Source organism: Myxococcus sp. AS-1-15 (assembly GCF_020037055.1).
Classification (GTDB): domain Bacteria; phylum Myxococcota; class Myxococcia; order Myxococcales; family Myxococcaceae; genus Myxococcus; species Myxococcus fulvus.
In genome coordinates this window covers 1-227,009 of record NZ_JAIQDF010000015.1, presented here as the reverse complement: position 1 = coordinate 227,009, position 227,009 = coordinate 1, and the positions used below count along the sequence as shown (strand labels likewise).

The window sequence follows — 227,009 nt, the reverse complement described above, 5'->3', positions numbered from 1 at the left end:
CGGCAGCTCACCATCCCCATCGAGCAGGCGCTGGCGGGCCTGCCCCACGTCAGCGAGCTGCGTTCCATTTCCAAGTTCGGCCTGTCCCAGGTGACGCTCCAATTCAGCGACGGCACGGACCTGTGGTTCGCGAGGCAACAGGTTTCCGAGCGGCTCGGCCAGGTCTCTGTCCCCGCGGGCATCGAGCGCCCGACGATGGGGCCGGTGGCCACAGGCCTGGGCGAGGTCTTCCACTACCTCGTCAAGAGCCGGACGAAGAGCCTCGAGGAGCTGCGCACGCTGCATGACTGGGTCATCGCTCCACAGTTGCGCAGCGTGTCCGGCGTGGCAGAGGTGAATGCCTGGGGCGGCCAGGAGAAGCAGTGGCACGTCGTCGTGGAGCCGCGCCGCTTACAGCAATTCAATCTCTCGCTGCAGGACGTCTACCGCGCGCTGGAGGAGAACAACGCGAACGTGGGGGGCGGCATGGTGGAGCGCGGGGGCGCGGCGAGCCTCGTCCTCGGCGTGGGTGTCCTGGAGGACGGCAAGGCCGTCGAGGACGTCGTCGTCGCGGCGCACAACGGCGTGCCCGTGCGCATCCGGGATGTGGCCCGTGTGGAGGTGGGCCACGAAATCCGCCGGGGCGCCACCACGGCGGATGGTGAAGGCGAAGCCGTCCTGGGCCTGGGCTTCATGCTGGTGGGCGAGAACTCCCACACAGTGACGAAGGCATTGGCGCAACGGCTCGAGGAGGTGAAGCGCACCCTACCCCAAGACGTCTCCGTGGAGCCCGTCTACGAGCGCACCGAGTTGGTGGACCACGTGCTGCGCACAGTGCGAACCAACCTCCTTGAGGGTGCGCTCCTCGTCATCGCCGTCCTCTTCCTCTTCCTGGGCAACTGGCGCGCGGGGCTCATCGTCGCGGCGGCCATTCCCCTGTCCCTGCTGTTCGCCTTCAACGCGATGCTGCGCTTCGGCATCGCCGGCACCCTCATGTCGTTGGGAGCCATCGACTTCGGGCTCGTCGTCGACTCCTCCGTCATCCTCGTGGAGAACGCGGAGCGGCGGCTCGCCGAGGCCAGGGGGAGTCGGTCCATCCTCGAGGTGGTGCGCGACGCCGCCGTCGAGGTGCGCGGGCCCACCCTCTTCGGTGAACTCATCATCATGGTGGTGTACCTGCCCATTCTCGCGTTGGAGGGCGTGGAGGGAAAGCTGTTCCGCCCCATGGCGCTCACGGTCATCTTCGCCCTGCTGGGCAGCGCGCTGCTCTCCATGACGTTGATGCCGGTGCTGGCGTCCTTCGCCTTGAAGCGTGGCGGAGGGCACCACCGCGAGCCGCGCCTCGTCACCTTCCTCAAGCGCTGCTACCAGCCGGTCCTCGACTGGGCCCTCACTCACACTCGGGCCGTCCTCGCCGGCGCGGGGCTCCTCGTCGTGGGTGCACTCATCGCCGCCACGCAGCTCGGCAGCGAGTTCGTCCCACGCTTGTCCGAAGGCACGCTCGTCATCAACACCGTGCGCCTAGCCGAGGTCTCCCTCACCGAGTCCGTCCGCTATGGCACCGAGATTGAGAAGGTGCTGCTCGCCCGGTTCCCTGACGAGGTTCAACGCGTGTGGACGCGCACTGGCACGGCGGAGGTGGCCACGGACCCCATGGGCATCGAGCTGTCCGACGCCTTCATCACCCTCAAGCCGCGCGAGGCCTGGAAGCGGGCCGCCACTCAGGACGAACTCGTGGCGGAGATGAAGGCGGAGCTGGCGGACCTGCCCGGGATGCGCATGGCATTCCTCCAGCCCATCGAGATGCGCGTCAACGAGATGATTGCGGGCGTGCGCAGCGACGTGGGCATCAAGCTCTTCGGGGACGACCTGGACGTGCTGAAGGCCAAGGCCCGTGAGATTGAGGGCCTGGTCAAGGCCATCCCAGGCGCCGCCGACGTCACCGTGGAGCAGCTGACGGGCCAGCCCGTGCTCGAGGTGACAGTGGACCGAGAGGCCGTGGCCCGTCACGGCATTTCCACCCGTGCGGTGCTCGACATCGTCGAGGCGGTGGGCACCCGGAGCGTGGGCGAGGTGCGCGAGGGCGAGCGGCGCTTCGACCTGGCCGTGCGTCTGTCCGAGGAGTACCGGGATGACCCGGCGAAGCTGGCCACGATACCGGTGACGGGGCCCGGGGATGCACGCGTGCCGCTGGGGCGGCTTGCCCGCATCCGCGAGGTGTCCGGGCCCACCACGCTCCAGCGAGAGTGGGGCAAGCGCCGCATCGTCGTGCAGGCCAACGTGCGCGACCGAGACCTCGGCGGCTTTGTCGAGGCGGTGCGCCACGCGCTGGACGAGAAGCTGGAGCTGCCCGCGGGCTACTACCTCCGCTTCGGCGGACAGTTCGAGCACCTGGAGCGTGCCCAGGCGCGCCTGCTCATCGTGGTGCCGCTAGCCCTGGCCCTCATTTTCCTCCTGCTCTACCTCACCTACCGGCGCGTCCTCGACTCCGTGCGTATCTTCGCGGGAGTGCCCTTCGCACTGGTAGGCGGAGTGCTCGCGCTCCTGCTGCGGGGACTGCCCTTCTCCATCTCCGCCGCAGTGGGCTTCATCGCCCTCTCCGGGGTGTCGGTGCTGGGAGACATGGTGCTCGTCTCACGCGTGCGCTCCCTCCTCGATGCAGGCCACGCATTGAGCGAAGCTATCCGCGAAGCGGCCCTCTCACGCCTGCGGCCCGTGCTGATGACGGCCGCCGTAGCCGCCATCGGATTTCTGCCCATGGCGCTCAACACAGGCGTGGGAGCGGAAGTCCAGCGACCTCTCGCCACCGTGGTTATCGGCGGCATCCTCTCCTCCACACTGCTCACCCTGGTGGTGCTTCCGGTCCTCTACTCCGTGTTCGGCGGTGGGCGGCAAGCCCCCCTCCTGAGCCCCCCTGCTCGGGCAAGCGTTACGCAGGCACCCGAGGGGGAGTCAACCCGTGCGGCGAGTTGAGAGGCCCAGCCCATGAGCCCAGAGACACTCACGCTCCTGCTCCAAAACCGGCAGCGATTCCTCGCCTTTCTGACGCCACGCATCGGCAGTGCCGAGGGGGCCGAAGAGGTCCTCCAGTCCGCGCTCCTTAAGGGAGTAGAGAGTGGGGCCACCCTGCGCCATGAGGAGAGCGCGGTGGCCTGGTTCTATCGGCTGCTGCGCAATGCACTCATTGACCGCCACCGGCGCCAAAAGCGCGAGGAGCACGCCCGGCGCGAATGGGTCGGTGACAGCCTGCTGTCCACTGAGGATGCAAACGAGCTGGAGAGGACTGTCTGCACATGCATCTCTGCCCTCGTCACTACTTTGAAGCCGGAGTACGCGGAGGCCCTGCGCAGGGTGGATCTAGAAGGTCAGAGCCTCGCGGCGCTCGCCGAAGCGGCTGGCATCACCCCCACCAACGCCAAGGTCCGCCTCCACCGGGCCCGGCAGGCACTGGGCAGGAGGCTGGTGCAGTCCTGCGGCCCCTCCTGCTGCGAGCGAGGCTGCGTGGACTGTCCATGTGAGCCAGCCTGAGATGAGAGCCCTGCATCGCACCCGGGACCGGACCAGCACATGCCCACCCCTATGATGGAACGCCTCGCGGATGGCGACGCTGCAGCCGCCTTCATCGCCGTTGCGGCGCTGGGCCTCTGCGGCGCGATGCTGCACGAAGGCTGGCGAGGCACTAAAGCGCGCTGGGCGCGCACCGCGTCCATATTCGTGATGGTCCTCGTGCTCGTGCTGGCTGCCCTACCCGCCCTCGAAACAGTTCTGCCTGGGCAGCCACTTGCTGCCGTCGAAGTGACGGAGAAGGGACAGAGCATCCCCCTCCCTCCTTCTGTGAATGGAAGGGTCCTCGTCGTGGTGAGGGGCAGGCTCGCCCAAACAGGCGACACCGAAATCCTGTTTTCGATAGCGGGAATGGAGGAGATGATACGTGGGACGCTGGAGCGGTCGCGTACCTACATCCGGGCGAAGCGCGGGCGCACCCATGTCTGGCGCAACCGATTGAGCTTCCATCAGCGAGGCTCCATCCCGCGAGGCGTACACGCGCTGACGGTGGAGCAGTTGGAGGGGAGCCTTGAAGGCCCTTTGCGCGTGGAGTTCTACCGCAACCGGTGGCCCCCCCTTCTTGTATCCTGGGCTGCGGGCCTCGTGCTGCTCACAGCCTCGGTGCTTCAAGCCCGCCTCCAGCTCCGCCGATACGCGCTCTGGGCTGGTACTGCGCTCGGAACGAGCCTGTTCATCTACAACTGGGGCGAACCCCGCGCCGACATCACGTTCGCTGCGGCCTGCCTCTTCTTGGGATTCACAGTGGGCGCTCCCATAGGGTGGTTGGCGTCCCAAGCACTGCGGGCGCGGTCCCCTTCGCCTGCTCGACGGCGAAGAAACCGGAGCTGAGCTCCAGGCAGCCATGAGAATTCGGAGGTCGGGGAAGGCGTGCACTCCCATCGGGCGCTGGCGGGGCCGCTTCGTCAGCGTCCGCGCGCGACAAAAACGTGGAGGTGTAACCCTGGGCAAATCCGTTCGTCAGCCCAGGTAGATTTCAGGAAGTCCCTGCTGGCACACCGGAAAAGGAGTGTGCAGCGGAACTGTTTTCACTCTGGAGGCACCCACGCCCATGTCAGGTTCCCACAGTCACGCACCCGATTCACCCGGACGGGCATTTGCCATCGGTGTAACCCTCAATTTGGCCTTCGTTGCTGTCGAGGCCACCTTCGGCGTCATCTCCAACTCTCTGGCGCTAGTGGCGGATGCCGGCCATAACCTGAGCGACGTCCTCGGGTTGATGCTCGCCTGGGGGGCGAGCATCCTGGCTAGGCGAAAGCCGACAGCCCGCCACACCTATGGTCTGCGCAGTTCGTCCATCCTGGCAGCCCTCCTCAATGCCCTCCTCCTGCTCGTCGCCGTGGGCGCTATCGGATGGGAGGCTGTGCAGCGCGTCGGAGAGCCCGCTCCTGTCTCCAGCGTCACCATCATGGCGGTAGCCGGGGTGGGCATCATCATCAACACCGCCACGGCCATGCTCTTCTGGAAGGGCCGCAAGGACGACCTCAACATCCGGGGTGCATTCCTCCACATGGCTGCGGACGCAGGAGTGTCGCTCGGTGTCGTCCTGGCCGGCGCCCTCATCCATTTCACCGGATGGGCATGGCTCGACCCCGTGGTGACGCTCCTCATCGCAGTCCTCATTTTCTGGGGGACATGGGGACTACTCAAAGACTCCGTCAATCTCGCCTTGCATGCAGTGCCGCAGAACATCGACATGACCTTGGTACGGGAGCAGCTGAGCCGAGCACCTGGCGTCGTCGACGTGCATGACCTGCACGTCTGGGCCATAAGCACTACCGAGGCGGCCCTCACCGCGCATCTCGTCGTTCGGGGGATACAACTGGACGACCCGCTCCTCGACCGCATGAAGCGGCAACTCCACGATGAGTTCGGCATCGAGCACGTCACGCTCCAGGTGGAGGCGGGGCAGCTTTCCAACTGCTGCAACATCGCGCCCGCCGAGGAGCCTGTCGTGGCGCACCCTGGAGAGGAAAATCATGTCTGAGACGGCCACCTTCCCCGACGGAAGACTGCCGATTCTCAAACGGGCCAAGGCATTGACGCTGGTCACCGTGGGATGGAACCTCATCGAGGGCACCATCGCCGTGGCCGCAGCCCTCGCTGCCGGCAGCGTGGCGCTACTCGGCTTCGGAGTGGACAGCTTCGTGGAGAGCACTTCCGCAGCCATCATGCTGTGGCGCCTCTCGGCGGAGCGGCGAGCTCGGCGCACTCCCGGGGAACTGGAGCAACTGGACCGCCGCGCGCACCGGCTCATCGGACTGTCACTCTTCGCGCTGGCCGCATTCGTGGCATGGGAAGCATCGACATCGCTTCTGAACAGCGAGCGGCCCAAGACGAGCCTCGTCGGCCTCATTCTTGCGACTGTCTCACTGGCGGTAATGATGTGGCTCGCGCGCGCGAAAAAGCGGACCGCCGTGGCCCTGGGCAGCCGCGCCATGGAAGCCGATGCCCTCCAGACCACTGCGTGCTGGTGGCTGTCCCTCATCACCTTGGGTGGTATCGGCCTCAACGCGGCTTTCGGTTGGTGGTGGGCGGACCCAGTGGCCGCCCTTGGGATGACGCTCTTCCTTGTGAAGGAAGGCCGGGAAGCGTGGCGGGGCGAGGACACCTGCGCTGCGTGTCACTGACGCATCAGAAGGAGGCGCCTTGATGGAACCGAAGTTGCGAATTCATTTCGAGAAGGAACTGCGACAAGCCTCCGAGGCCGAGGCCAAAGGCCACCTCCAACTGGCGTGGCATTCGCTGGAACGCGCTCACATTCTGAGCCAGGCTCACGCGTGGCCTCATCTTCAGGTCCACCTAGCCATGTTCTGCTTCGCATGGAGGAGAGGAAACCTGAGCGAGCTGGCCGGACAGTTGCCCCGATTGCTGCTGGCCGCCCCTGGCTCCTGGCTCGGGCGCGCTCCCCTCGGCAACACCGGAGGCGCCAACGTGGGCATCTTCACGCCCATGCCCATTCCAGGGGACCTCCAGGCCATCTTCCAAGAAGCTGCCCGGCAGGAAGGGCAAGGGCCCCCCAGGCAGGCCCCCTGAACGAGGTGAATCCGTGCGCCAGCAAACCGTGACCACCAGCCGTATTGCCTTCTTCCACTAAAGTCACTACGAAGACACCGTGCTGCGCCTTCTGATGTTCATCGTGCTGGTCAACGGCCTCGTGCCTTCCTTCGGGGAGGCCGTCGAGATGGCCGTTCACTACGCGGCGTCCGGGCATCTCGCGCACTCCATTGCGGACGAGTCAGACCTGGGAGAGTCCAGCCGGGAGCACGGCTGTGGCCCAACCGAGCACCATTGCGGGTGCTGCCCCAGCCAGTCCGTCATTCCTGAATCCCTGCCGTCACCGGGTTGGGCCATCACGGTCAAACCGCCGAAGATTGTCGGGCAGAACCAGGAGGCGGCCGAGGAAGTGCGTCCCCGCCTCCTGCGTCCGCCTATATCGGCCTAACGGCCGGTTCGTGCGCCCCTCCACCTCCAGCCGTGCTGTGGCCGTGACGTCCCGCGGCCATGCGCGTGCGGCAATTCTCGCACGCTTACGGGGACTCTCGCTTCGAGAGACCGGGAGATAGGCCGCGCCTTCGCGCCGATGACGCGCGAACGGACCGGACGCATGTGCCTGCTCAGGCGTGCCCGGTACCGCCATGCGCGGCGCCGGCCTTGGGCCATCTCTCATCCACTCATCAGCTGCGGCTGACGCTGCAGGTGTGCTCGCGTCCTGACGGTCTGACTCCGCCGGTTCCGCACATCCTCCAGCCCAGGCGCGGCCCTACCTCTTTTCAATTTGGTGAGCGTCGTGTCTCCATCAATCCGTCTCATAAGTCTGCTCCCGCTCCTGCTCGTCGCGGTGCCGGCCTTCGCGGCCCGCCCTCTCACGATGGAGCAAGCTGTGGCACTCGCACTCGAACGCAGCCCCCGACTCATTTCCACCCAGGCCGATGCCGCCGCAGCTCGAGCTCAGCTTTCGGGAGCATCCCTCCTGTTCCAGACCAATCCGGACCTACAAGTCGCCGTCGGCCCACGCTTTCGCGCGAGTGGGAACAACGTCGACGTGGGCGCCGGGGTGAGCCAACAACTGGAACTCTTCGGCCAGCGCGGAGCGCGCAGGGACGCCGCAGCGGCGACACTTTCCGCGAGCGAGTCGCGCCTCGCGGTCTCTCAGGTAGAGCTCGCGGCCGAAGTGCGCCAAGCCTTCGGCAGGGCCCTCGCGGCCGAGCAGGAACTGCAACTGGCCAATGATGCACTCGTACTCGCAGAGCAGGGCCGGGATGCCGCAGAGCAGCGACTGCAGGCTGGAGCCGCCTCTCGCATCGAAGTGAACACCGCGCGGGTGGCGCTGGGCCAGACCCAGCGTGCCCGTGTTCGCGCCGTCCAGCGCCGGACGCAGGCCCTCGGAGAGCTGCGACTGCTGCTGGGCATCGAACCAACTGAGGACATCGCACCCGAAGGGAACCTGCGCGCGGAGGCGGCCGCGCCCCCAATCCTTTCCGTCCTCCTGGAGCGAGCGGCGGCGCAACGCGCGGACCTCAAGGCAGCCAAGGCCGAGTTGGAGGCAGCCCAGGCAGAGGTCCGGCTCGCCAGCCGGGGGGCGCTACCCCGCCCTCGATTGGGGGTGAGCTACAGCCAGGAGGAGGACGCCCAAATCGTCCAAGGCACACTCGGCATCGACCTGCCCCTCTTCAACCGCAACCAAGCGGCGCGAGGGATTAGCACGGCACGGGCGGCCCAGGCGGAGCGGGCGCTCGCCGCCACCGAACGCTTCGTGCGTTCCGAGGTGGTGCTCGCCCTCGAGCGCTACCGCACTGCCCTGTCAGCCGCGGAGGTGTTCGGCGGCGATGTGATGGCGGCCGTGCAAGAGAACTTAAAGCTGATCAATGAGGCCTATCGGGCCGGGAAGGTGGACTTCCTGGAGCTGCTCATCATCCGGCGCGAGGCCCTCGATACGAGCCGTAGCTACATCGAGGCCCTTGAGGAACTCAACGCCGCGGAGGCCCAACTCAAGAAAGTGGTGGGGAACATCCAATGAACGTTCACACGAATCTGTCCATCGTCCTGGCGGCGGCCCTTCTTCTGGCCAGTTGCTCCGACAAGAAGGCCGCCCCCCCCTCCGATGAAGCGAAGACGGCCCCGTCCGGCAAGGAGACGAAGGGCAAGCCCCACGCCGAAGAAGAGGGCCACGACCACGAGAAGGAAGAAGGCGAAACCCATGGTGAGGGGGGAGAAAAACATGACGAGGTCATCACCCTCACGCCAGAGGCGCTGCGCTCGGCGCAGCTCCAGTTGGCCCAGGCAGAGGCAAAGCCCCTCGTAACCGGCCTCATCGTGCCAGCGCGTATCACCTTCACCCAGCAAGGCGTAGCCAGAGTGGCCTCCCGCGTTCCAGGACGACTCGCCACCATCCAGGTAGCTCTCGGCCAGAAGGTGAAAAAGGGGGAGGTGCTGGGCCATCTCGAGAGCCCTGAGCTTGGCCAGGCGCGAGCGGACTACCTCTCCGCCGCGACCAAGGCGCGCGTGGCGGAGCAGAACTTCCGCCGGGAGAAGGATCTGCTTGCTAAAGGAATCACCAGCGAGCGGGACATGCGCGAGGCGGAAAGCACCTTCGTCACCGCCGAGGCGGAGCGCAACGCCGCCGACGGCCGGCTTCATGCGCTCGGCCTTTCCGACGGAGAAATCAGCACGCTGCGTAGCAACGAGCACTACAGCTCGCGCTTTCCGGCCATCAGCCCACTGACAGGCACGGTGGTGGAGATTTCGGGCACGGTGGGCCAGGCGGTGGAGGCGGCCACGTCCCTCTTCACGGTGGCGGACCTCACGGAACTCTGGGTGCAGTTGGACCTGACGGAGTCTCAGCTCCCGCAGGTCCATGCCGGTCAGCCGGTGGAAATCACCGTCCAAGCACGGGCGGGCCAGCGCTTCACGGGCCGCGTGGACTACATCGGAGACGTCGTTGATGAGAAGACTCGCACCATTCCGGTACGAGTCGTGGTGTCCAACACCGATGGGGCGCTCAAGCCGGGCATGTTCGCCCAGGCGGAAATCGCCACCACCTCGGGAGAGACACGAGACTCTGGCTCCGCCTCGCCCACACGCATCGTTGTCCCACGAGAGGCCGTGCAAAAGGTCGGCGAAGAGCAGGTGGTCTTCGTCCCAGCCGGCGAGAACCGCTTCCGCCCCGTCGAGGTCCAGACTGGCGCCAGTTCCGCCCAGGACGTGGAAATCCTCTCAGGTCTTCAGCCCGGTACCTCCTTCGTCACGCAAGGAGCCTTCATCCTCAAGTCCGAACTCTCGAAGGAGAGCATGGGCGAGGGCCACTCCCACTAGGCGGGCGCCATGTTCGACAGGCTCATCCACTTTTCCATCAAGAACCGCATCCTCATCTTCATCCTGACGGCGGTGCTCGTCGGCTTCGGCCTCAACGCGCTGCGCTCACTGCCCATCGACGCGGTACCGGACGTCACCAACGTGCAGGTCCAAATCCTCACATCCTCGCCGGGCCTTGGGCCCGTAGAGGTGGAGAGGTTCATCACCGTGCCCGTCGAGACCGCGATGAGCGGCTTGCCGGACACCGAGGAAATTCGCTCCGTCTCCAAGTTCGGGCTGTCCGTCGTCACCGTCGTCTTCAAGGACGAAGTGAACATCTACTTCGCGCGGCAGCTCATCCAGGAGCGGCTGACAGCGGCGCGCGAAAGCATCCCCGAAGGCTACGGCTCTCCGGAGATGGGGCCCATCTCCTCGGGCCTGGGAGAAATCTACCAGTTCGAAGTACGGGGCGAGGGTCAGGGCCCCATGGAGCTGCGCAGCATCCTGGAGTGGCAGGTTTCCCCGCGGCTACGTGCCGTGCCCGGCGTCGTCGAGGTCAACGCCTTCGGCGGAGAGCTCAAGACTTATGAGGTGCAGGTGGACCCCTCCAAGCTCACGGCCTACGGCCTGTCTCTGGGCCAGGTGTTCCAATCCCTGGAGGAGAACAACGCCAACGCCGGAGGCGCGTACATCGCACGCGGCCCGGAGCAGGTGCTCATCCGTGGCGAAGGCCTTGTGGAGACACTGGATGATATCCGCAGCATCGTCCTCTCCACGTCTCCACAAGGAGTCCCGGTCTATGTCCGAGACGTTGCCAACGTGGCGTTCGCTCCACAGGTCCGCCAGGGCGCTGTGACGCGTGACGGCCGGGGCGAGGCCGTCACGGGCATCGTGATGATGCTCATCGGGCAGAACTCGCGCGAGGTGGTCAACGACGTGAAGGCCGAGGTGGAGAAGATCCGCCCCACCCTGCCTCCTGGCGTCACCATCGACACCTTCTACGACCGCACGGACCTCGTCCGGAAAACCATCCAAACGGTGGCGAAGAACCTCGTCGAGGGCGGTCTGCTCGTCATCGTCGTGCTCTTCGTCATGCTGAGAAACCTGCGCGCGGGACTCCTGGCCGCCGCGGCCATTCCCCTGTCCATGCTCTGCGCCTTCATCGGGATGCGGGCGCTGGGCGTCTCCGGAAACCTGATGTCCCTGGGAGCCATCGACTTCGGCCTCATCGTCGACGGCGCGCTCATCATCGTGGAGAACGCGGTGCGGCACATTTCGGAGCAGAGCCACACGCTGGGCCGGGCCCTCACGCGTGAGGAGCGCGACGAAGTCGTCTATCGCAGCGCGGTGGAGGTGAGACAGGCGGCCGCGTTCGGTGAAGTCATCATCGGCGTGGTCTATCTGCCCATCCTCGCCCTGAGCGGCATCGAGGGGAAGATGTTCAAGCCCATGGCCATCACGGTCATCTGCGCCTTGGCGGGGGCCTTCGTCCTGTCACTCACCTTCATCCCGGCCCTCGCCTCCGTCCTGCTTCCCCGAAGGGCGAAGGAGCAGGAGAGCTTCATCGTCCGCGGGGCGCGCCGTGTCTACGAGCCCGCGCTGTCCTGGTGCCTCCGGCGGCGCGGGGTGGTGGTGGGCATCGCGGGAGGCCTGCTCGCGGTGAGCCTGGCCACGGTGCCCTTCCTGGGTGCGGAGTTCATTCCCCGGCTGGATGAGGGAGCCCTCGCGCTGCAGGCTTGGCGTGTGCCCTCGGTCTCGCTGGAGGAGTCGGTGCGACAGACGGGCCTCATCGAAAAGGTGCTCAAGCGATTTCCCGAGGTCACCACCGTAATCTCCCGTACGGGGCGCGCGGAGATAGCGACAGACCCCATGGGCGTGGAGATCAGCGACATCTTCGTCATGCTCAAACCGCATGAGGAGTGGACGACGGCGGAGGACCGCGAGGGGCTCATCGCCCGCTTCAACGAAGCGCTCACGAAGGAGGTGCCCGGCACCCTCTTCAGCTACTCGCAACCCATCGAACTTCGGGTCAGCGAGCTCATCTCCGGCGTGCGCTCGGACGTGGCACTCAAGCTCTATGGCGAGGACCTGGACGTGCTGAAACAGACGGGAGACAAGCTCGCCGCCGCGCTGGCCAAGGTCCCAGGCGCCGCAGACGTCAAGGCCGAGCAGGTGGCGGGGCTCCCTGTCGCGCGCATCCAGATAGACCGGCAGGCCATCTCCCGCTACGGCATCAACGCCCGGCAGGTGCTGGACACCATCGAGGCCATCGGTGGCAAGGAGGTGGGAACGGTGCTGGAGGGCCAGCGGCGCTTCGCGCTCCAGGTGCGCTTCGCACCAGGCGCTCGGCAGAGCGTGGAGCAACTCGAGGGAATCCGCGTGGCCAGCCCTTCCGGACAACTCATCCCGCTCTCACAGCTCGCGCGCATTGTCGTGGAGGAAGGCCCCGCCCAGGTGAGCCGGGAGAACATCCAGCGACGACTCACCATCGAGGCCAACGTGCGCGGGCGAGACCTCCAGAGCTTCGTCACGGAGGCCCAGTCGGTCATCGCGCGCGAGGTCAAGCTGCCGACGGGCTACTGGGTGAGCTGGGGCGGACAGTTCGAGAACCTCCAGTCCGCGTCGAGCCGGCTCGCAATCGTGGTGCCCCTCACCCTCTTCCTCATCTTCGTGTTGCTCTACACCACGTTCAACGCGGTGCGGCCGGCCCTCCTCATCTACCTCAACATCCCCTTCGCGGTGACAGGTGGACTGCTGGCGCTCTTGGTGCGGGGAATGCCGCTGTCCATCTCCGCGGCAGTGGGCTTCATCGCCCTCTTCGGAGTGGCGGTGCTCAACGGACTGGTCCTGGTGGCCTACATCCTAAAGCTGCGTCAGGACGGCCTGTCGCCGGCCCAGGCCGCCCACGACGCGGCCCACGTGCGCCTTCGGCCGGTCCTCACCACCGCGCTGGTGGCCTCGCTGGGCTTTCTCCCCATGGCATTCTCCACCGGGGCCGGCGCGGAGGTGCAGAAGCCGTTGGCCACCGTCGTCATCGGCGGGCTCTTCAGCTCCACGCTGCTCACGCTGCTGGTCCTGCCCACCGTCTACACCTGGTTCGACCGCGGCCGCCCCAAGGTCGTCCCCGTCCCCCCAGAACAGTCCCCTGCACCCACGGGACACTCTCCGGTCGCCGAAGGAGGGGCCGCATAAAGGGCTGTGCCTACCGAAAACTCGGTCGCTGCGTCATGGGGGCATCTGTTCAGCATCCGGCAGTGCGACAAGGCAGGCTAGGTCATCAACCCAGCCTGCCAAGACCACGGCCCAGCCTGCCCCCTGCTTCAGGCTGGGCGCCCTCCCCGTGAACGGCCACCGGCGCGCGGCTTTGAGCGACGCCCACCACCGGAATGCACGGCCGGCAGGGCTTCCGCCGGGGGCCACAGGCAGGACCGAACCGTACCGGCGTAGGTGGTAGTCGAGCATGGGGCAGCACCAGGACCCGCATGTCCCGCCCAGACCTGTGCGAGGCATACCTACTCCCTCCCCTTCTGAAGGATGCTGGACGCCATCCCCAATCCGCGCTACTCGGGGAAACAGCCGCAGGGAAGTTTGCGGAGACTCAATCGGCCCCCGAATTTTCCCGACTTCGCCTAACCCCAGGATTTTTCTCGTGTTTTCCGTCGCAGTCTCTGGAGAGGGCGCAGAGAACGAGTTCGCGCAGGGCTTCGTTCGGGGAGCTGAACGAAGGGTCCTATCGATTCCGATAGGGCCCTTTTTTCTTTCCAGCATCACGCGTCGAGCCACGGGCCTGGGGCCTGGCGCCGGGCGGTTGCTGGGTCGGAGGAGGGGCGCCGCGAGCGACCAGGGAGCCGTGCTCCGACGGACACCTGGACTCGAATCCCAAGGCCCCCCGTGTCCCGGGTGGTATGAAGCGCCCGTGCGTTGGCTCAAGCCCCTCCCGCTCCGCCCCCGCGACACCGTCCACGTCGTCGCCCCCGCAGGCCCCTTCGACCGCCCGCTGTTCGAGGCCGGCCTCGCCTTCATCGCCGAGCGCTACACCCCCTCGCTCCGCCCGGACATCTCCTCCGTCCACCGCTACCTCGCCGGTGACGACGCCCGCCGCGCCCAGGAGCTCGGCCACGCCCTGACGGACCCCTCCGCCCGCGCCATCTTCTGCGCCCGCGGCGGCTACGGCAGCGCCCGCCTTCTGCCGCACCTGCCCCTCGCCGACGCCGCCCCCAGCCTCTTCACCGGCTTCTCGGACCTGACCTCCGTCCACGGCGCCCTCCAGGCCCTCGGCCGCGTCTCCATCCACGGGCCCGTCCTCACCCAGCTCGGCAAGCAGCCCCCCGAGGTCCGCGAGTACTTCTTCCGCCTCCTCGAATCCCCCGAGCCCCCGCCACCCCTCACGGGCTCGGCCACCTACGTCCCCGGCTCCGCCGAGGGCCACCTCGTCGGCGGCAACCTCTCCGTCCTCGCCTGCCTCCTGGGCACCCCGTACCTGCCGCCCCTCGATGGCGCCGTGCTCCTCCTCGAGGACGTCACCGAGCGCCCCTACCGCCTCGACCGCATGTGGACCCAGCTGCGCCTCGCCGGCGTCTTCTCCCGCGTGCGCGGCATCGTCCTCGGTGACTTCACCTCCTGCGAGGAGCGCAACGCGGAGTACTCCAGCGCCGACGTCCTCCGGGGGCTCGCGCAGGAAGCGGGCCTGCCCTGCGCCGCGGGCTTCCCCATCGGCCACGGCACCCTCAACTACCCCGTGGCTCTCGGCACCCAGGTCCACCTGGACGCGGACGCCGCGCGCCTCACCTTCCTCGAAGGAGCCGTGCGCCCATGAGCGCCCCTCCCGAACAACACCCTGTCGCCGTCCTCCAGACGCTGCTCGACGAGGCCGTGGGCATCGGCGTCTTCCCCGCCGCCCAGGCCGTTGTCCTCCACCGCGGCGTCCAGGTCTTCGGTGGCGTCGCCGGCAAGGCCTCGGGCGACACCCGCTTCGACCTCGCCTCGCTCACCAAGGTCGTCAGCACCACCGCCCTGTTCCTGCGCCTGTGGACCGAAGGCAAGGTGGGCCCCGACACCCTCGTGTCCCGCTTCTTCCCAGGCTCCCCCGTGGGCGACGCGGGCGCCACCGTCTCGGACCTGCTCTACCACCGCTCCGGCCTGCCCCCCTTCGTCCCGTTCTTCGCCCAGGCCCTCACCCAGCACCCCGCGCTGCTCGATGCCGCCTGTCCCTCGGCCACGCGCGTTCAGGTCCGTGAAGAGGTCCTCCAGGCCGCCGCCGCCACGCCGCTCGCCGCGCCGCCTCGCACGCGCACGGCCTACAGCGACGTGGGCTTCATCCTCCTCGGCGAAATCCTCTCGCGCGCGGCCAACGCCCCGCTCGACACGCTCTTCTCCCGCCACGTCGCCGAGCCCCTCGGCCTCCAGGCCCGCTTCCACCGACTCACCGACTTCCCCGCGGACTCCACGCCCGCTCCCACGGGCGCGACGCGCCCCCGCGAGCCCGCGCCGGGACAGGAGACGCTGTGGAAGGACGTGCCCTCCGCGCCCACGCGCCTGGGTGAAGTCGACGACGACAACGCCTGGGTGATGGACGGCGTCGCCGGACACGCGGGCCTGTTCGGCACCGCCGTGGACGTGGCGCGGTTCGGCCAGGCCGTGCTCGAGGGCTGCGCGGGGACGAGCCCCGTGATTGCTCCCGGGCCCCTGTGGTACCGCGTGCTCGCCACGGACCCGCTGGTGGCGGGCAGCACGCGCTCGATGGGCTTCGACTCGCCGTCTCAAGTGGGCTCCAGCGCGGGCCGCTTCGTGGGCGACTCACCTCCGGGGGCCGTCGGGCACCTGGGCTTCACTGGAACGAGCCTCTGGGTGGACCTGCGCCGCTCGCTGGTGGTGGCGCTGGTCACCAACCGCGTGGCGAATGGCCGCCAGGAGCTGCGCATCCGCGACTTCCGACCCGTCTTCCATGACTTCGTCGTGGAGGCGCTCGGCCTCACCGCCATCTCGCAGGGAACGCATGGCTGACGACAACGGTAACGTCCTCGACACCCTCGAGCCCGGCAGTGTGCGCCGCGTCCACCTGGTGGGCGTGGCGGGCACCGGCATGGGCTCCTTCGCCGGCATGCTCAAGGCCGCCGGCTACGAAGTCACCGGCAGCGACGAGAATGTCTACCCACCCATGAGCGACATGCTCAAGGCGTGGGGCATCCCCGCCGCCTCGCCCTACCGTCCGGAGAACCTGGACGCGGCGAACCCCGACCTCGTCATCATCGGCAACGTCATCCGCCGCGTGAATCCCGAGGCCACCGCCGTCCGCGAGCGCGGCCTCCAGCAGATGAGCTTCCCCGCCGCGCTGGGCTCGCTCTTCCTCGCGCGCTCGCACTCCATCGTCGTCGCCGGCACCCACGGGAAGACCACCACGTCGTCCCTCATGGCCCACGTGCTCGTCGAGGCGGGGAAGGACCCGTCCTTCCTCGTGGGCGGCGTCACCCAGAACTACGCGGGCAACTACCGGGTGGGGAAGGGCGCGCACTTCGTCGTCGAGGGCGACGAGTACGACACCGCCTACTGGGACAAGGGCTCCAAGTTCCTCCACTACCGCCCGCGCACCGCCATCCTCACCAGCGTGGAGTTCGACCACGCGGACATCTTCCGCGACCTGCCCCACTACGAGGCCACGTTCGAGAAGTTCGTGCGCCTCATCCCCGAGGACGGCCAGCTCGTCGTCTGCGCCGCGTACCCCAACGCGGTGAAGCTCTCGCGTGAGGGCTGCAAGGGCCGCGTCGTCACGTACATCGCCAAGGAGGGCGCGGACGCGGACTACGTCCCCAAGAGCGTCACCTTCGGCCCCGAGGGCGCGCGGTTCGAGGTCGTCGAGCGCGGCGCCGTGCTCGGCACCGTGACGCTGCCCATGGGCGGACTGCACAACGTGGAGAACGCACTCAGCGTCATCGCCGCCGCGCGGGGGCTGGGCCTGTCCTTCGACGAAATCGCCAGCGGCCTGGCCACGTTCCGCGGCGTGAAGCGTCGGCAGGAGCCTCGCGGCGAGCCCGGTGGAATCCTGGTGGTGGACGACTTCGCGCACCACCCGACGGCCGTGCGCGAGACCATCGCCGCCATCCACCACCGCTACCCCACGCGCCGGCTGTGGGCCATCTTCGAGCCCCGCTCCAACACCAGCCGCCGCAACATCCACCAGGAGGACTACGCCCACGCCTTCACCGGCGCGGCCCGCGCCAGCCTCAAGGTGCCCGAGCGCCACGACAAGGTGCCCGTGGGCGAGGAGCTCGACGTGCGCAAGCTCGTCGCGGACCTGCAGGCGCAGGGCATCGCCGCCGAGGGCTCCACCGACGTGCAGGCCATGGTCGACCTGGTCGCCCGCGAGTCGCGGCCCGGGGACATCCTCCTGGTCATGAGCAACGGCGCCTTCGGTGGCTTCATCGAGAAGCTGCTCGCGGCGTTGAAGGCCCGCTTCGGGGAGGGGACCTGACATGCGCCTGTGCCTGCCCGTCGTCCTCGGTGCCCTGTCGCTCGCCGGCTGTGCCCGTGCTCCGTCGATGCCGCCCCTCACGCAGCCGGCGCCCTCGGGCGTCGACGCGAAGGGTGCGGAGGACCGCAACGCGCCGCTCGTCTTCCAGGTGAAGCGCTACCCGGGCGGCGAGCCGTATGACCTGGCCAGCGACAAGGGCAGCGTGGTGCTGCTCGACGTGTGGGCCACGTGGTGCGAGCCCTGCAAGGACGCGCTGCCCTTCTACGAGAACCTCCAGCGCGAGTACGCGAACAAGGGCCTCAAGGTCTACGCGCTCAACATCGACGAGGACTCGCGCGCCATCCCCGCGTTCCTGAAAGAGGTGAAGGTGGGCCTGCCCATCCTCCTCGACGAGAACGCCCAGGTGGCCGAGCGCACCCTCAAGGTGCGCGGCATGCCCACGACGTACTTCATCGACCGGCGCGGCGTCGTCCGTCATGTCCACGAGGGCTTCAACGAGGAGTTCCTCACCAAGTACCAGTCGGAGCTCGAGGCGCTGCTCGCCGAGCCCGCGCCGTGAGCCGTGGGAGTCCGAATGTCTGACGACAGCCCCGCCGAGCTGCGCCGCACCGCGGAGGAGGGGGCGCGCCTCGCCGGTCGAATCCTCGCCGACCGCTTCCTCGGCGAGCGCGTCATCGAGCTCAAGGGTGGCATCGACCTGGTGACGGACGCGGACCGTGCCTCCGAGGAGGCGCTGCTCGCGTTCATCCGTGAGCGACACCCCACGCACGCCATCCTCGCGGAGGAGAGCGGCGCGTCGGCGGGCTCGGACGGACTGCGGTGGCTGGTGGACCCGCTCGACGGCACCACCAACTACGCCCACCGCGTGCCGCACTTCTGCGTCAGCGTCGCCGTGGAGTCGAAGGACGGCGTCGTGGCGGGCGCCGTGTACGACCCGATGCTGGACGAGCTCTTCTCCGCCGCGAGAGGGCAGGGCGCCACGCTCAACGGACGTCCCCTGCGCGCCAGCGCCGTGGACCGGTTGGACCGCGCGCTGTTGTGCACGGGCTTTCCCTACGACGTGCGCGAGAATCCCGAGGGCCCCGTGGGGCTCTTCACCCGCTTCGTGCTGCGCGCCCAGGGCATGCGCCGCACGGGCAGCGCCGCCATGGACCTGGCCTACGTGGCCGCGGGCCGCTTCGACGGGTTCTTCGAGTTCGGGCTCAAGCCCTGGGACATCGCCGCGGGCTCGCTGCTGGTGGAGGAGTCCGGAGGCGTCATCCGCCACGTCACGGGGGCTCCCTTCAACGTGATGCGCGGAGACGTCATCGCCTCCGCGCCCGCCCTGGCCCCGGAGCTGCTCTCCGAGGCCAGTCACTTCATCGACGAGCTGGGCTGGACGCCCCGCCCCTGAGGCTCAGCCGCGCAGCTCGGACAGCGCCCGCGCGAAGGCGCTCGTGGTGGCCCCCTGCGCCCCCACTTCCTTGCCGTGCTTCTTCGACTTGTCGTTGTTCATCTTGCGGTGGGCCTCATCGCGGGCGGCCTTCTCCTGCTGCGTGGCCTTGTCCTCGATGTCCTTGCCCTTGTCGGTGAGCGCGTCCGCCGCCTTCTTGCCCAGGTCGGACGCCTTCTTCGCCGAATCCACCACGCCCATCAGCGACCACTGCTCCGCGAGCGACGCCTGCACCGCCTGGCGCAGCTCCTCCGCGCTGTGGCCCACCGTGGGCGCCGCGACGTGGCCCGCCTCGGCCAGCTTCGGAAGATCGCTCGACGAAATCAGCCCTGCCTCGGTCGACAGCTTCGACATGTGATGCCCCCTCGCTGCTTCCTGGGTTTCCCATGGCCCAGGAAAATTACAGCGTTATCAGTTTAACGAGGCGTCGAGGAAATCCGCAAGATGCCGGGAGATGGGCAGGCCGGTGTGCTGCTCGAACCACATGAAGCCCGGGCAGGTATTCACCTCCAGGCAGACCCAGTCCTCGGGTCGAGAGGAGCCACCCGGAGGCTCGATGACGTCGATGCCGGCCAGGTCCAGGCCGAGCGCGCGGGACAGCTGGCGGCAGGCCTGGGCGACGGGCTCGGGCAGCTCCGCCGCGTCCAGGCTCACCGCGTGGCCCGTCATGTCGGGGTGGCGGTAGTCCAGGGCCTGCGTCACCGCGCGGCAGGCCAGCACGTGGTGGGCGCCGATGACGTGGGCGCGGACATTGTTGCCGGGGATGCGCTGTTGGAACTGGTGCGGCGCCAGCGGCTTGCCGGGTCGGGCCGAGGCGCGGGTGGCCTCCCACGACACCTGCTTCACGAGGGAGCGCTCGTCGCTGACGGACTTGATGACGGGGTCTCCGTCCAGTCCTCGCGCGAAGTGCTCCCAGCGCTCCCAGGTGCCTCCGGCGAGGGTGTCCGGCACGCGCAGGCCCGAGGCGAGGATGGCGGCGTACTGACACGGCTTGCTGCCATTGGAGAGCATCGCGGTGGCGCGGTTGGCCACGGGCCCGGGGAACAGGTCCAGGAGCGCCGCGGCGTGGGCCTGCTCGGCGCGGACTTGGGGCGTGGGCGCCTGCTCGAGGTTGCCCGTCCCTAGCCGCGAGTAGATGCCGGAGATGCGCTCCAGCCCGACACTCCACGTGGGGAAGCACACCGCGCCGCGCAGACGGCCCAGTCCCGGAGGTCCCTGCGGCAACTCCAGCTCGAGGCGAACGTCGACGCCCAGGTGGCGCTCGTCCACGAAGAGGTACTCGCGTCCGGTGTCGGTGAGGTGCTTCAAGAAGAACGCCGTGAGCAGCTCGTCCACGGGCCCCATGACGAGGATCATCGCGCGACCTCCGTGCTCGTGAGCCGCTCGGCGAGGAAGCGCTCCACCTGCGCCAGGGCCGCGGCGTCCTCCTGCGCCAGCAGGCGCTCCAGGCTCTCGGGCGACGTGCCCAACTGGAGGGCCGTCCAGCGCGGAGCCTCTGGTGTGCCCGACGTCACCAGGAGGACCTCGAGGACCTCCGCGCCGCAGTCCGCGGCCAGTCGCGTGAGGTCCGCTTCCAGCGAGGGAGAGAGGACGGGCGGCGACTCCTCGAACTCCAGCGGCCAGAGCGTGACGTGCGAGCCCATCACCAGGGCCTGCCTCAGCGGGCCGGGCTCGGGCACCGTCCACCACACTTCACCCTGCCGCGTCCCCACCTCCTCGGGCCAGCGGGTCCACCGCTGTCCGTCCTCGGGCGGTGTGCCCAGGTGGAAGTGGGGTGGCGCGAGGACACTCGTGGCCTCGGGCAACGGCAGCTTCTGTGCAATCACCCGCCACATCGCCGTCGTCCACAGCGGTGAGAGCAGACCGCGTCGGTTGATGACCCGCGCGGGACAGCATGTGTGGAAGCCGTCGCGCAGGGCCTCGTGCTCCGAGCGCAGGTAGTCGCTCTCCGCTGGCGGCAGCGCGCCCTCGGACAGGCACCAGAGGACATCCTCGGGCCCCAGCTCCAGCTCACCCCACGGGCCGATGAGCCCCGCGTGGAAGCGTCCGCCGACCACCTCCACCCACGGCGTGACAGCGCCGCCCCATTCCTCCAGCGACACTTCGACGACACGCACGTCCGCGTGAGTGGCCTGTGCGCGGAGCACGTCACGCACGAAGGGAAACGACTCGGAGCCGATGAGCACGAGGTGGCGCATGCACCTCGCAGTCTGCACCGCGCGAGCACACCGCGACGAGACGGGTGCGAAGCGACCTGAGCAGGTCCGCGGGAACTCGGAGCCGAGTTCCTTGAACGAGACCGCGGCGGGTCGAGTCTTGCCTAGAAGAAGCTCTCCGGCACGAAGACGATGTCGCCGGGCTGGAGCATGAAGTTCTTCTCCCGCCCCACGCCGATGTCCTCGACGGGCACGCGAATCTTGCGCTCCTGCCCATCCACCACGCGCGTCACCAGCGTGTTGTTCTTCGCCGCCAGCTTGGTGAAGCCACCCGCGAGGGTAATCGCCTGGACGATGGACATCTCACCATCCACGGGGAAGGTGCCGGGCTTCTGCACCTCGCCGAAGACGAACACCTTCTGCGAGTTGTACTCGCGGATCAGCACCGACACCTGCGGCCTGCGCACGTAGCGCGACAGGCACTCGCGCAGCGCGTCCGCCGCGGTGCTGGGCGTCTTCCCGCGCAGCGGCACCTTGCCGCACAGCGGATAGTCGATGGTGCCCTCGGGGGACAGGCGCCAGGTGCCCGAGTGCTCGGGCTCCTGGAACACGCGCACCTCCACCACGTCACCAGGCCCCAGCGTGCCGCCTCCCGTTCGGGCCTCACCGGCCTCCGCGGCGGGCGTGGGCACGGGCGGAGGAGGGCGCTGCGCGGAGCCGAAGCACGCGGACAGCACGCCGGACAGCAGCACGACGAGGGACAGGCGGAGCGTTCTCATCCGGGAGGAGACCCAGGTAGGGGAGGGTGCCCGGTGGCTCGGGCGCTCAGTACGTCACGGCGAGGCGAGCATACCCCTCGTGCCGCGTGTAGTTCAGGCCGCCGCCCTCCACGTTGGAGGAGCGCTTGCTCAGCGTGTAGCCGAAGGCGCCGGTGAGCCACGGACGGAACTGGTACTCGGGCCCCGCGTCCACCGTCACCACCGTGTCCCCACGGCTGCCCTCGAAGCTCAGGAAGTCCACCATGCCCGCCACGCGCACGGTCAGCTTGCCGCCCCACAGGGCCCGCGCCTCGGCGTAGCCCCGGTCGTCCCGGAACGTGCCGTACGCCGCCACCGGCTCCAGCATGCGCAGGTAGCCGCCCTTGAAGGTCAACGTCTGGCTGTACAGGTACGTGCCCTCCAGCTGGGCAATCACCGTCCCGCCGCTCACGTCACCGAAGGTCTGCGCCCAGCCCGCCTTCGCCGTCACCGCGACCTTGGGGGAGACCAGGCCCGCCACGCCCACCATCGCGCGCAGCACCTGGGCATCCGGCCCGCCGTCGTTGAAGTAGCGGCGCACGTCCACGCCCGTGTCGAGCACGAAGGCCGTCTTCGGCAGGAAGCGCCAGCGGCTCTCCAGCCCCAGGTGCAGGTTGCCGTAGTCGAATTGGTCCGCGCGCACGGGGTCGCAGACGCCGTCGCCGCAGTCCACCGGGGCCTGGGCGGCCAGGGGCTCGAAGAACTCCACCGCGTAGGCGACGTTGGGCGTCACCTCCACCGCGCCGCCGCCCGGCTTCCACGGCATCTTCACGCGCGCCTCGTTGTAGAGGCTCAGGATTCCCGCCGCGATGGCCGCCGTGCGCGTGCGGTCCGAGCGCACGAACTGGTCCGACAGCTCCAGCGACAGCGGAGCCTCCGGGTTGAGGCGCGCCGACAGGTCCGCCGCGCCCTCCATGTGAGAGGCCGCCTTCGAGCCCGGCGTCATCAAGCCGGTGAAGAGCACGTAGTCCAGGTTGGCGTTCAGGTTGAACGCGAGCTTCTGCGACGGGATGTCCAGCTTGAATCCCGGCCGGAAGCGCAGCGCCACCTCACCGGACAAGTCGGGGGACACGCCGCCGGGATAGTTCTCGCCTTGCGTGCGGCCGAAGTAGCCCACGCCGCTGTCCACCCGCGTCTCCAGCTCGAAGTACGGGTGCAGCCGGCCGTTGCCCACCTTGATGCCATTGCCGCCCGTGGCGGGCGCGGAGAGCGCTTCCTGGGCGGAGGCCACGCCGGCGTGCGCTGTCAGCGCCAGCCCGCAGACCGTGCCCCAGAATGTCCCTCGCAGCGTCATGACTTGGATTGGCTTCCCGCGACTCGGGGCGTCATAGCACGCGCGTTTTCAGGGTCCGAAGAATTGTTCGACAAAGGACGGGCACTCGTCCGATGAGCCAGAGGGCACACGGGGGCTAATTGACGGGGCTGGCTGGTGGCGGACGGACGAGCACGACGTCCGGAGGCGGCGGGCGGGTGGGGTCTCCACCCGGCAGGTTCTCCGGCTCCTCGACCTCGATGAAGAGGTTCTCGTCGGTGCGGAAGGCGAGCTGGCCGATACACTCCTCGGCCTCCGAGCGCAGCTGACCGACCTTCTGCCGGGCGATCATCACCTTGGTGAATTCGTGCTCGCTGGTGGAGACCTCGCGCCGGGTGAGCGACTCCTGGAGCGACACGTCGGCCTGCTCGGAGATGCGCAGCAGTCCCTTGATTTGGGTCAGCTTCTCGTTGGCGCAGTTGAGCTTCACCACGTCCTTGGTGCGGCGCGCCTCCTCCACCTTGCCGATGACCTGGCGGAGCACGTCCCGCATGACGCCGAGGGCCTGGGTGCTGCGCTCCAGCTTCTGCGCGTCCGGCACCTCGCTGGCCTTCTCGAGCGTGGCGGTGGCGGCGGGGGCTGGGGGAGACGGCACCGGCCCCTGCGCGACGGCCACTCCTGTGGCGACGACGACGGCGACCATTCCGACAGTGCGCATACGCCTCACGGCTCTCCCGGCCCTTGCCATTGGATCAAAGCGTAGAAGGCGGGGAGGGGGGTGTCAAACCAACAACCCCCCAGTTATTCAGTGGTTACCGGAGAGCCGGGCATTGGCGTCCCGCAGTCGGGCAGCCAGGCTTCGCGCGATGTTGATGACGACGAAGGTGAACCCGTCGGGGTGGCTCTGGCGGAAGACGCGCAGGTCCTGGGCGGTGAGCTGGAGCAGGTGGGCGTCCGTGTGCGCGCGCACGGTGGCGGAGCGGTGGTCCTTGTCGATGAGGCCCATCTCCCCGAAGAACTCGGGGGGAGACAGCCGCGCGAGCGGATGCAGCGACCCGTCCGGGCCCCTGCGGGCGACCTCCACCTGACCCCGGATGAGGAGGAAGAGGCTGTCGCCCAGGTCCCCCTCCTCGAAGATGACCTCGCCGGCGGTGTAGTGGAGCGTCCGCGCCAGCTCGGCGAGGCGGGACAGCTCCTCCGGGGCGAGCATCTCGAACAGCGGTGAGGCGGCGATGACGGCCAGCTTCTCCATGGTCCCCTCGGAGCCCGGGCTCGGACGCGCCAGCCTACCCCGTCGGCGAGAAGACGAAGGGGTAGGAAACGGTGGCGTCCGAGTCGGGCTTGAAGGGGAACACCCAGGCGCGGATGGCGGCGCGGATGCAGCTGGCCACGGCCTCGCTGCCGAGCGTGTTCTCGTCGATGTCGAAGTCGCCCACGCGCCCCGAGGGGGTGATGGAGAAGCGCACCACCACCTTGCCCTTGAGGCTGGGGTTTCGCTTGAGCTCCTTCTCGTAGCAGCTCTGGATGGCGCCCTTGCGCGCGCGCACGTAGCGGGCGAGCGCGTCGCGGTCCACCTCGGAGCTGTCGACCTCCGGGGCGGCGTCCTGCACGCGGCCCTTCACGTCGACTTCCTTCTTGGTGCCCAGGTCGACCTTGCCGCCGCCCTGGGTGCCCAATTCGCCGATGCCCGTCACGGTGCCGGTGCCGCCGCCGCGAGGGCCGTTGCCCTTGCCCACGGAGGCCTCGTTGGCCACGCCCACGCCGCCGGCGCCCTGGAGGGCCGCGACGATGTCGTTGCCGCCGCTGGCGCCGCCCAGCACGTCCTGGAAGGCGCCGGAGCCGGAGCCCTTCGAGCCGAGCATCTTCAAGAGGCCCTTGTCGGAGACCTTCTTCACCATCTCCGCGTGGCGCTCGGCGGCGGCGCGGGCGGCGGGCTTCGCTTCGGCGGGCTTGTCGGTGGCGGCCTCGGCCGTCCTGGGCTCTTCCTTGGTGGCCTCGGCGGGGCCGGGCGCGGTGGGCTTGGGCGGCTCGATGGGGCGCTGGGGGATGATGGCGCGCACGAAGCGGTCATCGAGCTGATCCAACGCCAGCTCCTGCTCCTTGGGGGCCTCGGCGGAGAGGATGATGGCGGCGCCGGAGAAGTGGACCAGGAGCGAGATGGCGAGGATGCCGAAGAAGACGCGGTCCATCGTCTTCCAGCGGCTGACGCGCACGTCCGAGGGGAGCAGCGGACGCTCCTCCTCGGCGGGGGGCGCGACGAACTGGAAGAAGAGGGTGGCGTCGCCCAGCTCCACCTTGCCGCGGGCGGTCTCCTGCAGCGGCAGGACGTAGAGGTCTCCACGGCGCGAGGCGAGCCCCTGGGAGCGCAGCGCATCGAAGTCCACGTCGGACGAGCCCAGGTTGACGCGGCCCTTCATGGACTCGTTGATGACGAGCTGGAACTGCTGGCCCTGGTTCTCGAAGACGCTGAAGCGCGCGGGCCTGTCGTCCGAGGCGGGCAGGACGATGGTGTTGCGCGCGTCGTGGCCGATGGTGACGGTCTCACGACGGACGTGGTGCTCCTCGACGATCTGGCCGTTCTGGATGAGGCCGACGCGGAGCAGCTTGGCGGGCGAAGGGGCTGCCATGGACTAGAAGGGCTCCTGCTCGACGCTCTTCTCGACCTTGGGCACGAAGCTCTCCGTGCGGTTGAGTTCGTCGAAGCTCAGGTTGGAGCGGGGGAGGATGTAGAAGGCCTGGGGCTTCTGGATGCGTCCCTCGACGGTGAGCGCGTCCAGGCGGATGACCTTGCGAGGTGCCTTCTTCGCGGCGGCGGCCTCGGTGGTGGCCGAGGTCTGCTGGGCGGTGCTCGTGGCGGAGGACGTGGACTTGTCCTGCGCGAGCACGGGCGCGGCGGCGAGCAGCACGAAGAGGGTGAGAGGGGCACGCATGGAGGTCCTAGTTCCTGTCGTCGGCCAGCTTACCCGAGCCGGCCTTCGCGGGCGTGGGGGCAGGGGGGCTCTCGGCCGGAGGAGGGGCGGCCTGGGTTCCAGGCTGGGACACCGCGCCGGGGGCGGTGGTTCCGGGTGTCACGGGTGACCGGGACGTGTCCGTGGGGGCGTGTGGGTCGGACGGGGGCGAGGCGGGAGCCGACACGGTGGCGTCGGGGGCCTGCTTCGCGGCCTCCTTCTGGGCCTTCTCCGCCTCCGCGGCCTTGCGGAGCTGGTCCTTGCGCTCGCGCTCGAGGCGCCGCTCTTCACGCTCGATGCTCTTGCGTGCGTCCTTGGTGTACTGGGGGATGCGGTCGTCCTTGCCGCCCTGGGCCTCGTAGCGCTCGAAGTAGGTGAGCGCCGTCTTGTAGCGCCCGACGGGGTCGCCGCCTGGTGGCTCCACGTCGAGGTACAGGATGGCGAGGTTGAACAGCGGGTCGGGCTGCTGCGGGCGCAGTTCGAGCACGCGCTCGTACTCGGCCTTGGAGCGCTCGAAGTCACCGGTGCCGCGGTAGGCATTGCCCAGGTTGAGGCGCGCGGCGGCGAAGTCCGGCGCGGACCTCACGGCGGCCTCCAGCTCCGTCACGGCGGCGGCGTAGTCCTGGGCCTCGTTGAGCATCGCGCCGAAGTTGTTGCGAGCCTCGGCGAAGTCGGGCCGCAGCTTCGCGGCCTCCTTGAACTCCTCCAGCGCCTGCGGCCTGACGTTCAGCGCCAGGTACACCAGCCCGAGCGCGTTGCGCGTGGCGGCGTCCGAGGGCGCGATGTCGCGCGCGTTCTCGAGCACCATGCGCGCCAGCTCCTGCTTGCCCTCGCGGTAGTAGACCTGCGCGAGGACCTGCATGGCGTGCGTGTGTCGCTCGTCGCCCTTGAGCGCGCGCTTCGCCTCGGTGGCCGCGGGCCCCAGCTTCTTCTGCTGGAGCAGCGTGACGGCCAGCGCCGTGCGCAGCGTCACCGAGTCCTGCTTCGTCTCCAGGAGCCCGCGCAGCTCCGTCTCCAGCGCCGCCGAACGGCCCGTGCGGCCGTACAGGCGCGTCAGGCAGTCCCACGCGGACTGTTGCTCGGGCGCGAGGGTGAGGGCCTGGCGGTACGAGCGCTCCGCGTCCTCGTGCTTGCCCAGCCGCTCCTGGACGATGCCCAGGTTGGTCCACGCGTAGTCGAGCTTCGGCTCCTGCGTCACCAGGGCGCGCAGTGCAGCTTCGGCTGCTGTCAGCTCGCCCGTCCGCGCGATGGCCACCGCCTGGTCGAAGTCCTCGGCCGCGCTGCGGCGAGGTGGCTCGACGACGGGGGGCGCCTTCGCCGCCGTGTCCTTCCCGGGCGCGGGCGTGGACGCGTCCTGCGTGGGACGTGTCTCCGGTGCGGAGGCGCACGCGGACAACCACAGCCCCGATGAGAGGAACAGCGCGGTGAGGGCCGAGGCCCCGAGCGTGCGTGGCGTGGTGCTCACGGCTTGGCCCCCCCGGTGATGCGGCGCTCGTCCTCGGGAGAGGGCTGGGGCGGGCCGCTCACGTGGCCGATGAGCCCTTCCGGATAGGTGGCCTCGGACGCGAGGGCCTGCTTGGGCTCCTTGAGCACCGGGTACTCCTTCGGACGGAAGCGGTTGAGGGCCTCCAGCGTGCGCCGGGTCCACTCGTTGGACACGCGATTCTTCCGCGCCTCCGCCAGCGCCACCGCGTAGCTCTCTACCGCGGCGTCCTCCAGCTCCGCCGTGTTCTGCGCGAGCAGGTCCTGGTACGTCACCACCGCCTCTTCACCCAGCCGCTTCACGTCCGGAGGCACGGGCGTCTCGATGATGGTGTTCGCGAAGCGCTCCAGCGCGTAGCCGGACCGATAGGCCGCCGCGAGCGACCACTCGAGCTGCTTGTACGGATACACACGCGCGTACGCGTCCTTCACCGTCTTCACACCCGCGCGCTTCACAGCGAAGCTGCGCACCAGCGTCTTGCCCCAGCCGCCAATCTTCAGCTTGTCGAACTGGCGCAGCTGCGCCTCCGCCAACTGGAAGCGTCCATACGCCGCCGCGTTCGCCGCGAGCGGGTGCGTGTCCGGCTTGAGCTTGCGCCGGTCGAACTCGTTCGCCGCCTGGGTGTAGTCCTTCTGCGCCTGCTTCTCGTTACCGAGCTTCTGGTGCGCGTCACCCATGCGCCGGTGCGCGTCCACCACCAGCTCCACCTGCGCGGACTTGTTCGCGTACTTGCGCACGAACTCCTGGAGCGCGCGCACCTCTCCGCGAGCATCCCCCTGCTTCTCCAGCAGGACGGCGGCGCGGTACCGGTTCTTCGGCGCGTCCTCGGCGGAGGGGAACAGCTCCGCGTAGCGGATGAAGGTGGCCGCGGCCTCGGAATAACGCTGCTGGCCCTCCAGCAGGCGCGCGGTGTTGAAGAGCGCCGCCTCGCGGTCCTTCGACTTGGGGTAGTCCTTCACCAGCTTCTGGTAGCTGACGACGGCCTTGTCGAAGTCGTAGGACTTCTCCGCGTTGACGGCCACGCGGAACAGCGCCGCGTCCGCGAGCGGAGAGGCCGGGTACTCGCGGTAGATGCGCTCGTAGAGCTTGAGCGCCGAGTCGAACCGCCGTGTGTTCTCGTGCGCGACGGCCGCGTTGTTCAGCGCCTTGTCGGCGAACTCGTGCCGGGGCGCCTCGTCGACGAGCTGCGTGTACTTGCGCGCGGCCTCCTCGTACTTGCCCTCGGCCAGCAGCTGGTCCGCCAGCTTGAAGCGGCCCGCGAGCTTGAACTTCACGAGCTGCTGATGCAGCTCGCTGGAAGGCTCGATGACCTGCGTGTTGCCGGCCAGCCGGGCGCTGACCTCCTCCACGCTGCGCCAGTCCTTGTCGATGAGGAAGGACTCGACGGTGAGGTTGGTGGCGTAGCGGGCCACCTCGTTCTTCGGCCACGTCTGGATGATGCGCTCGAAGCGCTTGCGCGCCTCGGGGAAGTCGTCGTGCGCGTAATACAGCTCCGCGGCCTTGTACGCGATGCCGGGCGCCTTCGCGTCGCGAGGCAGCAGCGCGGCGTACCGGTCCGACGCGGACACCAGCTTCGCCTCGGTGGGCGTCAGCGGCGCGGGCTTCACCGCGGAGCCCTCCGGACGTTCACTGGAGCGCAGTACCTCCAGCTTCGGCGCCTTGCCGGCCTGCTGCTCCTGGGCGAGGAGCTGCTGCCACGCGAGCACCGCGCTGTGCGCCGCGTCGTCGCGGTGCTTCACGCTCTCACCGGTGTCTCGCACGCGCTCGTAGGCCTTCGCGGCCTCGGCGAACTGGAACGAGAAGTAGAGGCACTCGGCATAATAGAAGCGCATCTCGCCCGCGCTCTTGCTGCGCGGGAAGCGCTCCAGGTACGTGCCATACGAGCGGGCCGCGGTGGCGAAGCCCGCCTGGGCCTGCTCGAAGCGGCCCTCCTTCTTGAACACCAGCGCCTGCTGATGGTGGAAGGTGGCGGTGGTGTAGAGGCTCTTCTCGACGAGCGCGTTGGCGCGGGAGACCGCGTCCGGGTCGCCCATGTTCTTCGCGTGCCACGCGGTGCCGGGCTGATAACGGGTGGCCAGCTTCTCCGACTCGGCGAAGGACTCCGCCATCATCCGGTCGCGCTCGTAGGACTGCACGATGCGCTGCTGGAGCTCGGGCGCGTCGGGCGTCAGCGGCTCCTTCTCCAGCACCTGGCGATAGGCCACGATGGCGGACGCGTAGTTCGTCTGGTCGAAGTACACGTGCCCGAGGCGACGGTAGACGTCCGCCTCGTACGGACGCCCGGCGCGCTTGACGAACAGCGACTTCGCGCGAGGCAGGCCGCCCCACGACTCGTCCGCGAGCGAGATGGCCACGTACTGCAGGGCCTCGTCGCGCAGGTCTCCGCCCACCTCGGTGTTGCCCTGGGCCACGGCCTGGGCCTGGTAGAAGTCCACCAGCGTGAGGAAGGACTCCACGCCCTCGTCGAAGCGGTCCATCCGGTAGTACGTCCAGCCCAGCTTGTAGAGGGCCTTGTCGTAGAGCGGGTGGAGCGTGTCGCGGGAGGCGGCCTCGAAGGCCTGGGCCGCGCGCGGCAGCGCCTGCGGGTCCTTGTAGTTCTCGAACCAGTACTCGCCGATGCGCACCCACGCCTCGGTGGCGAAGCGGCTGCGCGGATAGCGCGCGATGAGCTGTTGATAGGCGAGGAAGCTCTCCTCCACCTGCTCCTGTTCCTCCAGGCAGTAGCCCAGCAGGTAGGACGCGCCGTCGTTGAAGCGGTAGTCCGGGTACTCCTTCAGCAGCCGGCGATACAGCGCGATGGAGTCCGCGTAGTCCTTCTTCGGCTCCACGGGGAACGCCGTGCCGTCGGGGTTCTTGTCGTGGATCTCCAGCCGGTCGCGGTACTCCTTCATCGCCAGCTGATGCTCGTCCTGCGAGCGCTCGTAATAGAGCTCCGCGAGGCGGAACATCACGTCGGGCGTGTAGCGCGGCTCGCTGGGGTAGCGGCGCAGGAACTCCTCGAAGCGGACGATGGCCTCCATCCGCTCCTTGCGCTCCTGGGCCTCGAAGTCGCGGATGACCTTCTCGTACGAGGACGCGAGCGAGTCCCGCTTCTGCTCGTACTTGTGCTCCATCAGCCCCTGGACGTCGCGGCTGAACTCGCGCGACTCCTCGTCGTACGTGCGCAGGGCGCGGCTGACGTCCTGGAGCAGCAGCTCCTCGTCCGGCGAGCGCCCCAGGCCGTTCAGGTAGTCCCGCGAGGGCGTGCCCGAAGGGCTCGGGGCCTCCGTGTCGGAGGGGCCCGTGGCCTGGGCGGGAGCCTCCGTCGCCTGGGCGGCGGCGGGCAGCGAGGCCAGCGAGAGCAGCACCGCGAGAACGCGCCGCATCACCGGCTCTCCTCCGACGACAGCACGTCCCGGAAGTCGGCGTCGAGTGCGCGCAGGGCCTCGGCCTTCTGCGCGGAGACCTTCTGGATGGACGTCGTCTTGTCCTGCTTCTCGGTGAAGGCCACGTCCACCACACCCACGTCCGCCTTGAGCACCAGGTCGTAGAACTGTCGGCGCACGCGCCGGACGCTGTCATACGCGATGCGGCCCACGAGCTGCTTCGCGTTGCCGGCCACCGCGGCCACCTCGGCCTCGTAGCGCTCGAGCAACTGCTGCTCGGCCAGCACCTTCGCCCGGATGCGCGTGGCCTTCTGCTCCACGCGTCCGCGCAGCGCACCCTGGGCCTGGGCGACACGTCCTCGCAAGGCCTCGCCGCGCTGGCGCACCGCATGTGCGCGAGTCATGAGGCCCGAGGGCGCCTGTCGTCGTTCGGCCTCCTCGAGCACCGCGTGCTCCGCGCGCAGCGCCTGCGCGAACCGGCCGCGGATGGCCTGCTCTCCGGCCAGCGCCGCCGCCGCGCCGTTGCGCTCATCGGCGAGCCGCCCGCGCGTGCGGTCCAGCTCCCCCTGCAAATCCGTGAGCGTCTGGACCTCTGCCTGGAGCTGCACGAGGAACTCCTGCTCCTCCTCGGGAGGCGTCTGCCGGAGCAGCCGCGTGTCATCCACCCACTTGCGCACCGCCGCGGCGATGGCGTGCAGCCCCTGCACCTCCGCGCCCAGCCGGAAGGCCTCTCGGTCCACCGCGTCCACGCGCGCCTGCATCCGCCGCAGCCGCTCCTCCAGGTCCTGCTGCGTGGCGGGCATCGAGGCGAAGCGGACGGCCAGCGCCTCGCGCTCACGACGCAGCGGCGCGAGCCGGGCGCGCTCGTCGGCGGTGAGCGAGGACTCCAAGGACAGCCCCTCCAGCTCCACCAGCGAGGCCTCGACCTGGATGCTCGCCGTCTCCACCGAGTCCGAGAGCGTGAAGCCCTCCTGCAGCTCCGGGAAGGTCTGCAGCTTGCGCGTGTCCAGGGCCGTGAGGATGCGCGCGGCCAGCTCCCGCGCCTCCAGTGTGCCCCTCCGCCCGCTGTCGATGTCGCCCACCGTCTTCATCGCGCTGCTCACCTCGCGCTCCGTCGACGCGTACTTCAGCGCGAGCGGAGGCAGGAGCGTGCGCACGTCCGGCACGGTGTCGGTGCGCGCCAGGAGCCGCTCGAAGTACGCCACCGGGTCGCGGTTGGCGCGCAGGAGCACGTCCACCTTGTCGCGCTCCGGACGGAAGGTGCCGATGAGCTCGTCGTACGACGCGATGGCCTCCTCGTACCGCTTGAGCTTCTGGAGCAGGTGGCCGCGCAGCAGCTTCGCCTCGGGCGCGAGCTTGGAGTCGGGCGACACGAGCAGCAGGATGTCGACGGCGTTCTTCGCCTCCTGGTGGTTGCCCTTGCGCACCTGCGTCCACGCGATTTCGTAGAGCGACTCCGGGAACGACTCGCTCTCCTGCGGCACCCGGCCGTACCAGTCCAGCGCCTCGTCGAAGCGGCCCGCCTCGTACAAGAGGCGTCCCAGCGACATCAGCGCCAGCTCACGGATGCGCTCCGTATCCGTGTCCGCGGTGGCGCGGGCCTGGGGCTTGTTCTTCGCCTTCGGCGCCGTCGTCTCGGCCGCGCCCTCCACCGGCGTGAGCAGCTGCTGCAACTGGAGGATGGCGATGGGCAGCTCACCCGCCTGCATCGACAGCACCGCCATGTGGTAGCGCGCCTGCAACTGGTAGGGCCCGCCGTGGGCCTGGGCCAGGGGCGCGAAGGCGGCCCTCGCGTGGGCGATGCGCTCGGAAGGGGCCAGGTCCGTGCGACGGAACAGCCGCTTCGCGTAGACGTACTGGATGTCCGCGGGGAGCTGTCCGCCGAACAGGCCGCGCGCCTGCTCCACGTAGGCGTCCACGTCGTCGTAGAGGTTCAGCCGGCCGCTGATGGCCAGGTAGCGCGTGAGCGCGTCGCGGTGGCGCGGCGAGGGCGTGGGCAGCGACAGCAGCTCGCGCAGGTACAGCCGCGCGCCCACGTCGTTCTTCTGCTGGTACAGCGCGTCCGCCAGGAAGTAGAGCGCGTCCGCGTACCGGGGGTGGCCGCGGAACTCCGGGTCGCTCACCAGGTCGTAGAAGTGGACGGAGGCCGCGGTCCAGTCGCCCAGGAGGTATTGAATCTCCGCGTCGGAGTAGCGGCGCACGCGCGCCTGCGCCTCGTCGGGCTCCGGCTGCTGGCTGTACTTCGTCTCCACCTGACGGAGGCTGTCCTCGGCGAGCTGGAGCTGGCGCTCCACCGTCGTCAGGCGCTGCTCCAGCTGCTGCGCCGTGGGCGGCGGGGGAGGGGGCGTGTCGGCACGGGCGACAGCGCCACCCGCGAGGCCGAGCACCAGGGCGAGTGCGCGAAGCGACACGTTCACCGGCGTGCCCCTACCGCGCTTCAGTGGAGGTGGTGGCCGGGGGAGTCGTCCCCGCTTCGCCGTCGATGCGGGGCGCCGCGTCGCGCGACAGCTCGATGTCGTAGCGCACCGCGGGCCGGTCCTTGTGGTCCGTGGTCACGCCGCCCTGCTCGAAGCCCACCACGCGCACCGTGGACACCTTCCCCGGCTCCGCGTTGAAGGTGTAGCTGGATTGCACCTTGAACTTGTAGCCCTCCACGTAGCTGAACACGCCGAAGCCGTTGCCCCGGTACACCAGGCGCACCGCGAGCTGGTGCTGGCCCGGGACGATGCGCCCGTTGAAGACCTCGAACTGCTCGCGCTTGGCGAGCTCGCCCTGCAGGTCCAGCTGCGTGAAGATGGGCGCGCCGTCGAGCGCGTACGTCACCGACTCCAGGATGAAGGAGCCGCCCATCTCGTTCTTGTGGACGATGTGCGCTCGCGCGCCCGTGGTGACGTCACCGCCGAGCACCGTCTCCTGAAGCAGCAGGAGCCGCGCCTTGGAGCGGTAGATCTTCTCCTTCAGGTCGACGACCTGCTCCTCCAGCGTCTTCACGCGCGCGTTGAAGGCCTCGTCCGCGGTGCTGTCACCCTCGGGCGTGGGGGCCTGGGCGGCGGCGACTGGCGGCTGGGCGGGAGAGCGCGACTCCTGCGCGAGCGCCGACCCACAGAGGGTGGCGCTCACGAGCGCGAGGAGTCGGAGGGTGGCTGCGACACGCACTGTGCGACCTCAGGAGGCGGACGGCCCGGCCCGTCGGCAGCAGGTTGTAACACCCTTGACCGCGGGGCGTCTCGTCACCCGCGGTACGGGAGCCGGTTGCCCGGCCGCTTCCTCGTCAGCCGCCCTTCTTCAGCTCGGTGAGCACCAGCTTCGCCACCGCCTTGAGCGTGTCGAACACGCCCACGCCCGTCGGCGCGATCGCCTCGTACTTGGGGATGTTGCGCGGGTTGAGCGCCTTCTGCATCTCATCCACGGTGACGGCGTTGGGCAGGTCGCGCTTGTTGTACTGGATGACGTACGGAATCTTGTTCAGGTCGTAGCCCTGCTCGGCCAGGTTGATGCGCAGGTTCTCGAGCGACTCCATGTTCGCCTCCATGCGCTCGATCTGACTGTCGGCCACGAAGACGACGCCGTCGACACCCTTCAGGATGAGCTTGCGGCTGGCGTCGTAGAACACCTGACCGGGCACCGTGTAGAGGTGGAAGCGCGTCTTGAAGCCGCGGATCTCTCCGAGTGACAGCGGCAGGAAGTCGAAGAAGAGCGTGCGGTCCGTCTCGGTGGAGAGCGAGATGAGCTTGCCCTTCGTCTCGGCCGCCGTCTTGTTGTAGATGTACTGGAGGTTGGTCGTCTTCCCGCAGAGACCCGGCCCGTAATAGACAATCTTGCAGTTGATTTCGCGGGATGAGTAGTTGATGAAGGACATGGCTTCCCGGGTTACTCGCTGAAGAGGTTGTCGATATCGTCGTCGGAGATCTCGGCGAACGGCGACCCGGCACCCGGGCTGTCCGTCTTCTTCACCAGACTCTCGAAGATCTTCGTGAGCTCGTCGCTGGCCTTCTTGATGCGCAGGCGGACGAGGCCCAGGCTCGTGCGGTTGTCGAAGATGACGACCAGCACCACCCGGCTGCCGACAATCGTCATGTAGAGCGAGTCCTTGGCCCCTTCGTGGAACTGGTTGGGGAACTCGTTCTCACCGATCAACTTGGCGAGCCCGCCCATCGCCGCCACGTTGCCGGCCGTCAGCGAGGCCAGGGACGTGGTGTCGATGTTCTGCGTCTGGCCAGCCGAGGAGATGAGCTGCCCGTTCTTGTCGACGAGGAAGACCACCTTCGCGTTCGCGTCCTTGGTGAGCCGGTCGCAAACGGCGTTGATCTTGGTGAACTCCTCTTCGTACATCACCAGTTGCGTGCCCATGGGCGTATGCGCTCCTCAGCGTTCGCTCGTCCCTCTCACGGTGCCACCCCGTTGTTTCTGGAGTGAATCCCGGAGGTTAGACGAGGCGCTACCGACCGTGAGGATGCTTAGCAAAGCCCCTCCACCTCAGCAAGAAGCCATCCGTTCCTGGCGGTGAGAACGAGGATGTCCCGGGCTTGTCCGCCCGCTTCGGACCCCCGGCGAGCCCCGGTCAAGCCCCTCCAGGGCCTTTCCAGGTGGACTGAGGGTGCTGGTTTGGGGGTGTTCGCGGGTTTCTCTATACTCCGCCGGGCTTTGACGCCCCCACGCCCCCTTGCCCCCATCCTGGCGCGTCTGGCGCCCTTGCTGTTGGTGCTGGTCGCCGCTCCGTCCGTCCGGGCGGAGGAGGTGCGCGAGCGAGCCTCGCTGCGCCTTCGCTACGGCATTGCCCTCCGAAACGGACAACAGGCCGATGTAGGGCCCGGGCTCACCTATGACGGCTTCACACCGAATGATCTGGCGGTGATGGGGACGGCGTGGGCGGGCGCGTGGCTGGGCGGGTGGGCGTCGGTGCAGCGGGAGGGGTTCGACCTGAAGGAGGACTCGGTGAGGATCACCGGCGGCAGCCTCCTGCGGGCGTCGGTGGGGCCCCGGGCCCGGGCCTTCCTGGGGCCGGTGCGCGCGGAGCTGGGGGCGGGCTACGGGTACGCGCAGCTGCCGGTCTTCGGCACCTCGGATGAGCCGGTGCTGGCGCGGGGCGTGCGGCACGCGGCCCTGGTGAGCGCGAGCGTGCGGGTGCCGCTCTTCACCCGGCTGGCGGTGGAGGCGCGGGGCGAGGTGCCGGTGTCGCTGTCGGTCAAGGACGCGGCGGGCGCGAAGGCGGAGGCCAAGGGCTTCGCGGCGGGCGGCGCGCTGTTGTTCCCGCTGACGGGCGGGGGGAGCTGGTCCGGGACGGTGCTCCTGGACTTCCAGCACGTGCAGGACACGGTGACGCTCGCGGACGGCTCGCGCTCCGAGCAGCGGATGCGCCGGGTGGGCGCGGCGCTGGAGGTGGCGTGGAACGACGCGCCCTCCGCTCCGGCAGCGCCACCGCCGCCGCCTCGGGTGCCGATGGGCACGCTGGTGCTCCAGTTGCTGGACGCGGAGTCGGGCGCGCCGCTTCCTGCCGCGAAGGTGGTGCTCGTCGCCAATGGCGTGGAGGGCGCGCCTCGCGAGGCGGATGCCCAGGGCAACGTGGAGGGCGTGGAGCTGCCTCCGGGAGATGTCGTGGCGCGGGTGAGCGCGGAGGGCTACGCGCCGGCCGAGGGCCGCGTCACGTTGGAGGATGGTGGCCGCGTGGCGCTGGCGGTGCGCGCGCGCAAGCTGCCGCCGCCCACGGGGGGCCTCAAGATTTCGGTGGTGAGCGCGGGCAATGGCGTGCCGCTGCCCGGAGTGCGGCTGATGGTGGGCGGCGTGGAGGCGCGCACGGACCTGCGCGGTGAAGTCCACGTGAAGGAGTTGCCGCCGGGCCCCGTGGCCGTGGTGGCGACGTCCTCGGGTTACCGCACGGCGGAGGAGGCGGCCATCATCGTGGCGGGGCAGGAGACGGTGCTCTCGGTGCCGCTCGCCTCCGAGCGCAAGGGCGAGCCCGCGACGCTCACTGGCCAGGTGCGCAACGCACGCGGTGGCAAGCCCATCGCCGCCACGCTCCTGATTCCGCAGGCGAAGGTGAAGGCGCGCACGGACGCGAAGGGGGCGTTCACCTTCAAGGTCCGCGGTGGCACCTACCGCATCACCATCTCCGCGCGCGGGTTCTTCACGCAGTCGAAGCTCGTCACCTTGAAGGACGGCGAGCAGGCCATCTTCAACGTCGATCTCTTCCCGAGGCAGAAACGGTGAGCAACACGCGTCCCTGGCTCCTGGCCCTCCTGCTCGTCGTGTCGGGTTGCGACGACGAGGCGGCCACTCCAGCCCCTCCTCCCGTCGAGTCCGCCGCGGCCCCCGACTCGGGCCCCGCCGTGGAGCTGGCCCGACTGGAGGGCCTGTCCGGCGACGTGCAGGTGGAGCGCGGCGGCAAGAAGGTCCCCGCGCAGGCGGGCCCGCTGTATTCGGGCGACGCGGTGGAGACGGGGGCGTCGGGCGCGGCGACCCTGAGCTTCCCGGACGGGCGCTCGGTGGAGGTGGGCGCGGACGCACGCGTCGGCGTGGGCCAGGACGCAGGCGGCGTGGTGCTGACGGTGGAGCGCGGCATCGTGTTGTCGCGCGTGCCCGCGAAGCCCGCGGGGGCTCCGGCCGGGAAGAAGGTGGCGCTCACGCTGCTGACGCCCTTCGGCCTCACGCGCGTGGGCTCCGAGCCCAGCGAGGTCTCCGTCCAGGTGACGAAGGACGCTGGCCGCGTCGAGGTGAAGCTGGGCGCCATCGAGTTCGTCGCGAAGGACGGCAAGCAGCTGCGCGCCTCCGAAGGCGACTCGGTGGAGGTGTCCGCGGGCCAGGCTGAGCTGAGGCTCAAGGGCTCGCGGCGGGTGGAGCTGGAGCCCATCGACGTGACGGTGCGGGTGGGCTCGGGCCGGGCGGAGCTGCGTGGGAAGGACGCGAAGCGCTGGAGGTCCGTGCGCGCGGACGGCGAGGTGCTCGCGCCCGGTGACGGCGTGCGCACGCGCGCGGGCGGCTCGGTGGACCTGGCGCTGAAGAACTCGTCCTCGCAGCTCACCCTGGGCCCCTCGGCGGAGATGGTGCTGGAGGGCGCGGGGCAGGGCGGTACGAGTGATGAGGCGCGGCTGGACCTGCGCCAGGGACGACTGGGGCTCCAGCTCGCGCAGGGCCGCGAGAGCCGCGTGGTGCTGCCGGGGCTTACCTTGGAGGGGGACGGCGCATCGCGGCTGGCGGTGCGGCGCACGGGGTCGGGTTATCTGGTGGACGCGCAGACGGGGCGGGTGACGCTGGTGCGCGGCGAGACGCGACAGCCGCTGCGGGCGGGAGAGCGGGCTGTCGTCTCGGGTGAGACGGGCGAGGCGCGCATCGAGTCGCTCGGCCCCGCGCCCCTGCTGCTCGGCGCGGGAGACGGCGCGGAGGTGTACCACCAGGACATGCCCGAGGTGGCCTTCGGCTGGGAGAAGGAGGGCGAGGTGACGGTGGAGGTGGCGACGGACGCGGAGTTCACCAGGCCCCTGCTGACGGGCACGGTGTTCCAGCCCTTCGTCAACGTGCCGGCGCCCGCGCGCGGGACGCTCTTCTGGCGGGTGAAGGGCAAGGACGGTCAGGAGGTGGCGAAGGGCAGCGCGGTGTTCGCGCCGGAGCGGCTCGGTCGGGATTTGGACCGGGTGCGCAACGTGGTGCCGGAGGGACTGGAGAAGACGACCATCTTCTACCAGGACAAACCGCCGGCCGTGACGTTCACCTATTCGGAGGAGACGTCGGCGGCGCGCTACCGGGTGGCGGTGTACCGGGCGGGCGCGTTGGACAAGCCCGTGGCGGAGCGCACGGTGACGGAGGCGCGCGCGGCGTTGGATGCGGGCGCGCTGAGCGAGGGTAGCTACCTGTGGTCCGTCACGCCGTTGTCCGAGTCAGGTGAGCAGCTGAAGGGGGGCCGGATGAACAAGCTGGAGCTGGTGTACGACAACTCGGTGCCGATGCTGCTCGTGTCGCAGCCGCGCCAGGGGCAACGCTCCGCGGCGAAGGTGAGGGCCACGGGCGTGGCGCCGGTGAACGCGCGCGTGTCCATCAATGGACGTCCCGCCAGCCTGGACGGCAAGCATCGGTTCGATACGTGGGTGGAGCCGGTGGGCTCGCCCCCGCTGCTGGTGTTTAAAATGACGCGACCGGGTGCTCCGGATGTCCACACGGTGCGCACCCTGAAAGAGCGAGGGCCCTGAGGATGTCTCCCCCCCAGACGACACAGCCCGGCTCCGGCACCGAGGAGGCTCCTCCGCCGCTGCTTCGCCCGTACGGCCCCTATGTCCTCGTGCGCAAGCTGGCCGAGGGCGGCATGGCGGAGATCTTCCTCGCCAAGCTGCTCGGCGCCGACGGCTTCGAGCGCAACGTGGTCATCAAGCGGATGCTGCCGCACCTGTCGAACATCCCCGACTTCGTGGAGATGTTCCGGGACGAGGCGCGGCTGGCCGCGAAGCTGTCGCACCCCAACATCGTGCAGATACAGGAGCTCGGCTTCACCGAGGGCTGCTACTACATCTGCATGGAGTACCTCGCGGGCGAGGACTTCTCCACGACGCTGCGGCTGGCGGGACGGCGACGCGCGTACCTGCCGTTCCCCATCGTGCTGCGCGTGCTCATCGACTCGGCGCGAGGGCTGCACTACGCCCACGAGTTCTGCAACGAGCTGGGGCAGCCGCTCAACGTGGTGCACCGCGACATCTCCCCGTCGAACCTGTACCTGACGTACCAGGGGCAGGTGAAGGTGCTGGACTTCGGCATCGCCAAGGCCGAGTCGAGGCTCGCCAACACGCGCACTGGCGTCGTGAAGGGCAAGTACATGTACATGGCGCCGGAGCAGGCCAAGGGGCAGGGGGTGGACCGGCGCGCGGACATCTTCGCGCTCGGCGTCAGCCTGTACGAGGCGCTCACGCACGTGCGGCCCTTCTCGCGGGAGAACGACCTGGCGGTCCTCAACGCGCTCCTGCACGGCGAGTTCAAGCGTCCGCGCGAGCTGCGGCCGGACCTTCCCGCGGAGCTGGAGGCCATCGTCCTCAAGGCGATGGCGCCGCTGCCGCAGGACCGCTACGCCACGGCGGAGGCCTTCGCCGAGGACCTGGAGGCGTTCCTCGGCGAGCACCTGAGCGCCGCGGGCACGCCGCAGCTCGGCGCGTTCCTGCGCAGCCACTTCGGTGAGGACCGCTTCACCGAGCGCACCCGCATCCCCACGCTGTCCTCGCTCTCCGCCGCGCTGGGCGTGGTGACGCAGGCGACGGGCGTGGTGGAGATGGGGACGGACGTGGTGGGGGGGCCTTCCTCCGCGACGGGCGCCACCGACGTGGCCACGGCGCGCGGTTGGAGCGCGCGCTCGCCGGCGTCGTCCTCGGGGTTGGTGCCGGCGGCGACGAAGACTCCGGCCACCGAGTCGGCGCCGACGCCCGTCGCCGCGCCCCGTGCTCGCGGATGGCGTCCGCTCGTCGTGGGGCTCGCGGGTGGGTTGTTGCTCGCGGGCGTGGGCATCGTGGGCTACGCGCGGCTCGTCGCTCCCGTGTCGGCGGGCGTCGTGGCTCCTCCCATCGCGGCTGTCGCAGCCCCGCCGGTGGAGGCACCGGTCGCTGCTCCCTCGACGGAAGGGGTCGCCGAACCCGCGCCGCAGGCCGTGGCGCCCGTGTCGCCGCCACCTGTCGGGACGCAGCCTCCCGAGGGTGTGGCGGCGCAGGGGACTGGAGGTGAGGCGGGCGCGGTGGGGAGCGCGTTGTCACCACCGCCGCCCGTGGAGGAGGTGGCGGAGGGCAAGTCCGTGAAGAGCACGGCGAAGAAGAAGGTGTCGCTCACCGTGGATGACATCTCCCGCGTCGTGGCGAAGGGGCGCTCGCGCATCACCACGTGCTTCGAGAAGAACCGCGCGGACCTGCCGGCGAGCGAGGGCCAGGTGCAGGTGGAGTTCTCCATCGCCTCGACGGGGAAGGTGCGGGCGGGCGTGAGCGGGGCGCTCGCGCAGACGGGGGTGGGCCGCTGTCTCCAGGCGCAGGCGGAGCGACTGCGCTTCCCGGCGCACCTCGACGAGGAGGTGAACGTGGTGGTGCCGTTCTCCTGGCGACTGACGCGGTAGGAAAGAGCACGGCGCCGGGAGCTTCCGGCGCCGGCTCGTACGACTAGAGGTCGCGGCGGGCGGACAGCGCCTTCGCCAGCGTGGCCTGGTCGGCGTACTCGAGGTCACCGCCCATGGGCAGGCCCTGGGCGATGCGGGTGAGGCGCAGGCCCATGGGCTTGAGCAGGCGCGTCAGGTAGAGCGCGGTGGCCTCGCCCTCGACGTCCGGATTGGTGGCGAGGATGAGCTCCTCCACCTGGCTGTCGGTGAGCCGCTCCAACAGCTCCTTGATGCGGAGCTGGTCCGGGCCCACGCCCTCGAGCGGGGACAGCACGCCGTGCAGCACGTGGTAGCGGCCCTTGAACTCGCGGGTGCGCTCGAGCGCCATCAGGTCCGCGAAGGTCTCCACGACGCACAGCACCCGCTCATCACGGCGGTGGTCCCTGCAGAAGCCGCAGGTCTCCGTGTCCGTGAGGGAGAAGCAGCGCACGCACAGGTGCACCTTCTCCTTCACCTCGCGGATGGCCTGCGACAGCTCGGAGGCGTATTCGCCCGGAGAGCGCAGGATGTGGAACGCGAGGCGCTGGGCGGTCTTCTCCCCGATGCCTGGCAGCTTCGCGAGCTGGGCGACGAGGCGGTTCAGCGGATCGGGAGTCATCCGGTATCAGGTAACGCCGGGGATCTTGATGCCGCCGGAGATTTTCGCGAGCTCGCGCTGCATGTGCTGACGGCTGCTCGCCAGGGCGGCGTTCACCGCGGCGGTGATGAGGTCCTCGAGCATCGACGTGTCGTTCGGGTCGATGGCTTCCTTGTCGATCTTGATGCTGCGGATCTCCTGGATGCCGTTGGCCACGACGGTGACGCGGCCCTCGCCGGCCTTGGCCTCGACGGTCTCCTCGGCCAGCTGCTGCTTGCGCTCTTCGATCTTCTCCGTCAGCTTGTTCGCCTGCCGGATGAAGTAGTTCAGGTCGACGCCGGGCATGTGCTTCCTCGGTACGGGCGTGGAGTGTGGCGCGCACCCTAGCGTCGCGCGCGTCCATTGTCAGGCGCTGTCGTCAGGGGCTTCGACAGGAGCGTCGGCGACCGAGGCGGCGGAGGGGCGCTCGGGCTCGTAGATCTGGATGTGCTCGATTTCTCCACCCAGGACCAGGAGCACGGAGCGGACCGAGGCGTGGTTGCGCACCTTGCTCTCTGTGTTCTTCTCGTGGGTGGCGCGGCTCTGCGCGTCGCGCTCGGCGAGGCTGGGCGCGGCCCGGGAGTCGTCCGCGGACACGTCCTGGAAGGACAGCTTCACGGGCCGGCCGAAGTGCTCGGCCAGGAGCTTGTCGATGGTGGCCTTGCCCGCGGCGGCGGACACCGACATGCGGTGCAGGCCCGCGGAGGGGAGGAAGCCGAGGATGATCTCCCCGGCCTTCATCGACATGAGCCGGCCGTTCGCGAGGGCGGTGCCGTGGCGCAGGGAGCCCGCCTTCACGGTCTCCACCGCGGCGCGCCAACGCTCGATGAGCGGCAGGTTGGGGTTGTCGCGCCCGCGTGCCACGGGGACGGGCGCGGCGGCCATGGGAGGCGGCTCGGGCTCGGGCGCGGCGGTGGGGGCTTCGGGCTCGGGAATGCACTCGCCGGAGGCGCAGCCGCCCGGAGAGGCCTCTTCTGGATAGAAGCGGGACTCCTCGTCGCTGTCGCCGTAGGGAGGTGGCTCGGGCGGGCCGGGCGGCGGCTCGGGCTTGCGGACGTTGATGACGCGGACGGTGGGCGCCGGCTCGGTGGTGCGGGAGAGCGGGGTGGCGCCCGCATGCGGGCCGGGGGGACTGATGGGCTGCTGCGGGGGCGGCGCTGCCGTGGGCGCGGGCGGACCGTTGCGCAGGAAGGACAGGGGCCGCGCGGCGGACGGGGGCAGGCCGTCCAGGACGGGGCCCGAGGGCAGGGGATTCTCGACGGGATACGCCGATGGGGGCGGAGCGTCCGAGACAGTCTGGGCGCCGCCGCCGTTGCGCAGGAAGGACAGGGGCCGCGCGGCGGACGGAGGCAGCCCGGCCATCACCGGTCCCGTGGCGGGGACGGGAGGGGTGGCGCTGACGGAAGTTGGAGGCGTCCACGCGCCCGCGGCTGGCTGGGGCGGGGGGATGTCACGTGCGGCCCCGTCATGCCGTGGCAGCGCGATGTTGGCGGGCGGCTCGTCTGATGTGCCTCCACCGTGGCGGGGCAGGTCGATGTCCGGTGGTGGCTCGGGCTGGTAGTCGGAGTCGTCGTAGCGAGAGGCGCCCGAGCCTCGCGTGTCGAATGACGCGGGCGCATCGAAGCGAGGCGCTTGCGCGGGACGCGCGAAGTCTCCTGTGGGCTGCGGTCCGGAAGCCGGTGCTGGCGCATCCCACGGTGGGCCTGTCGGCGCACGTGTCGTGGACCCGGTGGTGGGCTGTCCCGCGGATGGACCCGGGGCATCCCAGGGTGGGCCCGATGGCGCACGCCCCAGCGCTCCAGCGGAATGCTGCCCAGCCGAGGCCCCCGTCGCGTCCCAAGGCGTGCCCGAGGGCGCACGCCCCATCATTCCGGCGGGGGCTTGGCCAACAGTCGCGCGAGACGCATCCGATGGACCCCCGTGCGGCGGGCCCACCGGCACTGCGTGCTGAGGACCCGCGGCGCCACTCGGTCCGCTTGGCGCGACGGACGGTGCACCCTCGAACGCGCCACCCAGCGGCCCGCGAGTCGACGCTCCATGGGACGACGTGCTCCCGTTGCTCGCCCCCGCACTCGAGTGCGGCGGAGCCGACGGCATGGCCGTGGACACGCCATCGTGCGATGGCACTCCTCCGGACGCACCCGTCGGCCTCGGCGTCGAGGCGGGCTGTTGCCCCGTTGCAGGCGCGGCTCGACCCGTCTCCCACGGACGTGGGGCGGGCGCGGCTTCGGGGGGCGGAGCCTGGCGAGGCTCAGGCGCGAAAGTTCGTGGAGCTGGAGCGACCTCCTGGCGCTCCAGCATTGGCCTTGTCCGACTGAGGCAGTCCAGCCGTGAGCCGGTCCACCTTCGCGAGCAGCTCCGGAATCGAACCACCCGGCGACAGCTGGATGGCCTTCAACAGCGCCATCTCCAGCGCGAGCCTCGGCTGCGCCGCGCGCGACACATCCCAGACGGAGCCATGCACCACGTCGAACAGCCGCGTGAGCTGCGCGCTCTCCGCGTCCTTCGCCAGCGCCACGAGCGCCTTCTGCTCGGACTCGGCCAGCTCCGCGGGCGCCTCGCCCAGCGTCTTGGTGACGAAGAGGTGGCGAAGCTGCATCGCCAGTTCCTCCGCGAGGCGCTTCAAATCGAGGCCCCGGTTGAAGACCTCCTCCACGCGCTCCAGCACGCGCTTGGCATCCTTGTGTACCAGCGCGTCGGCGAAGTCCTGCACCATCGTCCGGTCGATGGCGCCCAGCGCCTCGGCGACCTCCTCGTCCGTGGGATTCGCTCCGCACGAGGCGAGCACCTGGTCCAGCAGGCTGAGCGCGTCGCGCATGCCGCCCTCGGACTGGCGCACCACGAGCGACAGCGAGCGGTCCGAGATGCCCGCGCCCTCCGCCTTGCAGATCTCCTGCAGCCGCTGGAGCATCCTCGCCGCGGAGATGCGGCGGAAGTTGTGGCGCTGGCAGCGCGACAGGATGGTGTCCGGGAGCTTGTGCGCCTCGGTCGTCGCGAAGATGAACTTCACGTGCCCGGGCGGCTCCTCCAGCGTCTTGAGCAGCGCGTTGAACGCCGCCCCCGACAGCATGTGGACCTCGTCGATGATGTAGATCTTGTGCCGGTCGCGCTGCGGCAGGTACTTCGCGTTCTCGCGAATCTCGCGGACGTTCTCCACGCCGTTGTTGGAGGCACCGTCGATCTCCGCCACGTCCACGCTGGTGCCGGCGGCAATCTCCGTGCACGCCCGGCACTCACCGCAGGGAGTCGCCGTGGGGCCCTTCTCACAGTTGAGGGCCTTGGCGAGCAGGCGTGCGGCCGTCGTCTTGCCCACGCCGCGCGGGCCGCAGAACAGGTACGCGTGCGCCACCCGGTCCATCTTGATGGCGTTCGCGATGGTCCGGACGACGTGCTCCTGTCCGGTCATGTCATCGAACTTCTGCGGACGCCATTTGCGGGCGAGGACGAGGTAGCTCATGGGGGCAGTCATCTAAACACGACGGCGCGAAGGATCCATCTCCAGGCGCTGCGACTCAGCGTCCGAGCGCTTTCAGCACGACCTGGGCCGAGTTGTGCCCCGCCGCGCCGATGACGCTGCCCGCCGGGTGGCAGCCCGCGCTGCAGAAGTAGAGCCCCTGCACCGGCGTCTCGTAGGGCAGCCTGTCGGTGAAGCCCAGCTTGTTGTCCACATGGTGGATGTGCCCGCCGGTGATTCCGAAGTGGCTCTCGATTTTCGGCGGCGTGAGGGCGAAGTACTCCTGGACCAGATCACTGGTCCCCGGCGCGAAGCGGTCGCACACCGACAGCAGCTGCTGCACGTAGCGCGACTCCTCCTTCTCCCACGTCGTGCCCTCGAGCTTGTAGGGCACCCACTCCACGAAGAGCGCGGAGTTGTGGCGGCCCTCGGCGTCACGCAGCGACGGGTCCACGGTGGTGTGGATGTACCACTCGATGGAGGGGAAGTCGGACAGCCTGCCCGCCTGCGTGTCGCGGTACGAGCGCTCCAGCGCGCCGAGCACGTCTTCCTCCTGCGGCAGCAGGTGGATGGTGGGGCCGAACTGGCCCTTGTCCTCGGGCAGACAGGTGAACCTCGGCAGCTCCTTCAGGCACAGGTTCACCTTGAGCGTGGTGCCCGGCACCGCCATCGCGCCCACCTTCGCGCGGTAGTCCGCCGGCAGTGCCGCGGTGTCCACCAGCTTCAGCGTGCGGAACGGGTCTCCGTTGGACACGACCACGGAGGCCTGGATCTCCTCGCCGTTCTCCAGCACCACACCCTTCACCACGCCCGAGTCCACGCGCACCGACGTCACCTTGGCGCCCGTGCGGATGACGGCCCCGTGCTTGCGCGCGACGTTGGCGATGGACTGGGTGACGGTGCCCATGCCGCCGCCGACAATCATCCACGTGCCGCCGCTGCCCGGCAGCCGGCACATGTTGTGGACGAGCAGGTTCATCCCCGTGCCCGGCGTGTCATAGCCGCCGTCCAGTCCGGAGAAGGCGTCCGTCACCGCGTACATCGCCTTCACCAGGTCGGACTTGAAGCCGAAGCGCTCCAGGTACTGGCGCGCCGAGCCCCGACACAGCTTGAGGAAGTGCTCGCGCAGCGCGGGCCGGATGTAGCGCTCGGCGGTCTCCTCGTGGGTCAGCGGCGGCTTGAGCCACGCGGGCGCCAGGTCGTCACGCAGCGCGGCCAGCTCCGCGTTCATCGCCTGGTTGGCCTCCCAGTCCGCCTGCGAGAAGAACTCGAGGAACTGGCGCTTCAGCTCGCGCTCGTCCGAGCCGAACAGCAGATAGCGCTCACCCGTGGTGGGCAGGAAGTAGTGCGGGTCCCTCCGCTTGAGGGGCAGGTCCAGCTCCAGCTCGCGCAGGAGTTCCGGCGGCATCAGTCCCAGCAGGTACGCGCCCGTGGACACGCCCAGTCCGGGCGCGCTCTTGAACGGGTACTCCGTCCGGCACGCTCCGCCGATGACGTCCTTCTCCTCCAGGACGGTGACGGACAGGCCCCTGCGCGCGAGCATCGCCGCTGTCACGAGTCCGTTGTGTCCCGCTCCCACCACGATGACGTCCGGCATGGCCTGCTCCTTCTCGAGGGAACCGCGTTCCTACCCGAGCGGAGCCCTGGGGGACAAACGTCCGCTGGCTTGCACCTCGCCGCCGGGCCGGGGAGAGTCCCGGGCGCCCGTGTCCGCCGCCCTGCCCGAGACGCCCACCCCGCCCATGTCGCCCGAGCCCCTGCCGTCGGATGTCGCTCGGCCACATCCTCCGGCGAGCCCCTCCCTCCTCGCGAGGGCGGCCCTCGTCGTCGTGGCACTCCTGCCCGCTGTCATCGCCGTGGCCCAACTGGGCCGCATCCACCCCGACGAGGTGTTCCAGGCGCTGGAGCCCGCGTACTGGCGCGTGCATGGCTACGGCGTGCTGGCGTGGGAGTGGCGCGATGGCATCCGTAACTGGGCTGTCCCGGGAGTCCTGGCCGGCTTCCTGAAACTGGCGGGGATGCTGGGCATCACCGACCCCCAGGGCTACCGCGCGATGACGGCCCTGCCCCAGCTCGCGCTGCATGCGTGGAGCCTGTGGGCCGCGTACCGCTTCGCCGCCCGGCGTACAGGCGTCTCGGGAGGCTGGCTGGCCGTCCTGCTGGTGGGCCTCTACGGGCCGGTGCTCGTCTTCGCGGGCCGCACCCTGGCGGAGTCCTTCTCCACCTCCTTCCTGGTGGTGGCCATGGAGGCCCTGGACCGGCGCGAGCGCGAGACGCGGGCAGGGCTCCTCGGTGGCGTCGCGCTGGGGCTCGCGGTGGTGACGCGCTACCCGTCCGCCATCTGTGTCCTCACCGCGCTGCTCTATCTGCTGGTGGCCCGGCGCTGGCGGATGCTGGCCTTCACCTGCCTGGGCGGGCTCGTCGTCGCGGCGGGCCTGGGACTCCTGGACCACCTCACCTGGGGCAGCCCCTTCCACTCGTTCTTCACCTACGTCCGCTTCAACGTCCTCTCGGGCGAGGCCGCGGCCCGCTTCGGCTCGGCGGCTCCCGGCTTCTACCTGCTCCCCCTGGTGACGGCCGTTCCCGGTTGGGCCTGGGTCGCGGTGCCCCTGGGCCTGCGAGCGGGGCGGCGAGGCGTGTCCCTGCCGCTGACGTGCGCCGCCGTCTACCTGGGCGTGCTGCTCGTCACCGCGCACAAGGAGGAGCGCTTCCTCTACCCGGCGCTGGTGCTGGGCGTGCTCGCGGCGGCGCCCGTCGTCGCGGACCTCCTCACCACGCGCGTTCCCGCATCCGCTCGATGGGGCGTGACGGCGATGGCGCTGGTGACGGGGCTCTTCTCCGCCCGCTGGTTCCCTCCCCAGGACCTGCGGGCGGACCAGTTCCGAGCCATCGTCGCGTCGACACGGATGGGCGGCGCCACGGGGCTGCTCATCGTCAACGAGGGGCTCTGGGGCTCCGGCGGCTTCTTCTACCTGGGCCAGCGCATCCCCTGGCTCACCTGTGACTGGCCCCGCGACGACGCCTTCCAGCGAGGGCTGAACGACCGGACCTTCAACCGCGCCGTCTCCTTCGAGGACCGGGCCCTGCCCGAGCTCCAGGCAGGCGGCTTCCGAATCGAGAAGCGCATCGGCCGCGAGACGCTGCTCGTCCGCGACTGAGGTCGACAGGGGAGGGCGCCCGTCAGGCGCTCTGGCTCAGGGCGGACTCCGTACCCCGCAAAGGCGAAGAGCCAGCCTCCGAAACGGAGACTGGCTCTTCAGAACGGCCGGGACACACGCGGTGGTACGCTACCGTTGCTTCCTTCCGGACCTGGCGGGGTTCGCGCCCCCACGTTGTCCCGACCACAAAGGCTGTAGACATCAACTGCAGTATCAACAACGGAGAGGGTGGGATTCGAACCCACGATACCCTTTCAGATATACACGCGTTCCAGGCGTGCGCCTTCAACCGCTCGGCCACCTCTCCAGAAAGTCTGGAGCGGAGAGCGTAGGATTCGAACCTACGATACCGTTACCGGTATGCCTGATTTCGAGTCAGGTGCCTTCGACCACTCGGCCAGCTCTCCAAGTATTCAATTGTCGCGTCGCTTCGCGCGCAGGCGCCCGAAGAACGTTTTGAGAAGAGTCGCGCTGTCCTCAGCGAGGATACCACGAGTGACCTGGAGCCGGTGGTTGTGCCGGGGCTCCTCGGCCAGATTGTAGAGAGAGCCGACCGCGCCGGCTTTCGGGTCCATGGCGCCAAACACGAGGCGAGTCACCCTGGACTGGACCAGCGCTCCGGCACACATGGCACACGGCTCCAACGTCACGTACAGGGTGACGCCCGTCAACCGCCAGACCCCGAGATGCCTGCGAGCGGCATCCAGTGCGAGGACTTCCGCATGGGCGAGGGGGTTGCGATCCACTTCGCGGCGGTTGAAGCCCGTGCCGATGATGTTTCCATCATGGACGGCAACCGCACCGACGGGGACCTCTCCGAGTGTCGCGGCTTCCCGCGCGAGCGCGAGCGCCTGCTGCATGAAAGCTTCGTCGTCACTCATGGAGACGGCGTGAGAGAAGGGAGCGCTCCCTGGAGGATTCGAACCTCCGGCCTTCGGATTCGTAGTCCGACGCTCTATCCAGCTGAGCTAAGGGAGCAAAATCTTCACGCGCTGCTACAACGACAAGTGGCGGAGAGAGAGGGATTCGAACCCTCGATACCCTTTCGAGTATGCAGGTTTAGCAAACCTGTGCCTTCAGCCTCTCGGCCATCTCTCCAACTCTTCTCTGTCAAAGAACCGCAAAACTCAAGAACATTTTCGGAGGCGGTAGGATTCGAACCTACGGAGAGCTTGCACCCTCTGCGGTTTTCAAGACCGCTGCCTTCAACCGCTCGGCCACGCCTCCAAACAACCCAGCCGGCGGTGTCCCTCGGACCGACGTCGACCGTGGGGCCGCCCTTCTACCTGATTCTTCGCCCGTTGCAAGCGGATGATCACACCTTTTCGCCACGCTGCTTCGCTACAGCGGCTTGAGCTCCTTGAGCCCTCCCATGTACGGCCAGAGGACCTCCGGGATGGCCACGGTGCCGTCGTCGCGCTGGTAGTTCTCCAGGATGGCGATGGACGTGCGGCCCACGGCCAGGCCACTGCCGTTCAGGGTGTGAGCGAGCTGGGGCTTGTCTCCCTTCTGGGGACGGAAGCGGATCTTCGCGCGGCGCGCCTGGAAGTCGCCGCAGTCCGAGCAGGACGAAATCTCCCGGTAGGCGTTCTGTCCCGGCAGCCAGACCTCGATGTCGTAGGTCTTGCGGGCCGAGAAGCCCATGTCGCCGGTGCACAGCAGCATCACCCGGTGGTGCAGGCCGAGCCGCCGCAGGATGTCGCACGCGTCGTCCGTCATGGCCTCGAGCTCGTCCAGGCTCTTGTCCGGCTGGGCGAACTTCACCATCTCCACCTTGTGGAACTGGTGCTGGCGGATGAGGCCGCGGGTGTCCTTGCCGGCCGCGCCCGCCTCCGCGCGGAAGCACGGGCTGAAGGCGCAGTAGCGGATGGGCATCGACTCGCCCTCGAGGATTTCGTCCGCGTGGTAGTTGGTGACGGGCACTTCCGACGTGGGGATGAGGAAGCGCTCGGGGTCGCCCAGCGTCTTGAAGGCGTCGTCCTCGAACTTGGGCAGCTGGCCCGTCCCCATCATCGTCTCGCGCAGCACCAGGTAGGGCGGGAGCAGCTCCGTGTAACCCTTCTGGGTGTGCACATCGATCATGAACGTGACGAGCGCCCGCTCCAGCCTGGCCAGCGCGCCCTTGTAGAAGGTGAAGCGGCTGCCGGACACCTTCGCGGCGCGCTCGAAGTCGAGCATGCCCAGCTTCTCGCCCAGCTCGAAGTGCTGCTTGGGCGTGAAGGGCAGGTTGGGCTTCTCACCCCAGCTCTTCACCTGGACGTTCTGGTCCGCGCTCTCGCCCACGGGCACCGACTCGTGGGGGAGGTTGGGGATGAGCAGGAGGATGCGGTTGATCTCCTCCTCCACCTCCTTGAGGCGGCTGTCCTTCTCCTTGATCTCCTGGGAGACGGCGCGGAGGTCGCCGCGCAGCGCGTCCAGCGCCTGGGGGTCCTCCTTCGCCTTCTTCTTCATCTCCTCGTTGGCGGCGTTACGGCGCGCGGCGAGGGACTCCGTGGCGCGGTACAGCTCGCCGCGCTCGGAGAAGAGGCGCTGGAAGGGGCCGAGGTCCAGGTTGCCGCCCCGCGTCTTCAGGCGAGCGACGACCGCATCGAAGTTCTGCGCAACGTACCGGAGGTCCAGCATGGGGGACGCCTTGTAGTCACCCTTGGTGGGCGTCAGCAAGGTTCCTCGCGCCCGGGGTGCTCAAGGGCGGACGCCCCGGGCGACAGGTGCCTGACGCCGGCCATCCCCGGGAGGACGGCCGGCTGTCGGCTGCCGGCTAGTTCTGCAGGTCGTAGATCTCTTCCTCGATGTCCTTCTTGTCGGTCGCGTCCGGCTTCTTCACCAGGTAGTCCTTGAAGGCCTGGACGGCTTCCTTGCGCTTGTTCTTCTCCTTATAGGCGAAGCCCAGGTAGTAGTAGGTCATCGCGTTCTCCGGCTCGGCGTCGGCGGCCTTGCGGTACCAGTCGATGGCCTTGGCGTGCTGGGTCTGCTCGGTGAAGGCGCGGGCGACCTTGTAGTAGACGTACGTGAGCTTGGTGTCCGCCTTGAGCGCCGTCTGGTAGCGCTTGATGGCGTCGTTCCAGCGGGCGGCGTTGAAGTAGGCGTCACCAATGGAGCCGAGCACGCGGGTGCGGCGCGGGTCCGACTTGAGGCTGGCCTCGAAGGACTCGATGGCCTCGTCGAACTCGCTGTTCTCCAGGTGGGCGTGGCCCAGGGCCTCGTGCGCGTCGGCGTTGGCCGGGTCCAGCTCCACAGCGGTGTTCCACTCGCGGATGGCGTCGGGGAGCTGCTTGGCGTCGCGCAGGATGACGCCGTAGGCGTAGTGGTAGTCGGGGCGCTTGGGGGCGCGCTCCACGGCCTTGCGCATGGCGTCCATGGCCTGGGTGAACTCCAGCCGCTTCGCCTTCACCAGGGCCAGGTAGTAGAGCGCCTCGTGGTTGGAGGGCTCGTTGCTGAGCGCCAGGCCCAGGTTGCTCTCCGCGCCGGGCAAATCGCCCCGCTCCAGCAGCACCGCGCCCAGGGTGATGGGGATGGTGGTGGAGCGCGGGTCCTCGCCCTTGGCCTTCTCCAGCTCCGCCACGGCCTCGTCGAGCTTGCCCAGCCGCCACAGCACGAGTCCGCGCTGCAGCCGGCCGTCCTTCAACAGGTGCGGGTCCAGCTCCAGGGCGCGGTTGGCCTCCGTCTGGGCCTTCTCCAGGTCACCGTTGAGCAGCGCCACGCGCGACAGGCCCAGGTGGGCGTCGGCGAGGTTGGGGTCCAGCTGCACGGCGCGCTCGAACTCCTGCTGGCCCAACAGGGCGTTGTTCTCCGCCAGGGCCAGCTCGCCCAGACCCGCGCGCACGCCGGCCAGGTCCGGGGCCTTGGTGGCGGCCTGCTCCAGCTGGGTGCGGGCCTCCGCGTTGCGGCGCTGACGCAGGTAGAAGCGGCCCAGGTAGAGGTTCGCCTCCACCAGGTTGGCGTCCGCGGCGATGGCGCGCTTGTAGTGGCCCTCCGCCTCGGAGAGCTTGTCCAGCGCGTCCTCGATGCGGCCGTAGAGGTACGCGATGCGCGCCTCGTTGGGGAAGCGCTGGCTGGCCTTCTGCACGGCGTCCAGCGCCGCCTGCATCTTGCCGGTCATCACCAGCGAGGTGATGTGGCCGTCGGCGTACTCCAGGTTGTCGCCTTCCTCCGACGCGAGCGCCGTGTAGAGGGGCAGGGCGCCCTCGTAGTTGCGCTGGGCGCGCAGCACGTGGGCCAGCTGGGCCTTGAGGAAGTCGGACTGCGGGTCCTTCTCCATCGCGGACTTCAGCTCGGCCTCGGCCTCCTTGGGCTTGTGCTGATGGAAGAGCGCCACGCCCTTGAGGCCCCGGGCGCGGGCGAGCTCCGCCGGGCCCAGCGCGGACTGGACGTCCTCGGCCAGGGCCTCGTCGACGGACTGGGCGCCCTTCTCCGCGTCCTTGCGCACCAGGAGCTGCACGGCGGCGAGCTCCACGGCGGACGAGGCGTGCTTGCGGTCCGCCTCGAGCGCGGCGGCGTAGGCGGCGGCGGCCTCGTCGGCGCGGCCGGCGGCCTGGTGCAGGTTGCCCAGCGCGTGGTGGGCCTTGGCGGACTTGCCGTCGGCGGCGAGTACCTTCTTCAGCGTCTCGATGGCGCCGTTGAAGTCGCGCTTCATCGTCTGGGCCTCGGCCACGAGGAAGGCCAGCTCCAGGTCGCCCTGGTTGCCCTCCCGCGAGTACGCGTCCAGGAGCGGCGCCAGCGCGGCGTCCGCCTGCCGCGAGGTGAGCGCGAGCGAGGCCGTCACCTTGATGAAGTCGACGTCCTTCTCACCGAGCAGCTCGATGTCCGCCATGCCGTCGCGGCAGCGGGCCATGTCGGACGCGTCCGCGGCGGCGTACCTGCGCTGCAGGTAGTAGACGGACTGGCACCACAGCGAGCGCACCGCCGGGTACTCCTTCTCCTGGAGCGCCTGGGCGGAGAGCGTGTGGGCCTGCTTGTAGCTGGCGAAGGTGTCCTGGAGCAGGGCCTGCTGGGCCTGGCTCACCAGCTGGGCCTGGGGCGAGCCGTCGGAGACGCGCGCGGGGAACAGGGCCCGGCGGCCGAAGGCGCCGTAGCGCGTGCCGAACTCGGTGCCCGCGCCGATGCCCAGCAGCACCACGCCGACGCCGGCGGCGATGAACATGGGGACGCGCTTCTTGAGCTTCTCGTTGGCGCCGCTGCGGTCCACCACGGAGACGGCCGCCATGCGGCCCTCGTAGAGCTGCTCCAGCCGGCGCATGTTCGCCTGCTGGCCGTTGGCGTCCGCGGTGGGGGCGCTGGGCGAGTCGGACGCGGCGACGGGCGCGGCCGCCACCACCTTGGCCGGGCCCTCCATCAGCCGCTGGATGGCGGCGGCGAACGTGGGGATGGTGCCGATGGCGGACCAGGACTCGGAGTCGAGCGAGACGTCCTCGTTGCCGAGCAGCTGGCCATCCTCGAGCATCTTCACGACGACGCCCTCGTCGAACGGGCCGAACACCTTGCCCGAGCGGCGGCGCACGTGGAAGCGGCGCACCTTCGCGCCCGCCTGGGCGCCCGCGTCGCGGCCGGCGGCGTCGTCGATGAACGACAACATCTCCAGGCCGTCGGCGGGGCCGGCGTTGGGCGGCGGAGGCAGCGGATCCGACAGGTCCGCCTCCAGGTCATCCGCGGGGCGCGCGGTGGGGTCGAACTCGAGCGAGTCCGGGATGCCGGGCGACGCCGAGGGCGGGGGCGAGCCGAAGTCCACGTCGCCGAAGTCCACCGCGGGGTTGAAGGGCGCGGGCGGCGGGGGCGCGGCCTGGGGCGGGGGCTCGGCGAAGTCGAGGCTGAAGTCCGGCATCGGCGCGGGCGCGGAGGGCGCGGCGAAGTCGAACGACAGGTCCTGCGGCGGCGCGGCGGGGGCCGGCAGGTCAGCGAAGTCCATCGCGGGCGCGGCGGGGGCCGGCAAATCCGAGAAGTCCAGCCCGGGCGAGGCCACCGGTGGCGCGGCCGCGAACGGATCCGCGGGCATCGGCAGCTCGGCGAAGTCGAACGAAGGGCCACCGTCGGCAGGCGGGGGCATCGTGAACGGATCCGCGTCGACGGGCGGCTGCGAGTACGCGGGAGGCGGAGGCAGCGCGAACGGGTCGTCGTTCACGGGCGGCTGCGAGTACGCGGGAGGCGGGGGCAGCGCGAACGGGTCGTCGTTCACGGGGGCCTGTGCGTACGCGGGGGGTGGAGGCAGCGCGAACGGGTCGTCGTTGACGGGCGGCTGCGAGTACGCGGGCGGAGGCGGCAGCGCGAACGGGTTCGCCTCGACGGGGGCGCTGGCGTGTCCGGGCGCGGGCGTCGGGGGCAGGGCGAAGGCGGTGGCCTCGCCGCTCGGCGACTCGACGTCGAAGGCGAACGGGTCCGCCTCCGGCTGGGGCTGCGCGGGGACGGGCAGCGAGTCGTCGGAGAAGTCGAAGTCGCGCGCGGTGCCGAGTGTGTCGGGCTGGCTGAAGGACGAGGACGGGTCCAGGTCCACGGGCGGCGCCAGCGCGTCATCGGAGAAGTCGAAGTCGCGCGTGCCGTTGGCCCGGGCGGGCGGGGCGGCCTGCTCCGGGAACGCGGCGTTGGGCATCGGAATGGCCACGACACGCGTCACGTCGCGGTCCTGGCGCGCAGGAGGCTCCGCGTCGTCGAAGCCCGTGCCGAACGCATCCGCCTGGGGCGCGGCGCCGGGCAGGGGGATGGCGTCAACGGCCGAGGCGGCGCCGGGCAGCGGGATGGCGCCGGCGTTGTCACCGAAGGCGTCCTGGGGCGCGGCGCCGGGCAGCGGAATCGCGCCCGCGTCGTAGCCGTAGGGGGCGGCCTGAGGGGCGCTGCCGGGCAGCGGAATGGCGCCGGCGTCGTAGCCGAAGGCGTCCGCCTGGGGCGCGGCGCCGGGGAGCGGAATGGCCCCCGCGTCGTAGCCGTAGGGGGCTGCCTGGGGCGCGGCGCCGGGGAGTGGAATGGCCTCGGGACCCGCACCCATGGCGATGGCACCCGAGGGAGCGGCGCCGGGCAGCGGAATCGCGCCGCCGCCGAAGGCATCCGCCTGAGGGGCGCTGCCGGGCAGCGGAATGGCGCCGGCGTCGTAGCCGAAGCCGCCCGACTGGGGCGCGGCGCCGGGGAGCGGAATGGCCTCGGCGCTCGCACCCATGGCGCCGGATGGCGCGGCGCCGGGGAGGGGAATGGCGGCGGGCGCGCTGGCCTGTCCCGGGAGGGGAATGGCGGCGGCGGGCGCCGGAGCGCTCACGGCCTCGGCTTTGATGGGGAAGGTGGTCTGGCACCGGGCGCATTTGAGCTTCGCGCCACCCGGGGGGATCCGCTTGTCATCGATGTTGTAATTCGTCTGGCAAGACGGGCAGGAGACTTTCATGGGGTTCCTTCGACAGGACCGGCGCGGCGCAGGGTAGCAGAGGCGTTTCCAGCCCGGAAAGAACGCGCAAGCCCGCACTGGGGGCGTTGTTCCGCCCCCGCCTCCCCAGGCGAGCATCCGAGGGCCCCGTCGGCTCCGCGTTTCCGCCCACCGCGCGTTCGGCTCCCCCCTCACCGGGAGGAGGTGGTAGGACCGACCCGCCATGGAACCCATCGTCATCCTCGGAGCGGGGCTCGCGGGCCTGTCCACCGCCCACTTCCTCCAGAAGCCCTGGCGCCTCATCGAGAAGTCCGAGCGCGTCGGCGGGCTCATCAAGACCGAGGTCATCGACGGGTGTTATTTCGACCCCACCGGCCATTGGCTCCACCTGCGCGACCCTGAAATCCAGGAGCTCGTCAACACGCGGTGGCTGCCGGGGCAGATGGTCCGCATCCAGCGCAAGGCGGGCATCTTCACGCGCGGCGTCTTCACCCGCTTCCCGTACCAGGTGAACACGCACGGGCTGCCGCCCGAGGTCGTCTCCGAGAACCTCATCGGCTACGTGGACGCCATCTACGGCGAGAAGGGCCGCGCCCTGCGCGAGCGCGAGCCCCGCGACTTCGAGGAGTTCATCCTCCGCTACATGGGCGAGGGCTTCGCGAAGAACTTCATGGTGCCCTACAACCAGAAGCTCTGGACGGTGCACCCGCGCGAGATGTCCGCCGCCTGGGTGGGCCGCTTCGTGCCGCGCCCCTCGCTCAAGGAGGTGGTGGACGGGGCGCTGGGCGCCGGCAGCGACGCGGTGGGCTACAACGCGTCCTTCCTCTACCCGCGCGAGGGCGGCATCGAGAGCCTGGCGCGCGCCATGCTGCGCGACCTGAAGGGCGGCGAGCTGAGCCTGAACACCGAGCCCACCTCCATCGACTGGAAGGCGCGCAAGGTGGTGCTGAACGACGGCCGGACGCTGTCGTACTCGGGCCTCGTCTCCTCCGTGTCCCTGCCGGGGCTGGTGCGGCTGCTCGCGCAAGGGGCCTCGGGCGTGCCCGACGAGGTGGTCGCCGCGGCGAAGCGCCTTCGCGCCACCACCGTCACCTACGTCGCCGTGGCCGCGCGCGGGCCCAACCGCCAGCCCTGGCATTGGATCTACCTGCCGGAGCCGGAGTTCCACACGTACCGCATCGGCTCGCCGTCGGCCGTCTACGACGCGCTGGCGCCCAGGGACACGTCCACCTTCTACGTGGAGTACAGCCACCACGGCGAGCTGGCCCCGGCCACCGCCGAGCAGTACGCGGTGCAGGACCTGCTGCGCTCCCAGATGATCCACTCCGCGGACGACGTCCTCTTCGCCCACGCGCGGGAGATTCCCCACGCGTATGTCCTCTACGACGAGGCCTACGGTCCAGCGAAGGCGGAAATCCTCCGTTTCCTGGAGCACGCCGGCATCCAGACGGCGGGGCGCTACGGGCAGTGGGAGTACTCGTCCATGGAGGATGCCATCCTCGGCGGGCGGGCCTGTGCCCGGACGCTGAACGGCTGACGGACGTCTGCGACTTCCGACGCATCTTGTCGACGGGTGCCGCGCGGCATGCTAGGCGGACCGGACTGTCGCTCGTCCGGACGTGATTCCATGGCACCGCACCTGTCCGTCGTCATCCCGGTCTACAACGAGGAGTCCATCATCGCCTCGGCGGCGGAGGAGTTGCGCCAGGGGCTGGATGCGCGTGGGCTCGACTACGAAATCATCTTCGCGGAGAACGGCTCGAAGGATGCCACCACGAGCATCCTCGACGCGCTGTGCGCGAAGCACCCTCGGATGCGCTGGTTCCACTCCGAGCGTCCCAACTACGGCGTCGCCCTCAAGGCTGGCATCCTCATGGCCCGGGGCACGTACGTCATCTGCGACGAGATCGACCTGTGCGACGTCACCTTCTACGACGCGGCGCTGCCGCGGCTGGAGCGGGGTGAGGCGGACATGGTGGTGGGCTCCAAGGCGGCCAAGGGCGCCAGCGACCAGCGCCCGCTCATCCGCCGCGCGGCCACGCGGGTGCACAACAAGCTGCTCAAGGTGACGCTGGGCTTCCAGGGCACGGACACGCACGGCCTCAAGGCCTTCCGCCGCGAGGCGCTCCTGCCCGTCATCCAGAAGTGCGTGGTGGACATGGACGTGTTCGCCAGCGAGTTCGTCATCCGCGCGTGGCGCGAGGGGCTGAAGGTGATGGAGATTCCCATCCAGCTCCACGAGAAGCGCCAGCCGTCCATCCACCTCTTCAAGCGCGTGCCCAACGTGCTCAAGAACGTGGGCAAGCTGTTCTACGTCATCCGCGTGCGCGGCACCTGACGCGAAGCAGGGGGCGCGCCGTGACGAGGATTGCGTCCATCTCCGTCGACCTGGACTCGCTGCCGCACTACTGCCGCATCCACGGGCTGCCGGAGTCGCTCCTGGACGCGCGCGCCCGCTCGCTGGTGCACCAGGTGGCGGTGCCTCGCTTCCGCGAGCTGTGGGACGCGCTGGGCGTGCCCGGCACCTTCTTCGCCATCGGCGAGGACCTGGAGTCGGACCCCGTCGCCGCCGCCGGCATGCGCGCCGCCCACGAGGCGGGCATCGAGGTGGCGAGCCACAGCCACGCCCACGACTACGCGCTCACGCGCCGGGGACCGGACGCCATCCTCGCGGACCTGCGCCGCGCCGATGACGTCATCCTCCAGGCCACGGGCACGCGCCCGGTGGGCTTCCGCGCGCCGGGCTACACGCTCAACGCGGACCTCTACGCCGCCACCCAGGCGCTGGGCTACCAGTACGGCTCCTCCGCCTTCCCGGCCGCGCCGTACTACGCGGCGAAGGCGGCGGTGATGGGGGCGCTGGCCCTGGTCGGCCGGCCCTCGCGCTCGGTGCTCGACACGCCCCGGGTGCTGCTCGCGCCGCGCGCGCCGTACCGGCCGGACCCCGCGAATCCCTACCGGCGTGGCACAGGCTCCGTGCTGGAACTGCCCATGGCGGTGACGCCCGCGCTGCGCTTCCCGTTCATCGGCACCTTCGCCACCACGCTGCCCCTGCGCTCGCTGCGCGGAGCCTGGCGCGCGTGCCGACGCGACCCCTTCTTCAACTTCGAGCTGCACGGGGTCGACGTGCTCGACGCGACGGACGGCATCCCCGGCGAGCTGGTGCGCCAGCAGCGGGACTTGCGCGTCGGCGCGGCGCGCAAGCTGGAGCGGCTGCGCGAAGTCTTCGGCTGGCTGCGCTCGGAGTGCGACGTCGTCACCCTGCGCGACGCGGCCGGGCGCCTGTCCGCGAGCGTCTGAGCCTCAGCGCGCCACCGCGGGCGAGCCGAGCACGTCCACCACCGCGTCGTGCACGCGCCGGTCCGTGAGCATCCACGGGTGCAGCAGCACGGGGAACCTTCGCTCGCTGGCGCCGGGCAGCCGCGAGCTGGAGGCGGGGAGGATGGTCAAATCCCAGGGCGTCCAGAAGCTGTGCACCTCCGTGGCGCCCCAGGGGCGCGGGTCCTGCTGGAGCGCGCGCAAGAGCCGGCTGCCCGGGCGCATCTGGGTCACGCCCTTGCCGCGTCCCAGGAACGCCAGGCCCGTGCCCGCGTGAGGCCCGGAGATGGAGATGAAGCGCCGCACCACCAGCCTGCCGCCCAACAGCTGCACCCAGTAGCGGCTGACCAGCGCGCCCATGCTGAAGCCCACCACGTCCACACGACGGGCGCCGGTGCGCGCACGCAGCGCCTCGGCCTCCCGCGCCACCTGCCGCGCCAACGCGGGGATGCCCTCGCTGCCGTTGTTGGGGACCAGGGAGATGGCGTGGACATGCGGCCAGCCCTCCTGCTCCAGCCGGCCGCGCAGGGCGTCGAAGGCGCTGGCGTCATCACCGATGCCGTGCACCAGCAACACCGGCGCGCGCTGCTCCACGGGCGCCCGCCGCGGCGACACCGCGAGGGACGACGCCGTCATGGCGCACCCCTCGCAGAACCACGCCAGGGCCAGCAGGACGAGCATCGCGCGCATGCAGGGCGGGACATGGCGATGTCACTCCCCGCTCGCAAGGGACCCCCGGCGCATCCGTTCACGCGAGTCGATGGCGCACACCCTTCCCGTCACGCAGTGCACTCCCGGCTGTCCATGAAGGGCCCCATCGGCGTCCACGCGACGAAACGGCCCCGCCCGTCGCTCATTCCCCTCCCGCGGGAGCCTACACCCAGGCGCACCCCGGTCGCGCCAGCCCCTCGGCATCCCCGGGGATGGCCGCCCTTCACGGACTGTCCGGAGCCCAACGCCACGTCCCCGGGCCCGGGCCCGGCGCGGGGGAGGGTTTCTCCACTCCCGGTGGAAGGGCCGGTGGTGTAAAGAGCCGGGACCATGCTGGAGCGACTCGGCGACCGAGTGAAGAAGGGCCTGCGCGACTGGACCGACCGCCTGGCCAACGACGAGCAGAAGGAACGGATGCAGGCCCTGGCCCGGCCGCAGAACGAGTACGGGGTGGACCCCTTCGGGTACAACCTGGACTTCAGCCTGTCCGCCGTGGCGCCCTTCCTGTGGCTCTACCGCAACTACTTCCGCGTGGAGACCTTCGGCGTCGAGAAGGTCCCCGCCGGCCGCGTGCTGCTGGTGTCCAACCACTCCGGGCAGCTGCCGCTGGACGGCGCCATGATTGGCGTGTCGCTGATGCTGGAGGCAAGTCCCCCCCGCGCCATGCGCAGCATGGTGGAGAAGTGGGTGCCCTCGCTGCCGTACGTCTCCACCTTCATGGCGCGCATGGGGCAGATTGTCGGCACGCCGGAGAACTGCCGGCGGCTGCTCGAGTCCGACGAGGCCATCCTCGTCTTCCCGGAGGGGCTGCGCGGCATCAACAAGCTGTGGCCCCAGCGCTACCAGCTCCAGGAGTTCGGCCTGGGCTTCATGCGCCTGGCGCTGGAGACGCGCACGCCCATCGTCCCCGTGGCCGTCGTGGGCGCCGAGGAGCAGGCCCCCGCGCTCATGGACCTCAAGCCGGTGGCGAAGCTGCTGGGCTTCCCGTCGTTCCCCATCACCCCCACGGGCGTGCCCTTCCCGCTGCCCACGAAGTACCGCATCTACTTCGGGGACCCGATGCACTTCTCGGGGCGCCCCGACGACGAGGACAGCGAGCTGGACAAGAAGGTCCGCACCGTGAAGGCGGCCATCCAGTCCATGCTCCACCAGGGCCTCAAGGAGCGCCGCGGGGTGTTCTGGTGAGCGATTACGCCCGGAGTCGCGGGACCAAGAGAGTGCAACCATGAGACCGGCCGTCGTCGTCACGGGCATCAGCGGCAACCTCGGCCGCACCCTCGCCAAGCTCCTCCACAAGCACGAGCGCATCATCGGCATCGACCGGCGCCCCTTCGTGGGCCGGCCGAAGGACGTGGAGATGTACGAGCTGGACCTGCGCAAGAAGAAGGCCGAGGACGTCTTCCGCAAGAACGAGGTCCGCGCCGTCATCCACATGGGCATCATGCATGACCCGCGCATGAGCGAGGAGGAGCACCACTCGTTCAACGTCGTGGGCACCACGCGGCTGCTCGAGTACTGCGCGAAGTACGGCGTGAAGAAGGTGGTGGTGCTGTCCTCGGCCAACGTCTACGGACCCAGCCCGGACAACTCCAACTTCCTCACCGAGGACGCGCCGCTCATGGCGGCCAGCCGCTTCTCCGGCGTGCGGGACTTGATTGAAGTGGACATGCTCGCGCATGGCTTCTTCTGGAAGCACCCGCACATCGAGACGGTGATTCTCCGGCCCGTGCACATCGTCGGGCCCACCATCAAGAACGCGCCCTCCAACTACCTGCGCCTGCGCCACCCGTGGATGATGGCGGGCTTCGACCCGATGGTTCAGCTCATCCACGTGGAGGACGTCGCCCGCGCCATGGTGGCCGCGCTCCGGCCGGAGCCCAAGGGCGTCTACAACGTGGTGGGCCCGGGCGAGGTGCCCCTGTCCGCGGTGATGCGCGAATTGGGCAACTCGCCCATCCCCGTGCCGCACCCGGTGGCCCGGCCCCTGTTGGGCATGCTCTTCAAGTACCGGCTGGCCAACTTCCCGCCCCCGGAGCTGGACCACATCCAGTTCCTGTGCGCCGTGGACGGCAGCCGCTGGGTGCGGGACGTGGACTGGAAGCCCCGCCACTCCATGCGCGAGACCATCCGCGCGGTGAACGGCGAGTAGCCGCCACTCCCCGGAGGAAAGTCCGAGGGTCCCCTGACACGGTTGTCGTGCCTGGCACGACGCCGAAGGCTGGACCCTCTGACACGAGTGTCAGGACCCCGACGGCCCCACCCCAGGACTGTCGGCGCGCCCTCCTCGCAAGCCCTTGAATCTCCAGGTGATGCGATGCGGGCTGCCCGGTGCGCGGGGCGTGGCATCGCCATTGCTCTAGTGGCCGGCGTCACCGCGCGGCGACGCGGGCCTGTTCAACACACCGTCGCCCCGCTCACATGTCAGGGCGCTCCATGGGGGAGCTCCCGACGCCCATCGACTCGGCCGGCCCCGAGCCGATGGGCGGATTCTTGTAGGGCACTCCATTGGGGAGTTCCCGACGCCCACCGCCTCGGCCGGCCCCGAGTCGGTGGGCGGTTTCTTTTTCAGCGCAGCTCGTCCGCGAACGGCCCCTCGTCCTGACGCTCCAGCAGCCAGGTGCCGTGCTGGTAGACGAACTCCGACGTGACGACCGAGACGTGCTCGGACGCGGAGGGCAGGCGCATCCACTGGATGCGGCTCTGGATGAAGGCCCGCGTGCCGTCCTCGGACAGCTGCCCGTCCTCGATTTCGTAGTCGGTGATGGTCAAGTCCCGCTCGTCGTTGAGCGCGATGCGGGCCTTGGTGAACGCCTTGCGCTTCTCCGGGACGATGAAGCGGGCCGCGGAGCGGAAGTCCTTCCAGCGGATGACCTGATGGAACTGCTCCACCGTGGGCTTGAGTTCTTCCAGGTTGGATTTCTTGGATACGGTTGCGCACCCGGACAGGGCCAGGACGAGGAAAAGGGCAGGCAGGCGATTCACGAGGGGGACGGTAGCATCCGGCGCCCGCCCCGGACGAGGGCGGGGTGCTATGGTCCGGCTCCCCCGCCCGAGCACCGGAGTCGCAAGCCCTCATGGCCAAGTCGATGGTGGAGCGCTACGAGCAGCTCCTCCGGCAGGACCCCACTTCTTCCGTTTTCGTCGAACTGGCCAAGGCCCTGCTGGAAAAGGGGGACGCGCCGCGCGCCATCGAGGTGTGTGAGCAGGGTGTCTCGCACCATCCGTCCTCGACGGTGGGCCGGGTGCTCTGGGGCAAGGCGCTCATCCAACTGGGCCGCCCCGCCGAGGCGATGGAGCAGTTCGACCGCGCCATCGCCATCGAGAAGGACAACCCCTACGCCTACAACCTGATTGGCGAGGTGTTGCTCCAGCGCGGGCTGTACCGCTCGGCGCTGCCGATTCTGCGCAAGGCCGTGGCGCTGCAGCCCAATGACGGCCGCGTGAAGCTGTGGCTGGAGCAGGCGCAGCAGGCCCTGGCCGGTGGCCCGGCGCCGGTCTTCGCGGACCTGATGGGGCTGGAGAAGGCCGCGCCCGAAGAGGGTGAGGCCGAGCCCGACGCGGCCAGGCCCGAGAGCGCCGAGAGTGCTCACGCCGCCGCGTCTCCGATGGCGGCCGCGAGGCTTCGCGCCGCCGCGCTCGGGGACGCCGCGAAGGCCGCGAGTGCCTCGGGACCTGGGGCCGCGAAGAGCGCGGGCGCGCGGGCCGCCGCGGACCTGGCGAGCGCCGCCGCGGCGGGTGGGGCCGCGAGCCCGGCGGAGGCGGGGGCTCCGGACGGAGATGCTGCGCCCTCGACGGAGGAGGGCGCTCAGGCTCCAGCGGGTGCTCCGGGCGAAGTGTCGGACGCGGAGGCCTCGGCGCCGTCGTCTGATTCGCTTGGGTTGATCGACCGGCAGGTGCCGGTGCTGCAGCCCGCGTCGGGCGCCCATCTTCCGAGCCTGGAGCTGTCCCTCTTCGACGAGGAGGATGGGGCCCGCTCCCCGGACGCGAATGCGCCGGCGGGGGAGGGCGCCGACGCTGGCTCCTCCCAGGATGGTCAGGTGTTGGACCCGGCCGCCTTTGAGGTCGGCCCCGGTGCGTCCCCTGAAGCGGGCGCGGTGTCCGACGAGACCAGCGAGCAGGCGCTGCTGCGCTCCAGCGAGTTCACCACCGCGAAGCCCGTGGTCCCCGCGGCGTCCACCGACTCGACCGAGTCGGACGAAGAGCAGGCGCTGCTGCGCTCCAGCGAGTTCACCACCGCGAAGCCGGTGGTCCCCGCGGCGTCGGGCGGGCTGCTGGGGGATTTGCCTCCGCCCGAGCCCACCGCCGCCACGCCCGTCGTCGCGCGCGCTCAGCCCCAGGCGCGTGGCTCGGGCTCCAAGCGCTCACTGCTGGAGGACCTGCCCGACGCTTCGGACGCCCCGGGCGCCACCGGCCGCGCGAAGGCGGGCGCTCCCAAGCAGGACACCGAGGCGCTCACCGCCGCCTACGAGAAGGAGCTGCGGCAGAAGCTGGCGCGCGAGGCGGCCAAGACGTCCTTCCTCAAGCGCAACGGCGTGAAGGTGGCCGGCGCCGCCGCGCTGCTGATGGTGGTCATCGCCGTCATCGTCGGCGTGGTGCGCATCCGCGCGGCCACGGGTGGCCAGACGCTGAACGAGGCCCTGGCCAGGAGCGAGGACCTCATCACCCAGGACACGCGCGCGTCGCTGGACGGGGCGCTGCAGCAGCTGGACCGGGCGCAGGACATGGACGAGAGCAGCAGCCGCGCGTGGGCCCTCAAGGCCTGGACGCACGCGCTGCTCTTCGCGGACCACGGCCTGTCCCCGGATGACCGGCTCAAGGCGCTGGAGGCCCTGGAGAAGCCTGGCGTGAAGGAGGCCGCGCCGGGGCTGGCGCTCGCCACCAACGTCCTCGTGGCGGATGACCGGGGACGCGAGCCCGCGCGCCGCGCGCTGCTCGCCGCGACGGAGGAGAGCACGGAGGTCCACGCGCTGGCCGCCAGCCTGCTGCTGGCCGCCAAGGACGAGAAGAAGGCGCTGGAGCGCTTCGACCGCGCGCTGAGGGCCTCGCCGTCGAACGTGCGCGCCCTGGTGGCGCTGGGTGGCTACTACCTGGCCTCCGAGGACTTCCCGCACGCCATCGAGATGTTCGGCAAGGCGCGCACCAAGTCCCCCAAGCACCCCGTGGCGCGCATCGGTCAGGCCGAGGCGCGGCTCGCGCTGGAGCAGGACCTGGAGGCGTCGCTTTCGGACGTGGCGCCCCTGGCGGGAAGCCCCGAGCTGCCCGCCGCGCTCGGCGCTCGTCAGCAGCTGGTGCACGGCCGGCTCCTGTCCGCCGTGGGCAAGCACGACGAGGCCCGCGCGCTGCTCGCCAAGGGCACGCAGGGGCCGCTGGCCTTCGACTTCCAGCTCGCGCAGGGCGCGGCGAGCCGGGCCGCCGGGAAGCTGGACGCGGCGCAGTCCGCGTACGAGGCGGCGCTGAAGCTGCAACCCAAGAGCGACGAGGCCCGTGAGGGACTGGGCCGCACGCTGCTGGACCGGGACAGGGAGCGCGACGTGCTCACCCGCCTGGAGGCGGACGGCGGCCGCAGGGTGGCGCTGGTGCGGGGCACCGCGTACGCGCGGCTCGGAGACTGGAAGCGGGCCCGCACGGAGCTCGCGCGCACGCGGGTGAACGAGCGCTACCCGCCGGAGGCCGTGTCGCTGCTCGCGCTGGCGGACGCGGCGGAGGGCAACGCGGCGCAGGCCCGCGAGCTGCTCGAGAAGGCGCTGGCCGCGAGCAAGCGCCCGCGCAACGACATGCGACTGGCGCTGGGGCAGGTGTACTGGCGTGAGCGCGCCTTCGACAAGGCGCAGTCCCAGTTCGAGGAGGCGCAGAAGGACCCCCGGGACTACGAGGCGTCGTGCTCGCTGGGCCGGCTCATGCTGGCGCGCGGCCTGCCGGACATGGCGCTCAAGCCGCTGACGCAGGCGGTGGAGCGCAACGGCTCGCACGGCGAGGCGCGTGACGCGCTGGGGCGCACGCTGCTGGCCCTGGGGCGCACGCCGGAGGCCCTCAAGCAGTTCGAGACCTGGCAGCTCGACAACCCGGGCAGCGCGGAGGCGCACAAGGGCTTCGCGCTGGCCCTCTTCCACTCGGGGCGTCGCAAGGAGGCCGAAGGGGCCGTGGGGCGCTCGGCGAAGCTGGCGCCGGACGACGCCGAGGCCCACCGGCTGCGCGCCGCCATCCTCTTCGCCTCGGGCGACGCGAAGGGCGGCTTCTCCGCGCTGGAGCGCGCCAACAAGCTGAACCCGAAGGACCCGGACACCTTCTGCGAGATTGCCCACGCGTTCCTGCGCCAGGGCAACCCGGACAACGCGGACGCGGCCTTCGCGGCGGCGCGGCGCGAGGGGCCGGATGCCACCTGCGGCCGGGTGGGGGAGCTCTACGCGCAGCTGCCCAGCGGAGGCCGTCCCGCGGCGCGGACGCTGGAGGACCTGGCGTCGCGCGCGCCCACCGTCTGGGACAAGGCCTTCGCCCAGGCCACCATGGCCCGGGTGCTGCTCGGGGCCGGCGCGGTGAAGGAGGCCCGGACGGCGGCGGAGGAGGCCGTGCGGCTGGCGCCGTACCAGGGCCGCTCGCACCTGGCGCTGGGCATGGTGGCGCTCAAGCAGCGCCAGGAGCCCGTGGCCAAGGCGTCGCTCTTGAAGGCCGTGGAGCTGGAGCCCACGGACGGACTGGCGCACCTGGCGCTGGCGGACGTGCTGGTGCGCGAGTCGGCGGAGCTGCCCCGGGCGGTGGAGTCCTATGAGGCCTTCCTCCGACTGGCCGGAGGAAGCGAGGATGCGGGCCGCGTGAAGAAGGCTCTGCCGTCCCTCAAGAAGAAAGCGGCCCGCTAGCGTGAGGAATCCTCCCCCCGGCTCGGGGCCCGAGTCCCCGTTGCTGCGAATCATGTGGGGCAACGCCTTCCTGCTGTCGGCGCTCTACCTGTTGGTGGGCGTCGTGGTGGAGGTGGCGCTGCGCTATTTCCCCTCGCTCTTCCTCCAGCGGCTGTCGCTGTCGCTGGACTCGCTGCCCGCCAGGGCCCTGGAGCTGATGGGGGCGATGGAGCCCTTGCGCACGGCGTACTTCAACGGGCGCATCCCCGAGTACGCGGTCCGCCTGGTCTTCGGCCTCACCACGGTGGCGGTCATCTTCCTGCTCGCGCTGGTGGTGGGCACCGTCATGGGCACCCTGCGCCACCTGCTCTCCCGGCGCGCCCGGGGCGCCTGAGCCCAGGGGCCCGCCGTCAGTCGGTGCCCAGCGCGCGACGGATGCGAGGCTTCTTCGCGCGCGCCGCCGCCATGGGCGCCACCTGCGGCTCGTGTCCCGCGGCGCGGGCCATGAGGCAGATCTCCACCACCTTGGGCCCGAAGCGCTCCCAGCGGCTCTCCCCCGTGCCCTTCACCGTGAGGAAGCCCTCCCGGTCGATGGGGAGCGCCGCCGCCAGGCCCAGCAGCGTCGCGTCGTTGAAGATGATGAAGGGCGCGACGCCCAGATCCTTCGACAGCTCCTTGCGCCAGCGGCGCAGCTCCGTGGAGGCCAGCTCGCTGTAGTTCGTCACCAGCGGCGCGGCGGCCGCGGCGCGGGCGCGCGAGGCGGATGGCCCGCCCGACAGCAGTACCGGCATCTTCGCGGGCGCGCACACGTCGCAGTTGCCGCAGGAGGTCTCCACGTCCTGCTGGCCGAAGTAGTGGAGGATGGCACCGCGCCGGCAACGGGAGTCCCGGTCCGCGTAGGCGTAGTCCGTCATCCGCCGCAGCAACTGGAGGTTCTGCCGCTCCTGCTCGCGCACGTGGGACAGGTCCATGCCCAGCTCCCGGAAGGGCATCCGCAGGAGCGCGCGGATGGAGCGGCCCGAGAAGGGCCTGCGCACCCGCACCACGCCCGCCTTCTCCAACAGCCCCAGCGCGTGGCGCGTCTCGTCCACCGACAGGCCGATGCGGCGCGCGAGGATGGTCAGCTCCGTGGTGGCCTGCCGGCCGATGGGGAACGTCTCCACGAGCGACTTGAGCAGCCGCTGCGCGTCCGGGGAGTGGGGGTGCGCGGCCTGGGCCTTCTCCGTCAGCAGCACCCCGTGCTCGCCCTCGCCCCGGCCGCCGCGCTCGAGCTTCCCGGCGCGCTCGAAGATGCGCAGCGCCGCGGACACCTCGAACTCGCTGGCGTTCACCATGCCCGCCAGCACGTGCACGCCCCGCTCGAACTCCTCCACCGACTGGAGCACGCCCCACACGTCCGCGAGCACCGCCTCCGAGGGGTGGCTGCCCTGGATGAGCCGCTCCTGGGTGTACACGTCCGAGTGGTTGAACAGCAGCACCGCCCGCGCATCCCCACCGTCGCGGCCCGCGCGACCTATCTCCTGGTAGTACGCCTCCACCGCGCGCGGGATGTTGGCGTGCGCGACGAAGCGGATGTCCGGCTTGTCGATGCCCATGCCGAACGCGTTGGTGGCCACCGCCACCGCGTCCGGGGTGGACATGAAGGTGTCCTGCGCCCGCCGGCGCGCGTCGTCCTCCATGCCCGCGTGGTACAGCACCGCCTTGAGCTTGCGCCCGTGCAGCTCCGAGAACACGCCCTCCGCGGCCCTCCGCGTGGAGCAGTAGATGATGCCGCTGCCCCCCAGCGCCGCCAGGCGCGCGCACGCCTCGTGCCGGTCCGTGTCCCCGCCCACCTCCTGCTTGCCGAGGAAGAGGTTGGGCCGGTCGAACCCCATGGCGAACTCGCGGGGCTCCTTCATGAGCAGCACCCGGACGATGTCCGCGCGCACCTCCGGCGTGGCCGTGGCGGTGAGCGCCACCGTGCGCGGAGGCCGCAGCCGCTTGCGCACCTGTCCCAGCAGCGCGTAGTCCGGCCGGAAGTCGTGGCCCCACTGGGAGATGCAGTGCGCCTCGTCCACGGCGAGCAGGTCCACGCCCACGTCGGTGACCATCTGCACGAAGCTCGCGCTGCGAAAGCGCTCCGGCGCCACGTACAGGAGCTTGTACTCGCCGCCGCGCAGCCGGCGCATCCGCTCCGCCCGCTCCAGGTCCGTCAGCGACGAGTTGATGAACGTGGCGGAGATGCCGCGCGCGGTGAGCTGCTCCACCTGGTCCTTCATCAGCGCGATGAGCGGCGACACCACCAGCGTCAGCCCCGGCAGCAGCGTGGCCGGCAGCTGGTAGCACAGGCTCTTGCCGGCGCCGGTGGGCATGACCACCACGGTGTTGCGCCCGGACAACACGGTGGAGATGACCTCCGCCTGTCCCGGACGGAACTGCGTCAGGCCGAAGTGGCGCACCAGGCCCTGCTGGGCTTCTTCGAAGTAGGGCAGGGCCACCGACATCGCTCGCATGTCCACCATCCTGGTCCAGCCGTCAACGCAAACCACACCCCGCCGCCCCTCACAGCTCCAGCCCTGGCGGCACGGGGACGGCCAGGCGGGCCCTCCTCCGCGCCACCTCCAACACCCTCAGCGCCGTGGCCTCCGGCTCCACGCGGCCGTCCACCACCACGTCCCCCTCGCGCGCGTCCGCCGGGAGCGCTGCCCGCTCCACCACGCAGGCCCGGCCGCCCTCCAGCCGCACCACCTGCGCCCGCGTGTCCTCGAGCAGCTCCACCTGCACCAGCCCCACCAGACATCCCGCCATCACCCACGTCCTCCCGCCGCGTTCCATTCCCGCTTCGCCTCCCACTCCCCGTCCGGGAGCAGGCCTCGCTCCAGCATCGACACGAAGCCGCCGTCGCCCACCACCAGGTGGTCCAGCACCTTCACGTTGAGCAACCTCGCGCCGGCCACCAGGTGCCGCGTCAGCGCCACGTCCTGGACGCTGGGCTCCGGGTCTCCCGAAGGGTGGTTGTGCGCCAGGACGATGGCCGTCGCCCGCGACACGAGCGCCGCGGCGAACACCTCCCGCGGGTCCACCGGGCACGTGTTCATGGTGCCCTCCGCCACCCGCGCGTCGTGCACCAGCACGTTGCGCGTGTTGAAGCACAGCACGTGGAAGACCTCGCGCCTCAACCCCGTGAGGCCCGGTGTCAGGTACGTGTGGATCTCCCGGGGAGAGCGCAGCCGGGGCCTGCGCTCCGGCGTCCGCTGCGCGCGCCTTCCCAGCTCCAGCGCCGCGAGCACCTGCGCCGTCCGCCGTGGCCCCAGGCCCGGCACGTGGGCCAGCTCCACAGGCTCCGCTTGCAACAGCGCCTTGAGCCCCCCGCAGCGCTTCAACACCGCGAGGGCCGCCTCCATCGCGCCGCGCGAGCCCGAGGCCACGCCCCACGCCACGCACAGAAGCTCCGGGTCCGTGAGTGCCCGCGCGCCCAACCGGAAGAGCCGCTCCCGGGAGGACTCGGCGTCCACTCCCTTCCGCGCGCCCCTCGACTCCTCGACCACCTCGTCCGCCGCCCACGCCTCGCCCATCCGCCACCCCGTCCCGCCCACCTGCACCGGCGCGGCGATTGAGCAAGGCGTGTGCCCGCTGTCTCTACCTGGAGCGTGCGGTGCCTACCCATCCCGACCCGCGCGACAGCGGCCCGTCCGGCGGACTGTCACCGCCCCGCCATGGGCCTGCTGCCCGACGAGCGCCCGTGTCCAGGCTTTGTCTCAGAAGCGGGAGATGGCGAAGAACGATTTGATCTTGTCGTTCGTCTCGCGAAGTCGCTCGCTCAGCGTCCGGACGAACGTCCACAGCAGGACGTACGCCAGGTCCTTGTCGGTGAACATGAGCTGGTCCAGCTTGGAGCGCTCGATGACCCACACCGCGCAGCTGATGTGGGCGATGGCGTCGGCGGAGCGGGGCGAGTCCTCGATTACCGCCATCTCACCGAAGTACTGGCCGGGCTCCAGGATGGCGAGCGCCTCCTCGCCGATGCCCGGCACGGACTTGGAGATGCGGACCTTGCCCCGGGAGATGACGAACATCTCCTGGCCGGACTCCCCCTCGCGGAAGAGGAAGGCGCCCGCAGGGTAGTCCCTGGTCTGGCCGAGTTGAGCCACCTTGGCGAGCTGGCCCTGGGTCAAACCCTCGAACAGCGCAACCTTCTTGAGGAGCTCGGCATCCATGAGGCCAGCTTCGTATCACGCGCCCGAGGGCCTCTGGTACCTTCGCGGCCTCAACGAGACAAGAGGGAAGGAGCCACCCGTGGCGGAGGAGAAGATCAACAAGGTGACCATCATCGGCTCGGGGCCGGCGGGCTACACCGCGGCCATCTATGCCGCGCGTGCCAACCTGGAGCCCGTGGTGTTCGCCGGTGGGCCCACGCTGGAGCACCCCCAGCGCGTGCCGGGCGGGCAGCTCATGGTGACCACGGACGTGGAGAACTACCCGGGCTTCCCGGAGGCCATCACCGGCCCGGAGCTGATGGAGCGCTTCCAGAAGCAGGCGGAGCGCTTCGGGACCGTCATCCACATGGAGAACGTGGTGAAGGTGGACTTCAGCTCGCGCCCGTTCCTGCTGGAGAGTGAGAGCGGCCTGCGCGTGCGCTCGGAGACGGTCATCATCTCCACTGGCGCCACGGCCAAGTGGCTGGGCGTCAAGGGCGAGGACACGTACAAGAATCGCGGCGTGTCCGCGTGCGCCACGTGTGACGGCGCGTTCTTCAAGAACCAGGAGGTCCTCGTCGTCGGCGGAGGCGACACGGCGATGGAGGAGGCCACGTACCTGGCGAAGATCGTCAAGCACGTCACCCTCATCCACCGGCGCGACTCGCTGCGCGCGTCCAAGGTGATGCAGGAGCGCGCGCTCAACAACCCGAAGATCTCCTTCCTGTGGAACTCCGCGGTGGAGGAGGTCCAGGGCGACGCGAAGGGGATGTCCGGCGCCGTGGTGCGCAACCTCAAGACGGGCGACAGCCAGCTGCTCAAGGCGACGGGCCTGTTCGTCGCCATCGGCCACACGCCGAACACGGAGCTGTTCCAGGGCATCCTGGAGACGCACCAGGGCGGCTACCTCAAGACGGTGCCGGGCAGCACCCGCACGAACATCCCCGGCGTCTTCGCTTGTGGTGACGTGCAGGACAGCTACTACCGGCAGGCCATCACGGCGGCGGGCACCGGCTGCATGGCGGCCATCGACGCCGAGCGCTGGCTCATCGAGCACGGCGAGTAGCTAGCCCGCGCAGCGCCGCGTGACGCATGCTCCAGGCCGGTCCGCTCCGAACACGAGCGGGCCGGCCTTTTTCGCGTCGAGCCGGGACACATGCGCCCGGGAACGGACCCGAGGACCCTCTCTCATGAGCACGAAGCAGAAGACGCTGGCGGTGCACGCCGGGACGCGGCTGACGGGGAGCAAGGCGGTGCCCGTCTCGCCGCCCATCTCCGTGGCGGCGGTGAGCTGGTTCGACAGCAGTGACGACCTGGACGGCGCGCTCGACGGCAAGGACTACGCATATGCCCGCATCAGCGCGCCCAACACGACGCTGCTGGAGGAGGCGGTGGCGGCGCTCGAGGGCGCCGAGTCCTGTGTGGCCTACGCCAGCGGCATGGCCGCGCTGCGCTCGCTCTTCGAGGCGCAGGGCTTGCGTCCCGGGGACAGGTTGGTGATGCCGGCCGACGGCTACGGCGTCACGCGTGCGCTCTACAAGAAGCTGTGCGCGGCGCTGGGCGTGGAGCTGCACGCGCTGAAGCTGACGGACGCGGACGCACCGGCGCGCATCCGGGAGCTCCGTCCCCGGCTGGTGCTGGCGGAGAGCATCACCAATCCGCTCCTGCGCGTGGCGGACCTGCGCGTCCTCGCCAAGGCGAGCCACGACGTGGGCGCGGCGTTCGCGGTGGACGCGACGTTCCCTTCACCCATGGGCCAGCGCGCGCTGGAGCTGGGCGCGGACTACGCGGTGCAGTCCACCAGCAAGTGGCTCAACGGGCACAGCGACGCGCTGGGCGGCACGGTGAGCGGCTCGCGTGAGCGCATCGACGTGCTGCGCGCCGCGCGCATCCTCGCGGGCGATGTGCTCGGGCCGTTCGAGGCGTGGCTGACGCTGCGCGGGCTGCGCACGTTGCCGGTGCGGATGAAGGCGCATGCGGAGCACGCGGCCCATGTGGCGAGGCGACTGTCGGAGTCGCCGCTGCTCGAGCGCGTCATCTACCCGGGGCTGCCCACGCACCCGGACCACGCGGTGGCGCGCGAGCTGTTGAAGGATGGCGGGCCCATGGTGTCGTTCGAGATTCGGGGCGCGGGGCGACCGGAGGCCATGCGCTTCCTGGAGGCGCTGAAGGTGGGGCGGCCCGGGCCCTCGCTGGGGGATGTCTGCACGCTGGTGATGCACGCGGCCAGCGCGAGCGCGCGGCGCTTCACGCCCGAGGAGCGCGAGGCGGCGGGCATCCGCGAGAGCCTCATCCGGGTCTCCGTGGGACTGGAGGATCCGGACGACGTGGTGGACGACCTGCTCCAGGCCGTGGCCCGTGGGGTGGCGCGATGAAGATGGTGGACGTCGGCGCGAAGCCGAAGACGGAGCGGGTGGCGGTGGCGACGGGGCTTCTGCGCATGCAGGCCGAGACGCGCGAGCGCATCCTCGCGGGGGAGATGGAGAAGGGGGACGTGCTCGCGGCGGCGAGGCTCGCGGGCATCATGGCCGCCAAGCGCACCCCGGACTTCATCCCGCTGTGCCATCCCATCGCGCTGTCCGGTGTCGAGGTGACGCTCCAGCCCGTGGTCGAGGGGCTCACCGTCCGCGTGACGGTGCGCACCGTGGACCGCACGGGCGTGGAGATGGAGGCGCTCACGGCCGCGTGCGCGGCGGCGCTCACCGTCTATGACATGTGCAAGAGCTCGGACCGCGGCATGGTGCTGGACGCGGTGCAATTGGAGCACAAGTCCGGCGGCCGCTCGGGGACATGGGAGCGCGAGCCGGTGAAGAAGACCACCGCGTCTTCGCGTACCGCCCGAAAGCGCTCCGGGCGGTAGGCGCTCGTCGCTGCTTCCCAGCGGCGGGCTCGAGCCGATGAAGAAGATCGGCTCGCCCTCCGCTGGTCGGACGGTCGGCTCTCTCGAAAAGAGGGGGCGCGAGCATGCGAAGCGTTCCCACCGCATCGGGGCCCGTTTCGCGGCGCCCGCGAAGACGCGTCAGCCCGTCGGCCCTCGCGGCGCAAGGGGCCCAAGGGAGCGCATGTCCCTGACGCCCCCCTCTCGCGGCAGGTCCACTTCGGAGACCGCACCCGAGCCGTTCACCGGCATCGCCGCGAGCTCGCGCATGCATGGTCAGACCGCGTCATTCGCCCACGCTCCCGTGCGGGCAAGCCACTGTCCGCTGCGGGACGTCGCGACTGTGTCCCCCCACACGTCACACCCTGAACCCGTGCCCTTCGGGGCTCCCCCTTGTCGGAGGGGACTCCCATGTTGAGTGGGCCATGTACGCCCGAGGGTGTCCTCGGCCAGGGAGGAGGTTGGAAGGGTGCTGAACGACAGGACGACCCGCTCCGCCCTGGCCCTGCTCGCGGCCGTGTTCGGCGTCGGCTGCAGCGCGGGCGAGGGCTCCTCGGAGATGCCTCGGACACTGGTGGCCGAGGAGTCCCACGCGCGCTGCGGCGCGAGCGCGGACCGGCGCTCCCTCTCCAAGGACCCGACGGACTGCCGCCACATGCTCTTCGTCTGCGCCCCTGGGGAGACGCCGTTCTTCGACGCCTGCGGCTGCGGCTGCGAGCGTCGATGAGCCCTACGGCGTCTTCGCCTCCGCGCGGAGCCGCTCCAGGAAGAACGCCCCCACCACCAGCGAGTGGGTGATGCGACCCTCCAGGATGAGCCTGGGCGCATCCGCGCGCGGGTGCAGCTCCACCGCGATGTCCTCGCCCTCGTCCTGCTGCCCCGCATGCACCTTCACGCAATCCAGCGCCAGGAAGCTGAAGCACCGGTTGTCCTGCAGCGCGGGATTCGGGTGCACCCAGCCGAGCGGAATCACACGGCCCGCCACGTACCCGGTCTCCTCCTCCAGCTCGCGCGCGGCGGCGACGGCGGGGTCCTCGCCCTCGTCCACCATGCCGCCGGGCACCTCCAGCGTGTCCGCGCCCGTGCCGAAGCGGAACTGCCGCACCAGCACCAGCTCGTCGGCCGGCGTCACCGCGATGACGTTCACCCAGTCCGCGCAGTCCACCCGCACCCGGGGGTGCTCCAGGTGCGTGCGAGGGTCCGCCCACTGGTCCTCGCGCACCGTCAGCACCTGGTAGTCATGCTCCATTCCCTGGCGCAGTCGCAGCCAGGGCTTCACCGTCCGGGACATGGGCACTCGCTTGCGGGGCCCGCGACAGCGTCGGGCCCCTTCGGAATCAGTTGAGCAGGGCCGCGCGCTCGCGCAGCTCCTGCGCCGTCAGCTCCAGCCGCTCACGGTCCGGCGCCTCGGGGGACAGCTCCAGGCAGCGCTCCACGTCGCGCAGCGCCGCCCGGTACGCGCCCAGGTTCGCCAGCAGCGCCGCGCGTGTGCGCAGCTCCCCCGGATGGTCCGGCGCCAGGAGCAACAACAGGTCCACCACCGCCAGCCCGCGCTCGCGGTCCTCGCGGCCCAGGTACACCCGCCGCAGGTTCGACAGCATCCGGTACGCAATCAGCTCCACCGGCGCGGGCGCCAGCATGGACCGGTCGAACTTGAGCTGCGGGGCCACGCGCTTGAGCAGCTCCTCGCAGCCGTGCTCCGTGAGGATGTCCCCCTGGTGGAACGGGTCCATCACCAGCTTGTGGTCCCCCGCGTCGTGCGCCACCAGGAAGTGGCCGGGGAAGGGCACCCCGTACAGCGGGATTCCCGCCCGACGCGCCACTTCCAGGTACACCACCGACAGCGTTATCGGCAGGCCCAGCTTCCGCTCCAGCACCTGGTCCAGGAAGCTGTTCTCCGGCGAGTGGTAGTTGTCCTCGTTGCCCCGGAAGCCCTCGATGTCCGACAGCACGTGACGCAGCGCCCGCAGCGGGGCCAGCGCCTCGCCCTTGTCGTGGAGCCGCTCCGCCTCCACCTGCACCCGACAGGCGAGCACGTCCAGCATGTGCAGACACGCCGGCGCGTCCAGCTCCGGCCTGTCCAGTGTGGCAATCGCCAGCGCCGCCAGGTCCAGGCGGGGAGGCTCCGCGGCCAGCGCCGACACCAACCGTTCCCGGGCCAGCGGCGGGCTGAATCCTGTGGTCATGCTCACGGCGGCAACCACTAACCCACGACGAGCCCGACAGCAAAGGCAGGCGGCCGAGCGTCAGAAGGTGGGCGGCGCATAGGGCAGCCTCCCCTTGATTTCGGCGCGCAGCCCCATCTGGGCCGAAATCAACCCCGCCAGGATTCCGTCCTCGAACTCGAAAGTCGGGTGTTCCTTGAGTTGGGGAAAGTCGTGGGGATTGCGGAGCTCCTCGGGGGTGATGTTGGGGACGGCTTCGCGGGCCAGCCGCAACACCTTCGCCTGCTGTTGGGAAATCATCCGCTCGAAGAGCTGGGCGGACAGCTCCAGCATGTCCTGGGCCACGTCTTCCTTCATTGCGTGTCTACTCCTGGGCGATGTCCCACTTGGCGCGGCGGTAGCTGTAACGGAAAGCCGCCGCGTCCGCCTCTTTCGCGAGCCCCTCGCCCTCCCGGCCGTCCAGGAAGGCGACGAAGTCCAGCTGGCGGTCCTCCCGGCCGAACTCGGCGTCGAACAGGCGGACCAGCTCGTTGGCGGGCAGGGTGCGCCGGCCGACGACGTCGACCAGGGGGATGGAGAGCCCCCGCAGCTCCTTCGAGGGCGCGTAGGACTTCCACACCAGCTCCGTGCACACCAGCGTCTGGTCGGAGAAGAAGTCGAAGTCGAAGTCGTAGGGGCGGCCCTGGTAGCCGAAGGCCCGGAGGATGGCGCGCGCCTTGTCCACGCGCGTCAGCCGGGGGCGCATGACTCCCAGGTAGTCCACGCGCATGCCGTGCTCGGGGCCGGTGAAGCTGACGCCCTCGCTGATGGACTCGATGATGCGCAGGGCATCTCCATGCGTGTCGGTCTGGTTGTACGCGGCCCACTTCGTGGGGAAGGCCGTGGCCAGGTGGCCGGTGAAGCTCTGGGGCTTGCCCTCGAGCGTCGCGAGCCAGGCCTTCACGTCCTTGTCCTCGTCGAAGTAGGCGGCCAGCTCCTGCTGGGTACCCACGTACAGCTCCGCGTGCGGCCAGAAGCCCGGCAGGCCGATGTTGGAGAGGTACCAGTTCTGGCGGGCCACCAGGATGTCACCGGGCTCCATGCGCTCGAGCAACGCCTGCACCTGCGCGCGGGAGATGAGCGGCTGGCCGGAGCGGTGCACGCGCGTGTCGCCCATCCACTCGGCCACCGCGCGCTGCACGGGGAAGAAGGCGCGCTGGGCGCTGTCCTGGGTGAGGTCCGTGGCGGCCTTGGCGAAGAGCACGGGGCCGCGCTTGATGAGCAGCCCCTTGGCCACCTCGCTGTTGAGCTTCATCTCCTGCATCACCCACGGGACGCGCGGCGCATCCAGCGCGCCGGCCTTCACCAGCAGGGGCCGCAGCTGCTGCTTGTAGCCGTCCCCGGTGAGCAGCTGGGTGGTGGTGCCCACGTGGATGACCTTCTCCTTGAAGCGGGCGAAGGCGCGCGCGGGCAGGCCGTACTCGGGGGCGGGCTCGTCCAGGAGCACCTCCAGCTGCTTGCGGCCTCCGGTGAGCTCCGCGAACGTCAGGCCGTGGGCCAGCTCCGTGGTGAGCGCGCCGTGGGTGAGCAGGAAGCCCCAGGCGTGCTTCTTCGGCTGGGTGAGCAAGGGCTCCTTCACGAAGTCCCAGTAGCGCTGACGGATGACCTCGGTGGAGACGAAGTAGTCGAAGAAGGCGGCCCACGTGGTGAGCAGGCGCTGCTTCTGGTCCGGCGTGTACGGCTCGCTCTGCTTCTGCAGATACAGCGCGCGCGACGTCTTCACCTCCTCCGACAGCCGCCTGAGGCCCTGGGCATAGCGCTCCAGCTGGCGCAGGTCCTCCTGGGCCTGGGCCACGAAGGCGTCGTCCTCGAGCGCATAGACGCTCTGGGGAGGGGCGGCGGGCGCCTGGGGAGGCGGACTGGCGACGGTGAGCCAGGCGAGCAGCAGGGAGGCGGCGGGCATGGGGTGGGGCTCCGGCGGAGACAGGGCGGCGGCGGGACTCTACCTCGGGAGCTGCCGGGGCGGCTGGTCCCCTGGCTGCCCAGGGGAGGGGAGGGGGACGGCCGGGTGGTCCGGCGTGGGTTTCGTCCCCAGGTTCCTGGGACTCAAGTGACTCACGTCCGGACCGGGCTGGCCGGGCAGAAAGGCAGCGGCAGATGGCATTCGGAACCGCGGAAGACCCCGGGCTCTCCATCACCCCCCACCTGGACTCGGTGGACTACCCCACGACGAGGGATGACCTGGTCGAGGCCGCCGAGGACAGCGAGGCCCCCGTCAACGTCATCAACGTCCTCAAGTGCCTGCCTCGCACGGAGTACGCGTCGCGCGAGGACGTGATGCGGGACCTGGCGGAGGCCGCGCGGCGGTTCGCCCGGGGCGGGCTGCAGGATGACGACGGCGCGAACAGGGACCGGCGCAACATCGGTCGGGACCTGGTGGAGAACGCGCCCGACGGCAGCTCGCGTCACCCCTGAGGGGCGACATCCCTGGGAAGAAGCGCTCGCGGGCGCTGGCCGTTTCTGCCAGCGTTCGCGGGCGCATGCGTCCAGGTCTCCTGCTGAGCTGTCTCGTGCTGTTGCTCTCGTCCGGTTGTCGGAAGCCGCCGCCCTTGAGGGTGCCCGTCCCCTCGGTGACGCCTCGGGTGCGCCTGGGTTTCCAGCCGCCCGTGGGGCGCGTGCTCACCGAATCCCAGCAGGCCAGCCGCGCGGTGGAGCAGGACGGACAGGTGCTGCGCGAGGAGGCGGAGCTGACCACCGAGTCCCGCTTCGCCACCTCCGAGGGCGGCTGGCTGCTGACCCAGTCCGTGACGCGGGCGCGGCGCACGCGCGCGGGCGTGGCGGTGGAGGGCTGGGTGGATGACGTGCTGCTGCGCTTCGCGCTCCGGCTGCAGCTGGCGGCGGACGGCGCGTTCGTGAAGCTGGTGTCGCCGGAGTCCGCGAGCGAGGCCTTGCGGCAGTCGGTGCCCGCGGGCGCGGACGCGAAGGCGCTGGAGCGCTTCCTGGCGCCGGAGGCACTGGAGGCGCGCACGCGGCGCGAGTGGGAGGCGAAGTTCGGCGGCCTGTTCCAGCGTCATCTGTCGGAGGGTCAACGCACGTGGGCGGTGGACACGCTGCCCCTGGGCGACACGCAGGTGGCGTATGTGCTGGAGCGCACGCTGCAGGGGACGCGGGACACGGAGTACGGCGACGCGGTGGTGCTGAGCCTCAAGTGCCTGGACTCGGTGCCGGAGGACGCGCCGCGGGAGCTGACGGACGCGTGGGTGGCGGCGGGGCGCCCGGAGCTGACGGCGGGCGTGACGTGCGAGGGCGAGCAGGTGGTGGCCTACGGGCGCTTCGTGCCGGTGAGCCGGGAGCTCACGGTGAAGGCCCGGGTGGGCCCGGCGGCGTGGACGGTGACGATGCAGTCGCGAGCGCAGGCCCTTCAGGAGGAGACGCCATGAGCTGGGAAGACAACCTCGTCGAGGACGAAGCGGGTGTGGAGCGCGTGGTGAAGGGTGCCAGGCGCGTGGCGGTGCTGGGCATCAAGACGGAGCAGCAGTCGGGGCAGCCGGCCTTCTACGTGCCGGACTACCTGGCGCGCGCGGGCGTGGAGGTGGTGCCCGTGCCCGTCTACTACCCGGACGTGACGCACATCCTCGGCAAGCCCGTGTTCCGCAAGCTCGCGGACGTGCCGGGCGAGGTGGACCTGGTGGACGTGTTCCGCAGGCCCCAGGACATCGACGCGCACGTGGACGACATCATCGCCAAGAAGCCGAAGGCGGTGTGGTTCCAGTCCGGCATCCGCAACGACGCGGCGGCGCGCAAGCTCGCGGAGGCGGGCATCCAGGTGGTGCAGGACCGCTGCCTCATGGTGGACCACCGCCGCTACGGCGGACGCTGAGCCGCCGCGCTCCGTCGGGCCTCGTGTGCGGGGGCCCGACGAAGCACGCCCGACGTCAGGGCTCAGGACGCGTCATAGGTCCACGTGAAGTACAGGTTGCGGCCGCGCCAGGCCGACAGGTCCTCCAGGCAGTACATGCCGGTGTGGATGCCGAACAGCTTGCCCTTGAGGAACTTGATGGCCCACAGGTTCGGCGAGTCGGTGTTGTTGACGACGATGTCCATCGTGTAGGGACCGCGGCCGGAGTTGTGCGTCTCGAGCACGCTGGGGTGGCGCGAGCCGTCCGGGCGGAAGACCTCGATGCCCTTCCACCAGGTGATGTTCGCGGCGGCGGTGAGGGTGATGCGCACGACGTTGGAGGGGGCCACCCCCGCGCCGCTGTACGAGAAGAACACGCGGTCTTCCGAGCTCTGGATGAGGTTGCCCGCCCAGCCGTTGTTGACCGTCCCGTTGGAGTTGATGACGCCGTAGGGCCAGTAGACCTGTGGGTCCCTGCAGCCGGGGTTGATGGCCTGGGTCGCGGTGTCGAGCTCCTCGGTCGCGGGCGCGCTGACGGGCTCCTGCGTGGTGGGGGCCTGCGTGGAGTCCACCTCCACCTCGGGGCCGCAGCCGACGAGGCCGAACATGAGGGAGAGGGAAGCGACGGTGACGTGAGTCTTCACGGGGTGCCTTTCGGATATCGGTGGGACGCACCGCTCGCGGTGCGGTGACACGCGGGATGCCCGGCGTGTCGCGTGGAGGCCTTGTGCACCGCGCGTGCCCGCGTGCTTGCACGGGCTTCTCCGAGGAGGGTGCTCGGCAGTGGGGCGCGATTCGTCGTGCGGTGACACGCGGGGTTGGCACGGGTGGCACGCGGGCGTCGTGCCAGGGGCTCACCGAGGAGAAGCCGCCGCGCTAGAGTCGCGGGCATGTCGGACGCGGATGACCGCCGGGAGGGGGCCGGCGTGCCCAGGGGGCTCTCCACCCAGGAAGACAGCGTCGCTCCGGAGGAGCCCTGGGAGGACGCGGGGCCGCCCGGGGCGTGGGAGCGCTTCGCGGACCTGACGCTGCTCGGCCAGGGGGGAATGGGCGTGGTCTATCGCGCGAGGGATGCGCGCCTGGGCCGCGACGTGGCGCTCAAGTTCGTGAAGGGGACGTCTCCCGCGCGCGCGATGCGACTGGTCCAGGAGGCCCGGGCGCAGGCGCGCATCGACCATCCCAACGTCTGCAAGGTGTACGAGGTGGGGCAGGTCGCGGGCCGCGACTTCATCGCGATGCAGCTGGTCGCCGGGCGCAGGTTGGATGTGGCGGCGGTGGACATGTCGTTGGAGGACAAGGTCCAGGTGCTGCGGGACGTGGCCCTGGCCATCCACGAGGCCCATCGACTGGGCGTCATCCACCGCGACCTCAAGCCCTCCAACATCCTGGTGCAGCGGAGTGACGAGGGGCGCTGGTTCCCGGTGGTGATGGACTTCGGCCTGGCGCAGGAGACGGGGCTGGAGCGTGGACTCACGCAGTCCGGCGCGGTGCTGGGGACGCCCGCGTACATGTCGCCGGAGCAGGCTCGGGGAGATGTCCGGGCGTTGGACCGGCGCTCGGATGTGTATGGCCTGGGCGCGACGCTCTACGAGGCGCTCTGTGGTGTCGCGCCGTTTCATGGCGTGTCCGCCGCGAGCGTGCTGCACCATGTGCTCCATGAGGATGTTCGTGCACCGCGAGCGCTGGTGCCGGGCCTGCCTGTGGACCTGGAGACGGTGCTCCTCAAGTGCCTGAGCAAGGAGCCTGCGGCGCGTTATGGCTCGGCGCGAGCGCTGGCGGAGGACCTGGGGCGCTTCCTCGATGGCGAGCCCATCCTCGGCCGACGACCGGGACCGTGGGCGAGGCTGGTGCGACGGTGGAAGACGCAGCGCGCGCTCGTCACCGTCAGCGCGGTGTCCCTCGTGTGCATCGTGGGGCTGTCCGTGCTCGGCGTGCATTCGTGGTTGGAGGCGCGGGCCGTCGAGCAACGCTCTGGAGCGCGTGCTTTGCTCGCGCAGCAACTCGGGCAGCAGGTGAAGGACCTCGAGTGGATTCTTCGCGCCGCGCACCTGGCGCCCCTGCATGACACGGGGCGGGAGGAGGCGCTGGTCCGCGAGCACATGCGCCGCATCGCCTCGCTGCCTCATGGGCTGGGGACATCGGGCGAGATGCTCGTGCAGCAGGCGCTGGGGCTGGGGCACCTGGCGATGAACGAGCTGGAGCCCGCGCGCGAGGCACTGGAGGCCGCGCGTGCGAAGGGGCTCGAATCACCCGAGCTGCATCATGCGTTGGGGCGGGTGCTCGGTGGGCTGTACCACCAGGAACTCGAGGCGGCTCGACGCAGTGGCGACGCGGCGTGGGTGGCGGAGCGTCAGCGCTCGCTGGAGGCTCGCTATCTGGTGCCGGCGTTGCAGTCGCTGGAGCGCAGTCGGGAGGTGGAGTCGGGGACGTACCTGGAGGGCCTCATCGCGTACTACCGGGGCTCGCTGGAGACGGCGGCGGACACGGTTGCTCGTGCCGTCGATGAGTCGCCGTGGAGCCTGGAGACGCGGCTGCTCTCCGGAGAGGTGACGCTGGCTCGGGCGATGCGCGAGCTGGAGCGCGGGGCCTACGACGCTGCGCGCACGGGGCTCCAAGAGTCCGCCCGGCGCTACGAGGCCGCCACGGACCTGGGACGCAGTGACGCCCGTGGGCACGAGGCGCTGGCCGAGGTCTGGCTGCAACAGTCGGAGCTGGACAAACGACAGGGGCGCTCGCGTCGGGCCTCGTTGGAGCAGGCGCTGGTCGCGAGCGAGCGGGCCGTGAAGGCCGCGCCCGGACGCTCCTCGGTGCATACGAAGCGCGCCTGGGTGCTGATGAACTGGTACCGCCTGGTGAACTTCCAGGAGCGCGACACGGACCCGAAGGCCGTGCTCTCCGACTGGACCACCACCGCCGCGCGCGCCGTGGCGTTGGACCCCGCGAACGTCCAGGCCCACGACACGCTGGGCTACAGCCACTTCATGCGAGGGCTCCAGGATGCGCGCGAGGGGAAGGACCCGCGTCCCGCCTACGACGAGGCCGTCGCGTGGTTCGAGAAGGCGCTGCGACTGCAACCCCGCTACCCGTGGGCGCTCAATGACCTGGCCCTCGTGCATCGGTGGCGAGGGACGTGGTTGCGAGAGCATGGCCAGGACCCGAGCGCCGCGTTCGCCGAGGCCGCGCGTCACCTGCGAGAGGCCGCGCGTGTGGACCCGAAGTACCTCTTCGCGCACGCCAACCTCGTGGAGGTGCACAACTCGTTGGCGCAATATGAGCTCTCCCTCGGGAGGGTCCCCTCGGCCGATGTCGAGCAGGCTCGCTCCGCGGGGGCACGGGCGCTCGCGCTGGATGCGCGGTATGCGCCGGTGCTCACGCAGTTGGGGCTCGCGGAGCTGACCCAGGCGCGCCATGTGTCGCGCACGGGCGGCGAGCCGGGGACCTTGCTCGCGGGGGCGCTGGCGCATGTCGCGCGCTCGCTCGAACTCAACCCCACGGCGGGAAGAACGCACTTCCTGGGCGCGTCGGTGCACCTGCTCGCGGCGGAGCACGCGGTGCGCTCGGGGGTGGACCCCACCGCTTCACTGGAGTCCGCGCGGCGAGCCCTCACCGTGCCCTATCCGGGAGACGCCTCGTGCGCGGACTGCCGTGTCCTGGGAGCGCGGTTGTCGCTGACTCGGGCCTCGTGGGAGCGCCTGCGCGGACGCTCGGCGCGGCGATGGGTGGGCGAGGCGCTCGATGAGGCTCGACGGGCCGTGAAGCTCTATCCCTACGACGAGGCCCACCTGGAGCTGGCGCGCGCGAGCTGGTGGATGGCGTCGGAGGCACAGACGTCATCGCTCCTCACCGAAGGGCTGGCGCAGGCCGATCTGGCGCTCGGGCTCAATCCCCGGCTCGCGGCTGCTCATGCGGTTCGAGGCGCCCTCTTGCTCGCGCGCTCACAGGGCGCGACCTCGGCGGAGCGCGAACCGCTGAGAGCGCAGGCCCGCGCGTCGTTGGAGCGGGCCTTGGCGCTCGATGTCTTCCTCCGCGAGGAATATGCCCAGCCGCTGCGGGAGCTGGGCGTGCTCACGTCCGAGCGCGGACCGCATCACGCGGGACGCTGAGCCGTCGCCGTTGCGCTGGGCGCGGACCTCGTCACGCCGGGTTGAGCCACTGCCATTGCGCGAACTGGGCGTGCTGAGCTCCGAGCAAGGACCTCAGCACGCGGGACGCTGTGCCTTACTCCACGGAGTCGTCTCGAGACCCACGGGGCCAGCTCATCGGGCACGCGCAGGTGCCGCGATGCGCAGGCCCGTGTCAGCGCGCGGGCGCGGTGGCGAGCTTGCCCCATTGCGTCCAGTGGACGGGCTCGCAGCGGGGCAGCAGGCTGACCCACCTGGGGTCGACGAGCTCGGGGCGACGGAAGTTCTCCGGGATGATGCACTCCGCGCCACGCGGGCTCCACAGGGCCTCCAGGCGGGGCAAGGTCTCCAGGTTGCTGCTCTGCTCCAGGCCGACCGCGAACTCATCGCGCCGGCGGATGAGCGTGTTGTTGGCGGTGTAGCTCTTGAGGTTGTTGAACCGGACGAAGTACGCGGCGCGCTTCGCCTGGAGACAGGAGGCGTAGAGGTACGCGCGGTTCGCGTCGGGTCGCCCGTGCTTGTCCCAGGGCGTGTAGCCCCAGTCGAGGCAGGTGGCGATGGCGCCCTTGTCACAGGCGAGGGTGACGGACCTCGGTTGGTGGCTGACGCCCGCGGTGAGACTGTCGACGGCGAAGTCGGGCAGCACGGCCATCGAGGCGTCCGGCCGGGCCGGGACGTCCGTCACGCCCGAGCAGGGATTGACCCAGGACATGCTCGGCCTCCATTCGCCCTCCTGGTACTCCATCACGTACTTGGGCACCGCGCCGCGCGGCATCGAGGCGTGGGGCAGGGGACGGAACCTCACCTGGTAGCGACGGGGCTCCTCGTACGGGTCCTTCACGCTCAACGCGAGGATGAGCCTGGGGAGCGCACCGCCCTCGATGGCGAAGGGCTCCGTGGAACGGCCCACGTGGACTCCCTTGAAGCGGAGCTGTCCCGTCCCGCCTTGAATCTCGAGCACCTTCACCGGCTCGGAGGCGCTCATCGCTTCGTCGAGCAGTCGGGCATCGACGACGTCGGCCATGATGACCTGCGCGCCGACATTCGCGTCACGCAGGCGCAGCGCGATGCCGTCCGCCGTGTTCAGGAACGTCTCCGGGCAGTAGCGGTCCTTGGTGGAGATGGCCAGACAGTGGCTGTGGCCCTCGAGGTTGTAGATGCCCAGGCCGTTGGGGCTCTCCGGGTCGCACTGGCCGGAGGGGCAGTCATCGGAGACGAGCCGTCCCTCGTACGGGGGCGTCTCGCAGTTCTCCCGCGCGCAGTCCTTGTGGGGCAGGGTGTCGTCCTTGCTCGGACCCCTCGACGGGCACGAGAGCCCCATGTACTTGCAGCAGCCACTGGCGCCGCTCGCCAGCAGGAGCAGGAGCGCGCAGTGAAGCCCCACGGCCCACAGTGGCCGCTTCGGTGACACGCCAGGACGGACTCGCACGAATGCCTTCACGGATGACTTCCCCCTCATGGATGGTGGCGAGGACAGACCCGGAGCGGCCTGTCCTCGACGACTTCATAGCCAGCTTCGTGCCACGGGTGCTCGTGAGCGGTAGCCCGGTGCCATCAGCAGCGCTGACACACTTGCGCTAGCGTGGTTGGCACGAGGGGCTGTGCCAACGCGGTGCGCCCTGGGAGAGGGACGAAGGCATGGCGCGGGACGTGTCGACGCTCGGACCGAGCGAGGGCTCCCTGGAGGCGGGGGACTTTGCGCGCGCGCGGACGCCGGGGTTGGTGGGGGTGTACGGCGCGGGAGCCGCCCTGGCGGTGGCGCTACCGCTGAGAGGCGAGAGCCTGGAGGTCGGACGGGGCACGCCCTCGTTGGGTGAGACCGAGGACCCGAGGATGTCCCGCAGGCACGCGCGCATCCGCTTCGACGGTCAGCGCTTCTGGGTGACGGACCTGGGCAGTCAGAACGGCACCTTCGTGGACGGTGAGCGGCTGCCCGTCGGCGCGCCCCGGGAAGCGCGGCGGGTCATCCGCATGGGCACCTCGCTGTTCGTCCCCAGCGCGGACGTCGGTCCACTGGAGCGACTCGGTGTCGAGCGCATCGACGGCTTCCTGCGAGGCCCTTCCTTCCGCGCCGTGTTGGACGAGGTGTCGCGAACAGCGCGGCTGGGCACCTCCCTGCACCTCCACGGTGAGAGCGGCACGGGCAAGGAGGGCGTCGCGCGGGCCTTCCACTCGTCGGGCCCCAGGAGCACGGGGCCCTTCATCGCGGTCAACTGCGCGGCCATCCCCCAGGCGCTCGCCGAGCGACTGTTGTTCGGCGCCCGGCGCGGCGCGTACTCGGGCGCGGAGGCGGACGCGCAGGGCTATCTGCAGAGCGCGGACGGCGGCACGCTGTTCCTCGACGAGGTGGTGGAGCTGGACCTCGCGGTCCAGGCGAAGCTGCTGCGCGTGCTCGAGACAGGGGAGGTGCTCGCGCTCGGCGCCGCGAGGCCCGCCAAGGTCGACGTGCGGGTCTGCTCCGCGAGTCATCAGTCGCTGCGAGCGCTCGTCGCGAAGGGGCGCCTGCGCGAGGACCTGTACTTCCGCATCGGCAGACCGGAGGTGGTGCTCCCTCCGCTGCGGGAGCGCCCGGAGGAACTCACGTTGCTCCTCCAGGAGCAGGTCCACCGTGTCGAGCCCGACATGGGAACTCACGTCTCATTGCTGGAGGCGTGTCTGCTCAGGCCCTGGCCGGGCAACGTGCGCGAGCTGCTCGTCGAAGTCCGTGGTGCCGTCCAGAAGGCGTTGGCGGAGGGCTCGCGACGCGTCTCCTCGGTGCACCTGGGCTCGGGCGCGGGGACGGCCTTCGGTGACGGCGAGGCGGGCCCCGCGGCGCGCGAACTCTCCGCGAAGGCGAAGACGCTGGAGGGCGAGGAGCGCGCCCGGGTCGAGGCCGCGCTGCGAGGGCACTCGGGCAACGTGAGCGCGGCGGCTCGGGAACTCGGGATGCACCGCACGACGTTGCGACGACTGCTGGAGCGCTGGGACCTTCCGTCGTCCGAGCGCGAAGAGGACGGTGAGCCCGGCGAGAAGTGACGTGCCCCCATCGTCGGAGGCGCGGCACCTCGATGGGCGAGGCCGCGCGTGTCGAGAGGCCGGGCGCGGAGCCTCAGCTCACCACTGCGCCTGCCCGAAGGGCACGGGCGGACGGGACAAGGCCACCGCGGCGGCCAGGCGCGCCTGGTCCAGCGCATCGAACCCGCGCTCCATCGTCGTGGGCGTCACGGGCGGCAGGTTGGACACGACGACGTAGACGGGGATGCCGCGTCCCTCCAGCACGGTCAGCTGGAGCCGGAAGTGGTCCCTCCGCAGCGCCGCGGAGCCCGCCGCCAGTCCCTGCGCATACGCCATGGGCCCACCCACCACCTTGCGCGTCTTGCTCGGCAGGAAGTGCACGAGGATGGCGTCCAGGTCCTTCCCGGCGGCGCTGTCATGCAGCGACAGCGCGGGCGCCTTGTCCACCAGGCCTCCGTCCCAATACAGGTTCCCATCCAGCGGCACCGCGCGGAACAGGCCGGGATAGGCGCAGGTGGCGTGGACGCGCGGCGCCAGCTCCCCCGTGGTGAAGACGTCGTGCGTGCCCAGCGTGAGGTTCGCGCCCACCAGCAGCAGCGGATGCGGCAGGTCCTCGAACGTCGGCGCGCCCAGCGTGTCCTCCAGCAGCCGCCGGAAGCGCTCGCCCTTGAGCAGGCCCGTGAGCCCATGGCCCGCGGCGTCCGCGTTCAGCACGGCGCCAATCGGGTCCGGGTCCCAGAAGTTCGCGCGCGTCTGGCGCAGCACCAGCTCCTCAATCGCGTGCACCGGCATCCCCGCCGCCGCGTACGCCGCCACCATGCCGCCCGCGGACGTGCCCGCGTACGCCGAGGGCTTGAGCCCCGTGCTCGCCAGCCCCTTGAGGAAGCCAGCGTGCCCGTAGAAGCCGAAGTAGCCCGCCGAGAGGACCAGGCCGAACCGCTTGCCCTCGAGCAACTGCTGCAGGTTGGGAGATGCCATGTCCCACATCTACCACTGTCCGCCGGGAAGCACGCGGTGCGTCGAAAGTCCGCTGGCCTCCAGTCCGGCATCGACGTATGTTGATGCGGCGATATGGAAGCTCTGTCCCAATCCTTCCGGGCGCTCGGCGACCCGACGCGGCTGCGCATCCTCCGACTGGTGTCGGAGGCTCCGCTGAACGTGACGGAGCTGGTGTCGCTGGTGGGGGTGGCGCAGTCCTCGGTGTCCCATCACCTGGGCAAGCTCAAGGGGCTGGGGCTCATCCGCGAGGAGCGGCAGGCGGGCTTCAGCTACTACTCGCTGGCGCTGGGCGGTGAGGACTCCCGCTGGCCGCTCATCCGGCTGGCGCGCGAGGCGGAGGACGCGGCGGGGGACTCGGCGCGGCTCAAGGACCTGCTGCGCGCCCGCGCGGACCGGCAGGCCCTCAACGAGCGGCTCCTGGAGCCGGGCCAGTCGTGGTTCCTGTGGGCGGGCGCGCTGGCGTCGCTCCTGCCGCCGCTGGACGTCGCGGACTTCGGCTGTGGGACGGGCGTGTTGAGCGTGGCGCTGGGCCGGTGGGCCCGGCACGTGTGGGCCATCGACCAGAACGCCGTCGCGCTGGAGCAGGCGCGGGAGCGCGCGGCGGGCGAGGGCCTCACCAACGTGAGCTTCCTCTGCGAAGACCTGCACCGGCTGTCGTTGAATTCGGGCCAGCTGGACCTGGTGGTGATTTCACAGAGCCTGCACCACGTGGAGGAGCCGGCGGCGGTGCTGGCCGAGGCCGCGCGCCTGCTCAAGCCGGGCGGCCGGCTGGTGGTGCTGGAGCTGATGCCGCATGACGAACGCTGGGTGGTGGACCGGCTGGGCCACCGCCACCTGGGCTTCGAGCCGTCACAGCTCGAGGCCAGCTTGCGCGAGCAGGGGTTCGCGCAGCTCACCCGCGAGTCGCACGCCCGCGACGGTGCCAGCCCCTTTCGAGTCTTTCTGCTGACAGGAGTGAAGCCATCATGACGAGCCCGACGCCCACCGCCCTTCCTCCCCCTCCTGGAGAGCATGGCCGCCGCGTGGAGGCCCTGCGCTCCGCCATGCGTGAGCGCGTGCTGGTGCTGGATGGCGCCATGGGGACGCTGTTGCAACAGCATGACCTCAAGGCCGCGGACTTCGGCGGCGCCGAGTTCGAGGGCTGCAACGAGAACCTGGTCCTCACCCGGCCGGAGCTCATCCGCGACATCCACGCGCGCTACTTCGCCGCGGGCGCGGACGTGACGGAGACGGACAGCTTCGGTGGCACGCCGCTGGTGCTCAACGAGTTCGGCCTGGGCCACAAGGCGCTCGAGATCAACCAGGCCTCCGCCCGGCTCGCCCGCGAGGCCGCCGAGGCCGCCGAGGCGAAGGACGGCCGCATCCGCTGGGTGGCCGGCTCGGTGGGCCCCACCACCAAGGCCATCAGCGTCACCGGCGGCATCACCTTCGAGGAGCTGGTGGACAACTTCGCCGTGCAGGCGGAGGGGCTCGCGCTGGGCGGCTCCGACTACCTGCTGGTGGAGACGTGCCAGGACACGCGCAACATCAAGGCGGCGCTCCTGGGCATCGACCGGGCGTTCCAGAAGCTGGGCTACGCGCTGCCGGTGGCGGTGTCGGGCACGATTGAGCCCATGGGCACCATGCTCGCGGGCCAGAGCGTGGAGAGCCTGGCGGCGTCGCTGGAGCACTGGGAGCTGCTCTACCTGGGGCTCAACTGCGCCACGGGTCCGGACTTCATGACGGACCACCTGCGCTCCCTGTCGGAGCTGAGCCCGTTCCCGGTGTCGTGCGTGCCCAACGCGGGCCTGCCGGACGAGAACGGCCACTACCTGGAGACGCCGGACATGATCGCCCGCTCGCTCACGCGCTTCTGTGAGCAGGGCTGGCTCAACGTGGTGGGCGGCTGTTGCGGCACCACGGAGGCGCACATCCGCGCGGTGTCCCAGGCGGTGAAGGGCCTCAAGCCGCGCACGAAGGTGCCCAAGCCCCGCTCGACGCTGTCGGGCGTGGACTACCTGGAGGTGACGGACGACGTGCGCCCGGTCATCGTCGGTGAGCGCACCAACGTCATCGGCAGCAAGAAGTTCAAGGAGCTCATCGTCGCGGGGCAGGTGGAGGACGCGTCGGAGATTGCGCGCGCCCAGGTGAAGCGCGGCGCGCAGGTCATCGACATCTGCCTGGCCAACCCGGACCGCGACGAGCTGGAGGACATGCGCCAGTTCCTGGAGGTGGTCGTCAAGAAGGTGCGCGTGCCCTTGATGATCGACTCCACGGACGAGCGCGTCCTGGAGATGGCGCTGACGTACAGCCAGGGCAAGGCCATCATCAACTCCGTCAACCTGGAGGACGGGGAGGAGCGCTTCGAGAAGGTGGTGCCCCTGGCGCGGCGCTTCGGCGCGGCGCTGGTGGTGGGCTGCATCGACGAGGTGGGCATGGCCGTGACGCGCGAGCGGAAGCTCGCCGTGGCGGAGCGCTCGTTCGAGCTGCTCACGAAGAAGTACGGCATGCGCGCCGAGGACCTCTACTTCGACCCGCTCGTCTTCCCGTGTGCCTCCGGCGACGCGCAGTACACGGGCAGCGGGGTGGAGACGGTGGAGGGCGTGCGCCTCATCAAGCAGCGCTTCCCGCAGTGCCGCACGGTGCTGGGCATCTCCAACGTGTCCTTCGGCCTGCCCACCGCGGGCCGCGAGGTGCTCAACTCCGTGTTCCTGTACCACTGCGTCCAGGCGGGCCTGGACATGGCGCTGGTCAACTCCGAGAAGCTGGAGCGCTACGCGTCGCTGCCCGAGGAGGAGCGCACGCTGGCGGAGGACCTGCTCTACAACCGGGGACCGGACCCCGTCACGCCGTTCGCCGCGCACTTCCGTGAGCGCAAGGCCGTCAAGGTGGCGGTGAGCACGCTGCCGCTGGAGGAGCGGCTGCAGCGCTACATCATCGAGGGCTCGCGCGACGGCCTCTTCGCGGACCTGGAGGAGGCGCTCAAGAAGTACGCGCCGCTGGACATCATCAACGGCCCGCTGATGAAGGGCATGGACGAGGTGGGGCGGCTCTTCGGCGCCAACGAGCTCATCGTCGCCGAGGTGCTCCAGAGCGCCGAGTCAATGAAGGCCGCGGTGGGCTTCCTGGAGCCGCACATGAGCTCCGCCAAGGCGGCCATGCGCGGCAAGGTGGTGCTGGCCACGGTGAAGGGCGACGTCCACGACATCGGCAAGAACCTGGTGGAGATCATCCTCGCCAACAACGGCTTCCACGTGGTGAACCTGGGCATCAAGGTGCCGCCCGAGCAGCTGGTGCAGGCGGTGCGCGAGCACCAGCCGGACATCCTCGGGCTGTCGGGCCTGCTCGTGAAGAGCGCGCACCAGATGGTGGCCACGGCGGAGGACCTGAAGCGCGCGGGCGTGGAGGTGCCCATCCTGGTGGGCGGCGCCGCGCTCAGCCGCAACTTCGTGGACCGCAACATCGCCCCGGCGTACGGCGGCGGCACCGTGGCCTACGCGCAGGACGCGATGAGCGGCCTGGACCTGGCCAAGCAGATCGTCGACCCGACGTCGCACGAGCGGCTTCGCGGGGAGCTGGCCGAGCGCCGCGTGAAGCTGGCCCAGGAGGTCAAGGAGCGTCCCCGCGCGGAGGCGGTGGTGGCGCGCGGGCGCAGCGCGGAGATTCGGGTGCTGGAGACGGTGCCGCCCGCGCCGGACTTCGAGCGGCACGTGCTGACGAACACGCCGCTGGACCACATCTGGAAGTTCATCAACCCGGTGATGCTGTACGGACGGCACCTGGGCCTGCGCACGTCGTCGCGCGCGCTGGGGACTCCGGCCGAGGCGGAGCTGGCGAAGACGGAGGAGGGGCGCAAGGCGCTGGCGCTGAAGGAGGCGGTGGAGGAGCTCAAGGGCATGCTGCGCGGCGGCCTCATGCAGGCGCGCGCGGTGTTCCAGTTCTTCAAGGCGGGCAGCGACGGCAACCGCGTGGTGCTGTTCGACGGGACGACGGGCCGCGAGGCGGCGAGCTTCGACTTCCCCCGGCAGGACCGCGACGGGGGCCTGTGCCTGGCCGACTACCTGCGGCCGCTGGAGCGCGGCGTGCCCACCGACAACGTGGCCATGTTCGTGGTGACGGCGGGCTCGGGCATCCGCGAGCTGTCCGAGGGCCTCAAGGCCAGGGGCGAGTTCCTGAAGATGCACGCGGTGCAGGCGCTCGCGCTGGAGACGGCGGAGGGCTACGCGGAGCTCCTGCACACGCAGCTGCGCAGCATGTGGGGCACCCCGGACAAGCCGGACATGACGATGCTGGAGCGCTTCCGGGCGGAGTACGCGGGCAAGCGCTACTCGTTCGGCTACCCCGCGTGCCCCCGGCTGGAGGACCAGTCGAAGCTCTTCGAGGCGCTGCGGCCGGAGGAGATTGGGGTGCAGCTCACCGACGGCTGCATGATGGAGCCCGAGGCCTCGGTCTCCGCCATCGTCTTCCACCATCCCCAGGCCTCGTACTTCTCGGTGTCCTGATTCGGACGCACGGGCCCCCGGGGGCTCTGGGGACCCGCCCGGGGCCACCGAAGCGCGCCGTGGGGAAGGGGAGCGGTTAGACTCCCGCGCCTATGAGCGCGCCGAACATCCGTCGAGCCGTCCAGTTGCTGCCCGCCTGTGCCACCACGGGCATCGGGAGCCTGCCCCACACGCAGGTGGAGCTGGGGCTCCAGGTCGCCTTGTCGATGGACATCCCCTTCCTGCCGCAGCTGCCGGTGGGCAAGCCCTCCGAGCTGATGATTCCCGCGGCGCTGGAGGGGCTTCCCGGGCTGCGCTTCGACGACGAGGGCCTGTGCACGGTGGACCTCCAGGCCTGGGAGGCGGGGCGCGCCCAGTTCGAGGCGAAGCTGGAGTCCGCGCTCGCGGCCGGGGCGCTGGAGGCGTACGAGCCCTCCCCTGAGGCGTGCCGTGCGTGGCGGCCGTTCCTGTGGGAGGTGGAGCACCGCAAGCTGGCCTTCGCGAAGGCGCAGCTCGCCGGGCCCTTCACGGTGCGCTCGGTGGCGAGGACGGACTCGGGGCTGTCCGCGCTGGAGGTGCCGGGGCTGGACCAGGCCATCTACCGGCTGGTGCTGGCGCGCTCCCTGGCCATGGTGAAGGCGCTGCGGCGCGCGGGCACCACGCCCCTGTTCTTCCTCGACGAGCCGGGCCTGTATGCGTTCCAGCGCGTCAATCCGCGGCACCTGCTGGCGGTGCAGGAGCTGCGGCTCCTGATTGTCGCGCTCCAGCGGGAGGGCGCGCTGGTGGGCCTGCACTGCTGCGGCAACACGGACTGGAGCGCGCTGCTGGACGCGCAGGCGGACCTGTTGTCGTTGGACGTGCGGCTGTCGCTCGACGCGATGCTGGAGGAGAAGGACGCGCTGGAGCGCTACCTGCACTCGGGCGCGACGCTGAGCCTGGGCATCATCCCCACGGACCTCGCGTCGACGTACGAGGTGACGGAGCTGGCGGACTCGGTGGAGGCCTCGCTGAAGGCCGCGCTGCCGCGAGGCTTCTCGTTCCCCCGGGCCGTGTCCACGGTGCTGCTGACGCCGGCGTGCGGCCTGGCGATGCGCTCGGTGCAGGACGCGGAGCGCATCCTCTCGGAGCTGAAGGTGGCGCAGCGCAGGTTGCGAGGCGCGCTCGAGGCCGAGCGCCCCGTGCTGCACTCGCCGCCGCCTCACTGACGTGGGCCCGGTGTGGACACGGGCCCAGGTGGCGGACCGCTACTGACGGCCGAGCTTCAGCTCTCGCTCGGCTTGTTGCCAGTCCTGCTCGTGGTTGCCGGGCCTGCCTCCGCGGGCCATGTAGATTTCGTAGGCGCGCCGGGCAATCTGCTCGTGGGAGATGTCGGAGCGCGCGTGAGCGCCCTGCGGCTCATGCGCGTGTTCCGCGTGCTGGGGCTTCGTGTGCGGGGTCGACTTGGGAGCGTTGTTTCGAGCCATCGGGACGCCTCCGGTGAAAGGGCGCGCGAAGCTTGAGTCGCGTGCGTGACGCGCGAAAGCGACCCGACCTGGCGGGGGTTGTCGAAGCAACACGACGTCCCGGGGCGTGTCGTCGGGAGGACAGCCGCGGGCGAGCCGGGCGGCGACCGGAGCAGTCAGCGGCCCTCCGCTTGCGTGCCCACCACGGTGTCCAGGGCGCGCTGCATCGCGGTGCTCATGCCGAGCGTCGCGGCCTCGGCGGGTGTGCACCAGCGCAGCTCCTGGAAGGCGGCGGAGTGGGTGGGGCGCTTGGGGCCGGACACGCGGTACAGGCGCAGCGTGAGGTCGCGGTGGGTGAGCTGCCGCTTCACCGTGCCCAGGAGGGACTCCAGCTTCACGCCCGTGCCGAGCGCGGCGGTGAGGCGCAGCGTGGTCTCCTCCACGGTGGCGTAATCGTCGACCTCGGCGGCGGGGAGCTCCCACAGCCCTCCGAAGAGGCCCGAGTCCGCGCGGCGCGCGAACAGCAGCGTGTCCGCGTGGGCCCACACGGCCAGGGCCAGGGTCAGCTTCTTCGGCGCGGCGCGCACCTTGGCGGGAGGCAGCTCGGCGACGCGGCCCTTCTTGAAGGCGACACAGCCCTCGCGCACGGGGCACAGCAGGCAGAGCGGGTTCTCCGGGCGGCACGTGGTGGCGCCGTGCTCCATGAGGGACTGGTTGAAGTCGCCGGGGCGCTCGCCCTTCACGAGCAGGCCCGCGAGCTCCCACAGGGTGGCCTCGCGCTCGCGGTCTCCGGGCAGGCCCTCGACCTCGAAGAGCCGGGAGAGCACGCGGGCGACGTTGCCGTCGACGAGGGGGGCTTCTTCACCGAAGGCGATGGAGGCCACGGCGCCCGCGGTGTAGCGGCCGAAGCCGGGCAGCGAGAGCAACTGCTCCGCGGTGGAGGGCAGGGTGCCACCGAAGCGTGAGACGATGTCCTGCGCTGCGCGGTGCAGGTTGCGAGCGCGCGTGTAGTAGCCCAGGCCCTTCCAGCCGGCGAGCACGTCATCGAGTGGAGCGGAGGCGAGCGCGAGCGCGGTGGGGAAGCGCTTCAGGAACCGCTCCCAGTAGGGGATGACGGTGGAGACCTGCGTCTGCTGGAGCATGACCTCGCTCAGCCAGATGGCGTACGGGTCCTTGGTGCGGCGCCACGGCAGGTCGCGCTTGTTGCGGTCGTACCATGCGAGCAGCGGCGCGCGGATGCTGGCCAGCTGCGCGGCACCCGGTGTCGCTGTCGGGACGCGGGTCGATGTGGCCGCGGTGCGAGGAGGACGGCCGCGTCGCGCCTCCGGTGGCGTCGAGGGTGTGCTTGCCACGTCCTCGCGCGGCGAGGCGCTCTCCGCAACCATCCCCAGGGTGAGAGGTGGGCGTCCTCGACGGGCCCGCGGAGGAGGCGCAGATGTGCTTGCCGCGTCGTCGCGCGGCGAGGCGCCCTCCGTGTCCATTCCTACGGTGCGAGGCGGGCGTCCTCGACGCGCCTCCAGTAGTGTCGAGGAGGGGCTTGCCAGGTCCTCGCGCGGCGAGGCGCCCTCCGTGTCCATTCCCACGGTGCGAGGCGGGCGTCCTCGACGCGCCTTCGCTGGCGTCGAGGGGGTGTTTGCCACATCACCGCGCGGCGAGGCGCTCTCCGCAACCATCCCCACGTCTGCGCGTGACCCGGAGGAATCGAACAGCGAGCCGGTGGACGCCTTGCGTGCCTTCGCGTCCGCGAGCGTCTGCTCAACGCGCGAGGGCAGGGGCTCGGCCTTGCCGCTCGGCGGACGTCCGCGGCGAGGTCGGGGCACGTCGCCAGTCTCCGGCTTCTTGCCTGAGGATGTCTTGGCGTTTTGTTCGCGAGAGACAGGCGGCGTGTCCGACGAGACAGCGGGCTTCGCGGGGCGACTGCGGGGGCTCATGCGTCCTTCTTCACCGGGTTGGCCATGCGGTGGGCGACCCGGTCGAACAAGCCGGGCGCGAGCCGGTTCGCCAGTACCATGGCGCGGCCGGGGAGGGTGAGGATGGTGTCGCGTCGTCCGCGCACGCTCGCCTTCACCATGGCCCGCGCCACCTCCTCGGAGGACATGGCCTTCAGCGGAATCGCGTCCTGCGCCCAGCCCTGGGCGTTCAGCCGGTGGTCCCGGAACTCGCTCTCGGTGAGGCCCGGTGACACCAGCCGCACGCCGATGCCCTCCGAGGCCAGCTCCGTGCGCAAGGACTCCGTCATCGCGTTCACCGCCGCCTTCGACGCGCAATACCCGCCGAGCAGCGGCAGCCCCCGATGCCCCAGCACCGAGCTGACGTTCACCACGTGCGCCCCGCGCCGCCCGCGCAGCAGCGGCAGCGCCGCCCGCGTCACCCTCCACAGCGCGAACACGTTCAGCTCGAACACCTGCCGCAGCTGCTCCTCGCTGATGGCCTCCAGCGGCCCGTACAACCCCTGGCCCGCGTTGTTCACCAGCACGTCCAGCCCACCGAAGTCCGCGCGGACCTGGGCCATGAGCCGCTCCACGTCCTCGCCACGAGTCACGTCGCACCGCACCGCCAGTGCCCGGACCCCCAGTGATTCCGCTTCACGGGCCGCGTCCTCCAGCCGCTCCAGCCGCCGGGCGGCGAGCACCACGTGGGCGCCCGCCTCCGCGTAGGCCCGGGCCGCCGCGCGGCCGATGCCGCTGGAAGCGCCTGTGATCAGGACGACTCGCTCCATCAGGGGTCGGCTCTTCATGGTGGCGCGGACCATACTCCCAGGGTTCCCCACCCGGACTGTCATTCAACCCACCCCCAGGGCTCGTTTCCCTGCCTGTTCCCCTTCTGGCGGAGCGAGCGAACGCCTAGGATGCGCCGCCTCGATGCGGCGCCCACCCCTCCACAACGACTTCTCCTGGTCCAAGAGCCGCCACGAGAAGTTCTCCGAGTGCCTGCGCTCCTACTACTTCTACTACTACCGCTCCTGGGGCGGCTGGGAGCCGGACGCGCCGAAGGACGTGCGGGAGCTGTACGTGCTCAAGAAGCTGGCCAACCGCTTCAGTTGGGCGGGCAGCGTCGTGCACGAGAGCATCAAGGACGTGCTGCTGGACTGGCGCGCCGGCCGCGTGGTGGACCCCGCCGTCGTGGAGGCCCGCGCGCGCAAGCTGATGCAGGACGACTACCGCCACTCGCGCGGCAAGGCGTACTGGACGCAGAAGTACCGCAAGCAGTTCACCGGACTCGTGGAGCACGAGTACGCCGAGGCGCTCCCCGACGAGGCCTGGAAGCAGAACTGGGAGACGGTGCGCGTGGCGCTCGCGTGGTTCTTCAACTCGCGCTGGCCGCTGCTCGCCAAGAGCCTCAAGCCCGAGCAGTGGCTGGAGGTGGACGCGGGCTTCGACTTCGCCCACTTCACGCTCGGCGGCCTCAAGGTCTTCGCCATCCCCGACTTCGCCTTCGTGGACCAGGACGGCGCGCCCGTCGTCGTGGACTGGAAGACGGGCAAGTCTCGCGACGGCTACGACGAGCAGGTGCTCGGCTACGCGCTGTACGTGTCCCAGCGCTACCGCTTCCCGGTGGAGAAGGTGCGCGCGTCGCTCGTGTACCTCAACGAGGGCAAGGAGCAGGACGTCCAGGTGGACCTGGGCGCCATGGAGTCCTTCCACCGGCACTTCGAGACGAGCGTGGCGAAGATGCGCGCGCTGCTGAAGGACCCTGTCACGAACACGCCGCTGGACGCGGACGCGTTCCCCCGGTCGGAGACGCTGACGCCCTGCACGCGCTGCGTGTTCCGCAGGCCCTGTGGCCGAGAGGCCGAGGCGCTCGCCGAGCAGCAGGCGCGAGCGTCGCAGCCCCAGCAGGTGGCCTGAGCCGTCAGCGCGTGGAGGCGAGCCTTCGCACCACGACGCCGGCGGCGTTCATCCCGAAGCACGAGGTGACGAAGGACACGCTGCCGTCGATCTGCGTGCGGTGGTCACACGTGTGGAACTCGTTGTCCTGCGGGCAGACACACAGGAACCCGTCCGTCGCGTCGTCGTAGTTGAGGGCCACCGGCATGCGGCGCGCCTCGATGGAGTACACGGCGGTGATGCCCGTGTGCCGCTCGGTCTCCACGCCGTACTTGCGCTTGAGCAGCTTGCGGATGTCCTTGGCGAACGGGTCCATGTGCGTCTCGGACAGGTCCTCCACGCGGATGGCCGTCGGGTCCAGGCGCGCGGCGGCGCCCATGGAGCTGACCACGGGGATGCCCAGCGACACGCACCGGTGCAGCAGGTGCAGCTTCGCCTTCACGTTGTCGATGGCGTCCACCACGAAGTCGTACTTGCCGGCGGGCAGCATCTGCTCGGCGACCTCTTCGCGGTAGAACTCGCGCACCGCCTCCACCCGGGCCTCCGGGTTGATTTCGCGGCAGCGCTGCGCCATCAGCTCCGCCTTCGACTTGCCCACGCCCTTCACCGTCGCGTGGAGCTGGCGGTTGGTGTTGGTGACGCAGACGTCGTCGTGGTCCACCAGCGTCAGGTGGCCGATGCCGCTGCGCACCAGGCCCTCGGCCGCGTAGCTGCCCACGCCGCCCAGGCCGAACACCACCACGCGCGCGTTGGCGAGCCGCTCCATGGCGTTGTCCCCCAGCAGGCGCCCGGTGCGGTCGAAGCGGCGCGACAGCTTGAACGGCCGGGCGAGCGAGCCTGTCGCCGCGTTCGGCGTGGCCGTCGTGGCGGGCGGAGTCTCGGGCTGGGGAGGGGCGGGCGGTGGGGGCTGCGGGTTCATGGGGGTCCTCTATAACGCGACCGCTCGCCTACCGCGAAGCGGGGGGAAAACCTTCCCGGAACAGGCGCCGGGCATTCTCGGTCGTCCGCTGGGCGACCTCGTCCAGGGGCTCTCCCCGCACGCGGGCCATCCCCTCCAGGATGTGGGGCAGGTAGGCCGGCTCGGAGCGGCCGCCCCGGTGAGGGGTGGGGGCCTGGTCCGGCGCGTCCGTCTCCGCCATCAGCCGGTCCAGCGGGATGGCGCGCAGCGCGTCCAGGGGCTTGCGCGCCTCGGCCCACGTCACCGGGCCGGCGAAGGAGAAGTGGCAGCCCTTCTGGAGATAGAAGCGCGCCAGCTCCACGCCGCCGCTGTAGCTGTGCATGAGCACGCCCGCCTGGGGCAGCGCCTCCTGCTTGAACAGCTCGATGAGGGCCGGGTGGAGCCGGTGGCAGTGCATCAACACCGGCAGCTGGTGCTTGCGCGCGAGCGCCAGGTGCCGCCGCAGCACGGACAGCTGCCGCTCGAGCGGCGCGCCGGGCAGGGATGGACCGTCGAGTCCACACTCGCCCACGGCGATGGCGCCGCCCTTGGACAAGAGCGCGTCGAGCAGCTCCAGCGCCGCGTCGTCCTCCTCGGGCGTCATGTCCGGCAAGAGCTGGGGATGGATGCCCAGGCCCACCTGGAGGCGCGGCTCCGCGCGGGACAGCTCCAGCAGGGGCTCCCAGTCGTGGGGACCGACGCCGGGAACGAGGATGCCTTGCAGCCCCGCGGCCCAGGCGCGCTCCAGCACGAGCGTCCTGTCCTCATCGAATCGCGTCGCATCGAGATGGCAGTGGGTGTCGATCATTCATCACGCCGGAGTGAATCGCCGTTCATTCAGGAACATGCTCACTGCAACCCGCCCTCGCGAACCATTCCGTCCCTTTGGAGCGAGGCTATACGCCCTTCACTCACTTGGAGGGGCTGAATGGACAAGCGAATCGTCGGCGCGCTGTGCTGCGCGCTGTGGGTTCTGTCGACGGGGTGTGGTGACGAATGTGTGGACCAGTTCGACTGTCGCAGTGACAAGGGGCAGCCCGCCGAGGGCCAGGAGTGGGTCTGCACCGGCGACAACGAGTGCGAGCAGCGCCCCATCCAGACGCCCACCCCCGAGCCGGACGCCGGTGGTGGGGACGACGACGCGGGTGTCCCCGATGCGGGAGTGCCGGACGCGGGGATGCCCGACGCGGGCACGGATGACGACGCGGGCACGCCCGACGGTGGTGGCCAGGGCACCGGCGCGAAGGGGGATGCCTGCACGGCGTCCGGGGACTGCGGTCCGGGCCTTCGCTGCGAGGGCGCTCCGCTCACCTGCCAGGCGATGCATGTCGCGGTGACGGGGCGGGACGATGCCGGAGTCTCCGCGGCGCTGGTGATGCGCTACGACACGCCGGGCATGACGTCGCTGAGCGCGGCGGGCACGGACAGCCGCTATCCGCGGTGGGGCCCGGGCGGTACGCACCTCTCGTTCGCGCAGGGCGCGGTGGACACCGCGACGGAGAAGAGCGCCGGTGAGCTCACCGTGCGCGAGGTCCCCCTCGTCGAGGGCCAGGGCGTGGTGGTCGCCGATGGCGGCACGGGCAACACGGAGGCCTTCCGCTCGATGGAGTGGGAGCCGGGCACCGCCATCGCGTGGGTGCGGCAGAACGGCAGCCAGCGCTCCGGCATCTCGGCGGTGACGCCGGGCGGCGCCGGGGGCGTGGTGCAGGCGACGACGACGGGCGCGTTCCCGGACTGGTCGCGTGACGGGACGACGTTCGTCTTCAACGTGAACGGCGAGGGCCTGTTCACCTCGAGCGGTGGGGGCACCGCGCCGACGCCGCTGGCCAACGCCGGGGTGACGGCGGAGCAGGCGCACTACAACCGCGTGAACGACCAGCTGCTGTTCCTGGCCAACCCGAACAACGAGCTGGTGACCTTCGAAGGGGACACCACGCCCACGCCGCTGGTCCGGCTCTACAACATCGACGTGACGGGCGGCGGCGCGCCCCAGCTGGTCGCGGACGTGTCCACGGAGGCGTCCACCGACGGCACCGTGGACTCCTTCATCGCAAGCCCCATCTGGGCGCCGGATGGCACCTGGGCCGCGTATGTGCGCGCGTACTACTACCGGCCCACGTCGGGCGGCGCGGTGCTGTGCGGCGGCGCGGTGTCGCCGTGCCAGGACCGCTCGGGCAACGTCATCTTCCTGCGCGCCATCAACCCGCAGGACGGCTCCGCCACGGGCACCGAGGTGCGGCTCGTGGATGACGGCACGCTGCCGTCGTTCTCGCCGGATGGCCGCTTCGTCGCGTTCATCAAGGCGGGGCAGCTGCACGTGCAGCGCATCGACCCGGTGACGGGCGCGCAGGAGGGCGCGGCCATCATCCACCCGAAGGCGGGCTTCACGCTGCAGACGGGCGACAGCGACGACCACCGTCCCCGCTGGCAGCCTCGCTGAACCTCCAGGGGTCGTGACTCCCGGGCGGGGAGTGGCTGAGCGCTCCTCGCCTGGGTGAACGCGACGACCGGTGGGGCCGCCCGGGCGTTGCGCTGGACATGTCCACGCTCCCGGCCTGCCGTCCTCCGCGCGCGACGCATCGGGCCTTGCCTGTCCGGGGGCCGCCGGAATAGAGGGGCCCGGCTGACGGGCCTGGTGGCCTCTGTCCCGGAGGACGCGGATGAAGATGCTTCACGTGATGTTGGGAGTCCTGCTGTTCGCCGGGTGCGCGACGCTCCCGAGCCCGCCGGTGGACGTGGGCGGCGGCGGAACCGTGTCCGCGGACCCGCACCCGGACATGGCGCCTGTGCGCCTCCAGACGCGCGCGGGCACCTTCCTGGTGCACCCCAACAATGCCGAGGACTTCGCTCGCGCGCTGGCGGGTGAGCCCACCCAGCGGCACTACACCACCGGCGTGCTCCTGGCCGGGGAGTGAACCCGGGGCCCGGGTGGCCGAGGCTCCAGAGCCACGGTGCGGGCCACCGGTCGTTCCTACGCTGAAAAAAGCGGAGGGTTTCAGCCCACCACGACGATGCGGCGCCCCAGGGCCCGCGTCATCTGCGGTGACGTCATCACCGCCAGCGCCTCACCGAGCTCACCGCCCGCCGTGTCGAAGGCGGCGGCGATGACCTCCCCCACGGTGAGGTGGGCCTTCTCGGCGGCCACCCGGGCCCGCTGAGCCGTCCGCCGCAGTGCTGGCATCACCCGTCGCCCTTGTCGGCGCACCGTGACGCTCTTGCGTGTCGTCGTCTTGGCCATGTGCTCCTCCCACCTCGCGTTGCTGCGCGGGTGAGTACACCTGGGGTCTGACATATGCAGACGAGGTGCCAGCCGGACGCTCACCTGACGGGTAACGCGTACTAAGGGTTTTCCCTGTCACGGAGCGGGGTTCCTGGTTCACCACCTCACGCAGAGCACCGCAACCCCGGAAGGGTTCCTCGTTCTGTCGAGTTGATTCGTTCATCCAGCCCCGCAATCTCGACGTTTCGTTCAAGAGTCGAGAGTTCACTACAAGCCGCGAACACTGCGAGTGCGCTCGGTCTTGAATGACCCGGGTGTCGCTGGTGCCCCGCCGATTTGGTCCAAAAATTGGCAGTTGGGGGTGCGGGCTGACATGGGCGTCGCGCCCTCGTGGGCGGAGTGTTCGGTGCGGTATACGCGGGCCATGCCTCAGACCCTCTGCCCGAGCTGCGGTCACAGCCCCATTCCCCGGGGCGCCTCGGCCTGTCCCGCCTGTGGTGAGCCCTTCGACCATCTGCAGTCCTACAAGAAGGTCGGCCGCACGCGGCTGGACCGGCTGGGGGACGCGGTGGACGACGAGGCCACCGTCTTCGGTGGCGACCTGGTGACGAGCGCCGTCTCCGCGCATCCGGGCCCGGTGGCGGCGGTGCTGGGGGCGGGCGCGGCCGCGTGGTTCCTGCGGGCCGGTGGGGTGCTGGGCTCGCTGCAGGACCCGGCGTGGACGTACGGGTTGGTGGCGTTGGACCTGGTGCTGGCGCTGGTGCTGGTGCTCAACCGGGGGCCGGTGAAGGGCATCGCGCAGACGGGGCTGGCGGTGCAACTGGTCGCCACGGCGTGGCTCGCGCGCGGGGCGCCGACGGCCCCCGTGCACGTGGCCTACTTCGCGCTGGGCCTGGTGGCGTTGTTCCTGGTGGTGGGCGAGCCGGGGCCCGCGCGGCGTCATGCGGGCCTGGGGCTGGGGCTCGCCACGGCGCTGGCCTCGGCCGTGCTCCTGGCGCTGCCGGGCACGGGGGCATCCCTGGGAGGCGGGGGCGTGCGGCAGCTGCTGGTGGGCAGTGAGCTGGGGTATCGGCTGGAGCTGCCGGTGGGGTGGGAGCGGCTGACGCGTGAGCAGCTCTCCGCGCACCTGCCGCTGCCTGCGGCGACGCTGCACGGCAGCGGCGTGGGCTTTGGCGACATGGCGCGCGGGCGCTACGGCTTCCTCTGGGTGGAGCGCTCCACGGGCGTGAAGCTGGAGGCGGGCTGCCAGGGGCTCTTGAGCGCGGTGGGCACCGGCGAGGAGGCGCGCACGGCGTCGCCCGCGGCGCTGGGGTCGCGCTCGAAGCTGTACACGCTGAGCACGTCGGCGGGGGCGCGGGGCACGCTGGGCTGCGGGCTGCTGCCGGATGGTCGACTGGTGGGGCTCGCGGTGGTGGCCGCCGGGTCGGGTGACGCACAGCCGGGCGACACGGGCGGGCAGGAGTCCTTCGCCGCGGTGGGCGAGGGGCTCGCGTTGCAGTAAACGGGCGCCGCCATGAACGTCCAGGTCCTGTTCCACGACAACTGCTTCGACGGCGCCGCGAGCGCCGCGGTGTTCACCCGCTTCTACCGGGAGCGCGTCCGCGCGGACGCGGCGTTCCGCTACCAGGGGCTGAACCACAAGCCGGGCGCGGAGGGCATCGACCCGGCCGTCTTCACGGGCGAGGAGAACGTCATCGTCGACTTCCGCTACAGCCAGGACGCGCGGCTGACGTGGTGGTTCGACCACCATGCCTCCGCGTTCCAGCAGCCCGGGGACGAGGCGCACTTCCGCGCGGACTCGAGCGGGCGCAAATTCCACGACGCGCACCGCAAGAGTTGCACGAAGTACCTGGCGGACGTGGCGCGCGAGCGCTTCGGCTGGGACGCGTCCGCGCTCTCGGACCTCATCCACTGGGCGGAGCTCATCGACGGGGCGCAGTTCCCCTCGCCGCAGATGGCGGTGGCGTTGGAGGAGCCCGCGCTGCGCATCATGACGGTGCTGGAGGCGAACAAGGACCCGGCGCTCATCCCCGAGGTCATCCGCCGCATGCAGTCGGAGTCGCTCGCGGACATCGCCGCCTCGCCGCTCATCGCGGGGCCGCTGGCGCCGCTGCTCGCGCGCCACCAGTCGAACATCGAGCTGGTGCGCTCGCGGGCCCGCTACGAGCGCGGCGTCGTCTTCTTCGACCTGGTGGACGAGGGCGTGGACAGCCTCAACAAGTTCATCGCGTACGCGCTCCATCCGGACGCGCGCTACACGCTGTGGGTGGGGCGGGGGACGTCGCGCGCGAAGGTGTCGCTCGGCTCCAACCCGTGGAAGCCGGAGCTGCGCCAGCATGACCTGTCCGCCATCGCCGGCCGGTATGGGGGTGGTGGGCATCCCGTGGTGGCCGCGGCCAGCTTCAAGGCGGACCAGGCGGACAAGGCCCGCGCGGCGTACCAGGAGATTCTCGCGGAGCTGTCCACCGCGGGGTGAGGCTAGGGCTGGCCGCGCTCGAAGAAGGTGAAGCCGGCCTGTCGCAGCAGTCGCACCACCGTCACCATGGGCAGGCCCTGCACGTTGGCGCGGTCTCCGTCGAGCCGCGCCAGCAGCGCCTGTCCCGCGCCCTCCACGCGGTAGCTGCCGCAGCAGCCTTCCCACTCGTTCAGGTCGAGGTAGCGCTCCAGTTCATCCGGAGTGACGTCGTGGAACGTCAGGCGCGCGGTCTCCACGGCCTCGTCGATGGAGCCGCCCGGGTCCACCAGGCACACGCCGGTGTGGATGTCGTGGGTGTGGCCCAGCAGCTTCTGGAGCTGGCCTCTCGCCGCGTCGCGGTCCACGGGCTTGGTGAGTGTCTGTCCGGCCACCTCGACCAGTTGGTCCGCGCCGAGCACCCACGCGTCGGGGTGTCGTGCGTGCACGGCGCGAGCCTTGCGAGCCGCCAGCTCCCGGACGGCGTCGCGGGCCGAAAGGTGGGCGGCCACCGTCTCGTCGACGCCCGGGCTCACGGCGCGGTAGGGCAGGCCGAGCCCATCCATCAGCGCGCGGCGGGCACTGGAGGTGGAGGCCAGAATCAAGGGTCTCATGGGGGCGCCACCCTAGTGCACCGAGATGGACCGCGCCGCCGTCCGCCGAGAGAACAGGGCACGCCGAGCCCATTCATCAGCGAGTGGCGGGCGCGGGAGGTGGAGGCCCGAATCCAGAGGCTGATGAGTCGCCAACGTGATGAACCCGAGGAGGGGAGCGCCGCCGACATCCCGCGACGGGCACTCAAGGTGAGGGCCAGACGCAGCGGCGCATGGGGCATCACCCTGGTGTCCCGAGGCGTGCAGCGACGCCGCATGAACCCGAGGCAGGAAGCGCCGCCGACATCCCGCGACGGGCACTTGAGGTGAGGGCCAGACGCAGCGGCTCATGGGGCGTCACCCTGGTGCCTGCGGGAGGGAGCGCCGCCGCCCGCCGAGCGAGCATGCACGTCCCTGCTTCCCGGCCCCTGGGGTGATGCCGTAGCGTGACGGCCCATGTCGCGGCGCGGTCTGCTCGCCCTCTGCCTCTTCCTCACCGCCTGCAAGCGGAACGCCTCGGCCCCGGAACCGGGAGACGCCGGAACGCCCGAGGTGTCGGCGGTGAAGGCCTCCCCATCCAGTGCCGCGCCCTCGGACGAGCCCCGCGACACGCCGCGCCCGGTGCAGCCGCTCGCGGTCTGCCAGGCCCGGGGCGGCTCTCCGCTGGACGCGGCGCGCGGCTACTACGACTCGGGACGCTTCGAGGAGGCGCTGTCCTGCGCGGCGCAGGCGGCGGCCCTGGAGCCGGACCTGGCCTCGGCCCACGCCGAGCGCGGCGTCGCGCTGGCCGCCCTGGGGCGCGAGTCGGACGCGCAGCTCGCCTTCGCCCGGGCGCTCGCCATCGACCCTGGGGACGCGGACGCGCTGCTCGGCGCGGCCCACCTGTACGCGGTGCAGATGACCTCCACGCGCGAGCGCGACGAACTGGGCACGCTCTACGCCGAGCGCGGCCTGTCCCAGCCCGGCACGCCCCCGGAGCTCATCCCGCACCTGGCGCTGGTGTCGGCCATGGCCTTCAACGACCTGGGCCAGGCGGAGGAGGCCCTCGCCCGAGCCGCCATCGTCCTGGCGCGAGAGCCGGGCAGCCGAGAGGCCCTCTACGAGCGGGCCCTGGCCCTCTTCGAGCTGTGCCGCTTCTCCGAGGCGAAGCGAGCCTTCCAGGGGCTCGTCGACGACGCGGAGCGCGCCGCGCACGCGCACCAGCACCTGGGCCTGTTGCTGGAGCGGGAAGGGAAGTGGAAGCAGGCGCAGACGCACTTCGACAAGGCGCGAGCGCTGGCTCCCGACGACTTCCCGGCGCCGCCCCTGCCCACCGAGGACACCTTCCGCGTGGACGTGGCCCGCGCCGTCTCCGAGCTGCCCGCGGACATGCGCAGTGACCTGGAGGGCATCCCCGTCACCGCGGAGGAGCTGCCCGCCGAGGTGGACCTGCTCGCCAACCAGCCGCCCCTGTCGCCCACGATTCTCGGCCTGTTCCGGGGGCCGCCCCTGGGCGCGCCCTGCGACGGAGTGGAGTCGCCCTGCCGCTCGGTGGTGCTGTACCGGCGCAACCTGGCACGAGCCGTGCGCACCCCGGCGGAGCTGCGCGAACAGATTCGCGTGACATTGCTCCACGAAATCGGGCATCTGCGCGGGGAGGACGATGAGGAACTGGCCGCGCGCGGCCTGGAGTGACGCGAATGGCCATCCCCCCGACGCTTCCCGTTGCACGTACTACTCCCAAGGGCGCGAAGTCCCTGCGCGCGGGAAACCCCTGGCTGTACCGCACCGAGCTGGCCGCCCCGCCCGACGTGACGGGCCCCGGCGCGGTGGTGATGGTGGTGGACTCCCAGGGCAACCCCATCGGCCAGGCCCTCTACGCGCGGCGCTCCCCGCTGGCGCTGCGCCTGCTGACGCGCACGCCCCCGCGCGAGCTGCAGGTGAACGACGCCTTCTTCCGCAAGCGCCTGGAGGCCGCGCTCGCGCGCAGGTCCTCGCTGTCCAAGCGTGACGGCCTGCGCCTGGTGCACGGCGAGGCGGACCTGCTGCCGGGCCTCTTCGTGGACCGCTACGGCAAGGGCCTCACCCTCCAGACGCTCTCCGAGGGCATGGACGCGCGCAAGGAGTCGCTGGCGAAGATGCTGGTGGAGCTCACCGGCGCCACCCACGTGGTGTGCCGCGACGACGCCTCCGGCCGCGACTTCGAGGGCCTGCCGCGCGAGACGCGCTTGCTGCACGGCCAGGGCGAGTCGCGCTTCACGTACCACGAGGGCGACAACCGCTTCGACGTGGACCTGATGGGCGACATGAAGACGGGTGCGTTCCTGGACCAGGTGGACAACCACCTGCGCGCCGGAGAGCTGGCGCGCGGCGAGGCGCTGGACCTGTTCAGCTACCACGGCGGCTTCGCGCTCTCCCTGGCCCGCAGCTGCACGTCCGTCATCGCGGTGGAGCAGGACGAGAAGGCCGCCGCGCGCATCGGCGACAACGCCCGCGCCAACAACCGGACCAACGTCACCGTGGAGCACGCGAACGCCTTCGACGTGCTCAAGCGCTTCGACTCGCAGAGCCGCCGCTTCGACTTCATCGTGCTGGACCCGCCGGGGCTCGCCAAGCGCCGCGAGGGCCTGGAGACCGCGCTGCGCGCGTACCACGAGCTGAACCTGCGCGCGCTGCGGTGCCTGAAGCCGGACGGTGTGCTCGTCACCTGCTCGTGCTCGGGCAAGCTGGACCGCGCGGGCTTCGAGGAGATGCTGCTGGGCGCCGCCGCGGACGCGAAGCGCCCGGTGCAGATTCTCGAGCGCCGGGGCGCGGGCCTGGACCACCCCGTGCTCGCGGGTCTGCCGGAGACGGAGTACCTCAAGGCGCTCTACGTCCGGGCGCTCTGACGCGGGCCGGGCCGGACCCGCGCGAGGGGCACTACGGCAGCCCCAGCTCCTTGCGCAGCTTGCCCACGACCTTGAAGTACTCGGTCCGGGGGAAGGGGACGTTGAGGATGTGGAAGTCCTTCTTCGCCAGGCCCACGCACCCGAAGCAGTAGTTGCAGTCCTGCAGGTTGCGGCACATCACCAGGTAGGCGCTGGTGGTGCAGTTCTCGCTCTGCAGGCAGTAGGCGCACGCATGACAGCTCTTGCACTCCACGCAGTGCGAGCAGTTGTTGCACAGCTCGCACCGGGTGCAGTGCGTGCACTGGAAGCAGCTGTCGCAGTCCTTGCAGAACATGCAGTTGGCGCAGCGCTGACAGCCCTCGCACGCGTAGGAGCCCGGGTTGCCCGGGTCCGACGCGTAGCTCTTGGTGAGCTTCTGGAGCTGGTCCAAAAACTCCCTCTTGCCGAGCGAGGCCACGACCTCCCGCGCCGCCTTCTCCGCGGCGAGCAGGTCTCCTGCTTCGGACCGCGTACCTTTCTCCTTCACCACCCGGGACACTCCTTGCCCATTGTCGGACTTCACTGAAGCCGGGCCAGCCCGGCCAGGTCGATTCCTCGCGCCACCCGCCGCACCTCCACCGTGCCCGGAAAGCCCCGGCTGGTGACGGCCACCACGAAGCGATCTCCCACCAACAGGTTCGCCTCCGCCAGCGCCTCCTCCGCGTCGTACCTCACGAAGCCCACCGCGTCCTTCCAGTGGATGGGCGCCGCCGGGTCGCTCGCCGGCCGGTCCTTGGCCCGCTCGGCCGCGTCCCGGATGGCCTGCCCAATCTTCTGCCCCATCGTGGTGTCCACGATGCGCACCTTCACCTCGCGGCCCTCACCTCGGGTGAACAGCCGCTCTGCTTCCGACACGGACACCTCGCCGTACTTGCCGGTGGAGCCCTGGGTGCGCGCGACGGTGAAGCCCTCCAGCTCCTCCGGCAGGAACGGTGCCAGCGTCTTGAAGTACACGCAGGGCGCACTGGCGGCGGGGATGGAGGCCGTCACCTCGTCGGAGGTGCCCTCCGCTTTCGTGCACCCGACACCCGGGGCGAGCGCGAGCAGGAGGAGGGTGAGGCCTGGGAGAAAGTTGTCGCGCACGGCCGAATCAAAAGGTATCCCCGCCCCGCGCGCAATGGACCTCTCGAAGCTCAATCCTCCTCAGCGCGAGGCCGTGGTCACCCTCCAGGGGCCCTTGCTGGTCCTCGCGGGTGCTGGGAGCGGGAAGACCCGCGTCATCACCCACCGCATCGTCCACCTGCTCAACGAGCGGCCAGACCACATCCTGGCTCGCAACATCCTGGCCGTCACCTTCACCAACAAGGCGGCCTCGGAGATGAAGGAGCGCCTGGTCCACATGGCCGGGCCCCGCGCCCAGGGCGTGCTCGTGTGCACCTTCCACGCCTTCGGCGCGGAGATGCTCCGCGAGGACATCCACCGGCTGGGTTGGCCCAGGAAGTTCGCCATCGCGGACATGGGCGACCAGCTGGCCATCATCCGCCGCGCCATGCGGGAGCACCGCATCGACGACCGCGCCTTCGATGCGCGCAAGGTGCTGGGGCTCATCTCCAAGGCGAAGAACTCCGGCCAGGCGCCCGAGCCCAAGCCCGAGGGCATCGGCGACGACTACGACCTCATCACCCACATGGTCTACCCGGACTACCAGCTGGCGCTGAAGGCGCAGGGCTCGGTGGACTTCGACGACCTGCTCATCCTCCCCACGCGCCTCTTGCGTGAGCACTCGGACCTGTACCTCAAGTACACGCACCGCTTCCGCTACCTGCTGGTGGACGAGTTCCAGGACACCAACCTGGCCCAGCTGGAGCTGCTCAAGCTGATGGCGGGGCAGTCCAAGAACGTGTGCGCGGTGGGGGACGACGACCAGTGCATCTACTCGTGGCGCGGCGCGGAGGTGCGCAACATCCTCCACTTCGACCACTTCTTCCCGGGAGGGAAGGAGGTGCGCCTGGAGCAGAACTACCGCTCCGTGCAGATGGTGCTGGACGCGGCCAACGCCGTCATCGCCAAGAACCCCGAGCGCAAGGCCAAGCAGATGTGGACCGACCGCAAGGGGGGCCCCAAGGTGAAGGTGGTGGCGTGCCCCAATGACGAGGAGGAGGCGCGCTTCGTCGCGCACGAAATCCAGAAGCACATCTCGCTGGGCATCCCCGCGGACGACATCGCGGTGCTCTACCGGACCAACGGCCAGTCGCACCCCATCGAGGAGATGCTGCGCGAGAAGAACATCGCCTACGAGGTGGTGGGCGGCAGCGAGTTCTTCGACCGGCGCGAGGTGAAGGACGTCATCGCGTACTTCAAGGTCATCGTGAACCGGCTGGATGAAATCTCGCTCATGCGCATCATCAACGTCCCGTCGCGCGGCATCGGCGACGTGACGGTGGAGCGGCTGCACGCGCACTCGCGCGCGGAGGGCGTCACGCTGTGGACGGTGATGCGCAAGGCGTCCGAGTACGACGATCTGCCCCCGGGCGCGGGCGCCAAGGTGCACGAGTTCGTGGACCTCATCGAGCGCTACCGCGCGGCGTACGAGCACGGGCAGCTGGCCGTGGCCACGCGCAAGCTCCTGGAGGAGATCGGCTTCCGGGACGCCACGCGCGCGCACGCCACCAGCGCCACCAGCGCGGACAAGAAGCTCAAGGGCGTGGACGGCGTCATCGACTCCCTGGAGCGCTTCGAGAAGCGCGAGGGCCCCAAGGCCAGCCTGCTCACCTACCTGAACCGGCTGAGCCTGGACAACAAGCAGGAGGACGACGAGGACGTCCCGGGCAGCAACCGCCGCGTCACCCTGATGACCATCCACTCCTCCAAGGGCCTGGAGTACCGGCTCGTCTTCTTCATCGGGATGGAGGAGGACCTGATGCCCCACGGCGGCATGCAGGGCGAGGCCCAGAACCTCGAGGAGGAGCGCCGGCTCTGCTACGTGGGCATCACCCGCGCCAAGGAGCTGCTCTACCTCACCCGCGCCGTCACCCGCGTGAAGCGCGGCAAGGAGGTCCCCCGGACCCCCTCCCGCTTCCTGGAGGACCTGCCCGAGGACGTCATCGAGCACGTCACGCCTGATGCGCCGCGTCAGGGCCCGCCGACGACGGAGGAGAAGAACTTCTTCGCCAACCTCAAGGAGCGCTTCAAGAAGCCCCAGCCGGGGACTCCAGGGGGTGGGGGCGTGCCTCCTGGGGGTAGGGCGGGGTAGGAAAAGAGCCTTCCGTGGCTCAGGGGCCCCCGCCAACCTTGACTTGATCCTCCATGACCGCTAGGAGGGTCGGCCTTTCCGGGCCTCTGCGGATGTTTCGTGGAGGACCTGTGGTTGGTTCCGCACGAGATGCGGTCCCCGGCATGCACCTGGCGACCGCGAGAAGTCTGGAGTGCACGAAATGTCGCAGAAGACCTACAGCGCGAAGGCTGGGGACATCAAGCGCCAGTGGCACGTCATCGACGTGTCCGACAAGGTGCTGGGCCGCGCGGCGAGCCAGATTGCCACCTTGCTCAAGGGCAAGCACAAGGCCATCTACACGCCGTCCATCGACACGGGCGACCACGTCATCGTCATCAACGCCGACAAGGTGAAGGTGACGGGGACGAAGGAGAAGGACAAGATGTACTACCGGCACCCGCACGCGGGTTTCCCGGGCGCCCTGAAGATCACCAACCTGGAGAAGCTCCGCCAGCGCCACCCCGAGGACATCATCATCAACGCGGTCCGCCGCATGCTGCCCCGCAACGCGCTGGGTCGGCAGATGATGACGAAGCTGAAGGTCTACGCGGGTGATACCCACCCCCACGCCGCCCAGAAGCCGGCTGCGTACTCGGTTGAGGCGTAAGGGAGACAACGTCCATGCCCATCCACCAAGAGCTCGGTTTCTACGCCACCGGCCGCCGCAAGGAGGCCACCGCTCGCGTCTGGCTGCGTCCCGGCACGGGTCAGGTCACCATCAACGGTCGTGAGATCAACGACTACTTCGGTCGCGAGACCTCGAAGATGGTGCTCAACCAGCCCCTCGAGATCCTCGAGCAGAAGGGGAAGCTCGACGTCACCGTGAACGTTCGCGGCGGCGGTCTCTCCGGCCAGGCCGGCGCCATCCGTCACGGCATCGCCCGCGCCCTGTGCGCCTTCAACCCGGAGTTCCGTCCGGCGCTGAAGAAGGCCGGCTTCCTCACGCGTGATGCCCGCGCGGTCGAGCGCAAGAAGTACGGTCAGCCGGGCGCGCGTCGCCGGTTCCAGTTCTCCAAGCGCTAACCGTTCAGGTTGGTCGCTCGCTGTCCTCCGCGGCGGAGGCTCTCTCACGAGGGTCTCCGCCGTGGTGTTTTCGGGGACTCACTCCACGGTGTGTCGCGCGGGCGCGGGAGCGTCTGCTACCATCCGCGACGCCCATGGAACTCAATGAGATCCTCCAGATCGCCCTGCGCGGCGGTGCCTCCGACATTCATCTCAAGGCCGGTCTGCCGCCCATGTTCCGGGTGGATGGCTCGTTGGTGCCGTTGAAGGACGGCCGTCGTCTTCCGCCCGAGGAGGTGGCGCGGATGGCGTTCGGCATCATGAACGAGTTCCAGAAGGAGAAGTTCAAGGCGAGCAACGAGGTGGACCTGGCGTACGGAGTCCCGGGCCTGGGCCGCTTCCGCGTGAATGTCTTCCAGCAGCGCGGCACCGTGGGCGCGGTGCTGCGAGTCATCCCGTTCAAGGTGATGACGATGCAGGACCTGCTGTTGCCGCAGGTGCTGGCGAAGATTTGTGGCGAGGAGCGCGGTCTCATCCTGGTGACGGGCACGACGGGCTCCGGCAAGTCGACCACGTTGGCGGCGATGATCGACCACATCAACTCCAACGAGACCAGCCACATCATGACGATTGAGGACCCCATCGAGTTCCTCATTCGCGACAAGCGCTCCATCGTGAACCAGCGCGAGGTGGGCGTGGACACGATGAGCTTCGCGCAGGCGCTCAAGAGCGCGCTGCGGCAGGACCCGGACGTCATCCTCGTGGGCGAGATGCGAGACCACGAGACCATCGAGACGGCGCTGCACGCGGCGGAGACGGGCCACCTGGTCATGTCCACGCTGCACACGCTGGACGCGACGGAGACGGTCAACCGCATCGTCTCCGCCTTCCCCCCGCACCAGCAGAAGCAGGTGCGCATCCAGCTGGCCTCGGTGCTCAAGGGCGTGGTCAGCCAGCGACTGGTGCCGCGCGCGGACGGCAAGGGCCGCGTGGCCGCGGTGGAGGTGCTGCGCGTCACCGCGCGCGTGCGCGAGCTCATCGAGGACAAGGACCGCACGAAGGAGATCCACGACGCGATTGCGCAGGGCACGGACTCCTACGGGATGCAGACCTTCGACCAGTCGCTGATGAGCCTGGTGCGCCAGGGGCTGGTCACCTACGACGAGGCCCACCGTCAGGCGTCCAACCCGGACGACTTCGCGCTGCGCTTCTCCGGCATCAGCGGCACGTCCGATTCCAAGTGGGACAGCTTCGACGCGAAGCCGGGCGAGGCCCGTCCGATTCCGGGCTCGGCCGCCTTCGCGCAGAAGGGCGCGCCCGTGGGCGCGGCACAGCCTCCCGCCGCGCCTCCCACGCCGGCGCCAGTCCAGGTCGCGCGTCCCGCCACGCCCGCGGCGCCGAACGTCGCGCGTCCGCCCGCACCCGCGCAGGCCATGCGCCCGGCCGCGCCTCCGCCGGCGGCCCGTCCTCCCGCTCCAGCCCCCGCGCCCGCTCCGGCGGCGGGTGGGGACGACGACTTCCAGATCGAACGCTTCTGAGTCGAAGGGGCACCGTGGGTCGAGACCGCCGCGCGCGGTCTGGCCTCGGTGCTCCGTTTGATGCCACTGAGTGGCGCGAGGCCGCGAACGCTTGGCCTCGGTGCTTCGTTTGATGCCACTGAGTGGCGGCGAGGCCGCGAACGCTTGGCCTCGGTGCTTCGTTTGATGCCACTGAGTGGCGCGAGGCCGCGAACGCCCGGCCTCGGTGCTTCGTTTGATGCCACTGAGTGGCGGCGAGGCCGCGAACGCCCGGCCTCGGTGCTTCCCCGAAGCGTTGAGGGGCCATGAGAGCGGGTCGCCGCGAACGGCCCAGCCCCGGTGCTCTGCCTCGTCTGTCGGGAGATCCCCGTGAGGCGAGACGGCTCCGTGCCGTCGCCCACCTGTGTGACGCGACCTGCGAGAGGGGGCGCGTCTCGCTCAGCGGGCTGCGTCCAGGGACATCGCTCAGGCTCGTGACGGGGAAGGGGAGTCATCCTCCCGTCCATCCGATTCGCACGACCTGGCATCAGCCACTTCGAGCGGCGGGCCGCGAGGGCCCACCGCCGCGTCACAGGGGGGACTACGCGTCTTCCTCGCCCAGCATGGCCCTCAGGCGCGACAGGCGCAGCGGGCCCATGAGGCCCTCCTTCGCCAGCGCCTGGAGCAGGTGGGCGGTGGCGTGCACCTTCTCCTCCTGCTCCTCCTCGGGCTTGTCGGCGACCTGCGCGTCCAGCAGGGCCTCGATGTGCTCGGGGTTGATGGGCGCGGGGCCCTCCGCCCAGGCGATGTCGAACAGCGCCCTCGCCATGACCTCGCGCACCTTGCGCTCGGCGTCGTCCTTCGAGGCCTTCACGAAGCCGACGAACAGCGCGTCCACCGCCTCCTTCGTCAGCGCGGCCAGCGCGGGCACCTCGCCCAGCGACTCCTTCACGTACTCGCGGTCGAAGCTGTCCACGTCCTGCTCGTAGCCGAACGCCTCCTCCAGGAGGATGGAGGCGATGAACGCGTCCGTCTCCTCCTCGCTCGCGCCCTCCTCGGCCAGCGCCTCACGCGCCTTCTTCGTGGCCTCGGTCAGCTCCGCGTCTTCCTGAATCGCGCGCGCCGACGCGTGCGCCGCCAGCAGCACCAGCGCCGCCTGGGCGTCCGAGGACAGGACGCGGCCACCCACGTCCATCAGGATGGCGGCCTGGCGCGGGTGCGCCTTGGCGGCCTCGGCGAAGAACTGCTCCTCCGGGTCGAGGGCGCCCCCCGCCTGCTGCTTGCGGAGCGTCTCCTTCGCGACATCGGCGGTGAGGTAGCGGGCAAGGACTGGATGCATGCCGCGCCTGTTACCACATGCTACGTATCCCGCCATGCTCCCGGAGGATGAAGGCCCCGAGGCCGTCCAGCGCGCCACGGATGCGGGACTCAAGCTGCTGGGCATCCGCGCCCGCACGCGCCAGGAACTGCTCCAGGCCCTGGAGAAGAAGGGCTTCGCCCCCTGCGTCCGCGACGCCGCGCTCGCCCGCCTCCAGGGCTGGGGCTACCTGGACGACACCCGCTTCGGAGAAGCGCGCGCCGCCTCCCTCCTGCGCTCGGGCAAGGGCCCCGCCTCCATCCTCCAGAAGCTGCAAGCCCACGGCCTGTCCGAGGACGCGGCCCAGGACGCGCTGGAGTCCGCCACGGACGCGGTGGACTTCGACGCCGTCGCCGCCGCGCGCGCCGTCCTGGAGAAGCGGGGGCTGGCGGCCCGGCCGCTCGACGAGAAGGCCTGGGCCCGCGCCGCGCGGCTGTTGTCCGGGCGGGGATTCTCCGAGGACGTCATCCAGCAACTGCTCGGCGAACCTTCACTGGACCCCTCGGGGCCGGACGAATAGCGTGCCGCCGATGCGTTCCGTCGTCGCCTTCCTGACCGTCGTCCTCTTGTCCGCCTCGGGTTGCTCCACCCTCTCCGGCTCCCAGGGGGGAGACCCCGACTACGCCGCCGACGCGGAGGAGAACCTCCGGCTCGGCAGCGAGGCGCTCGAGAACAAGGACTTCTTCAAGTCCCAGAAGTACTTCGAGTACGTCCGGGTCAAGTACCCGTACCAGGAGGCCGCCCGCGAGGCGGAGCTGCGCCTGGCGGACCTGGACTTCGCCCGCGAGGCCTTCGCCGAGGCCCGGGACCAGTACCAGGCCTTCATCAAGCTCCACCCCACGCACGCCAAGGTCGACTACGCCGCGTTCCGCTCGGCGCTCACCCACGTGGAGGACTACCCGTCCGACTTCTTCGCGCTGCCGCCCTCCGAGGAGAAGGACCAGGGCGAGATTCGCGCCGCGCTCTCCACCATGGAGGAGTTCCTCCGCCAGTACCCGGATTCTCAGTACGTCCCCGAGGCCAAGCGGCACGCGGACGACGCACGCAAGCGCCTGGCCGAGCACGAGCTGTACGTGGCCCGCTTCTACACGAAGCGCGAGCGCTGGAAGGCGGTGGCCCAGCGCCTGGAGTCGCTGCTCACGAAGTACCCCGGCACGCCGTACGAGGAGGAGGCCCTCTTCGACCTGCACGAGGCCTACGTGAAGCTCAACGACCCCAAGCGCGCCGAGGAGACCCTGCGCCAGGTGCTGCGCCGCCTGCCGGGGACGCCCGCCGCCCAGAAGGCCCAGCAGATGCTGGGCACGTGAGGTCCCCGGCAGGCCGCGTGAGGTCCACCGAGGAGTGGAGCCGGCTGGGGGGCCTGGTCATCGCCGGACTGGCGGTGCTCGCCGCCTGCGCGGTGCTCATCCCCCGGCTCCTGGGCTTCGCCGCGGGCCCCGAGGCGGAGATCATCACCGCCCTGAAGCACACCGAGGCCTATGGGTTTTCCCTGCCCATCCCCCTCGCGGACGCGCCCCTGGTCTCCCAGGAGCTCCACTTCGCCCGCATCACCGTGACGGTGGAGCCCGGAGGCCAGCGCGCCGAGGCCCACGCCACGCTCGACTTCAACGGCACCCTGGGCCCCACCCGCGTGGGCACCGCGGGCGTGGAGAAGGTGCCCTTCGTGCGACGCGGGGGCGACTGGGTGCCGGAGAAGAACACCTCCCCCCGACTGGTGGCCGTCGTCACGGCGCTCGAGGCGCGGCGCCGCGCGCTGGAGGCCGCGGACGCGGAAGGCCTGGCTCGGCTCTCTGTTCCGGGGAATCCCGGAGTGGGGGGCGCCGAGTGGGACGAACTGAAGATGTTGCGAGGACGCGTGTATCGGGCGGAGGCGTGGTACATCCGGTTGGAGCGGGAGCAAGCAGTGGTGACGGAGCACTGGCGGTTGCAGGGCTCCCTCCCGTCGAGGCCGGTGGACACCCGGGGCCAACGGTCGCTGTCGCTCACGCTTCACGGTGATGAATTCTTGTTTTCGCCCGGGCTCATGTAGGCTAGCCGCGTCGGAGGCAGGGCCCGAGGACGGGCCGGAGTCATGGAAGAGCCCCTCAAGCAGCTACTGACCCTCGGGCGCGGCTACTTCGAGAAGAAGCAGTACGCCCAGGCCGAGCAGTACCTCGCGAAGATCGTCGAGCAGAATCCGACGTTCGCGGACGTGTTCAACATGCTCGGCATCATCTACCACGACCAGGGCCAGTTCGCCCGGGCCCAGCGGGCGTTCGAGTCCGCGCTGAACCTGAATCCGGCGTACACCGAAGCGGCGCTCAATCTCGCGGTCATCTACAACGACATGGGCAAGTACGCCGAGGCGAAGGAGGTCTACCAGGCCGCCTTGTCCCGGCAGAAGACGGGCCCCGGGGAGCTGGACCCCTACGTCGAGAAGAAGATCGCCAACATGTACGGCGAGATTGGCGACGTGTTCGCCTCGAGCGGCGCATGGCAGCGCGCCATCGAGGAGTACCGCCGCGCGCTGGGCCTGTGCCCACAGTTCGTGGACATCCGCCTGAAGCTGGGCAATGCCCTGCGTGACGCGGGGGACAACGCGGCGGCCATCGCCGAGTACGAACAGGTCATCGCGCAGAACCCGTCCTACATCCCCGGCCGTATCCAGTACGGGGTGGCGCTGTATTCCGCCGGGCGCAGGGCGGAGGCGGTGCAGGTGTGGGAGGACGTGCTGGCGCGCAGCCCCGACAACAAGAGCGCGCAGATGTACCTCAACCTGGTGAAGGACCCCGGCAAGGTGGAGCAGGCGGGTTGATGACCATGGATATCTCGAAGACCTATGCCCTGAAGTTCATCTCCGGGAAGTACCAGGGCGGAGAGTTCCCCCTGAAGGCGGAGAAGCAGATCGTCATCGGCCGCTCCAGCGAGCTGGACATGGTGCTCGTGGAGGACATGGTCTCGCGCAAGCACGCGAAGATCAGCTTCTCCAACGGGAAGATCACCATCGAGGACCTGGGCTCCACCAACGGCACCTTCGTCAACGGCGAGAAGGTGAAGCAGGCGGGGCTCAAGGAGGGGGACCGCATCCTCATCGGCACCTCCATCCTCAAGCTCGTGCACCAGGGCGCCGACGGCGCCAACGTGGACGAGAGCACGGCCAAGCTGAAGCTGGAGGAGGCCGCCGCCGCCCAGGCCGCGCGGACCACCACCAAGGGCAGCTCCATGACGGGGAAGATTGAAGAAATCCCCCTGCCGGACCTGCTCCAGCTCTTCCACACCTCCAAGAAGAACGGCGTGCTGGTGGTCAACAGCACGCAAGAGGGGAAGATCTACCTGCGCCAGGGCCGCGTGTACTACGCGGTCATCAACGAGAACCACAACCTGGGGCCGCAGAAGAGCTTCAACCGCATCATCACCTGGGAGTCGGGTGACTTCGAGCTGCGGCCGGCGGACAGCCAGGAGTTCATGGTGGAGCTGGACTCGTCCACCGAGGCGCTGCTGATGGACGCGCTCCGTCAGCTCGACGAGCTCAAGCGGCTGCAGCCGAGCCTGCCGCCCCCGGAGGCCATGCTCCAGCTGTCGGTGCCGCTGGTGCCGCCGCTCAAGGAGCTGACGCCGGAGCTGCTGGACGTGCTCCAACTGGTGCTCAACCAGGGCACGCTGGCGGGGGTGCTGGACCGGGCGGACGCGGATGACGTCGTCACCGCCGAGGGCCTGGTGCACCTGCTCAAGCGCGAGTACGTCCGCATCATCTAGGTCGCACACGAAGCCCGCTCTCCTCGTGGGAGGGCGGGCTCCATCTGAAGGGATGTCGCCGTGGCGGACGCGAAGTCGGTGAAGCGCCTGCGCCTCACCGAGCTGAGTCACTGCGCGGGTTGCGCGGCGAAGCTGCGGGCCGGGGACCTGGCCCAGCTCTTGGGAGGGCTCAAGTCCTCCCGCCCCCCGCAAGCGCTGGTGGGCTTCAACACGAATGACGACGCGGCCGTCTACCGCCTCTCGCCCGGCCTCGCCGTGGTGGAGACGGTGGACTTCTTCCCGCCCGTGGTGGACGACCCGTTCCAGTTCGGCGCCATCGCCGCGGCGAACGCGATGTCGGACATCTGGGCCATGGGGGCGAAGCCGCTGTTCGCGCTCAACCTCGTCGGCTTCCCGGACGAGCTGCCCAAGTCCGTGCTGGCGCGCATCCTCGAGGGCGGCCAGTCCAAGGTGGAGGAGGCGGGCATCCCCATCCTCGGCGGCCACAGCATCCGAGACCCCGAGCCGAAGTACGGCCTGGCCGTCACCGGCGTGGTGCACCCCAAGAAGGTGCTCACCAACGCGGGCGCGAAGCCGGGGGACCTGCTGCTGCTCACCAAGCCCCTGGGCACGGGCATCGCCACCACCGCCATCAAGCGGGGCGTGGCCTCCAAGCAACTGCAGAAGAACGTCATCGGCGTGATGACCACGCTCAACCGCGCCGCGGGCGAGGTCTTCGCCTCGGGCCGGTTCAAGGTGAACGCCCTGACGGACGTGACGGGCTACGGCCTGTTGGGCCACCTGCTGGAGATGATGACGGCCGCGAAGACGCGCGCGGCGCTGGATTTGGAGCGCGTGCCGCTCATCGCCGAGGTGCCCTCGCTGGCCGAGGCGGGCGTGGTGCCGGGCGGGACGAAGTCGAACCTGGAGCACGTGCAGAAGAAGGTCCGCTTCCCCAAGGGGCTCCCCGAGGCCATCCAGTGGGTGCTCGCGGACGCGCAGACCAATGGCGGACTGTTGGCCTGCGTGCCGGCGAAGGACGCGGTCAAGGCGCTCAGGGCCCTGGACAGGGCCGGGGTGGACGCGGCGCTGCTGGGCGAGGTCCGCGCGGGCCGTCCGGGCATCGACGTCATCGGCTGAACCGGGCGCCGGGCGGGGATTTCGCGCCCGGGGTGGGGCTCCGCTAGCATCCCCCTCCGGCATGAAGTCGTCCTCCCGCTCCCTGCTGCTCCTCCTCGCATGCATCTGCTGGGTTCCCGTCACGGCGGGAGCCGGCGAGCGCCCCGCGCGCATCGTCATCGACCCGGGCCACGGCGGCGTGAAGGAAGGCGCCAAGGGGCCCGGCGCGCTGCGCGAGAAGGAGGTGGCGCTGCAGATTGCCCACCGCCTGCGCTCCAGGCTGGAGGCGGCCGGCGGCGAGGTGTACCTGACGCGCGAGCGCGACGCGCTGGTGAGCCTCACCGAGCGCGTGGAGATGACGAACGACCACGGCGCCGACCTCTTCATCTCCATCCACGCGAACTCCATGCCCACGCCCCGCATGAGGGCACGCACCGAGGGCGTGGAGACGTACTTCCTGTCGGCCAGCGCCTCCGGTGAAGCGGCGCTCGCGGTGGCGGACCGGGAGAACTCGGAGGCGCCCATGTCGCGGGCGGCGCGCGGCGACTCGACGCTGGCGCTCATCCTTGATGACCTGGTGCGCACGGAGGCGCACTCGGACTCGTCCCGGCTGGCCTACGCCATCCACCCCCGGCTCGTGGCGCGCACGCGGGCGGCGGACCGGGGCGTGCAGCAGGCGCCCTTCTTCGTGCTCTCCGGCGTGGAGTGCCCGGCGGTGCTCGTGGAGGTGGGCTACATCTCCCATCCCGAGGAGGGCCTGAAGCTGGGGCGGGCGGACTACCAGGAGAAGCTGGCCGAGGCCATCAGCGAGGGCGTGCTCGCCTTCCTGAAGGACACGCGGCGCAGGGACGCGGCCCGGCCGGCCCAGGTGGCGGGCTCGCAGACGCCCTGAGTGGACAGCGGGCCGACTCGGACGACACGCGGGCCACGCGGCTCTGGTAGAGAAGGGACGCGCTCATTCCCTACCCAGGAGCTCGCCGTGCGTTCCTTCCAACGTGGTGCACTGGACCTTCGCCCCGTCATCCTCACCCCCGGAGTGTCCCGCTACGCGGAAGGCTCCGTGCAGGTGGAGTTCGGCAACACCAAGGTGCTCATCACCTGCTCCACCGAGGAGCGCGTGCCCCCGCACCTGATGGGGAAGGGGACCGGCTGGGTGACGGCCGAGTACGGCATGCTCCCGCGCGCCACGCACACGCGAAACCAGCGCGAGGCGGCCAAGGGCAAGCAGACCGGCCGCACCATGGAGATCCAGCGCCTCATCGGCCGCTCCCTGCGCGCGGCGGTGGACCTGTCCACGCTGGGCCCGCGCACCCTCACGCTGGACTGTGACGTGCTCCAGGCGGACGGCGGCACGCGCACGGCGTCGATTACGGGCGCGTACGTGGCGGTGGTGCTCGCGCTGCGCTCACTGCAGAAGCAGGGCACGCTCACCAAGCAGCCCAAGCTGACCCCCATGGCCGCGGTGTCCGTGGGCGTGGTCAACGGGGAGGTGCGCGTGGACCTGGACTACGAGGAGGACTCCAAGGCGGACGTGGACCTCAACATCGTGGCCACGGGAGACGGGCGCATGGTGGAGGTGCAGGGCACCGCCGAGCACCAGCTGTTCGACCGCAAGACGCTGGACGCGATGCTCGACGGGGGACTTGCCGCCATCCATCAGCTCGTGGCCGCGCAGGCCAAGGCGCTCGAATGAGCACGCCCTCGCCGAAGCTGCTCTTCGCCACCACCAACAAGGGGAAGCTGCGCGAGCTGCGCCAGCTGGTGGGGGACTCGGTGGAGGTGGTGTCGCTCGCGGACCTGCCGCCGGTGCCGGAGCCGGAGGAGGACGGCGACACCTTCGAGGCCAACGCGGTGAAGAAGGCGGTGGAGTACGCGCGGGCCACGGGCCTGCCGGCGCTCGCGGATGACTCGGGGCTGTGCGTGGACGCGCTCGACGGCCAGCCCGGGGTGCTGTCCGCCCGCTACGCGCCCGGCGACGACAAGGCCCGCTACGAGAAGCTCCTCTCGGAGCTGCGCGGCGTGCCCGACGAGAAGCGCACGGCGTCGTTCCGCTGCGCGCTGGCGCTGGCGTGGCCGGATGGGCGCACGCACGTGGAGGAGGGGCGGTGTGAGGGGCGGATCGGCCACGCGCCGAAAGGTGAGCACGGCTTCGGGTACGACCCGGTCTTCATCCTTCTGGACAGTGGCCGGTCGCTCGCGGAGCTCACCGCCGAGGAGAAGTCCGGCATCTCCCACCGGGGCGCGGCCTTCCGGAAGATGAAGCCGAAGCTGCTCTCGCTCGCCGCGCGTGCGTGAATGGCGAGGTCAGGCACGTGGGCCTTGCGCGTCCGTCCGCGATGGTTCAACAATGCCGGACTCTACTTTTCGGGGCGTAGCGCAGCCTGGTAGCGCACCTGCCTTGGGCGCAGGGGGTCGGAGGTTCGAATCCTCTCGCCCCGATTTTTTCAAGTAGGGAGTGGATGCAGGTAGCCCGGCCCAGCTCCAATAGCTCAGCTGGATAGAGCACCGACCTTCTAAGTCGGGGGTCGCAGGTTCGAGTCCTGCTTGGGGCGCCAACCTGGCTGTCGTCACATTTGGGCCTTGAACTGGCCCGGCTTTCCACGGTAGGGAAGCCCCCGCTTCAAACGCCGTAGCGGTAACGGCGGCCATAGCTCAACTGGTTAGAGCGCTGGACTGTGACTCCAGAGGTTGCCGGTTCGACCCCGGTTGGCCGCCCACCTTCTTCCCCTGTTCGTAGGTTGCGCTCGTAGCTCAACTGGATAGAGCACTGGGCTTCGAACCCAGGGGTTGGGGGTTCAAGTCCCTCCGAGCGCGCTCTCCTCCTCTTCCGCAGGCCCCCCGGACTCCTTCATGGGAATCCCGAGCGGCGCCGCGAAGAGGGCCCCCGCCGGAAGACGTCCGACGGAGGCAGTCCTCACTTCAGCGCATCAGGCGTGGGACGCGCCGTTGCTCTTGTCCGCGGTGGACGGGACGCGGCAGCGCAGCTCCGTCTCCGCCTCCAGCGCGAGCAGGTTCTCCCGCATCGCCTTGGCCCAGCGCGCGCGGGGTTGCTCCATCAGCTTCTCGTTCGCCAGCTCGATGGTCTCGCTGAGCTCCTCGTCCGAGAGCTCCGAGGCCGTCTTGCCCTTGTACGGACCGAACGCCACCAGCACGGCGCTCGCCTTCGGACGCGTGGGCGCCACGGTGGGCTGCACGTCCTCCTTCGCCGCCTCCACTTCCTTCGCGGGGAGCGGGGCCAGCGGGAGATCCACGTCCAGCTTCGCGGGGACCGCCTTCTCCTCCTTCGTGGGCGCGGTGGCCAGCGGGGTGGGGAAGGACGCCTTCACCGGTCCCGTCCTGGCGCCCAGCACCTCGTAGGCGCCGCCCGCGGGGACAGGCTCGGGGTGGGCCGAGGCCGAATCGAAGTCCTCCGCCGGCATCTCCTCCCGGACGTACAGTCCGCCGAAGGCCTCCGGGTACGCCTTGCGCAGGGCCGCCACCCGGGCGCACTTCTCGATCATCGTCGTGGGAATCTTGGCCCACAGCGGCGTCTGCTGGACGTAGCCGCTGAAGTCCAGCCACACCACCACGGGCAGCTTCCCGTCGCGCACCACCCGCGACCAGGCGCCCACCAGCGCGCCCTTGCGCTTGGCCGGGTTGAAGCGGTGCACCACCTCGCCTCGACCCTGGTCCACCACGATGTCGTCCTCGGCGAACACGGCGCTCGCCTGGATGCCCTTGAAGTCCGGGAAGCGCTCCGCGCGGGCGAGCATCCCGGCCTCGGAGGGCTGGAACTCGTACTTCGTCACCCAGTTGGGGCGCTCCCGGTTGCCGATGTTCTGCCTCCGCGCGACGCAGAAGGCTTCCTTGAGCAGCGGATCCAACCCGCTGCGCTTGCACTGCTCGATGAAGAGGGCGAACTCGTCCTCGCTGATGCCCCGGGGGCAGATGGTGCGCCGAATCAACTCCATGCGCTCCCGGCTCCAGCCGCCGAGCGCCGAGCCGGTGTCTTCCACCTTGGGGGGGATGTTGGCTTCCGTCACTGTCGTCTCCTGCATACGTCCTGCGCGAAAAGGGCGGACGACCTCCGTCCGCCCGCCTGTGCCTCGGCGGTTCACGTGCTCAGAGTCCCGGAATGGGGGCGCGTGCGAGCCCCGTGTCTCCGAGCACTCCGGACACACGGGTCGCCGTGGCCACGTTCAACAGTGGGCCCGTGGCTCTGTTTCATTCGGAATCCGGCCGTCCCCGGCGCCAGCCCGTCCAGCGGGCGGCGTGGCGTCCCATCCCGGACTGCGCGTCCTCGTGGGAGATGCCGTGCGTGGGGAATGCAGGGGAGACGAAAATACTTTTGACAGCGCGGGCGGCCTTCTGTAATTACCGCCGCCACTTGGACGTCACGCAGCCGACGGGCCAAGCGCAGTGCCGGGAGCGTAGCTCAATTGGCAGAGCAATGGACTCTTAATCCATAGGTTGTGGGTTCGATTCCCTCCGCTCTCATACGGGGTCTCTCCAGCGATGGAGAGACCCCGTTTGTTTTTCCGCAGCACGCATCCGTCGGGTGACGCGCGGCGGACGTTTCGCGGTATGTACGGCACAAGGCACGCGGCGCATCCGGGCGGGTGGCGAAACTGGTAGACGCACCAGACTTAGGATCTGGTACCGCAAGGTGTGAGGGTTCGAGTCCCTCCTCGCCCATTTCGCGTTGACCCGTTCGTGCCTATCCCCTAAAGGCGCACGTCCCACTTAACCGGCGCCGCTCGGGACGACTGTCCGAGAAGGCGGCGAGCGAGGCCCGTATGAAGGTCCAGGTCGAAGAGCTCTCTCCCATCGAGAAGAAGCTCTCCATCGAGGTCGAGTCCGCCCGCGTGGCGGAAGAGCTGAACCGCGCTTACTCCAGGCTTGGCCAGCAGGTGCGGTTGCCGGGCTTCCGACAGGGCAAGGTCCCCCGCCGCATCCTCGAGCAGCGCTTCAAGGACCAGGTCGAGGACGAGGTCATCCAGCGCGTGGTGCAGACGGCCTACCTGGACGCGGTGCGCGAGCACAACGTGGAGGTGGTGGCGAGCCCGCAGGTGACCAACCAGGGTCTCAAGGCCAACGCTCCCTTCAGCTTCGAGGCCCGGGTGGAGGTCAAGCCCAAGGTCGAGGCGAAGGAGTACGCGGAGCTGCCGCTGACCAAGGCGGACACCGCCGTCACCGACGAGCAGATCGACGAGCAGCTCGGCCGCATGCGCCAGTCGCTGAGCCGGCTGGAGCCCGTGACGGACCGCGACTCGGCGGCCTCCGGTGACTACGCGACGGTGGACTACGACGCCACCGTGGACGGCCAGCCGTTCGCCGGCAGCAAGGCCGAGGGCATCACCGTCCAGGTGCAGCCCGGTGAGCTGGTCGAGTCGAAGATCGCCGCGCTCGAGGGCGTGAAGGTGGGCGAGTCCAAGGACATCGACTACGCCTTCCCCGCCGACTACCGGGTGGAGGAGGTGCGGGGGAAGACGGGCCGCTTCCACGTCACCCTCAAGGAGATCAAGAAGGAGATCTCCCCCGAGCTCAACGACGACCTGGCGAAGGAGACGGGCATCGCGCAGACGCTCGAGGAGCTGCGCGGCAAGCTGCGCGCCGACATGGAGCGCGCGCGCCGTTCGCAAGCGGACAACGACGACCGCGAGGCGGTGATGAAGGGCCTCGTGGAGCGCAATCCCTTCGAGGTCCCCCGCGCCATGGTGGAGCGCGCCATGGACTCCATGCTCCGCGGCGCCCTGCAGCAGCTGCAGCGCTCGGGCGTGGACCCCAGCCGTCTGAACCTGGACTTCAACCGCCTGCGCGAGGAGATGCGCGAGAAGGCGACCCAGGAGGTGAAGGGGACGCTGCTGCTGGAGTCCATCGCCCTCAAGGAGGGCATCCAGGCGAGCGACGCGGACGTGGACGCGCGCATCGAGCAGCTCGCGGTGGAGGCGGGCCAGCCCGTGGAGGCCGTGAAGCGCTACTTCAAGGGCGCGGACGAGCGGCTCGGGTTGTCTCTGCGACTGCGCGAGGAAAAGACGATTGAATTCCTGAAGGGCCGGGCGAAGTATTCCTGACCTGAGGTTCGTCTTCGTCGAGCCGTCCCTTCGAGTCTTCTCCCGAGGTCGCCATGCCCTTCATGCCCGTTCCCTACGTCATCGAGCAGACGCACCGCGGTGAGCGCTCGTACGACATCTACAGCCGGCTCCTGAAGGACCGCATCATCATGCTGGGCACGGAGATCGACGATGACGTGGCGAACGTCATCGTCGCCCAGCTGCTGTTCCTCGAGTCCGAGGACCCGGACAAGGACATCAACATCTACATCAACTCGCCGGGCGGCTCCGTCACGGCGGGCATGGCCATCTACGACACGATGCAGTACGTCAAGCCGCCGGTCTCCACCATCTGCGTGGGGCAGGCGGCGTCGATGGGGGCCGTGCTGCTGCTCGCCGGGACGAAGGGCAAGCGCTACGCCCTGCCGTCCAGCCGCATCATGATCCACCAGCCGCTGGGTGGGGTGCGGGGCCAGGCGACGGACATCGAGATCCAGGCCCGCGAAATCCTGCGGATGAAGGCGAAGCTCAACGAGCTCATCGTCAAGCACACCGGGCAGTCCATCGAGCGCGTGGAGAAGGACACCGACCGCGACTACTTCATGGGCGCCACGGAGGCGAAGGCCTACGGAATCGTGGATGAAATCCAGAACCCCCGCAAGGTGGTGGGCCTGGGCAAGGACGAGAAGAAGTAGACGTTTGCCGGGGCTCGACGCCTCGGCCGGTGGCCGGAGCCGCGGGAATTCGCCCCCGCGCCTCCGGCTTTCTGCTTTCTGCGCCGACCCACTCCCCCTGTTAAGTACAGGGAAGGCGCGTGGACGTCCCTGATGGGGGCTGACTAGATTGGCCTGGAGCCGAGGCGGGTGGCGCTCGGGGCGGGCGGCTTTACAGGCGCAGCGAGGGATTTCATGGCGGGCAAGAACGTGGAGAAGCGAGACAACCAGACCCTCTGCTGCTCCTTCTGCGGCAAGTCGCAGAAGGAGGTGAAGAAGCTCATCGCGGGGCCGACGGTCTACATCTGCGACGAGTGCATCGGGCTGTGCAACGACATCATCGCGGAGGAGATCGACCGCGAGGAGACCAAGGACACCAAGCTGCGCATCCCGCGGCCCTCCGAAATCAAGGCCGTGCTCGACGAGTACGTCATCGGCCAGGAGCGCGCGAAGAAGACGCTGTCGGTGGCCGTGCACAACCACTACAAGCGCATCGAGTCCAAGGTCGCGCTCGAGGACGTGGAGCTCCAGAAGAGCAACATCCTCCTGCTCGGCCCGACGGGCAGCGGCAAGACGCTGCTGGCCCAGACGCTGGCGCGCATCCTCAACGTCCCCTTCACCATCGCCGACGCCACGTGCCTCACCGAGGCCGGCTACGTGGGCGAGGACGTGGAGAACATCATCGTCAACCTGCTGCAGGCCGCCGACCACGACATCGAGCGGGCCCAGCGCGGCATCGTCTACATCGACGAAATCGACAAGATCGCCCGCAAGTCGGAGAACCCCTCCATCACCCGCGACGTCAGCGGCGAGGGCGTCCAGCAGGCGCTGTTGAAGATCATCGAAGGTACGGTGGCCAACGTTCCGCCCAAGGGGGGCCGCAAGCACCCGCAGCAGGAGTTCCTGCAGGTGGACACCACCAACATCCTGTTCATCTGCGGCGGCGCGTTCGGCGGCCTGGACCAGGTCATCGAGCGGCGCCTGGGCGGGCGCAGCCTGGGCTTCGGCGCGGACATCCAGTCGAAGAAGCAGCGCAACCTGTCGGAGCTGCTCAAGCACGTGGAGCCGGAGGACCTGCTCAAGTTCGGCATGATTCCGGAGTTCATCGGCCGCCTGCCCATCATCACCGCGCTGGAGGAGCTGGATGAGCCCGCGCTCATCAACATCCTCAACCAGCCGAAGAACGCGCTCACCAAGCAGTACAAGAAGCTCTTCGAGTTGGACGGCGTGGCGCTGAAGTTCACCGACGGCGCGCTCAAGGCCATCGCCAGCGAGGCCATCCGCCGCAAGGCGGGCGCCCGCGGCCTGCGCTCCATCCTCGAGTCGGCCATGCTGGACGTGATGTACGAAATCCCGTCCCGCAAGACGGTCCGCGAGGTGCTCATCTCCGAGGAGGTCATCCTCAAGAAGAGCGAGCCCGTCGTGCTCCACGCCGCGGCGGAGAAGGAGCCCGCCGAGCCGAAGAAGGAATCCGCGTAAGTCGCGGACTCTGACGGGCCGCCCTCGGGTGTGGGCGGCCCCTGGGATGTGACGGAGCGCGTCAAGGGCCCTGCAACGGCTCCGACGCGCTCCTCGCGTTCAGGGCGGGCGGGGTGGCGCCGGCCTGTCGCCCACGGTTTTTGTGGGACGGGCGGGGGCGTTTCTGTATGTGCTGGCTCCATGAGACAGCTCCCCGTGCCTGCCTTGTTGATGCTCGTTGCCTGTGCTGGCTCGACGCCGGCGAAACGGGAGGTGCCCGTGGAGGCGCCGGCCCAGGAGGAACACGCGCGCATGGCTTACCCGGCGACTCGGGTGGACGCGGTGGTGGACACGCTGCACGGGGTGCAGGTGCCGGACGCCTACCGCTGGCTGGAGGATGAGAAGGCGCCCGAGGTCCAGGCGTGGATGAAGGCGCAGGACGTGCTGACGCGCGAGGCGCTGGCGAAGTCGCCCGTGCGTGACGCGCTGGCGAAGCGCTTCCGCGAGCTGTTCTACGTGGACTCCATCTCCATGCCGGCGCGCCGCGCGGGCCGCTACTTCTACGTGCGCACGCACAAGGACAAGGAGAAGGCGGTCCTCTACTGGCGCGACGGCGAGAAGGGGCAGGAGAAGGTGCTCCTGGACCCGAACGGCTGGAGCCAGGACGGCTCGGTGTCCCTGGGCACGTGGTCGCCGTCGTGGGACGGCAAGAAGCTGGTCTTCGCGCAGAAGCCCAACGCGGCCGACGAGGCCGTGCTGCACGTGGTGGACGTGGACTCGGGTGAGTGGTCCAAGGTGGACGTCATCGAGGGCGCCAAGTACGCGCAGCCCAAGTGGACGCCGGACGGCAAGGGCTTCTATTACGAGTGGCTGCCCACCGACCCCTCCATCCCCGTGGACGCGCGCCCGGGCTACACCAGCTTGCGCTTCCACAAGCTGGGCGACGCGCCCTCCAAGGACGCGGAGATCCACCCGCGCACCGGAGACCCGTCCACCTTCCTGCAGGGCGACCTGAGCCGGGACGGCCAGTTCCTGTTCGTCTCCATCCTGCGGGGCTGGATCGAAAACGACATCTACTGGAAGCGGCCGGGGGAGAAGGACTTCCGCCTGCTCGTGAAGGGCAAGGGCGCCAAGTACAACGTGCAGGCGTGGAAGGGCCGCTTCTACGTCACCACGGACGAGGGCGCCCCGCGCCAGCGCGTCTTCGAGGTGGACCCGGCGAAGCCCGCGCGCGCGCAGTGGAAGGAAATCGTTCCGCAGGACCCGGTGGCCGCGCTCCAGACGGTGAACATCGTCGGCGAGCACCTGGCGCTGGAGTACATGAAGGACGCGACGACGCTCGTGCGCGTGGCCACCCTGCAGGGCAAGCCCGTGCGCGAGGTGGCGCTGCCCGGCGTGGGCGCGGCCTCCAACCTGACGGGCCTGGAGGACCAGGACGAGGCCTACTTCGTCTTCACGTCCTTCACCACGCCCCGGCGCGTCTACAAGACGTCCGTGAAGACGGGGGAGTCCTCGCTGTGGGCGCAGGTGGAAGTGCCCATGGACCCGGCGGCCTACACGGTGGACCAGGTCTTCTACCCCTCCAAGGACGGCACCCGCGTGCCCATGTTCCTGGTGCACAAGAAGGGCCTGAAGCGCGACGGCACCGCGCCCACGCTGCTCTACGGGTACGGCGGCTTCAACGTGAACATGGAGGCCACCTTCCGCGGCAGCATCCTGCCCTGGCTGGACGCCGGCGGCGTCTACGCGGTGGCCAACCTGCGGGGTGGGGGCGAGTACGGCGCCGAGTGGCACGAGGCGGGCCGCATGGCGAAGAAGCAGAACGTCTTCGACGACTTCCACGCCGCCGCCGAGTACCTGGTCCGGGAGAAGTACACCCAGCCCAAGAAGCTGGCCATCCAGGGCGGCAGCAACGGCGGGCTCCTGGTGGGGGCGGCCATGACTCAGCGCCCGGAGCTGTACGGGGCGGTGGTGTGCCAGGTGCCCCTCCTGGACATGGTGCGCTACCACCTCTTCGGGAGCGGCCGGACGTGGATTCCCGAGTACGGGACGGCGGAGAAGCCCGAGGACTTCCAGGTGCTGCACGCCTACTCGCCCTACCACCACGTCAAGCCGGGCGTGGCCTACCCGGCGCTGCTCATGATGTCCGCGGACCACGATGACCGGGTGGACCCGATGCACGCTCGCAAGTTCGTGGCCGCGGTGCAGCAGGCGGCGGGCAACCAGGCCAAGGCGCTGCTGCGCATCGAAATGAACGCAGGACACAGTGGCGCGGACCAGGTGGCCAAGAGCATTGAATCCAGCGCGGACCTGTATGCGTTCCTTTTCGAGGCGTTGGAGGTTGGTGGGCTACAGGGTGGGGAGGCAGCGCAGGGTCGCTGACACTGGGAGGGGACGTCCGAGGAAGCTTCGGGTGTTCCCTTGATGGCAGCAGGTGGTTCCCCAATCTTGAGGCGGGGAACGGCGCCTGAAACCGACGTGTTATAGACGTGCTTCACCCCGGGTGTGCGCTCGCCGGACGAGCAACCGGGCAACTCTTCAGGGGCCTACCCTCCCGGTAGGCCAGCAGGTGGCGGATACATGTTCTTCGGACGTGACGACAAGAAGGAAGCCCAGAAGCGGGGACTCACCGTCCCGCTCTTGCCCCTTCGGGACATCATCGTGTTCCCGCACATGGTGGTTCCGCTGTTCGTCGGCCGGGAGAAGTCCATCGCCGCGTTGAAGGACGCGATGGCTCACAAGGGGCCGGACGACAAGGCCGTCATCCTGCTGGCCGCCCAGAAGAAGGCCAAGACGAACGACCCCTCTCCCGACGACATCTTCCACTTCGGCACCATGGGGCACGTCATCCAGCTGCTGCCCTTGCCGGACGGCACCGTGAAGGTGCTGGTGGAAGGGGTGAAGCGCGCGAAGGTGAAGAAGTTCCACCCGAACGACGCCTTCTTCATGGTGGAGGTGGAGGAGGTGGAGGAGCAGACGGAGAAGAGCGTGGAGCTGGAGGCGCTCGTGCGCTCCGTGCACTCCGTGTTCGAGGCCTTCGTCAAGCTCAACAAGCGGATTCCACCCGAGATGCTGATGCAGGTGGCCAGCATCGATGACCCGGCGCGGCTCGCGGACACCATCGTCGCGCACCTGTCGCTGAAGCTGAACGACAAGCAGGCGCTGCTCGAGACCGAGTCTCCCGCGAAGCGGCTGGAGAAGCTCTACGAGCTGATGCAGGGGGAGATCGAGATTCTCCAGGTGGAGAAGAAGATCCGCACCCGCGTCAAGAAGCAGATGGAGAAGACCCAGAAGGAGTACTACCTGAATGAGCAGATGCAGGCCATTCAGAAGGAACTGGGTGAGCGCGACGAGTTCAAGAACGAGATCCAGGAGATTGAAGAGAAGCTGAAGAACAAGCGGATGAGCAAGGAGGCCACGCTCAAGGTCAAGAAGGAGCTCAAGAAGCTCCGGATGATGAGCCCGATGAGCGCCGAGGCCACCGTCGTTCGCAACTACATCGACTGGATCATCAGCCTGCCCTGGTACGACGAGACCCAGGACCGGCTGGACGTGACGGAAGCGGAGACGGTGCTCAACGAGGACCACTACGGCTTGAAGAAGCCGAAGGAGCGCATCCTCGAGTACCTGGCCGTGCAGCAGCTGGTGAAGAAGCTCAAGGGCCCCGTGCTGTGCTTCGTGGGACCTCCGGGCGTGGGCAAGACGTCGCTGGCGCGCTCGATTGCACGGGCCACGGGCCGCAAGTTCGTGCGCCTGTCCCTGGGCGGCGTGCGTGACGAGGCGGAGATTCGCGGCCACCGGCGCACGTACATCGGCGCGATGCCGGGCAAGCTCATCCAGTCGCTGAAGAAGGCGGGCAGCAACAACCCGGTCTTCCTGCTCGACGAAATCGACAAGATGTCCACGGACTTCCGAGGCGACCCGAGCGCGGCGCTGCTGGAGGTGCTGGACCCCGAGCAGAACCACAACTTCAACGACCACTACCTGGACCTCGACTACGATTTGTCCAAGGTGATGTTCATCTGCACCGCGAACACGATGCACAACATCCCCGGTCCGCTGCAGGACCGCATGGAGGTGATTCGCATCGCGGGGTACACCGAGCCGGAGAAGCTCTCCATCGCCCGACGCTACCTCATCCCGAAGGAGCAGGAGGCCAACGGGCTGACGGACGTGAAGGTGGACTTCAGCCATGAGGCGCTGCGGACCATCATCCACCGCTACACGCGCGAGTCCGGCGTTCGTTCGCTCGAGCGTGAGATTGGCGGCGTGTTCCGCAAGATTGCCCGCGACGTGCTGAAGAACGGCAAGCGGGACATCGAGGTGGACCGCAAGACGGCGATGAAGTTCCTGGGCACGCCGCGCTACCGCTACGGCGTGGCGGAGCGCGAGGACCAGGTGGGCATCGTCACGGGTCTGGCGTGGACGGAGCTGGGAGGAGAGATCCTCACCACCGAGGCCACCGTGATGCCGGGCAAGGGCAAGCTCATCATCACCGGCAAGCTGGGCGAGGTGATGCAGGAGTCCGCGCAGGCGGCCATGTCGTACGTGCGCAGCCGGGCGGACCGCTTCGGCATCGACCGCAAGGTGTTCGAGAACTACGACATCCACGTGCACCTGCCCGAGGGCGCGATTCCCAAGGATGGCCCCTCCGCGGGCGTCACCATCTGCACGGCGCTGGTGAGCGCGCTCACGCGCGTCCTCATCCGTCGGGATGTGGCGATGACGGGTGAAATCACGCTGCGTGGGCGGGTGCTGCCCATCGGCGGCCTGAAGGAGAAGACGCTGGCCGCGCACCGCGCGGGCATCAAGACGGTCCTCATCCCGAAGGCGAACAAGAAGGACCTGAAGGACATCCCGCTGAAGATTCGCAAGCAGCTGCGCATCGTCCCGGTGGAGTTCGTGGACGACGTGCTGCGCGAGGCGCTGGTGCTGGAGAAGCCCGAGGAGTTCGGCCGCGGCAAGCCGAGCTCGGATGGGCTCAAGAGCACCACGGCGGCCGAGGCGCCGTCGGCTCCGGCCCCGGCTCCGGCGTAGCGGGACTGACAGGAGAGGGCTTCGGTCCTCCTTGACGTGCTCGAAGCCAGGACGTCCGTCGACCCGCGAGGTCGCCGGGCTCCTGGCTTCTCTCTTTTCCAGCGGGCAGACGGGGCGTCTGGCTTCTGTTGCCGGGCGTCCCTGGCTTCGGGGTACAACGTGGCCCGGTGGCTCCTCGCGCTCGACTCGCCTGGTGGTGTCTGTTGCTGGCCTGGGTGACCGGGGCCTGCGGGCCGTGTGGCTTCCAGCCGGAGTCGGGCGTCAAGGTGGTGGTGCCCGCGATGCCCACCACGCTGGATTGGAGCCATTCGGACCCCGAGAGCTGGGCGAACTACCCGGTGATGCTCGCGACGCAGAAGGGGCTGACGCTGCTGGGCGCGGACCACTCGGTGCGGCCGGGGTTGGCGGAGCGGTGGGAGCGCTCTCGCGACGAGCAGGGGCGTGAGGTCTACGTCTTCCACCTGCGTGGAGATGTGCGATGGTCGGATGGCTCGCCGCTCGTGGCGCGGGACTTCGTGGTGGGGTGGCGGCGCGCGCTGCGCGGACGTGAGCGCGGGGAGATGGCGGACCTGGAGGGCGCGTCGGAGGTGCTGGCGCTGCAGGACCGCATGGCGCCCGAGGCGGACATCCGCGCGGCGCTGGAGCGCGTGGGCGTGGAGGCGGTGGACGCTCGGACGCTCCGGGTGACGCTGGCGCATCCGCGCAGCTACTTCCTGGCGCGCATCGCGAACGTCTACATCTTCTACCCGGCGCCCTCCGCGGACCTGGACGGGCGCTCGGATGAGGAGGTCCGTGATTACTTCGACAGGCCTCGTGACGGTCGGCCGCTGGCCTTGGGGCCTTATCGGGTGGAGAGCTGGGACAGGGCAGGGGAGCGGGTGCGGTTGGTCTACAACCCGCGCTCGGCGTTCCCTCCGCCCATGGCTCCGGGCGAGGTGCCCGTGCCCGTCATCACGTTGATGAAGTCGGAGATTGGACCGGCGCTGTACGAGCGGGGCCGGGTGGACTTCGTCTTCGTGGACAGCGCGGCGGCGCTGCGGGTGAAGCGGCCCGAGGACCTGCAGCGCGAACCGCTGTTGTCGACGTACTACCTGGCGTTCAACACGGAGCGCGCGCCGTTGGACAGGCCGGAGGTCCGTCGTGCGCTGTCACGGGCGTTGGACCGGGAGGCGTTGATGGTCGGGTTGCTGCCGGCCGCGCGGCCCTCGCATGTGTTGCTGCCTCCGGAGCTGCCGGGGGCTGCGTCGGCCGAGGAGGCGTTGCGGCTGCCGCACTACGAGCCCGAGCGCGCGAAGGCGGAGCTGGCGCCGGTGGCCGGGTTGGAGCGGCCGTTGAGGCTGGTGTACCGCTCGGGGGACAACTTCGTGCCGGAGGTGGCCATCGCCGAGCGCGTGGCGGCGCAGCTCGCGCGGGTGGGCGTGAAGGTGGAGCTGGAGGCGAGGTCCGACTTCACGGCGGAGATTTCGCGGCGCACGGCCAAGGGGCCTCGCGCGTATGACTTGTACCTGCGGCGGTTGGGCGGGGACTACGCGCACCCGAACACGTTCTTCACGCTCTTCGAGCGCTCGGGCAATCACCAGACGGGCTGGGAGACGCAGGGCGGTGGCGAGCCCATGGCACGCTTCGAGCGGCTGCTGGAGGCCGGGGACGGCGAGGCGGACGAGGCGCGCGCGCGGACGATGTATGTGCAGGCGCAGCAGGTGCTGGTGGGGGAGCAGGCGGTGATTGCTCCGCTGTACCACCCGGACCGCTACTTTCGGGCGCGTGACACGCTGCGGGGCCTGGATGTGGACCCGTTCAACTTCCTGGCCCTGCGCACGCTGCGCAGGACCGCGCCCACTCCGGAGCAGACCGAGGTGGCGCGATGATGGCCGTGCTCCAGAAGCTCGCGCGGCAGCTCGTGCTGGTGCCCGTGGTCGCGGTGGCCTCGTACTTCCTCATGGCCATGTTGCCGCTCACCACAGAGAGCGATGCGAAGCGGCAGGCGTCTCCGGAGCTGATGGCGTCGTATCGCCGGGACCTCGGCCTCGGTGAGCCGCTTGGCTTCCTGCGTCCCTGGGAGAAGCTGTGGCGCGGTGAGCGACTGGGCACGAGCGCGCAGGGAATCACGGGCGACGAACTGGCGCGCAAGCTGTCGGGCAGCGTCGGCGTGGGGATGCTCGCGCTTCCCCTGGCCCTGACATGGGCGCTGAGCTTCGCGCTCATTCGCACCCGTTGGCGACGAGGTCGGTGGTCCGCCCTGGGTGACGTCGTGCCGGCGCTGGCCTTCGGTACCCCCGTGTTCATCCCCGCGCTGTTGCTCGCGCCCGCGGTGGTCGAGCGCGGGCACATGCTGCCGGAGCTGTGCGCGGCGCTCGTCACGTCCATCTGGCCGGGCATCTTCCTGGGCACGCTGGTGGGGGACTCGCTGGAGACGGAGCTGTCGCGCGACTATGTGCGCACCGCGCTGGGCAAGGGCCTGTCGCCGGGCACGGTGCTGCGCCGTCATGTGCTCCCCAATGTGCTGCCCTCGCTGCTCGATGCCGTGGGGCCCGTGGCCACGGCGCTGCTCGCCGGCTCGTTCGCGGCGGAGCGCGTGTTGGGCCTGCCTTACTTCGGACAGCTCTACGTGCTCGCCGTGCTCAACAAGCAGGTCGCCGTCGTCGTCGTGGCGACCACCACCTTCGCCTCGCTGCTCGTCGTCGTGAGCCTCGTGGTGGAGGTGGCCCGCTACGTCGTGGACCCGCGTTCTCGTGAGGCCCGCGCATGAGCCCGAGGCTCGCGACTCAGCTCACCTCGCACGGTCCCGCCCTTTGTGATTTCGCGCCGTGCGACCTGACGGGCGTGCTTCGTCTGTCTGGCGACAGGTTCTCTCGTGAGGCCCGCGCATGAACCGCATCCCCGCGCGCGCCCGCGTCGGACTCGTGCTCCTCGTCGGGCTCGGCGTCCTCAGCCTCGTCGCCGGACGGCTGTTCCCGGACGTGCTCGCGAACACGTGTCCTCTGGGCGTGGACCCGACGCGTCCGGACCGCACCGTGTGCGAGCTGGCCTTCGGCGGCCTCTGGGTCTCCCTGGCCGTGGGCCTGTGCGCCGGAGGGCTCTCCACGCTCATCGGCCTCGTCGTCGCCGCGGTGGCGCGGCTTCTCGGCGGCGCGTGGGAACAGGTCCTCCTGCGCGGCGTGGACGCGGTCTTCGCGCTGCCCGATGTGCTCGTGGTGATGGTGCTCCAGCTCGCCGGCCAGTCGCTCGCGGACGCGGGGCTCGGCGGTGGACTGGGGCCCTTCGGATTGATGGTCATGTCGCTCGCGCTGGTGGGGTGGGCCGGGCCCGCGCGGATGTTCCGCAACCGGCTGGCCACGCTGGAGGGACAGGAGTACGTCGCCGCGGCGCGCGCGCTCGGTGGTGGCGGCGCTCATGTCCTGCGTGTCCACCTGTGGCCCGCGCTCCGGCCCTTCGCGCTCGCCGTGTTCCTGAGCCGCCTGCCCACCGCCATCCTCACCGAATCCACCGTCAGCTTCTTCGGCATCGCTCGCATGGAGCCGATGTCCCTGGGCCGCTACCTGGGCACCAGCTACGCCGCCCTCATCTACGAGGGCGGCGCGCGCGTGGTGCTCCCCGCCTGGGCGCTGTTGGTGATGCTGGTGCTCGGCGCGTCGCTCGCCTCCCAGGCGCTCTCGGCGGGCCCTCGCAAGGCCTCCTGAAGAGCAGGCGCCGTGGGCGTGTCCGCTTGGAATTCCCACCGAGGACATGTGGGTTCCCATCACACGGAAACCTTTTGCCCAACCGGTGCCCTCATGTCCCTGCCCACCACTGAAGAGTTGATCCCCGTGCTCGGCCCCGACGCGAAGGAGCGCACCGAGCGCAGTGACGAGCTGAAGGTGGAGCCCGTGCGCAGCGCGGTGCTCGTCGTGGAGGACGACCCGTCCCACCGCGAAATCCTCGTGGAGATGCTGGCCGGCTGGGGCTACGAGCCCCTGCCCGTGGGCAGCGCCGAGGAGGCGGAGTTCGCCGTGCGCAACAAGCGCATGGACGCGGCCATCGTCGACGTGTTCCTCCCTGGCCGCAGCGGCGCCACGCTGATGTCACGGCTCCGTGAGCGCTTCCCCCAGGCCGTGCTCATCGGCGTGAGCGCGATGAGCGACTCCGCCATGGCGCGCAAGTGCAAGGGCCTGGGCGCGGACCTGTTCATCGGCAAGCCGCTCAACCCCGAGCGCCTGTCCGAGGCGCTCCAGTCGAAGCACACCAGCTGGCACTGAGTGAGGGGCGCCCGGCACCCGTCTTCCCAGGGCGGTTGCCGGTTGCGCCGCTCGCTCGAACGGTTGATGCTCGTCTCGTGAAGAACCTCGCTCCCGGCTTCCTGCTGGCCATGCCTCAGCTCGGGGACCCGAACTTCTACCGCTCGGTCGTCTTGATGATCGAACACGGTGAGTCCGGCTCCATGGGGCTCGTCGTCAACCGGGGCGCGCCCTTGACGCTGGGCGAGCTGGCCCGCGGTCAGAAGCTCGACATCCACGAGGACCGCTCCACCCACCCCGTGTACCTGGGGGGGCCGGTGGAGCCCCAGCGTGGCTTCGTGCTGCACGACGATGGCGGGGTGCTGGAGAAGCACTCCGTCCTGCCGGGCCTGTTCCTCAGCGTGACGCTGGACGCGCTGGGGCCGCTCCTGGAGCGAAGCGCGCCCCGGCTGCGCTTCTGCCTGGGGTATGCGGGCTGGGGACCCAAGCAACTGGAGAGTGAGATCGCCGCCGGCTCGTGGCTCTTCACGGAGGCCTCGAGCGAGGCGGTGCTGGGCCTGGAGCCCGGCAAGTTGTGGGAGACCACGTTGCGTGGCATGGGCGTGGACCCGGCCATGCTGGTGATGGGAAGGGGAATGAACTGATGCTCGACGCAGAATTCGTCCGCAGCCGCATCCTGGAGGCCCTGCCGGGCTCCGAGGTGGAGGTGCATGACACCACCGGGACGGGGGACCACTTCGAGGCCCGCGTCGTCAGCCCGGACTTCGCTGGCAAGATGATGGTGCAGCAGCACCAGCTCGTGTATGCGCCGCTCCAGCAGTGGCTCAAGTCGGGCGAGCTGCACGCGCTCGCGCTCAAGACCTATTCACCCGAGCAGTGGAAGAAGCTCGGGAACCGCTAAGGAGACACCCCCATGAACCCCGACCTCAAGGCCCGGTTCGACCAGATTACCCAGTCGCACCCCATCGTCCTCTTCATGAAGGGCAACGCCCTGTTCCCCCAGTGCGGCTTCTCCGCGCGGGCGCTGCAGCTGCTGCAGCCCCACGGTGAGGTCTTCACGGTGGACGTGCTGGCGGACCCCGAGGTGCGCCAGGGCATCAAGGACTACACGAACTGGCCCACCATTCCGCAGATCTTCATCAAGGGGCAGTTCGTCGGCGGCGTCGACATCCTGTCGGGCCTGGCCGAGAGCGGCGAGCTGGCGGACCTGGTCGCGGGCAAGTCCCCGGCCTGAGCCGGGGGCCTCGGGGGGAGGGGAGACCCGCTCCCCTCGAAGCGGCTAGAATGGGCGGCCGCTACCGCGAGGAAACACCGTGGTCACCGCTACTCCGCCCAACACCTCCCAGAAGAACGAAGAGACCTCCGAGCCGTCGGGTGCCCCGACGCCGGAGGCCGTCGTCCCCGCGAACGTCGTCGTGACGGAGGCCGCCCCGGGTGTCGTCGTGCCCGTCGAGGTGGACCCCGATGACCTGGTGGCCACGGCGAAGACGCCCACGCTGATGGAGAAGGTGCAGGCGTTCCGCACGCGGCACGAGAAGTGGGAGATGGCCGCGTTCTTCTTCGGCGGCTTCCTCTACGACATCGTCTCGCTCAGCCGCATCGACGACAAGCTGACGCTGGTGCAGAGCTTCGGGTACCTGGTCATCCTGGCGACGCTGCTCCTGCTCGAGCAGCGCTACCCGGAGGGCACGGAGCCGCCGAAGCTGTTGGAGAAGGTGTGGCGCTGGCGCGAGGACGCCATCCACTTCTTCTTCGGCAGCCTGCTCAGCGTCTTCATGCTGCTCTTGTTCAAGAGCACGTCGGGCTTCACGCCCTACCTCTTCGTCGTCGGCATGTTCGCGCTGCTGGTGGCCAACGAGCTGCCGCTGTTCCGCAAGATGGGCCCGGTGGTGCGCGTCTCGCTGCTGAGCCTGTGCGTGACGATGTACTTCGCGTGCCTGCTGCCCGTGCTCATCGGGCGCATCGGCTTCTGGGTCTTCCTGCTGTCGGTGACGCTGGGCTGCGCGAGCATGTACGGGCTGATGCGGCTGATGGCGCGCTGGCGTCCGGACATGCAGTACCTGGTGCGCAACGTGGCGGTGCCGGGCTTCGGGGTGCAGGCGGCGCTCCTGGCCTGCTACCTGGTGGGCATCATCCCGCCCATACCGCTGGCGGTGCAGTACTCGGGCATCTTCCACGACGTGAAGCGCGTCAGCCCGGGCGTGTACCAGCTGACCTCGGTGGATGACTCGGTCTGGTACAAGCCGTGGACGTGGTTCGGTCCGGACTTCGTCATCCGCCCCGGCGACAAGCCGTATTACTTCTTCCGCATCTTCGCGCCGAAGAACTTCGCGCCCTACAAGGTGCGGGTGCGCTGGTACTACGACCACCCGGAGAAGGGGTGGACGACGAACGGCAGCGGCTTCGTCGCCAACGTGAGCAGCAACGGGACGGACGGCGGCTATCGCTACTATGCGACGACCTCCAACCTGAAGCCCGGCAACTGGCGGGTGGTGCTGGAGACGGAGGACGGGCACGAAATCAATCGCCTGTCCTTCTCCGCGGGGGCGGACACGCGTACGGACCCGCGTGAGCTGGAGGTGAAGTACTCCACGCTGAAGGAGGTCCTCCCGCTGTCCACCGAGGAGTGGGAGAAGACGCGGAAGACGCCGGCCGCGCCCTCGGGTGGGACGGTGCCCGGGGCGGCCCCGGCTCCGGCCGACGAGGTGCCTCCTCAGGTGGCTCCCGCTCCGACGCCTTGAGGCGTGTGTCCGGGGGCCTACATACCTGACATATAGCTGTCACGCCCGGTCGTCATGGTGCGTCTCACGAAGCCGTCGAGCTGTCCCGGACTCGCGAGGACCCACGCCCCATGATTCCCATTCCCCTGATGTTCCTGCCGTTTCCCTTCGTGCCCGTGGACGCGCAACGCTCGAAGGGAGACGGGGCGCGTCCCCGGCGGGGCTCGGTGCTTCGGGGTGCCCAGGAGGCCGCCGTGACGACACCTCGCAAGCGTTCCTCCTCCGCGACGCGGAGCGGTGCGAAGGCGGCGCTGACGCCCGTATTGACGAAGCGTGAGCTGAACCGGGCGCTGCTCGCGCGCCAGTTCCTGCTGCGACGGACCCGTGAGTCCGTGCCCCATGTTCTCGAGCACCTGGTGGGGCTCCAGGCCCAGGCTGGCAACGCGCCGTATCTGGGCCTGTGGACGCGGATGGAGGACTTCCAGCTCGAGGACCTCACCCGACGCTACGAGCAACGGGAAGTGGTTCGGGCGACGCTGCTGCGCTCCACGCAGCACCTGGTCACCGCGCGGGACTACCAGTCGCTGCGCCCCGCGCTCCAGCCCGTGTTGGACCGGATGTTCAATCACAGCGCGTATCCGCGAGAGCTCGCGGGGCTGGACATGGATGCGCTGCTCGCCGAGGGACGTCGGCTCCTCTCGCGTGAGCCCCTGAGCTCGGTGGAACTGGGGCGGCGTCTCCAGGCTCGCTGGCCGGAGCGGGATGCGCAGTCGCTGGCGTTCGTGGTGCGGGTCGCCGAGTCGCTCGTCACGGTGCCTCCGTTCGGCACCTGGGGCGTGGGCGGAGAGGTGACGTTCACTCCGTCGGCGTCGTGGCTCGGTGCGCCCCTGGAGCCCGCGCTCGCACTGGAGTCATTGGTGCGGCGCTACCTGGGCGCCTTCGGTCCCGCCAGCGTGAAGGACATGCAGCACTGGTCCGGCTTCGTGCGACTGGGCGAGGTCTTCGAGCGGATGCGCTCCGAGCTTCGCGTGTTCCGTGACGAGCAGGGCGTCGAGTTGTTCGACCTCCCCGACGCGCCCCGGCCCGACGGTGACTCGCCGGTGCCCGTGCGCTTCGTGCCCGAGTTCGACAACCTGCTGTTGTCCCACTCGGACCGCGCGCGCGTCATCTCCGAGCCGCATCGCAAGCGCGTCTTCACCGTCAACGGCATCATCCGTCCGACGGTGCTCGTGGACGGCTTCGTGCGCGGCATGTGGAAGCTGAAGTGGGAGAAGACGCGCGTCACGCTGCACGTCTCGCCCTTCGCCCGACTGTCTCGCGAGGACCGCGAGGCGCTCACGGAGGAGGGGCTGCGCCTGCTCTCCTTCGCGGCGGCGGAGGCCTCGGAGCACGAGGTGCGCTTCGCCCCGGTGGCCTGAGAGCACGCCGCGCAGCGGAACGCGGGCACGCGTGGATACGGACCTCGGAGGACTTCGTGCCCGGTGCGGCTCGACCGCGAGGTCACGGCGCCGAGCTCCCGGCCCGCACCTGCTTCGTGGTGGGGCCGGGACGTGACACGGGACTACTTGCGCTTGCCGGCCTTGGCCTTCTTCGCGGCGGGGGCCTTCGCCTTCTTCGCGGCGGCCTTCTTGCCCTTGGGGGCGGCGGACGCCTTGTCGGCGCTCCACACGCCGCTCATCCACGCCTCGATGTCCTTCACCGTGCGCGGGATGTTGCCGGACAGCACCTTGCAGCCGCGCGCGGTGACGACGATGTCGTCCTCGATGCGCACGCCGATGCCGCGGTAGCGCGCGGGCACCGTGAGGTCGTCCTTCTGGAAGTACAGGCCCGGCTCCACCGTGAGCACCATGCCCGCCTGCAGCTTCCCGTACTTGTAGGCCTCCTGCCGCGCCTGCGCGCAGTCATGCACGTCCAGCCCCAACATGTGGCTGACGTTGTGCAACGAGTAGCGCTTGTAGAACTGGTGCTCGTCCTTGAGCGCCTCCTCGGCGTCCTCGAGGATGCCCAGCTTCTCCAGGCCCTCGGCCAAGACGCGCATGGCGGCGCGGTTGGGCTCCATGAAGTCGTTGCCCGGCTTCACCGCCGCGAACGCGGCCTCCTGCGACGCGTACACCAGCTCGTAGATGGCCTTCTGCTCCGGCGAGAAGCGGCCGTTGATCGGCAGCGTGCGCGTGATGTCCGCCGTGTAGAGCGTGTGGCCCTCGACGCCCGCGTCCAGCAGGAGCAGGTCCCCGGGGACGAGCGGACCGTCATTGCGGTTCCAGTGCAGCACGCACGCGTGAGAGCCGCTGGCGACGATGCTGTTGTAGCCCGTGTCGTTGCCCTCCACCCGCGCGCGCAGGTTGAAGATGCCCTCCACGTAGCGCTCCGTCTTCGCCACCTTCAGGCTGCGGATGACGTCCTCGAAGCCGCGCTGCGTGGCGTCGATGGAGATCTGCAGCTCGCGCAGCTCCTGCGCGTCCTTGATGAGCCGCATCTCCGACAGGAACGTGGCCAGCGCCTTGTCGCGCTCGCCGCCCTCCGCCACCTCCGCGTCCACCTTGGCCGAGTGTCCGCGCAACACGCGCGTGGACTTCGCCGAGCCCTTCAGGCCCTTGAGGTACGCGTTCAGCGTGTCGAGCCCGCGCGCCTCGTCGACGTCATGGCGCGCGCGGCTCTCCGGCACGCCCAGGCGCGGGCCCACCCACAGCTCGCCCTTCACCCGGTCCGTGAAGAACGTCGCGTCCGAGCGGCCCGGGTTGGGCTCCACGAAGAGGATGTCCGTGTGGCCGCCGCCGTCCTTCGGCTCCAGCACCAGGACGCAGTCCGCCTCCATGTTGCCGGTGAGGTAGTAGAAGTCCGTGCCCGGGCGGAAGCGGTAGTACGTGTCGTTCGCGCGCACCTTCTCGTGGCCGGTGGGGATGACAAGCGTCTCGCCAGGGAACGCCTGCGACAGCGCCTTGCGACGGGCCTTGAAGGACTCCGCGTACTTGATCTTCGGCGGCAGCTTCCCCGACGCGGGCTTCCACTTCTCGAGCATGAAGTCGAGCAGCGCCTGGGGCGGCAGCGAGTCGTGGCTCGCGGGCTTCGCCGCTGGAGCCTGCGGCTCCGACGTGACGAGGGACTGCTGCTCACCGACCGCGGGCTGCGTGCTGTCGGAAGCGACCGAGGACGAAGGGATGGACGTGGCCATGGCCGATAACTCTCGGCCAGCGGCCCACCCCCTTCAAGTGCCACCTGCATCGTGACGCGCAGCAGTGTCTTCCCCGAGAAGGGCTACTTGCCCGACGAGCACGGGAACCGCCGTCTCCACCCGGAGGATGCGCGGCCCGAGCGAGAAGGGGCGGAAGCCGTGGGATTCCAACAATTGGGCCTCGAACGACACCCAACCTCCGTCGGGGCCGATGGCGAGCACGGAGCGTTGGCCGGGGGCCGCGGCCACCTGACGCAGGGGCTGCGTCGCCGGAGGGTGGGGGAGCAGGCGGACGGCGCCGGTGGGGAAGACGCTGTCGAGCTCGTCCTCGACGAAGGGGCGGAAGCGCTCGCGGACCAGGACCTCGGGCAGGCGGGTGTCGCGTGCCTGCTCCAGGCCTTGAAGGAGCAGGTCCCTCACGAACGCGCCGTCGAGCACCTTGGAGTCGAAGTAGCTCTTCTCCACGCGGGCGGCGTTGACCAGGACGATGCGGTCCACGCCCAGCGAGGCCACGGCCGGGAGGACCTTCTTGAGGGCCTTGGGGCGGGGGATGGCGAGCAGCAGGTCGATGCCCGCACGGGGCGGAGGGGGCTCGGTGAGGGACACGCGCAGGTGGAGGACGCCGGGGCTGTTCTCCAGCACCTCGCCCGCTCCCGTCAGGCCGCCCAGGCGCCCCACGCGCAGGGACTCACCGGGCTCGAGGCGCAGCACCTCCCGGGCGTGTTGGGCGCGGCGGCCGGTGAGCCGGGCGGTGCCGTCCGGCAGGAAGTCCTCGTCGAAGAGCAGCAGCAGGTTCACAGGGGGCCTGTGTACCCCGGCTGGCGGGGGCGTGGGTGGGTTCTTCCCCTCGGGAGCGCCTGGCGCCCTGGCTGGCGGCGGGCCCCTGCACCGGCAGTGCTTGCCCGGTTCCGGGCCGTGCCGTAAAGCCGGGCTGTGCGTTCCCTTTGTCTTCGCTGCCACCGCCCCGAGAGCGCTTGCTACTGCTCGCAACTGCCGCCCCGGCTGGACACGCGCACCCGCGTCGTCTTCCTCCAGCACCCCCGTGAGCGCCGCGTGGCCATCGGCACCGCGCGCATGGCGCACCTGGCGCTGGCCAACTCCGAGATTCATCAGGGCGTCGACTTCACGGGCCACTCCCGCTTGGAGGAGCTGGCGAAGGACCCGGACTCCGTCGCGGTGCTCTTCCCGGGCGAGGACGCCATCTCCGTGGAGGATGCGCGCGCGCGGCCGCCGAAGACGCTCATCGTCGTGGACGGGACGTGGCCGCAGGCGAAGAAGGTCGTGTCGCGCAACCCCGTGCTCGCGGGGCTGCCGCGCATCGGCTTCGTGCCTCGGCGTCCGAGCAACTACCGCATCCGCGCGGAGCCGGCGGACCACTGTGTGTCCACCATCGAGGCGGTGGTGGAGATTCTCGGGCTGCTCGAGGGTCAGCCGGAGAAGTTCGACACGATGCTGCGCGCGTTCGAGTACATGGTCGACACGCAGCTGGGGCGTCAGGCGACGCGGACCTCGCCCAATCGCCGCCGCATCCACTACGGCCCGTGGCGTCCGCCGTTCGAGCTGCGCTCGCTGGCGCAGGCCTTCGAGAACCTGGTGGTGTTCTACGGCGAGGCCAACGCGCACCCGACGGGCGCGGACATCCCGGCCGAGCTGGTGCACGTGGTGGCGTGTCGCCCCGCTTCGGGAGAGCGCTTCGAGGCCATCATCGCGCCGGAGCGGCCGCTGGCTCGCAGCACGACGCTGCACGTGGAGCTGTCGGAAGAGGTGCTGCGCGCGGGCGAGACTCGGGCCGCGGCGCTGGCGCGGTTCGAGCAGTTCCTGCGTCCGGACGATGAGCTGGCGGTGTGGACGACGTTCGCGCTCGACCTCTTGTGGGAGGGTGGGGTGGCGCGCAGGCCCGCGAGGAACGTGCGGCTGGCCACGGCGCGCGCGCTGGAGGGCAAGGCGGGCGGGGTGGAGCACGCGATGGAGCTGCTCTCGGGGCCGGACGTGCCGCGCTGGGCTCCGGGACGCGCGGGCACGCGCATCCGCGCGCTGGAGTCCGTGCTGCGCGTGCTGGTGGAGCGAGGCCAGGCGAGTGAGCCGATGAAGCGCGTGAAGCAGCGCACCGGCACCGAGGGCTGACGCGGGACGGCGGTTGATTTCAATCAGACGGGGGCGCGACGACAGCGCCTCGGGTGTCTGGTTTTGTTGGCGATGGAGCGCCCCGGGTGCGCGGGGCTACGGCAGGATGGCCGCGCCCGCCTCGCGCACGTAGCGGCCTCGCGGGAACTCCTTCAGGTACTGACGGTACTCGAGCTTCGCGTCCTGTCCCTGGAGTCGCTGTTCGAAGCAGCGCGCGCGCAGGTAGCGCGCCTGTTCGCGGTGTTTCTTGCGCGGGCTCTTGTCGGCGATCTCCTCCAGGCCGGCGAGGTAGTTCTCACAGCTGCGCTGACTGAGCTGGAGCCGCGCATACCCGAGGAACCTCTCGTCCGCGTCCTTTGACAGGAGCGCCTGGGGATTGTGGTCATCCTTCTTCGGCGGCGTGGCCTCCGCCACCTTCGTGGGCTGCGAGGGTGCAGTGGCGGGCGCGCGTGGCGGCGTCATGCGCTCCGTCACCGATGGGGCCGGGTAGGGCGCGAAGTCCTGCGACGGGTCGAGGGGAGAGGACGGCGGCTGGGTCGTGGCGACGGTGGCGGGAGGCTCTGCCTGGGGCGCGTCCTCGGTGTCGGGCGGCACGGCCACGGGGTCGGGCAGCTCGGGCGCAGGGGGGCTCTCGCGTTGAGGCGAGAGGGATGCGACCACGAGCTTCTTCGATTGCGCCTTCATCACCGGCGCCGTCGCGACGGCGGACTTCACCGTGCTCGGAGCCTGCGGCGCGTGGGCCACCGCGGGCAACACGTCCTGCGCTCGCGCGGGAGGGTTCGCGGCGGTGGGCACCGTGGTGCCGACATCCTGGGTCGAGGACTCGGTCGGACGCTCGAACACCTCCAGCGCTTCACGGTCCGGTTGGGACAACTTCTCCTGCTTCAGGGCCTGGTCGCGGGAGCGCAGCTCGACGCGCTCGCCAGCGCCCACCATGCGCGCGGGCTGTCCCTCCAGCTCCACGCGCACGCGGCCCTCGGACACCGCCACGGATGCGCCCAGCGCCGTGCGCTCCACGGTGAAGACCGTGCCGACCACGGACACGCGCAGGCCCGCGACGTCCACGCGGAAGCCGCGCCGCTCGGCGTGCGAGGCCTTCACCGACAAGCGGCCCTGATGCACCGTGAGGTGCACGTCGCTCGGCTCGGCCTTCGACAGCTCCACCTCGGAGCCCGCGGACACGCGGACCTGGCTTGCATCCGGGAGCCGCAACATCGCGGAGGCCTTCGCGGGCGTCTTCACCGCGACACCCGAGCGCAATCGCATCCCGGCGCGCAGCTCGCGCTCCTGCCCGCCCTGTTCCTTGAGCACCGCTCCCGGAACGCTGTCGGTCCGCGCGGGGTTGCCGTCCATCGCGAGCGACTCCACCGCGCTCTCCGAGGACGTCGTGCTGCCCGTGGACCCAGGCTGTTCCGCGAGCGCCTCGTCTGTCGACCTCGTCTGCTCTACGAGTTCCGTGCCCGCGGGCACGGTCGTCCGTCCCGCGAGCGCCTCGTCCGACGTCGTCGCCTTGCCCGCGAGCACCTCGCTCGTGGGCGTCCCGCGTGTCGTCGAGATGCTGATGAGGAAGAGCGCGAGCGCCACCGCACAGGCCCCCGCGAGTGCCAGGGCCCACGGCCATCGCGCGTGCTGTGCCCCGGTGCTCGCGGCCGCGTCGGTTCGTGCCCACGGCCACCGCGAGCGTTGTGCCCCCGAGCTCGCGGTCGCGTCGGTTCGTGCCCACGGCCACCGCGAGCGTTGTGCCCCCGAGCTCGCGGTCGCGTTGGTTCGCACCCACGGCCACCGCGTGCGTTGTGCCCCCGAGCTCGCGGTCGCGTCGGTTCGCACCCACGGCCACCGCGTGCGTTGTGCCCCCGAGCTCGCGGTCGCGTCGGTCCGCGCCCACGGCCACCGCGTGCGCTTCGCCTCCGTGCTCGCGGCGACCTTGGCTCTGAGGGCCGTGCCGACCGCGTCCCAGCGCACCACGGGCTCCACTTGACGGGCCTCGTGCAGCATGGCGCGACTCGTGCGGATCTGCTCCCACTGAGCGGCGCACGCGGGGCACTCGGACAGATGCGCCCGGATGCGCGCGGAGTCCTCGGCGCTCAGCTCGTCGGCCGCCAGCGACCACAGCGCGCCTGCCTCAGGGTGAGCCATACGGGCCTCCAGGGCGGCGGGTGGCGAGCAGTCGCTGCATGGCCTCGTTGAACTCCAATCTCGCGTGGTGCAGCCGGCTGCGGACGGTGTTGGGAGAGCTTCCCACGGCCTCGGCGATTTCGTCCGGGCTCATTCCGCACAGCTCGTAGTACACGAAGACGATTCGCTTCTTGGGCTTGAGCCGCTCCAGCGCCAGCTCCACCAGCCGGGCCGCCTGCCTGCGCTGCGCCGCGGCCTCCGGGTCCTCGCCCGAAGACTCGCACTCCGGCGGCTCCGCGACCGAGTCCTCCGGCCTCCTGCGCTTCCACCGCAGATGCGACAGCGCCACGTTCGAGCACACCCGATAGAAGAACGTCCGGAAGCGCGACTCACCCCGATAGCCCTTCACCGCCGTGAGCAGCCGCAGGTACGTCTCCTGGAGCAGGTCCTCCACGTCCACGCGATTGCCCACCAAGTGCCGCAAGGTGCGCGCCGCGTCCACCTTCGTCATTTCATACAGACGCTCGAAGGCGGTGAGGTCCCCATCCTGGAGCCGGCTCACGAGCAGCCGCAGCTGCGGCTCATCCGACGTGGGAGGTATGGCCGGACCTGGCCCAGGGCGCTCTTCGGGCGAGGCGGCGGTCGCCAGTGCCTGGGCATCACGGAGAATCACTGGACGCTCTCCCTCCGGGACCCGCCGCGAGGTTCCCCCTTGCAGGAGCGCCCCACCGTCCATGTGAAAGGTCCAGGTCAGCACACTACCTCCGTGCCCCTGGGTCGCCGCGGCGGCGTGGGACGATCAAAAAAGATTTTTGATCAGCCGTCAGCGCCCCGGAGTCCAACGCGGGTGAAACCGGACAACCCACCCGGTGGCCGGACCGGTTCCCCGTAGCTCGGAGTCCCCGCTCATGAGGCACAACCCCCTGCGACGCCTGCTGGCGCCGCTGCTCGTGCTGTTCGCCTTCCTCCAAGGCTGCATCATCCACGAGCCCGACGACAGTTGGATGGACGACGAGGACGTCTGCTACTGCTCCACCAACGCCGACTGTGATTCGGGTCAGCAGTGCGTCGGCGGGTACTGTCGAGACGTCGGCTCCGGCACCCAGCGGTGTTCCTCCTCGCTCGAGTGTCCCGGCACGCAGATCTGCCTCGACAACTTCTGTGCTCAGCCCTGCGTCCGCAACGGCGAGTGCCCCAGTGGTCGCTGTGAGGGCGGCTTCTGCACGCCCTCCTCCACGCCGCGCCCCGACGCGGGCACTCCCGATGGTGGTCCTCGTCCGGATGGCGGGTCGCGCCCCGACGGCGGTTCCCGCCCCGACGGTGGTATCGACGGTGGTCCCGTGACGGACGCGGGCCCCGGCCCCACGTGCTGGGTGAACGCGGACTGCGGCGCGGGCAACTACTGCATCAACAACCAGTGCGTGCGCGGCTGCTCGACGGACTCCAACTGCTCTGGCGACGAGGCGTGCGTCTCGGGCGTGTGCCGCCCGCGTCCGCCGGACCCGAACGCGTGCCGCTCGGCGTACGACTGCAGGGATGGCAAGGACTGCGTGGACGGCCAGTGCCGGGCGCAGTGCGAGTCCACCACGCAGTGCCCCGAGGACTACTCGTGCCAGATCGGCTACTGCCTGCCGATTCCCCACGGCGGTGAGTGCCGCGCCAACTGCGACTGCCCCTCCGGCCAGGTCTGCACCAACGGCCAGTGCCGCTCGCCGCAGCCGGAGCCGGGCCAGACGTGCATGGCCAACTGCGACTGCCCCTCCGGTCAGGTCTGCACCAGCGGCTACTGCCGTCCTCCGCAGCCGCCGCCTCCGCCTCCCGACGCGGGGCCGGGCACGTACTGCGCCGCCAACTGCGACTGCCCCTCCGGTCAGGTCTGCACCAACGGCTCCTGCCGCGCGCCCACGCCTCCGCCTCCCGACGCGGGCTCCAGCAACGTCTGCCGCGCCAACTGCGAGTGCCCGGAGAACCACGCGTGCACCGACGGCGTGTGCAAGCCCGTCAACCGCGGCAGTGGCCATGCCTGTGTGGCCAACTGCGAGTGCCCCGCGGGCGAGCGCTGCGTCGAGAACGCGTGCTGGCTGTAGCCAGGTGACGTCCCGGGTGGCGCCCTCGCTTCGTCAGGGCGCCACCATCCGCCAGCAACGGTGGATGTCCTTGCGCTGGAAGTCCTCGGGGATGGAGCCGGGCGTGAGCTCCTCCACGGACTTCCAGCCGCGCGTCGCCTTGGCGTCCAGTTGGAAGCCGAGGAAGTTGTTGGAGAAGTAGAGGACGCCTCCGGGGGACAGCAGCGTCCGGAGCGCGTCCAGCATGCGCACGTGGTCGCGCTGCACGTTGAAAGAGCCCGTCATCTTCTTCGACGTGGAGAAGGAGGGCGGGTCGCAGACGATGAGGTCGAAGCGCTCGGGGCCTCGGGCCTGGGCTTCCACCCAGGCCTTGGCGTCGCCGCGGACCAGCTCGTGGCGCGCGTCCGCCAGGCCATTGAGGTCCAGGTTGTCCTCGGCCCAGTCGAGGTACGTGTTGGACAGGTCCACCGTCACGGTGCTCGCGGCGCCGCCGGCGGCGGCGTAGACGGTGAACGCGCCCGTGTACGCGAAGAGGTTGAGGAAGCGCTTGCCCCGGACCTCCTCGCGCACGCGCTGGCGTGTGTCGCGGTGGTCCATGAAGAGGCCGGTGTCCAGGTAGTCGCCCAGGTTGACCCAGAACTTCAGGCCGCGCTCCTCGACGACGAGCCGACCGCTGCCCTCGCCCACGCGGCCATACTGCGCGCGGCCCCAGGGCTGGGGCGTGTGCGTCTTGACGAAGACGCGCTCGGCGGGCGTCTCGAGCACCTGGGTCACCGCGGCGAGGACCTCCTCGCGCTGCGTCTCCGCGGTGCCGGACTTGAGGGCCTTGCGGCGCGGGTACTCGGTGACGTGCACGCAGTCGCCGTAGATGTCGACCGCGTAGGGGTACTCGGGAATGTCCCGGTCATAGACGCGGAAGGCCGTCAGCCCCTGGGCGCGAGCCCACCTGCGGAAGTGCTTCGAGCCCTTGCGCAGCCGGTTGGCGAACATGCCGGCCTCCGCCTGGGGTGCCGCGTCGTCGCCGCCGTTGCCGTGAATACCTTGTGGGTCAGCCATGCCCAAGCGTCCCTCCGTCCAGACCACCGCGGCCCCACTCATCCCTGAGTCTCCGACGTACGACAAGCTCCGAGAAGCCGCTTCGGGCTGTCAGGCGTGTCCCTTGTGGAAGACGGGGACGCAGACCGTGTTCGGCGAGCCGGTGGGGAGGCCCGGTCCAGGCCCCAGGGTGATGCTGGTGGGCGAGCAGCCTGGAGACCAGGAGGACCGTGAGGGCAGGCCCTTCGTGGGGCCGTCCGGCAGGCTGCTGGACGAGGCGCTGGAGGAGGCCGGCATCGACCGCTCGCAGGCGTATGTCACCAACACGGTGAAGCACTTCAAGTGGACGGGGGACGGCAAGCGCCGCATCCACGCGAAGCCCAACACCACCGAGGTGCGCGCGTGCCTGCCGTGGCTCGAGGCGGAGATACAGGTGTTCCGCCCCGACATCCTCGTGTGCCTGGGGGCCACCGCGGCGCAGGCGCTGCTCGGCAAGGACTTCCGCGTGACGCAGCAGCGAGGGCAGCCGATTCCCTCCGCGTGGGCGCCCATCGTCGTGGCCACGGTGCACCCCTCGTCCATCCTGCGAGCGCCGGACCCGGAGGCCCGGGAGCGGCAGCGCGAGGCGTTCGTGGAGGACCTGCGCGCGGTGGCGCGGCTCATCCGCGAGGCGTCCTTGGACAGGGCAGGGGAGGACGCGCACGCGCCGAGGTGATGGCGGTGGGGCCGCGAAGGCAGAAGCCTTGTGGCCGTGAGCATGCGGTTGCGCCGTCACCCTCGCCGCAAAGCGTCCTCGCAGAGCGCAGGGGGCGTCAACGCGCCGAGGTGATTGCGGTGCGGCAGCGCGCGGAGAAGACTCCGCGCCATGAGCGTGCGCACCGAGAAGAACGGCCCCGTCACCACCGTCGTCCTCCACCGTCCCGAGGTGCGCAACGCCGTGGACGGTGCCACCGCGCAGCTCCTCGCGGACGCCTTCCGCGCGTTCGACGCGGACACGGAGTCGCGAGTCGGCGTCCTCTACGGCGACGGAGGCACCTTCTGCGCGGGCGCGGACCTCAAGGCCGTCTCCGAAGGCCGCATGCCGCGTCTCCAGATGGACGGCGACGGTCCCATGGGCCCCTCGCGCATGGTGCTGGGCAAGCCCGTCATCGCGGCCATCAGCGGCCACGCCGTCGCCGGGGGCCTGGAGCTGGCGCTGTGGTGTGATTTGCGCGTCGTCGAGGAGGACGCGGTGCTCGGCGTCTTCTGCCGGCGCTGGGGCGTGCCGCTCATCGACGGCGGCACCGTGCGGCTGCCCCGGCTCATCGGGTTGTCCCGGGCCCTGGACCTCATCCTCACCGGCCGCCCCGTGTCCGCCCAGGAGGCGCTGGGCATGGGGCTGGTCAACCGCGTCGTCCCCAAGGGCCAGGCTCGGGAGGCCGCCGAGGCGCTCGCCCGGGAGGTGGCCGACTTCCCCCAGGCCTGCATGAACGCGGACCGCGCCTCGGCCTACGCCCAGGGGGGCCTCTCCCAGGAAGAAGCACTGCGTCAGGAGTTCATCCGGGGCGTCAAGGTGCTGGAGTCCGAGTCCGTCCCGGGGGCCACCCGCTTCGCGAAGGGGGCCGGGCGGCACGGGAAGTTCGAGTAATGCGGAGGTGCTGATGCACGGCCCGGGGGCCTGTGTTAGTCCCCCCGCCATGCGCTTCGACACCCTCGCCATTCATGCCGGCCAGGAGCCGGACCCCACGACGGGCGCCATCATGACCCCCGTCTACCTGACCTCCACCTACGTCCAGGACGGGCCGGGGGAACACAAGGGCTACGAGTACAGCCGTACGCAGAACCCCACCCGCAAGGCGCTCCAGGACTGTCTGGCCGCGCTCGAGGGCGCGAAGTACGGCGCCGCCTTCGCCTCCGGCCTCGCGGGCACCGACATGCTGATGCACATGTTGGATCACGGTGACCACGTCATCGTCTCCGACGACGTGTACGGCGGCACCTTCCGCCTGTTCGACAAGGTCTACAAGCGCTGCGGCTTGAACTTCTCCTTCGTCGACCTGTCCCAGCCGGGCGCCTTCGAGAAGGCGATTACCCCGAAGACGAAGATGGTGTGGGTGGAGACGCCCACCAACCCGATGCTCAAGCTCATCGACCTGGCCGCCATCGCCCAGGTCGCCAAGAAGCACAACATCCTCGCCGTCGCCGACAACACGTTCATGACGCCGTACTTCCAGCGCCCGCTGGACCTCGGCTTCGACGTGGTGGCGCACTCCACCACCAAGTACCTCAACGGCCACAGCGACGTGGTGGGCGGCTTCGTCTGCACCAGCCGCGATGACGTCGCCGAGCGGATGTACTTCCTCCAGAACGCGGTGGGCGGCGTGTCCGGCGCGTTCGACAGCTTCCTCGTGCTGCGTGGCGTGAAGACGCTCCACGTCCGCATGGACCGCCACGCGCACAACGCGATGAAGGTGGCCCAGTACCTGGCCACGCACCCGAAGGTGAAGAAGGTCACCTACCCGGGCCTGGAGACGCACCCGCAGCACGCGCTCGCCAAGCAGCAGATGACGGGCTTCGGCGGCATGCTGACGTTCGACATCCACGGCGGCCTGGAGGCGGCGCGCACCTTCCTCAAGACGGTGAAGGTCTTCGCCTGCGCGGAGTCGCTCGGCGGCGTCGAGTCCCTCATCGAGCACCCGGCCATCATGACCCACGCCTCCGTGCCCAAGGAGACGCGCGAGAAGCTCGGCATCGCCGACGGCTTCATCCGCCTGTCCGTGGGCATCGAGGACTCGCGGGACCTCATCGATGACCTGGCCCAGGCGCTCGACGCGGCGAAGTAGCCCGCGTCTCCACCTGGCAGGCCGCTGACCCAGGGCCTCCTTGCTCCCCCTGCTCGGGGCGCATGGAGGCCCTTCGTCCGTGCGCGCCCTGACGGCCGTGGCTCGCGCTCGGCTGCCCAGCCGCCTGGGAGGATGCGCGACTGTCGGGTATCGGAATGTTCAGCGGTGCGGGTCGATTGGGGGCCGACCATGAGCAACCGACCGATTCTCTCCGCTTGCCTGCTGGGCGTGCTGTGTTCGGCCGTCTCCGGCTGTGACGAGCCCCTCTCTTCTCCCGACAAGTCCGCGCCCGTCGAGACGCCCGCTCCCGAGGCCTCCGACGTCGCCGGGACTCCGCTGACGGCGCCCGACTGCCGCATCCTCACCACGCAGCTGGCGACGGCGAGTGGCGATGACGGTGCTGGCAGCGTCGCCGCGAACTCGCAGGACGATGACGTGTCGACGCGCTGGAGCGGGCCGGGCGTGGGCGCGTTCCTCACGATGGACCTGGGCTCGTCGCAGTCCGTGGCGGGCGTCACCGTGGCGTGGCACCGCGGCAACGAACGACAGAACCACTTCGTCCTCTCCACGTCCGTGGACGGCGTGAGCTTCACCCAGGCCCTCGCGGGAGACAGTGCGCTGAACACACAGGCGCAGACGTATGCGTTCAGCGCGCGTCAGGCGCGCTACGTGCGCGTCACCGTGAACGGGAACACGGTGAACGACTGGGCCTCCATCACCGAGGCGCGAGCGTGTGGTGAGCGCACGGTGCCGCCCGCGCCCACGGCGGACTCGGGGCCCGTGCTGCCGCGCCTGCCGTACCTCCAGAGCGTGGGACCCACGAGCGCCATCATCGCGTTCCGCTCGGGTGTGTCGTGTACGCCCTTCGTGCGCTTCGGTGACGGCTCGCTGCTGGCGCGCACGGCGACGGCCACCGTCGCGGGCTGGCGTCACGCGGTGAAGCTGGAGGGACTGCGGCCGGGACAGTCCTATGGGTACAGCGTGGAGGCGTGCGGCTCCGTCACGGGGCTGCGGACGTTCCGCACGGCGTCGGCTCCGGGGACGCCGCGCGTGCGCTTCACGACGATGGGGGACTTCGGCACGGGCGGCTCCGCGCAGTCGAAGGTGATGGCGGCGATGAACAAGCCCGAGTGGCGCGGGGAGTTCCTCGTCGCGCTGGGGGACAACGCCTACTCCTCCGGCACGGACCAGGAGTTCCAGGACCGGATGTTCAAGCCCATGGCCGCGCTGCTGCGCGAGGTGCCGGTGTTCCCCGTGCTGGGCAATCACGAGTACGTGACGAGCCAGGGCCAGCCCTACCTCGACAACTTCTACCTGCCGGCGAACAACCCCGCCAAGAGCGAGCGCTACTACTCGTTCGATTGGGGCAACGTGCACTTCGTGGCGCTCGACTCCAACTGCGCCATCGGCATGGCGTCCTCGGACCGGTGCTCGGCATCCGCGCAGCAGGCGTGGGCCGAGCAGGACCTGGCGGCGAGCAAGCTTCCGTGGAAGGTCGTCTTCTTCCACCACCCGGCCTGGTCCAGCGGCGAGCATGGCTCCCAGCTCACCGTGCGCCGCGCCTACGCGCCGATGTTCGAGAAGCACGGCGTGGACCTGGTGCTCACGGGGCATGACCACAACTACGAGCGCAGCAAGCCGATGAAGGGCGACGCGGTGGCGCCGTCGGGCACGCGCGGCATCCCCTACGTCGTGGTCGGCAGCGGCGGCGCGACGCTGCGCTCCTTCCCGAGCAGCCAGCCCTCGTGGACGGCGCTGCGCGACAACCAGGTGTACGGCTTCATGGATGTCATCGTGGATGGCGGCACATTGACGGCGCGGCTCATCACCTCCACGGGCACCGTGCGCGACACCCTCACGCTCACGAAGACGCTGCCGACGACGTGGATGACGACGACGAAGCTCGAAGCGATGGAGACAGTGCCCGGTCCCGTCGACGACCCGGCCCGCATGCCGGAGAGCCTGCGGGCCCGGCCTCCGCTGCCTCCCGCGGACCGGCTGGAGGACGTGGCGGATGCGCCCGAGCCGCCCGTGCTCAGTGCGGAGGAGGTCCCGTAGCGCCTGAGCCCTCGCCACGGCGGAGCGTGCGCCGTGGCGAGCCTTCACCTCATCAGTGCCGCGAGTCCTTCGCCTGGATGGCGGCTTCCAGTCGGGACAGGCCGCGCTTGAGCTCGGCGAGCTCGCTCTTGAGCGCATCGACCTCCGCGGTCTTCTCTCGCAGCTCGCGCGTGCGGACCTCCAGCGCCTGGATGGCGGCCAGGTTGACGCCGTCCATGTCCAGCTGTCCGATGGTCTTGTCCCCCGCGCCCAGGCCGAAGGCCGCGTGGAAGTCCTGCGCCACCGGACCCAGGTGACGCACCTCGCTTGCCTCGCCCTTGAAGCGCCAGGTGGAGATGGGCAGCCTGGCGACCTTCGTCAGCAGCGCCTCGCCGTCGACCTGGCGGAAGTCCTCCTTCAGGTTCCGGTCCGACGAGCACTCCCACCCCGCGGAGTTCGTGCGCAGCTCGCAGCGCGAGCCCAGGTTGGCGCTCGTGTAGAACATGACACCGCCCGCGGCGCGGACCATGAACTGGTTGTCGTTGACGATGCTGGCCGTGCTCACGCCGGAGCGGTCTCCCCAGATGAACGCGCCCGTCTTCCCGTTCGTCGACACATCCTGTCCGAGCGCGAAGCTGTAGTTGCCGGTGGCCTGGACGCTTGCGCCAATCGCCAGCGCGCCGCGGCCCGAGACCGTGTTCCCGGTGCCGAGCCCGATGGCGGAGAGTCCGGTGACGTTGTTGCCGCTCCCCATCGCGATGCCGCCCACCTCGCTGGTGGTGTTCCCTGCGCCCAGCGCGATGGAGCTGTCACCGCGCGCCACGTTGTCCTTCCCCATGGCGAACGACGCGGCCCCCTTGGCCAGCGAGCGATAGCCACCCGCCCAGGAGAAGTTGCCGACGCTGCCGTCGTCCCACTGCGTCTCCGTGTAGCCCGCGCGGAACGCCGCGAGGCCCGGCGCCCACATCAGCCGGGTGCCCGCGCCCGACACCGGCAATAGCCCCTTGTCCACCTCGCCGCTCGCCACCAGGCCTCCCGCCGAGTCCACGGTGAAGACCGGGAACTGCTTCCAGCTCGCGCCCGCCGACGTGGTGTTCAGCACCCTGAGCAGCGGACCCGGCGACTCGACGGTGGAGGCCGCGTCGACGAGCAGGTCCGAGCGCGTCGACAGCTGCCCGTGGGTGGTGCCCGAGCCCGTGAGCGCGAAGGAGCCCGTCTGCGCGGCGGTGGTGTTCTGCACGTAGTGCGCGCTGCCCGCCAGGGGGGCTCGCGCATCCGTGAGCCTCGGGTCGCTGGTCGGCACCGGCGCGTTGGCGCCGTCGTAGCGCACCCGCAGGACGTTGCCTTCCAACGCCAGCCCCTCGCCCACCTCCCAGCCGGTGCCACTCGGCCCCTGGGGACCTTGAGGGCCCTGCGGCCCCTGGAGTCCCTCGGCGCCGCGCGCTCCATCCGAGCCACAGCCCAGCCCCGCGAAGGTGACGCCCAGCGCGGCCAGCCATGTCCTGACACCCATTCGATTCCTCCTGGCGAGATAGGGCCCGAAGTCTAGCGCCCTACGCGCCAGGTAATCTCGGAGAGATGGGTTCTCTCCGTGTCCTACCCGGGTGCCGGTGAACGATACGCCCCAGGGGCAGTGACGCGTCTCGCGCCCGGTGTGGGGACAGGCGCGGCATTGTCGGGCGCTGGGGGGCCTGGCGAGGGCGCCGCATTTCGGACACCGGTTGATGACGGCGGTGTCGGGCGGGCTCGGCCAGGAGCCGGCGTTCGAGGTGGCGGGAGGGGCCTTCCTTCCCCGTCCTTGAAGGGGCGCGGGCTTCGAATGGCCCGCGCCCCCTCACTCCTCAGCGGTGCTCCTCCTGTTGTACTGGAGGGGCGAGAGGCTCCTCATATGAGCCCCACCGCGGTTGCCCACGGGCGCTCGCGCGTGAGCCGGCAGAGCGCGTCGCGCCGAAACATCGGACGAATCAAGCCCGGGCTACATGCAGCGGTTTTCACAGACACCCAGCAGACAGAACCAGCACGGGCCCACGCACGTGGGTCGACAGGCCGCGTTGGAGTGCTCGCTGGTGGCGAGCGTCATGTCCGAGGGCGGCAGGCTCACCGTCTCCTCACAGGTCGTCTCGCCCGTGTCCTGGACGAGCGCGGCGGAGGTCTCCCCCGTGGACAGGGCGGCGAGCCCCACCACGAGCAGGGTGCACAGCAACATGAACAGGGACCGCTGGCGCTCGAGCTTCGCGAACATCCGTGTCTCCTTGGTGGTGTCGGGATGAGGCCCCGCCAGTCTGTCATGAAGCGCACTTAATGAGAAAATCGAGCAATCGATGTGATGGGCGAGGAGGGGACGCAAGGCGTTGCCGCGGCACGTCGAGCGGCCTATGGAAGAGGTCATGCGCTACTTCGACGACTTCCAACCCGGCGAGGCGAGTGAGGCCGGCCCCTACGTGGTCTCCCGCGAGGAGATCATCGCCTTCGCGAAGCAGTTCGACCCGCAGCCCTTCCACCTGAGCGACGAGGGTGGGCGCGAGGGCATCTTCGGAGGACTCATCGCCAGCGGGTGGCACACCGCGTCCATCTGCCACAAGCTGGCGGTGGAGCACCTGTTGAGCAAGACCGCGAGCCTGGGTTCACCGGGCCTGGACGAGCTGCGCTGGCTCAAGCCCGTGCGTCCCGGTGACGCGCTCACCGCGCGCTTCGAGGTGCTCTCCACCACGCCGTCGCGCAGCAAGGCGGACCGGGGCGCCATCAAGTTCCGCTTCGAGGTGCGCAACCAGCACGGCGAGGTGGTGATGACGGAGGTCGCCAACGCGCTGTTCGCCCGGCGGCCCGAGGCGAAGTAGGGCGCGCTCCGGTGCTGACATGCGGGGGCTCGGGTGGGCACCCCGCGTCGGTGCTCAGCGCTCCGCCATCAGCTTGTTGAGCACCGGATAGGAGATGCCCGCCTCCGGAGCGGGGGCGGCGGCGCCGTCTCGCAGGAACTCCGTGGAGAGCGCGGCCACGCGGCCGAGGATGGACTGGGCCATGCCCGCGCCGGCGCTGACGCGGCGCACGCCGAGCGCGGCGAGCTCCGACGCGGCGGGCAGCCCCGCCATCGCCATGAGGTTCACCGGCAGCCCGGCCTCGGATGTCACGACCTTGATTTCCGCGGGCGTCTTCAAGCCCGGCACGAAGAGCCCGTCCGCGCCCGCCGCCTTGTAGCGCCGCGCCCGCGACAGCGTCTCCTCCACGCGCTTGTCCGCCGGACCGATGCCCTTCAGGAACACATCCGTGCGCGCGTTGATGAACAGGTCCAGCCCGCGCCCGGCCACCGCGCGCTTCACCGCTTCAATCTTCGCGCACAAGAGGTCCGCGCTCCCGGAGCCGTCCTCCAGGTTGATGCCCACGCCCCCCGCGTCGAGCACGCCGAGCGCCACCTCACCCACCGCCTTCGGGTCGTCCGAGTAACCGCCCTCCATGTCCACCGTCAGCGGCACCTTCACCACGCGCGCGATGGAGGCCACGGTGTCGAGCAACCGGCTCACCGGCAGCGCGTCTCCGTCCGGGTACCCCTGGGCCCACGCCACCCCCGCGCTCGTGGTGGCGAGCGCCTTGGCACCCAGGCTCTCCATGACGCGCGCGCTGCCCGCGTCCCATGCGTTGACCAGCAACAACAGCCCCGCCTCGTGCAGCTGGCGGAAGGCTCGAATCGAATCGGAAGGCGCGACAGGCATGGGGTGGTCCTCGAGGGGTGTGGGGGAGTGGGCCCGCGTCGACGTCAGGACTTCAAGAGGGGCAGGGCCCTGGACTCGTGGCTGAGTAACCAGCGCTTGCGCTGGATGCCACCTCCATAACCCGTGAGCGAGCCATTGGCGCCCACCACGCGATGACACGGCACGACGATGCCCACGGGGTTCGCTCCATTGGCCAGTCCCACCGCCCGCACCGCCGCGGGCCGACCGATTCTGCGCGCGAGCTCCGAGTAGGAGACGGTGCTCCCACACGGAATCGAGCGCAGCGCGGCCCACACCTCGCGCTGGAAGTCGGTGCCCGCGGTCCTCACGGGCAGCGTGTCGATGACGTCGAGCCTGCCGGAGAAATACGCGCGCATCGTGCCGGTGAGCCCGCCCGGGTCGCGCGCCTCCTCCAGCGTATACCCCTTCTCGCCGTAGTGCAGGCGCAGCAACTGGAGCATGCGCGCCTCGTGCTCCGTCCAGTCCACGGCGCGCAGGTGGCCCTCGCGGTCCGCGATGATGACCAGCTCGCCGATGGGCGTGTCCGTCCTGTCGATGAGGAATCGTGCCGTCGTCTCAGCCATGGCGCACCTCCGGAAGGCGAGGGCGCGGACCCGGATCCGCGGCCCACAGGTGTTGCGCGGCGTAGGCCCGCCAGGGCCGCCAGGGCTCCGCGCGTCGCAGCAGCGCCTCGGGCGTGGGTCGCGCGCCTTCGTCCGTGGCCGCGCTCCTCAGGAGCGCCACGTCGCTCGCGGGGAACGCGTCCGTCTCGCGCAGCGCGCGCAGGGCGATGTACTGCGCGGTCCACTCGCCCACGCCGCGGATGGAGCGCAGCCGGGCGATGCCCTCCTCGACGGTGCCGAACGGCTGGAACAACAGCGGGTCCGCCAGCGCCGCCTCGGCCATGGCCTTGAGGGCCGCCTTGCGCGCGGACGGCATGCCCAGCGCGCCCAGGTCCGCGTGGGCCACGCGCTCCGGTGACGGGAACACCCGCGTCAGCCCCGAGGGCAACCCCTCCACGGGCCCCTCACAGCACAGCGCCACCAGTCGGCCCGCGAGCCCGCGCGCCGCCTCCACCGAGACCTGTTGTCCGAGGATGGCGCGCACCGCCAGCTCGAACCCGTCCCAGGCGCCCGGAGCCCGCAGGCCGGGCCGCTGCGCCACGAGGCCCGCGAGGAACGGGTCCTTCGACAGGTGCTCGCCAATCGCCTCGATGTCCGCGCCCACGTCGAACACGCGCCGCACGCGCGCGACGATGGCCGGCAGCGATTGCACGCGCGCGAAGCGGATGCACACCACCAGGTTGTTGCGCCCCGGCTCGTGGGACACCTCCACCGTCCCCACGGCCCCGTCCTGGGACACGGTGCGCTGGTAGCTTGCGCCGTGCACGCGCTCCACGCCCTCGATGGCGCGCGCGGAGAGATAGGCGAGCATCGCGGCCCAGTCATACGGGGGCCGGTAGCGCAGCCGCAGCGTCACGCCCGCGTCCGCGGGCTGCTCGGTCACGCTCTTGCGGCGCAGCGCGCCTGGCGCCCGCTGGTAGAGCGCCTGGAAGGTCTCGTTGAAGCGGCGGATGCTGCCAAAGCCCGAGGCCAGCGCCACCTGGGACAGCGGCATGCGCGTCTCCTGGATGAGCTGCTTGGCGAAGAGCACGCGCCGCGTCTGCGCCACGGCCACCGGCGTCGCGCCCAGGTGCTGCTTGAACAGGCGGCGCAGCTGCCGGTCTCCCACGCCCAGCCGCTCCGCCAGCGCGTCCACGCCCGCCTCGCCGCCGTCCAGCGCGCCCTCCGCGATGAGCGCGAGCGCGCGCGACACGGTGTTGGACGTGCCCCGCCACGAGGCCAGGTCCGGCGCCGTCTCCGGGCGGCAGCGCAGGCACGGCCGGAAGCCCTCCTCCTGCGCGGCGGCGGCCGACGCGTGGAACCGGCAGTTCTCCTTCTTCGGCGTGCGGGCCGGGCAGACAGGGCGGCAGTAGATGCCCGTGGACGTCACCCCGACGAAGAGTCGGCCGTCGAAGCGGGCATCCCGCGACTGGAGCGCGCGGTAGCAGGCGTCGGTGTCGAGCAGGTCCATGCCCCGGACAGTGTCACCCGCGTGGCCCGCACGCTCGCGGTTTTCGGACATGAATGGCCCTACCGGCCCCATCCTTTCCGCGCGGACACCGCCCGGCTAGGCTCACGCGGTCTGGCCTGCCACGGGCCTTGGGGGGAGCACGACATGATCATCGTCTACCAGTCGCTGGAATCCACCGGAAAGAAGGAGGACTCCCTGGGGACGGCGCTCATGGGCAACTCGTTCAAGCACGGGGCGCAGTCCAACGTGGGGGAGATCTACCCCCTGGACAACAACCAGACGCTGACCTTCCAGACGCCCGTCTACGACCTGGTCGCGAAGAAGATGACCTTCCCCTCGTCGACCATCCAGTTCGCGACCCAGGTCGAGTCGAAGGCCCTCTCGTCCCGCTACGACAAGGAGCGCAAGGAGCCCGGCGAGGGCAAGGCGCTGCTGTTGAGCTTCATGAAGGGCGTCATCGACACCATTACGAAGAGCGTGATGAACCGGACGCGCTCCAAGGGCGAGCTCCCCAGCGTGCGCCTGCCGGGCATCATCGTGTTGGGCGAGGCCTTCACGACGGACCTGCTCAAGGACCTGGGCGTCAGCTCCGTGGGGGGCTATCGGGTCGTCACGGGGATGAACCCCACGGGGGACTCACGCCACCGCTTCACCGTCCTCTTGCGCGAGGACCTGAACCTCCGCGACAGCGACATCGAGATGTTCCCGTACACGCTCACGTCCAACGACAACAAGGACGAGCAGGCCCGCTGCGTCATCCTGCGGGTCATGGGCTGGCTGATGGCGTTCGTGCACACGCCCAACGCCATCTGCAAGGACAGCACGCGGGTCATCAAGTATCTGGCGAACAACGCCAAGAACGTCACCACGAAGGAGAAGCTCGACCTGGTGATGGGCGACACGAATCAACCCACGAGCGACTTCGTCAAGAGCACCCTGAAGAATCAGCTCGGCGGTGAGGACTGGGTGTCGAGCGTGCTCGACGACAAGCAGGAGCTCGTCGGCTTCGGCGGGCACAACGTGTTCAGCATCTCCGGCACGAACAGCACCTTCAAGACGCACTTCGACATCGCGTGCACGCCGCACATGACGGCGGTGGTCCGCGACGGCAAGGTGTTCGGGTTCGACGAGGACGACTCCAAGGCGAACCCGGCATTTGTCTTCCACGGGCTGACGGACAAGTTCACCGAGCTCGAGGGCAAGGCCTACGCCTACAGCGACCACAACGGCGTCATCGTCGAGGTGCTCCGCCAGAAGTCCGTCTACGCCCAGCGCGAGCGCAAGCGCAAGGAGGAGCGCTGCTCGGACTGCCGCCGTCCGCTGACGGCGCTGGACCAGCTCGCGGGCAGACACCTGACGTGTCGCTACGCGCCCCTGGCCCTGCGGTGGAATCCGCCCGATGGCGAGGACGACGATGGGGAGGCGCCCGAGCGACAGTTCAAGAAGCGCAAGCCCGAGCCGCCTCCCGACAACGGCCTCGGCAACGGCTGACGAGGCCTGCCTGGAAGCACGAAGGGCCTCCCACCGGCGAACGGTGAGAGGCCCTCTGTGTGAACGACGTCGGCGCCCGAGGGCGCGGCGTCAGGCCGCGGTGCGGTGCAGGAAGTCGATGAGGTCGATCTTCGTGACGATGGCGACCACCTTCTCGCCCTCCTTCACGACGGCCACGTTGTCCTGCGCGAACACCTCACGCAGCCGCGCGATGCTCGTGTCCAGCGACAGCGCCCCCTGCAGCGGCGCGACGATGGCGTCGATGGTGTCGGCGAACTTCACCTTCCCGGCGACCAGCGCGTTGAGCAAATCGTACTCGTGCACCATGCCCACCGCGCGGCCGTCCTCGGTGACGACCGGCATCTGGCTGATGCCATGGCCGCGCATCGTCTCCACGACCTGGTCCACCCGGTCGCCCTTGCGCGCCGTCTTCACGTCGCGCTGCTTGCTGCCCAGGATGTCGCGCACGGTGCCCGTGCCCTTGTCCTCGGCGAAGCCGTTGTCGCGCATCCACTCGTCCGAGTGGAACTTGCTGATGTAGCTGCTGCCGGAGTCGGGCAGCACCACGACGATGGTCTTCCCCTTGCCCACTTCCTTCGCCAGCTGCACGGCCACGTGCACCGCGGCGCCGGAGGAGCCACCCGCGAAGATGCCCTCCTCGCGCGCCAGGCGGCGGGCGGCGACGAAGCACTGGCGGTCATCCACCTGGCGCACGTCGTCCACGACCTTGAAGTCCATGGCACCGCACAGCATGTCCTCGCCGATGCCCTCCACCTTGTAGACGTGCGGCTCGGTCAGCTTGCCCGTCTTGAAGTAGCCCTCGTAGACGGAGCCCTCGGGGTCCACGCCCACGTTCTTCAGGCCGGGGATCTTCTCCTTGAGGAACTTGCCGGCGCCGCTCATCGTCCCGCCCGTGCCCAGGCCGGAGACGAAGTAGTCCACCTTGCCGCCCGTCTGCTCGAAGATCTCCGGGCCGGTGAGGGAGTAGTGCGCCTCGATGTTGTCGGGGTTGTGGTACTGGTTCAGCATGAACGCGCCCGGCGTCTCGCGGTGCAGGCGCTTGGCCGTCTCGTAATAGCTGCGCGGGTCCTCGGCCGGCACGTTCGTCGGCGTCACCACCACCTGCGCGCCCAGCGCCTTCAGGCGGTTGATCTTCTCCAGGGACATCTTGTCCGGCATGGTGAAGATGCACTTGTAGCCCTTCACCGCCGCCGCCAGCGCCACGCCCATGCCGGTGTTGCCGGACGTGTTCTCCACGATGGTGCCGCCGGGCTTGAGCTTCCCCTCCCGCTCGGCCTTCTCGATGATGTACAGCGCCATGCGGTCCTTGATGGACGCGCCGGGGTTCATGAACTCGCACTTCACGAGCACCGTCGCGTCGTTGGGACCGACGAGCTTGTTGAGCTTGACGAGCGGCGTGTTGCCAATCGCGGTGAGGATGTTGTCGTGGATGTCCATCGCGGCTTCCAGAAAAAGGGGGGTTCGCGGCGCGTCTTATATGCCGCCCGCGCGGCCCGGTCGACAGCGGGAGACCATCTCCCCCGTCGGGGAGCAACAGTGTGCTCCCCGGGGGCCTTCCCCGCTGTGCTCCTCCCACCGTCCCCGGGGGTAGGCCGCTGTCCGGGCCTGCTCCGTCTGGGGGCGGCCGGCCTTCCGACGCGCCGCGACGGACGCGGGTGGGCGCCGTCGCGTACGTGACAGGCCGGGCGGCCAGGGGGCATCCGCCGCGTCCGGCCTTTGACGCGGAAAGTCGCCCCTCCCATACTCGCGGGCCATCTTCCTCTCGAAGACCCCCATTTGGAGAACCCCGTCGATATGGAACTCGAGGCCGCCCTGCGCGACCAGGTGGGACAGGCCATTGGCCGTCCCGTTCCCCAGGCTCCCATCAAGAAGCTGAAGGGAGACGCGAGCAACCGCTCGTACTACCGCGTCGGCGCACCCCCGGAGAGCTGGGTGGTGATGGAGATGCCGCTGGACGCGACGAAGAAGAGCGAGGAGGCCACCAAGGGTGAGCCGCCCAAGGAATTGCCCTTCGTCAACGTGCACCGCTACCTGGAGAAGCTGGGCGTGCGCGTGCCGCGAATCCTGCGCTACGACGAGCCGGCGGGGATGATGGTGCTCGAGGACCTGAGCGACATCACCTTCGAGTCTGCGCTGGAGGGCGGCAAGCACCGCGAGGCGCTCTACACCCGCGCGGTGGACCTGCTGGCGAAGCTGCGCGCCCAGGCGGAGAAGCACCAGGACCCGGACTGCCTGGCCTTCACGCGCGCGTTCGACGAGGACCTGTACGACTGGGAGCTGCACCACTTCCGCGAGTGGGGCCTGGAGGCGTGGAGCGGCAAGAAGCCCACGGCCGAGGAGCGCGCCGAGCTGGACGCCATCTTCCGCGACATCGCGAAGCAACTGGCCGCCGCGCCCCGAGGCTTCACGCACCGCGACTACCAGAGCCGCAACATCATGGTGAAGGAGGGCGAGCTGGTGGTCATCGACTTCCAGGACGCGCTCCAGGGCCCGCGCCAGTACGACCTGGTGGCGCTCCTGCGCGACAGCTACGTGGAGCTGGACCGCGCGTTCGTGGACGCGATGCTGGACCGCTACATCGCCACGTTCCAGCAGGAGACGGGCGAGCGCATCGACCCGGTGGCGTTCAAGGCGTTCTTCGACCTGCTCACCGTGCAGCGCAAGCTGAAGGACGCGGGGCGCTTCGAGTTCATCAATCGCGTGAAGGGCAACCCGGGCTTCCTGGTGTCCATCCCGGCGTCGCTGCGCTACGTGCGCGAGGCGTTCCGGCACCGTCCGGAGCTCGCGCGGTTGCAGGCGCTGGTGGCGAAGTACGTTCCGGAGCTGGCCGCCTGAGTCGGGCACCGGGGGAGGGGAGGCGACGATGAAGGCGATGGTCCTCTGCGCGGGGCTGGGCACGCGGCTGCGTCCGCTGACGGAAGCCTGGCCCAAGCCGGCGCTGCCGCTGTTGGGGCAGCCGCTCTTGCGCTACCACCTGGCGGTGCTGAAGGCCGCGGGCGTGACGGCGGTGGGCATCAACACGCACCACCTGCCCGACACGATGGAGGCGGTGGCGCGCGAGGAGTGCGCTCGCGCGGGGCTGCCGCTGCACGTCGTGCGCGAGCCCGTCATCCAGGGCACGGGCGGAGGCATCCGGGGCCTGAGGGACTTCCTCTCCGACGGGGACTTCCTCGTCTTCAACGGCGACATCCTCTACCCGGTGGACCTGCGGCCCGTGGTCTCCATGCACCAGGCGTCCGGTGCGCTGGCGACCATGGTGCTGCAGCCCATGCCGGAGGGGGAGAAGTACGCGGCGGTGGAGCTGGACGGCGCGGGGCAGGTCCAGCGCATCGCGGGCCATGGTCCCGGGGGCGAGGGCCTGACGCCGTGGCACTTCACCGGCGTGCACGTGATGTCTGCGCGCATCTTCGACTTCATGACGGCCGAGGGGCCCGAGGACATCAACCGCGAGGTCTACGTGCGCGCGATGTCGGCGGGGCAGGTGGTGCGCGGCGTCCGCGTGGATGGGTACTGGTCCGACCTGGGCACGCCGTCGCGCTACCTGGCCACGGTGCGTGACGTGCTCGCGGGGCAGGTGCGGCTGGAGTGGCTGGGCGCGGCCTCGCCGCTGGCGGGGACGGTGCGTGGGCCGGGCGCGTCGTGGGCGCATCCGGAGGCGGACGTGCGCGGCGCGCGAGTGGAGGGACCCGCGTTCTTCGAGCGAGGCGTGTCGCTCGCGGCGGGCGTCGTCGTGGGCGCGAGTGTGTCGCTCGGCGGCGAGGTGAATGTGGGCGCGGGGGCCCGGCTCAGCCGCGCCGCCGTGTTCGAGCGGACGGAGATTGCCCCGGGCGAGACGCTCGAGGAGGTCCTCGCCTGGAAGCAGCACCGGATTCCCGCGCCGCTCACCGGGCGCTGAATCCCGAGGAAGCCACCCCACCGCGCCCCGGGATGCGGCGGTCCCAGGCGTGCGCGGTGTTCCCGCCTGGCCGACCGCCCATCCCTCGGGGGCGGGTGGCTCGTGCGCTGGCGCGCGAGGGCTGCGTCCACCCGTTCGACCGCCCGGCCCCATGCGTCCTCGTGAGGGTCTGGCCCGCGCGGGACGTCGTGAAGCGACGGCGAGGCACTCCCTGGCGTGGCGGGCACCTTCGTCCGGGTGGGGTCGGCGAGCAGGCGCAGCGCGTCCTCCGTCCGTCGCCGCTGCGGGTGCCACGTCTTACCGTCACTGCTGGCGGTGTGTTCGCGCGAGCGCGTGTTCGGCGCATGGCGGGAGGTCGAGGGCATGACGTGGCGAGGGACGTTGGGGGCCAGGCCCGAGGGGAAGGACCGCACGCATTTTCGCGTCTGGGCGCCACGTCGCCGGATGGTCGAGGTCTCCGTCCAGGGCGCGTCGCGTCCGCTGCCCCTCGTCCGGGACGCACGAGGCTACTTCGAGGGCGTCCATCCCGCGCCGGTGGGCGCGCGGTACAAGTACCGGCTCGATGACCGCGAGGAGTTCCCCGACCCCGCCTCCCGCTTCCAGCCCGACGGGCCGCACGGACACAGCGAGGTGGTGGACCCATGGTCGCACGCGTGGCGCGACGGAGACTGGAAGGGGCTCGCCTCCATCCAAGGCCAGGTGCTGTACGAGCTGCACCTGGGCACCTTCACGCCCGAGGGCACGTACGAGGCGGCCATCGAGAAGCTGCCCCTGCTCGCGGAGCTGGGCGTCACCTGTCTGGAGTTGATGCCGCTGCACACCTGTCCCGGCCGCTTCAACTGGGGCTACGACGGCGCGCAGCTCTTCGCGCCCCATCCCGCCTACGGCCGCCCCGAGTCGCTGCGGGCCTTCGTGGAGGCCGCGCACGGGCTGGGCCTCGGCGTGGTGCTGGACGTCGTCTACAACCACCTGGGACCGGACGGGAACTACCTGGCCCAGTACGCCCCCGGCTACTTCACGAAGAAGTACGAGAACGAGTGGGGCGAGCCGACGAACTTCGATGACGGCGAGGACGCGGGCCCCAGCCGCGAGTTCTTCGTCGAGAACGCCTGCGCGTGGATGGCCGAGTACCACTTCGATGGCCTGCGCCTGGACGCGACGCAGAGCCTCTACGACGACGGGCCCCGGCACATCGTCCAGGTCATCACCCAGGCGGCGCGCGAGGCGGCGGGCGGACGCGGGGTGCTCATCATCGCGGAGAACGAGCCGCAGGACGAGCTGTGCGTCCGCGCGCCCGAGCGCGGCGGATGGGGCGCGGATGGGCTCTGGGTGGATGACTTCCACCACTCGGCACGCGTCGCGGCCACCGGGCGCGCGGAGGCGTATCTGCAGGACTACCGCGGCAACGCGCAGGAGCTCTTGTCGTGCGTGCTGCGCAACTCGCTCTATCAGGGCCAGTACTACCGCTGGCAGAAGAAGGCCCGCGGCTGTCCCCTCTGGCGCGTGCCCGCGAGCGCGTGTGTCTTCTACCTCCAGAACCACGACCAGCTGGCCAACATGCTCGGAGGCCACCGGCTGCACCACGTCGGCGGCGAGCGCCGGGCGCGGGTGCTCACGATGCTGTGGCTCTTGTCGCCCCAGACGCCCATGTTCTTCATGGGCCAGGAGTGGTTCGCCAGCTCCCCGTTCCACTACTTCGTGGACCACGAGCCGGAGCTGCAGGCGGTGGTGCGCCAGGGCCGCGACGCGTTCATCGGCCAGTTCGAGAGCGCGCGCCACGCCCTCGAGCACGAGGGGTTCGAAGAGCACGTGGATGAGCGCGCCTTCCGCCGCTCCCAGCTCGACTGGACGGAGCGGGAGCGCCGCACGGGGCCGCTCACGCTGCACCGGGAGCTCCTGCGCCTGCGCCGCGAGGATTCGGTGCTCGCCCGACAGGATGGCGGCCAGCTGATGGGGGCCGTCCTCTCCGAGAGCGCCTTCCTGCTGCGCTACCTGGGAGGCGAGCAGGAGGGGGACCGGCTGTTGCTCGTCAACCTGGGGAGCGAGCTGGAGCTGTCTCCCTGCCCCGAGCCCTTGTTGGCCCCACCGCGGGATGAAGGGTGGCGCCTCGGACTGTCCAGTGAAGAGGTTCGATTCGGAGGGACAGGCTCTTGCTCACTGGATTCACTGAGGGTCGAGACGTCGTGGCGCGTGCCGGGGATGACCGCCCTGTGGATGACGAGTCCTCGGGAGAGCAGGACCGGCCCCGGGCCTCGGATGGCAGGATGAGCCGCATGCGCGGACTGCCAGAGGTGAAGTTCGGATGGCCCGGGGGCGCCCCGGCTACGGAGGTCCTCGGACGGGAGTGGCTGGTGACGAATGGCCTGGGGGGCTACGCGTCCAGCACCCTGGCCGGCGTCAACGCGCGCCGCTACCACGGCCTGTTCATCCCCAGCCTGCCGGAGAAGGGCCGCACCGTCATGCTGTCGCGGCTCATCGAGACGGCCCGGGTGGAGGGGCAGGTGTACCGGCTGGAGGGCGAGGTGCGCGCGGACGGGACGCTGGCGGGCGACACGTCGCTCTTGCGCGGCTTCCGGCTCGACGGCCTCATCCCCGAGTGGGACTACGTGCTGGGCCCCACGCGGCTTCGTCGCAGGCTGGTGATGGTGCATGGCGAGAACACGCTCTTCATCGAGTGGGCGCACCTGTCCGGGCCGGCCGTGAAGCTGCGCCTGAGGCCCTTCCCCACGTTCCGCGTCCACGAGCACGACTTCCCCCACGGCTACTGTCAGCCCAAGGTGGTGCTCCAGGGGGAGCGCATCGAGATGTGCGCGGGCAAGGAGGCCGAGCCCCTGCGCCTGCGGCTGTACTCGGATGCCTCGGTGCCCTTCGTGGCGCTGCCGGAGATCTCCCCGCCCATCCTGTACCGCACCGAGCGCGCGCGCGGGATGCCGCACGTGGAGACGCAGGCGAGCCCCGGCTACTTCGAGTGCACGGTGAAGCCCGGAGGCCGGCTGGCGCTGGGCGCCACGGTGCAGGACTGGGCGGTGTTGGACCGCGACCCGGCCATCAGCTTCGACATGGAGCGCGAGCGCGAGTGGCGCCTGTTGGAGCGGGCGCCGGCGCAGGCCCGCAAGGACACGGCGGCGAGGCTGGTGCTCGCGGCGGACCAGTTCATCGTGGACCCCATCCGTCCGCGCGACGACGCGTGGGCGCGGGCCATCGGCGAGGATGCGCGCAGCGTCATCGCCGGCTACCCGTGGTTCACGGACTGGGGCCGCGACACGATGATTTCGCTCGAGGGACTGACGGTGTCCACGGGCCGCCTGCGCGAGGCGGCGGCGATTCTGCGCACGTTCCGCCACCACGTCCGCGACGGCCTGCTGCCCAACCTCTTCCCGGAGGGCGAGGCCGAGGGCCTCTACCACACGGCCGACGCGACGCTCTGGTTCTTCCACGCGGTGGACCGCTACGTCACGGCGTCCAAGGACGAGGAGCTGTTGCGCGAGTTCTTCCCCACGCTGGAGGACATCGTCCAGAAGCACCTGAAGGGCACCCGCCACAACATCCGCATCGACCCGGACGACGGGCTCTTGACGCAGGGCGAGCAGGGCTACCAGCTCACGTGGATGGACGCGAAGGTGGACGGCTGGGTGGTGACGCCCCGGCGCGGCAAGGCGGTGGAGCTCAACGCGCTGTGGTTCAACGCCATGAAGCTGATGGCGGAGTGGGCCGTGCTGCTGGGCGTGGACCCCGCGCCCTACAACCAGGCCGCCGAGCGCGCGCAGGCGTCCTTCAACCAGCGCTTCTGGAACCCGCGCACCCAGTGCCTGTTCGACGTGGTGGACGCGGAGGGCGGCGGCAACGACGCGGCGGTGCGGCCGAATCAAATCTTCGCCCTCTCGCTCAAGTACCCGGTGCTCGCGCGTGACAAGTGGCCCCAGGTGCTGCGCAAGGTGGAGGTGGAGCTGCTCACCCCCGTGGGGCTGCGCTCATTGGCGTCGGACCACTCCGACTACAAGGCCACCTATGACGGCGACTTGCGCGCGCGCGACGCGGCGTACCACCAGGGCACGGTGTGGAGCTGGCTCATCGGCCACTACGTGGACGCGGCGCTGAGGGCGCAGCCGGACCGCGCCCACCTGCGCGACGTCATGGACGGCCTGGAGGCCCACCTGCGACAGGCGGGCGTGGGGCAGGTGAGCGAGATCTTCGACGCCACGCCCCCCTTCCGTCCCAGGGGCTGCATCGCCCAGGCGTGGGGCGTGGCGGAGGCGCTGCGCGTCTTCCTGCGCACCGCCTGAGCAGGCTCAGGCGGGGGCCGCGGATCGCCCGAGCCAGGGACTCAGGCGGGGCCGCGCGGGGACTCAGGCCGGGTGGTAGCGGGCGAGCACGCAGGTGACATTGTCGTTGCCGCCCGCGGCGTTGGCCATGTCGATGAGCTGGGAGCACGCCTTGTCCAGCTCCGGCGTGCGCCCGAGGATCTCCTGCATCTGCGCGTCGGTGACCATGCCGCTCAGGCCGTCCGAGCACAGCAGGAAGACATCGCCCGGCTGGGGCTCCACGCGGGAGACATCCACCTGGACGTTCTCCTTCATGCCCAGCGCACGCACGATGACGTTCTTGTGCGGGAAGTTCTCGACCTCCTCGGGCGAGAGCTTCTTCGCCTTGAGGTAGTCGTTGAGCAGCGAGTGGTCCTCGGTGATCTGCTTGAGGGCGCCGGAGCGGAAGAAGTACACGCGGCTGTCGCCCACGTGCCCGACGTAGGCCACGTCGCTGGCGAAGTGCACGCTGACGATGGTCGTCCCCATGCCCTTGTACTTCGACTCGCTGCTGGCCTTCTCGTAGATGCGCGCGTTGGCGAGCTTGATGCCGGTGGCCAGCCGGTTCTCGTCATAGTTGCGCTGCTTGTCCATCTTGAAGGGCCAGGTGCTGTCCTGGTCCTTGGACGTCATCTTGTAGAACTCACCCAACTCGTCCACGGCGATGCGGCTGGCAATCTCTCCAGAGGAGTGGCCACCCATCCCATCCGCGACGATGAAGAGGTGCTCCTCGGGCAGCATGAGGAAGTTGTCCTCGTTGTGATTCCGCTTCATCCCGACGTGGGTGCTGCCGGCTACCTCGATGCGCATGCGCGGGAACTCTTCTAAGGGGACGAGAAACTGGCGGGGCACGTTAACAAAGCGCTCGGAAATCGGTCAAAACTCGTGCGCATCGTGGGTCAGCCAGGGGACATCGCAGGAGAGGAGGCAGGCTCGAAGCTCAAGCGGTCCCCTTCCTGGGTGCCGCTGGCGGCGAGCACGCCCGCGGGCAGCTCCAGGACGGAGCGTGCCTGCAGGTACACGGAGGTGGCCCGCCAGGGGGGCAGGGCCATCATCTGCTTGACGATGCGCCCCTGGGCGTCCAGGAAGGCCACGTCGATGGGAATGCGCATGAAGAACGTGTGGATGGAGTTACAGGGCTGGATGTGGAGGCCCTCGCCCACGGCGAGCTCGGTGCGGCCCATCAACCCCTTGAAGCGGTGGGCGAAGGACGTGGCCTTCTCCGCCCGGTCCGCCAGCGGCCTCTGCCGCGTCTCGTTGGTCACCTTCCAGCGCATGTAGCGCGTTCTACCCCATGCTCGAGCCCCTGGCGCGTCCTCTGCATCTGGTCCTGGTCTCTCCCCAGATTCCCCCCAACACGGGCAACGTGGCCCGCCTCTGCGCGGTGACGGGCTGCCGGCTCATCCTCGTGGAGCCCCTGGGGTTCTCCATCGATGACCGCCAGCTCAAGCGGGCGGGGCTGGACTACTGGGACAAGGTATTTCTCCGCCTGTACCCGACGTATTCGGCCTACGTGGAGGCGTATCCGGAGGCGCGGCGGTGGTTGTTCTCGGCGCGGGCCCAGACGTCGTTGTTCGAGGCGCGGTTCGAGGCGGGGGACCACCTGGTGTTCGGTTCGGAGGTGACGGGGTTGTTGCCGGAGGTGATGGAGGGGGGGACGGGGACGGCGGTGACGATTCCGATGTTGGAGGGGGTTCGGAGCATGAACCTCTCCACGGCGGTGGGGGTGGGGACGTACGAGGCCCTGCGACAGGTCTGTTTCAGCGGGGTGGGCAGGCGGGCACCCTCGGCAAGTTGAGGGGCGGTGTGGAGGGACTACACTGGGGCGCAGGATGACCCCGTCGCAGGCCGCCGAAGCGCTGTATTCCGCCCACAAGTCCCGAGCCACGGGCTGGTTGACGCTGTCCGCTGGAGGGCGTGAGTCGCGGCTGAGCTTGCGCGAGGGAGACCTCGTGGGGGCGCGGCTGGGGTTTGGCTATCAGAGTCCGGCGCAGGCGTTGTTGCAGGGTGGCCTGTTGGACGCGGAGGCGTTGGACGGGTTGTGGGCGCGGGGTGGGGCGGGGACTCCGGACGAGGATCTGCTGGAGGCGCGGGGGCTGGCCGCGGAGGTGGTGGCGGAGCAGCAGGTGCTCGCGCAGGTGCGCCGGCTGAGTGAGCTGGCGGAGCGCGCGGCCTTCGAGGCGGGGAGTGTGGAGGCGGAGTTCGAGCCCATCTCCGGTGTGAGGGTGGTGCGGGCGGCGCTGGAGCGGGGTGGGGCGGAGGTGGCGGGGCCGCGGGTGTATCGGTGCGCGGAGGTGTCCGCGTGCGCGCCGTGGGTGACGGATGCGGGGGAGCGGGAGTTGCTGGCGACGCTCGGGGAGTTCCGGCGGCCGGAGGGGTTGACGCCCGCGCACGAGGCGTTGCTGCTCGTGCTGGAGCGGGAGGGGGCGGTCGAGGCGCTGTCGGTGGAGGAGTGGGAGGCGCGGGAGGAGGCGAGGCGACGGGCGGAGGAGGAGGCGCGGCTCGCGGAAGAGGCGCGGCGGGCCGAAGAGGCGCGGCTCCGTGCGGAGGAAGAGCGTCGGGTTGAAGAGGCTCGGCTCGCTGAGGCCCGTCGAGTGGAAGAGGCTCGACTGGCGGAGGAGGCCCGACTTCGTGCGGAGGAGGAGCGTCGGGCTGAAGAGGCCCGTCTCGCTGAAGAGGCGCGTCTTGCTGAAGAGGCTCGTCTCGCTGAAGAGGCTCGTCTTCGTGCGGAGGAGGAGCGTCGGGCTGAAGAGGCCCGTCTCGCTGAAGAGGCTCGTCTTCGTGCGGAGGAGGAGCGTCGGGCTGAAGAGGCCCGTCTCGCTGAAGAGGCGCGACTGGCGGAAGAGGCTCGTCTCGCTGAAGAGGCTCGTCTCGCTGAAGAGGCCCGGCTTCGTGCGGAGGAGGAGCGTCGGGCCGAAGAGGCGCGACTGGCTGAAGAGGCTCGTCTCGCAGAGGAGGCCCGCCTCGCTGAAGAGGCTCGTCTCGCTGAGGAGGCCCGCCTCGCTGAAGAGGCGCGGCTGGCCGAAGAGGCCCGCCTCGCTGAAGAGGCGCGGTTGGCCGAAGAGGCCCGCCTCGCTGAAGAGGCGCGGTTGGCTGAAGAGGCCCGCCTCGCTGAAGATGCTCGTCTCGCCGAAGAGGCCCGGCTTCGTGCGGAGGAAGAGCGTCGGGCCGAAGAGGCGCGACTGGCGGAAGAGGCTCGTCTCGCTGAAGAGGCCCGCCTCGCTGAAGAGGCCCGGCTCCGTGCTGAGGAAGCGCGTCGGGCTGAAGAGGCCCGCCTTGCTGAAGAGGCGCGACTGGCTGAAGAGGCCCGCCTCGCTGAAGAGGCCCGCATCCGTGCGGAGGAGGAGCGTCGAGCCGAAGAGGCGCGACTGGCCGAAGAGGCCCGCCTCGCTGAAGAGGCGCGACTGGCTGAAGAGGCTCGTCTCGCAGAGGAGGCCCGCCTCGCAGAGGAGGCCCGCCTCGCTGAAGAGGCCCGGCTTCGTGCGGAGGAAGAGCGTCGGGCCGAAGAGGCGCGACTGGCTGAAGAGGCGCGACTGGCTGAAGAGGCGCGACTGGCTGAAGAGGCTCGTCTCGCTGAAGAGGCCCGGCTTCGTGCGGAGGAGGAGCGTCGGGCCGAAGAGGCGCGACTGGCTGAAGAGGCTCGTCTCGCAGAGGAGGCCCGCCTCGCTGAAGAGGCGCGGCTGGCTGAAGAGGCCCGCCTCGCTGAAGAGGCTCGTCTCGCCGAAGAGGCCCGGCTTCGTGCGCATCCGTGCGGAGGAAGAGCGTCGAGCCGAAGAGGCGCGACTGGCCGAAGAGGCCCGCCTCGCTGAAGAGGCGCGGCTGGCTGAAGAGGCTCGTCTCGCTGAAGAGGCTCGTCTCGCTGAAGAGGCCCGCCTTGCTGAAGAGGCCCGCCTTGCTGAAGAGGCCCGGCTTCGTGCGGAGGAGGAGCGCCGGGCTGAAGAGGCCCGTCTCGCTGAAGAAGCTCGGCTTGCTGAAGAGGCCCGTCTCGCTGAAGAGGCGCGGCTTCGTGCGGAGGAGGAGCGTCGGGCCGAAGAGGCCCGCCTTGTCGAAGAGGCCCGCCTCGCGGAAGAAACGCGACTGGCTGAAGAGGCTCGCCTGGCCGAAGAGGCCCGGTTGGCTGAAGAGGCCCGTCTCGCTGAAGAGGCGCGGCTTCGTGCGGAGGAAGAGCGTCGGGCCGAAGAGTCTCGCCTTCGTGAAGAGGAAGGACGTCGGGCTGAAGAGGCTCGTCTCGTTGAGGAAGCGCGAGTGGCAGAAGAGGCTCGCGCTGCGGAAGCGGCCCGGCAGGCAGAGGAAGCCCGCGTGGCCGAAGAGGAGCGTCTCACAGAGGAGGCCCGCGTAGCCGAAGAGGCTCGCCTTGCTGAAGAAGCTCGGCTTCGTGAAGAGGACGAGCGCCTCGCGGAGGAAGCCCGCCTCGCCGAAGAAGCCCGTCGCGCCGAAGAGCTCCGACTCGAGGTCGAGCGTCGCAGGGCCGACGCGGTCCGCCGCGCGAAAGAGGCACGTCAGGCCGAACAGGCCCGCCTCGCGGAAGAACAGCACCAGGCCGAACAGGCCCGCCTCGCGGAAGAACAGCACCAGGCCGAGCAGGCCCGTCTCGCGGAGACCCAGGCCCTCCAACTCCCTGCCCCCACGGCCTCCACCCAGGAGGACATCGGCGAGCTGATGCTCGACGTCGGCGACATCATCCCCGCCGACGACGTCGAGGAAGTCCCACCTCCCTCCTCATCCCGCGCCTCCAACGTCCCGCCGCTCGCGGCCTCCTCCCAATCCGGCCTCCCCCTCCATGGCGAGAGCCGCGAGGCCCTCCGCTCCGCCAGGGACCGCGCCCAGGCCGAGCTCCTCCACGACATGGAGGAGGCCCTTCGCCGCTCGAAGTCCCAGCCCCTCGAGCCCTGGCTCGCGGAGGAGCCGGCGCGCTCCGTCGTCCCGCCCACCCGCACCAAGGACCAGGTCCCCGTCCAGGACGAGTCCTGGCGCGCGACGCAGACCTCCCTCACCCCAGAGCCGGAGCCCGAGGACCTCCCCCTGCTCGAGGCCGAACCCGAGCCCGAGCTCTGGGCGGAGGCCGTCCCCGCCGCCGAGCCGCTCCCCACCCCGCCACCCCGCGCCGCCTCAGGCCCCCCCGTCCTCACGCCGGTCGACCCCCCCGTTCTCACGGCGGACATGGACACCCTCATCGAGGGCTCCCCCGAGGACGCCGCCGACGACAGCCTGTGGGCCTCCCGTCCGGCCCCAGTCGCCGCGCCGCCCCCTCTGCGCCTGGGGCCCACGCCCGCCAAGAACAAGCGAGCCAGCGAGGACGACCTGTGGCGCATCGTCTCCTTCGACAAGGACGAAGCCGCCGAAACCCTCACGGCCTCCTTCGAAGCAGCCCTCCAGCAGGTGGATGCCCACCTGGAGACGCTCGTCCGCTCGGATGTCAATCAGGCGAACGTCGGCGCGGAGGAGCCCCCGGTCGAAGCCATCGTCGAAGCAACCATTGAAGCGGACTTCGAGACCTTCCCCGGTGACAACACCGGCCCAACTGGCGAGACTGCGTGGTCCGAGCCGTCTGGAGACTTGGACGACTGGGACTTCGACGAGGACGACGTGGCGGCAGACCCCTCCAATCCCGACGAGGCCGCGAAGCTCCGGCGCCAGCGCTTGCTGCGCCGTGCGATGGAGAACATGGGCGTGCTCGGAGGACGCGGGACCCCCGCCGCCCCCGTGGGCGCCGCCCCTGTCACCGAGTCCGGCCCCGCCGTGCCCGCCGCCCCCACCGAGCCCCCCAAGCCGGATGAGGCCCGTCAGGCCCAGCTCATCGAGCAGCGCTACGCCGACGTGCAGGCCCGCAAGGATCACTTCTACGTCCTCGGCGTCCCCCAGGATGCCCCCAGGGATCAGGTGAAGGCCGCCTTCCTGAGCCTGGCCAAGGTCTTCCACCCCGACAGGCTGCCGCCGACGCTGCCGCACCTGGCGCAGAAGATAACGTCCGTCTTCGAGGCCATCCGCGAGGCCTACGAGGTCCTCTACGACGACGCCCGCCGCAAGGCCTACATCCAGACGCTCCAGGCCCAGCAGTCGCTGCCCAAGGCGCCGCCAGCGCCGGGCGGGTCCACCGGGTCCGCGCGCCCCGCACCGGGACGCCCGGAGAGCAGCCCCGATGACCTCTACAAGATGGGCGAGGTCTACTTCCGCAAGCGCGACTTCACCACCGCGTCGGAGCACTACGAGCGCGCCCACGCCCTGGACCCCAAGGCCACCTACCTGGCCGCGCGCGCCTGGGCCATCTACATGGACCCCGCCCGGAAGGCGGACATGCCCAAGGCCAAGCAGATGATGCTGGACGCGGTCAAGGCCGACCCGAACTGCGACCGCGCGCACTACCAGCTGGGCGTCATCGCCCGGGTCGAGGGCGACATGGACCGGGCCGAGCGCCACTTCCGCGAGGCGGTGCGCGCCAACTCCAAGCACCTGGAGGCCAACCAGGAGCTGCGGCTGATCGACATGCGCAAGAAGAACCCACCCAAGAAGGGCGGGTTCTTCCGCTGAGGCCGCGCTCGTAGCGCTTCACCCCGCGCCCGGGCGGCCGGGGGGCAGCCAGTCCCTCCGTCGTTCCAACCCATTGACATGCCTGGAAAGCGGGCAGGATGCTCCCCGCGCCGGGCTCTTCCGCGAATCGTCCTCCGTAGATGAAAGGCAAGTAACGTGGCCAAGCAGCACCTGCTCCTGGTGGATGGGGACGCGAAGAGTCTCCGCGTGATGGAGGTCAGCCTGAAGAAGGCGGGCTTCTCCGTGACGACGGCCATCCACGGCAAGGACGCCATCGAGAAGGTGCAGATCAGCCCACCGGACCTGGTGCTCGCGGACACCAAGATGCCGGAGATGGACGGCTTCGAGCTGTGCAAGGCGCTCAAGTCCGACGAGCGCTTCAAGTTCATCCCGTTCGTCTTCCTGACGAGCCAGAAGTCGGTCGAGTTCAAGGTGCGCGGCCTGGAGCTGGGCGGCGACGACTACCTGACCAAGCCGATCTACATCAAAGAGATCGTCACCCGCGTGAAGATGATCCTCCAGAAGGCGGAGAAGGAGAGGATCGAGAAGCGGGAGACGACGAAGGGTGGCTTCGGCGGCAGCCTCGCGGACATGGGCGTGGTGGACCTGGTCCAGACGTTCGAGATCGGCCGCAAGACGGGCGTCATCTCCATCCAGGGCGAGCGCACCGGCACCGTCTACTTCAAGGAAGGCCGCGTCATCGACGCGGAGCTGGGTCGGCTCAAGGGCGAGAACGCCTTCTACCGGCTGCTCAACACCTTCGAGGGACAGTTCGACGTCCAGTTCACCTCGCTGGACCGCCCCGAGCGCATCGAGATCTCCACGCAGGGCCTGCTGATGGAGGGCATGCGTCGCCTCGATGAGTGGGGCCGCATGCTCGAGCAGCTGCCTCCGTTGGAGACGGTGTTCGAGATCGACTACCACCAGCTCGCCGACCGGCTCTCGGAGATTCCCGACGAGGTGAACGGCCTGTTGCGCCTGTTCGACGGCAAGCGCGCGCTGAGCCGCGTGGTGGAGGACTCGGACTTCGAGGACCTGGCCGCGCTGGGCATCATCAGCAAGCTGTACTTCGAGGGCCTCATCCGGGAGCTGGGCAACGCGCCGCTGGAGCCGGTGCAGAGCAGCAAGCCCGGCATCGAGCAGTGGCTCAACGCGGCCCCGCCGCCCACGCCCATCGAGCCCGCGCCGCCGGAGCCCGTCGCCCCCGAGCCCGTCGCCCCTCCGCCGGAGCCGGCCGCGCGGGTGATGCCGCCCAGCGTGCTCGCGCCGCCCGCGGGCGTCGAGGAGGAGCCCGTCACGGCTCCGCCCGAGGAGCCCGAGCCCACGCCCGCCGCCCCCGCGCACGCGGTGCCCGCCAACGTCGTCGTGTTCCCCGCGCGCCCCAAGCGCCCCCTGGGCATGGTGGACGAGACGGCGGACGCGGATGGCGAAGCGCCCACGCTGCCTCCGGCCGTCGCGGAGGGGTCGTCCTTCCTCGTGGAGCCGCCGCCGGCGCATCGCGCGACGGAGCACGCGCGCCGCAGCCTGCTGCTCGACTGGAACCGCGTGGACACCGAGGGCATCAGCGCGCCCACCACGTGGGGCCCGTCCTCCGTGTGGGCCTCGGGCCCGCGAGGCTTCGGAGGGCAGGGGGGCTCCGCGCCGCAGCCCGCGCCCGTCTCCGAGCCGCCCGCGCCCGCGCGAGCGCCCATCTTCGGAGGCGCGGCGGTGGGGCCCAACCCGTTCCCGCCCGTGCCGCCACCCGCGCCCGCGCCTCCGTCGTCCGAGGTGACGCTGGTGAGCGGCCGCGACGTCCCGGCCGTCGACGTCGACACCCTCCCCGAGGTGGAAGAGGTCCCCGCCGCGCCGCCGCCGCAGCTCGCCCTGCCGCCCTATCCGGGGCATGGCGCGCCCGAGCGCCCGGCGGCCCCCTCCATCCCGGAGGAGCCGCTGACGCCAGCCGCGCCGCCGCCCACGCTCATCACCCCCGCGACGCCGCAGCCCATCGTGGCCCCCACGCCCGTGGCGCCTCCGGTGCTCGCGCAGACGCCGAAGCCCGCGACGCCGACGCCGGCACCGCCCGTGTCCCATGCGGAGGACGTGGCGGCGGTGCGCCCGCGTCGCACGGGCCTCTATGTGGGCGGCGCGCTGCTGCTCATCGGCGCGGTGGTCGCGGTGGTGGCGTTCGGCGGCGGGGACAAGCCTCCCGCCGAGACGCCCCCGAAGGTGGAGACAGTCCAGACGCCCGAGCCCCAGAAGCCCGCCGCGGTCATCGCGCCGGTGGCCGAGCCCGACTCGGGCACCACCGCCGTGGTCCAGGCCCCGGTCGACGCGGGCGCGCAGGGAACGCCCGACGCGGGGAGCGCCGTCGTCCAGACGCCGCCCGCCGCCGTGGACGCCGGTACCGCCGTGGTGGAGGCGCCTGCCTCCGGCGCGGACTCGGGCACCCCCGTCGCCCCGGCGGTGGACCCGGAGGTCGAGTACGCGAGCCTCATCAAGCAGGCCAAGAGCGCCACGGTGGGCGGACGGCACAAGACGGCGGCCGCGAACTACCGCAAGGCGATGGGCCTCAAGCCGGACTCCACCGAGGCCAAGGCCGGGCTGGGCATCGCCCTGGTGAACGGCTTCGAGTCCGAGTCCGCCTTCCGCGAGGCCACCAAGCTGCTGGTGGACGTGGTCCGGGACGATGAGAAGAACGCGCGGGCCTGGCTGTCGCTCGGCATGGCGTACCAGTCCATCGGCAAGAATTCCGAGGCGGGACGGGCCTACAACCAGTATTTGAAGCTGGAACCGTCGGGGGCCTCCGCCAACGAGGTCCGCGCCATGCTCAAGTCGCTCGGCAACTGAGCGGGCGGCGGACGTCCTGGTCGCTCCCGCCCTGCTGGAAGTGAAGTGAGTCGCCTTGCTCGTCCTCGGCCTGGAAACCTCCTGTGATGAGACCGCCGCCGCCCTCGTGGAGGACGGCCGGCGCGTGCTGTCGGACGTCGTCTCCACCCAGGTGGACATCCACCGTCGCTGGGGCGGGGTGGTGCCGGAGCTCGCCTCGCGCAACCACATCGTCCAGGTGATGCCGGTGGTGCACGAGGCGCTCACGCGCGCCCAGAAGACGCTCGACGACGTGGACCTCATCGCCGTCACGTCCGGCCCGGGGCTCATCGGCGCGCTGCTGGTGGGGCTGCAGGTGGCCAAGGGGCTGAGCCTCGCCACCGGCAAGCCCTTCGTCGGCGCCAACCACCTCGAGGGCCACCTGCTCGCCATCCGGCTCCTGGAGGACGCGCCGGAGCCGCCGTTCCTCGGGCTCGTCGTCTCCGGTGGGCACACCAGCCTCTACGAGGTGAAGGAGTTCGGGCACTACCGGCTGGTGGGCAGCACGCGCGACGACGCCGCGGGCGAGGCCTACGACAAGACGGCGCGCATCCTCGGGTTGCCGTACCCGGGCGGGCTGCCCATCGACCAGCTCGCGCAGAAGGGGAACCCGGAGGCCATCCGCTTCCCGCGCGCGCTGCCCGGCGACAACTTCGATGTCTCCTTCTCCGGCCTGAAGACGGCGGTGCTGCAGCACACGAAGAAGCACGGCGTTCCGGAGGGGCAGGCGCTCGCGGACCTGTGCGCGTCCTTCCAGGAGGCGGTGGCGGACGTGCTGTCCAAGAAGCTGGTGGCCGCCGCGCGCCGGCTGGGCCACAAGCAGCTGGTGCTGTGCGGGGGCGTGGCCGCCAACTCGCGCCTCAGGGCCCTGTGTCAGCAGCGCGCCGAGGAGCGGGGGCTGCGCATGTTCCTGCCGCCGGTGCGTTTGTGCACGGACAATGGCGCGATGATCGCCGTCGCGGGGTATGAGGCGTGGCGCCGCGGCTTGCGCGGTGATTTCCGCCTGGCGGCCGACCCCGCCTGGCGCATGTAGAAGAGGGACACCCGGGTGGAATCGCCGCGAGACATCCTCAAGCGCCACGGCCTGCGCGCCAAGTACAGCTGGGGCCAGAACTTCCTCGGAGACGAGGACGCGCTCAGCACCATCGCCGACGCGCTGCACCTGCGCGAGGGCGAGCCCGTTGTCGAGCTGGGCCCGGGCCTGGGCCACCTCACGCGCTTCCTCGCCGCCACGGGCGCGAAGGTGACGGCCGTGGAGCGCGACCGGGACATGGTGACGGTGCTGGAGAAGGAGGCGATTCCCGGCGTGCGCGTGGTGGCGGGCAACGCCGCCACCGTGAACTTCGCCGAGGTGGCCGGCGCGCCCGACGTGGCCGTCGCGGGCAATCTTCCGTACCACCTCACCAGCTCCATCCTCTTCCAGGTGCTGGAGCAGCGCGCCCATGTGTCGCGCGCCGTCTTCACGCTCCAGAAGGAGGTGGTGGAGCGCCTGGCCGCGGAGCCTGGCACTCGCGACTACGGCCTGCTCACGGTGCTGCTCGGCCTGCACTTCGACGCGGAGAACGTGCTCACGCTGGAGGCGTGGCGCTTCCATCCGCCACCGAAGGTGGACTCCGCGGTGCTGTCGCTCACGCGCCGCGCGTCACCGCGCGCGCCCATCATCGACGAGGCCCGCTTCACCCGCGTGGTGAAGGCCGCCTTCGCCCAGCGCCGCAAGACGCTGCTCAACTCGCTCAAGTCGGACAAGACGCTGGCCACGCCCGACGCGCTCCTCGCCGCGCTCCAGACGGCGGGAATCGACCCGCAGCGCCGCGCGGAGACGCTCTCGCCGGAGGAGTTCGCCGCCCTGGAGCGCGCGCTCGGACCGGTGGCTCCCGGTCGCTCGCCGCCGTCGGTGGACCTCTCGGACGACGGCGCGGACGAGTAGGGCAGGGGGCCCGGCGCGGGCCCTACCGGCCCCGCAGCCCGAGGAGCTGACCCAGGCCGCCCTGCTGCTCCAGGAACGCCCGGAACTCATCCTCGGGGATGCGCATGCGCGTCAGCACGTCGCGGAGGATGTCCTCCACGGAGCCATCCTTGCGGCGCTTGAGCTCCAGCGCCGTCTTCAGCAGCACGACGCCATAGAGCGGATCCGCCTCCATGGGAGGTGGAGTCTCGGCCTTGGGCGTGGCGCTCGGGCGAGCCTCCTCGAGCCGCACCACTGTCTTCGCCCGCTGCCTCCCACTCATGACCGAAGGGCACCCCGCGCACACGCCATGGAATCGCGCGGCAACCTAGGGGGAGCCCACCCACAGCGTCAAGCGAGCCCTGGGATTCCCGCCGCCACCCCGGGCATGGAAAAATCGCCGGACCCCGGTGCCCAGGTTGTGTTATCCGCGCCCCCACGCGTGGCCCCGCGACCTGTTTTCCCAGGTGGAGAATCACCGGGGCCTCATCGCGCGTTTTCCGGGTCGGGAGGCCTCGGCGGATGGACTACCGGTACATCGTGGTCGAGGGGCCCATTGGCGTCGGCAAGACGAGCCTCTCCAACATCCTCTCCGAGCGGCTGAGCGCGCGCCGCGTGCTCGAGGTCGTGGAGGAGAACCCCTTCCTGTCCAGCTTCTACACGGACCGGCAGAAGTTCGGCTTCCAGACGCAGATCTTCTTCCTCTTGTCGCGCTTCCGGCAGCAGCAGGAGCTCTTCCAGCAGGACCTGTTCCGCTCGGTCACGGTCAGCGACTACCTGTTCGCCAAGGACCGCATCTTCGCCCACCTCAACCTGGACGCCCACGAGCTCGCCCTCTACGAGCGCGTCTTCGAGGCGCTCGGGCCCCGCGTCACCAAGCCCGACGTCGTCGTCTACCTCCAGGCCCGCCTCGACGTGCTGCTGCAACGCATCAAGAAGCGCGGCCGCGAGTTCGAGCGCAAGTTCGACTCCGGCTACCTGGAGGGGTTGGTCCACGCGTACAACAACTTCTTCTTCCACTACACGGAGACGCCGCTCCTCGTGGTGGACACCTCGGACATTGATTTCGTGAATAACGAGGCGGACAGGGAAGACCTGTTGGCAGCCATCCGCAAGGCGAAGCCGGGGACGCAGCACTACCTGCCCAAGGCGTCGCGGCGTCCCTGAAATCGGCCTCCCGACGGGTCGCCCGCTTGTTGAGGCCCCACGGCCGGGGCGAGGGCGTTAGAGTGCGGGGGTCGGCTTCGAAGCTTCCGGCGATCCCTGACGGGACGGCGAGGGGCCCGGGGTCGGCACTTTGCCGTATCCACCCTCACCCAACAGGAGGTGAACCGTGAAGGACAAGGTCACCATCCATTCGCTGAAGCGCCTGAAGCAGATCGGCCAGAAGATCTGCATGGTCACCGCGTACGACGCCACGTTCGCCCACATCCTCGACCAGTCGGGCGCGGACGTGCTGCTCATCGGTGACTCGTTGGGCATGGTCATCCAGGGCCATGACTCCACGCTGCCCGTGACGATGGACCAGATGGTCTACCACTCGGCGGCGGTGGCTCGCGGAACGAAGCGCGCCCACGTCGTGGCCGACCTGCCCTTCATGAGCTACCAGGTGTCCGTCCAGGAGGCGGTCCGCAACGCGGGCAGGCTCATCTCCGAGGGCGGTGCGGGCAGCGTGAAGCTGGAGGGCGGCGCGGAGTTCGCGGACACTGTGCGCGCCATCGTCCGCGCGAGCATCCCCGTCATGGGGCACCTGGGCCTGACGCCCCAGTCGGTGCACAAGATGGGCGGCTATGTCGTCCAGGGGCGCGACGAGGACCAGGCCCGGCAGCTCGTGGAGGACGCGCTCGCGCTGGAGGCCGCGGGGGCCTACGCGCTGGTGCTGGAGGGCGTGCCGATGGAGCTGGCGCGCACGATTACGCAGAAGCTGAGCATCCCCGTCATCGGCATCGGCGCGGGTCGTCACTGCGACGGGCAGGTGCTGGTCTGCTACGACCTCTTGGGGATGAACCCGGACTTCAAGCCCAAGTTCGTCAAGCGCTACGCGGACCTGCACGGCTCCATCACCGGCGCCGCCCAGGTCTACTTCGACGAGGTCCGCCAGGGCGCGTTCCCGGACGACGACCACTCGTTCAAGGCGACCAAGACGCTGCGCGCCGTGGCGCCCGCGGTCCCCGTGCCCGGCCCGCGCGCCGAGGTGCCGGTGGCGGCCGAGGGTGAGGAGAAGATCGGCCCCGTCTACGGAATCCCGGTCTAGCGCATGGCGCCCGCCGTCCTGCGAACCGTGGAGGAAGTGAAGGCGTGGGCGGCGGGTCTTGCCCGTGAGGGGCGCCGGCTCGCGCTGGTGCCCACCATGGGCTACCTGCACGAAGGGCACCTCTCGCTCATCCGTGAGGGGCGCCGTCGCGCCGACGTGGTGGCCGTTTCCATCTTCGTCAACCCCACCCAGTTCGGGCCCAAGGAGGACCTCTCGCGCTACCCGCGCGACTTCGAGGGAGACCTGACGAAGTGTGGCGAGGCCGGAGCGGACGTCGTCTTCGCGCCCACGCCCGAGGTCATGTACCCCCCGGGCTATCAGACGTACGTCGAGGTGACGGAGGTGAGCCAGGGGCTGTGTGGCGAGCGGCGTCCGGGGCACTTCCGGGGCGTGGCCACCATCGTCACGCAGCTGCTCGCGCTCTTCCGGCCGGCCGTCGCGCTGTTCGGGGAGAAGGACTACCAGCAGCTGCAGGTCATCAAGGCCTTCAACCGGGATTTGCACCTGGGCGTGGACATCGTCGGAATGCCGACGGTCCGCGAGCCCGACGGGCTGGCGATGAGCAGCCGCAATGCCTACTTGTCCACCGAGGAGCGGCAGCGGGCGCTGTCCCTGTCGCGAGGACTGCGGGCGGCGCTCACCCTTCTTCACGGAGGCACGCGGGATGCCGTGGCCCTGACTGGTGCTGTGCGGCACGAATTGGCCGCGGCGGGCCTGCGCGAGGATTACGTCGCGCTGGTGGATGCCGAGCGCCTGACTCCGCTGGACGTGGTAACGCCGGGGCGGGCTGCTCGCCTGCTCGTGGCGGCCTTCAGCGGCAACACACGCCTCATCGACAACATGGCATTGGGCGGTTAGGAGACCCACGACACGTATGGCATCGGGTGGAAAGTCGAAGGGGCCGGCGGGCGGCGAACAGGTCAGGCTCATCGCCGAGAATCGGCGTGCGCGCTTCGACTACACCGTGGACGAGAAGGTGGAAGCCGGCCTGGAGCTGACGGGAAGCGAGGTGAAGTCGCTGCGTGACGGGGTGGCCAATCTCTCGGACGCGTATGCCCTGCCCAAGGGGAGCGAGCTGTTCCTGCTCAATGCCCACATCGGTTCCTACAAGTCCGCCAGCGTGTTCGACCATCTGCCCACACGCGGCCGGAAGCTGCTGATGCACCGGGCGGAAATCGACCGGTGGACCACGAAGGTGCGGGAGCGTGGGTATTCCATCATCCCGCTGATGCTGTATTTCAAGAAGGGGCGCGCGAAGGTGGAGCTCGGGTTGTGTCGGGGCAAGACACACGAGGACCGGCGCCAGGACATCAAGGAGCGGGAGACGAAGCGAGAGATGGACCGGGCCGTGCGCCGACGCTGACGTGGCGCGCCCGAATTTCTCTTCGCCGTACACCGATGGACGACAAGAAGGATTTGGACAAGAAGGAGCGGCTGCTCGCCTCGCTGGACCAGGGGATGGTGATGATCCACCTGGACGCGCGCAGGCCCGGTGTGCTCGTTCCCGCTTCATTGCGAGGAGAGGCGCACCTGCGCCTCAACCTCTCGTATCGCTTCGACCCGCCGGACCTCACGGTGGGCGAGTGGGGCGTGCGCTGCACGCTGAGCTTCTCGGGGTCGCGGTTCAAGGTGGCGGTGCCGTGGTCGGCGCTGTTCGCCATCGCCAGCCACGTGACGAAGGAGTCGTGGATGTACATGGAGGACATGCCCCCGGAGCTGCTCCAGCAGCCGGTGGCGGCGCGTCCTCAGCCGCAGCCGATGCCGGTGGCCTCGGAGCGTCCGCGCACCTTCCTGCGTGAGGTGCCCGCGGAGCCGGTGGTCGAGGAGGCTCCGGTTGCCGCGCCGCCGCCTCCGGAGGTGACTCCCGAGGGGCCGAAGGATGACTCTCCGCCGCCGCGTCGGGGGCACCTGCGCCTGGTGAAGTGACGACTGGAGGGGCCACGTTCCAGGTGGCCCGCTTCGGACCCGGCTGCTTCCCTCGAAGTACGGACTCCTCCGCGCGCGACTCGACAGCGGAGGGGCCACACGTGCGGCTCACAGCTGTGGCGTTGCCTCAAGCCGCGAGAACTCACCTTCGAGTGCCGTGCCGCGAGCGGCCACCCGTGCAGTGTGCGGCTGACCGCTGAGCGTCACTTCGAGCCGCCCGCTCCTGCGTCCGAGGACCGTGCCTTGCGGCGGGCGGCCACCCATGTGGCTCACTTCTGGAGCGTCGCCTCGAGCCGCGCAGGCTCGCCTCCGGGGAAGGTGCCCTTCCACGGACGATAGCCCTTGAGCCGCACCTGCACGGCGACGGGGCCCTCGGGGTAGAGGTTGTCGAGCGCCAGCGGCGTCGTCCCCACCGGCTTCTCGCCAATCAACACCGTCGCGCCCGAGGGCTCGCTCGTGAGCATGAGCACGGGAGGAGGCATGGGGCGGTTGACGCTTGCCATGAGGCGATTCGCGACGGTGGTGCGGTGCGGCCACAGCCACACGCTGCCGCCCACGGCGACGGCCGCGCCCATGAGCAGGACCAGGCGACGTCCCCAGCGCCGAGGCGCCGCGGAGGCGGGGACCTCATCCCAGGTGCTCTCGGGACGAGGGGCTCGCTCCTCGAGCTCCAGTGAATCACCTCGCGCCTGCGTCACGCTCGGCGCCGAAGGGCGACGAGGCGCGGCGTCGATGCTGTCCGCGAGTGACGAGGTGGTGGTGTCCGCGCCGCTCGAAGCAGGTCCGGCACCGCGAGCATTCCTGGCAGGCGCGGCCAGCGCACTGGCACCCCGGAGCGAGCCCGAAGGCGTGTCTCCGGGAGCCACCTGACGTGAGGTGTCCGAGGCGCCGGGTGTCAGTGGCGCGCGGCCATCCACGGCCGGGGCTTCATCGTCCGCGGCGAGTAAGGCCCCCTGAGGTGCGAAGGGAGACTCGACGGAGGTGTCGAAGGCCCCCGGAGTCGGCGGCGCGAGCCGCTCGGCACAGACGGAGCAGGGCGCGCGCGCCGCGGACAGGAGCGAGCCACACCGCACGCAGCGGTGCAGGAGCCGCCCGCTCGAACTCATCTCGATGCCCGCGGGCCCCGACGCCTCGTCCTCCCCAGCGTCCATCGCATCCAGCGCCCGCGAATCCTCCTGTCCAGGCGGTGCCCCGGTTCCCGCCGATGCACCCTGAGCGAGCGCCTCCGCGAGGGGCCCCATGCGCGTCGGCGCCGAGTGCGCGGAAGGGTCGTTCGTGGCGGGGCGCAGGCTCGCGCTCGGACGCGACGGTGATGCACCACTCCTCGACCCCGCTCCTCCAGCCTTCTCCCTCAGCGTGGGAGGAGGTGGCAGGGCCTCGAGGAACGCGGTGAGTCCCTGCGCGCTCGCGGGTTCCCCCGTCTGCGCCAGCCACCTCGCGAGCACCTCACCGAGGGTCTCGGGCGTGGGGAAGCGGGCCTCGGGCGCGCGGGCGAGCATGCGCCGCACGATGTCCGCGAGGGACGCGGGAACCTCGGGAGGCAGCGGCGGCACGTCGCGCGACACGATGGCCAGCGCGACGGAGCCCCCCGACTCCGTGGTGGACGAGAACGGATGCGCGCCCGTGAGCAGCTCATGGAGCACGAGCCCCAGGGAGAACTGGTCACTCAACATGGTGGCGGGCTGGCCCTGGAGGACCTCGGGAGCGCTGTAGGCCTCCTTGCCCTTGAAGTGGCCGGGCGCGGTGTGGGACGCGCCGCTCAGCCGGGCGATGCCGAAGTCCGTCACCTTCACCTCACCCTCGCGGGACACGAGGATGTTGGACGGAGACACATCCCGGTGGGCCATGAGCAACGGCCGCCCCTCGTGGAGCTTGCGGTAGGCGTGGTGCAGCCCCGCGAGCACGTGGAGCGCGATGTGCGCGGCCAGGTGCGGCGGGAAGCGGCGCCCCAGCTTCGAGGTCTGGCGCAGCAGCACACCCAGGTCCCACCCGTCCACCAGCTCCATCACCAGGAAGAGCCCCGAGGCGCTCTGGGCCACGTCGAACACGGTGGCGATGTTCTGGTGTTGCAACAGCGTGGCGAGTCGGGCCTCGGCCAGGAACATCCGCGCGATGTCGGGCTCCTGGGCCAGGTGGGGGAGGATGCGCTTGATGGCGACGGTGCGCTCGAAGCCCTCGGCGCCCTTCGCCACGCCGAGGAAGAGCTCCGCCATGCCGCCGGTGGCCAGGGGACTGACGAGCCGATAGCGTTCGTTCACGAGGAGGCGCTCCGGGCTCGTGGGCCCTTCAGGAGATGGGCTGCGTGACTTCGCGCAGGAGCTTCCAGGGGTAGATGCCGGTGGTGTGCCCGTCGCTGAAGTTGAACGCCAGCGCGTAGTTGCCCACGGGCTGCAGCTGCTTCACGCGCAGGTCCGCGGGCACCTTCGTCTGGTCCAGCGTGCGTTGGTTCGTCCACTCGTCCACGCAGGCCGCGCACGGGCACTGCTGGCGCAGCAGCTGCGCGGTGGCGGCGCTCCGGGCACCGTCATCCCACGTCAGCTCCAGGCGGGAGCCGTCCGGAGACAGGCGGGTGTCCGTCGCGGTGGCGGCGGGAGTCGAGGGCTTGATGCGGTCCCAGAAGCTCAACGTTGCACCTTTCAGAAGCTCAACAGCGGTGCGCCCTCCCTACCATCCTTCGGGCCTGGGGAGGCGCGGGACTCACGAGGCCAGCTTGACGGGCTGCCGGTGGCCCTCCAGCCGCACGCCCTTCTTGGCCAGCACCCGTCGCAGCGCGGCCACCACCTGCGGGTCCAACTGCGCGCCGGTGAGGGTGTCCAGGATCTCCATCGCCTTCTCCAGCGGCATGGCCTTCTGGTAGGGGCGCGTCGACGTGCAGGCGTCGAAGGTGTCCGCGCACCCGACGATGCGGGCGAGCAGGGGGATGTCGTCGCCCTTGAGCCGGTCCGGGTAGCCCGTGCCGTCCCAGCGCTCGTGGTGGTGGCGCACGCACGCGCGCACCGCGCCCAGGAAGCTCACCGGGCCGATGATGGCGTCGCCGATGGCCGGGTGCTCGCGCATGATGGCCATCTCCTGGTCCGTCAGCTTCGTCTGCTTGCAGAGGATGGACTCGACGATGCCAATCTTGCCGATGTCGTGGAGGATGCCGCCGTACTGGAGCTGGCGCAGCTCGCGCTCGGTGAGGTTGAGCTCCCGGCCAATCTCCACCGCCACGTCGCCCACCCGCTGGCTGTGACCGCGCGTGTACGCGTCCTTCGAGTCGATGGAGTTGGCCAGCGCGACGATGGTCTCCAGGTAGCCCTTCTCCAGGCTCTCGTAGAGGCCGCGGTTCTCCAGGTCGTACGCGAGCAGCTGCTTGCTCATGTAGTTGAACGTCTGGGCCAGCTCCCCGACCTCGTTCTTCTGGGTGATCTTCACCTCGACGCCGAACTTGCCGCGCGCCAGCTCCAGCGCGCCCTCGGTGAAGACCTTGAGCGGCCGGGTGAGCGTGCGCGAGAAGAGCGCCGCCAGCACCAGCGCCACCAGGATGGCCGCGCCCAGCCCCACGAGGATGCGCCGCTCCATCGTCTCCACCTGGTGATAGGCGTGCTCCACGGGTTGCTCGGAGATGATGGCCCAGCCCGTCTCCGGGAGCACCGTGTACGCGGCCACCACCGCGTCGCGCCCCTCGCCGAAGTTGCCCACGTGGAACAGCTCCGCGTCGGGCGTGGTGGCCAGCTGTTGCAGCAGGTGGGCCACGGGGCTTCGCTGCGAGACGTCTCCGCCCAGCGCGCCCACGCCGCCTCCGCCCACGACGAGGCGCCCGCGGCGGTCTGTCAGGTACGCGAAGCCGGTGCTGCCCACGCGCTCCTGCTCGAGCATCTGCCGCAGCCCCGACAGCGACAGGTCCGCGGAGATGAAGCCCTTGACGGGCTCCCCCACGGAGAAGGCCACCGTCACGAGGGGCCCGGCTCCATTCGGGACCACCACGACGTCCGAGTAGCGCAGGGTCTCGATGCTGCTCTCGAGCAGCGCCCGGCTCCGCTCCTCGTGCGAGGCGAGCGCGGTGGGGGACACGTCATGCCGCGAGAAGGCCTGCAGCCCGGGCATCCGCTTGCGGTCCGGACCGAAGACGGTGATGGCCAGCACCTCGCGGCGCTGTGAGAGCACTGCTCCCAGGTGCATCTGCTGCGCCTCGGTGGGCAGCGAGAAGAAGTTCGGCACGCGGGCCAGGCCCAGCACCGCGTCGGTGGGCTCGCCCAGGAAGTTCTCGGCCTTGAGCCGCAACTGCTTCACGCGCTCCTGCGCCAGCTCCTGGGCGTCGCGCACCAGCAGCTCGCGCGTATGGGAGACGGAGAGCCAGCCCACCATGAGGGTCGGGACGATGCTGACCACCAGCATCAAGAGGAGCATGGCTTTGAACAGGCGCACGGCGCGACTCCTCCAGCAACTACTCCCACGGCCCCGAACGGACCCTGACGGAGATGTTCTCGACCAGTTCGAACCGCCGCGCCCCGGAGGGCTCCGACCGGCCCGAGGCGCTCACGGCTCTCACCGTCCACCGATACCGTCCCGCCGGCAGCCGCGGCAGCTTCAGCTCGGCCACGGTGGAGGACAGGGTGAGCACGTTGGCGCCCGGCGCCTCCCGCGACACCTCGACCTCATAACGCTCGACGCCCGGCTGCGCCGCCCAGGAGAGCTTCACGGGCCCCAGGCCCACGCCCTTCGTGTCCGCCGGGTATTCGAGCCGCGCGCCCTCCGCGGGCTTCTCGGGCTGGGGCACGCTCGGCGGAGGGAGGGAAGGCGGACGCCCCTTCTCCACGAGCACCGTCTCGCCGGGGGCGACGGGGAGGGTGACGCCCTCGGCCTCCACGCGCACCGGTGGGCCCCGGGTGACGCTGACGGTGGTGGTGCCCGCGTCGGGCTCTACCTGGACACTGAAGGTGGAGGGCTGGGGCGCATGCCGCTGCGCCACCAGCGTGCCCGCGGCGTTGGCCGCCTCGGAGGCCTGCGCGTAACGCGCGGTGCGGAAGTGCACCTCCGCCTCCTTCAGACGGGTCTCCGCCTCCGCCGGTCCACCCGCGCTCCGGGCCCGGGCCACCAGCGTGCGCGCCGTCTCCAGCGCCTTGAGCGCCAGCGCCCGCTCCTGACCGGGCAGCTTCAGCCGCGTGCCGGGGGAGACCGCATCCGAGGACAGCGCGTTGAGCGCGCGCAGCTCCGCGGTGGCGCTCGCGTCTCCCAGGGCGCGCTCGGCCACGTCGCGCAGCGACTCCTGCGGCCCCACCACGGTGGTGTCGGGAGGCGCGGCGCACAGCCACGCGAACAGGAGCAGGGTCGTCCTCATTGGAAGACAATCTCCCTTCCCGCCTGGATGGTGGCCCCGGGCGTGGTGACGGATATCGAGTGCTCGGCGGGCTTCGGCAGCTCCGTGTCGATGCGGCCGCGCAGCACCGTGAGGTCCGTGCGCGAGCGCCCCGGTCTGGGCCGCGTCTCGGCGATGCCGATGAGCGAGTCACCGCCCAGGTGCACCGTGCTGCCGTTGGCCGTGAAGACCAGGTCCGCGCCCGCGCCCGCCTCGGTGCGGACCTTGTCGTTCTCGAACAGGGGCACGCCGTCGCTGGCGGTGCTCCACTCGTCGGCCGTGGCGCGCTTGAGCTGGACGTTGCCCTTCAGTCCCCGCAGGTGCGCGCGCGGCACGGGCGCCGGCGCGAGCGTCGCCGCGGGCATGGCGGGCGCATCCTCGGCGGTGCAGCCGAGCGGTGAAGCCGGGAGCGCGAGCACGAGCAGCATGGGGAGCCAGGGTCGACCATTCACGAGAATCCCAGGCTAATCCAATCGGCGGTGTCGCAGGCAGGGCAGGTCGCGTCGGATTCGCGCCAGGAGCGCCGGGTCGACCGGCGCCACGGCCAGTCCCTCGCCCTCCGAGGCGCGCGCCGTCACCAGCCCCCACGGGTCCACCACCATGGCGTGGCCATACGTGAGCCGCTGCGCCGAGTGTCGGCCTCCCTGCGCGGGCGCCAGCACGTACGCCTGGTTCTCGATGGCCCGGGCCCGCAGCAGCACCTCCCAGTGGTCCTTCCCGGTCATCATCGTGAACGCCGCCGGGACGGCCAGCAGCGTGGCCCCGTCCTTCGACAGCCGCCGGTAGAGTTCCGGGAACCGTAGGTCGTAGCAGATGGACATCCCCAGCCGGCCCACCGGTGTGTCCGCCGCCACCACCTCCGTCCCCGGCGCCACCGCCGCGGACTCCTGGTAGGTCGCACCGTCACCCACCTCCACGTCGAACAGGTGCATCTTGCGGTAGACGCCCAGCCGCTCACCCTCCGGGCCGAACAGGACGCTGGTGTTGTAGAGGCGACCGCCGGGAGCCCCTGCCTCCAGGACGCTGCCGGACAGGAGCGTCAGGCGCAGCTCCCGGGCCAGCTGGGCCATGCGGGACAGGGTGGGGCCCTCGAGCGTCTCGGCGGCGCCCGGGCGCTCGGCCTCGGGGCCCATCCAGGCGAAGTTCTCTGGCAGGCCCACCAGCCGGGCGCCCAGCTCACCGGCCCGTCGGACGAGCCGGGTGGCGACTTCCAGGTTGTGGGCCTTGTCGGCGGTGGACACCATCTGGGCGGCGGCGATGAGGTGCATGGGCCCGTTATAACGCCCGTGCCGGGCGCGGAACCCCTGGGAATTCCTGGCCCTGTTGGGCAGGTTTCAAGGGGCCCTAGAGGGAGCGTCCTTCCTTTACACCCCTCTGGGGGGTGTGTTACGGACGCGCCCGACATTTTTCGATGTGCACCTCGAAAAGTGGGCCGCCGTGCCCGCTTTTCGCGTTTTTGGAGTCTGGTTTCCCGGTTATGTCGGAGAAGAACCTCAAGCAGACGGTGGAGGAGCGGGCGAGCGCGGTGCTCGACCCCATCGTTGCGGGCGAGGGCCTGGAGCTCGTGGACCTGGAGTTCGTCCGGGAACGCGAAGGGTGGGTGCTGCGGCTCTTCATCGACAAGCCAGGGGGACGGGTGGGACTGGACGAGTGCAGTCAGGTTTCCCGCGCGGTGGACCCCATGCTGGACGTGGAGGACTTCATTCCCCACGAGTACAGCCTGGAGGTCTCCAGCCCTGGTGTGGACCGGCCGCTGAAGAAGCCGGCGCACTTCGAGCGGGTGGTCGGTCAGCGGGTGAAGGTGAAGACCTTCGGACCGTTGGGCGAGCCGCCGCGCAAGAACTTCGCCGGCAAGCTGGCCGGGGTGGCGGGCGACGGCATCTCGGTGGAGGTGGAAGGCGCCGGAACCTTCCACATCCTCTTCAAGGACATCGCGAAGGCGAACCTGGAGTTCGAGTTCTAGACGTCGACATACAGGGCACCCTGCCGCGCGGGGGGCCCGTGGCCCATTCAGGAGAAGACCATGCCCACGCAGCAAGCCAACCCGAGCGTCAACCTCAACCTCGTCCTGGACCAGGTCGCCAAGGACAAGGGCATCGACCGGGCTGTGCTGATTGCCACCCTCGAGGATGCGATGAAGACCGCGGCCAAGAAGCACTTTGGCCAGGACCGCAACCTCGAGGCCAAGTACGACCCCGAGAAGGGCGTGGTGGAGCTGTTCCAGGCCATCACCGTGGTGGAGGAGATCACCGACCCCGTGCAGGCGGTGAACCAGATCACCCTCGGTGAGTCCCACAAGAAGGGCATGGAGGTGGAGCCCGGCGACGAGCTCGTCTTCCAGATCTTCTACCGGGACGAGGACGCCAACGAGGCCAAGGCCCAGGACGACCAGTACGGCGACATCCTGCGCCTGAAGACCTTCCGCCGCGGCTTCGGCCGCATCGCGGCGCAGACGGCCAAGCAGGTCATCCTGCAGCGCACCCGCGACGCCGAGCGCGAGAACGTCTTCAACGAGTACAAGGACCGCAAGAACGAGATCGTCACCGGCATCGCCCGCCGGTTCGAGCGCGGCAACATCATCGTGGACCTGGGCCGCGCCGAGGCCGTCCTGCCGGTGCGCGAGCAGGTCCCGCGTGAGACGTACCGCCCGGGCGACCGCGTCCAGGCCTACGTGCTGGACGTGCTGCGTGAGTCCAAGGGCCCGCAGATCGTCCTGTCGCGCGCGTCCGTGAACCTGCTCACCAAGCTGTTCGAGATGGAGGTGCCCGAGATCGCCGAGGGCATCGTCGTCATCGAGGCCGCCGCGCGCGAGCCGGGTGGCCGCGCGAAGATCGCCGTCTCCAGCCGGGACTCGGACGTGGACCCGGTGGGCGCGTGCGTGGGCATGAAGGGCAGCCGCGTGCAGGCGGTGGTGCAGGAGCTGCGCGGGGAGAAGATCGACATCGTTCCGTACGACGAGGACCCGGCGCGCTTCGTGTGCTCGGCCCTGGCCCCCGCGGAGGTCAGCCGCGTCATCATCGACGAGGCCAACCACGCCATGGAGCTCATCGTCCCGGACGACCAGCTCAGCCTGGCCATCGGCCGGCGCGGCCAGAACGTGCGCCTGGCGGCCCAGCTGACGGGCTGGAAGCTGGACATCAACAGCGAGAGCCGCGTGCGGGAGATGCGCGAGTTCGCCAACCGCTCGCTGGGCGCGCTGCCGGGCGTCAACGAGATGCTGGTGGAGACGCTCTACGCGCACGGCTTCCGCCAGGCCCGCGACGTGGCCGAGGCCAACGCCGAGGTGCTGGCGCAGATCCCCGGCGTGGACCCCGCCCGCATCCCCTCCATGCAGGAGGCCGCCCGGAAGCGGATGGTCGAAGACCAGGCGGAGCTGTCCCGCATGGATTATGAAAGGGAGCAGGCCCGCATCGCCGAGGCGCGCCGCCACCCCGACGAGCTGAACCAGTCCGAGCGGATGGCGCGCGTGCGCGGCGTTGGCGAGAAGACCATCGAGCAGCTGCAGTCGTCCGGCTACCGCACGGTGGAGGACATCGCCAACGAGAAGGACCTCGCGAAGCTGGGCGACGTCCCGGGTGTGGGCATCAAGAAGGCCCGCCAGCTCAAGAGCGCGGCGGAGAACTACCTTGTGGAGGAGGCCAAGCTGCGCGCGGAGCTGAACGCCGAGCGCGGTATTTCGGCGGCGACCCTGGACGGTGGCGCGGAAGCCACCAAGTCGCCGTAAGCTAGAAGAGGAGAGGGGACGTGGGGCGCCCGACTGGCCGCTCGGAGCCAGCAGCAAGCGCGGAGTCAGGCCCGGTCCGGATGTGCGTCGGATGCGGGTCCAAGCGACCGCAAGCAGAGCTCACCCGGTTCGTGGTAGGCCCCGGGGGCGCCATCGTGGTGGACAGGGAGCGGCGGCTGCCCGGACGGGGCGCCTACCTGTGCGGTGTCGGTTGCATGACGGCAGCGCTGAAGCGGAAGGCATTTGCAAGGGCCTTTCGCGGGAAGGCGGGGTTGTTAGACCCGTCGCAGCTCGGGTAGGCAGAGCAGCCTGCGCCATGAGGGCGGAGGGGTGTTGGGGGGGAGTGGGTGTTAAGGACCACTCGCACACATTTTCGGGTTTGAGCTAGGGTGCTGCGCCCCGGAGTCGCCGGGTGTGGCAGGCCAACAAGGGCAATATGTCGAAGAAGCGCGTCCACGAAATCGCCAAGGAGCTCAAGGGCCACGGCATTGAGCTCGACAACAAGGAGGTCGTAAACGAGCTGTCCGCGCTCGGGTACGACGTCAAGAGCCATTCGTCCTCCCTCGATGACGACCAGGCGACCGCCGCCGTCCAGAAGATTTTGGACAAGCGCAAGCCGAAGCAGGCCGCGCCCCCCGTGACGGCGAAGGGGTTCGTGGTGCGCCGCAAGGTGGGCCCCCCCGCCGGCGCGTCGGGAGACGCGGGCATGGAGTCCCAGTCGGCTGACGCCGGGTACGAAGGTGTGCCCGAGTCCCTGCCGCCCGAGGCTCCGCCCCAGGCCCCAAGCCACACCATCGAAGCGGCCCCGCCGACCGTCGAGGAGCCCCCTCGCCACGTCGAGCCGCCCGCGCCCGCCGTCGAGTCGGCCCCCGCCCCCGTGGCGGAGGCGGCTCCCGTCGCCGCCGCGCCCGTGACTCCGCCCGCCTCCACGGTGGCCGAGCCGCCCGCGCCCGTCGCATCCCCTGTCACAGCCGAGGCTCCCAATGCCCCGGTCGAGGCGCCTCGTGCGCCTGTCGCCCCTCCCGCTGCCGCCGCGCAGCCTCGTCCCCCTTCTCAGGAGAGTACCCACTTGCCCCAACCCCCTCCGCGCTCGCCGGTTCCGCCGACTGTCCGGACGCCTTCCTCCCCGTCTTCGTCCGCGACCGTCGTGTCCCGAGGCCCCGCGCCGGGCTACGGGCAGCGGAGCGGTCCTCCGGGCAATCGCCCGGGTGGGCCCGGTGGTCCGGGTGGACGTCCCGGGGGGCCGGGCGGTCCGGGTGGACGTCCCGGTGGTCCGGGCGGTCCCGGTGGTGGGCGTCCGGGTGGTCCCGGCGGTCCGGGGGGGCGTCCCGGTGGCCCCGGTGGTCGTCCGAGCTATCCGTCGTATCAGGGCCAGGGCGCGCGTCCCGGCCAGGGTCCGGTGCGTCCCAGCACGTCTCCGACGGCGCAGGCCTCGGCCGGCGGCACCGCCGCGCCGCAGGGGCCCACCATCATGGTGGGCGGTGTTCCCCACGCGCAGGTGACCCCCACGGGTGGCCAGGCGCGGCCCACGGCCACGCAGGCCGTCGTCATCTCGCGCCCGCTCATCCAGGTGCGGCGCGTGACGCCCACCGCGGGTCAGGCCAAGCAGTACCCCATGGCGCCGGGCCGCGCGGGCATCCCCGAGCGGCGTGAGTACAAGGTGGTCCCGGACCACCTGGGCCGTGGCCGCGAGCTGGTGGACGTCTCCAAGAACAAGGAGCGGGGCCAGCGCAAGCGCACCAGTGGCGATACGACCAGCGTGTCCAAGCAGGAACTGACGGACATGGTCTGGGGCCGCGTCACCATCCCCATCCGTGGCAAGAAGCGCAAGCCCACGAAGAAGGGCGCCAAGACGCAGATCACCCAGATGGCCGAGGAGAAGAAGGTCATCAAGCTGCAGGAGGGCATCTCGGTGTCCGACCTGGGCCAGCGCATGGGTGTGCGCACCGCGGAGATCATCAAGAAGCTGATGGGCCAGGGGAAGATGGCCACGGCGAACCAGATGGTGGACGCCGACACCGCCGAAATCCTCGCCACCGACTACGGGTGGAAGGTCGAGCGCGTGGGCTTCGAGGTGGAGGACTACCTGCCCGAGGTGGAGGCCCGTCCCGAGGACGAGCGTCCGCGTCCGCCGGTCGTCACCATCATGGGCCACGTCGACCACGGCAAGACGAGCCTCCTGGACGCCATCCGCAGCGCCAACGTGGCGTCGGGCGAGGCGGGCGGCATCACCCAGCACATCGGCGCGTACAGCATCACCACCGCGCGCGGTGACGTCACCTTCCTGGATACCCCGGGTCACGAGGCCTTCACGTCCATGCGCGCCCGCGGCGCCAACGTGACGGACATCGTGGTGCTGGTGGTGGCCGCCGACGACGGCGTGATGCCGCAGACGGTGGAGGCCATCAAGCACGCGAAGGCGGCCGAGGTGCCCATCGTCGTCGCCATCAACAAGATGGACGTGCCGGGCGCCAACCCGGACCGCGTGAAGAAGGACCTGGCCAACCACGAGCTCACCCCGGAAGAGTGGGGCGGCGACACCATCATGGTGCCCGTGTCGGCCAAGACGAAGCAGAACCTGGACCTGCTGCTGGAGAACCTGGCGCTGCAGGCCGAGGTCCTCGAGCTCACGTCCAACCCGAACCGTCCGTCGGTCGGCGCCATCATCGAGGCCAAGCTGGACCGCGGCCGTGGCCCGGTGGCCACGGTGCTGGTGCAGGAGGGCACGCTCAAGCTGGGTGACGCCGTCGTCACCGGCTCGCACTACGGCCGTGTCCGCGCGATGAACAACAGCCGCGGCGAGCAGGTGAAGGAAGTCAAGCCGGGCTACTGCGCGGAGGTCATCGGCCTGTCCGGTGTCCCCAGCGCGGGCGACGCCATCAACGTGGTGGCGGACGAGAAGGCGGCCAAGCAGATCGCCGAGCACCGCAACATGAAGGAGCGGCAGACCGAGCTGTCCAAGGTCAGCCGCGAGTCCCTGGAGCAGCTGTTCGCCAAGACGAAGGCGGGCGGTGGCCCCAAGGAGCTGCGCGTCGTCATCAAGGCGGACGTGCAGGGCTCGGCGGAGGCCGTCAAGCAGGCCGTCCAGAAGCTGTCCACGCACAAGGTCAAGGTGGAGATCGTCCACACGGGCGTGGGCGCCATCACCGAGGGCGACGTGATGCGCGCGGCCGCCTCCAAGGGCGTGGTGCTCGGCTTCAACGTGCACCCGGAGTCCGGCGCGGAGGCCGCGGCCAAGGCGCAGGAAGTCACCCTGCAGAGCTACTCCATCATCTACGAGCTCATCGACGGGGTGCGCACGCAGATGGAGGGCCTGCTGGAGCCCATCCGCACGGAGAAGAAGCTGGGCCGCGCGGAGGTCCGCAACACCTTCAACGTCCCCCGCCTGGGCACCATCGCCGGCGCGGCGGTGCTGGATGGTGTGATGAAGCGCGGCGCCTTCGTGCGCCTCATGCGCGAGAACAAGCAGCTGTTCTCCGGCAAGATGGCGTCGCTGCGGCGCTTCAAGGACGACGTCAAGGAGGTCGCGCAGGGCTTCGAGTGCGGTATCGGCATCGAGAGCTTCAACGACCTCAAGGCCGGCGACATCATCGAGGCCTACGAGATCGAGGAGACCCGGCAGAGCCTCACCTAGTCGTCGCTCGACCGAGTCCTCTTCGCCTCCGGGAAGGCCCCACCTTCCCGGAATGGTTTCGCCCGGGAGACCTCGCGACTTCGCGGGGTCTTCCGAGGCCGGGGGATTGGCATGTTCGTGGGTGTCGCACGTCTGACCCTCCAGATTCCGGAGAGCGGCTCGCTGAAGTCGAAGCGGCAGGTGCTCCGCCGGGTGATGGACCGGGTGAAGGCCCGCTTCAACGTGGCCATGGCGGAGGTGGAGGACCAGGACCTCTGGCAGAAGGCCACGCTCGCTCTCTCGGTGGTGGGCAACGAGCGCCGCCACGTGGACGAGCAGCTCGAGAAGGTCATCCACTTCATCGAGGAGATGTACGTCGCCCCGCTGATGTCGCGGGAGACGGAGATACTCGCCTTCGGAGACCAGCTCTTCGCGGGAGGCCCTTCGCAGGCTTCCTCGCTCGGGGCGAAGTCCGCGCGGCAGGTGTTGGACGAGGAGGACGAGGCGCTGTCTCCGGAGGAGGCGGCGGCCGAGTCGGAGGCGGCGATTGCCCGCTTCCTCAGGGGTGAGCGGGCTTCGTTGGCGGAAGCCGAGGGGTTGGGAGATTGGGAGCGCCGTCATGACGGCGACAACGACGGTGGCCCCGGTACGGGCCGCCCGTCTCCGTCGGGCGGTGGACGGATGACGCTGGACGAGGCACGGGCTCGCGCCCGCGCCCTGCGCAACCCGCGAGACTGGGAGAAGAAATGACGACGCATTCCCGACCCGAGCGAGTGGGGCAGGAGATCCAGGCGGCGCTGGGGGCCTTGCTGGCCCGTGGCGAGCTGCGGGACCCCCGCATCGGCTTCATCACGATTACCGGCGTGAAGGTCTCCCCCGACCTGCGCGTGGCCCGTGTCTTCTATTCGATGATGGGCACGGCCGAGGAGCGCTCCGAGACGCAGAAGGGGCTGGAGGCGGCCAAGGGCTTCGTGCGCCGCGCCGTCACCGAGGCCGTCAACCTGCGGGTGTCGCCCGAGGTCTTCTTCTCCTTCGACGAGTCTGTCGGCGAGGGCGACAAGATCGACCGTCTGCTGCGCGAGGTCCGGAGCAAGGAAGGCTGGTAGTTCTGGCGCCAGCCCCACAATATTGAGCGGACATGGACGGCGTCCTCGTCATCGACAAGCCCACTGGCCCCACGTCCTTCGACGTGGTGCGACAGGTGCGCTCGCTGCTCAAGCTGAAGAAGGTGGGCCACACGGGGACCCTGGACCCCATGGCCACCGGGGTGCTGCCCCTGTGTCTGGGGGAGGCCACCAAGGTGGCGGGCTTCATCACCGAGGGCGACAAGGCCTACGACGCCACGGTGCGCCTGGGCGCGGAGACGGACACCCAGGACGCGGAAGGGCAGGTGACGGCCCGGGCGCCGGTGCCCGCGCTGACGCCCGCGCTGCTGGAGGCCGCGCTCGCGCGCTTCCGGGGGCCCTTCGAGCAGGTGCCGCCCATGTATTCGGCGGTGAAGGTGGCCGGCAAGCGCCTGTACGAGCTGGCCCGCGCGGGTGAAGAGGTGGAGCGCGCCGCCCGCCAGGTGACGGTGTACGAGCTGGTGCTGCGCGACTTCTCCGCGGACCGGCTCCACCTGTCCGTGCGCTGCTCCAAGGGCTTCTTCGTGCGCACCCTGGCGTTCGACCTGGGCCGCGCGCTGGGCTGCGGGGCGCACCTGGAAGCGCTGCGTCGCACCTCCAGCGGGCCTTTCACGCTGGCGCGGGCGCTGCCCCTGACGGACGTGGCGTCCCTGGCGAAGGAGGGCCTCCTGGCCCCGCGGCTGGTGTCGCTCTCCGACGCGCTGGTGGACATGCCCGAGGTGCGGGTGAACGCGGACGAGGCGCGCCGCGTCTCCCACGGTGTCCCGGTGGAGGTCCCCGCCTCGCTCAAGCCCGGCCGCGTGCGGGTGATGGGACCGGACGGCGCGCTGCTCGCCGTGGCCGAGGGCGTGGGCGGGCGGCTGCGCTACCTGCGGGTGCTCGTCTAGGCGCCCCTTTGCCCCGGGTTGTGCGTCTTCTCACGCTCCCAGGCCTGGGGGGCGCACGGGCAGGCGTCCAAGGTTGACCCTGGGTAGGGCGAAGCTTATAAGCCCCCCGCTCGTTAGAAGCATGAGCATGAGACCCGGTCTGTACCCCTCCGCGGACCTGGGTGACTCAAGTGGTATCCACGCCGGAGCGGGACAGAAGGACGAGAATCACATGTCGCTGCATCAGGAGCGCAAGTCGGAGCTGGTGACGAAGTTCAGGACCCACGAGTCTGACACCGGGTCCCCCGAGGTGCAGGTGGCGCTGCTGTCCGAGCGCATCAACATGCTCACCGAGCACTTCAAGACGCACAAGAAGGACCACCACTCCCGCCGCGGTCTGCTGAAGCTGGTCGGTCAGCGTCGTCGGCTTCTGGACTACCTGAAGTCGAAGGACGTCACCCGGTACAAGAAGCTCATCGAGGGCCTCGGCATCCGCAAGTAGGCATCTCGGCAGCAAACGGGGCGCTGGTTCAACCAGCGCCCCGCGCGTTTGAGAAGGACGAAGCAGTTCGAGTCGCGGTGGGTGGTGGCGGGCGAGGGAGTGGTGCCGTCGGAGGTTTTGGTTTCCGTTCGGACCGGCTGACCTGGGGTGTGAGGTCGGCCGGTGCGATCAGGGATCAAAAGTTCCGGGACATCCCTCCGGCGCTCCGCAAGCGCCCTTCCGCAGTACAGGCTGGCGGTTGCCTGTCATGTGCCTTTTCGGGCCTTGGCGACCGCTCATACACCCCGAGGGCCCTCCCGGGGTGCCGGGTCCATTTGTCCTGGACCGGGTGCGTGCGGTGGGGTCCTCGCCCGAAGCAATACCGAGGCAAGGACATGTTGAAGAAGAGCGTCAAGATTGGCGAGAGCGAGCTGAGCATCGAGACGGGCCGTCTGGCCAAGCAGGCCGATGGCTCCGTGGTGGTCCGCTATGGCGACACCATGCTGCTCGTGACGGCGGTGAGCGCGCGGGAGAAGAAGGACATCGACTTCCTGCCGCTGACGGTGGAGTACCAGGAGAAGCTGTACTCGGCGGGTCGCATCCCCGGCAGCTACTTCAAGCGCGAGGGCCGGCTGACGGAGAAGGAGACGCTGGCCAGCCGCATCGTGGACCGCTCCATGCGTCCGCTGTTCCCGGAAGGCTACGCGTACGAGACGCAGATCATCGCCAGCGTCATCTCCGCGGACCCGGAGAACGAGGGCGACGTGCACGGCATCACCGGCGCCTCCGCGGCGCTGTGGGTGTCGGACATCCCGTTCGACGGCCCCCTCGCGGGCATCCGCGTGGGCCGCGTGGGCGGTCAGCTGGTGGCCAACCCCACCGCGAAGCAGCGTGAGCAGAGCGACCTGGACCTGGTCATGGCGGTCAGCCGCAAGGCCATCGTCATGGTGGAGGGTGGCGCGGAGGAGGTGTCCGAGCCCGACATGGTCGCCGCGCTGGAGTTCGGCTTCCAGTCCGCCCAGCCCGCGTTGGACCTGCAGGACGAGCTGCGCCGCGCGCTGAACAAGCAGGTGCGCTCGTTCGACAAGCCGGCCTCCGTGGACGAGGCCCTGCGCGGCAAGGTGCGCGAGCTGTCGATGGACGGCATCAAGGCCGGCTACGCCATCAAGGAGAAGGGCGCGCGCTACGAGGCGCTCTCCAAGACGAAGAAGGAGACGCTCGCCAAGCTCAAGGAGCAGCTCGCGGAGGCCTACACGCCGCTGGTGGAGAAGCACGCCAAGCAGGTGGTGGAAGACCTCAAGTACGAGCACATGCGCGAGATGACGGTCAACGGTGGCCGCATCGGCGACCGTGGCCACGACGTGGTCCGCTCCATCACGTGCGAGGTGGGCGTGCTCCCGCGCACCCACGGCAGCGCGGTGTTCACCCGTGGCGAGACGCAGGCGCTCGTGGTCGCGACGCTGGGCACCAGCGAGGACGAGCAGCGCCTGGAGATGCTCGGAGGCATGTCCTTCAAGCGCTTCATGCTGCACTACAACTTCCCCCCGTTCAGCGTGAACGAGACCAAGCCGCTGCGCGGCCCGGGCCGTCGTGAAATCGGCCACGGCGCGCTGGCGGAGCGCGCGCTGCGCAACATGGTGCCCAAGAGCGAGTCGTTCCCGTACACGGTGCGCCTCGTCTCCGACATCCTCGAGTCCAACGGCTCCTCCTCCATGGCCTCCGTGTGCGGTGGCACGCTGGCGCTGATGGACGCGGGCGTCCCCATCAAGTCGCCGGTGGCCGGCATCGCCATGGGCCTGGTGAAGGAGGGCGAGAAGATCGCCATCCTGTCCGACATCCTCGGTGACGAGGACCACCTGGGCGACATGGACTTCAAGGTGTGCGGCACCACCAAGGGCATCACCTCCATCCAGATGGACATCAAGATCACCGGTCTCACCACGGAGATCATGAGCCGCGCGCTGGAGCAGGCGCGTCAGGGCCGCCTCCACATCCTGGATGAGATGCTCAAGACGCTGGCGCAGCCGCGCAAGGAGATCAGCCAGTACGCTCCTCGCATCACGACCATCCAGATTCGTCCCGAGTTCATCAAGAACGTCATCGGGCCGGGCGGCAAGGTCATCAAGGACATCATCGCGCGCACCGGCGCGGCGATTAACATCGAGGACTCCGGCCGGGTGGACATCGCCAGCGCGAACGGCGAGGCCGTGAAGGCCGCCATCGCGATGATCCAGGCGCTGACCCGCGAGGCGGAGATCGGGAAGATCTACACGGGCACGGTGCGGAAGATCGCCGAGTTCGGCGCCTTCGTGGAGCTGTTCCCGGGCACCGACGGCCTCATCCACATCTCCGAGCTGTCCGACAAGCGCGTCAAGAGCGTCTCCGACGTGCTGAAGGAGGGCGACGAGGTGCTGGTGAAGGTCGTCAGCATCGACAAGACGGGCAAGATCCGCCTGTCGCGCAAGGAGGCGATGGCGGAGCGCGCGGCGGCCCAGCAGGGCGCGGCCGACGCGGTCGCCGCCCAGCCGTCTCCCGAGGCCACGCAGCCCAACGCCAAGGCGTGATGCCCCTGGGCACCCGGGCCCGCTCGTAGGGCCTCCGGGCAGCCTCGCACCCCCTTCCGCCACTCGCGCGGGAGGGGGTGTTTTCGTTTCCGGGGAGACTGGCTTAGACCTGGACGGGGGGCGCGTGCGTTGGAGGTGCGAGCCCCGCTTCCCGGAGGCCCTGTTGCCGCCTGCTCCACCGCCCAGCTCCACTGGATTCGTCACCGACGTCTCGCGCCTGTTGGGGGCCTTCCGGTGGGCGTTCATGCCGCTGGGGCTGCTCGCGCTCGTCGCGGTGGGCGTGCACGCGGCGGCCGACACGCTGGATGACCGGCTCTTGTCGCTGGTGGACCGCGCGGACGCGGCCTTCGACGGGGTGGTGGGCCGCTACGATTTGACGGCGCCCATGGTGGAGTGGGTGTCGCTGGAGCTGCGCACGGAGATCGCGCGGGCCCTGGCCCTCCTGTGGGAGCTGGCCGCGGACCTGGTGCTGGCGCTGCCCGCGCTGGGCTACCGCGAGGCGGCGGCCGCCAGGCCCGCGGAGGCGTGGCGCGTGGCGCTGGAGGGGAAGCAGGCCCAGCCCTCGTGGCGCGCGTTGTGGCGGCGGTGTCTGCGTCAGCCCACGCCCATGCGGTGGCTCCGGCCCCTGTCCACGGCGGCGGTGGTGGTGGCGGGCGCGTGCACGGTGGCGCGGCTCCTCCAGGGCACGGTGTACCTCTCCTGGCGCGAGCTGATGGGAGACCGCGTGGCGGACGGGGGCGCGCGCGGACTGGCGCTCGTGGTGCTCGTGGGCGTGCTGGCCACGCTGGGCTGGCGCGCGGTGCTGCGAAACCTCCAGCACGCGGACGAGGCCTGCGCGAGCGTGTCCGGACGCAAGGCCTTCACCCGCGGCCTGCTCGGGTGCGCGGTGGTGGCGCCGCTGGCGGTGGCCGCGGTGCTGGACGCCTCTCCACTGCTGTCCTTCCTTCGCTAGGGGCCCGACATGTTTCCGCGCCAGGCCCGAGGCCTGCTGGACTTCTTGATGGCGGTGCTGTGCGTGTGGACGGCGTACCACCACACGCCCGCGGGCGCGCTGGTGCGCAAGGCCTCCGCGTGGGCCTTCTCCACGAAGAGCACCGCGCGCCCGCTGCTCGCGTACTACGACGGCGTGACGGGCACCTCGCTGGCGGCGCCCGTGCTCGCGCCCGAAGTCTCCATCGTGCGTCCGCTGACGGACGCCGAGGCCCTGGCGTGGGGCACGCACCTGGCGCTCAAGGGCCTGGATGCGCGGGCGCGCGAGCCCTCCTTGACGCTGGCCCAGGAGCTGGGCATCCCGATGACGACGCTGCTGGACCCGGTGGAGGGCCCTCGCGCCGCGCGCAGGCTGCACGCGGCGCTGGCAGGGGACTTCCCCCAGGAGGAGGCGCGGCTGGCCGCCCTCTTCGTCGGCCGCGTCCCCGCACGCTATGCCGTGGAGCGCGTGGCGGCGGAGGGGCGCGCTCCGACGCTGGAGGCGCTGAACCGTCAGCTGCCGCCGGGCTTCGAGGGGGCGTCCGTCGGCGCGGCGCAGGCGCTCGCCTTGTCCACGACGTTCGGCCTGGGCTGGCCCGTGTACGAGAGCGCCCGCGTGACGAGCCCCTTCGGCGAGCGCCACCACCCCGTGCTGGGCACCCGGAAGCTGCACACGGGCGTGGACCTGGGCGTGCCCGTCGGCACGGAGGTCTCCGCGGTGGCCGAAGCCGTGGTGCGGCGCGCGAGCGAGGACGCGGTGAACGGCCGCGTGCTCGTCCTGGACCACGGGCGCGGGGTGACGACGGCGTACTGCCACAACTCGGAGCTGCTGGTGCGGGTGGGCGAGAAGGTGACGCGGGGGCAGCTCATCGCCCGCTCCGGCAACACCGGGCGCTCCACCGGACCTCATCTGCACTATCAGCTCGAGCTGGCCTCCCGGCCCATGGACCCGCTCAAGTTCCGCGCCACGGTGCGCGCCATGTCCCAGGACACCGCGCCCTGAGCGCGTCCGGGCCGGGCTTCCGGACCTGGAAGCCTGCCCGAGCCTGTCGTCCCTTCCGGGGACAACCCGTGACGTCGGCGCGGGAACTGGAGACGGGGCAGGCGTGTGGTACATCCACGCCATGGCCTCGCCCTTGATTGTGCAGGTGCGCCGTGTGCGGGCGCATCCGGAGCCCTTGCCGCTTCCCCGCTACGAGACGGAGCTCGCCGCCGGGCTGGACCTGCGCGCCGACATCGACGGGGAGCGGGTGCTCCGGCCCCTGGAGCGGATGGCGGTGCCCACGGGGCTCGCGCTGGGGTTGCCCCCGGGCTACGAGGGGCAGGTGCGGCCCCGCTCCGGGCTGGCGCTGCGCCACGGGGTGACGCTGCTCAACGCGCCCGGGACGGTGGACGCGGACTACCGGGGGGAGGTGCAGGTCCTGCTGGTCAACCTCTCCAGCGAGCCCTTCACCCTGCGTCGGGGCGACCGGGTGGCCCAGCTGGTGGTGGCGCCGGTGACCTCCGTCGGCCTGTCGGAAGTCGAGGTCCTCGACGCGACGGCGCGGGGGGGGAATGGTTTCGGCTCCACCGGCCGCTAGGCCGTTCGTCGGAAGGCCCCGGCATCGTTCCTTGATGACAGGGGAGCGTGCAGAATAAGAGGCCTGGACCGCGTCCCCGCCTGCGGTCCCCCTCGACCGGCCCCTGGAGTCCGACTGCTTTGCTCTGCTACCGCTGCGGCAGCCACGTCCCCGAGACGACCGACACCTGTCCCACCTGCGGGATGAAGTACGACGCGACCGCTCGCCAGGCGGCCGGCGTCGCTCGCAAGCGTGGATTGGAAGGCGCCCCCTACAAGCCGGGGGACGTCCTCGCCGGCCGCTACGCCATCCAGGAGGTGGTGGGCTCCGGCCCCATGGGCTTCGTCTTCCGCGCGCAGGACCAGGAGATCGACGTCGAGGTCGCCCTGAAGACGGTGCACCCGCGCCTGGTCCAACAGCCCGAGGAGCGCACCCAGTTCTCGTTCTCCATGCGGGTGGGCAAGAAGCTCAACCACCCGAACCTGCTGCGCGTCTACGAGGAGGGGCTCGACGGCGAGCGGCCCTTCTTCACCATGCAGCTCCTGGAGGGCATGACGCTGCGGCGGATGATGGAGCAGCGCGCCTCGCGCGGGCAGCTCTTCTCGCTCAAGGACGTGGAGCCGCTGCTCGCGCAGATGGCGGCGGCGCTCGACGCGGCCCACCGCTTCGGCCCGCACTCCGACCTCAAGCCCGAGAACGTCATCGTCCTGCCGGACCTGCTGAAGGTGACGGACTACGGCCTGGGGCTCGCCGTGCCGCAGCTGCCCTTCGTCCAGGCGCAGAAGAGCCACCGCGCGGAGGTCTACATCGCTCCGGAGTACGTCGCGGGCGGTGAGCTGGACACGCGCATGGACGTGTACTCGCTGGGCGTCATCATGGGCGAGATGCTCACCGGCCTGGTCCCCACCGAGGGCGTGGTGCCGGGGCTGACGTCGCTGCACCCGGACCTGCCCACCTCCTTCGAGGCGCTCTACCGCCGCGCGCTCAACATCAATCCGCTGGCGCGGCCGAAGTCGGCCGGCGAGCTGCACGCCGAGTTCGCCAGCATCCTCTCGCGCTCCCCGCCCGCCGTCGTCACGCGCGTGCGTGGCGTGCCTCCGCCCTCGGGCTCGGCGCAGGCCGCGGCCATCCGCATGTCGGCCCGGCCTCCGCCGCCGGTGCCCACGGGCATGATGCCGGCGGCCACGGGCAGCGTGAGCATCCCGCCCCGGGCCACGTCGCACGAGGAGGAGCCGCCTCCGCCGGACGCCACCCAGCCGCTCGACGCCGCGACGCTGGCCGCCATCATCGGCGCCAACCCCACCGCGTCCCATCAACACCTCACCGAGCAGGCGCTGCCGTTCATCACCGCGTCCGCGGCGAAGGCCGCCACGGAGTCCGCGCGCGCCGAGCCTCCCGCGGGCGCCCGGGGCTCGCCGGAGTCCATCATCTTCGCGCGCTCCCCGGCCGCGGAGCCGGCCCCCGTCGCGGGGTCGCGAGGCGCGTCGGAGCCGGTCATCTTCGCGCGCTCGTCCGCCGCGGAGCCCTCCGCTCCGGCGGGGGCACGAGGCTCGCCGGAGTCCATCATCTTCGCGCGCTCCCCGGCCGCGGAGCCCTCGCAGCCGGGGCAGCCCTCGGCGCGGCCGGCGCCACGGGGCTCGGGGCAGGCGGCCTTGGCGCAGCCCCGCTCGTCGCAGCGGGCGCCGTCGTCGGGGGAGGAGCAGGAGCCCGGGCCTTCCGACTCGGGGCCCCGCGCCGCGCCCGCGGGCAGACCGCTGGCGCGCACGCTGGACGCGGCGCCGGCGGTGCCGGTGCCGAGCATCCGGACGGCTCGCACGTTGGAGACCACGCCCGCGATGTCCGGCGCCCGCACCGCGCCGCGCTCCCTCGATGGCTCCCCGTCGATGTCGGGCGCTCGCACGGGGCCGCGTATCGCGCCCACCCAGCGCGCCACCCGGCCCCAGAAGTCCTCGTCCGCGCGGCGTCGCTCCATGTTCGTGTGGATGGCGGTGCTGATTGTCGGCGGGCTCGCGCTGGGCGGTGGCGGTGGCTTCCTGTTCCTGCGCTACTGGGAGGCGCGTCAGGCCGCGAAGGCCCAGGCGCCGGTCCCGTCGGCGCTCGCGACGGGGAACCCGGGCACTGACGTGGATGCGCCACCCGTCGTCGCGCTCGCGGACAAGTGTCCGCCGGAGATGCGGCTGGTGAGTGGTGGCGCCTTCCGGCGAGGCAAGTCCAAGCTGGACAACCTGGCGAAGGTGGACGAGCCCGACCAGGAGAGCGTCCAGCTGCCCTCCTTCTGCATCGACGAGTTCGAGCACCCGAACCAGTCGGGCGCGCTCCCCACGGTGAGCGTCACCTGGGAGAAGGCCAAGTCGCTGTGCGAGGCCGGGGGCAAGCGCCTGTGCAGCGAGGACGAGTGGGAGAAGGCATGCAAGGGACCGGGCCACGCGCGCTTCCCGCACGGCAACGATTACGTTCAGGGCACGTGCAACGCCAAGGTCAATCGGGTCGAGTCGGAGACGGCGCTCGCTCCCTCTGGGGCACACCCCGGCTGCGTGTCGGGCTATGGGGTGGTGGACCTCTCCGGCAACGCGGCCGAGTGGACCTCGGCCCGAATCGGGCAGAAGGGGGTCGTCCAGCGGGGCGGCGCCTTCAACCAGCACTACGAGGAGTCGCGCTGCAGCGCGCGCGCCTTCGGCCCTCCCGAGAAGGCCTCCGCCACGGTGGGCTTCCGCTGCTGCACGAGCACGCAGCCATGAGCCGCCTGGCCCTCGCGCTCCTGCTCTGTCTGGCGCCCGCGCTGGCCTGGGCCCAGAAGGGCGGCCGTCCGCAGGTGGTGGCGGTGAAGTCCGCCAACCTGGCGCCCTACACCTCGCTGCTCGCGGGCTTCTCCGCGGAGGCGCGCGCCGAGGTCCAGGAGATGACGCTCGACGAGAGTCCGGGCGCGGCCGCGCGCATCTTCAAGAAGCTGGCGGCGCAGAAGCCGGCGCTCATCCTGGCGCTGGGCCCGCTGGCCGCCAACGCCGCCCGCCGCTCGCTGGGCGAGGACGTGCCCGTCCTCTTCGCCATGGTGCCGTACTACGAGAAGTACGGCCTGGAGGGCCCCAACGTCACCGGCATCTCGCTCACCAGTGACCTGGGGCCGGAGCTGGAGGGGCTGCTCGCGGTGGCGCCCAAGGCCAAGCGCGTGGGCATGGTGCACGACCCGCGCTTCTCCGCGAGCACGGTGGCGCTGGCGCAGGCCGCCGCCGCCGCGCGGGGCCTGTCCATCCTCGCGCTGGAGGTGGACTCGCCGGGCAAGGTGGCCAAGGCGCTCGAGGGCGCCGCGGGCCGGGTCGACGCGATGCTGATGGTGGCTGACAAGACGGTGGGCAACGCGGCCGTGGTGCAGGAGCTCATCGCCTTCACGCACGCGAAGCGGCTGCCGCTCGTCGCGCTCACCCCCAGCCAGGTGAAGGAGGGCGCCACGCTGGCCCTGTCCCCCAGCCCGCTGACCATCGGTCTGCAGGCGGGCCGGCTGGCCAACCGCATCATCCACGAGAAGGTCGACCCGGGAGCGCTGGCGGTGGCGCAGCCCGAGGGGTTGGACCTGTCCGTCAACCTCAGCACCGCCAGGAAGTTGGGTCCGTCCTCCGAGTCCGTACTGGAGCTGCTCCGGTTCGCGGCGCGGAAGGACTTTGCCGTGAAGGTCTACGAGTGATTCCGCGATACAGCCGACAGGAGATGTCCAACCTCTGGTCCGACGTGGCCCGCTACCGCCGCTGGCGGGACGTGGAGCTCGCCGCGCTGGAGGGGATGGTGGAGGCGGGGCTGGCCCCTCGCGAGGCGCTGGAGGACTGCGTCGCGCGCGCCGGGGACTTCACCCCCGAGGACGCCGCGCGCATCGAGGACATCGAGCGCACGACCAAGCACGACGTCATCGCCTTCCTCACCTTCATGGAGGAGCGGGTGGGGCCCAGCGCGCGCTGGCTGCACCTGGGCATGACGTCCTCCGACGTGCTCGACACGGCGCTGGCGCTGACGCTGCGCGACGCGGTGGACCTCATCCTCCAGGACCTGGAGCGGGTGAGGGCCGCGGTGGAGAAGCGCGCCTTCGAGCACAAGCACACGCTGCAGATGGGCCGCAGCCACGGCATCCACGCGGAGCCGGTGACGTTCGGCCACAAGCTGGCCATCTGGTACGACGAGCTGGGCCGCGCGCGCACGCGCCTGCTCCACGCGCGTGAGAGCATCGCCGTGGGGAAGATCTCCGGCGCGGTGGGCACCTTCGCGCACCTGCCTCCGGCCGTGGAGGAGCGCGTCTGCGCGAAGCTGGGCCTGAAGCACGCCCCCGCCTCCAGCCAGGTGGTGCAGCGTGACCGGCACGCGGAGTTCTTCACGGCGCTGGCGCTGCTCGGCGCGAGCATCGAGAAGTTCGCGGTGGAGATCCGCCACCTGCAGCGCACCGAGGTGCGCGAGGCGGAGGAGCCCTTCACCGCCGGGCAGAAGGGCTCCAGCGCGATGCCCCACAAGCGCAACCCCATCCTCTCGGAGAACCTCACGGGACTGGCGCGCCTGCTCCGCGGCTACGCGGTGAGCGCCATGGAGGACGTGGCGCTGTGGCACGAGCGCGACATCTCGCACTCGTCCGTGGAGCGCGTCATCGGCCCGGACGCCACCATCCTCGCGGACTTCATGCTGGTGCGCTTCGCGCGGCTGATGGAGGACCTGCGCGTCTACCCCGAGCAGATGAAGAAGAACCTGGAGCTGCTCGGCGGCGTGGTGAACTCGCAGCGGCTGCTCCTGGAGCTGGCGCGCAAGGGCATGGACCGACAGGCCGCCTACGTCATCGTCCAGCGCAACGCGATGAAGCTCTACGAGCAGGGTGTGGACTTCCGGCAGGCGCTGCTCGCGGACGCGGACCTGCTCAAGATGATGACGCCCGAGGAGATCAACGACTGCTTCTCCCCGGGCTACCACACGCGGCACATGGACGACATCTTCCGCCGCGTCTTCGGCCGGAGCGAGTAGGTCGCTCCCGGCCGCGCGCTGGAGGGGCTACTTGAGGTAGCCCTTCTGGCGCAGGTTCCGCTCGATGCGCTCGTGCACGTTGCCCGGCTCGAGCGTCAGCGACGTGCCGGTGATCTGCTCGAAGGCCGCCACGTACTTGGTGGCCAGCTCCACGCGGACGTCATCCGGGATGGCCGGCGGCGTGCCGTGGCCGGAGAAGCCCCGCTCGCGGATGAGCCACTGGCGGATGTTCTCCTTGTCCAGCATGCGCTGGTCCTCGCCCCTGGCGAAGCGGGCCTCGTACTCGTCCGCCACCCAGTAGCGGCTGGAGTCCGGGGTGTGCATCTCGTCGATGACGTAGATGTCGTCGCCCACCTTGCCGAACTCGTACTTGGTATCCACGAGGATGAGGCCGCGCGTGCGCGCCCACTTCTGGCCCTCCTGGAACAGGCCCCGCGCCGCCTCGGTGATGCGCGCCCAGTCACGGGGACTGGCGAGCCCGCGCGCGAGAATCTCCTGCTCGGAGATGGGCTCGTCGTGCTGGCCGTACTCGGCCTTGGTGGACGGGGTGATGATGGGCGTGGGGAAGGCCTCGTCCTTGCGCAGGCCCTCGGGGAAGGGCAGGCCGTAGGCGGTGTGCGTGCCCTTCTCGTAGTCGCGCCACAGGCTGCCGGTGAGGTAGCCGCGAATCACCACCTCCACCGTGAAGGGCGTGCAGGCGCGCGCCACGGTGACGTTGGCGTCCGGCACGTCCAGCACGTGGTTGGGGCAGATGTGCTTCGTGCGCTCGAACCAGAAGGCCGCGAGCCGGTTGAGCACCTCGCCCTTGAAGGGGATGGTGGTGAGCACGTGGTCGAAGGCGGAGAGCCGGTCCGTCGTCACCAGGACCAGGCTGTCGCCCTGCCGGTACGTGTCACGGACCTTGCCGCGGTAGTGCTGGCCGAGCGCCGGCAGGTCCACCTGCCGGAGCGTGAGGGGAAGCTGAGCGTGAAGTGCGGAGGTATTCAAAGGCGCCTCGCGGCCCGCCCCTCGGGAAGGTGAAGTCCAGCAGGGAGAGGGGGCTGCTTCGGGCGCGGGACTCTACTGGAGCGCGGCCGGCATGGAAGCAGGACCGTAGGCCGCCGCCAGGTAGAGGAAGGCCGGGTTGATGCGCAGGATGCCGTCCACGTAGGCGACCGCGTAGGGCGCTCCGGATGCGCGGTCCACCTGCACCGCACTCTCGGGCTGGATGCCCCAGTGCGCGAGCAGCGTGCGGGCCACCAGCTCCGCCGCCTCCCGCTCGGACAGCCCCTGCAGGCTCTCGCGGCGGTCTTCCGGCCAACGCTCGCCCGCCCGGGCCTCCAGCACCAGCTGCAGCCCCTTGCCCGCGTCCGGCGCCTGGAACAGGTCCATGCGCGCGTCGAAGCCCGGAGCCGCGAGCAGCTCGCCGTCCTGGCTGATGGGGAAGAGCACCAGCGCCTGCGCCGCCTGCCCGGCCTCCAGGTCCGACTGCCTCGCCACCTCGCGGAACATCTCCAGGCGCGTGGCGGGGGACTCGAACTCCATGAACTCGGGCGGATGCGTCAGGGCCTGACGGACGCTCATCGTCGCGCGCGCGGGTGTCCCCGCACCGCCACAAGCGGTGAGGACCGAGACGAGCGAGAGGAGCAACCCAGGGAGCCAGCGACGCATACGGGCGGGAATATACCGATCTGCTTCAGGATCAACCAGCGAAACTCGGCGGCATGCGTCCAAGGGAGCATCTCTCCGGTGTCGTGCTCCCAACGTGCCCGCCAGGGAATCTTCCCGCCTCGTTTCCCGAGGACGGGTCACTGCCGCCCCGCCCGCACCGCGGAGCCACTCCACCGTTCGCCATGACGCGATGTGGGCGCTCGACGCCCGTCGTCAGGCGTCGTCGCTGCGCGCACCTTGAGCAGCGGGTGTGCGAGGACGGACACCACCGGGCGCACCCCGGTGACGCGGCGCACGTGGACCTCACGACACCGGGCTTTCGGCGCGCGCGGACGCGAGCCCTGAGGTCCGAGGTGTCCGGCGGAAGCCTCTTCGGGATGCTGTGTGGGATTCGGTGCGGCGGACCCGGTGCGAGGCGGAGCGGAGCTCACGTCCTTCCAGCACGACGAGGCCGCGGTGGCGCGGGGGACTGCTCCCTGCATGAGAGGGAGACACGCGCCCCCGGCGCCGGATGCGGACGACTTACGCCGCGTCCTTCTTGAACGCCTCGCCGTGGTGCTTCTCGCACAGGCCGGCCTTGAACGTCTTGATGCGGCACTCCGGCTTGGAGCAGGTGCGGTAGCGCGAGTGGGGCAGGTCGCCCTGGCGCCACTGCTTGAAGTGGAAGAAGCAGTAGTTCTTGGCGCGGTAGGGGCGCTTGCAGCCCTCGATGGTGCACGCCTTCTTGCCGCCGCCCTTCGCGGTGCGCGGCCAGTGGGTGAGCTTCTTCTGGGTCGTCGGGGTGGCCTCGGCCATTGTGGAACTCTCCTGCGAAACGATGCGAGAACCGCGGCGCCACACGGGGTGGACCCGCCGCCGGGTACGAAAAAGGCGCACTGTCTAGCGCCCATGCCACCCGAACGCAAGGACACGCGGGAAGACCCGTGTGGGCTCGGGGCGGCCTCAGGGCGCCGGAGCGCCGTCTTCGGAACCCCAGCCGTCCGGCTCGACTTCCGGCGCCGCTGGCGGCTGCACCTGCTTCCGGGGCACGGGCGACAGCAGGTCGTCCAGCACGGACTGGGCCCCGGCGGGCCGGCGTCCCTGACGGTGGGCGGCCAGCGCGGTGGCGGGCTGCTCGGTCGGCATCTCCTCCAGCTTCACCTTGAGGTACAGGGGCTTGCCCAGCCGGTTGACGCGCAGCCGCACGTCATGGCCCACGCCCCGGGCCGCCACCTGCCAGCGCAGCGTGTGCGCGCGCTTCACGCGCCGGGTGTCGAGCCCGACGATGACATCCCCGCTGTGCAGGCCGGCGCGCTCGCCCGGGCCGCCTTCCACCACCTCCGTCACCACCACGCCCGGGCCCTGGCGGAGGTTGAACTCCTCGGCCACCTCCGGCGAGAAGTCCTGCACGCTGATGCCCAGCCAGCCCCGGCGCACACGCCCGTGGGCCTTGAGCTGCGGAATCACCGTCTTCGCGATGTCGATGGGGATGGCGAAGCCGATGCCCTGGCCCGCGACGTTCACCGCGTTGGCCACCGCCACCACGTCGCCGTGCAGGTCCAGCACGGGGCCACCCGAGTTGCCCGGGTTGATGGAGGCGTCCATCTGCATGTAGTCGAAGTCGCCGTCGCGCCCGTTGGGCGTCACGTCCGTGCGGCCCATGTAGCTGACCACGCCCACCGTCACCGAGTGGGACAGGCCGAACGGATTGCCGATGACGACAATCCAGTCCGCCGAGCGCACGTGCGACGCGGAGGCGAGCTTGAGCACCGGCAGCCGGCGCGGCGCCTCGATCTTCAAGAGCGCGCAGTCGGTGCGGTTGTCCTCGCCCACCACCCGGGCCAGGTACTCCTCCGCGTAGCCGCGCGGGTGCATGACGGAGACCATGACCTCGGAGGCGCCCTCCACCACGTGCGCGCTGGTGAGGATGTAGCCGTCCGCGTGGATGATGAAGCCCGAGCCGATGCCCTTCTGGGGCTCCTCGCCCGCGGGCGTCTCGTCACTGAGCTGCCGCGTGGTGATGGAGACCACCGAGGGCATGGCCCGTCGGGCCACCTCGCTCAGGGTGGCTCGCTGGTTGTTCAGCGAACGATTCTGCGCCTCGAGCCACAGCCGGCCGCGACCGGCGGCCTCCGCCGGTGTGGCCAGCGCGCACACGAGCGCGCCAAGAATGACGAATCTGTTGAAAGGAGCCCCGTTCATGCCCCACCTCCGCCCCGACGCCGCCCATCCACCGGGTGCAACCTAGGGAGGGGAGTCGTGTCGCGGAAGCGGGCCTGTCCGCCAGGCTACTTCTTCTGGGCGATGATTCGGTTGACCGCCGCGCGGTCCTCCGCGGTGATCCGCTCGCGCGGGGCCGCATCCGTCGACCGCGAGACAGCGCCCTTGGCGTCCTCGTACGCGTCCTCCAGCCCCTCCTTCATCCGATCAACGGTGTCGGGCTTCACGGCGCGCTTCCAGGTCCGCTCCATGTGCTGCAGCGGCGTCCTGCCGTCCACCTGCCCCGAGGACAGGAAGATGCCGAGCCCCACCGCGCAAGCCGTCCAGACGATGAACTTCAAAGCTCCCATGCTCACAGCCTCCCACGTCGTCTTACATGAGGCGGCGGTGCGTGGCCAGTTTCCGACCGGGGGTGTGTCATCCGCGCTGACAGGGGGGCGGACGGCACTTAATGTCCGCGGGCTTGCAGCCCGAAGAACTCTTCCAGGCCGCCCGGACGCGGGCGGCGCAGATGGACGTGGGACGTGGAGACGCGGTGGTGGAGCGTATCCGGGCGTCCGCGTCGGCGTTGTTCACCCGCATCCCCGAGCCCCCCGTGTACCGACGGGCCGAGGACCCTTCGCGCAAGGCCGCCCAGGCGTTGTTGCCGGAGATGGAGAAGGTGTTGGCGGAGGCGCTCGCCGCGGGGCGTGAGCCCTCGATGGCGCCCGCGCTGGAGAAGCTGGTGGCGGCGCTGCTCGCGCACGGCGAGGCCCTGTGTCACACGGCGGGCGGGCGACTGGAAGCGGCGGAGACCGCGTGGCGACGCGCGCAGGAACTGGAGCGCGCGGCGCATCCGACGCGGCACCTGGTGACGTCACCGCCACGGCCTCCGCCGGTGTTCGACAAGACGTCGGGAGGCTCGCGGTACGACCCCCGGCCCGCGCCGCAGGCGAGCGTGAAGCTGGTGTGCCCCAACACGGGGTGCAAGCGGGTGGGGGACTACGCCTTCCTGACGAACCACGCGTACAACCGCTTCGTGTGCCCGGTGTGTGGCACGCCGTTCCTCGCGTACTTCGGGGAGCTGCGCGGGTTGGAGGTGGAGGTCCGGCGCAGCTCGAAGCGCTACTTCTTCACGGTGGACGAGGTGGGCTCCACCAACTCGTCGCGCATCGAGTTCGAGGAGGCGAGCGGACAGGAGTTCCCCGCGGCGCGCAGGGATTTGCTCGGCTTCTTGTACACGGAGGCGCGGGAGCTGAAGGTGGTGGTGAACCTCACCAACCAGCGGCTCATGTGGGTGAGTCCGGCCTCCTCGTGTTTCGTGGCGACGGTGGCGTTCGGTGAGGGGGCGCCGGAGCTGGTGGCGTTCCGGGCGTACCGGGACGACGTGCTCAGGAAGAGTGTGCTCGGGCGCGGGTTCATCCGTGGCTACTATCGCTTCGGCCCGGACGTGGCGCGGTGGGTGTCACGCAGGCCGGTGGCTCGGAGCGGAGTGCGCTGGATGTTGAGGCAGGTGCATGACCGCCTGACCAGGAGTGGATTTTCGTGACGCAGCAAGGAATCGGCGCGCCGCCGCCCATGAAGCCGACGGGCGTGGGGACGAAGGTGTTCATGGCCCTGCTCGCCGGACTGGGGCTGGCGGGGGTGGTGTACCTGGGCGTGCTGGAGGCGCGGCGCTCGCAGCTCGTGCCGGATGGCGCGGCGGCGCCCTCGTTCGAGATGAAGCGCCACGAGGGCGGCGTGTTGAAGCTGGAGGAGCTGCGGGGCCAGGTGGTGATGTTGGACTTCTGGGCGACGTGGTGTCCGCCGTGTCGCGAGGAGATGCCGGCGCTGGTGAAGCTGGCGAAGGAGTACGAGTCGCAGGGGCTCGTCTTCCTGGCGGCGAGTCGTGACGACGGCGACATGGCGCCGAAGCTGGTGGACAACTTCATCCGCCGTCACCTGCCGGACCTGAAGCCCTACGTCGTCTACGCGGACGACGACATGGCGCGGGCTTTCGAAGTGAACGCGCTGCCGACGCTCTACTTCCTGGACCGCGAGGGCAAGGTGACGGACGCGCAGCGCGGCGCCCTGTCCGAGGACGCCCTGCGCCGGCGCATCGAGCGGGCGCTCAAGCAGCAGTAGCTGGGGAGGGCCTGGCGTCCCTCGAGGATGCCTCGACGGGCGCTGGCTGGGGCGCGGCGCTCAGCGTGATGCCTCACGCGCGCAACACGCGGATGCGCGAGCAGGACCGCAATGCTCGGGACGAACGCGCCGATGAGGGGGCCACGAGCGGATGTGTAGGCAGGACTGCGGCGCTCGGGACGACGAGCCCACGTGGGTGCAACGAGCGGATGCGCAAGCAAGATTGCTGCGCTCGGGACGAACGCGCCCACGCGGAAGCAACGAGCAGATGCGCAGGCAGGACTGCGCTGCGGCGCACGAGATGAATGCGCCGGCTCGGATGCATCGAGCAACGCCCCTGAACACGCGGCGCACCGCGAGACGCTGAGGTCTCGCGGCGCCGCGAGTGAGGCGGGTTACTTCCCTGGAGTCGCCGGCTTCGGGGTGCTCTCCGGTGCCTTGGTCGCCGGAGCCGTCTTCGAAGCATCCTCGGGAGGCTTCGTCGCAGGCGGAGCCGCAGCCGGCGCCGTCTTCGCCGCAGGAGCCGTCGCGGGCGCAGGCTTCGAAGAACTCTCAGGAGGCTTCGTCGCCGGAGCAGGCGCACTCTTCGCCGCACTGTCAGGAGTCTTCGTCGCCGGCGGAGTCGCGGGCGCGCTCTTCGCGCCACCCTCGGGAGGCTTCGTCGCCGGAGCCTCCTTGCCCGCCGGAGGCTGCTGTCCCGCGGGGACGACGGTCTCCCGACCCTCGGTCTCCACCTCGGAGCGGATGAGGCGGAAGTCGACGCGGCGGTTCTTCGCGCGACCCAGCGCGGTGTCGTTCGTCGAGATGGGCCTGTCGAAGCCGAAGCCCTCCGAGCTCAAGCGCTTGCGGTCGATGCCCTTGCCCACCAGGTACTCGAGCACCGAGCGAGCACGCTTGTCCGACAGGTTCATGTTGAGCTGCCGCGAGCCGCGGTTGTCCGTGTGCCCTTCGATGAGCACCGGCCCGAGCGTGGGATTCTTCCGCAGCACCGTGGCCACCTCGTCCAGCAGCGGATACGAGCGCTTCTGGATGACGGCCGAGCCCGTCTCGAACAGCACGTTGCCCTTGATGCGGATGCGGTCCGACTCGACGAACACGTACGGCGGCGAGTCGAACGGGCAGCCGTTGTTCTCCGGCGGGCCGAACATGTCGGGGCAGTCGTCCTCGTTGTCGGGCACCTCGTCGCCGTCCGTGTCCGGGCAGCCGTCGTAGTCCTTCGGGCCGGGCTTGTCCGGACACTTGTCGAACTGGTCGGTGATTCCGTCGCCGTCGGTGTCCACCTCGGGGCAGCCCTTGAGCTCCTTCGTCCCCTTCACGTTGGGGCAGCTGTCCTCGCCGTCCACGATGCCGTCGTCGTCGTTGTCCGGGTCCGGGCAGCCATCGCTGTCCATGAACCCGTCCTTGTCCTCGGGCTCGTTGGGGCAGCGGTCCCGGTTGTCGGGCACGTTGTCTCCATCCGAGTCCACGAAGCTCTGGTCGTAGCGCAGCCCGAACATCACGCGCAGCGCCTCGCGCCCGTAGCCCGTGGTGAGGTTGATGCCGCGCCCCACGTTCAGCTCCAGCCCCCAGTTGCCCCAGACCTTCGTGCGGGCGCCCACGAGCACCTCCCACGGCGTCTTGAGCGTGTCGGACTGGTCGAAGTTGAACGGGCGCACCAGCGGCGTGGCGATGTGCATCTCGGCCGTGGCCTGCACGTCCGTGAAGCGGCCCATGTTCGGCAGCTCCGCGATGACACCACCGCCGAGCGTCAGCTCGTCATCCACGAGCAGGTTGAGGTACTGGGCCTCCTTGCGGATCCGCACGCCCGCGTTGCCGACGACGCGGATGGGGATGGGCAGCACCTCGAAGCGCTGCTCCACCGCCAGGCGCGGCGCGAACAGGAAGCCGCGCTCACCCGTGAAGCTGTCCGCGGAGCCGGTGGGCGCGCGGACCTCCGCGATGAGCGACAGGCCCACCGGGAACTTCTCGCGGTCCAACAGGTGCACGCGAGGCACCACGCGGATGTCCCCGAGCGTGGTGCGGCTGACGCCCGCCGCGCCCGGGAAGTTCGGCGCGTCCAGCGCGTCCCGCAGCAGCTGGAAGTTGTCGCCCTGCAGGAGGGTGACGGGCAGGTCGACGCCAATCTCCAGCCGCTCGTGGAGCTGATAGGCGAACAGCAGGTGCGCATCGAGCCGGTACGGCAGCAGGTCGCCGAGCTTCTCGTCGCCGAGCTTCAGGGCGAGGATTCGCCAGTTGAAGTCGAACAGCAGCGCGCCGCGGAAGCTGCCCACGGGCTCACCGCCGTAGGTGCCCTCGAGCGCGATGCCGCTGTTCTGCGCGGTGGTCGGCTTGTTGGGCACGGCGTCGAAGCCGCGCGTGAAGGGGTCTGTTTGAGCGTGGGCCGCTACCGAGGCCAGAACGAGGCCGAGCAGGGCGAGTCGGGCGACGGAGCTGCGCAGGGGCCGCCACCAGGAGAAAGGGCCGGAGCTGGTGCCTCGCATGATGGCAGCTCATACCATCGGCTCCCGAGGGGCGGAAACAAATGACCCACCCCTCGGGCCGAAATACAGCCTCGCGCTACTTCTCCATGAATGACTGCGCGGGAACGATGGTGACGGCGTCCGCTCGGACGGGGAGCTTGAAGGGGACGATGGACTTGTCCACTTCCAGAAGCTCGGGCGACTTGTCGGACGCGTAGGTGATGGGGGACGGCGGGCTTGCGCGCAGCGCGTCGGCGAGTCCCTTCGCGTCCTGGGTGACGAACGCGAAGGACAGCGCGCTGGGGTGCAGCCGGCGGCGCAGCACCTCCTGCACGGACTGGGGCGTCATCTTCGTGAGGGCCTGGCGGTACTGCTCCAGGTAGTTCGGCGTCCCGTAGAAGAGCGAGTCGATGGCGTAGCCGAGCCTGCGCGGGTCCGTCTGCTCCCACAGGCGCGAGTAGCCCTGGAGGAAGCCGCGCATCAGGTCGAAGCGCTCCTGGGGAATCGGCGCGTCGACCAGCTGCTCCAGGTAGAAGACGGCGCCGCGCGTGGCGAACATGCCGTTGGCGGGCTCCACCGGGCGGATCCACACGGTGAGGTCCTGCTGCGTGCGCGCGATGTTGGTGCGGTTGTAGGTCGTGCCCGGGTCCTCGATGAAGTGCTCGGCGTAGGCGTAGTCGCCGTAGTTGAGGCCGCGCTTCTCACGCAGCTCGGTGAAGAGCAGGCCGATGGACTGACGGTGCTCCCCCAGGTGCGACAGCGCGAAGGCGAGCGGGAAGAAGTCCGGGTCACCGCGGCGCACGGGATTGACGTAGCCCATGCTGACCGCGGTGGAGAGCGTCTGCTTCTGGATGATGACCGCGCGCCCGGCGGTGGAGGGCACGGTGGGCAGCGTCACGCGCGGCGCACCCGAGGCGGGCAGGCCCCCAAGACGCGACAGGAGCGAGTCCTTGAGCGCATCGTCCACCGCGCCGGCCAGGCCGACGACGAGCCGGTCCTGGGTGAAGACGCGCTGGGCGTGGGCCTTCACGTCGTCGAGGGTGATCGCCTTGAGTCCCTGGACGGTGCCGCCGGTGTAGTGGGCGTAGGGGTGGCCCTCGTAGAGGAGCGCGTCGAGGGCGACCTTGCCGAGCCCCTCGTCATTGGCGCTGCGCAGGCCGTTCTCCACGTCGCTGATGGCGTTGGCGCGCAGGCGCTCCAGCTCCGCCGGGTCCAGGCGCGGCGCGAGCAGCACGTCGGTGAAGAGCTCCAGATAGCGCGGCAGGAAGTCCTTGTGGACGCGGCCGGAGAAGGTGGTGAACTCCTTGTCCGTGGCGACGTCCAGCTCGGCGGCCATGGGGAAGAGCGACTCGAGCAGCTGCGCGGAGGTGAGCTTCTGCGTGCCGCCCTCGGCCATCAGCGTGGCGGTGAGCGCGGTGAGGCCCTCCTTGCCCTTCGGGTCGTCGATGGAGCCCGAGTGGAACACCAGCCGGAACGTGACGATGGGCGTGCCAGGGCGCGCGAGGACGACCAGCTCCAGGGGCTTGGGCTGCTGGAGCGGAACCGCGGGGACCTCGGTGGGAGGCGTGCTCGCCGCCTGGGCGGGGGCCTCGGGCGCGGGGGCCTCGGTGGTGGGCTGAGGCGCCTCCGGCACGGGTGAGGGCTTGGGCGTGGACGCGCAGCCGACGAGGGACGCGAGGGCGACGAGGGACAACAGGCGAGGAGTCTTCATCACTTCGTCCCTCCGGCGTCGGAGACCTTGGGGGTGAGGCTGAGCAGGGTGAGGTTGGTGGCCTTGAGGTGGCGCTTGGCGAACTCGGAGACCTGCGCAGGCGTCACCTTGGCCAGGTTGGCGAGCTGGCGCTGGAGGCCATCGGGCGTGCCGAGGATGCCGGCGTACCAGCCCAGCTGGATGCCCACGTCGCGCGGCGTCTGGAGCGCCATGAGCGCGCCGTAGCGGGCGTTGTCCTGGATGGCCTTGACGCGCGCGGCGTCGACCTTGCCCGCGGCGAGCCGGCTGACCTCCTGGAGCAGGGCGAGGCGCACGCGGTCGTAGTCCTTCTCGTTCTTGAGCGTGGCGGTGAGCGAGAACAGGTGCGGGTCTCGGTGCTCCACGTAGTCGCTGCCGATGGCCTCGACGAGCTGCTTGTCGAGGACGAGCTGCTTGTAGGCGGGGCTGGTGGGGCCGACGAGGTAGGCGACGAGCACCGTCTGGAGCGCGGAGTCGGAGGTGTTGGCGGAGGCCGCGGGCGTGTGCCACGCGAGGACCAGGCGCGGCTGGGTGGGCTGGGGCCAGTCGACGTGGGCGGTGCGCGGCTGCGTCTGCGGCGGCTCCTTGGGGACCTGGATGGAGGCCGTCTTGCGGTCCCACGGGCCGTAGTGCTCGCGCACGAGCTTCATGACCTGGTCATCGTCGAAGTCACCGACGATGAAGAGCATCGTGTTGTCGGGAGTGTACCAGCGCTCGAAGAAGTCGCGGCTGTACTGGTAGGCCTCCGGCATGGCCTTGATGTCGTCGTAGAAGCCGAGCGTGGTGTGGCGGTACGTGTGCTTGGTGAAGGCGGCGGCGTTGAGGGCCTCCTCCATCTTGAGGTACGGGGCGGCGGCGTTCTTGTGGTACTCGCCGAGCACGGCGAGGGCCTCGGTGCGGAAGGACGGCTCGGAGTACTCGAGGTTTCGGAAGCGGTCCGCCTCGATGTCGATGAGGAAGGGCAGGCCGGCGCTGGGGCCGTACGAGTAGTAGAGGGTGATGTCGTCGGTGGTGAAGGCGTTGTCGTCGAAGCCGAAGGTGCCGAGGATGCGCTCGCGCTCGCCTTCGGGGTGACGCTTCGTCCCCTTGAACATCATGTGCTCGAAGAAGTGGGCGAAGCCCGTCTTGCCGGCCTCCACCTCGTTGCGCGAGCCGACGCGGACGACGGTGACGTACGAGACGATTCCCTGGGACGGGTAGGGCACGCGCACGACGGTGAGGCCGTTGGCGAGCTTCTCCGTCTTGAGGGTGTAGGGGAACGCCTGGGAGGCGGCCTGGGGCTGCGCGAGCGCGGGGAGCGCGGTGCCCAGGAGCAGGAGGAGGAGGGGTAGGAGTCGTCTCATGCGGTGTCCTCGAGGGCTCGGGCGGCGCGGGTAGGGCGCAGGCCGAGCGAGGGGGCGACCCTACGCGGGTGCGGCGGGAGGGGAAGCGACTTCGAGGGTGAGTGTCCGTCCGCGTGCGGGAACGTGGGCTGGTGGACGCTCAGGAGGATTGACGAGGGCGCTTCAGCGGTTAATGTGGAGAAGACGCGGTCGACGTGGTGACCGCCAGTGGAGCAAGCAGTCAACTACCGGGGGCGACCTGGTTTCGACGGGGGCAAGGAAGTTCGAGACGCGTGCCGAGCTTGTCAGGTAGCTCGTAAATCCCACCCGGCAAAGACACAAAAGCCAACGACAACGTTGAGCTCGCGCTGGCTGCCTAAAAACAGCTCTTAGTGCGCGGTCCCCCAGCTCTCGGCCCGTGGGGTTGGGATCGACCGTCATAATGCGGGCTGGCTGCCGAGGGTGCCTGGACCCGAGGTGGCGAGACCTATCCAGGACCGGCTCCAGGAATCCCGTCCGTGGGAGTCTTGGGGACGTAGCAAATCGCGGACTACGCACGTAGGGTCGAAGAGCGGAAGGCTTTCGGACGCGGGTTCGATTCCCGCCGCCTCCACTGAGAAGAACGAACCCCGTGGCGCCAGCAAGGTGCCACGGGGTTTTGTTTTTCCTGCGGCCTCCAGCGGAATCCGAATGAGCTGGCCGCGCTCATGGTGCTGCACCGGGAACCTGGCCACCCACTGCGCAGTGTGGACATGTCCCGGAGCCTTCTTCTGTCTGGGCGGGGGAGTCGCTCATCTGGGCCGTGGCGACGAATTCTCCTGAAGGCGCGGTCGCCATGGGACTGGTGCAGGAGAGGCTTGGTGCCGAGCCCATGCGCCGTCCTCCGCTGCTGATGAATCCGAGGCCATCATCCGCGCAGGTCCAGACTCGGGCTCAGCGGAACGCAAACCTCGCGGTAGTTCTCCGGGCGCGGCAGCTCTACCAGCAGCGGCTCAAGGAAGCGCAGGCGACGTACCCCAACAGCCTGGGGTATGAAAACCACCACTTGATTCCGATGTATCTGGGAGGCCCGGCAAACGGCCAGACGTATCGGTTACCCACCGCATACCACAAGGCAATCACCCAGGCGTTCCGCAGGAAATGGGAATATGGCCAGGGCAGGAGGCCTGAGCCGCAGAGGCTGCAAGACATCATGATAGAGGTCTATTCGCAGTACCCGATTCCCCAGCTCATCGGCATCGAACCGTAGCCATGCGTGAGACCATCGAGTTCCGAATCCCAGAGCGTCATGCGGCGAGGCTCCTGGAGCCCGGGCTCGGCGTCCGACTGGATGAGAGTACGCGCAAGGTGGTGCTCCCTATTGCAGACCAACGGGTCCAGGCGATTGGTCGGATTGAGCGTAGTTTCAACCAGAAGGGAACGTCTTTCTTTCTGGGGTGGAGCATTCATCGCCGATACACGGAGGATGAGCTTCAGTCCGCAGAACTACTGAACCTGGTCATCCGGGCGTATTTCGAGCCGCCAGGCTCCATGTGTGGCACCGAGTATGATGACGCAGTCGCTTGCCAGCACTGCGGCGCGGGGGCACCGATGAAGACCCCGCTCATCCTCAACACCCGCCGCGTCCCTAAGAACAAGGATATCGCCCAGACCATCGCGGGAGAAGTCGTCGTGTCGCCGAGGTTCGTGGCTGCCTTCCAGGAGCATGGCCTTCTTGGAGCGGAGTTTCGCCCCGTCCTCCATCAAGGACGCAAAGGGCCGCAGCCCTCCGAACTCTCCCAACTTGTCGTCACCTCAAGGCCGCTGAAGCTGACGAGCAGGACGGTCGCAGGCAACAACCCGTTCGACCTCGACGCGCGTAACGAGCACCGATGCCCGAAGGGTCACCTCGCCGGGCTCAACCAGCTCTCCGAACTGTACGTTGAGCACGCCAGTCATGATGGCAGCGACATCTGCCTCACGGACAAGATGTTCGGCGACAGGCGAGGCGAACTGCGGCCCGAGCCCCGGCTGCTCATCTCACCAAAGCTGCGTGATGTGCTCACACGAATGCAGGCCAATGGCTTCCTTCTGGAGCTTGCCCATTTCGAGTAGATAGGAACGCCGTTGTGTTTGCCCCAACCAAGGCCGAGCCTATACCGGACATGATAAGCCTGTTGAAGTTGCTTACGGACATTGGGGCGTTTCCAGATAGGTGGTGATCACTGTCTTTGTATTGGTCAGGCGAATATGTGCAGCAGGCTCATCTGGAGGGGCTTGTTGGTTGGCCGAACTCGCCCCGACCGGGTTCGCCGAACTCTGAGGCCCAGTGTCGCCGCGCTACGGCCGTGACGGAGCTGCCGCCATTCGCCGAAGCCGGTGCGAGTGTATGTGGCAGCTACCTTGACGCTCACCGGTAGCGCAGCAGGGAGACCTGCTGCGCAGCACCTGCCATGAGGGTGACGTGTAGGCGTCCACGATGTCTCCATCGGGGCCGTGGGTGACCCAGCGCAACTGCTCTTTCCTTGCGCTGTCCTCCAGTGCGCAGTTGATGAAGGTCCGCCGTGCGTCGTGCTGCCGGCGCGGCCGCAGGCCGAGCTGCTCCAGGTCCTTGATCAGCTCGTCACGCCAGACCAGCCCGAGCGTGGCCTCGGGGCACGGGGCCGGGTTGGACCTCCCCTTCCGCACCACCTCAAGCCCCCCAGGCGCCCATGTCCTGGCGCACGCGCAGCACGCCCCGCCAGTTCGGCACCGCGCCCGCGGCGAGCAACAGGTGGCGAGAACTATGGCTTGGTGGCGGGAGATGGTGCCCGCTGATAGGTGAGGACGAACTCACCCGAGGCGACTATCCGCGACGCGCCTCCAGGGCCCTCCAAATAGAAGGTCTGGACGTAACTGCTGGCGTACCTCTCGCCGGCATCCCTGTCGAAGTCGACCACCGTCCAGACGGGACCATCACTTGCTCCGGCCTCGACCCATTTGGACCCAATGGACACGGACGTGACGCTGGTGGGGTTCATGCCTTGGAGTCTACCCAGCCGGACCTCCGGGAGACACCGCCGCTTCTCGCGGGCATGAACCCCTCGATGGAGACGGCTGTCCTCGCCTGACTGTGAGTGGATGCCTGGTGCCCCTGCTCAACGGGTTGTTGGCCCTGTACCGCACCGGATTGTTGAGAAACCAGGTTGGTCGTAATCAGGCCGATTGCCTCGACTGCATCAACGCTCGCCGAGCATCCCTGGTACCGGGGCAGGACTATCCGAGGCGAGCCCATTGAGCTCACCAGCCGGGAGAAGACCTCCGACATCAAGGCCTCGAAGAGCCGCCTGGAGCTCACACACGGCCAGCCCCAGAGCATCGACGTCGTGCTCGCCAGCAACATGCTCTCCGTCGGCGTGGACATCGACCGGTTGGGGCTCATGGTCGTGGCGGGACAGCCCAAGACGACCAGCGAGTACATCCAGGCGTCCAGCCGCGTGGGCCGCAAGCTGAACAATCCCGGCCTCGTGGTGACGTGCCTCAACGCGGCCAAGCCCCGGGACCGCTGCCACTACGAGCGCTTGCAGCCCCTAACAAATGTCAGAGCAGAGGCGGCGTAGCAGCATGATGCAGCCGAGGACGAGGAAGCCGAAGTGGACGTCGTCCCTGAGTTCGTCGCGGACTCGAAGTCGGCGGAGCTGGTTCTTCCAGGCCAGGGTGCGCTCCACCACCCAGCGGTAGCGTCCCGGTCGCTCCTTGGATTCAACGCCCGGACGCGCAATGCGAGGAGCAATGCCGCGCAGGCGCAGCCCACGCCGGTTCCTCCTCGATGCGTAGGCCTTGTCACCATGTAGCTTCCCCGGACGGAGCCGGCGCTGGCCTGCCGGCATCCTCACTGCGGGCACGGAGTCGAGGAGCGGGAAGAGTTCGTGGGTGTCATGCACATTGGCTGCAGTCACCGATTCGGTGAGCGGCAGGCCGTGGGCTTCTACGAGAAGATGATGCTTGCTACCCGCCTTCGCTCTATCCGTCGGGTTTGGGCCTGTGAGGGCCCCCTTTTTGACGCCCGGACGGACGCGGAGTCGATGGAGGCCCGGGAGAAGTCGACCTTGCCGCGCAGGCCCAACTCGTAGAGCAACCGCTCCTGGAGGCGTTCCCACACCCCAGCTCGGGTCCATTCCTCAAGCCGGCGCCAGGCCGTCATGCCCGACAGGCCGAACTGCTTGCGGGGCAGCATCTCCCAGGGGATTCCACTGCGGAGCACAAAGACGATGGCTTCCAGCGCCGCTCTGTCGTCCGCTCGAGGACGCCCCAGCTTCTTCTTGGGACGAGGCGGAGGCAGCAAGGGAGCCACTCGCTGCCAGAAGGCGTCAGGGACGAGTTCGCGGGCCATGCCCCTCAACCTGGAGATGGTCCTTCCCTGCGACCAGCCCATCCCTGACTTTCGTTAGGCGCTGTAAACTCGAGGAGAGAAAGTTGGGTTGGTCGAATCGGTGAGGACGGCTTTGGTGTAATTAGGTGGGCGAGCCGGAGGTCAAGTCCCGAATCGTGTGTAGTTGTTCGGAGGGGGGTTCGGGGGAGGAATGCTCCTTGGCGGGGTCAAGCAGCG

189 protein-coding genes, 11 tRNA genes, 2 other RNA genes and 1 pseudogene (1 of these 203 running past the window's edge) are annotated in these 227,009 nt (G+C 70.0%); 121 read left to right on the top strand and 82 right to left on the bottom strand.

Annotated features, from left to right (window positions below; genetic code table 11):
- From K8625_RS33505 to K8625_RS33435, 15 genes are all read left to right on the top strand, one after another.
- Positions 1 to 2,952, top strand: partial view of an efflux RND transporter permease subunit gene (locus tag K8625_RS33505; protein WP_223738407.1) — the 3' portion only. The gene continues 186 nt to the left of window position 1, outside the view; the window shows 2,952 of its 3,138 coding nt (coding positions 187–3,138); its start codon lies off the left edge, out of view; it ends in the stop codon at positions 2,950 to 2,952.
- A gap of 12 nt (positions 2,953 to 2,964) precedes the next feature.
- A complete protein-coding gene (locus K8625_RS33500) occupies positions 2,965 to 3,507 on the top strand; it encodes an RNA polymerase sigma factor (protein ID WP_223738406.1) in 543 nt (180 codons plus the stop codon).
- 51 nt (positions 3,508 to 3,558) lie between these two features.
- On the top strand, positions 3,559 to 4,374 hold the full coding sequence (locus K8625_RS33495) for a hypothetical protein (RefSeq protein ID WP_223738405.1): 816 nt from the start codon (positions 3,559 to 3,561) through the stop codon (positions 4,372 to 4,374).
- Positions 4,375 to 4,594: 220 nt separating this feature from the next.
- Positions 4,595 to 5,530, top strand: a complete 936-nt coding sequence (locus K8625_RS33490; RefSeq protein WP_223738404.1) for a cation diffusion facilitator family transporter — start codon at positions 4,595 to 4,597, stop codon at positions 5,528 to 5,530.
- The gene (locus K8625_RS33485; protein WP_223738403.1) at positions 5,523 to 6,173 is read left to right on the top strand and encodes a cation diffusion facilitator family transporter; all 651 of its coding nucleotides are present in this window, start codon (positions 5,523 to 5,525) and stop codon (positions 6,171 to 6,173) included. The genes K8625_RS33490 and K8625_RS33485 overlap by 8 nt, the downstream gene beginning before the upstream one ends.
- Positions 6,174 to 6,195: 22 nt before the next feature.
- Positions 6,196 to 6,579: a DUF3703 domain-containing protein gene (locus K8625_RS33480; RefSeq protein WP_223738402.1), complete on the top strand. Its 384-nt coding sequence runs from the start codon at positions 6,196 to 6,198 to the stop codon at positions 6,577 to 6,579.
- A gap of 79 nt (positions 6,580 to 6,658) precedes the next feature.
- Entirely contained in the window at positions 6,659 to 6,988 is a 330-nt protein-coding gene (locus K8625_RS33475) for a hypothetical protein (RefSeq protein WP_223738401.1), read from the top strand.
- Between the two features lie 438 nt (positions 6,989 to 7,426).
- Entirely contained in the window at positions 7,427 to 8,563 is a 1,137-nt protein-coding gene (locus K8625_RS33470; RefSeq protein ID WP_370639877.1) for a TolC family protein, read from the top strand.
- A complete protein-coding gene (locus K8625_RS33465; RefSeq protein WP_223738400.1) occupies positions 8,560 to 9,858 on the top strand; it encodes an efflux RND transporter periplasmic adaptor subunit in 1,299 nt (432 codons plus the stop codon). Before K8625_RS33470 ends, K8625_RS33465 begins: the two co-directional genes overlap by 4 nt.
- A 9-nt stretch (positions 9,859 to 9,867) precedes the next feature.
- Positions 9,868 to 13,029: an efflux RND transporter permease subunit gene (locus K8625_RS33460; RefSeq protein ID WP_223738399.1), complete on the top strand. Its 3,162-nt coding sequence runs from the start codon at positions 9,868 to 9,870 to the stop codon at positions 13,027 to 13,029.
- A gap of 724 nt (positions 13,030 to 13,753) precedes the next feature.
- Complete coding sequence (locus tag K8625_RS33455; RefSeq protein ID WP_223784985.1) at positions 13,754 to 14,653, top strand: LD-carboxypeptidase; 900 nt, start codon at positions 13,754 to 13,756, stop codon at positions 14,651 to 14,653.
- Positions 14,650 to 15,840 carry a serine hydrolase gene (locus K8625_RS33450; RefSeq protein WP_223784984.1) on the top strand — a complete coding sequence of 397 codons (1,191 nt, stop codon included), beginning with the start codon at positions 14,650 to 14,652 and terminating at the stop codon, positions 15,838 to 15,840. Before K8625_RS33455 ends, K8625_RS33450 begins: the two co-directional genes overlap by 4 nt.
- A complete protein-coding gene (gene mpl / locus K8625_RS33445) occupies positions 15,833 to 17,305 on the top strand; it encodes a UDP-N-acetylmuramate:L-alanyl-gamma-D-glutamyl-meso-diaminopimelate ligase (RefSeq protein ID WP_223784983.1) in 1,473 nt (490 codons plus the stop codon). The genes K8625_RS33450 and mpl overlap by 8 nt, the downstream gene beginning before the upstream one ends.
- A gap of 1 nt (position 17,306) precedes the next feature.
- Positions 17,307 to 17,864, top strand: coding sequence for a TlpA disulfide reductase family protein (locus tag K8625_RS33440; RefSeq protein ID WP_141332040.1), 558 nt, complete (start codon positions 17,307 to 17,309; stop codon positions 17,862 to 17,864).
- A gap of 15 nt (positions 17,865 to 17,879) precedes the next feature.
- Positions 17,880 to 18,698, top strand: a complete 819-nt coding sequence (locus K8625_RS33435; RefSeq protein WP_223784982.1) for an inositol monophosphatase family protein — start codon at positions 17,880 to 17,882, stop codon at positions 18,696 to 18,698.
- A gap of 3 nt (positions 18,699 to 18,701) precedes the next feature.
- On the opposite strand, the gene K8625_RS33430 is transcribed toward K8625_RS33435, so the two are convergent.
- From K8625_RS33430 to mglB, 15 genes are all read right to left on the bottom strand, one after another.
- Positions 18,702 to 19,091 (bottom strand): hypothetical protein, encoded by a 390-nt coding sequence (locus K8625_RS33430; protein ID WP_223784981.1) that lies wholly within the window; start codon positions 19,089 to 19,091, stop codon positions 18,702 to 18,704.
- A gap of 57 nt (positions 19,092 to 19,148) precedes the next feature.
- Positions 19,149 to 20,093 carry a RimK family alpha-L-glutamate ligase gene (locus tag K8625_RS33425; protein WP_223784980.1) on the bottom strand — a complete coding sequence of 315 codons (945 nt, stop codon included), beginning with the start codon at positions 20,091 to 20,093 and terminating at the stop codon, positions 19,149 to 19,151.
- Entirely contained in the window at positions 20,090 to 20,935 is an 846-nt protein-coding gene (locus K8625_RS33420; RefSeq protein ID WP_223784979.1) for a hypothetical protein, read from the bottom strand. Before K8625_RS33420 ends, K8625_RS33425 begins: the two co-directional genes overlap by 4 nt.
- 122 nt (positions 20,936 to 21,057) lie before the next feature.
- The gene (locus tag K8625_RS33415; protein WP_141332045.1) at positions 21,058 to 21,672 is read right to left on the bottom strand and encodes a polysaccharide biosynthesis/export family protein; all 615 of its coding nucleotides are present in this window, start codon (positions 21,670 to 21,672) and stop codon (positions 21,058 to 21,060) included.
- Positions 21,673 to 21,718: 46 nt separating this feature from the next.
- Complete coding sequence (locus K8625_RS33410) at positions 21,719 to 22,984, bottom strand: hypothetical protein (RefSeq protein ID WP_223750547.1); 1,266 nt, start codon at positions 22,982 to 22,984, stop codon at positions 21,719 to 21,721.
- A gap of 115 nt (positions 22,985 to 23,099) precedes the next feature.
- Positions 23,100 to 23,660, bottom strand: coding sequence for a hypothetical protein (locus K8625_RS33405; RefSeq protein WP_223784978.1), 561 nt, complete (start codon positions 23,658 to 23,660; stop codon positions 23,100 to 23,102).
- Between the two features lie 87 nt (positions 23,661 to 23,747).
- Positions 23,748 to 24,194 (bottom strand): cyclic nucleotide-binding domain-containing protein, encoded by a 447-nt coding sequence (locus tag K8625_RS33400; RefSeq protein WP_223750548.1) that lies wholly within the window; start codon positions 24,192 to 24,194, stop codon positions 23,748 to 23,750.
- Between the two features lie 34 nt (positions 24,195 to 24,228).
- Complete coding sequence (locus K8625_RS33395; protein WP_223750549.1) at positions 24,229 to 25,569, bottom strand: AgmX/PglI C-terminal domain-containing protein; 1,341 nt, start codon at positions 25,567 to 25,569, stop codon at positions 24,229 to 24,231.
- A gap of 3 nt (positions 25,570 to 25,572) precedes the next feature.
- Complete coding sequence (locus K8625_RS33390; RefSeq protein WP_074957907.1) at positions 25,573 to 25,872, bottom strand: hypothetical protein; 300 nt, start codon at positions 25,870 to 25,872, stop codon at positions 25,573 to 25,575.
- A gap of 7 nt (positions 25,873 to 25,879) precedes the next feature.
- Positions 25,880 to 27,355, bottom strand: coding sequence for a tetratricopeptide repeat protein (locus tag K8625_RS33385; protein ID WP_223784977.1), 1,476 nt, complete (start codon positions 27,353 to 27,355; stop codon positions 25,880 to 25,882).
- Entirely contained in the window at positions 27,352 to 30,738 is a 3,387-nt protein-coding gene (locus tag K8625_RS33380) for a tetratricopeptide repeat protein (protein ID WP_223784976.1), read from the bottom strand. The genes K8625_RS33385 and K8625_RS33380 overlap by 4 nt, the downstream gene beginning before the upstream one ends.
- On the bottom strand, positions 30,738 to 33,149 hold the full coding sequence (locus K8625_RS33375) for a tetratricopeptide repeat protein (protein WP_223784975.1): 2,412 nt from the start codon (positions 33,147 to 33,149) through the stop codon (positions 30,738 to 30,740). Before K8625_RS33375 ends, K8625_RS33380 begins: the two co-directional genes overlap by 1 nt.
- Positions 33,150 to 33,165: 16 nt before the next feature.
- Complete coding sequence (locus K8625_RS33370) at positions 33,166 to 33,894, bottom strand: dihydrolipoamide acetyltransferase (RefSeq protein ID WP_370642008.1); 729 nt, start codon at positions 33,892 to 33,894, stop codon at positions 33,166 to 33,168.
- 115 nt (positions 33,895 to 34,009) lie between these two features.
- Positions 34,010 to 34,597: a gliding-motility regulator Ras-like GTPase MglA gene (mglA, locus tag K8625_RS33365; protein WP_046712132.1), complete on the bottom strand. Its 588-nt coding sequence runs from the start codon at positions 34,595 to 34,597 to the stop codon at positions 34,010 to 34,012.
- Positions 34,598 to 34,608: 11 nt separating this feature from the next.
- Positions 34,609 to 35,088, bottom strand: coding sequence for a gliding-motility regulator GTPase-activating protein MglB (mglB, locus tag K8625_RS33360; protein ID WP_002637270.1), 480 nt, complete (start codon positions 35,086 to 35,088; stop codon positions 34,609 to 34,611).
- Positions 35,089 to 35,439: 351 nt separating this feature from the next.
- Between mglB and K8625_RS33355 the strand changes: the two genes are divergently transcribed.
- Genes K8625_RS33355 through K8625_RS33345 form a run of 3 tightly spaced genes read left to right on the top strand, consistent with a single transcriptional unit; the run spans position 35,440 to position 40,807 of the window.
- Positions 35,440 to 36,945 (top strand): carboxypeptidase regulatory-like domain-containing protein, encoded by a 1,506-nt coding sequence (locus K8625_RS33355; protein WP_223785002.1) that lies wholly within the window; start codon positions 35,440 to 35,442, stop codon positions 36,943 to 36,945.
- The gene (locus K8625_RS33350; protein WP_223784973.1) at positions 36,942 to 38,918 is read left to right on the top strand and encodes a FecR family protein; all 1,977 of its coding nucleotides are present in this window, start codon (positions 36,942 to 36,944) and stop codon (positions 38,916 to 38,918) included. Before K8625_RS33355 ends, K8625_RS33350 begins: the two co-directional genes overlap by 4 nt.
- Positions 38,919 to 38,920: 2 nt before the next feature.
- Complete coding sequence (locus tag K8625_RS33345; RefSeq protein WP_223784972.1) at positions 38,921 to 40,807, top strand: protein kinase; 1,887 nt, start codon at positions 38,921 to 38,923, stop codon at positions 40,805 to 40,807.
- Positions 40,808 to 40,850: 43 nt separating this feature from the next.
- On the opposite strand, the gene recR is transcribed toward K8625_RS33345, so the two are convergent.
- The 5 genes from recR to K8625_RS33320 all read right to left on the bottom strand — a co-directional run bounded on the left by recR (position 40,851) and on the right by K8625_RS33320 (position 46,513).
- Entirely contained in the window at positions 40,851 to 41,444 is a 594-nt protein-coding gene (gene recR / locus K8625_RS33340; protein WP_046712136.1) for a recombination mediator RecR, read from the bottom strand.
- Positions 41,445 to 41,450: 6 nt separating this feature from the next.
- Positions 41,451 to 41,768, bottom strand: coding sequence for a YbaB/EbfC family nucleoid-associated protein (locus tag K8625_RS33335; protein ID WP_046712137.1), 318 nt, complete (start codon positions 41,766 to 41,768; stop codon positions 41,451 to 41,453).
- A 60-nt stretch (positions 41,769 to 41,828) separates the two neighbouring features.
- A complete protein-coding gene (locus K8625_RS33330) occupies positions 41,829 to 42,824 on the bottom strand; it encodes a DNA polymerase III subunit gamma/tau (RefSeq protein ID WP_223750556.1) in 996 nt (331 codons plus the stop codon).
- A gap of 889 nt (positions 42,825 to 43,713) precedes the next feature.
- Positions 43,714 to 44,919 carry a DNA polymerase III subunit gamma/tau gene (dnaX, locus tag K8625_RS33325; RefSeq protein ID WP_141333166.1) on the bottom strand — a complete coding sequence of 402 codons (1,206 nt, stop codon included), beginning with the start codon at positions 44,917 to 44,919 and terminating at the stop codon, positions 43,714 to 43,716.
- Between the two features lie 55 nt (positions 44,920 to 44,974).
- Entirely contained in the window at positions 44,975 to 46,513 is a 1,539-nt protein-coding gene (locus tag K8625_RS33320; protein WP_223784971.1) for an NAD(P)/FAD-dependent oxidoreductase, read from the bottom strand.
- 109 nt (positions 46,514 to 46,622) lie between these two features.
- Here K8625_RS33320 and K8625_RS33315 point away from each other — a divergent pair, with 109 nt between their 5' ends.
- Complete coding sequence (locus K8625_RS33315; protein WP_223784970.1) at positions 46,623 to 48,074, top strand: glycosyltransferase family 39 protein; 1,452 nt, start codon at positions 46,623 to 46,625, stop codon at positions 48,072 to 48,074.
- A 97-nt stretch (positions 48,075 to 48,171) separates the two neighbouring features.
- Here the strand turns inward: K8625_RS33315 and ffs are convergent.
- The 9 genes from ffs to K8625_RS33270 all read right to left on the bottom strand — a co-directional run bounded on the left by ffs (position 48,172) and on the right by K8625_RS33270 (position 55,434).
- Positions 48,172 to 48,264, bottom strand: an RNA gene (gene ffs / locus K8625_RS33310) — signal recognition particle sRNA small type.
- A 30-nt stretch (positions 48,265 to 48,294) separates the two neighbouring features.
- A tRNA-Ser gene (locus K8625_RS33305) sits at positions 48,295 to 48,381 on the bottom strand.
- 13 nt (positions 48,382 to 48,394) lie between these two features.
- A tRNA-Ser gene (locus K8625_RS33300) sits at positions 48,395 to 48,481 on the bottom strand.
- A gap of 6 nt (positions 48,482 to 48,487) precedes the next feature.
- Positions 48,488 to 48,955, bottom strand: coding sequence for a tRNA adenosine(34) deaminase TadA (gene tadA / locus K8625_RS33295; protein ID WP_141332762.1), 468 nt, complete (start codon positions 48,953 to 48,955; stop codon positions 48,488 to 48,490).
- Positions 48,956 to 48,978: 23 nt separating this feature from the next.
- Positions 48,979 to 49,052 (bottom strand) — tRNA-Arg (locus K8625_RS33290).
- A gap of 30 nt (positions 49,053 to 49,082) precedes the next feature.
- Positions 49,083 to 49,172, bottom strand: a tRNA-Ser gene (locus tag K8625_RS33285).
- Positions 49,173 to 49,214: 42 nt separating this feature from the next.
- Positions 49,215 to 49,301, bottom strand: a tRNA-Ser gene (locus K8625_RS33280).
- A 114-nt stretch (positions 49,302 to 49,415) separates the two neighbouring features.
- Complete coding sequence (gene serS, locus K8625_RS33275; protein ID WP_223785001.1) at positions 49,416 to 50,696, bottom strand: serine--tRNA ligase; 1,281 nt, start codon at positions 50,694 to 50,696, stop codon at positions 49,416 to 49,418.
- A gap of 136 nt (positions 50,697 to 50,832) precedes the next feature.
- Positions 50,833 to 55,434: a tetratricopeptide repeat protein gene (locus K8625_RS33270; RefSeq protein ID WP_223784969.1), complete on the bottom strand. Its 4,602-nt coding sequence runs from the start codon at positions 55,432 to 55,434 to the stop codon at positions 50,833 to 50,835.
- A gap of 202 nt (positions 55,435 to 55,636) precedes the next feature.
- Between K8625_RS33270 and K8625_RS33265 the strand changes: the two genes are divergently transcribed.
- The 3 genes from K8625_RS33265 to K8625_RS33255 all read left to right on the top strand — a co-directional run bounded on the left by K8625_RS33265 (position 55,637) and on the right by K8625_RS33255 (position 58,713).
- The gene (locus K8625_RS33265) at positions 55,637 to 56,950 is read left to right on the top strand and encodes an NAD(P)/FAD-dependent oxidoreductase (protein ID WP_223784968.1); all 1,314 of its coding nucleotides are present in this window, start codon (positions 55,637 to 55,639) and stop codon (positions 56,948 to 56,950) included.
- Positions 56,951 to 57,040: 90 nt separating this feature from the next.
- Positions 57,041 to 57,751 carry a glycosyltransferase family 2 protein gene (locus K8625_RS33260; RefSeq protein WP_141328445.1) on the top strand — a complete coding sequence of 237 codons (711 nt, stop codon included), beginning with the start codon at positions 57,041 to 57,043 and terminating at the stop codon, positions 57,749 to 57,751.
- 20 nt (positions 57,752 to 57,771) lie between these two features.
- Positions 57,772 to 58,713, top strand: a complete 942-nt coding sequence (locus K8625_RS33255) for a polysaccharide deacetylase family protein (RefSeq protein ID WP_223784967.1) — start codon at positions 57,772 to 57,774, stop codon at positions 58,711 to 58,713.
- Between the two features lie 3 nt (positions 58,714 to 58,716).
- Here K8625_RS33255 and K8625_RS33250 read toward each other — a convergent pair whose 3' ends face one another.
- Complete coding sequence (locus tag K8625_RS33250) at positions 58,717 to 59,367, bottom strand: triacylglycerol lipase (RefSeq protein WP_141328455.1); 651 nt, start codon at positions 59,365 to 59,367, stop codon at positions 58,717 to 58,719.
- A 405-nt stretch (positions 59,368 to 59,772) separates the two neighbouring features.
- Here K8625_RS33250 and K8625_RS33245 point away from each other — a divergent pair, with 405 nt between their 5' ends.
- Positions 59,773 to 60,627 (top strand): lysophospholipid acyltransferase family protein, encoded by an 855-nt coding sequence (locus K8625_RS33245; RefSeq protein ID WP_141328441.1) that lies wholly within the window; start codon positions 59,773 to 59,775, stop codon positions 60,625 to 60,627.
- A gap of 40 nt (positions 60,628 to 60,667) precedes the next feature.
- Positions 60,668 to 61,591: an SDR family oxidoreductase gene (locus tag K8625_RS33240; RefSeq protein WP_223750564.1), complete on the top strand. Its 924-nt coding sequence runs from the start codon at positions 60,668 to 60,670 to the stop codon at positions 61,589 to 61,591.
- Between the two features lie 416 nt (positions 61,592 to 62,007).
- Here the strand turns inward: K8625_RS33240 and K8625_RS33235 are convergent, their stop codons facing one another.
- Positions 62,008 to 62,424: a hypothetical protein gene (locus tag K8625_RS33235; protein WP_223750565.1), complete on the bottom strand. Its 417-nt coding sequence runs from the start codon at positions 62,422 to 62,424 to the stop codon at positions 62,008 to 62,010.
- A gap of 92 nt (positions 62,425 to 62,516) precedes the next feature.
- On the opposite strand from K8625_RS33235, the gene K8625_RS33230 reads away from it, so the two are divergent.
- Positions 62,517 to 66,296, top strand: coding sequence for a tetratricopeptide repeat protein (locus K8625_RS33230; RefSeq protein WP_223784966.1), 3,780 nt, complete (start codon positions 62,517 to 62,519; stop codon positions 66,294 to 66,296).
- A 52-nt stretch (positions 66,297 to 66,348) separates the two neighbouring features.
- Entirely contained in the window at positions 66,349 to 66,669 is a 321-nt protein-coding gene (locus K8625_RS33225; protein WP_223750643.1) for a hypothetical protein, read from the top strand.
- A gap of 16 nt (positions 66,670 to 66,685) precedes the next feature.
- Here the strand turns inward: K8625_RS33225 and K8625_RS33220 are convergent, their stop codons facing one another.
- From K8625_RS33220 to K8625_RS33205, 4 genes are all read right to left on the bottom strand, one after another.
- Positions 66,686 to 68,776, bottom strand: a complete 2,091-nt coding sequence (locus tag K8625_RS33220) for an ATP-dependent DNA helicase RecQ (RefSeq protein ID WP_223750567.1) — start codon at positions 68,774 to 68,776, stop codon at positions 66,686 to 66,688.
- Positions 68,777 to 68,816: 40 nt separating this feature from the next.
- Complete coding sequence (locus tag K8625_RS33215; protein WP_046712148.1) at positions 68,817 to 69,062, bottom strand: hypothetical protein; 246 nt, start codon at positions 69,060 to 69,062, stop codon at positions 68,817 to 68,819.
- On the bottom strand, positions 69,062 to 69,829 hold the full coding sequence (gene radC, locus K8625_RS33210; protein WP_223750568.1) for a DNA repair protein RadC: 768 nt from the start codon (positions 69,827 to 69,829) through the stop codon (positions 69,062 to 69,064). Before radC ends, K8625_RS33215 begins: the two co-directional genes overlap by 1 nt.
- 183 nt (positions 69,830 to 70,012) lie before the next feature.
- The gene (locus K8625_RS33205; protein ID WP_223750569.1) at positions 70,013 to 70,471 is read right to left on the bottom strand and encodes a cyclic nucleotide-binding domain-containing protein; all 459 of its coding nucleotides are present in this window, start codon (positions 70,469 to 70,471) and stop codon (positions 70,013 to 70,015) included.
- A gap of 79 nt (positions 70,472 to 70,550) precedes the next feature.
- Here K8625_RS33205 and trxB point away from each other — a divergent pair, with 79 nt between their 5' ends.
- From trxB to K8625_RS33185, 4 genes are all read left to right on the top strand, one after another.
- On the top strand, positions 70,551 to 71,516 hold the full coding sequence (gene trxB / locus K8625_RS33200) for a thioredoxin-disulfide reductase (RefSeq protein ID WP_141328451.1): 966 nt from the start codon (positions 70,551 to 70,553) through the stop codon (positions 71,514 to 71,516).
- A gap of 124 nt (positions 71,517 to 71,640) precedes the next feature.
- The gene (locus tag K8625_RS33195; protein ID WP_223750570.1) at positions 71,641 to 72,825 is read left to right on the top strand and encodes a PLP-dependent aspartate aminotransferase family protein; all 1,185 of its coding nucleotides are present in this window, start codon (positions 71,641 to 71,643) and stop codon (positions 72,823 to 72,825) included.
- Positions 72,822 to 73,310: a cyclic pyranopterin monophosphate synthase MoaC gene (gene moaC, locus K8625_RS33190; protein ID WP_223784965.1), complete on the top strand. Its 489-nt coding sequence runs from the start codon at positions 72,822 to 72,824 to the stop codon at positions 73,308 to 73,310. The genes K8625_RS33195 and moaC overlap by 4 nt, the downstream gene beginning before the upstream one ends.
- 487 nt (positions 73,311 to 73,797) lie before the next feature.
- Positions 73,798 to 74,055: a hypothetical protein gene (locus K8625_RS33185; RefSeq protein ID WP_223750572.1), complete on the top strand. Its 258-nt coding sequence runs from the start codon at positions 73,798 to 73,800 to the stop codon at positions 74,053 to 74,055.
- Positions 74,056 to 74,058: 3 nt separating this feature from the next.
- Here K8625_RS33185 and K8625_RS33180 read toward each other — a convergent pair whose 3' ends face one another.
- The 4 genes from K8625_RS33180 to K8625_RS33165 are packed head-to-tail and all read right to left on the bottom strand — an operon-like array spanning position 74,059 to position 77,435.
- A complete protein-coding gene (locus tag K8625_RS33180; RefSeq protein ID WP_223784964.1) occupies positions 74,059 to 74,619 on the bottom strand; it encodes an NUDIX hydrolase in 561 nt (186 codons plus the stop codon).
- Positions 74,620 to 74,665: 46 nt separating this feature from the next.
- Positions 74,666 to 75,514, bottom strand: coding sequence for a SirB1 family protein (locus tag K8625_RS33175; protein ID WP_223750574.1), 849 nt, complete (start codon positions 75,512 to 75,514; stop codon positions 74,666 to 74,668).
- A gap of 60 nt (positions 75,515 to 75,574) precedes the next feature.
- Positions 75,575 to 75,850 carry a hypothetical protein gene (locus K8625_RS33170; RefSeq protein ID WP_046712155.1) on the bottom strand — a complete coding sequence of 92 codons (276 nt, stop codon included), beginning with the start codon at positions 75,848 to 75,850 and terminating at the stop codon, positions 75,575 to 75,577.
- Positions 75,851 to 75,857: 7 nt separating this feature from the next.
- Complete coding sequence (locus K8625_RS33165) at positions 75,858 to 77,435, bottom strand: YiiX/YebB-like N1pC/P60 family cysteine hydrolase (protein WP_223784963.1); 1,578 nt, start codon at positions 77,433 to 77,435, stop codon at positions 75,858 to 75,860.
- A 194-nt stretch (positions 77,436 to 77,629) separates the two neighbouring features.
- Between K8625_RS33165 and K8625_RS33160 the strand changes: the two genes are divergently transcribed.
- The 3 genes from K8625_RS33160 to K8625_RS33150 all read left to right on the top strand — a co-directional run bounded on the left by K8625_RS33160 (position 77,630) and on the right by K8625_RS33150 (position 79,352).
- Positions 77,630 to 77,947 (top strand): DUF2795 domain-containing protein, encoded by a 318-nt coding sequence (locus K8625_RS33160; protein ID WP_223750576.1) that lies wholly within the window; start codon positions 77,630 to 77,632, stop codon positions 77,945 to 77,947.
- Positions 77,948 to 78,012: 65 nt separating this feature from the next.
- The gene (locus tag K8625_RS33155) at positions 78,013 to 78,912 is read left to right on the top strand and encodes a hypothetical protein (RefSeq protein WP_223784962.1); all 900 of its coding nucleotides are present in this window, start codon (positions 78,013 to 78,015) and stop codon (positions 78,910 to 78,912) included.
- Complete coding sequence (locus tag K8625_RS33150) at positions 78,909 to 79,352, top strand: CoA-binding protein (protein WP_141331334.1); 444 nt, start codon at positions 78,909 to 78,911, stop codon at positions 79,350 to 79,352. Before K8625_RS33155 ends, K8625_RS33150 begins: the two co-directional genes overlap by 4 nt.
- A 62-nt stretch (positions 79,353 to 79,414) precedes the next feature.
- On the opposite strand, the gene K8625_RS33145 is transcribed toward K8625_RS33150, so the two are convergent.
- Complete coding sequence (locus K8625_RS33145; RefSeq protein WP_223750578.1) at positions 79,415 to 80,014, bottom strand: hypothetical protein; 600 nt, start codon at positions 80,012 to 80,014, stop codon at positions 79,415 to 79,417.
- 246 nt (positions 80,015 to 80,260) lie between these two features.
- Between K8625_RS33145 and K8625_RS33140 the strand changes: the two genes are divergently transcribed.
- Positions 80,261 to 83,473 (top strand): protein kinase, encoded by a 3,213-nt coding sequence (locus K8625_RS33140; RefSeq protein ID WP_223784961.1) that lies wholly within the window; start codon positions 80,261 to 80,263, stop codon positions 83,471 to 83,473.
- Positions 83,474 to 83,666: 193 nt separating this feature from the next.
- Here the strand turns inward: K8625_RS33140 and K8625_RS44635 are convergent, their stop codons facing one another.
- On the bottom strand, positions 83,667 to 84,920 hold the full coding sequence (locus K8625_RS44635; protein ID WP_223784960.1) for an ADYC domain-containing protein: 1,254 nt from the start codon (positions 84,918 to 84,920) through the stop codon (positions 83,667 to 83,669).
- Positions 84,921 to 85,129: 209 nt separating this feature from the next.
- Between K8625_RS44635 and K8625_RS33130 the strand changes: the two genes are divergently transcribed.
- Positions 85,130 to 86,506: a sigma 54-interacting transcriptional regulator gene (locus K8625_RS33130; protein WP_223784959.1), complete on the top strand. Its 1,377-nt coding sequence runs from the start codon at positions 85,130 to 85,132 to the stop codon at positions 86,504 to 86,506.
- Positions 86,507 to 86,584: 78 nt separating this feature from the next.
- On the opposite strand, the gene K8625_RS33125 is transcribed toward K8625_RS33130, so the two are convergent.
- Positions 86,585 to 87,463, bottom strand: coding sequence for a patatin-like phospholipase family protein (locus K8625_RS33125; protein WP_082165584.1), 879 nt, complete (start codon positions 87,461 to 87,463; stop codon positions 86,585 to 86,587).
- Positions 87,464 to 87,556: 93 nt separating this feature from the next.
- Between K8625_RS33125 and K8625_RS33120 the strand changes: the two genes are divergently transcribed.
- The 3 genes from K8625_RS33120 (at position 87,557) to K8625_RS33110 (ending at position 93,149) form a co-directional block, all read left to right on the top strand.
- On the top strand, positions 87,557 to 88,453 hold the full coding sequence (locus K8625_RS33120; RefSeq protein WP_223784958.1) for a metalloregulator ArsR/SmtB family transcription factor: 897 nt from the start codon (positions 87,557 to 87,559) through the stop codon (positions 88,451 to 88,453).
- Positions 88,450 to 91,965, top strand: coding sequence for a methionine synthase (gene metH, locus K8625_RS33115; protein ID WP_223784957.1), 3,516 nt, complete (start codon positions 88,450 to 88,452; stop codon positions 91,963 to 91,965). Before K8625_RS33120 ends, metH begins: the two co-directional genes overlap by 4 nt.
- A 92-nt stretch (positions 91,966 to 92,057) precedes the next feature.
- Positions 92,058 to 93,149, top strand: a complete 1,092-nt coding sequence (locus tag K8625_RS33110; RefSeq protein WP_223750583.1) for a hypothetical protein — start codon at positions 92,058 to 92,060, stop codon at positions 93,147 to 93,149.
- Positions 93,150 to 93,188: 39 nt separating this feature from the next.
- On the opposite strand, the gene K8625_RS33105 is transcribed toward K8625_RS33110, so the two are convergent.
- The 3 genes from K8625_RS33105 to K8625_RS33095 all read right to left on the bottom strand — a co-directional run bounded on the left by K8625_RS33105 (position 93,189) and on the right by K8625_RS33095 (position 96,105).
- The gene (locus tag K8625_RS33105) at positions 93,189 to 93,407 is read right to left on the bottom strand and encodes a DUF2934 domain-containing protein (protein WP_141331348.1); all 219 of its coding nucleotides are present in this window, start codon (positions 93,405 to 93,407) and stop codon (positions 93,189 to 93,191) included.
- Positions 93,408 to 93,562: 155 nt separating this feature from the next.
- Positions 93,563 to 94,738, bottom strand: coding sequence for an A/G-specific adenine glycosylase (gene mutY, locus K8625_RS33100; protein WP_223784956.1), 1,176 nt, complete (start codon positions 94,736 to 94,738; stop codon positions 93,563 to 93,565).
- A 575-nt stretch (positions 94,739 to 95,313) separates the two neighbouring features.
- Complete coding sequence (locus K8625_RS33095) at positions 95,314 to 96,105, bottom strand: SDR family oxidoreductase (RefSeq protein WP_223784955.1); 792 nt, start codon at positions 96,103 to 96,105, stop codon at positions 95,314 to 95,316.
- Positions 96,106 to 96,247: 142 nt separating this feature from the next.
- On the opposite strand from K8625_RS33095, the gene K8625_RS33090 reads away from it, so the two are divergent.
- Positions 96,248 to 97,234: a PD-(D/E)XK nuclease family protein gene (locus tag K8625_RS33090; RefSeq protein ID WP_223750587.1), complete on the top strand. Its 987-nt coding sequence runs from the start codon at positions 96,248 to 96,250 to the stop codon at positions 97,232 to 97,234.
- 4 nt (positions 97,235 to 97,238) lie between these two features.
- Here the strand turns inward: K8625_RS33090 and K8625_RS33085 are convergent, their stop codons facing one another.
- Together K8625_RS33085 and K8625_RS33080 are read right to left on the bottom strand one after the other, a co-directional pair.
- Positions 97,239 to 98,132: a ThiF family adenylyltransferase gene (locus tag K8625_RS33085; RefSeq protein WP_223784954.1), complete on the bottom strand. Its 894-nt coding sequence runs from the start codon at positions 98,130 to 98,132 to the stop codon at positions 97,239 to 97,241.
- 28 nt (positions 98,133 to 98,160) lie between these two features.
- Positions 98,161 to 98,958 (bottom strand): TatD family hydrolase, encoded by a 798-nt coding sequence (locus K8625_RS33080; protein WP_223784953.1) that lies wholly within the window; start codon positions 98,956 to 98,958, stop codon positions 98,161 to 98,163.
- A gap of 120 nt (positions 98,959 to 99,078) precedes the next feature.
- On the opposite strand from K8625_RS33080, the gene K8625_RS33075 reads away from it, so the two are divergent.
- Positions 99,079 to 100,590 carry a hypothetical protein gene (locus tag K8625_RS33075; protein ID WP_223750590.1) on the top strand — a complete coding sequence of 504 codons (1,512 nt, stop codon included), beginning with the start codon at positions 99,079 to 99,081 and terminating at the stop codon, positions 100,588 to 100,590.
- A 220-nt stretch (positions 100,591 to 100,810) separates the two neighbouring features.
- A complete protein-coding gene (locus tag K8625_RS33070) occupies positions 100,811 to 101,065 on the top strand; it encodes a hypothetical protein (protein ID WP_223750591.1) in 255 nt (84 codons plus the stop codon).
- A gap of 80 nt (positions 101,066 to 101,145) precedes the next feature.
- Here K8625_RS33070 and K8625_RS33065 read toward each other — a convergent pair whose 3' ends face one another.
- A complete protein-coding gene (locus tag K8625_RS33065) occupies positions 101,146 to 101,388 on the bottom strand; it encodes a hypothetical protein (RefSeq protein ID WP_141333144.1) in 243 nt (80 codons plus the stop codon).
- Between the two features lie 406 nt (positions 101,389 to 101,794).
- Between K8625_RS33065 and K8625_RS33060 the strand changes: the two genes are divergently transcribed.
- Both K8625_RS33060 and K8625_RS33055 read left to right on the top strand, forming a co-directional pair.
- On the top strand, positions 101,795 to 102,871 hold the full coding sequence (locus K8625_RS33060; protein WP_223785007.1) for a zinc ribbon domain-containing protein: 1,077 nt from the start codon (positions 101,795 to 101,797) through the stop codon (positions 102,869 to 102,871).
- Positions 102,872 to 102,883: 12 nt separating this feature from the next.
- On the top strand, positions 102,884 to 103,846 hold the full coding sequence (locus K8625_RS33055) for a hypothetical protein (protein WP_223750593.1): 963 nt from the start codon (positions 102,884 to 102,886) through the stop codon (positions 103,844 to 103,846).
- 2 nt (positions 103,847 to 103,848) lie between these two features.
- Here K8625_RS33055 and K8625_RS33050 read toward each other — a convergent pair whose 3' ends face one another.
- Complete coding sequence (locus K8625_RS33050) at positions 103,849 to 104,436, bottom strand: nucleoside triphosphate pyrophosphatase (RefSeq protein WP_223750594.1); 588 nt, start codon at positions 104,434 to 104,436, stop codon at positions 103,849 to 103,851.
- 435 nt (positions 104,437 to 104,871) lie between these two features.
- On the opposite strand from K8625_RS33050, the gene K8625_RS33045 reads away from it, so the two are divergent.
- Together K8625_RS33045 and K8625_RS33040 are read left to right on the top strand one after the other, a co-directional pair.
- Positions 104,872 to 106,089: a metallopeptidase family protein gene (locus K8625_RS33045; RefSeq protein WP_223784952.1), complete on the top strand. Its 1,218-nt coding sequence runs from the start codon at positions 104,872 to 104,874 to the stop codon at positions 106,087 to 106,089.
- Between the two features lie 5 nt (positions 106,090 to 106,094).
- Complete coding sequence (locus K8625_RS33040; protein WP_223750596.1) at positions 106,095 to 107,282, top strand: class I SAM-dependent rRNA methyltransferase; 1,188 nt, start codon at positions 106,095 to 106,097, stop codon at positions 107,280 to 107,282.
- A 31-nt stretch (positions 107,283 to 107,313) separates the two neighbouring features.
- Here the strand turns inward: K8625_RS33040 and K8625_RS33035 are convergent, their stop codons facing one another.
- Positions 107,314 to 107,811 (bottom strand): caib/baif family protein, encoded by a 498-nt coding sequence (locus tag K8625_RS33035; RefSeq protein ID WP_194869545.1) that lies wholly within the window; start codon positions 107,809 to 107,811, stop codon positions 107,314 to 107,316.
- Positions 107,812 to 107,840: 29 nt separating this feature from the next.
- A complete protein-coding gene (locus tag K8625_RS33030; RefSeq protein ID WP_370640422.1) occupies positions 107,841 to 108,404 on the bottom strand; it encodes a hypothetical protein in 564 nt (187 codons plus the stop codon).
- A gap of 34 nt (positions 108,405 to 108,438) precedes the next feature.
- Here K8625_RS33030 and K8625_RS33025 point away from each other — a divergent pair, with 34 nt between their 5' ends.
- The 4 genes from K8625_RS33025 (at position 108,439) to K8625_RS33010 (ending at position 113,075) form a co-directional block, all read left to right on the top strand.
- Complete coding sequence (locus K8625_RS33025; RefSeq protein WP_223750597.1) at positions 108,439 to 110,514, top strand: ATP-dependent helicase; 2,076 nt, start codon at positions 108,439 to 108,441, stop codon at positions 110,512 to 110,514.
- A 181-nt stretch (positions 110,515 to 110,695) separates the two neighbouring features.
- The gene (gene rplM, locus K8625_RS33020) at positions 110,696 to 111,142 is read left to right on the top strand and encodes a 50S ribosomal protein L13 (RefSeq protein WP_141326090.1); all 447 of its coding nucleotides are present in this window, start codon (positions 110,696 to 110,698) and stop codon (positions 111,140 to 111,142) included.
- 14 nt (positions 111,143 to 111,156) lie between these two features.
- Positions 111,157 to 111,558, top strand: a complete 402-nt coding sequence (gene rpsI / locus K8625_RS33015) for a 30S ribosomal protein S9 (RefSeq protein WP_046712181.1) — start codon at positions 111,157 to 111,159, stop codon at positions 111,556 to 111,558.
- A gap of 134 nt (positions 111,559 to 111,692) precedes the next feature.
- Entirely contained in the window at positions 111,693 to 113,075 is a 1,383-nt protein-coding gene (locus K8625_RS33010; RefSeq protein ID WP_223750598.1) for a type IV pilus twitching motility protein PilT, read from the top strand.
- 559 nt (positions 113,076 to 113,634) lie between these two features.
- Here K8625_RS33010 and K8625_RS33005 read toward each other — a convergent pair.
- On the bottom strand, positions 113,635 to 114,372 hold the full coding sequence (locus tag K8625_RS33005; protein WP_223750599.1) for a hypothetical protein: 738 nt from the start codon (positions 114,370 to 114,372) through the stop codon (positions 113,635 to 113,637).
- A 34-nt stretch (positions 114,373 to 114,406) separates the two neighbouring features.
- Here K8625_RS33005 and K8625_RS33000 point away from each other — a divergent pair, with 34 nt between their 5' ends.
- From K8625_RS33000 to K8625_RS32940, 13 genes are all read left to right on the top strand, one after another.
- A complete protein-coding gene (locus tag K8625_RS33000) occupies positions 114,407 to 114,910 on the top strand; it encodes a regulatory protein RecX (RefSeq protein WP_223784951.1) in 504 nt (167 codons plus the stop codon).
- Between the two features lie 10 nt (positions 114,911 to 114,920).
- Positions 114,921 to 115,697 carry an outer membrane protein assembly factor BamD gene (locus K8625_RS32995; RefSeq protein ID WP_223784950.1) on the top strand — a complete coding sequence of 259 codons (777 nt, stop codon included), beginning with the start codon at positions 114,921 to 114,923 and terminating at the stop codon, positions 115,695 to 115,697.
- 17 nt (positions 115,698 to 115,714) lie between these two features.
- Positions 115,715 to 116,419, top strand: coding sequence for a hypothetical protein (locus tag K8625_RS32990; protein WP_223784949.1), 705 nt, complete (start codon positions 115,715 to 115,717; stop codon positions 116,417 to 116,419).
- A 42-nt stretch (positions 116,420 to 116,461) separates the two neighbouring features.
- Entirely contained in the window at positions 116,462 to 117,184 is a 723-nt protein-coding gene (locus K8625_RS32985; RefSeq protein ID WP_046712186.1) for a lipopolysaccharide assembly protein LapB, read from the top strand.
- A 5-nt stretch (positions 117,185 to 117,189) separates the two neighbouring features.
- Positions 117,190 to 118,125 carry a DUF4388 domain-containing protein gene (locus K8625_RS32980; protein WP_141326091.1) on the top strand — a complete coding sequence of 312 codons (936 nt, stop codon included), beginning with the start codon at positions 117,190 to 117,192 and terminating at the stop codon, positions 118,123 to 118,125.
- A gap of 78 nt (positions 118,126 to 118,203) precedes the next feature.
- Complete coding sequence (selD, locus tag K8625_RS32975) at positions 118,204 to 119,244, top strand: selenide, water dikinase SelD (protein WP_255316201.1); 1,041 nt, start codon at positions 118,204 to 118,206, stop codon at positions 119,242 to 119,244.
- Positions 119,245 to 119,305: 61 nt separating this feature from the next.
- The gene (locus tag K8625_RS32970) at positions 119,306 to 120,115 is read left to right on the top strand and encodes an N-acetylmuramoyl-L-alanine amidase (RefSeq protein ID WP_223750603.1); all 810 of its coding nucleotides are present in this window, start codon (positions 119,306 to 119,308) and stop codon (positions 120,113 to 120,115) included.
- 87 nt (positions 120,116 to 120,202) lie between these two features.
- On the top strand, positions 120,203 to 120,916 hold the full coding sequence (rph, locus tag K8625_RS32965; RefSeq protein ID WP_074957947.1) for a ribonuclease PH: 714 nt from the start codon (positions 120,203 to 120,205) through the stop codon (positions 120,914 to 120,916).
- A complete protein-coding gene (locus K8625_RS32960; RefSeq protein WP_223750604.1) occupies positions 120,913 to 121,518 on the top strand; it encodes an XTP/dITP diphosphatase in 606 nt (201 codons plus the stop codon). The genes rph and K8625_RS32960 overlap by 4 nt, the downstream gene beginning before the upstream one ends.
- 70 nt (positions 121,519 to 121,588) lie before the next feature.
- A tRNA-Pro gene (locus K8625_RS32955) sits at positions 121,589 to 121,662 on the top strand.
- Positions 121,663 to 121,701: 39 nt separating this feature from the next.
- Positions 121,702 to 121,778: transfer RNA gene (locus K8625_RS32950), tRNA-Arg, on the top strand.
- 86 nt (positions 121,779 to 121,864) lie between these two features.
- Positions 121,865 to 121,938: transfer RNA gene (locus K8625_RS32945), tRNA-His, on the top strand.
- A gap of 25 nt (positions 121,939 to 121,963) precedes the next feature.
- Positions 121,964 to 122,037, top strand: a tRNA-Arg gene (locus tag K8625_RS32940).
- Positions 122,038 to 122,150: 113 nt separating this feature from the next.
- On the opposite strand, the gene bet is transcribed toward K8625_RS32940, so the two are convergent.
- The gene (gene bet, locus K8625_RS32935; RefSeq protein WP_370642007.1) at positions 122,151 to 123,245 is read right to left on the bottom strand and encodes a phage recombination protein Bet; all 1,095 of its coding nucleotides are present in this window, start codon (positions 123,243 to 123,245) and stop codon (positions 122,151 to 122,153) included.
- Between the two features lie 381 nt (positions 123,246 to 123,626).
- Between bet and K8625_RS32930 the strand changes: the two genes are divergently transcribed.
- The 16 genes from K8625_RS32930 (at position 123,627) to K8625_RS32855 (ending at position 140,815) form a co-directional block, all read left to right on the top strand.
- A tRNA-Lys gene (locus tag K8625_RS32930) sits at positions 123,627 to 123,699 on the top strand.
- A gap of 116 nt (positions 123,700 to 123,815) precedes the next feature.
- Positions 123,816 to 123,897: transfer RNA gene (locus K8625_RS32925), tRNA-Leu, on the top strand.
- Between the two features lie 101 nt (positions 123,898 to 123,998).
- Positions 123,999 to 125,276 carry a trigger factor gene (tig, locus tag K8625_RS32920; protein ID WP_223784948.1) on the top strand — a complete coding sequence of 426 codons (1,278 nt, stop codon included), beginning with the start codon at positions 123,999 to 124,001 and terminating at the stop codon, positions 125,274 to 125,276.
- 53 nt (positions 125,277 to 125,329) lie between these two features.
- On the top strand, positions 125,330 to 125,950 hold the full coding sequence (gene clpP / locus K8625_RS32915) for an ATP-dependent Clp endopeptidase proteolytic subunit ClpP (protein WP_046712192.1): 621 nt from the start codon (positions 125,330 to 125,332) through the stop codon (positions 125,948 to 125,950).
- Between the two features lie 213 nt (positions 125,951 to 126,163).
- Positions 126,164 to 127,447, top strand: coding sequence for an ATP-dependent Clp protease ATP-binding subunit ClpX (gene clpX, locus K8625_RS32910; protein ID WP_046712193.1), 1,284 nt, complete (start codon positions 126,164 to 126,166; stop codon positions 127,445 to 127,447).
- 291 nt (positions 127,448 to 127,738) lie between these two features.
- A complete protein-coding gene (locus K8625_RS32905) occupies positions 127,739 to 129,808 on the top strand; it encodes a prolyl oligopeptidase family protein (RefSeq protein WP_223750606.1) in 2,070 nt (689 codons plus the stop codon).
- A 198-nt stretch (positions 129,809 to 130,006) separates the two neighbouring features.
- Positions 130,007 to 132,463 (top strand): endopeptidase La, encoded by a 2,457-nt coding sequence (gene lon, locus K8625_RS32900; RefSeq protein WP_223784947.1) that lies wholly within the window; start codon positions 130,007 to 130,009, stop codon positions 132,461 to 132,463.
- 281 nt (positions 132,464 to 132,744) lie between these two features.
- Entirely contained in the window at positions 132,745 to 134,331 is a 1,587-nt protein-coding gene (locus K8625_RS32895; RefSeq protein ID WP_223784999.1) for a peptide ABC transporter substrate-binding protein, read from the top strand.
- On the top strand, positions 134,328 to 135,212 hold the full coding sequence (locus K8625_RS32890) for an ABC transporter permease subunit (RefSeq protein ID WP_223784946.1): 885 nt from the start codon (positions 134,328 to 134,330) through the stop codon (positions 135,210 to 135,212). Before K8625_RS32895 ends, K8625_RS32890 begins: the two co-directional genes overlap by 4 nt.
- A gap of 118 nt (positions 135,213 to 135,330) precedes the next feature.
- Entirely contained in the window at positions 135,331 to 136,143 is an 813-nt protein-coding gene (locus tag K8625_RS32885) for an ABC transporter permease subunit (protein WP_223750609.1), read from the top strand.
- A gap of 93 nt (positions 136,144 to 136,236) precedes the next feature.
- Entirely contained in the window at positions 136,237 to 136,698 is a 462-nt protein-coding gene (locus K8625_RS32880; RefSeq protein WP_046712197.1) for a response regulator, read from the top strand.
- 77 nt (positions 136,699 to 136,775) lie between these two features.
- Complete coding sequence (locus K8625_RS32875; protein WP_223750610.1) at positions 136,776 to 137,321, top strand: YqgE/AlgH family protein; 546 nt, start codon at positions 136,776 to 136,778, stop codon at positions 137,319 to 137,321.
- Complete coding sequence (locus tag K8625_RS32870; protein ID WP_141326072.1) at positions 137,321 to 137,578, top strand: BolA family protein; 258 nt, start codon at positions 137,321 to 137,323, stop codon at positions 137,576 to 137,578. The genes K8625_RS32875 and K8625_RS32870 overlap by 1 nt, the downstream gene beginning before the upstream one ends.
- A gap of 12 nt (positions 137,579 to 137,590) precedes the next feature.
- Entirely contained in the window at positions 137,591 to 137,911 is a 321-nt protein-coding gene (gene grxD, locus K8625_RS32865; RefSeq protein ID WP_223750611.1) for a Grx4 family monothiol glutaredoxin, read from the top strand.
- Positions 137,912 to 137,990: 79 nt separating this feature from the next.
- Positions 137,991 to 139,418, top strand: coding sequence for a DUF2914 domain-containing protein (locus tag K8625_RS32860; protein WP_223784945.1), 1,428 nt, complete (start codon positions 137,991 to 137,993; stop codon positions 139,416 to 139,418).
- 110 nt (positions 139,419 to 139,528) lie between these two features.
- Positions 139,529 to 140,815, top strand: coding sequence for a winged helix DNA-binding domain-containing protein (locus K8625_RS32855; RefSeq protein ID WP_223750613.1), 1,287 nt, complete (start codon positions 139,529 to 139,531; stop codon positions 140,813 to 140,815).
- A gap of 143 nt (positions 140,816 to 140,958) precedes the next feature.
- Here the strand turns inward: K8625_RS32855 and K8625_RS32850 are convergent, their stop codons facing one another.
- Positions 140,959 to 142,569 (bottom strand): aminopeptidase P family protein, encoded by a 1,611-nt coding sequence (locus tag K8625_RS32850; protein ID WP_223784944.1) that lies wholly within the window; start codon positions 142,567 to 142,569, stop codon positions 140,959 to 140,961.
- Positions 142,570 to 142,602: 33 nt separating this feature from the next.
- Positions 142,603 to 143,367, bottom strand: a complete 765-nt coding sequence (locus K8625_RS32845; RefSeq protein ID WP_223784943.1) for a 16S rRNA (uracil(1498)-N(3))-methyltransferase — start codon at positions 143,365 to 143,367, stop codon at positions 142,603 to 142,605.
- Positions 143,368 to 143,502: 135 nt separating this feature from the next.
- Here K8625_RS32845 and K8625_RS32840 point away from each other — a divergent pair, with 135 nt between their 5' ends.
- Positions 143,503 to 144,693 carry a tRNA-uridine aminocarboxypropyltransferase gene (locus tag K8625_RS32840; RefSeq protein ID WP_223750616.1) on the top strand — a complete coding sequence of 397 codons (1,191 nt, stop codon included), beginning with the start codon at positions 143,503 to 143,505 and terminating at the stop codon, positions 144,691 to 144,693.
- Positions 144,694 to 144,789: 96 nt separating this feature from the next.
- Here K8625_RS32840 and K8625_RS32835 read toward each other — a convergent pair whose 3' ends face one another.
- Positions 144,790 to 146,829 carry a FecR domain-containing protein gene (locus tag K8625_RS32835; RefSeq protein WP_223784942.1) on the bottom strand — a complete coding sequence of 680 codons (2,040 nt, stop codon included), beginning with the start codon at positions 146,827 to 146,829 and terminating at the stop codon, positions 144,790 to 144,792.
- Positions 146,816 to 147,481 carry an RNA polymerase sigma factor gene (locus K8625_RS32830; protein WP_223750618.1) on the bottom strand — a complete coding sequence of 222 codons (666 nt, stop codon included), beginning with the start codon at positions 147,479 to 147,481 and terminating at the stop codon, positions 146,816 to 146,818. Before K8625_RS32830 ends, K8625_RS32835 begins: the two co-directional genes overlap by 14 nt.
- Positions 147,482 to 147,716: 235 nt before the next feature.
- On the opposite strand from K8625_RS32830, the gene K8625_RS32825 reads away from it, so the two are divergent.
- On the top strand, positions 147,717 to 148,895 hold the full coding sequence (locus tag K8625_RS32825) for a hypothetical protein (protein ID WP_223784941.1): 1,179 nt from the start codon (positions 147,717 to 147,719) through the stop codon (positions 148,893 to 148,895).
- 33 nt (positions 148,896 to 148,928) lie between these two features.
- On the opposite strand, the gene K8625_RS32820 is transcribed toward K8625_RS32825, so the two are convergent.
- Positions 148,929 to 149,930, bottom strand: a complete 1,002-nt coding sequence (locus K8625_RS32820; RefSeq protein WP_370640424.1) for a class I SAM-dependent methyltransferase — start codon at positions 149,928 to 149,930, stop codon at positions 148,929 to 148,931.
- Here K8625_RS32820 and K8625_RS32815 point away from each other — a divergent pair.
- The 4 genes from K8625_RS32815 to K8625_RS32800 all read left to right on the top strand — a co-directional run bounded on the left by K8625_RS32815 (position 149,929) and on the right by K8625_RS32800 (position 154,789).
- A complete protein-coding gene (locus K8625_RS32815) occupies positions 149,929 to 150,624 on the top strand; it encodes a UdgX family uracil-DNA binding protein (protein WP_223784940.1) in 696 nt (231 codons plus the stop codon). The two genes, K8625_RS32820 and K8625_RS32815, sit on opposite strands and share 2 nt — an antisense overlap.
- 150 nt (positions 150,625 to 150,774) lie before the next feature.
- On the top strand, positions 150,775 to 151,536 hold the full coding sequence (locus K8625_RS32810; RefSeq protein ID WP_223784939.1) for a crotonase/enoyl-CoA hydratase family protein: 762 nt from the start codon (positions 150,775 to 150,777) through the stop codon (positions 151,534 to 151,536).
- Positions 151,537 to 151,585: 49 nt separating this feature from the next.
- Positions 151,586 to 152,731: a cystathionine gamma-synthase gene (locus tag K8625_RS32805; RefSeq protein WP_223750623.1), complete on the top strand. Its 1,146-nt coding sequence runs from the start codon at positions 151,586 to 151,588 to the stop codon at positions 152,729 to 152,731.
- Between the two features lie 189 nt (positions 152,732 to 152,920).
- On the top strand, positions 152,921 to 154,789 hold the full coding sequence (locus K8625_RS32800) for a metallophosphoesterase (protein WP_223784938.1): 1,869 nt from the start codon (positions 152,921 to 152,923) through the stop codon (positions 154,787 to 154,789).
- 52 nt (positions 154,790 to 154,841) lie between these two features.
- Here K8625_RS32800 and K8625_RS32795 read toward each other — a convergent pair whose 3' ends face one another.
- Together K8625_RS32795 and K8625_RS32790 are read right to left on the bottom strand one after the other, a co-directional pair.
- Complete coding sequence (locus K8625_RS32795) at positions 154,842 to 156,281, bottom strand: tail fiber domain-containing protein (RefSeq protein WP_223750625.1); 1,440 nt, start codon at positions 156,279 to 156,281, stop codon at positions 154,842 to 154,844.
- Positions 156,282 to 156,743: 462 nt separating this feature from the next.
- On the bottom strand, positions 156,744 to 157,010 hold the full coding sequence (locus tag K8625_RS32790) for a hypothetical protein (RefSeq protein WP_223784937.1): 267 nt from the start codon (positions 157,008 to 157,010) through the stop codon (positions 156,744 to 156,746).
- A 145-nt stretch (positions 157,011 to 157,155) separates the two neighbouring features.
- On the opposite strand from K8625_RS32790, the gene K8625_RS32785 reads away from it, so the two are divergent.
- Complete coding sequence (locus K8625_RS32785) at positions 157,156 to 157,605, top strand: MaoC family dehydratase (RefSeq protein ID WP_223750646.1); 450 nt, start codon at positions 157,156 to 157,158, stop codon at positions 157,603 to 157,605.
- 54 nt (positions 157,606 to 157,659) lie between these two features.
- On the opposite strand, the gene K8625_RS32780 is transcribed toward K8625_RS32785, so the two are convergent.
- The 3 genes from K8625_RS32780 to K8625_RS32770 are packed head-to-tail and all read right to left on the bottom strand — an operon-like array spanning position 157,660 to position 160,548.
- Positions 157,660 to 158,475 (bottom strand): isocitrate lyase/phosphoenolpyruvate mutase family protein, encoded by an 816-nt coding sequence (locus K8625_RS32780; protein WP_223784936.1) that lies wholly within the window; start codon positions 158,473 to 158,475, stop codon positions 157,660 to 157,662.
- A 44-nt stretch (positions 158,476 to 158,519) separates the two neighbouring features.
- Positions 158,520 to 159,059: a methylated-DNA--[protein]-cysteine S-methyltransferase gene (ogt, locus tag K8625_RS32775; protein ID WP_223784935.1), complete on the bottom strand. Its 540-nt coding sequence runs from the start codon at positions 159,057 to 159,059 to the stop codon at positions 158,520 to 158,522.
- Complete coding sequence (locus K8625_RS32770; RefSeq protein ID WP_223784998.1) at positions 159,052 to 160,548, bottom strand: AlkA N-terminal domain-containing protein; 1,497 nt, start codon at positions 160,546 to 160,548, stop codon at positions 159,052 to 159,054. The genes ogt and K8625_RS32770 overlap by 8 nt, the downstream gene beginning before the upstream one ends.
- Positions 160,549 to 160,692: 144 nt before the next feature.
- On the opposite strand from K8625_RS32770, the gene K8625_RS32765 reads away from it, so the two are divergent.
- A complete protein-coding gene (locus K8625_RS32765) occupies positions 160,693 to 162,039 on the top strand; it encodes a hypothetical protein (protein ID WP_223784934.1) in 1,347 nt (448 codons plus the stop codon).
- Between the two features lie 90 nt (positions 162,040 to 162,129).
- Here the strand turns inward: K8625_RS32765 and K8625_RS32760 are convergent, their stop codons facing one another.
- Complete coding sequence (locus tag K8625_RS32760; RefSeq protein ID WP_223750630.1) at positions 162,130 to 163,497, bottom strand: pyridoxal-phosphate dependent enzyme; 1,368 nt, start codon at positions 163,495 to 163,497, stop codon at positions 162,130 to 162,132.
- Between the two features lie 357 nt (positions 163,498 to 163,854).
- Between K8625_RS32760 and K8625_RS32755 the strand changes: the two genes are divergently transcribed.
- The 4 genes from K8625_RS32755 (at position 163,855) to K8625_RS32740 (ending at position 170,238) form a co-directional block, all read left to right on the top strand.
- The gene (locus K8625_RS32755; protein ID WP_074957965.1) at positions 163,855 to 164,895 is read left to right on the top strand and encodes an aminoglycoside phosphotransferase family protein; all 1,041 of its coding nucleotides are present in this window, start codon (positions 163,855 to 163,857) and stop codon (positions 164,893 to 164,895) included.
- A gap of 28 nt (positions 164,896 to 164,923) precedes the next feature.
- Positions 164,924 to 165,955, top strand: a complete 1,032-nt coding sequence (locus K8625_RS32750; protein ID WP_223784933.1) for an NDP-sugar synthase — start codon at positions 164,924 to 164,926, stop codon at positions 165,953 to 165,955.
- A gap of 363 nt (positions 165,956 to 166,318) precedes the next feature.
- Positions 166,319 to 168,223, top strand: a complete 1,905-nt coding sequence (treZ, locus tag K8625_RS32745) for a malto-oligosyltrehalose trehalohydrolase (protein WP_223784932.1) — start codon at positions 166,319 to 166,321, stop codon at positions 168,221 to 168,223.
- Between the two features lie 5 nt (positions 168,224 to 168,228).
- Positions 168,229 to 170,238, top strand: a complete 2,010-nt coding sequence (locus tag K8625_RS32740; RefSeq protein WP_223784931.1) for an amylo-alpha-1,6-glucosidase — start codon at positions 168,229 to 168,231, stop codon at positions 170,236 to 170,238.
- Between the two features lie 63 nt (positions 170,239 to 170,301).
- Here the strand turns inward: K8625_RS32740 and K8625_RS32735 are convergent, their stop codons facing one another.
- The gene (locus K8625_RS32735; RefSeq protein WP_074957967.1) at positions 170,302 to 171,066 is read right to left on the bottom strand and encodes a Stp1/IreP family PP2C-type Ser/Thr phosphatase; all 765 of its coding nucleotides are present in this window, start codon (positions 171,064 to 171,066) and stop codon (positions 170,302 to 170,304) included.
- An 89-nt stretch (positions 171,067 to 171,155) separates the two neighbouring features.
- Positions 171,156 to 171,533, bottom strand: coding sequence for a DUF192 domain-containing protein (locus K8625_RS32730; RefSeq protein WP_223784930.1), 378 nt, complete (start codon positions 171,531 to 171,533; stop codon positions 171,156 to 171,158).
- A 17-nt stretch (positions 171,534 to 171,550) separates the two neighbouring features.
- On the opposite strand from K8625_RS32730, the gene K8625_RS32725 reads away from it, so the two are divergent.
- The 5 genes and pseudogenes from K8625_RS32725 (at position 171,551) to rsmA (ending at position 181,555) form a co-directional block, all read left to right on the top strand.
- Positions 171,551 to 172,054, top strand: a complete 504-nt coding sequence (locus K8625_RS32725) for a tRNA (cytidine(34)-2'-O)-methyltransferase (protein ID WP_223784929.1) — start codon at positions 171,551 to 171,553, stop codon at positions 172,052 to 172,054.
- A gap of 166 nt (positions 172,055 to 172,220) precedes the next feature.
- A pseudogene (locus tag K8625_RS44630) lies at positions 172,221 to 176,784 on the top strand (DnaJ domain-containing protein).
- A 156-nt stretch (positions 176,785 to 176,940) separates the two neighbouring features.
- A complete protein-coding gene (locus tag K8625_RS32705; RefSeq protein WP_223784926.1) occupies positions 176,941 to 179,610 on the top strand; it encodes a DUF4388 domain-containing protein in 2,670 nt (889 codons plus the stop codon).
- Positions 179,611 to 179,665: 55 nt separating this feature from the next.
- Positions 179,666 to 180,661 carry a tRNA (adenosine(37)-N6)-threonylcarbamoyltransferase complex transferase subunit TsaD gene (tsaD, locus tag K8625_RS32700; protein WP_141330397.1) on the top strand — a complete coding sequence of 332 codons (996 nt, stop codon included), beginning with the start codon at positions 179,666 to 179,668 and terminating at the stop codon, positions 180,659 to 180,661.
- A gap of 15 nt (positions 180,662 to 180,676) precedes the next feature.
- Positions 180,677 to 181,555, top strand: coding sequence for a 16S rRNA (adenine(1518)-N(6)/adenine(1519)-N(6))-dimethyltransferase RsmA (gene rsmA, locus K8625_RS32695; RefSeq protein WP_223748789.1), 879 nt, complete (start codon positions 180,677 to 180,679; stop codon positions 181,553 to 181,555).
- Positions 181,556 to 181,577: 22 nt separating this feature from the next.
- Here rsmA and K8625_RS32690 read toward each other — a convergent pair whose 3' ends face one another.
- Positions 181,578 to 181,856 (bottom strand): hypothetical protein, encoded by a 279-nt coding sequence (locus K8625_RS32690; protein ID WP_074957972.1) that lies wholly within the window; start codon positions 181,854 to 181,856, stop codon positions 181,578 to 181,580.
- A 239-nt stretch (positions 181,857 to 182,095) separates the two neighbouring features.
- Here K8625_RS32690 and K8625_RS32685 point away from each other — a divergent pair, with 239 nt between their 5' ends.
- The 5 genes from K8625_RS32685 to K8625_RS32665 all read left to right on the top strand — a co-directional run bounded on the left by K8625_RS32685 (position 182,096) and on the right by K8625_RS32665 (position 185,753).
- Positions 182,096 to 182,740, top strand: a complete 645-nt coding sequence (locus tag K8625_RS32685) for a deoxynucleoside kinase (protein WP_046712230.1) — start codon at positions 182,096 to 182,098, stop codon at positions 182,738 to 182,740.
- 166 nt (positions 182,741 to 182,906) lie between these two features.
- Complete coding sequence (panB, locus tag K8625_RS32680) at positions 182,907 to 183,827, top strand: 3-methyl-2-oxobutanoate hydroxymethyltransferase (protein WP_223784925.1); 921 nt, start codon at positions 182,907 to 182,909, stop codon at positions 183,825 to 183,827.
- Between the two features lie 3 nt (positions 183,828 to 183,830).
- Positions 183,831 to 184,685, top strand: coding sequence for a pantoate--beta-alanine ligase (gene panC, locus K8625_RS32675; RefSeq protein ID WP_223784924.1), 855 nt, complete (start codon positions 183,831 to 183,833; stop codon positions 184,683 to 184,685).
- Between the two features lie 16 nt (positions 184,686 to 184,701).
- Positions 184,702 to 185,190: an SsrA-binding protein SmpB gene (gene smpB / locus K8625_RS32670; RefSeq protein WP_141330392.1), complete on the top strand. Its 489-nt coding sequence runs from the start codon at positions 184,702 to 184,704 to the stop codon at positions 185,188 to 185,190.
- Between the two features lie 35 nt (positions 185,191 to 185,225).
- The gene (locus tag K8625_RS32665; RefSeq protein WP_223784923.1) at positions 185,226 to 185,753 is read left to right on the top strand and encodes a ClpXP protease specificity-enhancing factor SspB; all 528 of its coding nucleotides are present in this window, start codon (positions 185,226 to 185,228) and stop codon (positions 185,751 to 185,753) included.
- A gap of 269 nt (positions 185,754 to 186,022) precedes the next feature.
- Here the strand turns inward: K8625_RS32665 and K8625_RS32660 are convergent, their stop codons facing one another.
- The 6 genes from K8625_RS32660 to K8625_RS32635 all read right to left on the bottom strand — a co-directional run bounded on the left by K8625_RS32660 (position 186,023) and on the right by K8625_RS32635 (position 192,359).
- On the bottom strand, positions 186,023 to 188,011 hold the full coding sequence (locus tag K8625_RS32660) for a serine/threonine-protein kinase (protein WP_223784922.1): 1,989 nt from the start codon (positions 188,009 to 188,011) through the stop codon (positions 186,023 to 186,025).
- 28 nt (positions 188,012 to 188,039) lie between these two features.
- Positions 188,040 to 188,378: a DUF971 domain-containing protein gene (locus K8625_RS32655; RefSeq protein ID WP_141330386.1), complete on the bottom strand. Its 339-nt coding sequence runs from the start codon at positions 188,376 to 188,378 to the stop codon at positions 188,040 to 188,042.
- Between the two features lie 72 nt (positions 188,379 to 188,450).
- Positions 188,451 to 190,160, bottom strand: coding sequence for an HD domain-containing phosphohydrolase (locus K8625_RS32650; RefSeq protein ID WP_223784921.1), 1,710 nt, complete (start codon positions 190,158 to 190,160; stop codon positions 188,451 to 188,453).
- A gap of 19 nt (positions 190,161 to 190,179) precedes the next feature.
- Positions 190,180 to 191,073, bottom strand: a complete 894-nt coding sequence (locus tag K8625_RS32645; RefSeq protein WP_141330382.1) for a peptidoglycan-binding protein LysM — start codon at positions 191,071 to 191,073, stop codon at positions 190,180 to 190,182.
- Entirely contained in the window at positions 191,070 to 191,519 is a 450-nt protein-coding gene (locus tag K8625_RS32640; protein WP_194869416.1) for a FecR family protein, read from the bottom strand. Before K8625_RS32640 ends, K8625_RS32645 begins: the two co-directional genes overlap by 4 nt.
- A gap of 36 nt (positions 191,520 to 191,555) precedes the next feature.
- Positions 191,556 to 192,359 carry a carbon-nitrogen hydrolase family protein gene (locus tag K8625_RS32635; protein WP_223784920.1) on the bottom strand — a complete coding sequence of 268 codons (804 nt, stop codon included), beginning with the start codon at positions 192,357 to 192,359 and terminating at the stop codon, positions 191,556 to 191,558.
- A gap of 209 nt (positions 192,360 to 192,568) precedes the next feature.
- Between K8625_RS32635 and rimP the strand changes: the two genes are divergently transcribed.
- The 15 genes from rimP to purB all read left to right on the top strand — a co-directional run bounded on the left by rimP (position 192,569) and on the right by purB (position 210,980).
- The gene (gene rimP / locus K8625_RS32630) at positions 192,569 to 193,054 is read left to right on the top strand and encodes a ribosome maturation factor RimP (RefSeq protein WP_046712241.1); all 486 of its coding nucleotides are present in this window, start codon (positions 192,569 to 192,571) and stop codon (positions 193,052 to 193,054) included.
- Positions 193,055 to 193,114: 60 nt separating this feature from the next.
- Positions 193,115 to 194,815 (top strand): transcription termination factor NusA, encoded by a 1,701-nt coding sequence (gene nusA / locus K8625_RS32625; protein WP_141330376.1) that lies wholly within the window; start codon positions 193,115 to 193,117, stop codon positions 194,813 to 194,815.
- An 80-nt stretch (positions 194,816 to 194,895) separates the two neighbouring features.
- Complete coding sequence (locus K8625_RS32620) at positions 194,896 to 195,114, top strand: YlxR family RNase P modulator (protein WP_141330374.1); 219 nt, start codon at positions 194,896 to 194,898, stop codon at positions 195,112 to 195,114.
- A 137-nt stretch (positions 195,115 to 195,251) separates the two neighbouring features.
- On the top strand, positions 195,252 to 198,449 hold the full coding sequence (infB, locus tag K8625_RS32615) for a translation initiation factor IF-2 (RefSeq protein WP_223784919.1): 3,198 nt from the start codon (positions 195,252 to 195,254) through the stop codon (positions 198,447 to 198,449).
- Between the two features lie 111 nt (positions 198,450 to 198,560).
- Positions 198,561 to 199,178, top strand: coding sequence for a DUF503 domain-containing protein (locus tag K8625_RS32610; protein WP_141329850.1), 618 nt, complete (start codon positions 198,561 to 198,563; stop codon positions 199,176 to 199,178).
- Positions 199,175 to 199,534: a 30S ribosome-binding factor RbfA gene (gene rbfA, locus K8625_RS32605; RefSeq protein WP_046712244.1), complete on the top strand. Its 360-nt coding sequence runs from the start codon at positions 199,175 to 199,177 to the stop codon at positions 199,532 to 199,534. The genes K8625_RS32610 and rbfA overlap by 4 nt, the downstream gene beginning before the upstream one ends.
- A 32-nt stretch (positions 199,535 to 199,566) precedes the next feature.
- A complete protein-coding gene (gene truB, locus K8625_RS32600; protein WP_223748797.1) occupies positions 199,567 to 200,439 on the top strand; it encodes a tRNA pseudouridine(55) synthase TruB in 873 nt (290 codons plus the stop codon).
- 211 nt (positions 200,440 to 200,650) lie between these two features.
- Positions 200,651 to 200,920 carry a 30S ribosomal protein S15 gene (gene rpsO, locus K8625_RS32595; RefSeq protein WP_044279503.1) on the top strand — a complete coding sequence of 90 codons (270 nt, stop codon included), beginning with the start codon at positions 200,651 to 200,653 and terminating at the stop codon, positions 200,918 to 200,920.
- 374 nt (positions 200,921 to 201,294) lie between these two features.
- Complete coding sequence (gene pnp / locus K8625_RS32590; RefSeq protein ID WP_223748798.1) at positions 201,295 to 203,463, top strand: polyribonucleotide nucleotidyltransferase; 2,169 nt, start codon at positions 201,295 to 201,297, stop codon at positions 203,461 to 203,463.
- Positions 203,464 to 203,626: 163 nt separating this feature from the next.
- Positions 203,627 to 204,415, top strand: coding sequence for a hypothetical protein (locus K8625_RS32585; protein WP_223748974.1), 789 nt, complete (start codon positions 203,627 to 203,629; stop codon positions 204,413 to 204,415).
- 9 nt (positions 204,416 to 204,424) lie between these two features.
- On the top strand, positions 204,425 to 205,435 hold the full coding sequence (locus K8625_RS32580) for a M23 family metallopeptidase (RefSeq protein WP_223784918.1): 1,011 nt from the start codon (positions 204,425 to 204,427) through the stop codon (positions 205,433 to 205,435).
- 121 nt (positions 205,436 to 205,556) lie between these two features.
- Complete coding sequence (dut, locus tag K8625_RS32575) at positions 205,557 to 206,012, top strand: dUTP diphosphatase (RefSeq protein ID WP_141329878.1); 456 nt, start codon at positions 205,557 to 205,559, stop codon at positions 206,010 to 206,012.
- A gap of 119 nt (positions 206,013 to 206,131) precedes the next feature.
- Complete coding sequence (locus tag K8625_RS32570; RefSeq protein ID WP_223784917.1) at positions 206,132 to 208,729, top strand: SUMF1/EgtB/PvdO family nonheme iron enzyme; 2,598 nt, start codon at positions 206,132 to 206,134, stop codon at positions 208,727 to 208,729.
- Positions 208,726 to 209,670, top strand: coding sequence for an ABC transporter substrate-binding protein (locus tag K8625_RS32565; protein ID WP_223748801.1), 945 nt, complete (start codon positions 208,726 to 208,728; stop codon positions 209,668 to 209,670). The genes K8625_RS32570 and K8625_RS32565 overlap by 4 nt, the downstream gene beginning before the upstream one ends.
- Positions 209,667 to 210,980 (top strand): adenylosuccinate lyase, encoded by a 1,314-nt coding sequence (gene purB / locus K8625_RS32560; RefSeq protein ID WP_223748802.1) that lies wholly within the window; start codon positions 209,667 to 209,669, stop codon positions 210,978 to 210,980. Before K8625_RS32565 ends, purB begins: the two co-directional genes overlap by 4 nt.
- Positions 210,981 to 211,007: 27 nt before the next feature.
- Here purB and K8625_RS32555 read toward each other — a convergent pair whose 3' ends face one another.
- From K8625_RS32555 to K8625_RS32535, 5 genes are all read right to left on the bottom strand, one after another.
- Positions 211,008 to 211,967, bottom strand: coding sequence for a phosphoribosylaminoimidazolesuccinocarboxamide synthase (locus tag K8625_RS32555; protein ID WP_223784916.1), 960 nt, complete (start codon positions 211,965 to 211,967; stop codon positions 211,008 to 211,010).
- Positions 211,968 to 212,039: 72 nt separating this feature from the next.
- A complete protein-coding gene (locus tag K8625_RS32550) occupies positions 212,040 to 212,630 on the bottom strand; it encodes a hypothetical protein (protein ID WP_141329868.1) in 591 nt (196 codons plus the stop codon).
- 522 nt (positions 212,631 to 213,152) lie between these two features.
- Entirely contained in the window at positions 213,153 to 213,425 is a 273-nt protein-coding gene (locus K8625_RS32545) for a vegetative protein (protein ID WP_223784915.1), read from the bottom strand.
- 147 nt (positions 213,426 to 213,572) lie between these two features.
- Positions 213,573 to 214,811 (bottom strand): S1C family serine protease, encoded by a 1,239-nt coding sequence (locus tag K8625_RS32540; RefSeq protein WP_223784914.1) that lies wholly within the window; start codon positions 214,809 to 214,811, stop codon positions 213,573 to 213,575.
- 86 nt (positions 214,812 to 214,897) lie between these two features.
- Positions 214,898 to 215,179: a hypothetical protein gene (locus K8625_RS32535; RefSeq protein ID WP_046712255.1), complete on the bottom strand. Its 282-nt coding sequence runs from the start codon at positions 215,177 to 215,179 to the stop codon at positions 214,898 to 214,900.
- A 101-nt stretch (positions 215,180 to 215,280) separates the two neighbouring features.
- Between K8625_RS32535 and K8625_RS32530 the strand changes: the two genes are divergently transcribed.
- Both K8625_RS32530 and K8625_RS32525 read left to right on the top strand, forming a co-directional pair.
- Positions 215,281 to 216,357, top strand: a complete 1,077-nt coding sequence (locus tag K8625_RS32530) for a CFI-box-CTERM domain-containing protein (RefSeq protein ID WP_141332872.1) — start codon at positions 215,281 to 215,283, stop codon at positions 216,355 to 216,357.
- A gap of 29 nt (positions 216,358 to 216,386) precedes the next feature.
- Complete coding sequence (locus tag K8625_RS32525) at positions 216,387 to 216,932, top strand: TlpA disulfide reductase family protein (RefSeq protein ID WP_223748975.1); 546 nt, start codon at positions 216,387 to 216,389, stop codon at positions 216,930 to 216,932.
- A gap of 395 nt (positions 216,933 to 217,327) precedes the next feature.
- Here the strand turns inward: K8625_RS32525 and K8625_RS32520 are convergent, their stop codons facing one another.
- The 3 genes from K8625_RS32520 to K8625_RS32510 form a co-directional block, all read right to left on the bottom strand.
- Positions 217,328 to 219,412: an OmpA family protein gene (locus tag K8625_RS32520; protein ID WP_223784913.1), complete on the bottom strand. Its 2,085-nt coding sequence runs from the start codon at positions 219,410 to 219,412 to the stop codon at positions 217,328 to 217,330.
- Between the two features lie 76 nt (positions 219,413 to 219,488).
- Positions 219,489 to 221,102, bottom strand: coding sequence for a pitrilysin family protein (locus K8625_RS32515; protein WP_223784912.1), 1,614 nt, complete (start codon positions 221,100 to 221,102; stop codon positions 219,489 to 219,491).
- Positions 221,102 to 222,463 carry a pitrilysin family protein gene (locus K8625_RS32510; protein ID WP_223784911.1) on the bottom strand — a complete coding sequence of 454 codons (1,362 nt, stop codon included), beginning with the start codon at positions 222,461 to 222,463 and terminating at the stop codon, positions 221,102 to 221,104. Before K8625_RS32510 ends, K8625_RS32515 begins: the two co-directional genes overlap by 1 nt.
- 229 nt (positions 222,464 to 222,692) lie before the next feature.
- On the opposite strand from K8625_RS32510, the gene ssrA reads away from it, so the two are divergent.
- From ssrA to K8625_RS32490, 4 genes are all read left to right on the top strand, one after another.
- Positions 222,693 to 223,058: a transfer-messenger RNA gene (ssrA, locus tag K8625_RS32505) on the top strand.
- Between the two features lie 186 nt (positions 223,059 to 223,244).
- Positions 223,245 to 223,691, top strand: coding sequence for a hypothetical protein (locus tag K8625_RS32500; RefSeq protein ID WP_223784910.1), 447 nt, complete (start codon positions 223,245 to 223,247; stop codon positions 223,689 to 223,691).
- 2 nt (positions 223,692 to 223,693) lie between these two features.
- Complete coding sequence (locus K8625_RS32495) at positions 223,694 to 224,536, top strand: hypothetical protein (protein ID WP_223748809.1); 843 nt, start codon at positions 223,694 to 223,696, stop codon at positions 224,534 to 224,536.
- 1,070 nt (positions 224,537 to 225,606) lie between these two features.
- Positions 225,607 to 226,020 carry a helicase-related protein gene (locus K8625_RS32490; RefSeq protein WP_223748810.1) on the top strand — a complete coding sequence of 138 codons (414 nt, stop codon included), beginning with the start codon at positions 225,607 to 225,609 and terminating at the stop codon, positions 226,018 to 226,020.
- Here K8625_RS32490 and K8625_RS32485 read toward each other — a convergent pair.
- Positions 225,991 to 226,793 (bottom strand): IS5 family transposase gene (locus K8625_RS32485; RefSeq protein WP_223748811.1). Its coding sequence is split into 2 segments (ribosomal slippage): positions 225,991 to 226,448 and positions 226,448 to 226,793, totalling 804 coding nucleotides; the frame shifts between segments, so codons are not numbered across the junction. The two genes, K8625_RS32490 and K8625_RS32485, sit on opposite strands and share 30 nt — an antisense overlap.
- Between the last annotated feature and the right edge of the window lie 216 nt (positions 226,794 to 227,009).

What these genes read in the sequence shown, in the direction of transcription:
- rpsI (WP_046712181.1), top strand. Translation starts at nt 111,157, where the DNA reads ATGCCCATCCACCAAGAGCTCGGTTTCTACGCCACCGGCCGCCGCAAG.
- K8625_RS33425 (WP_223784980.1), bottom strand. Translation starts at nt 20,093, where the DNA reads ATGATCCTCGTCATGGGGCCCGTGGACGAGCTGCTCACGGCGTTCTTC.
- K8625_RS32855 (WP_223750613.1), top strand. Translation starts at nt 139,529, where the DNA reads ATGATTCCCATTCCCCTGATGTTCCTGCCGTTTCCCTTCGTGCCCGTG.
- K8625_RS32510 (WP_223784911.1), bottom strand. Translation starts at nt 222,463, where the DNA reads ATGAGACGACTCCTACCCCTCCTCCTCCTGCTCCTGGGCACCGCGCTC.
- panC (WP_223784924.1), top strand. Translation starts at nt 183,831, where the DNA reads ATGGCGCCCGCCGTCCTGCGAACCGTGGAGGAAGTGAAGGCGTGGGCG.
- K8625_RS33080 (WP_223784953.1), bottom strand. Translation starts at nt 98,958, where the DNA reads ATGATCGACACCCACTGCCATCTCGATGCGACGCGATTCGATGAGGAC.
- K8625_RS33125 (WP_082165584.1), bottom strand. Translation starts at nt 87,463, where the DNA reads ATGGCATCTCCCAACCTGCAGCAGTTGCTCGAGGGCAAGCGGTTCGGC.
- K8625_RS33240 (WP_223750564.1), top strand. Translation starts at nt 60,668, where the DNA reads ATGAGACCGGCCGTCGTCGTCACGGGCATCAGCGGCAACCTCGGCCGC.
- K8625_RS32825 (WP_223784941.1), top strand. Translation starts at nt 147,717, where the DNA reads ATGAGGCACAACCCCCTGCGACGCCTGCTGGCGCCGCTGCTCGTGCTG.
- K8625_RS32535 (WP_046712255.1), bottom strand. Translation starts at nt 215,179, where the DNA reads ATGGGAGCTTTGAAGTTCATCGTCTGGACGGCTTGCGCGGTGGGGCTC.
- K8625_RS32755 (WP_074957965.1), top strand. Translation starts at nt 163,855, where the DNA reads ATGGAACTCGAGGCCGCCCTGCGCGACCAGGTGGGACAGGCCATTGGC.
- K8625_RS33430 (WP_223784981.1), bottom strand. Translation starts at nt 19,091, where the DNA reads ATGTCGAAGCTGTCGACCGAGGCAGGGCTGATTTCGTCGAGCGATCTT.
- K8625_RS33180 (WP_223784964.1), bottom strand. Translation starts at nt 74,619, where the DNA reads ATGTCCCGGACGGTGAAGCCCTGGCTGCGACTGCGCCAGGGAATGGAG.
- K8625_RS33065 (WP_141333144.1), bottom strand. Translation starts at nt 101,388, where the DNA reads ATGGCCAAGACGACGACACGCAAGAGCGTCACGGTGCGCCGACAAGGG.
- K8625_RS32770 (WP_223784998.1), bottom strand. Translation starts at nt 160,548, where the DNA reads ATGGACCTGCTCGACACCGACGCCTGCTACCGCGCGCTCCAGTCGCGG.
- K8625_RS33085 (WP_223784954.1), bottom strand. Translation starts at nt 98,132, where the DNA reads ATGAACCCGCAGCCCCCACCGCCCGCCCCTCCCCAGCCCGAGACTCCG.
- K8625_RS32565 (WP_223748801.1), top strand. Translation starts at nt 208,726, where the DNA reads ATGAGCCGCCTGGCCCTCGCGCTCCTGCTCTGTCTGGCGCCCGCGCTG.
- truB (WP_223748797.1), top strand. Translation starts at nt 199,567, where the DNA reads ATGGACGGCGTCCTCGTCATCGACAAGCCCACTGGCCCCACGTCCTTC.
- radC (WP_223750568.1), bottom strand. Translation starts at nt 69,829, where the DNA reads ATGGGCGAGGCGTGGGCGGCGGACGAGGTGGTCGAGGAGTCGAGGGGC.
- K8625_RS32800 (WP_223784938.1), top strand. Translation starts at nt 152,921, where the DNA reads ATGAGCAACCGACCGATTCTCTCCGCTTGCCTGCTGGGCGTGCTGTGT.
- K8625_RS32690 (WP_074957972.1), bottom strand. Translation starts at nt 181,856, where the DNA reads ATGAGTGGGAGGCAGCGGGCGAAGACAGTGGTGCGGCTCGAGGAGGCT.
- K8625_RS32995 (WP_223784950.1), top strand. Translation starts at nt 114,921, where the DNA reads ATGCGTTCCGTCGTCGCCTTCCTGACCGTCGTCCTCTTGTCCGCCTCG.
- K8625_RS32810 (WP_223784939.1), top strand. Translation starts at nt 150,775, where the DNA reads ATGAGCGTGCGCACCGAGAAGAACGGCCCCGTCACCACCGTCGTCCTC.
- K8625_RS33480 (WP_223738402.1), top strand. Translation starts at nt 6,196, where the DNA reads ATGGAACCGAAGTTGCGAATTCATTTCGAGAAGGAACTGCGACAAGCC.
- K8625_RS32685 (WP_046712230.1), top strand. Translation starts at nt 182,096, where the DNA reads ATGGACTACCGGTACATCGTGGTCGAGGGGCCCATTGGCGTCGGCAAG.
- K8625_RS32645 (WP_141330382.1), bottom strand. Translation starts at nt 191,073, where the DNA reads ATGAGGACGACCCTGCTCCTGTTCGCGTGGCTGTGCGCCGCGCCTCCC.
- K8625_RS32790 (WP_223784937.1), bottom strand. Translation starts at nt 157,010, where the DNA reads ATGTTCGCGAAGCTCGAGCGCCAGCGGTCCCTGTTCATGTTGCTGTGC.
- K8625_RS33160 (WP_223750576.1), top strand. Translation starts at nt 77,630, where the DNA reads ATGGCATTCGGAACCGCGGAAGACCCCGGGCTCTCCATCACCCCCCAC.
- K8625_RS32835 (WP_223784942.1), bottom strand. Translation starts at nt 146,829, where the DNA reads ATGGCTCACCCTGAGGCAGGCGCGCTGTGGTCGCTGGCGGCCGACGAG.
- K8625_RS33060 (WP_223785007.1), top strand. Translation starts at nt 101,795, where the DNA reads ATGCCTCAGACCCTCTGCCCGAGCTGCGGTCACAGCCCCATTCCCCGG.
- rimP (WP_046712241.1), top strand. Translation starts at nt 192,569, where the DNA reads ATGTCGGAGAAGAACCTCAAGCAGACGGTGGAGGAGCGGGCGAGCGCG.
- K8625_RS32890 (WP_223784946.1), top strand. Translation starts at nt 134,328, where the DNA reads ATGATGGCCGTGCTCCAGAAGCTCGCGCGGCAGCTCGTGCTGGTGCCC.
- tadA (WP_141332762.1), bottom strand. Translation starts at nt 48,955, where the DNA reads ATGAGTGACGACGAAGCTTTCATGCAGCAGGCGCTCGCGCTCGCGCGG.
- serS (WP_223785001.1), bottom strand. Translation starts at nt 50,696, where the DNA reads ATGCTGGACCTCCGGTACGTTGCGCAGAACTTCGATGCGGTCGTCGCT.
- K8625_RS33410 (WP_223750547.1), bottom strand. Translation starts at nt 22,984, where the DNA reads ATGACGCTGCGAGGGACATTCTGGGGCACGGTCTGCGGGCTGGCGCTG.
- K8625_RS33055 (WP_223750593.1), top strand. Translation starts at nt 102,884, where the DNA reads ATGAACGTCCAGGTCCTGTTCCACGACAACTGCTTCGACGGCGCCGCG.
- K8625_RS33220 (WP_223750567.1), bottom strand. Translation starts at nt 68,776, where the DNA reads ATGGTGGACATGCGAGCGATGTCGGTGGCCCTGCCCTACTTCGAAGAA.
- grxD (WP_223750611.1), top strand. Translation starts at nt 137,591, where the DNA reads ATGAACCCCGACCTCAAGGCCCGGTTCGACCAGATTACCCAGTCGCAC.
- K8625_RS33485 (WP_223738403.1), top strand. Translation starts at nt 5,523, where the DNA reads ATGTCTGAGACGGCCACCTTCCCCGACGGAAGACTGCCGATTCTCAAA.
- K8625_RS32885 (WP_223750609.1), top strand. Translation starts at nt 135,331, where the DNA reads ATGAACCGCATCCCCGCGCGCGCCCGCGTCGGACTCGTGCTCCTCGTC.
- K8625_RS32895 (WP_223784999.1), top strand. Translation starts at nt 132,745, where the DNA reads ATGCCCACCACGCTGGATTGGAGCCATTCGGACCCCGAGAGCTGGGCG.
- K8625_RS33225 (WP_223750643.1), top strand. Translation starts at nt 66,349, where the DNA reads ATGTGGGGCAACGCCTTCCTGCTGTCGGCGCTCTACCTGTTGGTGGGC.
- K8625_RS33050 (WP_223750594.1), bottom strand. Translation starts at nt 104,436, where the DNA reads ATGAGACCCTTGATTCTGGCCTCCACCTCCAGTGCCCGCCGCGCGCTG.
- K8625_RS33415 (WP_141332045.1), bottom strand. Translation starts at nt 21,672, where the DNA reads ATGAGAACGCTCCGCCTGTCCCTCGTCGTGCTGCTGTCCGGCGTGCTG.
- dut (WP_141329878.1), top strand. Translation starts at nt 205,557, where the DNA reads ATGGCCTCGCCCTTGATTGTGCAGGTGCGCCGTGTGCGGGCGCATCCG.
- infB (WP_223784919.1), top strand. Translation starts at nt 195,252, where the DNA reads ATGTCGAAGAAGCGCGTCCACGAAATCGCCAAGGAGCTCAAGGGCCAC.
- K8625_RS32525 (WP_223748975.1), top strand. Translation starts at nt 216,387, where the DNA reads ATGAAGCCGACGGGCGTGGGGACGAAGGTGTTCATGGCCCTGCTCGCC.
- K8625_RS32610 (WP_141329850.1), top strand. Translation starts at nt 198,561, where the DNA reads ATGTTCGTGGGTGTCGCACGTCTGACCCTCCAGATTCCGGAGAGCGGC.
- K8625_RS32540 (WP_223784914.1), bottom strand. Translation starts at nt 214,811, where the DNA reads ATGAACGGGGCTCCTTTCAACAGATTCGTCATTCTTGGCGCGCTCGTG.
- moaC (WP_223784965.1), top strand. Translation starts at nt 72,822, where the DNA reads ATGAAGATGGTGGACGTCGGCGCGAAGCCGAAGACGGAGCGGGTGGCG.
- K8625_RS33155 (WP_223784962.1), top strand. Translation starts at nt 78,013, where the DNA reads ATGCGTCCAGGTCTCCTGCTGAGCTGTCTCGTGCTGTTGCTCTCGTCC.
- K8625_RS33345 (WP_223784972.1), top strand. Translation starts at nt 38,921, where the DNA reads ATGTCTCCCCCCCAGACGACACAGCCCGGCTCCGGCACCGAGGAGGCT.
- K8625_RS32740 (WP_223784931.1), top strand. Translation starts at nt 168,229, where the DNA reads ATGCGCGGACTGCCAGAGGTGAAGTTCGGATGGCCCGGGGGCGCCCCG.
- K8625_RS33095 (WP_223784955.1), bottom strand. Translation starts at nt 96,105, where the DNA reads ATGGAGCGAGTCGTCCTGATCACAGGCGCTTCCAGCGGCATCGGCCGC.
- K8625_RS33130 (WP_223784959.1), top strand. Translation starts at nt 85,130, where the DNA reads ATGGCGCGGGACGTGTCGACGCTCGGACCGAGCGAGGGCTCCCTGGAG.
- K8625_RS33165 (WP_223784963.1), bottom strand. Translation starts at nt 77,435, where the DNA reads ATGCCCGCCGCCTCCCTGCTGCTCGCCTGGCTCACCGTCGCCAGTCCG.
- K8625_RS33245 (WP_141328441.1), top strand. Translation starts at nt 59,773, where the DNA reads ATGCTGGAGCGACTCGGCGACCGAGTGAAGAAGGGCCTGCGCGACTGG.
- K8625_RS33490 (WP_223738404.1), top strand. Translation starts at nt 4,595, where the DNA reads ATGTCAGGTTCCCACAGTCACGCACCCGATTCACCCGGACGGGCATTT.
- K8625_RS32850 (WP_223784944.1), bottom strand. Translation starts at nt 142,569, where the DNA reads ATGGCCACGTCCATCCCTTCGTCCTCGGTCGCTTCCGACAGCACGCAG.
- K8625_RS32580 (WP_223784918.1), top strand. Translation starts at nt 204,425, where the DNA reads ATGTTTCCGCGCCAGGCCCGAGGCCTGCTGGACTTCTTGATGGCGGTG.
- K8625_RS33215 (WP_046712148.1), bottom strand. Translation starts at nt 69,062, where the DNA reads ATGGCGGGATGTCTGGTGGGGCTGGTGCAGGTGGAGCTGCTCGAGGAC.
- K8625_RS33320 (WP_223784971.1), bottom strand. Translation starts at nt 46,513, where the DNA reads ATGCCGGACGTCATCGTGGTGGGAGCGGGACACAACGGACTCGTGACA.
- K8625_RS32515 (WP_223784912.1), bottom strand. Translation starts at nt 221,102, where the DNA reads ATGAAGACTCCTCGCCTGTTGTCCCTCGTCGCCCTCGCGTCCCTCGTC.
- K8625_RS32725 (WP_223784929.1), top strand. Translation starts at nt 171,551, where the DNA reads ATGCTCGAGCCCCTGGCGCGTCCTCTGCATCTGGTCCTGGTCTCTCCC.
- K8625_RS32640 (WP_194869416.1), bottom strand. Translation starts at nt 191,519, where the DNA reads ATGCTGCTCGTGCTCGCGCTCCCGGCTTCACCGCTCGGCTGCACCGCC.
- K8625_RS33205 (WP_223750569.1), bottom strand. Translation starts at nt 70,471, where the DNA reads ATGGATGCCGAGCTCCTCAAGAAGGTTGCGCTGTTCGAGGGTTTGACC.
- K8625_RS32760 (WP_223750630.1), bottom strand. Translation starts at nt 163,497, where the DNA reads ATGGACATCCACGACAACATCCTCACCGCGATTGGCAACACGCCGCTC.
- pnp (WP_223748798.1), top strand. Translation starts at nt 201,295, where the DNA reads ATGTTGAAGAAGAGCGTCAAGATTGGCGAGAGCGAGCTGAGCATCGAG.
- K8625_RS32545 (WP_223784915.1), bottom strand. Translation starts at nt 213,425, where the DNA reads ATGGCCGAGGCCACCCCGACGACCCAGAAGAAGCTCACCCACTGGCCG.
- K8625_RS32495 (WP_223748809.1), top strand. Translation starts at nt 223,694, where the DNA reads ATGCGTGAGACCATCGAGTTCCGAATCCCAGAGCGTCATGCGGCGAGG.
- clpX (WP_046712193.1), top strand. Translation starts at nt 126,164, where the DNA reads ATGGCGGGCAAGAACGTGGAGAAGCGAGACAACCAGACCCTCTGCTGC.
- K8625_RS33075 (WP_223750590.1), top strand. Translation starts at nt 99,079, where the DNA reads ATGGACAAGCGAATCGTCGGCGCGCTGTGCTGCGCGCTGTGGGTTCTG.
- K8625_RS33230 (WP_223784966.1), top strand. Translation starts at nt 62,517, where the DNA reads ATGGCCAAGTCGATGGTGGAGCGCTACGAGCAGCTCCTCCGGCAGGAC.
- K8625_RS33150 (WP_141331334.1), top strand. Translation starts at nt 78,909, where the DNA reads ATGAGCTGGGAAGACAACCTCGTCGAGGACGAAGCGGGTGTGGAGCGC.
- smpB (WP_141330392.1), top strand. Translation starts at nt 184,702, where the DNA reads ATGGCATCGGGTGGAAAGTCGAAGGGGCCGGCGGGCGGCGAACAGGTC.
- K8625_RS32980 (WP_141326091.1), top strand. Translation starts at nt 117,190, where the DNA reads ATGGATATCTCGAAGACCTATGCCCTGAAGTTCATCTCCGGGAAGTAC.
- K8625_RS33335 (WP_046712137.1), bottom strand. Translation starts at nt 41,768, where the DNA reads ATGCCCGGCGTCGACCTGAACTACTTCATCCGGCAGGCGAACAAGCTG.
- recR (WP_046712136.1), bottom strand. Translation starts at nt 41,444, where the DNA reads ATGACTCCCGATCCGCTGAACCGCCTCGTCGCCCAGCTCGCGAAGCTG.
- mglA (WP_046712132.1), bottom strand. Translation starts at nt 34,597, where the DNA reads ATGTCCTTCATCAACTACTCATCCCGCGAAATCAACTGCAAGATTGTC.
- K8625_RS33380 (WP_223784976.1), bottom strand. Translation starts at nt 30,738, where the DNA reads ATGCGGCGCGTTCTCGCGGTGCTGCTCTCGCTGGCCTCGCTGCCCGCC.
- K8625_RS33405 (WP_223784978.1), bottom strand. Translation starts at nt 23,660, where the DNA reads ATGCGCACTGTCGGAATGGTCGCCGTCGTCGTCGCCACAGGAGTGGCC.
- K8625_RS32780 (WP_223784936.1), bottom strand. Translation starts at nt 158,475, where the DNA reads ATGCCTGTCGCGCCTTCCGATTCGATTCGAGCCTTCCGCCAGCTGCAC.
- K8625_RS33400 (WP_223750548.1), bottom strand. Translation starts at nt 24,194, where the DNA reads ATGGAGAAGCTGGCCGTCATCGCCGCCTCACCGCTGTTCGAGATGCTC.
- K8625_RS33195 (WP_223750570.1), top strand. Translation starts at nt 71,641, where the DNA reads ATGAGCACGAAGCAGAAGACGCTGGCGGTGCACGCCGGGACGCGGCTG.
- ogt (WP_223784935.1), bottom strand. Translation starts at nt 159,059, where the DNA reads ATGGCTGAGACGACGGCACGATTCCTCATCGACAGGACGGACACGCCC.
- K8625_RS33105 (WP_141331348.1), bottom strand. Translation starts at nt 93,407, where the DNA reads ATGGCTCGAAACAACGCTCCCAAGTCGACCCCGCACACGAAGCCCCAG.
- K8625_RS33395 (WP_223750549.1), bottom strand. Translation starts at nt 25,569, where the DNA reads ATGGCAGCCCCTTCGCCCGCCAAGCTGCTCCGCGTCGGCCTCATCCAG.
- K8625_RS32550 (WP_141329868.1), bottom strand. Translation starts at nt 212,630, where the DNA reads ATGCGTCGCTGGCTCCCTGGGTTGCTCCTCTCGCTCGTCTCGGTCCTC.
- K8625_RS32765 (WP_223784934.1), top strand. Translation starts at nt 160,693, where the DNA reads ATGATCATCGTCTACCAGTCGCTGGAATCCACCGGAAAGAAGGAGGAC.
- mglB (WP_002637270.1), bottom strand. Translation starts at nt 35,088, where the DNA reads ATGGGCACGCAACTGGTGATGTACGAAGAGGAGTTCACCAAGATCAAC.
- K8625_RS32805 (WP_223750623.1), top strand. Translation starts at nt 151,586, where the DNA reads ATGCGCTTCGACACCCTCGCCATTCATGCCGGCCAGGAGCCGGACCCC.
- rpsO (WP_044279503.1), top strand. Translation starts at nt 200,651, where the DNA reads ATGTCGCTGCATCAGGAGCGCAAGTCGGAGCTGGTGACGAAGTTCAGG.
- K8625_RS33110 (WP_223750583.1), top strand. Translation starts at nt 92,058, where the DNA reads ATGAGCGCGCCGAACATCCGTCGAGCCGTCCAGTTGCTGCCCGCCTGT.
- K8625_RS33090 (WP_223750587.1), top strand. Translation starts at nt 96,248, where the DNA reads ATGCGGCGCCCACCCCTCCACAACGACTTCTCCTGGTCCAAGAGCCGC.
- K8625_RS32960 (WP_223750604.1), top strand. Translation starts at nt 120,913, where the DNA reads ATGAGCACGCCCTCGCCGAAGCTGCTCTTCGCCACCACCAACAAGGGG.
- nusA (WP_141330376.1), top strand. Translation starts at nt 193,115, where the DNA reads ATGCCCACGCAGCAAGCCAACCCGAGCGTCAACCTCAACCTCGTCCTG.
- K8625_RS33040 (WP_223750596.1), top strand. Translation starts at nt 106,095, where the DNA reads ATGGCCATCCCCCCGACGCTTCCCGTTGCACGTACTACTCCCAAGGGC.
- K8625_RS33140 (WP_223784961.1), top strand. Translation starts at nt 80,261, where the DNA reads ATGTCGGACGCGGATGACCGCCGGGAGGGGGCCGGCGTGCCCAGGGGG.
- K8625_RS33330 (WP_223750556.1), bottom strand. Translation starts at nt 42,824, where the DNA reads ATGGCCGGGCTGCCTCCGTCCGCCGCGCGGCCCCTGTCCTTCCTGCGC.
- K8625_RS32730 (WP_223784930.1), bottom strand. Translation starts at nt 171,533, where the DNA reads ATGCGCTGGAAGGTGACCAACGAGACGCGGCAGAGGCCGCTGGCGGAC.
- mpl (WP_223784983.1), top strand. Translation starts at nt 15,833, where the DNA reads ATGGCTGACGACAACGGTAACGTCCTCGACACCCTCGAGCCCGGCAGT.
- K8625_RS33045 (WP_223784952.1), top strand. Translation starts at nt 104,872, where the DNA reads ATGTCGCGGCGCGGTCTGCTCGCCCTCTGCCTCTTCCTCACCGCCTGC.
- K8625_RS32750 (WP_223784933.1), top strand. Translation starts at nt 164,924, where the DNA reads ATGAAGGCGATGGTCCTCTGCGCGGGGCTGGGCACGCGGCTGCGTCCG.
- K8625_RS32985 (WP_046712186.1), top strand. Translation starts at nt 116,462, where the DNA reads ATGGAAGAGCCCCTCAAGCAGCTACTGACCCTCGGGCGCGGCTACTTC.
- K8625_RS33070 (WP_223750591.1), top strand. Translation starts at nt 100,811, where the DNA reads ATGAAGATGCTTCACGTGATGTTGGGAGTCCTGCTGTTCGCCGGGTGC.
- K8625_RS33440 (WP_141332040.1), top strand. Translation starts at nt 17,307, where the DNA reads ATGCGCCTGTGCCTGCCCGTCGTCCTCGGTGCCCTGTCGCTCGCCGGC.
- K8625_RS33435 (WP_223784982.1), top strand. Translation starts at nt 17,880, where the DNA reads ATGTCTGACGACAGCCCCGCCGAGCTGCGCCGCACCGCGGAGGAGGGG.
- K8625_RS32530 (WP_141332872.1), top strand. Translation starts at nt 215,281, where the DNA reads ATGTCCGCGGGCTTGCAGCCCGAAGAACTCTTCCAGGCCGCCCGGACG.
- K8625_RS32665 (WP_223784923.1), top strand. Translation starts at nt 185,226, where the DNA reads ATGGACGACAAGAAGGATTTGGACAAGAAGGAGCGGCTGCTCGCCTCG.
- K8625_RS33265 (WP_223784968.1), top strand. Translation starts at nt 55,637, where the DNA reads ATGGAACCCATCGTCATCCTCGGAGCGGGGCTCGCGGGCCTGTCCACC.
- K8625_RS33000 (WP_223784951.1), top strand. Translation starts at nt 114,407, where the DNA reads ATGCTCCCGGAGGATGAAGGCCCCGAGGCCGTCCAGCGCGCCACGGAT.
- K8625_RS32815 (WP_223784940.1), top strand. Translation starts at nt 149,929, where the DNA reads ATGCCCAAGCGTCCCTCCGTCCAGACCACCGCGGCCCCACTCATCCCT.
- K8625_RS33460 (WP_223738399.1), top strand. Translation starts at nt 9,868, where the DNA reads ATGTTCGACAGGCTCATCCACTTTTCCATCAAGAACCGCATCCTCATC.
- K8625_RS33260 (WP_141328445.1), top strand. Translation starts at nt 57,041, where the DNA reads ATGGCACCGCACCTGTCCGTCGTCATCCCGGTCTACAACGAGGAGTCC.
- K8625_RS33175 (WP_223750574.1), bottom strand. Translation starts at nt 75,514, where the DNA reads ATGACCACAGGATTCAGCCCGCCGCTGGCCCGGGAACGGTTGGTGTCG.
- lon (WP_223784947.1), top strand. Translation starts at nt 130,007, where the DNA reads ATGTTCTTCGGACGTGACGACAAGAAGGAAGCCCAGAAGCGGGGACTC.
- K8625_RS33495 (WP_223738405.1), top strand. Translation starts at nt 3,559, where the DNA reads ATGATGGAACGCCTCGCGGATGGCGACGCTGCAGCCGCCTTCATCGCC.
- K8625_RS32870 (WP_141326072.1), top strand. Translation starts at nt 137,321, where the DNA reads ATGCTCGACGCAGAATTCGTCCGCAGCCGCATCCTGGAGGCCCTGCCG.
- K8625_RS32735 (WP_074957967.1), bottom strand. Translation starts at nt 171,066, where the DNA reads ATGCGCATCGAGGTAGCCGGCAGCACCCACGTCGGGATGAAGCGGAAT.
- K8625_RS32785 (WP_223750646.1), top strand. Translation starts at nt 157,156, where the DNA reads ATGCGCTACTTCGACGACTTCCAACCCGGCGAGGCGAGTGAGGCCGGC.
- K8625_RS32795 (WP_223750625.1), bottom strand. Translation starts at nt 156,281, where the DNA reads ATGGGTGTCAGGACATGGCTGGCCGCGCTGGGCGTCACCTTCGCGGGG.
- K8625_RS32820 (WP_370640424.1), bottom strand. Translation starts at nt 149,930, where the DNA reads ATGGCTGACCCACAAGGTATTCACGGCAACGGCGGCGACGACGCGGCA.
- K8625_RS33270 (WP_223784969.1), bottom strand. Translation starts at nt 55,434, where the DNA reads ATGAAAGTCTCCTGCCCGTCTTGCCAGACGAATTACAACATCGATGAC.
- tig (WP_223784948.1), top strand. Translation starts at nt 123,999, where the DNA reads ATGAAGGTCCAGGTCGAAGAGCTCTCTCCCATCGAGAAGAAGCTCTCC.
- rbfA (WP_046712244.1), top strand. Translation starts at nt 199,175, where the DNA reads ATGACGACGCATTCCCGACCCGAGCGAGTGGGGCAGGAGATCCAGGCG.
- K8625_RS32635 (WP_223784920.1), bottom strand. Translation starts at nt 192,359, where the DNA reads ATGCACCTCATCGCCGCCGCCCAGATGGTGTCCACCGCCGACAAGGCC.
- treZ (WP_223784932.1), top strand. Translation starts at nt 166,319, where the DNA reads ATGACGTGGCGAGGGACGTTGGGGGCCAGGCCCGAGGGGAAGGACCGC.
- K8625_RS33500 (WP_223738406.1), top strand. Translation starts at nt 2,965, where the DNA reads ATGAGCCCAGAGACACTCACGCTCCTGCTCCAAAACCGGCAGCGATTC.
- K8625_RS32620 (WP_141330374.1), top strand. Translation starts at nt 194,896, where the DNA reads ATGTGCGTCGGATGCGGGTCCAAGCGACCGCAAGCAGAGCTCACCCGG.
- dnaX (WP_141333166.1), bottom strand. Translation starts at nt 44,919, where the DNA reads ATGAGCTACCTCGTCCTCGCCCGCAAATGGCGTCCGCAGAAGTTCGAT.
- metH (WP_223784957.1), top strand. Translation starts at nt 88,450, where the DNA reads ATGACGAGCCCGACGCCCACCGCCCTTCCTCCCCCTCCTGGAGAGCAT.
- K8625_RS32880 (WP_046712197.1), top strand. Translation starts at nt 136,237, where the DNA reads ATGTCCCTGCCCACCACTGAAGAGTTGATCCCCGTGCTCGGCCCCGAC.
- K8625_RS33010 (WP_223750598.1), top strand. Translation starts at nt 111,693, where the DNA reads ATGGAACTCAATGAGATCCTCCAGATCGCCCTGCGCGGCGGTGCCTCC.
- K8625_RS33450 (WP_223784984.1), top strand. Translation starts at nt 14,650, where the DNA reads ATGAGCGCCCCTCCCGAACAACACCCTGTCGCCGTCCTCCAGACGCTG.
- rplM (WP_141326090.1), top strand. Translation starts at nt 110,696, where the DNA reads ATGTCGCAGAAGACCTACAGCGCGAAGGCTGGGGACATCAAGCGCCAG.
- K8625_RS33420 (WP_223784979.1), bottom strand. Translation starts at nt 20,935, where the DNA reads ATGCGCCACCTCGTGCTCATCGGCTCCGAGTCGTTTCCCTTCGTGCGT.
- K8625_RS33390 (WP_074957907.1), bottom strand. Translation starts at nt 25,872, where the DNA reads ATGCGTGCCCCTCTCACCCTCTTCGTGCTGCTCGCCGCCGCGCCCGTG.
- K8625_RS32970 (WP_223750603.1), top strand. Translation starts at nt 119,306, where the DNA reads ATGAAGTCGTCCTCCCGCTCCCTGCTGCTCCTCCTCGCATGCATCTGC.
- K8625_RS32905 (WP_223750606.1), top strand. Translation starts at nt 127,739, where the DNA reads ATGGCTTACCCGGCGACTCGGGTGGACGCGGTGGTGGACACGCTGCAC.
- K8625_RS33025 (WP_223750597.1), top strand. Translation starts at nt 108,439, where the DNA reads ATGGACCTCTCGAAGCTCAATCCTCCTCAGCGCGAGGCCGTGGTCACC.
- K8625_RS33120 (WP_223784958.1), top strand. Translation starts at nt 87,557, where the DNA reads ATGGAAGCTCTGTCCCAATCCTTCCGGGCGCTCGGCGACCCGACGCGG.
- K8625_RS32520 (WP_223784913.1), bottom strand. Translation starts at nt 219,412, where the DNA reads ATGCGAGGCACCAGCTCCGGCCCTTTCTCCTGGTGGCGGCCCCTGCGC.
- K8625_RS33465 (WP_223738400.1), top strand. Translation starts at nt 8,560, where the DNA reads ATGAACGTTCACACGAATCTGTCCATCGTCCTGGCGGCGGCCCTTCTT.
- K8625_RS33250 (WP_141328455.1), bottom strand. Translation starts at nt 59,367, where the DNA reads ATGACGGCGTCGTCCCTCGCGGTGTCGCCGCGGCGGGCGCCCGTGGAG.
- clpP (WP_046712192.1), top strand. Translation starts at nt 125,330, where the DNA reads ATGCCCTTCATGCCCGTTCCCTACGTCATCGAGCAGACGCACCGCGGT.
- K8625_RS33170 (WP_046712155.1), bottom strand. Translation starts at nt 75,850, where the DNA reads ATGAAGGAAGACGTGGCCCAGGACATGCTGGAGCTGTCCGCCCAGCTC.
- K8625_RS33005 (WP_223750599.1), bottom strand. Translation starts at nt 114,372, where the DNA reads ATGCATCCAGTCCTTGCCCGCTACCTCACCGCCGATGTCGCGAAGGAG.